The sequence below is a fragment of the Lysinibacillus sp. ACHW1.5 genome, assembly GCF_022014815.1.
In the GTDB taxonomy this organism is placed as follows: Bacteria; Bacillota; Bacilli; order Bacillales_A; family Planococcaceae; genus Lysinibacillus; species Lysinibacillus capsici.
In genome coordinates, this window is sequence record NZ_CP091777.1 from 1,267,762 (window position 1) to 1,498,447 (window position 230,686).

Annotated in this window: 234 protein-coding genes, 1 pseudogene and 3 riboswitches (3 of these 238 only partly in view); of the genes and pseudogenes, 161 read left to right on the forward strand and 74 right to left on the reverse strand. The window is 37.7% G+C overall.

Annotation, left to right across the window (positions count from 1 at the left end; translation table 11 throughout):
• Together glnA and L6W14_RS05940 are read left to right on the forward strand one after the other, a co-directional pair.
• Positions 1–1,141 carry the 3' portion of a type I glutamate--ammonia ligase gene (gene glnA / locus L6W14_RS05935; protein WP_237899834.1) on the forward strand. It extends 194 nt beyond the left edge of the window, so the window shows 1,141 of its 1,335 coding nt (coding positions 195–1,335); the start codon falls outside the window, past its left edge; it ends in the stop codon at positions 1,139–1,141.
• Between the two features lie 85 nt (positions 1,142–1,226).
• Positions 1,227–1,421, forward strand: coding sequence for a hypothetical protein (locus tag L6W14_RS05940; protein ID WP_048391275.1), 195 nt, complete (start codon positions 1,227–1,229; stop codon positions 1,419–1,421).
• Between the two features lie 34 nt (positions 1,422–1,455).
• Here the strand turns inward: L6W14_RS05940 and L6W14_RS05945 are convergent, their stop codons facing one another.
• The gene (locus L6W14_RS05945) at positions 1,456–1,839 is read right to left on the reverse strand and encodes an NUDIX hydrolase (protein ID WP_131519543.1); all 384 of its coding nucleotides are present in this window, start codon (positions 1,837–1,839) and stop codon (positions 1,456–1,458) included.
• 257 nt (positions 1,840–2,096) lie between these two features.
• Between L6W14_RS05945 and L6W14_RS05950 the strand changes: the two genes are divergently transcribed.
• Together L6W14_RS05950 and L6W14_RS05955 are read left to right on the forward strand one after the other, a co-directional pair.
• Positions 2,097–2,960, forward strand: coding sequence for an AraC family transcriptional regulator (locus tag L6W14_RS05950; protein ID WP_237899836.1), 864 nt, complete (start codon positions 2,097–2,099; stop codon positions 2,958–2,960).
• A gap of 168 nt (positions 2,961–3,128) precedes the next feature.
• Positions 3,129–3,632, forward strand: a complete 504-nt coding sequence (locus L6W14_RS05955) for a pyridoxamine 5'-phosphate oxidase family protein (RefSeq protein ID WP_227744821.1) — start codon at positions 3,129–3,131, stop codon at positions 3,630–3,632.
• A gap of 50 nt (positions 3,633–3,682) precedes the next feature.
• Here L6W14_RS05955 and L6W14_RS05960 read toward each other — a convergent pair whose 3' ends face one another.
• Positions 3,683–4,189: a GNAT family N-acetyltransferase gene (locus L6W14_RS05960; protein WP_131519545.1), complete on the reverse strand. Its 507-nt coding sequence runs from the start codon at positions 4,187–4,189 to the stop codon at positions 3,683–3,685.
• 133 nt (positions 4,190–4,322) lie between these two features.
• Here L6W14_RS05960 and L6W14_RS05965 point away from each other — a divergent pair, with 133 nt between their 5' ends.
• On the forward strand, positions 4,323–5,093 hold the full coding sequence (locus L6W14_RS05965) for a GNAT family N-acetyltransferase (RefSeq protein ID WP_237899838.1): 771 nt from the start codon (positions 4,323–4,325) through the stop codon (positions 5,091–5,093).
• A gap of 40 nt (positions 5,094–5,133) precedes the next feature.
• On the opposite strand, the gene L6W14_RS05970 is transcribed toward L6W14_RS05965, so the two are convergent.
• A complete protein-coding gene (locus L6W14_RS05970) occupies positions 5,134–5,397 on the reverse strand; it encodes a Parvovirus coat protein VP1-like protein (RefSeq protein ID WP_081011051.1) in 264 nt (87 codons plus the stop codon).
• 183 nt (positions 5,398–5,580) lie between these two features.
• On the opposite strand from L6W14_RS05970, the gene L6W14_RS05975 reads away from it, so the two are divergent.
• The 3 genes from L6W14_RS05975 to L6W14_RS05985 all read left to right on the forward strand — a co-directional run bounded on the left by L6W14_RS05975 (position 5,581) and on the right by L6W14_RS05985 (position 8,701).
• Complete coding sequence (locus tag L6W14_RS05975; protein WP_237899840.1) at positions 5,581–6,630, forward strand: DUF418 domain-containing protein; 1,050 nt, start codon at positions 5,581–5,583, stop codon at positions 6,628–6,630.
• Between the two features lie 137 nt (positions 6,631–6,767).
• Positions 6,768–7,424 carry a hypothetical protein gene (locus L6W14_RS05980; RefSeq protein WP_131519548.1) on the forward strand — a complete coding sequence of 219 codons (657 nt, stop codon included), beginning with the start codon at positions 6,768–6,770 and terminating at the stop codon, positions 7,422–7,424.
• Positions 7,425–7,447: 23 nt separating this feature from the next.
• Positions 7,448–8,701, forward strand: coding sequence for a glutathionylspermidine synthase family protein (locus tag L6W14_RS05985; RefSeq protein ID WP_237899842.1), 1,254 nt, complete (start codon positions 7,448–7,450; stop codon positions 8,699–8,701).
• Between the two features lie 524 nt (positions 8,702–9,225).
• On the opposite strand, the gene L6W14_RS05990 is transcribed toward L6W14_RS05985, so the two are convergent.
• On the reverse strand, positions 9,226–9,699 hold the full coding sequence (locus L6W14_RS05990; RefSeq protein ID WP_131519560.1) for a YbaK/EbsC family protein: 474 nt from the start codon (positions 9,697–9,699) through the stop codon (positions 9,226–9,228).
• A 204-nt stretch (positions 9,700–9,903) separates the two neighbouring features.
• On the opposite strand from L6W14_RS05990, the gene L6W14_RS05995 reads away from it, so the two are divergent.
• The 3 genes from L6W14_RS05995 to L6W14_RS06005 all read left to right on the forward strand — a co-directional run bounded on the left by L6W14_RS05995 (position 9,904) and on the right by L6W14_RS06005 (position 11,955).
• A complete protein-coding gene (locus L6W14_RS05995; RefSeq protein ID WP_237899850.1) occupies positions 9,904–11,046 on the forward strand; it encodes a PstS family phosphate ABC transporter substrate-binding protein in 1,143 nt (380 codons plus the stop codon).
• A gap of 30 nt (positions 11,047–11,076) precedes the next feature.
• Positions 11,077–11,173, forward strand: a riboswitch (guanidine-I (ykkC/yxkD leader).
• A gap of 126 nt (positions 11,174–11,299) precedes the next feature.
• Entirely contained in the window at positions 11,300–11,641 is a 342-nt protein-coding gene (locus L6W14_RS06000; RefSeq protein WP_131519562.1) for a DMT family transporter, read from the forward strand.
• Positions 11,641–11,955, forward strand: coding sequence for a DMT family transporter (locus L6W14_RS06005; RefSeq protein WP_131519563.1), 315 nt, complete (start codon positions 11,641–11,643; stop codon positions 11,953–11,955). Before L6W14_RS06000 ends, L6W14_RS06005 begins: the two co-directional genes overlap by 1 nt.
• Positions 11,956–11,997: 42 nt before the next feature.
• Here the strand turns inward: L6W14_RS06005 and L6W14_RS06010 are convergent, their stop codons facing one another.
• The 4 genes from L6W14_RS06010 to L6W14_RS06025 form a co-directional block, all read right to left on the reverse strand.
• Positions 11,998–12,882, reverse strand: a complete 885-nt coding sequence (locus L6W14_RS06010; protein ID WP_131519564.1) for a glycine betaine ABC transporter substrate-binding protein — start codon at positions 12,880–12,882, stop codon at positions 11,998–12,000.
• Positions 12,883–12,961: 79 nt separating this feature from the next.
• A complete protein-coding gene (locus tag L6W14_RS06015; protein WP_016991840.1) occupies positions 12,962–13,816 on the reverse strand; it encodes an ABC transporter permease in 855 nt (284 codons plus the stop codon).
• On the reverse strand, positions 13,809–15,008 hold the full coding sequence (locus L6W14_RS06020; protein WP_004232299.1) for a quaternary amine ABC transporter ATP-binding protein: 1,200 nt from the start codon (positions 15,006–15,008) through the stop codon (positions 13,809–13,811). Before L6W14_RS06020 ends, L6W14_RS06015 begins: the two co-directional genes overlap by 8 nt.
• A gap of 158 nt (positions 15,009–15,166) precedes the next feature.
• Positions 15,167–15,802: a GntR family transcriptional regulator gene (locus tag L6W14_RS06025; protein WP_131519565.1), complete on the reverse strand. Its 636-nt coding sequence runs from the start codon at positions 15,800–15,802 to the stop codon at positions 15,167–15,169.
• Between the two features lie 269 nt (positions 15,803–16,071).
• Between L6W14_RS06025 and L6W14_RS06030 the strand changes: the two genes are divergently transcribed.
• The 4 genes from L6W14_RS06030 to L6W14_RS06045 are packed head-to-tail and all read left to right on the forward strand — an operon-like array spanning position 16,072 to position 19,593.
• The gene (locus tag L6W14_RS06030) at positions 16,072–16,803 is read left to right on the forward strand and encodes a GTP cyclohydrolase II (protein ID WP_237899853.1); all 732 of its coding nucleotides are present in this window, start codon (positions 16,072–16,074) and stop codon (positions 16,801–16,803) included.
• A 15-nt stretch (positions 16,804–16,818) separates the two neighbouring features.
• The gene (gene ribD, locus L6W14_RS06035; RefSeq protein ID WP_131519567.1) at positions 16,819–17,931 is read left to right on the forward strand and encodes a bifunctional diaminohydroxyphosphoribosylaminopyrimidine deaminase/5-amino-6-(5-phosphoribosylamino)uracil reductase RibD; all 1,113 of its coding nucleotides are present in this window, start codon (positions 16,819–16,821) and stop codon (positions 17,929–17,931) included.
• The gene (locus L6W14_RS06040) at positions 17,928–19,013 is read left to right on the forward strand and encodes an FAD-dependent monooxygenase (protein WP_237899862.1); all 1,086 of its coding nucleotides are present in this window, start codon (positions 17,928–17,930) and stop codon (positions 19,011–19,013) included. The genes ribD and L6W14_RS06040 overlap by 4 nt, the downstream gene beginning before the upstream one ends.
• 16 nt (positions 19,014–19,029) lie before the next feature.
• A complete protein-coding gene (locus tag L6W14_RS06045) occupies positions 19,030–19,593 on the forward strand; it encodes a 5' nucleotidase, NT5C type (protein ID WP_131519569.1) in 564 nt (187 codons plus the stop codon).
• 43 nt (positions 19,594–19,636) lie between these two features.
• Here the strand turns inward: L6W14_RS06045 and solA are convergent, their stop codons facing one another.
• The 4 genes from solA to L6W14_RS06065 all read right to left on the reverse strand — a co-directional run bounded on the left by solA (position 19,637) and on the right by L6W14_RS06065 (position 24,733).
• A complete protein-coding gene (solA, locus tag L6W14_RS06050) occupies positions 19,637–20,752 on the reverse strand; it encodes an N-methyl-L-tryptophan oxidase (protein WP_131519570.1) in 1,116 nt (371 codons plus the stop codon).
• Positions 20,753–20,879: 127 nt separating this feature from the next.
• Positions 20,880–22,229, reverse strand: coding sequence for a uracil-xanthine permease family protein (locus L6W14_RS06055; protein ID WP_131519571.1), 1,350 nt, complete (start codon positions 22,227–22,229; stop codon positions 20,880–20,882).
• 51 nt (positions 22,230–22,280) lie between these two features.
• The gene (guaD, locus tag L6W14_RS06060) at positions 22,281–23,648 is read right to left on the reverse strand and encodes a guanine deaminase (protein WP_131519572.1); all 1,368 of its coding nucleotides are present in this window, start codon (positions 23,646–23,648) and stop codon (positions 22,281–22,283) included.
• Positions 23,649–23,842: 194 nt separating this feature from the next.
• Complete coding sequence (locus L6W14_RS06065) at positions 23,843–24,733, reverse strand: LysR family transcriptional regulator (RefSeq protein ID WP_131519573.1); 891 nt, start codon at positions 24,731–24,733, stop codon at positions 23,843–23,845.
• Between the two features lie 117 nt (positions 24,734–24,850).
• On the opposite strand from L6W14_RS06065, the gene L6W14_RS06070 reads away from it, so the two are divergent.
• From L6W14_RS06070 to L6W14_RS06080, 3 genes are all read left to right on the forward strand, one after another.
• Positions 24,851–26,035 carry a YbfB/YjiJ family MFS transporter gene (locus tag L6W14_RS06070; protein WP_048391235.1) on the forward strand — a complete coding sequence of 395 codons (1,185 nt, stop codon included), beginning with the start codon at positions 24,851–24,853 and terminating at the stop codon, positions 26,033–26,035.
• A gap of 184 nt (positions 26,036–26,219) precedes the next feature.
• Positions 26,220–26,960: a class I SAM-dependent methyltransferase gene (locus L6W14_RS06075; protein WP_237899864.1), complete on the forward strand. Its 741-nt coding sequence runs from the start codon at positions 26,220–26,222 to the stop codon at positions 26,958–26,960.
• A 13-nt stretch (positions 26,961–26,973) separates the two neighbouring features.
• Entirely contained in the window at positions 26,974–27,489 is a 516-nt protein-coding gene (locus L6W14_RS06080) for a DUF6886 family protein (protein ID WP_066036626.1), read from the forward strand.
• Between the two features lie 48 nt (positions 27,490–27,537).
• Here L6W14_RS06080 and L6W14_RS06085 read toward each other — a convergent pair whose 3' ends face one another.
• Both L6W14_RS06085 and L6W14_RS06090 read right to left on the reverse strand, forming a co-directional pair.
• On the reverse strand, positions 27,538–28,023 hold the full coding sequence (locus tag L6W14_RS06085) for an NUDIX hydrolase (RefSeq protein WP_237899866.1): 486 nt from the start codon (positions 28,021–28,023) through the stop codon (positions 27,538–27,540).
• Between the two features lie 19 nt (positions 28,024–28,042).
• Positions 28,043–28,588, reverse strand: coding sequence for a GrpB family protein (locus L6W14_RS06090; protein ID WP_237899875.1), 546 nt, complete (start codon positions 28,586–28,588; stop codon positions 28,043–28,045).
• Positions 28,589–28,672: 84 nt separating this feature from the next.
• Here L6W14_RS06090 and L6W14_RS06095 point away from each other — a divergent pair, with 84 nt between their 5' ends.
• On the forward strand, positions 28,673–29,122 hold the full coding sequence (locus L6W14_RS06095) for a 2-thiouracil desulfurase family protein (protein WP_066036629.1): 450 nt from the start codon (positions 28,673–28,675) through the stop codon (positions 29,120–29,122).
• Positions 29,123–29,161: 39 nt separating this feature from the next.
• Here the strand turns inward: L6W14_RS06095 and L6W14_RS06100 are convergent, their stop codons facing one another.
• Entirely contained in the window at positions 29,162–31,546 is a 2,385-nt protein-coding gene (locus L6W14_RS06100; RefSeq protein ID WP_237899877.1) for an ABC transporter permease, read from the reverse strand.
• Between the two features lie 3 nt (positions 31,547–31,549).
• On the reverse strand, positions 31,550–32,308 hold the full coding sequence (locus L6W14_RS06105; protein ID WP_131519578.1) for an ABC transporter ATP-binding protein: 759 nt from the start codon (positions 32,306–32,308) through the stop codon (positions 31,550–31,552).
• Between the two features lie 159 nt (positions 32,309–32,467).
• On the opposite strand from L6W14_RS06105, the gene L6W14_RS06110 reads away from it, so the two are divergent.
• Positions 32,468–33,226 (forward strand): DUF4184 family protein, encoded by a 759-nt coding sequence (locus tag L6W14_RS06110; RefSeq protein WP_237899879.1) that lies wholly within the window; start codon positions 32,468–32,470, stop codon positions 33,224–33,226.
• Positions 33,227–33,239: 13 nt separating this feature from the next.
• Here the strand turns inward: L6W14_RS06110 and L6W14_RS06115 are convergent, their stop codons facing one another.
• From L6W14_RS06115 to L6W14_RS06140, 6 genes are all read right to left on the reverse strand, one after another.
• On the reverse strand, positions 33,240–34,682 hold the full coding sequence (locus L6W14_RS06115) for a sensor histidine kinase (protein WP_237899881.1): 1,443 nt from the start codon (positions 34,680–34,682) through the stop codon (positions 33,240–33,242).
• Positions 34,683–34,691: 9 nt separating this feature from the next.
• On the reverse strand, positions 34,692–35,411 hold the full coding sequence (locus L6W14_RS06120; protein ID WP_115673491.1) for a response regulator transcription factor: 720 nt from the start codon (positions 35,409–35,411) through the stop codon (positions 34,692–34,694).
• A 32-nt stretch (positions 35,412–35,443) separates the two neighbouring features.
• Positions 35,444–36,142, reverse strand: coding sequence for an ABC transporter permease (locus tag L6W14_RS06125; RefSeq protein ID WP_112117598.1), 699 nt, complete (start codon positions 36,140–36,142; stop codon positions 35,444–35,446).
• Positions 36,143–36,160: 18 nt separating this feature from the next.
• Positions 36,161–37,033 carry an ABC transporter ATP-binding protein gene (locus L6W14_RS06130; protein WP_237899883.1) on the reverse strand — a complete coding sequence of 291 codons (873 nt, stop codon included), beginning with the start codon at positions 37,031–37,033 and terminating at the stop codon, positions 36,161–36,163.
• Positions 37,034–37,192: 159 nt separating this feature from the next.
• Positions 37,193–38,209 carry an ABC transporter permease gene (locus L6W14_RS06135; protein ID WP_237899885.1) on the reverse strand — a complete coding sequence of 339 codons (1,017 nt, stop codon included), beginning with the start codon at positions 38,207–38,209 and terminating at the stop codon, positions 37,193–37,195.
• Positions 38,206–38,934, reverse strand: coding sequence for an ABC transporter ATP-binding protein (locus L6W14_RS06140; RefSeq protein WP_131519583.1), 729 nt, complete (start codon positions 38,932–38,934; stop codon positions 38,206–38,208). Before L6W14_RS06140 ends, L6W14_RS06135 begins: the two co-directional genes overlap by 4 nt.
• 116 nt (positions 38,935–39,050) lie before the next feature.
• Between L6W14_RS06140 and L6W14_RS06145 the strand changes: the two genes are divergently transcribed.
• Entirely contained in the window at positions 39,051–39,647 is a 597-nt protein-coding gene (locus tag L6W14_RS06145) for a TetR/AcrR family transcriptional regulator (protein ID WP_237899887.1), read from the forward strand.
• A gap of 39 nt (positions 39,648–39,686) precedes the next feature.
• Here the strand turns inward: L6W14_RS06145 and L6W14_RS06150 are convergent, their stop codons facing one another.
• The 4 genes from L6W14_RS06150 to L6W14_RS06165 form a co-directional block, all read right to left on the reverse strand.
• Positions 39,687–40,484: an ABC transporter permease subunit gene (locus tag L6W14_RS06150; protein ID WP_175400711.1), complete on the reverse strand. Its 798-nt coding sequence runs from the start codon at positions 40,482–40,484 to the stop codon at positions 39,687–39,689.
• A gap of 2 nt (positions 40,485–40,486) precedes the next feature.
• A complete protein-coding gene (locus L6W14_RS06155) occupies positions 40,487–41,368 on the reverse strand; it encodes an ABC transporter ATP-binding protein (RefSeq protein WP_237900932.1) in 882 nt (293 codons plus the stop codon).
• Positions 41,369–41,389: 21 nt separating this feature from the next.
• Positions 41,390–42,025: a TetR/AcrR family transcriptional regulator gene (locus L6W14_RS06160; RefSeq protein ID WP_237899889.1), complete on the reverse strand. Its 636-nt coding sequence runs from the start codon at positions 42,023–42,025 to the stop codon at positions 41,390–41,392.
• Between the two features lie 137 nt (positions 42,026–42,162).
• Positions 42,163–43,062 carry a hypothetical protein gene (locus tag L6W14_RS06165; RefSeq protein ID WP_131519588.1) on the reverse strand — a complete coding sequence of 300 codons (900 nt, stop codon included), beginning with the start codon at positions 43,060–43,062 and terminating at the stop codon, positions 42,163–42,165.
• 428 nt (positions 43,063–43,490) lie between these two features.
• Here L6W14_RS06165 and L6W14_RS06170 point away from each other — a divergent pair, with 428 nt between their 5' ends.
• The 5 genes from L6W14_RS06170 (at position 43,491) to L6W14_RS06190 (ending at position 47,573) form a co-directional block, all read left to right on the forward strand.
• Positions 43,491–43,712: a hypothetical protein gene (locus tag L6W14_RS06170; RefSeq protein WP_237899891.1), complete on the forward strand. Its 222-nt coding sequence runs from the start codon at positions 43,491–43,493 to the stop codon at positions 43,710–43,712.
• A gap of 451 nt (positions 43,713–44,163) precedes the next feature.
• Positions 44,164–44,736: a class I SAM-dependent methyltransferase gene (locus L6W14_RS06175; protein ID WP_131519589.1), complete on the forward strand. Its 573-nt coding sequence runs from the start codon at positions 44,164–44,166 to the stop codon at positions 44,734–44,736.
• Entirely contained in the window at positions 44,736–45,323 is a 588-nt protein-coding gene (locus L6W14_RS06180) for a DedA family protein (protein ID WP_237899893.1), read from the forward strand. Before L6W14_RS06175 ends, L6W14_RS06180 begins: the two co-directional genes overlap by 1 nt.
• A gap of 53 nt (positions 45,324–45,376) precedes the next feature.
• Positions 45,377–46,078: a response regulator transcription factor gene (locus L6W14_RS06185; RefSeq protein ID WP_131519591.1), complete on the forward strand. Its 702-nt coding sequence runs from the start codon at positions 45,377–45,379 to the stop codon at positions 46,076–46,078.
• Entirely contained in the window at positions 46,062–47,573 is a 1,512-nt protein-coding gene (locus L6W14_RS06190; RefSeq protein ID WP_281115312.1) for a sensor histidine kinase, read from the forward strand. Before L6W14_RS06185 ends, L6W14_RS06190 begins: the two co-directional genes overlap by 17 nt.
• A gap of 4 nt (positions 47,574–47,577) precedes the next feature.
• Here the strand turns inward: L6W14_RS06190 and L6W14_RS06195 are convergent, their stop codons facing one another.
• Positions 47,578–47,883 (reverse strand): hypothetical protein, encoded by a 306-nt coding sequence (locus L6W14_RS06195; protein ID WP_131519593.1) that lies wholly within the window; start codon positions 47,881–47,883, stop codon positions 47,578–47,580.
• Between the two features lie 278 nt (positions 47,884–48,161).
• Here L6W14_RS06195 and L6W14_RS06200 point away from each other — a divergent pair, with 278 nt between their 5' ends.
• On the forward strand, positions 48,162–49,763 hold the full coding sequence (locus tag L6W14_RS06200; RefSeq protein WP_193767297.1) for a Na/Pi cotransporter family protein: 1,602 nt from the start codon (positions 48,162–48,164) through the stop codon (positions 49,761–49,763).
• An 85-nt stretch (positions 49,764–49,848) separates the two neighbouring features.
• Here the strand turns inward: L6W14_RS06200 and L6W14_RS06205 are convergent, their stop codons facing one another.
• Positions 49,849–50,727, reverse strand: a complete 879-nt coding sequence (locus tag L6W14_RS06205; protein ID WP_237899895.1) for a LysR family transcriptional regulator — start codon at positions 50,725–50,727, stop codon at positions 49,849–49,851.
• Between the two features lie 100 nt (positions 50,728–50,827).
• Here L6W14_RS06205 and L6W14_RS06210 point away from each other — a divergent pair, with 100 nt between their 5' ends.
• Positions 50,828–51,994 carry a YbfB/YjiJ family MFS transporter gene (locus L6W14_RS06210; RefSeq protein WP_131519596.1) on the forward strand — a complete coding sequence of 389 codons (1,167 nt, stop codon included), beginning with the start codon at positions 50,828–50,830 and terminating at the stop codon, positions 51,992–51,994.
• Positions 51,995–52,034: 40 nt separating this feature from the next.
• Here L6W14_RS06210 and L6W14_RS06215 read toward each other — a convergent pair whose 3' ends face one another.
• Positions 52,035–52,895 carry a YitT family protein gene (locus L6W14_RS06215; RefSeq protein WP_004232402.1) on the reverse strand — a complete coding sequence of 287 codons (861 nt, stop codon included), beginning with the start codon at positions 52,893–52,895 and terminating at the stop codon, positions 52,035–52,037.
• 32 nt (positions 52,896–52,927) lie between these two features.
• Positions 52,928–53,467 (reverse strand): transcriptional regulator, encoded by a 540-nt coding sequence (locus tag L6W14_RS06220; protein WP_048391183.1) that lies wholly within the window; start codon positions 53,465–53,467, stop codon positions 52,928–52,930.
• A gap of 184 nt (positions 53,468–53,651) precedes the next feature.
• Here L6W14_RS06220 and L6W14_RS06225 point away from each other — a divergent pair, with 184 nt between their 5' ends.
• The 4 genes from L6W14_RS06225 to L6W14_RS06240 are packed head-to-tail and all read left to right on the forward strand — an operon-like array spanning position 53,652 to position 55,994.
• The gene (locus L6W14_RS06225; protein ID WP_131519597.1) at positions 53,652–53,903 is read left to right on the forward strand and encodes a PLD nuclease N-terminal domain-containing protein; all 252 of its coding nucleotides are present in this window, start codon (positions 53,652–53,654) and stop codon (positions 53,901–53,903) included.
• On the forward strand, positions 53,887–54,789 hold the full coding sequence (locus L6W14_RS06230; protein WP_131519598.1) for an ABC transporter ATP-binding protein: 903 nt from the start codon (positions 53,887–53,889) through the stop codon (positions 54,787–54,789). The genes L6W14_RS06225 and L6W14_RS06230 overlap by 17 nt, the downstream gene beginning before the upstream one ends.
• A 6-nt stretch (positions 54,790–54,795) precedes the next feature.
• Positions 54,796–55,575 carry an ABC transporter permease gene (locus tag L6W14_RS06235; RefSeq protein ID WP_131519599.1) on the forward strand — a complete coding sequence of 260 codons (780 nt, stop codon included), beginning with the start codon at positions 54,796–54,798 and terminating at the stop codon, positions 55,573–55,575.
• 20 nt (positions 55,576–55,595) lie between these two features.
• Complete coding sequence (locus L6W14_RS06240) at positions 55,596–55,994, forward strand: GntR family transcriptional regulator (RefSeq protein WP_103117679.1); 399 nt, start codon at positions 55,596–55,598, stop codon at positions 55,992–55,994.
• A 35-nt stretch (positions 55,995–56,029) separates the two neighbouring features.
• Here L6W14_RS06240 and L6W14_RS06245 read toward each other — a convergent pair whose 3' ends face one another.
• Positions 56,030–57,427, reverse strand: a complete 1,398-nt coding sequence (locus L6W14_RS06245; protein WP_237899897.1) for a hypothetical protein — start codon at positions 57,425–57,427, stop codon at positions 56,030–56,032.
• Positions 57,428–57,697: 270 nt separating this feature from the next.
• On the opposite strand from L6W14_RS06245, the gene L6W14_RS06250 reads away from it, so the two are divergent.
• The 4 genes from L6W14_RS06250 (at position 57,698) to L6W14_RS06265 (ending at position 61,739) form a co-directional block, all read left to right on the forward strand.
• Positions 57,698–58,303: a TetR/AcrR family transcriptional regulator gene (locus L6W14_RS06250; RefSeq protein WP_237899900.1), complete on the forward strand. Its 606-nt coding sequence runs from the start codon at positions 57,698–57,700 to the stop codon at positions 58,301–58,303.
• Positions 58,304–58,394: 91 nt separating this feature from the next.
• Entirely contained in the window at positions 58,395–59,372 is a 978-nt protein-coding gene (locus L6W14_RS06255) for a serine hydrolase domain-containing protein (RefSeq protein ID WP_131519603.1), read from the forward strand.
• Positions 59,373–60,031: 659 nt separating this feature from the next.
• Positions 60,032–60,670, forward strand: coding sequence for a GntR family transcriptional regulator (locus L6W14_RS06260; RefSeq protein WP_048391171.1), 639 nt, complete (start codon positions 60,032–60,034; stop codon positions 60,668–60,670).
• Between the two features lie 19 nt (positions 60,671–60,689).
• Positions 60,690–61,739 (forward strand): 2,3-butanediol dehydrogenase, encoded by a 1,050-nt coding sequence (locus L6W14_RS06265; RefSeq protein ID WP_131519604.1) that lies wholly within the window; start codon positions 60,690–60,692, stop codon positions 61,737–61,739.
• A 119-nt stretch (positions 61,740–61,858) separates the two neighbouring features.
• Here L6W14_RS06265 and yiaA read toward each other — a convergent pair whose 3' ends face one another.
• Together yiaA and L6W14_RS06275 are read right to left on the reverse strand one after the other, a co-directional pair.
• A complete protein-coding gene (gene yiaA, locus L6W14_RS06270; protein WP_237899902.1) occupies positions 61,859–62,329 on the reverse strand; it encodes an inner membrane protein YiaA in 471 nt (156 codons plus the stop codon).
• Positions 62,330–62,760: 431 nt separating this feature from the next.
• Positions 62,761–64,179 (reverse strand): aminotransferase-like domain-containing protein, encoded by a 1,419-nt coding sequence (locus L6W14_RS06275; protein ID WP_237899904.1) that lies wholly within the window; start codon positions 64,177–64,179, stop codon positions 62,761–62,763.
• A gap of 113 nt (positions 64,180–64,292) precedes the next feature.
• Between L6W14_RS06275 and L6W14_RS06280 the strand changes: the two genes are divergently transcribed.
• The 5 genes from L6W14_RS06280 (at position 64,293) to L6W14_RS06300 (ending at position 68,853) form a co-directional block, all read left to right on the forward strand.
• Positions 64,293–65,216, forward strand: coding sequence for a DMT family transporter (locus L6W14_RS06280; RefSeq protein ID WP_237899906.1), 924 nt, complete (start codon positions 64,293–64,295; stop codon positions 65,214–65,216).
• Between the two features lie 29 nt (positions 65,217–65,245).
• On the forward strand, positions 65,246–65,899 hold the full coding sequence (locus L6W14_RS06285; RefSeq protein ID WP_131520013.1) for an MBL fold metallo-hydrolase: 654 nt from the start codon (positions 65,246–65,248) through the stop codon (positions 65,897–65,899).
• A 223-nt stretch (positions 65,900–66,122) separates the two neighbouring features.
• A complete protein-coding gene (locus L6W14_RS06290; protein WP_131519608.1) occupies positions 66,123–66,332 on the forward strand; it encodes a hypothetical protein in 210 nt (69 codons plus the stop codon).
• 383 nt (positions 66,333–66,715) lie between these two features.
• Positions 66,716–67,648, forward strand: a complete 933-nt coding sequence (locus L6W14_RS06295; protein ID WP_131519609.1) for an EamA family transporter — start codon at positions 66,716–66,718, stop codon at positions 67,646–67,648.
• Between the two features lie 200 nt (positions 67,649–67,848).
• The gene (locus L6W14_RS06300) at positions 67,849–68,853 is read left to right on the forward strand and encodes an alpha/beta fold hydrolase (RefSeq protein ID WP_237899908.1); all 1,005 of its coding nucleotides are present in this window, start codon (positions 67,849–67,851) and stop codon (positions 68,851–68,853) included.
• A gap of 190 nt (positions 68,854–69,043) precedes the next feature.
• On the opposite strand, the gene L6W14_RS06305 is transcribed toward L6W14_RS06300, so the two are convergent.
• Positions 69,044–69,664, reverse strand: coding sequence for a flavin reductase family protein (locus L6W14_RS06305; RefSeq protein WP_131519611.1), 621 nt, complete (start codon positions 69,662–69,664; stop codon positions 69,044–69,046).
• A gap of 105 nt (positions 69,665–69,769) precedes the next feature.
• On the opposite strand from L6W14_RS06305, the gene L6W14_RS06310 reads away from it, so the two are divergent.
• From L6W14_RS06310 to L6W14_RS06330, 5 genes are all read left to right on the forward strand, one after another.
• Positions 69,770–70,000 carry an opine metallophore biosynthesis dehydrogenase gene (locus L6W14_RS06310; RefSeq protein WP_131520014.1) on the forward strand — a complete coding sequence of 77 codons (231 nt, stop codon included), beginning with the start codon at positions 69,770–69,772 and terminating at the stop codon, positions 69,998–70,000.
• Between the two features lie 270 nt (positions 70,001–70,270).
• Complete coding sequence (locus L6W14_RS06315) at positions 70,271–71,098, forward strand: helix-turn-helix transcriptional regulator (RefSeq protein ID WP_131519612.1); 828 nt, start codon at positions 70,271–70,273, stop codon at positions 71,096–71,098.
• An 82-nt stretch (positions 71,099–71,180) separates the two neighbouring features.
• Complete coding sequence (locus L6W14_RS06320; RefSeq protein WP_237899916.1) at positions 71,181–72,167, forward strand: ABC transporter substrate-binding protein; 987 nt, start codon at positions 71,181–71,183, stop codon at positions 72,165–72,167.
• A 41-nt stretch (positions 72,168–72,208) separates the two neighbouring features.
• Complete coding sequence (locus L6W14_RS06325) at positions 72,209–72,547, forward strand: cupin domain-containing protein (RefSeq protein ID WP_131519614.1); 339 nt, start codon at positions 72,209–72,211, stop codon at positions 72,545–72,547.
• A 629-nt stretch (positions 72,548–73,176) separates the two neighbouring features.
• On the forward strand, positions 73,177–75,648 hold the full coding sequence (locus L6W14_RS06330) for an S-layer homology domain-containing protein (protein WP_131519615.1): 2,472 nt from the start codon (positions 73,177–73,179) through the stop codon (positions 75,646–75,648).
• A gap of 747 nt (positions 75,649–76,395) precedes the next feature.
• On the opposite strand, the gene L6W14_RS06335 is transcribed toward L6W14_RS06330, so the two are convergent.
• A complete protein-coding gene (locus L6W14_RS06335) occupies positions 76,396–77,523 on the reverse strand; it encodes an acyltransferase (protein WP_237899918.1) in 1,128 nt (375 codons plus the stop codon).
• A 287-nt stretch (positions 77,524–77,810) separates the two neighbouring features.
• Complete coding sequence (locus L6W14_RS06340) at positions 77,811–78,803, reverse strand: NADPH:quinone oxidoreductase family protein (RefSeq protein ID WP_131519617.1); 993 nt, start codon at positions 78,801–78,803, stop codon at positions 77,811–77,813.
• 126 nt (positions 78,804–78,929) lie between these two features.
• Between L6W14_RS06340 and L6W14_RS06345 the strand changes: the two genes are divergently transcribed.
• The 10 genes from L6W14_RS06345 to L6W14_RS06390 all read left to right on the forward strand — a co-directional run bounded on the left by L6W14_RS06345 (position 78,930) and on the right by L6W14_RS06390 (position 89,310).
• The gene (locus L6W14_RS06345; RefSeq protein WP_131519618.1) at positions 78,930–79,517 is read left to right on the forward strand and encodes a TetR/AcrR family transcriptional regulator; all 588 of its coding nucleotides are present in this window, start codon (positions 78,930–78,932) and stop codon (positions 79,515–79,517) included.
• Between the two features lie 376 nt (positions 79,518–79,893).
• The gene (rocF, locus tag L6W14_RS06350; protein ID WP_237899926.1) at positions 79,894–80,799 is read left to right on the forward strand and encodes an arginase; all 906 of its coding nucleotides are present in this window, start codon (positions 79,894–79,896) and stop codon (positions 80,797–80,799) included.
• Between the two features lie 268 nt (positions 80,800–81,067).
• Positions 81,068–82,495, forward strand: a complete 1,428-nt coding sequence (locus L6W14_RS06355; RefSeq protein ID WP_131519620.1) for an amino acid permease — start codon at positions 81,068–81,070, stop codon at positions 82,493–82,495.
• Positions 82,496–82,698: 203 nt separating this feature from the next.
• Entirely contained in the window at positions 82,699–83,499 is an 801-nt protein-coding gene (locus tag L6W14_RS06360) for a DUF817 domain-containing protein (protein ID WP_054550667.1), read from the forward strand.
• Between the two features lie 159 nt (positions 83,500–83,658).
• Positions 83,659–84,246: a pyridoxamine 5'-phosphate oxidase family protein gene (locus L6W14_RS06365; RefSeq protein ID WP_237899928.1), complete on the forward strand. Its 588-nt coding sequence runs from the start codon at positions 83,659–83,661 to the stop codon at positions 84,244–84,246.
• A 220-nt stretch (positions 84,247–84,466) separates the two neighbouring features.
• On the forward strand, positions 84,467–85,159 hold the full coding sequence (gene vanR / locus L6W14_RS06370) for a VanR-ABDEGLN family response regulator transcription factor (protein WP_237900936.1): 693 nt from the start codon (positions 84,467–84,469) through the stop codon (positions 85,157–85,159).
• Positions 85,095–86,276 carry a sensor histidine kinase gene (locus tag L6W14_RS06375; RefSeq protein WP_237899930.1) on the forward strand — a complete coding sequence of 394 codons (1,182 nt, stop codon included), beginning with the start codon at positions 85,095–85,097 and terminating at the stop codon, positions 86,274–86,276. Before vanR ends, L6W14_RS06375 begins: the two co-directional genes overlap by 65 nt.
• Positions 86,277–86,364: 88 nt before the next feature.
• Positions 86,365–87,282 carry a D-alanyl-D-alanine carboxypeptidase family protein gene (locus tag L6W14_RS06380; RefSeq protein WP_131519623.1) on the forward strand — a complete coding sequence of 306 codons (918 nt, stop codon included), beginning with the start codon at positions 86,365–86,367 and terminating at the stop codon, positions 87,280–87,282.
• Between the two features lie 220 nt (positions 87,283–87,502).
• Positions 87,503–87,898 carry a VOC family protein gene (locus tag L6W14_RS06385; protein WP_048389675.1) on the forward strand — a complete coding sequence of 132 codons (396 nt, stop codon included), beginning with the start codon at positions 87,503–87,505 and terminating at the stop codon, positions 87,896–87,898.
• Between the two features lie 281 nt (positions 87,899–88,179).
• A complete protein-coding gene (locus L6W14_RS06390) occupies positions 88,180–89,310 on the forward strand; it encodes a CamS family sex pheromone protein (protein ID WP_131519625.1) in 1,131 nt (376 codons plus the stop codon).
• Positions 89,311–89,341: 31 nt separating this feature from the next.
• Here the strand turns inward: L6W14_RS06390 and L6W14_RS06395 are convergent, their stop codons facing one another.
• Positions 89,342–89,812, reverse strand: coding sequence for a hypothetical protein (locus L6W14_RS06395; RefSeq protein ID WP_131519626.1), 471 nt, complete (start codon positions 89,810–89,812; stop codon positions 89,342–89,344).
• 219 nt (positions 89,813–90,031) lie between these two features.
• On the opposite strand from L6W14_RS06395, the gene L6W14_RS06400 reads away from it, so the two are divergent.
• Positions 90,032–91,294 (forward strand): NtaA/DmoA family FMN-dependent monooxygenase, encoded by a 1,263-nt coding sequence (locus tag L6W14_RS06400; protein WP_237900937.1) that lies wholly within the window; start codon positions 90,032–90,034, stop codon positions 91,292–91,294.
• A 34-nt stretch (positions 91,295–91,328) separates the two neighbouring features.
• On the opposite strand, the gene L6W14_RS06405 is transcribed toward L6W14_RS06400, so the two are convergent.
• The 3 genes from L6W14_RS06405 to L6W14_RS06415 all read right to left on the reverse strand — a co-directional run bounded on the left by L6W14_RS06405 (position 91,329) and on the right by L6W14_RS06415 (position 94,581).
• A complete protein-coding gene (locus tag L6W14_RS06405) occupies positions 91,329–92,255 on the reverse strand; it encodes a TIGR03943 family putative permease subunit (RefSeq protein ID WP_237899932.1) in 927 nt (308 codons plus the stop codon).
• 11 nt (positions 92,256–92,266) lie between these two features.
• On the reverse strand, positions 92,267–93,265 hold the full coding sequence (locus L6W14_RS06410; protein ID WP_237899934.1) for a permease: 999 nt from the start codon (positions 93,263–93,265) through the stop codon (positions 92,267–92,269).
• A gap of 134 nt (positions 93,266–93,399) precedes the next feature.
• Complete coding sequence (locus L6W14_RS06415) at positions 93,400–94,581, reverse strand: AraC family transcriptional regulator (protein WP_048389681.1); 1,182 nt, start codon at positions 94,579–94,581, stop codon at positions 93,400–93,402.
• 164 nt (positions 94,582–94,745) lie between these two features.
• On the opposite strand from L6W14_RS06415, the gene L6W14_RS06420 reads away from it, so the two are divergent.
• A complete protein-coding gene (locus tag L6W14_RS06420) occupies positions 94,746–95,504 on the forward strand; it encodes an SDR family NAD(P)-dependent oxidoreductase (RefSeq protein ID WP_103117696.1) in 759 nt (252 codons plus the stop codon).
• Between the two features lie 597 nt (positions 95,505–96,101).
• On the opposite strand, the gene L6W14_RS06425 is transcribed toward L6W14_RS06420, so the two are convergent.
• The 6 genes from L6W14_RS06425 to L6W14_RS06450 all read right to left on the reverse strand — a co-directional run bounded on the left by L6W14_RS06425 (position 96,102) and on the right by L6W14_RS06450 (position 101,991).
• Positions 96,102–97,763, reverse strand: coding sequence for a methyl-accepting chemotaxis protein (locus L6W14_RS06425; RefSeq protein ID WP_237899943.1), 1,662 nt, complete (start codon positions 97,761–97,763; stop codon positions 96,102–96,104).
• Positions 97,760–98,746 (reverse strand): BMP family lipoprotein, encoded by a 987-nt coding sequence (locus L6W14_RS06430; protein ID WP_131519631.1) that lies wholly within the window; start codon positions 98,744–98,746, stop codon positions 97,760–97,762. Before L6W14_RS06430 ends, L6W14_RS06425 begins: the two co-directional genes overlap by 4 nt.
• A gap of 251 nt (positions 98,747–98,997) precedes the next feature.
• Positions 98,998–100,266, reverse strand: a complete 1,269-nt coding sequence (locus tag L6W14_RS06435) for a PTS ascorbate transporter subunit IIC (protein WP_066037585.1) — start codon at positions 100,264–100,266, stop codon at positions 98,998–99,000.
• A gap of 33 nt (positions 100,267–100,299) precedes the next feature.
• Positions 100,300–100,563, reverse strand: coding sequence for a PTS sugar transporter subunit IIB (locus L6W14_RS06440; RefSeq protein WP_004232490.1), 264 nt, complete (start codon positions 100,561–100,563; stop codon positions 100,300–100,302).
• Positions 100,560–101,018: a PTS sugar transporter subunit IIA gene (locus L6W14_RS06445; protein ID WP_131519632.1), complete on the reverse strand. Its 459-nt coding sequence runs from the start codon at positions 101,016–101,018 to the stop codon at positions 100,560–100,562. Before L6W14_RS06445 ends, L6W14_RS06440 begins: the two co-directional genes overlap by 4 nt.
• A gap of 61 nt (positions 101,019–101,079) precedes the next feature.
• Positions 101,080–101,991 (reverse strand): LysR family transcriptional regulator, encoded by a 912-nt coding sequence (locus tag L6W14_RS06450; protein WP_131519633.1) that lies wholly within the window; start codon positions 101,989–101,991, stop codon positions 101,080–101,082.
• A 138-nt stretch (positions 101,992–102,129) separates the two neighbouring features.
• On the opposite strand from L6W14_RS06450, the gene L6W14_RS06455 reads away from it, so the two are divergent.
• The 8 genes from L6W14_RS06455 to L6W14_RS06490 all read left to right on the forward strand — a co-directional run bounded on the left by L6W14_RS06455 (position 102,130) and on the right by L6W14_RS06490 (position 110,522).
• A complete protein-coding gene (locus L6W14_RS06455) occupies positions 102,130–103,095 on the forward strand; it encodes an ABC transporter ATP-binding protein (RefSeq protein ID WP_131519634.1) in 966 nt (321 codons plus the stop codon).
• The gene (locus tag L6W14_RS06460; RefSeq protein WP_237899945.1) at positions 103,092–104,117 is read left to right on the forward strand and encodes an ABC transporter substrate-binding protein; all 1,026 of its coding nucleotides are present in this window, start codon (positions 103,092–103,094) and stop codon (positions 104,115–104,117) included. Before L6W14_RS06455 ends, L6W14_RS06460 begins: the two co-directional genes overlap by 4 nt.
• Positions 104,118–104,174: 57 nt before the next feature.
• A complete protein-coding gene (locus L6W14_RS06465; RefSeq protein WP_237899946.1) occupies positions 104,175–105,836 on the forward strand; it encodes an ABC transporter permease in 1,662 nt (553 codons plus the stop codon).
• The gene (locus L6W14_RS06470) at positions 105,829–106,899 is read left to right on the forward strand and encodes an MBL fold metallo-hydrolase (RefSeq protein WP_131519637.1); all 1,071 of its coding nucleotides are present in this window, start codon (positions 105,829–105,831) and stop codon (positions 106,897–106,899) included. Before L6W14_RS06465 ends, L6W14_RS06470 begins: the two co-directional genes overlap by 8 nt.
• Positions 106,892–107,698 carry a hypothetical protein gene (locus tag L6W14_RS06475; protein ID WP_131519638.1) on the forward strand — a complete coding sequence of 269 codons (807 nt, stop codon included), beginning with the start codon at positions 106,892–106,894 and terminating at the stop codon, positions 107,696–107,698. The genes L6W14_RS06470 and L6W14_RS06475 overlap by 8 nt, the downstream gene beginning before the upstream one ends.
• Positions 107,699–107,855: 157 nt before the next feature.
• A complete protein-coding gene (locus L6W14_RS06480; RefSeq protein ID WP_305036168.1) occupies positions 107,856–109,154 on the forward strand; it encodes a M48 family metallopeptidase in 1,299 nt (432 codons plus the stop codon).
• 87 nt (positions 109,155–109,241) lie between these two features.
• Positions 109,242–110,060 carry a YitT family protein gene (locus L6W14_RS06485; protein ID WP_004232517.1) on the forward strand — a complete coding sequence of 273 codons (819 nt, stop codon included), beginning with the start codon at positions 109,242–109,244 and terminating at the stop codon, positions 110,058–110,060.
• Positions 110,061–110,141: 81 nt separating this feature from the next.
• Positions 110,142–110,522: an MmcQ/YjbR family DNA-binding protein gene (locus L6W14_RS06490; protein WP_237899948.1), complete on the forward strand. Its 381-nt coding sequence runs from the start codon at positions 110,142–110,144 to the stop codon at positions 110,520–110,522.
• Between the two features lie 39 nt (positions 110,523–110,561).
• On the opposite strand, the gene L6W14_RS06495 is transcribed toward L6W14_RS06490, so the two are convergent.
• From L6W14_RS06495 to L6W14_RS06520, 6 genes are all read right to left on the reverse strand, one after another.
• Complete coding sequence (locus L6W14_RS06495) at positions 110,562–110,903, reverse strand: GIY-YIG nuclease family protein (RefSeq protein WP_131519641.1); 342 nt, start codon at positions 110,901–110,903, stop codon at positions 110,562–110,564.
• Positions 110,904–110,921: 18 nt separating this feature from the next.
• Positions 110,922–111,677 (reverse strand): DUF2087 domain-containing protein, encoded by a 756-nt coding sequence (locus L6W14_RS06500; protein WP_131519642.1) that lies wholly within the window; start codon positions 111,675–111,677, stop codon positions 110,922–110,924.
• A 135-nt stretch (positions 111,678–111,812) separates the two neighbouring features.
• Positions 111,813–112,688, reverse strand: a complete 876-nt coding sequence (locus L6W14_RS06505; protein WP_131519643.1) for an ABC transporter permease — start codon at positions 112,686–112,688, stop codon at positions 111,813–111,815.
• Positions 112,688–113,608 carry an ABC transporter ATP-binding protein gene (locus L6W14_RS06510; RefSeq protein ID WP_131519644.1) on the reverse strand — a complete coding sequence of 307 codons (921 nt, stop codon included), beginning with the start codon at positions 113,606–113,608 and terminating at the stop codon, positions 112,688–112,690. Before L6W14_RS06510 ends, L6W14_RS06505 begins: the two co-directional genes overlap by 1 nt.
• Before the next feature lie 6 nt (positions 113,609–113,614).
• Positions 113,615–114,016: a DUF3021 domain-containing protein gene (locus tag L6W14_RS06515; RefSeq protein WP_131519645.1), complete on the reverse strand. Its 402-nt coding sequence runs from the start codon at positions 114,014–114,016 to the stop codon at positions 113,615–113,617.
• A gap of 1 nt (position 114,017) precedes the next feature.
• Positions 114,018–114,467 (reverse strand): LytTR family DNA-binding domain-containing protein, encoded by a 450-nt coding sequence (locus L6W14_RS06520; RefSeq protein WP_131519646.1) that lies wholly within the window; start codon positions 114,465–114,467, stop codon positions 114,018–114,020.
• A 205-nt stretch (positions 114,468–114,672) separates the two neighbouring features.
• On the opposite strand from L6W14_RS06520, the gene L6W14_RS06525 reads away from it, so the two are divergent.
• From L6W14_RS06525 to L6W14_RS06545, 5 genes are all read left to right on the forward strand, one after another.
• Positions 114,673–115,701 (forward strand): AbrB family transcriptional regulator, encoded by a 1,029-nt coding sequence (locus L6W14_RS06525; RefSeq protein WP_131519647.1) that lies wholly within the window; start codon positions 114,673–114,675, stop codon positions 115,699–115,701.
• Between the two features lie 155 nt (positions 115,702–115,856).
• The gene (locus L6W14_RS06530; protein WP_004232534.1) at positions 115,857–115,997 is read left to right on the forward strand and encodes an RAxF-45 family protein; all 141 of its coding nucleotides are present in this window, start codon (positions 115,857–115,859) and stop codon (positions 115,995–115,997) included.
• Positions 115,998–116,101: 104 nt separating this feature from the next.
• On the forward strand, positions 116,102–117,901 hold the full coding sequence (gene abc-f / locus L6W14_RS06535) for a ribosomal protection-like ABC-F family protein (protein ID WP_237899951.1): 1,800 nt from the start codon (positions 116,102–116,104) through the stop codon (positions 117,899–117,901).
• A complete protein-coding gene (locus L6W14_RS06540; protein ID WP_237899953.1) occupies positions 117,894–118,685 on the forward strand; it encodes a GNAT family N-acetyltransferase in 792 nt (263 codons plus the stop codon). The genes abc-f and L6W14_RS06540 overlap by 8 nt, the downstream gene beginning before the upstream one ends.
• A 571-nt stretch (positions 118,686–119,256) precedes the next feature.
• The gene (locus L6W14_RS06545) at positions 119,257–119,991 is read left to right on the forward strand and encodes a hypothetical protein (protein WP_131519650.1); all 735 of its coding nucleotides are present in this window, start codon (positions 119,257–119,259) and stop codon (positions 119,989–119,991) included.
• A gap of 126 nt (positions 119,992–120,117) precedes the next feature.
• Here L6W14_RS06545 and L6W14_RS06550 read toward each other — a convergent pair whose 3' ends face one another.
• Positions 120,118–120,495 (reverse strand): hypothetical protein, encoded by a 378-nt coding sequence (locus L6W14_RS06550; protein WP_131519651.1) that lies wholly within the window; start codon positions 120,493–120,495, stop codon positions 120,118–120,120.
• A gap of 154 nt (positions 120,496–120,649) precedes the next feature.
• Between L6W14_RS06550 and L6W14_RS06555 the strand changes: the two genes are divergently transcribed.
• Together L6W14_RS06555 and L6W14_RS06560 are read left to right on the forward strand one after the other, a co-directional pair.
• Entirely contained in the window at positions 120,650–121,180 is a 531-nt protein-coding gene (locus L6W14_RS06555) for an NfeD family membrane protein (protein WP_004232545.1), read from the forward strand.
• A 15-nt stretch (positions 121,181–121,195) separates the two neighbouring features.
• Positions 121,196–122,758, forward strand: coding sequence for a flotillin lipid rafts scaffold protein FloT (locus L6W14_RS06560; protein ID WP_237899955.1), 1,563 nt, complete (start codon positions 121,196–121,198; stop codon positions 122,756–122,758).
• 42 nt (positions 122,759–122,800) lie between these two features.
• On the opposite strand, the gene L6W14_RS06565 is transcribed toward L6W14_RS06560, so the two are convergent.
• Both L6W14_RS06565 and L6W14_RS06570 read right to left on the reverse strand, forming a co-directional pair.
• On the reverse strand, positions 122,801–123,340 hold the full coding sequence (locus tag L6W14_RS06565) for a GNAT family N-acetyltransferase (protein ID WP_237899957.1): 540 nt from the start codon (positions 123,338–123,340) through the stop codon (positions 122,801–122,803).
• A 17-nt stretch (positions 123,341–123,357) separates the two neighbouring features.
• Complete coding sequence (locus tag L6W14_RS06570) at positions 123,358–124,182, reverse strand: methyl-accepting chemotaxis protein (protein WP_237899964.1); 825 nt, start codon at positions 124,180–124,182, stop codon at positions 123,358–123,360.
• Positions 124,183–124,471: 289 nt separating this feature from the next.
• Between L6W14_RS06570 and L6W14_RS06575 the strand changes: the two genes are divergently transcribed.
• The gene (locus tag L6W14_RS06575; RefSeq protein WP_237899966.1) at positions 124,472–125,671 is read left to right on the forward strand and encodes an MFS transporter; all 1,200 of its coding nucleotides are present in this window, start codon (positions 124,472–124,474) and stop codon (positions 125,669–125,671) included.
• Between the two features lie 14 nt (positions 125,672–125,685).
• On the forward strand, positions 125,686–126,414 hold the full coding sequence (locus L6W14_RS06580) for a sulfite exporter TauE/SafE family protein (RefSeq protein WP_237899968.1): 729 nt from the start codon (positions 125,686–125,688) through the stop codon (positions 126,412–126,414).
• Positions 126,415–126,466: 52 nt separating this feature from the next.
• On the opposite strand, the gene L6W14_RS06585 is transcribed toward L6W14_RS06580, so the two are convergent.
• The 3 genes from L6W14_RS06585 to L6W14_RS06595 all read right to left on the reverse strand — a co-directional run bounded on the left by L6W14_RS06585 (position 126,467) and on the right by L6W14_RS06595 (position 128,392).
• Positions 126,467–127,249, reverse strand: a complete 783-nt coding sequence (locus L6W14_RS06585) for an enoyl-ACP reductase FabI (RefSeq protein WP_004232559.1) — start codon at positions 127,247–127,249, stop codon at positions 126,467–126,469.
• Positions 127,250–127,412: 163 nt separating this feature from the next.
• Positions 127,413–128,006, reverse strand: coding sequence for a hypothetical protein (locus tag L6W14_RS06590; protein ID WP_237899970.1), 594 nt, complete (start codon positions 128,004–128,006; stop codon positions 127,413–127,415).
• A gap of 137 nt (positions 128,007–128,143) precedes the next feature.
• Positions 128,144–128,392: a ferredoxin gene (locus L6W14_RS06595; protein ID WP_004232564.1), complete on the reverse strand. Its 249-nt coding sequence runs from the start codon at positions 128,390–128,392 to the stop codon at positions 128,144–128,146.
• A 106-nt stretch (positions 128,393–128,498) separates the two neighbouring features.
• Between L6W14_RS06595 and L6W14_RS06600 the strand changes: the two genes are divergently transcribed.
• The 7 genes from L6W14_RS06600 to L6W14_RS06630 all read left to right on the forward strand — a co-directional run bounded on the left by L6W14_RS06600 (position 128,499) and on the right by L6W14_RS06630 (position 135,969).
• Positions 128,499–129,530, forward strand: coding sequence for a YpbB family protein (locus L6W14_RS06600; RefSeq protein WP_237899978.1), 1,032 nt, complete (start codon positions 128,499–128,501; stop codon positions 129,528–129,530).
• Positions 129,531–130,973, forward strand: a complete 1,443-nt coding sequence (locus L6W14_RS06605) for a RecQ family ATP-dependent DNA helicase (protein ID WP_237899980.1) — start codon at positions 129,531–129,533, stop codon at positions 130,971–130,973.
• A gap of 86 nt (positions 130,974–131,059) precedes the next feature.
• Positions 131,060–131,797: a LysM peptidoglycan-binding domain-containing protein gene (locus L6W14_RS06610; protein ID WP_237899987.1), complete on the forward strand. Its 738-nt coding sequence runs from the start codon at positions 131,060–131,062 to the stop codon at positions 131,795–131,797.
• A 144-nt stretch (positions 131,798–131,941) separates the two neighbouring features.
• On the forward strand, positions 131,942–132,700 hold the full coding sequence (locus L6W14_RS06615) for a metallophosphoesterase (RefSeq protein WP_237899995.1): 759 nt from the start codon (positions 131,942–131,944) through the stop codon (positions 132,698–132,700).
• Positions 132,701–132,813: 113 nt separating this feature from the next.
• Positions 132,814–133,779, forward strand: coding sequence for a YpdA family putative bacillithiol disulfide reductase (locus L6W14_RS06620; protein WP_237900008.1), 966 nt, complete (start codon positions 132,814–132,816; stop codon positions 133,777–133,779).
• 58 nt (positions 133,780–133,837) lie between these two features.
• Positions 133,838–134,398 carry a glycerol-3-phosphate acyltransferase gene (locus L6W14_RS06625; protein ID WP_237900010.1) on the forward strand — a complete coding sequence of 187 codons (561 nt, stop codon included), beginning with the start codon at positions 133,838–133,840 and terminating at the stop codon, positions 134,396–134,398.
• A gap of 5 nt (positions 134,399–134,403) precedes the next feature.
• Positions 134,404–135,969: an aminotransferase class V-fold PLP-dependent enzyme gene (locus L6W14_RS06630; RefSeq protein ID WP_237900012.1), complete on the forward strand. Its 1,566-nt coding sequence runs from the start codon at positions 134,404–134,406 to the stop codon at positions 135,967–135,969.
• On the opposite strand, the gene L6W14_RS06635 is transcribed toward L6W14_RS06630, so the two are convergent.
• Positions 135,949–136,917, reverse strand: a complete 969-nt coding sequence (locus L6W14_RS06635) for an asparaginase (RefSeq protein ID WP_237900014.1) — start codon at positions 136,915–136,917, stop codon at positions 135,949–135,951. The genes L6W14_RS06630 and L6W14_RS06635 overlap by 21 nt on opposite strands.
• Positions 136,918–137,000: 83 nt before the next feature.
• Between L6W14_RS06635 and prsW the strand changes: the two genes are divergently transcribed.
• From prsW to L6W14_RS06825, 38 genes are all read left to right on the forward strand, one after another.
• Positions 137,001–137,675: a glutamic-type intramembrane protease PrsW gene (prsW, locus tag L6W14_RS06640; RefSeq protein WP_004232588.1), complete on the forward strand. Its 675-nt coding sequence runs from the start codon at positions 137,001–137,003 to the stop codon at positions 137,673–137,675.
• 98 nt (positions 137,676–137,773) lie between these two features.
• Positions 137,774–138,589: a spore cortex-lytic enzyme gene (gene sleB, locus L6W14_RS06645; protein ID WP_237900027.1), complete on the forward strand. Its 816-nt coding sequence runs from the start codon at positions 137,774–137,776 to the stop codon at positions 138,587–138,589.
• 15 nt (positions 138,590–138,604) lie between these two features.
• Positions 138,605–139,888 (forward strand): PepSY1/2 domain-containing protein, encoded by a 1,284-nt coding sequence (locus L6W14_RS06650; protein WP_048389800.1) that lies wholly within the window; start codon positions 138,605–138,607, stop codon positions 139,886–139,888.
• Positions 139,889–140,002: 114 nt separating this feature from the next.
• Positions 140,003–140,662: a flagellar brake protein gene (locus tag L6W14_RS06655; protein ID WP_237900035.1), complete on the forward strand. Its 660-nt coding sequence runs from the start codon at positions 140,003–140,005 to the stop codon at positions 140,660–140,662.
• A gap of 94 nt (positions 140,663–140,756) precedes the next feature.
• The gene (gene cmk, locus L6W14_RS06660) at positions 140,757–141,431 is read left to right on the forward strand and encodes a (d)CMP kinase (RefSeq protein ID WP_237900045.1); all 675 of its coding nucleotides are present in this window, start codon (positions 140,757–140,759) and stop codon (positions 141,429–141,431) included.
• Between the two features lie 102 nt (positions 141,432–141,533).
• Positions 141,534–142,670, forward strand: a complete 1,137-nt coding sequence (rpsA, locus tag L6W14_RS06665) for a 30S ribosomal protein S1 (protein WP_237900047.1) — start codon at positions 141,534–141,536, stop codon at positions 142,668–142,670.
• Positions 142,671–142,964: 294 nt separating this feature from the next.
• Positions 142,965–143,186 carry a hypothetical protein gene (locus L6W14_RS06670; RefSeq protein WP_237900049.1) on the forward strand — a complete coding sequence of 74 codons (222 nt, stop codon included), beginning with the start codon at positions 142,965–142,967 and terminating at the stop codon, positions 143,184–143,186.
• A 205-nt stretch (positions 143,187–143,391) separates the two neighbouring features.
• Positions 143,392–144,702 carry a ribosome biogenesis GTPase Der gene (gene der / locus L6W14_RS06675; RefSeq protein WP_004232601.1) on the forward strand — a complete coding sequence of 437 codons (1,311 nt, stop codon included), beginning with the start codon at positions 143,392–143,394 and terminating at the stop codon, positions 144,700–144,702.
• A gap of 109 nt (positions 144,703–144,811) precedes the next feature.
• Positions 144,812–145,828, forward strand: coding sequence for an NAD(P)H-dependent glycerol-3-phosphate dehydrogenase (locus L6W14_RS06680; protein WP_237900051.1), 1,017 nt, complete (start codon positions 144,812–144,814; stop codon positions 145,826–145,828).
• Positions 145,829–146,051: 223 nt separating this feature from the next.
• Complete coding sequence (locus L6W14_RS06685) at positions 146,052–146,264, forward strand: DUF2768 domain-containing protein (RefSeq protein WP_004232605.1); 213 nt, start codon at positions 146,052–146,054, stop codon at positions 146,262–146,264.
• 22 nt (positions 146,265–146,286) lie between these two features.
• Positions 146,287–147,069 carry a hypothetical protein gene (locus L6W14_RS06690; protein WP_237900053.1) on the forward strand — a complete coding sequence of 261 codons (783 nt, stop codon included), beginning with the start codon at positions 146,287–146,289 and terminating at the stop codon, positions 147,067–147,069.
• Between the two features lie 92 nt (positions 147,070–147,161).
• Positions 147,162–148,640 carry a stage IV sporulation protein A gene (gene spoIVA / locus L6W14_RS06695; RefSeq protein WP_016993351.1) on the forward strand — a complete coding sequence of 493 codons (1,479 nt, stop codon included), beginning with the start codon at positions 147,162–147,164 and terminating at the stop codon, positions 148,638–148,640.
• A gap of 198 nt (positions 148,641–148,838) precedes the next feature.
• Positions 148,839–149,111, forward strand: a complete 273-nt coding sequence (locus tag L6W14_RS06700) for an HU family DNA-binding protein (RefSeq protein WP_004232618.1) — start codon at positions 148,839–148,841, stop codon at positions 149,109–149,111.
• A 219-nt stretch (positions 149,112–149,330) separates the two neighbouring features.
• A complete protein-coding gene (gene folE / locus L6W14_RS06705; RefSeq protein WP_009370809.1) occupies positions 149,331–149,900 on the forward strand; it encodes a GTP cyclohydrolase I FolE in 570 nt (189 codons plus the stop codon).
• Between the two features lie 62 nt (positions 149,901–149,962).
• Complete coding sequence (mtrB, locus tag L6W14_RS06710; RefSeq protein WP_004232621.1) at positions 149,963–150,181, forward strand: trp RNA-binding attenuation protein MtrB; 219 nt, start codon at positions 149,963–149,965, stop codon at positions 150,179–150,181.
• Between the two features lie 256 nt (positions 150,182–150,437).
• Positions 150,438–151,205: a heptaprenyl diphosphate synthase component 1 gene (locus L6W14_RS06715; protein WP_131519659.1), complete on the forward strand. Its 768-nt coding sequence runs from the start codon at positions 150,438–150,440 to the stop codon at positions 151,203–151,205.
• A gap of 15 nt (positions 151,206–151,220) precedes the next feature.
• Positions 151,221–151,925: a demethylmenaquinone methyltransferase gene (locus tag L6W14_RS06720; protein ID WP_004232623.1), complete on the forward strand. Its 705-nt coding sequence runs from the start codon at positions 151,221–151,223 to the stop codon at positions 151,923–151,925.
• A 19-nt stretch (positions 151,926–151,944) separates the two neighbouring features.
• Positions 151,945–152,919, forward strand: coding sequence for a heptaprenyl diphosphate synthase component II (gene hepT / locus L6W14_RS06725; protein WP_054550708.1), 975 nt, complete (start codon positions 151,945–151,947; stop codon positions 152,917–152,919).
• 86 nt (positions 152,920–153,005) lie between these two features.
• Positions 153,006–153,422, forward strand: a complete 417-nt coding sequence (gene ndk, locus L6W14_RS06730) for a nucleoside-diphosphate kinase (RefSeq protein ID WP_131519660.1) — start codon at positions 153,006–153,008, stop codon at positions 153,420–153,422.
• Between the two features lie 228 nt (positions 153,423–153,650).
• The gene (locus L6W14_RS06735; RefSeq protein WP_131519661.1) at positions 153,651–154,799 is read left to right on the forward strand and encodes a thiolase family protein; all 1,149 of its coding nucleotides are present in this window, start codon (positions 153,651–153,653) and stop codon (positions 154,797–154,799) included.
• 15 nt (positions 154,800–154,814) lie between these two features.
• Complete coding sequence (locus tag L6W14_RS06740; protein ID WP_237900055.1) at positions 154,815–155,582, forward strand: 3-hydroxyacyl-CoA dehydrogenase; 768 nt, start codon at positions 154,815–154,817, stop codon at positions 155,580–155,582.
• A gap of 70 nt (positions 155,583–155,652) precedes the next feature.
• The gene (locus L6W14_RS06745; RefSeq protein ID WP_237900057.1) at positions 155,653–157,278 is read left to right on the forward strand and encodes a long-chain fatty acid--CoA ligase; all 1,626 of its coding nucleotides are present in this window, start codon (positions 155,653–155,655) and stop codon (positions 157,276–157,278) included.
• 125 nt (positions 157,279–157,403) lie between these two features.
• Entirely contained in the window at positions 157,404–157,634 is a 231-nt protein-coding gene (locus L6W14_RS06750) for a hypothetical protein (RefSeq protein WP_131519664.1), read from the forward strand.
• 84 nt (positions 157,635–157,718) lie between these two features.
• Positions 157,719–158,492 (forward strand): CheR family methyltransferase, encoded by a 774-nt coding sequence (locus L6W14_RS06755; protein WP_131519665.1) that lies wholly within the window; start codon positions 157,719–157,721, stop codon positions 158,490–158,492.
• A gap of 281 nt (positions 158,493–158,773) precedes the next feature.
• Positions 158,774–159,955, forward strand: a complete 1,182-nt coding sequence (aroC, locus tag L6W14_RS06760; RefSeq protein ID WP_131519666.1) for a chorismate synthase — start codon at positions 158,774–158,776, stop codon at positions 159,953–159,955.
• A 3-nt stretch (positions 159,956–159,958) separates the two neighbouring features.
• Entirely contained in the window at positions 159,959–161,050 is a 1,092-nt protein-coding gene (gene aroB / locus L6W14_RS06765) for a 3-dehydroquinate synthase (protein ID WP_016994409.1), read from the forward strand.
• Positions 161,047–161,415 (forward strand): chorismate mutase, encoded by a 369-nt coding sequence (gene aroH, locus L6W14_RS06770; protein WP_004232646.1) that lies wholly within the window; start codon positions 161,047–161,049, stop codon positions 161,413–161,415. The genes aroB and aroH overlap by 4 nt, the downstream gene beginning before the upstream one ends.
• 18 nt (positions 161,416–161,433) lie before the next feature.
• The gene (gene hisC / locus L6W14_RS06775; RefSeq protein ID WP_131519668.1) at positions 161,434–162,534 is read left to right on the forward strand and encodes a histidinol-phosphate transaminase; all 1,101 of its coding nucleotides are present in this window, start codon (positions 161,434–161,436) and stop codon (positions 162,532–162,534) included.
• Positions 162,531–163,628: a prephenate dehydrogenase gene (locus L6W14_RS06780; protein ID WP_131519669.1), complete on the forward strand. Its 1,098-nt coding sequence runs from the start codon at positions 162,531–162,533 to the stop codon at positions 163,626–163,628. The genes hisC and L6W14_RS06780 overlap by 4 nt, the downstream gene beginning before the upstream one ends.
• A 59-nt stretch (positions 163,629–163,687) precedes the next feature.
• Positions 163,688–164,974 (forward strand): 3-phosphoshikimate 1-carboxyvinyltransferase, encoded by a 1,287-nt coding sequence (aroA, locus tag L6W14_RS06785; RefSeq protein WP_131519670.1) that lies wholly within the window; start codon positions 163,688–163,690, stop codon positions 164,972–164,974.
• A gap of 95 nt (positions 164,975–165,069) precedes the next feature.
• Complete coding sequence (locus L6W14_RS06790; protein WP_004232654.1) at positions 165,070–166,338, forward strand: tetratricopeptide repeat protein; 1,269 nt, start codon at positions 165,070–165,072, stop codon at positions 166,336–166,338.
• A gap of 14 nt (positions 166,339–166,352) precedes the next feature.
• Entirely contained in the window at positions 166,353–166,910 is a 558-nt protein-coding gene (locus tag L6W14_RS06795) for a ReoY family proteolytic degradation factor (RefSeq protein ID WP_048389838.1), read from the forward strand.
• A gap of 141 nt (positions 166,911–167,051) precedes the next feature.
• A complete protein-coding gene (locus tag L6W14_RS06800) occupies positions 167,052–167,501 on the forward strand; it encodes a DUF2487 family protein (RefSeq protein ID WP_048389840.1) in 450 nt (149 codons plus the stop codon).
• 154 nt (positions 167,502–167,655) lie between these two features.
• The gene (locus L6W14_RS06805; RefSeq protein WP_004232660.1) at positions 167,656–168,162 is read left to right on the forward strand and encodes a QcrA and Rieske domain-containing protein; all 507 of its coding nucleotides are present in this window, start codon (positions 167,656–167,658) and stop codon (positions 168,160–168,162) included.
• Between the two features lie 19 nt (positions 168,163–168,181).
• Positions 168,182–168,856, forward strand: coding sequence for a menaquinol-cytochrome c reductase cytochrome b subunit (gene qcrB / locus L6W14_RS06810; protein ID WP_004232663.1), 675 nt, complete (start codon positions 168,182–168,184; stop codon positions 168,854–168,856).
• A gap of 41 nt (positions 168,857–168,897) precedes the next feature.
• Positions 168,898–169,665, forward strand: a complete 768-nt coding sequence (locus tag L6W14_RS06815; RefSeq protein ID WP_004232669.1) for a menaquinol-cytochrome c reductase cytochrome b/c subunit — start codon at positions 168,898–168,900, stop codon at positions 169,663–169,665.
• A gap of 263 nt (positions 169,666–169,928) precedes the next feature.
• Complete coding sequence (locus L6W14_RS06820; RefSeq protein WP_237900059.1) at positions 169,929–170,525, forward strand: lipoprotein heptaprenylglyceryl N-acetyltransferase LhaT; 597 nt, start codon at positions 169,929–169,931, stop codon at positions 170,523–170,525.
• 60 nt (positions 170,526–170,585) lie between these two features.
• A complete protein-coding gene (locus tag L6W14_RS06825) occupies positions 170,586–171,260 on the forward strand; it encodes a zinc metallopeptidase (RefSeq protein ID WP_036077718.1) in 675 nt (224 codons plus the stop codon).
• A gap of 56 nt (positions 171,261–171,316) precedes the next feature.
• Here the strand turns inward: L6W14_RS06825 and L6W14_RS06830 are convergent, their stop codons facing one another.
• Complete coding sequence (locus tag L6W14_RS06830) at positions 171,317–172,186, reverse strand: YitT family protein (RefSeq protein WP_131519673.1); 870 nt, start codon at positions 172,184–172,186, stop codon at positions 171,317–171,319.
• Between the two features lie 115 nt (positions 172,187–172,301).
• Here L6W14_RS06830 and L6W14_RS06835 point away from each other — a divergent pair, with 115 nt between their 5' ends.
• The 6 genes from L6W14_RS06835 (at position 172,302) to L6W14_RS06860 (ending at position 177,335) form a co-directional block, all read left to right on the forward strand.
• A complete protein-coding gene (locus L6W14_RS06835; protein WP_054550714.1) occupies positions 172,302–172,637 on the forward strand; it encodes a nucleotide pyrophosphohydrolase in 336 nt (111 codons plus the stop codon).
• Complete coding sequence (dapB, locus tag L6W14_RS06840; RefSeq protein ID WP_131519674.1) at positions 172,637–173,434, forward strand: 4-hydroxy-tetrahydrodipicolinate reductase; 798 nt, start codon at positions 172,637–172,639, stop codon at positions 173,432–173,434. Before L6W14_RS06835 ends, dapB begins: the two co-directional genes overlap by 1 nt.
• 19 nt (positions 173,435–173,453) lie before the next feature.
• Complete coding sequence (mgsA, locus tag L6W14_RS06845; RefSeq protein ID WP_131519675.1) at positions 173,454–173,858, forward strand: methylglyoxal synthase; 405 nt, start codon at positions 173,454–173,456, stop codon at positions 173,856–173,858.
• 33 nt (positions 173,859–173,891) lie between these two features.
• On the forward strand, positions 173,892–175,037 hold the full coding sequence (gene bshA / locus L6W14_RS06850) for an N-acetyl-alpha-D-glucosaminyl L-malate synthase BshA (protein ID WP_004232695.1): 1,146 nt from the start codon (positions 173,892–173,894) through the stop codon (positions 175,035–175,037).
• Positions 175,024–176,196: a CCA tRNA nucleotidyltransferase gene (locus L6W14_RS06855; RefSeq protein WP_237900061.1), complete on the forward strand. Its 1,173-nt coding sequence runs from the start codon at positions 175,024–175,026 to the stop codon at positions 176,194–176,196. Before bshA ends, L6W14_RS06855 begins: the two co-directional genes overlap by 14 nt.
• 155 nt (positions 176,197–176,351) lie before the next feature.
• Positions 176,352–177,335: a biotin--[acetyl-CoA-carboxylase] ligase gene (locus tag L6W14_RS06860; protein ID WP_131519677.1), complete on the forward strand. Its 984-nt coding sequence runs from the start codon at positions 176,352–176,354 to the stop codon at positions 177,333–177,335.
• A 607-nt stretch (positions 177,336–177,942) separates the two neighbouring features.
• Here L6W14_RS06860 and L6W14_RS06865 read toward each other — a convergent pair.
• From L6W14_RS06865 to L6W14_RS06875, 3 genes are read right to left on the reverse strand one after another with little or no spacing between them, the layout of a single operon-like run.
• Entirely contained in the window at positions 177,943–178,779 is an 837-nt protein-coding gene (locus tag L6W14_RS06865) for a DUF4097 family beta strand repeat-containing protein (RefSeq protein ID WP_131519678.1), read from the reverse strand.
• Positions 178,780–179,385, reverse strand: coding sequence for a DUF1700 domain-containing protein (locus L6W14_RS06870; protein ID WP_131519679.1), 606 nt, complete (start codon positions 179,383–179,385; stop codon positions 178,780–178,782).
• Complete coding sequence (locus L6W14_RS06875) at positions 179,378–179,698, reverse strand: PadR family transcriptional regulator (RefSeq protein ID WP_131519680.1); 321 nt, start codon at positions 179,696–179,698, stop codon at positions 179,378–179,380. Before L6W14_RS06875 ends, L6W14_RS06870 begins: the two co-directional genes overlap by 8 nt.
• A 427-nt stretch (positions 179,699–180,125) precedes the next feature.
• Between L6W14_RS06875 and panB the strand changes: the two genes are divergently transcribed.
• The 10 genes from panB to L6W14_RS06925 all read left to right on the forward strand — a co-directional run bounded on the left by panB (position 180,126) and on the right by L6W14_RS06925 (position 191,470).
• Positions 180,126–180,962 carry a 3-methyl-2-oxobutanoate hydroxymethyltransferase gene (gene panB / locus L6W14_RS06880; RefSeq protein ID WP_131519681.1) on the forward strand — a complete coding sequence of 279 codons (837 nt, stop codon included), beginning with the start codon at positions 180,126–180,128 and terminating at the stop codon, positions 180,960–180,962.
• A complete protein-coding gene (gene panC, locus L6W14_RS06885; RefSeq protein ID WP_054550960.1) occupies positions 180,962–181,816 on the forward strand; it encodes a pantoate--beta-alanine ligase in 855 nt (284 codons plus the stop codon). The genes panB and panC overlap by 1 nt, the downstream gene beginning before the upstream one ends.
• Before the next feature lies 1 nt (position 181,817).
• Positions 181,818–182,201: an aspartate 1-decarboxylase gene (gene panD, locus L6W14_RS06890; RefSeq protein WP_009370842.1), complete on the forward strand. Its 384-nt coding sequence runs from the start codon at positions 181,818–181,820 to the stop codon at positions 182,199–182,201.
• A 228-nt stretch (positions 182,202–182,429) separates the two neighbouring features.
• The gene (locus tag L6W14_RS06895; protein ID WP_237900069.1) at positions 182,430–184,562 is read left to right on the forward strand and encodes a 5'-nucleotidase C-terminal domain-containing protein; all 2,133 of its coding nucleotides are present in this window, start codon (positions 182,430–182,432) and stop codon (positions 184,560–184,562) included.
• Between the two features lie 178 nt (positions 184,563–184,740).
• On the forward strand, positions 184,741–187,512 hold the full coding sequence (gene dinG, locus L6W14_RS06900; protein WP_237900070.1) for an ATP-dependent DNA helicase DinG: 2,772 nt from the start codon (positions 184,741–184,743) through the stop codon (positions 187,510–187,512).
• Positions 187,513–188,212: 700 nt separating this feature from the next.
• The gene (locus tag L6W14_RS06905) at positions 188,213–188,980 is read left to right on the forward strand and encodes an isocitrate lyase/PEP mutase family protein (RefSeq protein WP_237900073.1); all 768 of its coding nucleotides are present in this window, start codon (positions 188,213–188,215) and stop codon (positions 188,978–188,980) included.
• A 25-nt stretch (positions 188,981–189,005) separates the two neighbouring features.
• Positions 189,006–189,587 (forward strand): bifunctional transcriptional activator/DNA repair enzyme AdaA, encoded by a 582-nt coding sequence (locus tag L6W14_RS06910; RefSeq protein ID WP_237900081.1) that lies wholly within the window; start codon positions 189,006–189,008, stop codon positions 189,585–189,587.
• On the forward strand, positions 189,584–190,498 hold the full coding sequence (locus L6W14_RS06915) for a DNA-3-methyladenine glycosylase family protein (RefSeq protein ID WP_237900083.1): 915 nt from the start codon (positions 189,584–189,586) through the stop codon (positions 190,496–190,498). Before L6W14_RS06910 ends, L6W14_RS06915 begins: the two co-directional genes overlap by 4 nt.
• The gene (locus L6W14_RS06920; RefSeq protein ID WP_131519687.1) at positions 190,485–190,970 is read left to right on the forward strand and encodes a methylated-DNA--[protein]-cysteine S-methyltransferase; all 486 of its coding nucleotides are present in this window, start codon (positions 190,485–190,487) and stop codon (positions 190,968–190,970) included. The genes L6W14_RS06915 and L6W14_RS06920 overlap by 14 nt, the downstream gene beginning before the upstream one ends.
• 182 nt (positions 190,971–191,152) lie before the next feature.
• A complete protein-coding gene (locus L6W14_RS06925; protein ID WP_048389879.1) occupies positions 191,153–191,470 on the forward strand; it encodes a DUF378 domain-containing protein in 318 nt (105 codons plus the stop codon).
• A 92-nt stretch (positions 191,471–191,562) separates the two neighbouring features.
• Here L6W14_RS06925 and L6W14_RS06930 read toward each other — a convergent pair whose 3' ends face one another.
• From L6W14_RS06930 to L6W14_RS06940, 3 genes are all read right to left on the reverse strand, one after another.
• Positions 191,563–193,083, reverse strand: a complete 1,521-nt coding sequence (locus L6W14_RS06930; protein ID WP_237900085.1) for a CoA-acylating methylmalonate-semialdehyde dehydrogenase — start codon at positions 193,081–193,083, stop codon at positions 191,563–191,565.
• A gap of 13 nt (positions 193,084–193,096) precedes the next feature.
• On the reverse strand, positions 193,097–194,458 hold the full coding sequence (locus tag L6W14_RS06935; protein WP_048389882.1) for an aspartate aminotransferase family protein: 1,362 nt from the start codon (positions 194,456–194,458) through the stop codon (positions 193,097–193,099).
• Between the two features lie 172 nt (positions 194,459–194,630).
• Positions 194,631–195,800: a PucR family transcriptional regulator gene (locus tag L6W14_RS06940; protein WP_237900087.1), complete on the reverse strand. Its 1,170-nt coding sequence runs from the start codon at positions 195,798–195,800 to the stop codon at positions 194,631–194,633.
• A gap of 140 nt (positions 195,801–195,940) precedes the next feature.
• Between L6W14_RS06940 and L6W14_RS06945 the strand changes: the two genes are divergently transcribed.
• The 10 genes from L6W14_RS06945 (at position 195,941) to L6W14_RS06990 (ending at position 208,848) form a co-directional block, all read left to right on the forward strand.
• Positions 195,941–197,185, forward strand: a complete 1,245-nt coding sequence (locus L6W14_RS06945) for a Zn-dependent hydrolase (protein WP_131519690.1) — start codon at positions 195,941–195,943, stop codon at positions 197,183–197,185.
• 44 nt (positions 197,186–197,229) lie between these two features.
• Complete coding sequence (hydA, locus tag L6W14_RS06950; protein WP_131519691.1) at positions 197,230–198,633, forward strand: dihydropyrimidinase; 1,404 nt, start codon at positions 197,230–197,232, stop codon at positions 198,631–198,633.
• A gap of 98 nt (positions 198,634–198,731) precedes the next feature.
• Entirely contained in the window at positions 198,732–200,099 is a 1,368-nt protein-coding gene (locus L6W14_RS06955) for an NAD(P)-dependent oxidoreductase (RefSeq protein WP_131519692.1), read from the forward strand.
• Positions 200,100–200,292: 193 nt separating this feature from the next.
• Positions 200,293–201,555, forward strand: a complete 1,263-nt coding sequence (preA, locus tag L6W14_RS06960; protein WP_048389894.1) for an NAD-dependent dihydropyrimidine dehydrogenase subunit PreA — start codon at positions 200,293–200,295, stop codon at positions 201,553–201,555.
• 124 nt (positions 201,556–201,679) lie between these two features.
• On the forward strand, positions 201,680–203,194 hold the full coding sequence (locus tag L6W14_RS06965) for an NCS1 family transporter (RefSeq protein WP_237900089.1): 1,515 nt from the start codon (positions 201,680–201,682) through the stop codon (positions 203,192–203,194).
• 45 nt (positions 203,195–203,239) lie between these two features.
• Complete coding sequence (locus L6W14_RS06970; protein ID WP_004232753.1) at positions 203,240–203,449, forward strand: hypothetical protein; 210 nt, start codon at positions 203,240–203,242, stop codon at positions 203,447–203,449.
• A 257-nt stretch (positions 203,450–203,706) separates the two neighbouring features.
• Positions 203,707–205,080, forward strand: coding sequence for an amino acid permease (locus L6W14_RS06975; protein ID WP_131519695.1), 1,374 nt, complete (start codon positions 203,707–203,709; stop codon positions 205,078–205,080).
• Positions 205,081–205,233: 153 nt separating this feature from the next.
• Positions 205,234–206,628: a spore germination protein gene (locus L6W14_RS06980; RefSeq protein WP_053075663.1), complete on the forward strand. Its 1,395-nt coding sequence runs from the start codon at positions 205,234–205,236 to the stop codon at positions 206,626–206,628.
• Between the two features lie 28 nt (positions 206,629–206,656).
• The gene (locus L6W14_RS06985) at positions 206,657–207,739 is read left to right on the forward strand and encodes a GerAB/ArcD/ProY family transporter (protein WP_131519696.1); all 1,083 of its coding nucleotides are present in this window, start codon (positions 206,657–206,659) and stop codon (positions 207,737–207,739) included.
• Positions 207,736–208,848 carry a Ger(x)C family spore germination protein gene (locus L6W14_RS06990; protein ID WP_237900091.1) on the forward strand — a complete coding sequence of 371 codons (1,113 nt, stop codon included), beginning with the start codon at positions 207,736–207,738 and terminating at the stop codon, positions 208,846–208,848. Before L6W14_RS06985 ends, L6W14_RS06990 begins: the two co-directional genes overlap by 4 nt.
• Positions 208,849–208,884: 36 nt before the next feature.
• On the opposite strand, the gene pgeF is transcribed toward L6W14_RS06990, so the two are convergent.
• Positions 208,885–209,649, reverse strand: coding sequence for a peptidoglycan editing factor PgeF (pgeF, locus tag L6W14_RS06995; protein WP_237900104.1), 765 nt, complete (start codon positions 209,647–209,649; stop codon positions 208,885–208,887).
• Positions 209,650–209,807: 158 nt separating this feature from the next.
• Between pgeF and L6W14_RS07000 the strand changes: the two genes are divergently transcribed.
• The 4 genes from L6W14_RS07000 (at position 209,808) to L6W14_RS07015 (ending at position 213,481) form a co-directional block, all read left to right on the forward strand.
• Entirely contained in the window at positions 209,808–210,437 is a 630-nt protein-coding gene (locus L6W14_RS07000) for a transmembrane-type terpene cyclase (protein ID WP_131519699.1), read from the forward strand.
• Positions 210,438–210,668: 231 nt separating this feature from the next.
• Positions 210,669–211,277: a CAP domain-containing protein gene (locus L6W14_RS07005; protein WP_054550735.1), complete on the forward strand. Its 609-nt coding sequence runs from the start codon at positions 210,669–210,671 to the stop codon at positions 211,275–211,277.
• A gap of 301 nt (positions 211,278–211,578) precedes the next feature.
• Positions 211,579–212,559: a VanW family protein gene (locus tag L6W14_RS07010; RefSeq protein WP_131519700.1), complete on the forward strand. Its 981-nt coding sequence runs from the start codon at positions 211,579–211,581 to the stop codon at positions 212,557–212,559.
• 97 nt (positions 212,560–212,656) lie between these two features.
• Positions 212,657–213,481, forward strand: a complete 825-nt coding sequence (locus L6W14_RS07015; protein ID WP_131519701.1) for a methyl-accepting chemotaxis protein — start codon at positions 212,657–212,659, stop codon at positions 213,479–213,481.
• A gap of 46 nt (positions 213,482–213,527) precedes the next feature.
• On the opposite strand, the gene L6W14_RS07020 is transcribed toward L6W14_RS07015, so the two are convergent.
• From L6W14_RS07020 to L6W14_RS07030, 3 genes are all read right to left on the reverse strand, one after another.
• Complete coding sequence (locus L6W14_RS07020) at positions 213,528–214,145, reverse strand: HAD-IA family hydrolase (RefSeq protein ID WP_237900106.1); 618 nt, start codon at positions 214,143–214,145, stop codon at positions 213,528–213,530.
• 241 nt (positions 214,146–214,386) lie between these two features.
• Positions 214,387–215,163 carry a YibE/F family protein gene (locus L6W14_RS07025; protein ID WP_237900108.1) on the reverse strand — a complete coding sequence of 259 codons (777 nt, stop codon included), beginning with the start codon at positions 215,161–215,163 and terminating at the stop codon, positions 214,387–214,389.
• A complete protein-coding gene (locus tag L6W14_RS07030; protein ID WP_237900110.1) occupies positions 215,160–216,284 on the reverse strand; it encodes a YibE/F family protein in 1,125 nt (374 codons plus the stop codon). Before L6W14_RS07030 ends, L6W14_RS07025 begins: the two co-directional genes overlap by 4 nt.
• A 221-nt stretch (positions 216,285–216,505) precedes the next feature.
• Positions 216,506–216,631: riboswitch (FMN riboswitch) on the forward strand.
• Between the two features lie 115 nt (positions 216,632–216,746).
• A riboswitch (FMN riboswitch) is annotated at positions 216,747–216,872 on the forward strand.
• Positions 216,873–217,071: 199 nt separating this feature from the next.
• Here L6W14_RS07030 and ribE (L6W14_RS07035) point away from each other — a divergent pair.
• From ribE (L6W14_RS07035) to L6W14_RS07065, 7 genes and pseudogenes are all read left to right on the forward strand, one after another.
• Entirely contained in the window at positions 217,072–217,710 is a 639-nt protein-coding gene (ribE, locus tag L6W14_RS07035; RefSeq protein WP_237900112.1) for a riboflavin synthase, read from the forward strand.
• A gap of 24 nt (positions 217,711–217,734) precedes the next feature.
• Positions 217,735–218,352: pseudogene (gene ribB / locus L6W14_RS07040) on the forward strand (3,4-dihydroxy-2-butanone-4-phosphate synthase); the annotation flags it as partial.
• A gap of 27 nt (positions 218,353–218,379) precedes the next feature.
• Positions 218,380–218,862 (forward strand): 6,7-dimethyl-8-ribityllumazine synthase, encoded by a 483-nt coding sequence (gene ribE / locus L6W14_RS07045; protein ID WP_131519707.1) that lies wholly within the window; start codon positions 218,380–218,382, stop codon positions 218,860–218,862.
• Between the two features lie 119 nt (positions 218,863–218,981).
• Complete coding sequence (locus tag L6W14_RS07050) at positions 218,982–220,439, forward strand: spore germination protein (RefSeq protein WP_237900115.1); 1,458 nt, start codon at positions 218,982–218,984, stop codon at positions 220,437–220,439.
• A 321-nt stretch (positions 220,440–220,760) separates the two neighbouring features.
• Positions 220,761–222,068 (forward strand): ATP-binding protein, encoded by a 1,308-nt coding sequence (locus L6W14_RS07055; RefSeq protein ID WP_103117740.1) that lies wholly within the window; start codon positions 220,761–220,763, stop codon positions 222,066–222,068.
• A 98-nt stretch (positions 222,069–222,166) separates the two neighbouring features.
• Positions 222,167–222,715 carry a histidine phosphatase family protein gene (locus tag L6W14_RS07060; RefSeq protein ID WP_237900123.1) on the forward strand — a complete coding sequence of 183 codons (549 nt, stop codon included), beginning with the start codon at positions 222,167–222,169 and terminating at the stop codon, positions 222,713–222,715.
• A gap of 13 nt (positions 222,716–222,728) precedes the next feature.
• Positions 222,729–223,574 (forward strand): GNAT family N-acetyltransferase, encoded by an 846-nt coding sequence (locus L6W14_RS07065; protein WP_237900135.1) that lies wholly within the window; start codon positions 222,729–222,731, stop codon positions 223,572–223,574.
• Positions 223,575–223,704: 130 nt separating this feature from the next.
• Here the strand turns inward: L6W14_RS07065 and L6W14_RS07070 are convergent, their stop codons facing one another.
• Both L6W14_RS07070 and L6W14_RS07075 read right to left on the reverse strand, forming a co-directional pair.
• Complete coding sequence (locus L6W14_RS07070) at positions 223,705–225,048, reverse strand: TldD/PmbA family protein (RefSeq protein WP_237900137.1); 1,344 nt, start codon at positions 225,046–225,048, stop codon at positions 223,705–223,707.
• A gap of 3 nt (positions 225,049–225,051) precedes the next feature.
• The gene (locus tag L6W14_RS07075; RefSeq protein WP_237900139.1) at positions 225,052–226,440 is read right to left on the reverse strand and encodes a TldD/PmbA family protein; all 1,389 of its coding nucleotides are present in this window, start codon (positions 226,438–226,440) and stop codon (positions 225,052–225,054) included.
• A 178-nt stretch (positions 226,441–226,618) separates the two neighbouring features.
• On the opposite strand from L6W14_RS07075, the gene L6W14_RS07080 reads away from it, so the two are divergent.
• Both L6W14_RS07080 and splB read left to right on the forward strand, forming a co-directional pair.
• Positions 226,619–226,843 (forward strand): transcriptional regulator SplA domain-containing protein, encoded by a 225-nt coding sequence (locus L6W14_RS07080; protein ID WP_004232790.1) that lies wholly within the window; start codon positions 226,619–226,621, stop codon positions 226,841–226,843.
• Positions 226,844–226,855: 12 nt separating this feature from the next.
• Positions 226,856–227,884: a spore photoproduct lyase gene (splB, locus tag L6W14_RS07085; RefSeq protein WP_237900141.1), complete on the forward strand. Its 1,029-nt coding sequence runs from the start codon at positions 226,856–226,858 to the stop codon at positions 227,882–227,884.
• A 281-nt stretch (positions 227,885–228,165) separates the two neighbouring features.
• Here splB and L6W14_RS23175 read toward each other — a convergent pair whose 3' ends face one another.
• Entirely contained in the window at positions 228,166–228,357 is a 192-nt protein-coding gene (locus L6W14_RS23175; RefSeq protein ID WP_371824162.1) for an NUDIX domain-containing protein, read from the reverse strand.
• Between the two features lie 115 nt (positions 228,358–228,472).
• On the opposite strand from L6W14_RS23175, the gene L6W14_RS07095 reads away from it, so the two are divergent.
• Both L6W14_RS07095 and L6W14_RS07100 read left to right on the forward strand, forming a co-directional pair.
• On the forward strand, positions 228,473–229,408 hold the full coding sequence (locus L6W14_RS07095; protein ID WP_131519714.1) for an arginine deiminase family protein: 936 nt from the start codon (positions 228,473–228,475) through the stop codon (positions 229,406–229,408).
• A gap of 17 nt (positions 229,409–229,425) precedes the next feature.
• Positions 229,426–230,686, forward strand: the 5' portion of a protein-coding gene (locus L6W14_RS07100) for an amino acid permease (RefSeq protein WP_131519715.1). It continues 53 nt past the right edge of the window; 1,261 of the gene's 1,314 nt are visible here — the first part of the coding sequence; it begins with the start codon at positions 229,426–229,428; its stop codon lies beyond the right edge, outside the window.
• A protein-coding gene (locus L6W14_RS07105; protein WP_131519716.1) for a YqcI/YcgG family protein crosses the window boundary here: on the reverse strand, position 230,686 shows a 1-nt sliver of it. The gene runs 806 nt beyond the window's last position; only 1 of the gene's 807 nt is visible here; its start codon lies off the right edge, out of view — the gene reads right to left on this strand; only part of the stop codon is in view: it crosses the right edge, with 1 base visible at position 230,686. The genes L6W14_RS07100 and L6W14_RS07105 overlap by 54 nt on opposite strands.

The window sequence follows — 230,686 nt, forward strand, 5'->3', positions numbered from 1 at the left end:
ATCAGATATGTATTTAAAGCCTGATATCAATACCTTCGTGATTTTTCCTTGGACTGCTGAAAAGGGGAAAGTAGCTCGCTTTATATGTGATATTGCAAGACCAGATGGTACACCGTTTGAAGGAGATCCACGCGCCAATTTAAAGCGCGTATTGAAGGAAATGGAGGAGCTGGGCTTTACGTCGTTTAATTTAGGGCCAGAGCCTGAATTTTTCCTATTCAAGTTGGATGAAAAGGGGCATCCGACACTGGAATTAAATGATAGTGGAGGCTATTTTGATTTAGCGCCAACTGATTTGGGAGAGAACTGTCGTCGTGATATTGTTTTAGAGCTAGAGGGAATGGGCTTTGAAATTGAAGCATCTCATCATGAAGTAGCACCAGGCCAGCATGAAATCGACTTTAAGTATGCGAGTGCTATTGAGGCATGTGACAATATCCAAACATTTAAACTGGTGGTAAAAACCATTGCTGCACAGCATGGTCTCCACGCAACATTTATGCCAAAGCCACTATTTGGGGTCAATGGCTCAGGAATGCATTTTAATCTCTCCTTATTTGAAGGTGACAAAAATGCCTTCTATGATGAACATGCAGACTTGCAATTAAGCGCAACCGCACGTAGCTTTATGGCAGGAATTATGAAGCATGTGCATGGCTTTACGGCTATCACGAATCCACTTGTCAATTCCTATAAACGATTAGTACCTGGCTATGAAGCCCCTTGCTATGTAGCATGGTCTGCTCAAAACCGTTCACCATTAATTCGCATTCCAGCAGCACGTGGGCTATCTACACGAATTGAATTGCGCTCAGTTGATCCAGCAGCAAACCCTTATTTAGCAATGGCTGTAATTCTAGCATCAGGGCTGGATGGCATACGAAAAGATTTAACACCACCAGCCGCGGTAGACCGTAATATTTATAAAATGACAGCAGCAGATCGGGAGTTGAACGGGATTGATAGTTTACCATCCTCATTAGAATTTGCGCTGATTGAATTAGAGATGGATGCCATTGTTCGTGATGCATTGGGAGACCATATTTATGATAAATTTACAGCTGCCAAAGAAATTGAATGGAATAAATATCGCACACGTGTCCATAACTGGGAGCGTGAGGAATATTTAACGATGTACTAAAGGTGTTGGGGCTTTTTTAGCTCCAACTTTTTTGTGTGACATGAACTTCTTTTTGCTCTATCATAAGATTAAAGGAGTGTGGACAATGACACAGATAACTCAAGTTGTGACAATTCAAAACAATGATATTGTGCAATTTGAACTTGATATTAACCGTGCTTTAGTAGATTTAAAAGGCTTTTTCATACTTGATATCAAATACAATACGCTCTTTATTGGAGAGCAGACGGTCATCCATTCTGCTTTAATTATTTATCAGCAAAACAATTACACTATTTAACAAGAGGGGTCATGTCGATGAGACGTGACTTTTTTTATTTAAATAACGATAAGAGAAATACCCGATCTTCTGGAAATGTTAGGGGTAAAAGTGCTACTTCCTCTTTAGATTTCCATGCTATGTCATATATTAATTCATCGGGATCATGTATCATCATTTGTCCACCTGTTAAGATGGTTTGAAAATAGCGAACTTCCACTACTTCATTGTACTTATAATAAATTTCCTTAATAATATCTACTGTATAGCCTGTTTCTTCATAAACTTCTCGTATACAGCAAGTCTTAAAATCTTCCGTGGCCTCTTTTCCACCTGATGGCACAGTCCAAGTTTTCTCTTCATCAACAGTTCCTTGTAAAACCATTAATAACTGATTACTTTCATTCAAACAAATAGCAGCAGCACCTAACCATTTCATCGCAAAGTCCCCCTATATCTTCTCTTATACCGTTTTACCATTTAATAGAAACTCTTGTAAATATTTTTTAGAAATATTTTGGATGTTTTTTGATTTCTACTACAATGGAATTTTAGGGAAAAATAGTGAGTGGGATAAGAAATTAAAAGTGGAGAGCTAGTCAAAAAATGCTTTCCATTTAACCTGTCCGAAGTTAGCATAAAAAGACAGGTTATGCAGCAATATCTATTTTAAGATGGAATCAAGGAGTGAGAGCAATGAGTTGGATTGAGTCGATACAAAAGGCCATTAATTATATGGAAGAACATTTATTAGAGGATATTACGATTGAACAGATTGCACAGGAGGTTAATTCATCTGTCTTTCATTTTCAGCGAACCTTTGCCATTTTGACAGATATGTCTATTGCAGATTATCTACGGCGAAGAAGATTAACGTTAGCTGCACAAGAATTGCTGGGTACTGAACAAAAAATAATCGATCTCGCCTACAAATACGGCTATGAAACTCCTGAAGCCTTTACTAAAGCGTTTCGAAAACAGCACCATGTAACGCCTAGTGAAGCAAGAAAGAAGCAAGGACCATTACAATCATATAATCGCCTGGTCATACAGGTAAGCTTGAAGGGAGCAGAACCAATGAAATATAAAATTATTGAAAAAGACAAGTTTCAAATTGTGGGTGTAAAAAGAACATACAACTGTCAAAATGGAGAGAATACTACGGAAATACCTCTATTTTGGCAAGAGGTAAACCAAAGTGGCTTTGATCACCAGCTATACCAATTAAATAATGGCACTGTCAATGGTGTATTAGGTGTTTGTGTACCTAATACTGAACAGGGACAAAAGGGCTTCATTGATTATTGGATTGCTACTGATCATGTAGGAGAGGTAGGAGAAGATCTCTTAACAATGGAAGTACCTGCATCCAAATGGGTTGTCTTTGAAGTACATGGACCTATGCCTGATGCAATGCAAAATACGTGGAAACAAATTTATTCAGAGTGGTTCCCATCCAACCCATATGAACCAGCAGGAACAGCGGAATTGGAGGTTTATCCTGAAGAGGATGCTTATCGCCCTGATTCGTATTCAGAAATTTGGATTCCAATTAAATAACAAGAAAGCCGAGGATGCTATACTAGTGCATCCTTGGCTTTTATTATTCTACTGAAAAAATTTACCCTTTTTTTAATTTTGTTAAAGATGTAAAATATATATATGTTTGGAATAAACGGTTTAACGACGTTTATTAATCGTTACATAATTTCATGAGGGGGTTAAGAAATGATGAGAGGTACGATTCAAAACAAACGTGTGGAAATTTCACAAGAGGACGCACAGCAATACTTAAAGTTGGGAAAAGTTGCGCATGTTGCAACAGTTGATGAGGAAGGTTTTCCTTATGTTATTCCGTTTGTCTATGTATATGAAGGGGAGGACAAACTATACTTGCATATTGGTAATCTTCGAGAAAGTCACTTTTGGTCAAATATCAAACATAATCCTAAAATTTGTATAGAAGTTTGCGATATGGGTGATTTACATCCAGGCAAAAAATACGCGTGTCAATCCGCACTAGTTTATCAAAGTGTTGTTTTGTTTGGACATATCGCAAGAATTGAAGAGGAAACGAAAAAAGAGTGGTTCTTTGATGCGTTACTGGAGAAGTATGGCAATCCCGAATGGACATTTGAAAGAGAAGGCTATCCAATTATGCCCAAAATTGAACTATTTGAAGTAAAAATAGAAAAGCTGACAGGGAAAATTAATCACGGCATGTATCACTAATTAAAAAGGCTAAGTATTGGTTGAATTCTGCCATGCTTAGCCTTTTCTCATTAAGATTTTGTTAAAGTGTAAAGTTGTAGAGTATCTTCAGTATTATGCTTCTCTTGGTAAATGAAGTTCAATTTTTTTAAAACCTTGATTGAATTGATATTGGCAGCGTCAACTTCTGCCACAATTGTTTCCATTTGTAAGTGCTTAAAGGCATAATCAATTAAAGCAGTTATAGCTTCTGTTGCATAGCCTTTTCCCCAATATTCCTTGCTCAAATCATAGCCAATCTCGGTTAGAGCATTGTCATAATCAATCTTATTAAAGCCACATGAGCCAATGATATGTTTGGATGCCTTTTCAAAAATAGAGAAGCGGATTGCCTTATGTTGCTTAGTTAATTGTTCTAGAAGTTCAATCATTTCCAAGGCCTGCTCTTCTTGTGTAAACTGGGTAATATTCATATACTTGGTTACATCAGGATCAGACCAAATAGCTAATAAACTTTTAGCATCAGCTTTCCTCATTTTTCGTAACCGTAATCTTTCCGTGTCGATATGGTCAATCAATACTTTTACCTCCAAAATTATAATGATGTTGGATGAAAAATATTGCTATCTGCGCATAAGTCAGTCCCTTCATATGGATTTAAGTTTATTATAATAGAAATGATATATACTGCAAAATACTGGAGGAAATAGCATGATAAAAGTCTCGGAAGAGCAATATCCTATCATTAAACAATTTATTTCAAGAGCCCCGACATTTGTTTATAGTATACTAGATCGAATGATAGAAGGAGCTGTCTATTCCGATACAGTTGCTTTTCGAACATTATTATTCCACACGAAATCAGGGATATACTATGTATATGGCGATGAAAGTAAGACTTCGATTGATCATCAGCTAGCCTATTGTTTGCAACAGGCTGTAGAACAACAGAAACGGTTTACCTTATTTTCTTATTCAGAACAGTGGAATACTAAAATCGAACAATTGTTAAATAAACAGCTGAGAAAGCTAGAACGCTATACATTTACATTTGATGAAAATATTTATAATCATCGAGAGAAGCGTGGGGAAGGTGACTACGAAGTCAGATCTATTACTGAACCCCTGATTAAAAATTCACTGGAATTTGATCAGACATATTATGAGGAATATTGGGATTCTATCTCTAATTATCTCAAGAATGGTTTTGGCTTTTGTTTCGTACACAAAGAACAAATCATTAGTGAAGCCGTCTCTATTTTTAAATCAAATGAGTATGCAGAAATTGATATTATGACAGATTCAAATTTCAGAGGACAAGGATTAGCAAGTAGCATTGCTGAAACATTTATAGATCATTGTCTTGTCAACCAGCTAAAGCCTTGTTGGGATTGTGATATTTCGAATACAGGATCCATTCACCTAGGCACAAAGCTTGGTTTTACGACACCACAAAAATATGCTATCTATACAAAAAGCTAGCCCACGTGGTTATTAAAAACATCGTGAGCTTTATCTGCTTTTAAAAGAAACGATTGCGTAACTCAAAAACTCGATAGAACAGTCTAGCGTCTCTAGCCATTTTATTTGGTGCATTCATATGGGGGCGGAGGCATTGTTGAAACAATTCATCACAGTATTTTGTGCTACCGTGGCGTTCATAGCATTCATCATGCAGTTTACAGCAAGCATCCACTGCATTTGTAGGTGTACCTGGTCCTGAGCAGCCGGGACCACAGTATCGGTAGCCAGGATAACAAAAACCGAGCTTGCGATTTCTATTCATCTCCTAAACCTCTCTTTTCGATGTTTTTACTATAAAATATGTAATATTTCATCGTAGAAGAGGATAAAAAACTATAAGACTATTCTTTTTGATTTGTAAGGTTCCTGTAAGCTTAAAAATAATTAGTTGTAAGGATAGGGAGTTATGCTAGCTATAGCATAAAAGATAAGGAGCTTTTTCAACATGAATCCATCCGTTACACAAAAAGAACGAATCATTTCCTTAGATATTATACGGGGATTAGCATTATTTGGTATTTTATTTATTAATGTAGGTGCTTATCAGCTCATAATAGAAGGTGCACCAATGCCTGATATGAGTGGAATGAATGGGGTTATTGATTCACTTATTAATATTTTTATAGAAAAGAAATTTTTCTCTATCTTTTCATTCCTATTTGGAGTTGGCTTTTATATTTTTGCTACACGTGCAGAAGCGCGGGGGGATAGACCGAGAATGCGCTTTGCAAGACGCTTATTTGCTTTATTGGTTATAGGTATTATTCATATTTTTATATTTTGGGGCTCTATCCTAGCCATTTACGCAGTGATTGGTTTTTTATTGCTACCATTTTACTCTGCAAAGGTTTCAACGATTTCTAAATGGTTGTTTACGATTATCGCACTGCATATTCTGGCACTATTAGGACAAATGTATATGCCGTCTAATGCGCTTTCGTCAGCTATATTTGGCTTTTTAGGCAATGATGCCGTAGCCATCTTTATTATGTTTTTAAGTGGATTTTTAGTAGCAAAAGCTGATTGGATTGGGCATATTGGAGCGCATAGTCAAAAAATAAAACGGTTGCTTTATAGTACTTTCCCATTCTTTATTGGATTCTCATTATGGATTTGGTTTGGCTCACAAGCAGATGACCAACAGCTTCAATCTATCATTGGCTTAGGGGTTGTTCCCACAACCTATTTTTACCTAAGTTGTTTGTTTATTCTATTAGAACATAAAACAATAGCGAAGCTACTTCAGCCAATTGGACGTGTTGGGCAAATGGCCTTTACAAATTATTTGGCGCAAAGCTTTATTGGAACAGCCATCATTTCATTAATGGGGCTAGAAGTAGTTTCACCATCAGATATTGTAGTGATAGCGAGTATTACGTTTATCATTCAAATAATTTTTAGTGTGATTTGGTTTAAGTTCTTTACAATAGGACCATTTGAAAAATTATGGCGATATATGACTTATGGAAAAAAAGTCGTGCCCAAACAATCATAAAACACTGTAAATCCCAAACAATCCTGCTGTTTGGGATTTTTTTCTGCTAAAATAAATTGTATGTTTTTGTAAAAAATGAAACCTATAATGGTAGATATTCGTAAACTAGGTACTAGAAATAAAGGAGCGTTTATAATATGGCAAAGCAAATAAAAAAATATATGGCTGTGACAACGGCATCTTTGATGGCTGTGCAGCTTGCAGCATGTGGAAATAGTGAAAATCAAACAGCAGAAGAATACCCTTTAACTACTTCTAATCAGGTAACGGAAGATCAAAATCAAGCAATTGCAAGTGATGAAATACAAAGTGTTTACAATAGTGAAATGGCTGATGCCTGTGATGAATGGCAAGAAGGTGATGATGGTTCCTTTGAATGTATCGATGAAAATTCACCTTACTATGCACAGCATTTCTTTAATGGTTTGATGTATGCAACGGCTGGAGCCATGATAGGAAGTGCGATATACAAAAGTCGCAATTTAAAAAATGGTACAGATCGAGATGAGCCAAGCAATGGTGGCGGTTCAGCAGTGCCACGATCGTCATCAAGCGCTAAGGATGAAAGTAAACCAACAAATGGCATCACAAACAGTACGCAAAATAAGGCTAGTTCAACTTCAGGTAGCTCAACTTCAAGTGGATCAAATTCTTATTCAAGTGGACAAGGCTCCTATTCGACGGATAGTTCATCTAAGAGTTCCAATTCCTACTCCAATAGCTCTTCCTCAAGCACAGGAAAATCGGGCTTTGGTTCTGGTGGGGCATCTCGTGGCGGCTCGTCCTCCTCGTAAGGTTTGGATAGGGAGTGAAGAACATGATGAATCACACACAGCAACGACAAGCATTTTACTCAAAATTCCCTGACTTCTTTCCTGACTTTGAGGATTTAGAGTATGCATTATATGATGTTTTAGAATTATCAAAGCAACAAATTGATCAACTTCATTATGCAACACAGATACTTTGGCGGATCTTTTTAAAAGTTGGGAAACAATTTAAACATTTATCGGTCGATCAGCTCTTAGCCTTAGGTATTCGACCGGAAATGATCCCATATATTCAGTTAGACTATTTACAGCAGCAATCAATTCTGGCACGATTTGACTTTATTTGTACAGAGGAGGGCTACATTAAATGTTTAGAGTTAAATGGAGAAACCCCTTTTCTTGTACAAGAAACCTTCAAGATGAATGAAGCACTATGTCAGCATTTTGGCTTTAAAAATCCCAATGATGTAACAGCCTTACAAAAAGCATTGTCGGGCGCTCTTTTTGATGCCATTCAATATTTACATCATGTCAAAAAGCCAAAGATTGTCATCACAGGAAAAACAGCAAAAGAGGACTACGAAGAGTATTGCCATGTACAGTTTATCAAGTCCTGTATTCCTTTTACCATTGAGTATGTACCTATTCAAGAACTTATCATCTTTTCTAAGGACACGTCTGAGGTAGCACAAGGTCTATATACACCTACAATGGAGAAAATTGATATTTTATTTAGACCTGCACATCCTGTAGAGTTTTTAATAGATGATGTGGCAGCAGATGGTGATCGCATTGGCTTGCATCTTTTAGAGCTTGTCAAAAAACGAAAGCTAGCAATTATTAATCCACCTGCTGCCTATGTATTACAATCGAAAATCTTATTATGGTTAATATGGGAGCGGAGAAATGATCCATTGCTCTTTACTTCCGAGGAACGAGCAGCTATTTTGCAATATATGCTTCCTACATACCTTACAGCAGAACCATTTATTCGAGATGATGTACCCTATGTCAAGAAGCCTGTTTATTCTCGTGAGGGAAATACAGTAGAAATTTATGCAGGAAGTGGGCGGAGAGTAAATGCTTCCACATCCAAACACTATGATGATAATTTGTTTATTTACCAACAGTATGTGGAGATGCCTAGCAGAACAGTGCAGTTAAAAGAAGGATATCACGCTAAGAAGTGGCTAATTGGCTCATTTGTTGCTGATAATTGTGCATGTGGTTTAAGCTGTCGGGTAGGCAATCAAATTACAGAATGGGATTCACATTGGTTAGCCGTTGGTTACAAGGAATAGCAAATCTATAGTGCTGAAAAACAAAACCACCCACAAAATTTTTTTAGAAGGTGAAAATGGATTGCCGTTGCAGGCTACTTGCTTTCCTGTGGGCGAGCGCCGAACCGCTTCCTTCGCTCCGCTCCGTGCAGGGTTTCGCCTGACTCGCTATCCCACGGGAGTCAATTAGCCTTCCACTCCAACCTACAAAAGTGTTATCTTTTTAGCAAAGGTTTTCAAATAAAGTGAAGGTGTTCACTTCTTGTCACTCATCACTTCTCCACATTGAAAATAAGAGCTTATCCCCTCTATGAATACAGATAATGGGCGATTTTATTACTATGCTACTATTAAAAAAGTAAAGACACTTTGCAGAATGGTTGATTGGAGAGGAGCGGCTCATTGGACGCCCCCTGGAAAGGACGCTGGCGGAACGGAAATCAACCCTTACCTTGCCAAAAGGTATTATTCCTCCTAGCGATATTATCTTTTTTCAACAACATGAATTGGCGAGACTTTTAAAAGTCTCGCCAATCGTTTGGTCCTTATTCATTCCAGCCTTTACAGACATCAATCCATTCTTTATAGGGAGCATATGTTTCAAGTTCTGAAATGGTTACCTCAATGGCTGAATTACTACTACCGCACGCTGGAAATACTGTAGTAAAACGTTTTAAAGATTCATCTAAATAAATGGCTACGCCCTCGTTCACACCAAAAGGACATACACCCCCGACATCATGGCCGATCATCGTCTCCACATCATCTTTGGATAACATCTTTGCCTTCGTACCAAATACGGCTTTATATTTTGCATTATCGATTTTTGCATCACCAGCAGCCACAATTAAGATCGCTCCATCATTTATAAGAAAAGATAAAGATTTTGCTATGCGCTCTGGCTCACAGCCAAGCGCCTGTGCTGCTAATTCAACTGTTGCGGAGCTTTCTTCTAATTCTTGTATTTTGTGTTCTACGTGCCATTGTGCTAAATGGCGACGTACTTTTTCAATTGCCATATGTACATCCTCCTACTTGTATTTTGAGATTTTCGTAAAGATTCCTTTTCTATAGTTGATATACCACCTTCATACAAAAAGCATTCATTAAAATCAAGACAAAATTAATTTTACCATAATTTTCAGAATATATAGTTGTGAATGCTTTAACTTTCGGGTACCATTGGTGTAAGGAGTGTAAAATTACACTAGGGAGGTCTTTGTATGCTTAAGTTTATACAAATAGTATCGATACTAATTGGTTTGTCCGTTGTGACATTAATGGTTGCATTCATTATCACATTAAGTGGTGGGCTGCATTTAATTAATTTGGTCTTTACTATACCCGTTTGTTTATTTATCTGGATTGTTTGTAGCATGTTTAAATGGACCAACACAAAAAAACGAAGGGGCTTGCTATTTGGTGTCATGGGAATCGCCCTGTTGATTGCAGCCATTAAACCGATTCAACATTATTATAAAATGAGTATTCCCACTGTTGATGCGGAAATTGATGTAACAGTCTATCAGCCATTTGTCCCTGGCAATGAAGTAGTGAAAAATAAAGCTTCCTTACAATTGACAGAGTCATTACCACGGTTAGATGGAGCAACAGCCATGTACCCTTTATATGCGGCTTTTGTGGAGGCTACGTATCCCAAAGGGGAATATCCTCCATATAATAGTAGAGTTCAAGTAAGCCGTACACCAGAGGCCTATCAAAATTTAATAGCTGGAGATGTTGATTTAATTTTTGTGGCAGCCCCGTCCACCTCACAAGAATGGCAGGCAGAAAAGGAAGGACTTACATTTGATATGACGCCAATTGGTCGAGAGGCATTTGTCTTTTTTGTGCACCGTAAAAATAAAATCGATAATTTAACACTTGAGCAGGTCAAAAAAATATATGCTGGAGAAATAACTAATTGGCGTGAAGTGGGTGGGGAGGATGAGGCCATTCGTGCTTTTCAACGCCCAGCAGATAGTGGAAGCCAAACGACACTAGAAAAGCTGATGGGCAATACGCCAATCATGGAGGCACCCACTGAAGATGTTGCATCAGGGATGGGCGGAATCATTCGGGAAGTGTCGCAATATCGAAATTATAAAAATGCCTTGGGCTTTACGTTTAGATATTATTCTACAGAGATGGTTGGTAACAAAAAGATCAAATTACTATCCATTGACGGAGTAGCACCAACAAAAGAGAATATTCAAAATGGTACATATCCTTTAGTGTCTGAATTTTATGCCATCACAGCAGGAACGGAAAATCAAAATGTACAGAAACTGATTGATTGGATACTTTCTGAGGAAGGGCAGGCAATGGTAGAAAAGGTCGGCTACGTACCAGTGGAAAATCATTGAATAGTTTGCTATACTAAGAGTAATAATCGAATAAAAGTTTTCTAGGGTTCCGTAGCGCTTGCTAGTCTGGTCCGAGAGAAAACCACAAATTGATTTTGTGACACGGAAGGATAAAAGCCTGGGAGATACTGTTTAAAGACAGTTTCTTCAGGCTTTTTTTGTTTGGCTAAAATCGAGTCATTTGGCGAATGCTGAAAAAGTAGTTGGATCATCCAATTAGTCGGCCGTGTCTTATAAAATGGAGGGATTTATGATGAATAAACAATGGATCAGCGTCATTATAGCGGCTTGCTTTGAAGTTGGCTGGGTCATTGGGTTAAAGCATGCAACAAGTGTACTGGAATGGATTGGTACAGCAATTGCCATTTTTATTAGTTTTTATTTGCTCATTAAAGCAGGTGAGCATCTACCAGTTGGGACCGTCTATGCAATCTTTGTCGGATTAGGGACAGCTGGTACTGTATGTGCGGATAGCTTGCTATTTGGAGAGCCGTGGAAATTAGCAAAAATCGTATGTATTGTTGTGTTACTTGCAGGAGTTGTAGGCTTAAAGCTTGTAACGGGAGAGCCTAAGGAACAAGAGGTGAGTGAATAATGGCATGGATGGCATTAGTTGTTGCAGGGTTATGTGAGATGATGGGTGTATATATGATTAGTAAATATAATAAGGCGAAGAGTATGAAAAATTTAGGACTGTTGATTGGTGCATTCACCTTAAGTTTTGCAGGCCTTGCCTATGCGATGGAAACATTACCGATGGGTACTGCCTATGCGATCTGGACAGGGATTGGTGCAGCTGGGGGAGCACTGCTAGGTATGCTGTTTTTTAATGAATCTAAGGACTGGCGACGCATTGTTTGTATTGTCCTTGTATTAGGAGCAGCAATCATGTTGAAATTGCTATCATAATTAAACAGGCACTCCTCTTATGCAGGAGTGCCTGTTTTTATATTATTTTTTTACGTCTTTTGTCCATTCAGCCACTTTATCTGGATTAGCATCAACCCATTCTTTCGCAGCGTCTTTTGGATCTTTACCATCCATTACTTCTAACATAACACTTTCTAAATCTTCTGCTGTCCAGTGGAAGTTATCGAGTACTGAATATACATCTGGTAAATCTTCTTTTAAGCCTTTACGTACGAATGTATTAATCGTTTCTTCTCCACCATATACACCCTTTGGATCTTCTAAGTATTTAAGATCATATTTCGCAAATTTCCAGTGTGGTGACCAGCCTGTGACAATAATCTCTTCCTTATCTTTCAGTGCTTTTGATAATGCAGTTGTCATCGCACCAGAAGAAGAAGTAATAAAGTTCCAATCTGCTAAATTATCATATTCTTCTAATGCTTTTTCTGTAGCAGCAGTAATGCCCGCACCTGGCTCAATACCAGTGATTGTATGATCTGCTTCATTAGATAAATCTTCAATAGAATTGACATCCATATAGCTTGGTACAACTAAACCGATTTTTGCACCAGCAAGGTTTTCACCTAGCTCATCTAAATCAGCTTTATATTTTTCATATTGTGATGCATGTGTATGTGGTAGCCAAGCAGCAACCATTCCATCAGCCTCTCCTTTCGAGACAGCCTCCCACATGATCGCATTATCCAAAGGAGTTAATGTTACATCATAACCTAATTCTTCGAGTACCTGCCCAACAACATTTGTTGAGGCAATTTCTGTATCCCACTCAACATAGGCTAGGTTTACCTCCTTAGAATCACTGTTTTTTCCAGAACTTGAGCCAGAGTCGCCTCCACTACATGCAGCAAGCATGAAGCCTAGACCTAGAGCCATTCCTAACTTTGATAGTGTTTTCAGTTTCATCGAATCTCCCTTTCTCTTCATCATTTTGTATCAAACTGCCGACATCCATCGGAGGATGGTAGCTAGAAAGATGATATTTTTATAATGCTTTCTTTTTATTAAAGCTTTGTGTTAAACGGTCAATAATAATCGCGAAAATAACTAAACCTAAACCTGCAACGAAGCCATTCCCAACTTGGGTACGTTGTAGAGCTGTTAATACTTCACGTCCTAGACCAGGAGCCCCGATCATAGAGGCAATAACTACCATAGAAAGTGACAGCATAACGGTTTGGTTAATCCCTGCCATAATGGTTGATTTAGCAAGGGGAATTTCTACTTTAAATAATTTTTGGCTAGCTGTACTACCATAGGAGTCTGCAGCTTCCACTAATTCTTTTGGTACTTGACGAATACCGAGGTTTGTCATACGTACAGTTGGGGGTAAAGCAAAGATAACGGATGCAAAGACACCAGGTACAATACCAATGCCAAAAAAGGCAACAGCTGGAATTAAATAGACAAAGCCAGGCATTGTTTGCATGAAATCTAGTATTGGTTTAATAATGTTTTCAGCTACAGTTGATTTTGACATTAAGATACCTAGTGGAATACCGATGATGATGGATATAATACTGGAAAAGATCACAAGCGTGGTTGTTTCCATAAGATGAGTCCATAATCCTTGGTTATAAATAAACAACAAGCCGATTAATGAGAATGCAGCAAGCCCTAACTTTTTGCCTGAAACGAAGAAGGCAAATATCACGACAAGAAGTATAAGAATAATGGCTGGGATACTAATTAATAAATCAGTGACCTGATTCATGAGTAGTTTTCCGAATTGCTGAATAGAGTTAAAGAACGCTGAAAAATTACTCGTCAACCAGTCCATAGCTGATTCTACCCACGGAGCTAGTGGTAATGTTGGAATATTATCTAAAAAGTTATTCATGTGCTTCGGCCTCCTCATCGCTAGTTGACAGTGCTTGGATGACAACGCCCCTAATTAGTACACCAAGCAAGCGACCATCTTTCACAACGGCAATAGGAGTAGGAGAATTATAAATCATCCCTAAAATATCCTGTAGTAGCATATCTGGTGGAACTGTTAACACTTCCGATTGCACAATAGAATGGACAGTTTGCTCTTGCTTCTTCGCTGCAGCCAGTGCATCGTCTGCAGTGATATAGCCTTTTAAATGTCTATTTTTATCAACAGCCATTAATAAACTAACAGCCTCTTGACGCATACGCTTTAATGCCACTTTAGGGCCATCTAGGTCTGTATTGACATAAACTGGACGTACCATGACATTTTCAGCTGTCAATACTTTAGAACGATCCACATCTTCCACGAATGTCTTGACATAATCATTTGCTGGGTTGGTTAATATTTCTTCTCCCGTACCAATTTGAATGATAGAGCCATCCTTCATAATGGCAATGCGATCTCCAATGCGTAATGCTTCATTTAAATCATGTGTGATAAATAAAATTGTTTTTTTCAATGTTTGTTGTAGATCGAGTAGCTCATCTTGCATTTCCTTGCGAATCAATGGATCAAGTGCTGAAAATGCTTCATCCATTAGTAATATTTCAGGATCATTAGCAAGGGCTCGTGCTAAACCAACACGCTGCTGCATACCACCTGATAACTGATTTGGATACTGGTCTTTATAAGCGAGTAATCCGGCATTTTCTAAAGCCTGTTCAGCTTTCGCTTGCCGTTCTTCTTTTGAAATACCTCGAATTTCAAGGCCATATTCGGTATTTTGAAGTAATGTACGATGGGGGAATAAACCGAAGTTTTGGAAAACCATGCTCATTTTGTTTCTTCGTACAGACCGTAGACTTTCTTTTCCCATAGTAGAAATATTTTCTCCATCGATATATATATTTCCGCTCGTTGGTTCAATTAGGCGGTTTAAAAGCCGTATAAGCGTGGATTTGCCACTTCCTGACAATCCCATAATAACGAAGATTTCTCCTTCGTTGACAGTAAAGCTTGCATCGTATACACCAACAGTTGCACCTGTTTCTTTTAAGATATCAGTCTTACTTTTTTGTTGCTTGACGAGTTCTAGTGCTTGGGGAATATGTTTGCCAAACACTTTTGATACGTGTTCTATTTTAATTTTTTCCATAGAAGCACTCCTTTCGTAGATTATTACTATGTGAGGATAATGATACCCAAAAATAAACAAGTAACAACCTTACTGTAACAAAGGGTTGTTACTTTTGTCAAATCGACAAATAAGAAAAAACCCGTTTAAACGCTGTTATATCAGCGCTTAAACGGATTTTAATTTGGGTATAAAAAGCTTTGAACTCTAGCGAAACTTTCATCATTTCCAACAAAATAAATTATGTCCCCTTCTTCAAATGAGACATAAGGACCAGGGGATAATAATAATTCATTGCCACGTCGAATACCAACGATGGTACTAGAAGTATTTTGCCAAAAATTTAAAGCTTGTACAGTTTGATGGATGCATGGACTCTCAGCTGTCATTTCTAATTGATAGGGAATGAACGGATTGACTGATCGGTAATGCTCTGTGCGGCTAATTAGTTGCTTTGCCTTGTCTTGTAAATTAATCAATTCATGATGTTGCTTTTGAATACTTGTCAAAAGCTCATTTTGTATTTCATGAATCGATTGTACATCATGAAACTGTCTGACGAATTGAGCCGCTTTTTCATACGATTTTATAATTACGCCGCTACCTTTTGAAGCTTCAACAATTTCTAAGTCTTGCAAAACGGCAATTGCTCTTCTTGCAGTCTCAGCAGAAACATTATATTGACTGGCAAGAGAGGATCTTGCATATATTTTATCGCCAATGCTGTATTTTCTTTCAACAATCTTGGAGGCGAGATCAATGGCTATTTGTTGATATTTTGGTTGCTTTAGTTGAACATTTTTTTCTAAGTTCATGTTAAACTTCCTTTCGTCATTACAGTACCACAGCTTATTATAGACTAGCCTGCACAGAAAAAATAGCATCTCCATAAGCTAGTAGTATATGATGAAAAAGTAATAATAAAATTATCATCTCTAATAATTATAATGAAAGAGTAATAGCTGTCGATTGACACTTTTTAGTTATTATTATAAACTAAGTTACGTTATGTAAGTAATGTGAAAATACAAGTGTTCAGTTGGTGAATTTAGCCAACTATTTCTATAGAAGGTTGGAGATTAATATGACAATTACAACTAAAGTGATGGACTTAGTAAAAGATAAAATGACATTAATAAAGCATACAAATACAGAGAATATTTGCCTAGTTGGACCAGTGAAATTACCTGTAAAACAAGGCGATTTTTCTGCAACTTTTCAGTGGTATAACTGGCTTAAAATTGATGCGAATTTAACTAAAGAAGAAATCATTGATGGATTAGCCGTTGCTAATTTAGCATTTTTACAACAATCCTCTGTGCTTGTATATGGTGATTTTACCCATTCAGAAGAGGCTTTAATCCGAATGCATAGTATTTGTCACACAGGCGACATATTTGGCAGCCAGCGTTGTGATTGTGGCTACCAGTTGCACGAGTCTATGAAAATGATTGTTGAGCATGGTTGTGGTGCTATATTTTATTTAGCTGATCATGAAGGTCGTGGAATTGGACTATTCTCTAAATCTCTTGCTTATTTATTGCAAGAGGAAGGGCTCGATACAGTTGAAGCAAACCATGCACTTGGCTTCCCAGATGATACACGATCTTATGACGAAGCACTTTCGGTATTAGCGACACTGCGTACCAAACCTGTAACACTCATTACAAATAATCCGAAGAAATTGGCTGCATTACAGGCTCGTGGCATGGCTGCGGAAGGGCATGTTCCTTTATGGGGCGGTTTGACAGAGACGAATCGTTTTTATTTAGAAACGAAAGTTGAAAAATCTGGACATATACGTGAAAAGCAATAGGTGGAGGTTGCGATGATGATGAATATAGATGAAAAGTATATGCAACTGGCTTTGGATTTAGCAGCTAGTGCTAAAGGAAATACGAACCCTAATCCACTTGTTGGGGCTGTAATCGTGAAGAACGGTGTGATTGTAGGCACAGGTTTACACAGAAAAGCAGGGGAACCACATGCTGAAGTGCATGCTTTTCGAATGGCTGGAGAGCATGCACTGGGTGCTACGTTATATGTAACGTTAGAGCCTTGTTCACATTACGGTAAGACACCTCCTTGTGCCAATTTAGTGAAGGAATCTGGTGTCAGTCGAGTGGTAGTTGCTATGCAGGATCCAAATCCAGCTGTAGCAGGTCGTGGCATCCAATTGCTACAAGATGCAGGAATAGTGGTGGAAGTAGGGGTTTTAGAGCAACAAGCGCGCCGTTTAAATGAGCGTTTTATTCATAATATGCTTACGCACCGTCCTTTTGTTATTTCAAAATTTGCTATGACTTTAGATGGGAAAATTGCTACGCATACAGGACATTCAAAATGGGTAACTGGAGAGGTTGCCCGTGAGGATGTTCACAATATTCGTCATGAAGTAGATGGAATTCTAGTTGGTGTGGGCACAGTCATTGCTGATAATCCTTCTTTAACAACAAGACTTAAGGAAGGATATGGAAAAAATCCGACACGTATTATTATGGATAGTTCTCTACGTACACCTGACAATGCGAATGTCTTGAATACAGAGGATGCACCAACGATTCTTGTTTGTAGTGACGACGTAAGCCAAGAAAAGATTCATTTATTTACAGAAAAAGGTGTTACAGTTTTACCGGTACAAAAAAATGAATATGGATTACAGATTGATGAAATGCTTGAAAAGCTTTATATACATGGCATAACAGATATTTTGCTAGAAGGTGGAAGTAAAATGAATGCTTCCTTTTTACAGCAAGGTGCAATCGATAAATATGTAGTATATATAGCGCCTAAAGTTTTGGGTGGAAATCTATCGTTAACGCCGTTTGCTGGCTATAATCCCTCTCTCATGCATGAGGCATGGAATGTTGAGTTTGCTTCATTTGATAAAATAGGCGAGGATTTGCGTATTATTGCTTATCCAAAGCAGGGTGAAGCAAAATGAACTATCAAGCAGATGTCTGTATAGTAGGGGCAGGGCCTGCTGGTGCATTATTATCCTACCTACTTGCTAAAAATGGGCTGTCAGTGATTTTATTAGAGCAAAATGTAGCGCTTGGTCAGGCATTTCGTGGCGAGCATTTAAATGAGGAAGGGGAGGCTGTTTTAAAAAGCCACCATCTTTTCGAAGCAGTTGAGGCACTCGGTATATTACGAATGGAGAAGCTTGAGTATTATGCTGGTGGCAGAGCATTTAAAACAATTCTTCCAGATGAAGCCGTAGGACATTTAGGCATTCATGTACCACAGGCAAATTTATTAAAAGGAATTTTACAAAAAGCACAGCTGTTTCCTAACTTTACATGTCTGCTACATACAAAGGTTACAAAGCTGATTGCGGATGCTACTGGTCATTATAGGGGCGTTATGGCGATAAAAAACGGAGACTCTATAAAAATCGATAGTCAGTTAATTATCGGTGCGGATGGTCGTTATTCTACGATTCGTAAGCAAGCACATATAGATGTTCAGAAACAGAAGCATGGCTTTGATTTACTGTGGGCTAAAATTCCTGCACCAGCAGATTGGGAACCATCTATAAAAATGGCACTCATCGATAATAAGCAGCTGTCATTGTTTACACAAGTTGGTGGTTATCTTCAAATAGGCTGGAATATTGAGCAAGGTAGTTTCCATCAGCTTCGAAAACTAGCATTTACACCCTTTATCCAGCAGCTTGTGGAGGCATTTCCAGCATTAACGAAGACAGTGCAGGCACAGATAACTTCCTGGCAGGATTTTGTTTTGCTTGATGTCTTTAGTAGCCATTGTAATAGTTGGGGGACAAAGGGCCTTGTCTTACTAGGAGACGCCGTTCACACAATGACACCAACAGGCGCGTTTGGGCTGAATAGTACACTAAAAGATGCAGATTGTCTTGCATCATTGCTAAAAAAAGACACATTAGCACAATTTAACGTACAATATTTTCAACAAATGCGTGAGCAAGCCATTGAGGAAGTATTAGCAAAACAAATTGAAAAAGAGCAGACATTTGCTTCTAACTTTATAAATAAGGCTTCGTGAAAGGACGAACAACTAGATGAAGTTTGGCTTTGATATAGATGACACATTAATTGATTTACGAGCACATGCCTTTTCACTTTATAATAAAAAGCTTGGCAAAAAGGTTTCCTTTGAAACCTTTCAAGCAATACAACGAGTAGAAATTCATGAACCATTTGGATTAACAAACGAGGAAGGTTCTGCCATGTGGAATAGCGTATTGGAAGAGATCTATTTTACGGATTGTCCATCTTTTGATGGTGCTTTAAAAGCCCTCCAAGCTTTAGCAGAGCAGGGACATGACATTTACTATATCACATCTCGTCCAAAACAATATTGTGGGCAAACAAAAGCTTGGATGGAAGCACAGGGCTTTCCAATAACAGACAGTCATTTTTTTTGTGGCATGCAAGATGCAGAAAAAGTAGCCATTATAAAAGAGCTGGCTTTAGATATTTATGTAGATGATAAACCAGCAGTACTTGAGACACTTCATGATGTGACAACTAAGGTAATCTTAAAGAATCAATCTTATAATCAGCATGTAAATCTTCCACGTTTATATGATTGGCAAGAGTTTCAAACGATGTTATCAAAATAAAGGATTGGTGCAACGACTAACCGTTGTACCAATCCTTTTTTTGCTAAAATCGACTAAGTTGAAAGGTAGATAAATCTTGTTTACTTTTGCCTTCTACAATTAAATCTGCAAGAGCTTCCCCAACGGCACTACTAAATTTAAAGCCATGACCAGAAAAACCTGCAGCAATCACAATATTCTGATGTTCAGGTAAAAAGTCGATAATGAAATCTTCATCTGGTGTCATCGAATACTTACATGTTTTTCCATATTTAAGCGTTCCATGCTGAGGCATAAACTGATCAATAAAGTTTTGTAAGTCAACAGCATCAGATGCATCAAACGGACGTAGAGGATCGTTTGGATTAACCACATCACCACCATCGTGTCGTCCAAGCTTTAACCCCGCTCCATTAATACTTGGAAAACCGTAGTAGGTTGAATCGGCAAATTCAAAGCAGTAGGCTGGGAAAACTTCATCACGATACAGCTGCTCATCTGCCTCAAACCATGCAAAGGTTTTCCGCGTTGGTGTGACGGGTATGCTCACGTCTACTGTTTGTAGTAACTCTGTTGCCCATGCACCCGCCGTTACTATTAATTGCTTTGCTTTATAGCTATTATGTATTGTTTGTACCTGTACAATATCACCAGCTTGGATAGCCAATACTTTTTCATTGGCTCGGAGGCTTGCCCCTGCCTCTAAGGCTAATTTTTTATAGGCTTGGATACATGCTTCAACACGAAGGACACCAGCTGTAGGTTCAAAGCAAGCAACTAAATTATTTGGCAAGTATAACCCTGGCCATTTGTTCATCGCTTCAGCAGGTGAATAGTGTTCAAGTGCTAAATTATAGAGCGCAGCACTAGCCTTCACATTTTGAATGAAGGCACATGTTGGCTCTCCAATATTAACTACACCAGTTTGTATAAATAAGCTTTCATTTGCTAAAGACTCTAGCTCTTGCCAAAGCTCGCCAGCTCTTTTTACAAAAGGTACATAGCTAGCTCCCTCACCATAAGCAAAGCGAATGATTCTTGTATCCCCATGATGACTACCTTCTTCATGTGGTGGCGTAAAGGCATCTAGCATAAGTACATTTTTTCCTTCCTTTGCTAAATAGTAACCAGCCGCCATCCCCATGGAGCCAGCACCAACTATTATGACATCATAGTCCATTCTAATCCCTACTTTTTTGCTCTAGTATAACAGATTTATAGGGAAGGAAACAGAAATTTTAGAAAATAAATAGACACAGCACCTACAATCCGAATGGACTAAAGATGCTGTGCGTTGTAGATAGCTACTATTTTGAGCGTGGTAAAATTTTATTAAGGACAATCGCTACGAGCGCAGCGGTTGCAATAGGCGAACCAAATAAATACTGCACGGTTGTAGGTAAGGAATACAGGAAATCGTCAGGCAATAATGTCAATGCTAACGTTAAAATAACAGGAATCGCGATGACATACATTTCCTTTTCGCCAATATGTTCATTTTTCATGACCTGTAAACCACTAATAGCTATTATGCCGCAGACGATCACAAATACACCACCAATAACAGCTGAAGGAATTGCTGAGATGAGTGCTGCTAGTTTACCAGAGAAGCCGAAGACGATAAACCAAATACCTGCTGCTATAAAGACACGACGGCTCGCAATCCCAGTGATAGAGATCACACCTGCATTAGTAGAATAACCAGTAACAGGAGTGGAGCCAAGTAAAGAAGCAATAAAGCAGCCAATTCCTTCACCAATCACACCACGGTTAATTTGTTTATTTGTTAAAGGTTGGTCGATGACATTGCTAATGGCAAACCATGTTCCTGTTGTTTCAGCCATTAAGACAATATATATAATGACCATGGTGATAATAGCAGAAAAATTAAAGCTAAAACTAAAATCTGCAAATGGAATTTGTGGCATGCTAAACCATTTAGCTTGCGATACAGGAGATAAATCTAAAACACCCATGATATTTGCTGCGATACTACCAGCAATTAAGGCGATGATGACAGAAGCAATTCGGAATAGACGTCCTTTTTGATGGAAGACTGTACCTAACATGACACAAATAATTAACACGAATGCTGAGATCAGGGCTAAATAAATGTTTTGATTTATGGATGCACCTGCTCCATTAAAAATATTATCACTTAAACCAACAGGCATTAAGGACAGTCCAACCACAAAGATAATCGTTCCACCAACAATTGGTGGAATAAATGTTTGGACAATTTTATTGAAGATACCTGTATAGCCTAAAATAATAACCAAAATGGCTCCAATTAAACTAGCACCTAGCACAGTACTCCAACCTAAATCTCCACTACCACTTGCTGCATAGATCCCAACAATGGCACCAAGTGGAACATAGGATGGACCTTGTGCCATCGGTAATTTCATACAAAAATGTGTTTGCACAATCGTCGCGACCCCAGCTGCAATAAAGGTTGATTGAATCAAGGCGCTTGCCTGACCAGTTTGTAGACCGATTAGCATGGCAATTAAAAAGGGCACCACATAAACATCCATAGCCATAACATGCTGTAAACCGAGTAGAGCAGACTGACCAAACGAAATTTTTTCATCTGGTAACACGGTTAATTGTGTTTGTTTTGTTTGATTAGTTAGTTTTCTATGTTGTGTTTCCACGAAGTTGTACACCTCAAAATAATAGATTTTTATTAGAGAATAAGAGAATGATTAGCCTCTCGTATGAACTTTATTTCCTTGCACCCATACCTCGCGGATATTTTCTGGGCGTACAAGATACATGATTTTTTGGAATATATCGTGTAAATCTTCATTTGGATCAAAAATCGGAAGCCTAGCAGTAGGAATTTTTGTATCGATAATTTGTACATCCCATGTATAGTTTTCCTGTAAACGGCCAATTGGAAGACTTAAGCTTTCTCCACCACTAGCTGTCGCAAGATAGAAGGCCTCATTTATTGTAATGCGTGAATTTGGGACACCACGTTTTTCGGCGGAAATGGTTGTATCTACACCATCCTCTAGCATTCTTGATGACATAACAGCTTGTCTTGCATTATCAAAAAGACTTGGAGAAAATCCGCCTGAAACATCTGAACCTAGTCCAATATCAACGCCCATTGCATGAAAGCGGGCGATTGGAATCACGCTGTTAGCAAAATAGGCATTAGAGATTGGACAATGGCCTATGGCAGTGCCAGTTTCAGCAAATAATCTGGCATCCTCATCGCTTAAGAAATTACAATGAGCCATGACAGATTTATCACCTAACAAACCAAAGTCATGTAAGGCGGCGGCATCATTTTTGTTGAATCGTTCTTTGACGTAGCTGTGCTCCCAGTCACTTTCACTACAGTGTGATTGAATATGTGTATCATATTTCGCAGCTAATTCACCCAAACCCTTTAAGGCACCGTCTGTACAGCTTGGAATAAAGCGGGGAGTGACAACAGGATAAACACCCTGTTTAGTCGTTTTGGCTAAATTTTTTACAGCTAAAATAAATTCCTCCGTATCCTCTAATGCGGTTTTTGTGTTTTCATCTCGATAAAAATCAGGATTCTGTTCAGGATCGTCCATGACTACTTTTCCGACTAATCCTCGCTGTCCCTTTTCAGCACAGATTTTCGCTAAAAGTACACTGGCCTCCTTATGAACCGTCGCAAAATATAATGTTGTAGTTGTACCATTGGCAAGTAGTGTGCTTACTAAATCCTCATAAACTTCTTGAGCAAATGCTAAATCGGAGAATTTTGATTCGATAGGGAAAGTATATGTGTTTAACCAATCGTAAAGAGGAATGTCTAAAGCTGTCCCAGATTGTGCCCATTGAGGTGCATGTACATGCAAATCGACAAATCCCGGTAGGAAATATTGCCCTTCAGCTAATACATGGAAGTTATTTTGATCTTGATATGTAATTAAGAGTTGTTGGTAATCAGCTTGTTCAGGAGCGACAGTTTTAACAATCATGCCGTCAGCATTAATGAAAAATAAATAATCTTTTAAAATGTGAACGTCAGTAGCAGATTTACTAGTAAAAGCTGTTCCTTTGAAAATATGCGTATATTCAGACATAAAAACCACCTTAATGTTCGTTTATTGATAATAACACGGATTATTATAGGCTATAAAAACTATTAAGTCTACAAAAAAACGAATATTAGTATGGTGACTAAAGAAACATATGCACCTTTTTAACTACATTTTTACAGCTTTGACAAGCGTTGATAGATAATAAAAGAAGGCACCTATTTGAGAGTGCCTTCTTTCTATATGATCGATTCATTGATGATGTGAAGAAAATTATTAAAGGATGTGGAGTGATGCAATTCATTTTTTCTTGTACAAAGGTAAATCGGTCGTTGAATATCAATGTCCTTAATAAAAACGCGGGCAACTTGCTGCTGTAGAATAAAGCTAGAAGCTGCTATGGATGGTGCTAGCATTGTACCAAAACCTGCCGCAATGGCATGTATGGATTCATTAATCCCGTCTAGTTGTAAACCTACTTTCGGTGGAGGAATTTTATGCACTTTACATAGGGCATTTAAGTATTCTTTTGTGGAACTACCATCCTCTCTTGTGACGAAGGGCTGCTGCATAAGTTCTGCAAGGGACACTGTTTGACCTGCCAGATGATGATTGTACGGCACAATAAACCAATAATCCAAATTCATTAGAAATTGATAATTAATATCAGCATGATGTCCATCTTCTTTGACGATAAAAGCTAAATCAGCTTTATAATGGAGTAAATCCTCAATCACTTGCTGGGAATTGGCGGTCTTTAAATGAATATGTGTTGCTGGATAAACTTGTTTAAATTGAGCTAACCATTTAGGTAGTAAAAAATGGGAGGGAACATGCGTGGAGGCAATTTGCAGTTCTTCATTGCCCGTATTTTTAAGCTGTTCAACTTTATTTTCAATATCAGATTCTAGATCAAATAAGCGCTGTGCCTGTTTGTATAAAAAAGTACCATTTTGTGTTAGCGAAATGCCCCTACCTTTGGCTTCTAGCAGTGTCAAGCCTAGTTCTTTCTCTAAATTTCGAATTTGAATGGTTACAGCAGGCTGACTAATCATAAGTGTCTGTGCCGCTTTGGAAACACTATTGAGTTCAGCCACCTTTGTAAATAAACGTAGAGCATGTAAATTCATGTCATTACACCTTTCATAAATTTTTTTTATGATTTTATATACATTATATATTAGATTTATTAATTTGCGCTCTGTATCCTTTTAATTACAATAGAATATATGAGAGGGGGGTTCATCATGAATCGACAACATGTAGGAATTGTCTTTGGAGGAATTTTGTTATTGGTTGTTGCAATGGGGATTAGTCGATTTGCCTTCACACCGATTCTACCCTTTATGCGTCATGATGTAGGATTTTCATTGGAAGTGGCTGGGTTTTTAGCTTCAAGCAATTATATTGGTTATTTCATTGGCGCATTATGGGCAGGGTTCATTTATCGACAACGTAAAAATGTTTTAATGGCAAGTGTTGTTACCAATGTCCTATCTGTTATATTAATGGGCTTAATAGAAGTGTATAGTGTCTGGCTAGTTCTGCGTTTAATTGCGGGCATTACAGGGGGCCTTATTTTTGTGTTAACATCGAGTATTATTATGGATTACTTGGCGAAGCATTCATTATCACGATGGTCTGGCTATGTATTTAGTGGAATAGGCTTAGGGATTGCTATTTCAGGTTTATGTGTACCTGCTATAGAAGCAAGATTTGCTTGGCAGGGTGCATGGTTAGGCTTAGGGATTTTATCAGCAATTTTTTTATTTATTACCTCTTATTTATGGAGAAGTTTAGTGGTGCAGGACAGCACAAAAGTTACGAAATCTCTTGATACAAAAATGACAAAGGGTTTTATGCCATGGTTGATTTTATCCTATGGCTTAGAGGGGTTAGGCTATATTATTACAGGTACTTTTTTAGTCGATATTATTCATAATATTCCTTCTCTTCAAGCTTACTCTTCCTATAGCTGGGTCATTGTGGGGCTAGCGGCTATCCCATCAGCTCCTGTTTGGACGGTCTTATTAGAGAAGTTTTCAGCTATAAAAATTTTGTTTGTGGCGTACATACTGCAAGTGGTTGGTATCCTGTTACCTGTTTTTGCACAAACGGTATGGAGCGTTTTACTAGCATCGTTTTTATTCGGTCTAACCTTTGTAGGTATTGTCACGCTAACTACTTCCTATGCACGACAGCTATTCCCGACAAAGAGCGGATTCGTTGTTTCTTTATTAACAACCTTTTATGCTTTTGGACAAATTATCGGACCGATTATCGCAGGAAAACTGGTTGAAGTTTATAGTAGCTATAAAGCAGCACTTATATTTGCTGGTGTCATAGTGTTTCTTGCATTGCTCGTTATGGTAATTGGTAGATGGCTAACTGTAAAAAAAGAAGCTGTTGCTGAACATACAATTTCTATATAACGCATAAAAGCCAGAAATCCTATTTGGATTTCTGGCTTTATCATTTACTTAAAGAAGCCGTGCCTCTATCTACATGATATTAAAAAATAAAATAAAAGTCTATATATTTTTTTCTTTATATGGAAAAATAGACAAGTGCACACAGGACGTAACGTTACGATTTTACTTTGAAATGGGGACTGAAATGAACACAGAACAAGCTATTCAACGCTGGAATCGATATGCGGAAAGGTATACAGCAAACTACGATGAGCAGGGGGATATTCATCGTGTCGTACTGTTAAATCCTTCTATCTTTTCTTTGCTAGGAGAGGTAGATGGAAAGCATCTATTAGATGCAGGATGTGGAGAAGGCTATTTAAGCAGATTACTGGTAAAGAAGGGTGCAAGAGTAACAGCCGTTGATTTTTCACAAAAAATGCTAGACATTGCTATGGAAAGAACACAACAGCAGGAAGCTATTCAATTTTTACACGGGAATTGTGAAAATTTATCCTTTTTAGCAGATGAACAATTTGATGGTATTGTTTCAAATATGGTTCTCCAAGATTTAGAGGATTATCAGGCTGCTCTATGTGAGATGTTTCGATTATTAAAACCTAATAGCACTTTTATTTTTTCGATTTTACACCCATGCTTTGTGACACCAAATAGTGGATGGATGAGACATGAGCAGCTAGATCAACAATACTGGAAAGTCCAACGTTATTTTTATGAAGGGGAGTATCACCAGCTAGATGCTGACCCACCGATAGTTCTATACCATCGAACATTAACAAGCTATGTGCAAGCAATTAGGCAAGCTGGATTTACGATTGATGCTATGGAAGAGCCCAAGCCATCACAAGACATGCTAAAGAAGTACCCTCAATTTGCGGAAGATTTGCATTGTGCAGATTTTATTGTTTTTAAATTAAAGAAATAAAGGAGAAGTACCGATGCGTTTATTTCATGTCAGTGAAGACCCTACTATTATGATTTTTCATCCTCGACTGCCTGAGCGACCAGATTTAGATGCCAAAAAAGGGCTAGTATGGGCAATCAACGAAAGATGCCTGCCAAACTATTTAACGCCAAGAGATTGTCCGCGTGTCTGCTTTCATGCAGGAGATCAAACAACAGAGCAGGACAGACAGCAATATCTACATCAAGCTTCACATGTAGTAGTCATAGAAAACAAGTGGTGGGAAGTATTGAAAACTACAAGTCTTTACCTATATGAGTTTGATAGTAATGGATTCACTTTACAGGATGATATTGCGGGCTATTATACGAGTGAATTAACACAAATGCCCATCCATGTCTCAGAGATCAATGATATAGCTAAAGCATTATTGGAGCGCAATGTTGAATTGCGAATCGTGGATAGCTTATGGGAAATACATGATGACATCCAAAATACAAGCTTAAATTGGTCAATATGCAGAATGCGCTTTGCACAACCAAGATTCTAAAAACAAGCCTCGTTATGCACCTATTGCATGGACGAGGCTTATTTATTATTAGACAGTCGATGTTTGTTCAATTGGTGCTGAAGAGATATTGATTAATTTCTTGTCTTGATATGTAAAAATATAATCATAGTTAGTTGTTTCATTGAGCATCTTAGGTAAATAATATTTTAAGTCCGCAATACCTACATTTTCAGGGTGTAAAATCCAAGTAAGCTCCTTCCAATCAAGAATGCCCTCAGCAACCTTTATCGGTGTTACATAGGGAAAAGATTCAGGTAGTTCCGCTATAAACGCATACATACAGCCATAGTTAACAACGCCATCTGTCCAGGTAATCTTACCCTTATAGGTAATATCCTCAACCGTAATGCCTGTTTCTTCTTTAATTTCTCGTAAGGCACCAGCTAATGGTGTTTCATCCTGTTCAATTTTGCCACCAACACCATTCCATGCGCCCATCCACTGAGGCTTATCTCTATTCAATAAAAGGATATAATCACCTTTCTTCAGAAAACAAATTGTAAATTCAGCCAAGTTTGTTCCTCCCTTTTCTTTAGTTATCTGAATTGGCAGGAGACCAGCCAGTCTGCTGACTCCAATGATTTGCTTGTTTTAAAATTTCCCATATGATCGATTCTTTAGATTTTGTATAAAGTTGACGATTATATTGGTATTTCTTAGCCAATTCATATTTTACCTGCTCATAGCGACGACAGTAATCTGGATGACGGCGCAAAAAATCTCGAAATAATAAGGCTAGCTGCTCTGCCCAACTACCAGCCTGTCGAACATGAATATGTACTCGTCTATCTCCAGGAGCCTCTCGAAAATAGCGTTTAGACTTGTCTGGATTTTCTGCTCGATAACTTAAACCTAGAGATTCTAATGGAGCTTTAAATGCTGCCAATGGTGTAAACGATGTGACGGATATTTGTATATCAATTACAGGCTTTGCTGCTAGCCCTGCTACAGCGGTTGAGCCAATATGATCAATTCTCAGCGCTCTATTTCCTAAGGCCTCCCGCAATTGACAGCCTATGCTATGAAATTCCTTAGCCCATTCATCTGTATAAGGTAAAATCAAAATAGGATCAGGCATTCTATCTCCTCCCTTGGTCTTCATAAAATTATTGTAGCATGCGTGTTATAGTGGAATAAAGATAGTAGAGGGAGTGAGAAAACGATGATTTTAATAAGTGCTTGCTTAGCAGGTTTAAATGTTCGTTATAATGGCACAAACAGTCTAGATGAAAAAATACAAAAGCTCGTGTTAGAAAATAAAGCTGTCACGGTTTGCCCAGAGCTGATGGGAGGCTTTTCAACGCCCCGCGAACCGGCTGAAATTGTAGGTGGCAATGGACAAGATGTACTTGATGGCAACGCAACAGTGGTTGAAAGTTCTGGACGAGATGTCACAGATTTATATCTGAAGGGAGCCTATGCAACCTTACAAAAAGCACTTGAGGTAGGGGCAACTCATGTCATTTTAAAGGAATATAGCCCATCCTGTGGCAGTGCAAAGATTTATAACGGTGCGTTTAATGGAACAAAATTAGCTGGCGAAGGAGTAACTACGGCATTGCTTCGAAGAAACAATATCGTCGTGCTATCTGAAGAGAATTTTTTTGAATGATTAAAGAGAGGCCCCTAAACTAGTAGGGGCCAAATTTATTTATTCAACAATTAATATGCGAGGCGACGTTTTAGCAATTATTTTGGTCGAAATCCAGCCGCCAAAAATGGCAGCTATTACACTTACAAAGCTTATACCGATACTTGTTGGCCAGTTTATAACAAGCGGTAGTTCGAGTAAGCCATAATCTAAAATAATTGACTGAAGTGCAAGAGGAATTAATTTTATCCCGATAAAGATTCCTGCTAATGCACCCATTATGGATAGAAGTAAAATACCGATTGTAATCGACCATCTAATATTTGTTGAGGTCATTCCAATTGATTTATAAATGCCATACGTGCTACTTTCTTTTCTAACATTAATTCGTGATACACTAAAAATAATGATGCAGGTTACGATGATAAATAAAATACCAACGATTGAAAGGGGAATGACTAAAACGGCCACGACTTCTTTAAAGACGGCATCTAATAATAGCTGTTGTGTGACAGCTGATACTGAACTTTTAAAGTGCGTATTTAAATCCTCAACGAATGGCGTAGCGACTGTTTCATCTAAAAGATTAATCATACTTACTTCTGAAGTAGTGTAGGTAGTATTATAAACTTTAATAACCTCTGCTGTAATCCTTGCTGAATTCGACATATTTGCTATCGATTGATAGATTCCGGTCACAATAAGAAAATGCGGTTTCCCCTCAAGATAAACTTCTACCATATCGCCTATATTTTTATTTAAAGCGCGAGCGACATTGAGTCCAATCGCGATTTCGTTCTTACTGATTGGATTACGGCCAGACATTGTCACATAGCCAGCGCCGTCAAAGCTACCCTCAATCACATTGACATTAATATTTAATGGGGGATGGCTGTCATTAGGAAGTATGCCTGTGAATTGATCAAGCCATGCATGATCTTTAACCCGTTCATCAGCCATTAAAAAATCTTCAAATTGTTGTTTTGTAAAGGTTTCTTTATTAGATACAGTTACGACTACATGTGAGGCATCATATCCCCATGAAGGAGATGTTTCTTTGATGGAAATAAAGCTATTTAATATGACTACACTAAAGACTAGTATGGCAGACGTAATGGAAGTAAGTGCAATAACAAGAATGGAACTTTTTATGTTTTTTGTGATACTTTTTAGACCAATTTGAAGTTGAATCGGTAGACTGCTTAATCGAAATAATCTATTCGAGCTGTTTCTGCGCCGATTCATTTTACTATTTGCACTTTCTGACATCCCATATTTGATGGCTTGAACAGGCTCTACATTTCGCGCCTTGTGTGAGTAGAAATAGGCAGTGAGTAGCACAATGCCAAATAAGATGAGAGCAATCACTATGTTAAGTAGAGTATCTTGATGTATGGTTAAATGATTTCCTGCCTTCATATAAGATAAGGAGCTTTCTATAATTATTCTGGAAAGGAATTTACTAATGATGATGCCAGGTATAATCGCGACAGCAGATAACAAGCCGAATTGTAATACGTAAGTGATACTTATCTCTCGAGAAGAAAGACCCAATGATTTGATAACGCCTATTGTTCTGTAATTCGTTAAAATGGCATCGGAAATGCTAAAACCAATAACAAACAAGGAAACCAAAAGCATAGCTATACCAAAGGCGATCATAATAAAGCCAATGATTTTATTAATGATCAAATAAAAAGAAGCTATTTCTTCATATTCCATTTTAGATTCAAGATAAGGTCCCTGCAGATACTTTTCAAAATCACCCCAATAATTGGTGTTTTGCTGATAGTCATTAAAGCGTAATGCCATCATGTACTGATCAGAACCTGTCATGGTTGCTAAATGCTGTTGATAATCAGTATTGTTCATCCAGATACGAGCATTTGTTGTAAAAGGGCCTCCGTATGGCATATCAACCACAATACCTGACACTGTTAAATTAAACGTGCTCTCACCTGTATGAAATTCAATTGCATCACCGAGCGAAATGGTAGCGCTTGATGCCAATGATGTGGGAATCCAAATGGTACCCTTAGGAGGAGAGAGTTGCTTTTCACCCTCAGAAAATAGTAATTGATCAATCATAAACGGTGTATTTGGCGTATTCATCATAAATAAATAGATATTGGATATTTCTTTCCCATTGAAGGTAAATCTAGATAAATTTCTATAGGGTATGAGACTAGAAGTAGTCACGCCTGGTTGCTCCTGCCACCATTCGTTTACAGCAATCGGGTTATGAATATTGTTACCCATTGTTAAAATTTGATGGGCACCATTTGAATCATGATGGGCTTTTTCAAAAATATTGTTTGTATTGGTCAGTATAGTGACAGAAGTCGCCAGTAAAAGTGTTGATAAAAAAATAAGGACAACCATCAGTCCATTTTGTATTTTCCGTTTTCTTATATAGGAAGAGCAAAGGGTTATAATCGCGTACATTTTTTACTCCTTCCCGGCAACATAAGAAAAGATAATGTGTTCCCGTTCTTGTATGCTGGTATGTTCATATTTTTCAAAGTTTAAGATCCCATCTATTTTTCCATCCTGAATGATGATTAGACGATTCGCACGACAAGCTGCCTTCATATCATGTGTAATCATGACAATGGATTGCCCATTTCTATTTAAATTCGTTAAGGTATCTAATACTGCTACACCTTGATCAAAATTTAAACTACCCGTAGGCTCATCTGCAAATAACACTTCAGGATTGTTGACCAACGCTCTAGCAATGGCAGCTCTTTGTTGCTGTCCACCTGATGTTTGAGAGGGTAATCGATTTCGTTGCTTTTCAAGTCCCATTAAACTTAGTAGTTGCTCCGCTTTTTGTATGACTTCCTTTTTATTTTTTTTCGCGATGTATCCAGGAAGAGCAATATTCTCTAGTAGCGTCATATCTGGAATGAGATTGCTACTTTGATAGATATAGCCAACCTTCTGTGAACGCAAAGTAGCTAACTTTCGTTCAGAAAAGGTATCAAGTTTTTCTCCTTGAAAATAAACTTCACCTGCTGTAAGGGCATCAAGCCCACTTAAAAGATAAAGAAGCGTTGATTTACCAGAACCAGAATTCCCCATAATAACGGTGAAATCCCCTTTATAAATGTCGACATTCATATTCTTAATAGCATGGAATTGTTCGCTGCCGGTTGCATAGGTTTTACATAAATTTTGGGCTCGAATCAGTATCTCTTTTTCCATGATAAGGCCTCCTTAACTCATTTTCTTTAGTGTAATATGTAATTATTAGTAAGTCCTTATGAAATTATTAATAAATTCTTACAGACAGAGTAACCTTTCTTAATAGTAAACGTTATAATATGCGATTTAATAGATGTAATAAATAAGGAGGTTTGAGATATGCCCTTAACATTTGCTCATCCAGCGGCAGTCTTACCTTTTTCTCGAAAAAGTAAATATATTCATTTTTCTGCATTAGTTTTAGGAAGTATGGCTCCAGATTTTGAATATTTTTTAAGAGGTCGGCCGATAGGGGAGATTGGTCATACCTTTGCAGGGTTCTTTTTATTCAATCTGCCACTCGTTCTTTTCATCTATTTGATTTATCAACGGTTTATCCAACAGCCAATCATGAGTCATTTACCAGAGTTTTTACAAGCTACAGAAAGCCATCAAATTGCAGGAAATAACATATGGAAAGTATTTGTTTTTGGCTACTCTGCATTGCTGGGCATGTTAACACATGTCATATGGGATTCATTTACACATCAAAATGGGCTTATGGTGACAAAACTTCGAGTTCTTACTCAAACATATACTTTCTTTGGCTATCAAATACCGATTTATAAATTTCTACAACACGGGAGTACCTTGTTTGGCATTGTGTTAATCTTTGGATATGTATATTACAGAGCAACTTTAAGCAAAGATAAAAAAATACCAGCTATATCGCCACGGAAAAAACTCATCTTTTGGAGTTTACTAGCTGTTTTAACGCTCGGATATGTATGTCTATGGCAGCTTATTAACGGCATTCCTTTAAGAAGTTATGGAATATGGGTTGTCCGTATTATCGATTCATTTTTTTGTAGTATACTTACCCTTTCTTTCTTTTTAGCATATAAGAAAAGAACGTTGAAAGAAAAAAAGACTTCCTAAAACGGGAGTCTTTTTACGAGATGGGGAGTATAAGTGTAAAGGTAGTGCCTTCATTAGGCTTACTATGAAATGAAATGGACCCATGGTGCGCTTCCATAATATGCTGACAAATGGATAGGCCAAGTCCTGCTCCTTCATTTTTAATGACTGATTCACTTCCAGGCTGCCGACCTCTAAAGTAACGTTCAAAAATGAAAGGCATATCTTCGGGAAGCATTCCATTACCAGTATCTATTACTTGGATATAGAGTGATTGATTTTCGATATAGGTAGTAATGGTGATGGTATCTTCATGAGAAGAATGCTTTAACGCATTGGTAATAAGGTTGGAGATCACCTGCTCTAGTCGATCAGCATCTACTAGAATAAGGACATTAGGAATACTAGTAGGTCTTATAAAATGAATATTTGTTGTTTGGACATAATATTGAATTGGTTTCAGAATGTTTGTAAGAACGTCTTGGCTATATTGTTCTTTTAAATGGATCGGGATATGACCAAGCTCCTTTAAGGTATGAATAAATAAATCATCAACTAGCCTCGACATCTTATCCGTATTAGACTGCATGATTTGAATATAGGCCATAAGCGAATCTTCATCTCGACAAATCCCCTCTGAAATAGCGTCTAAATATGCTTTGATTGTGGTTAAGGGAGTTCTCACTTCATGAGATATATTAGAAATGAGCTTCTTTTGAGTTTGCTTTTGTTCATTGTGCTGGATGGCTAACTGTTTAATCTCTAATCGCATTTGATCAAATACTGCATACAATTCACCAATCTCATCCATTTTCGAGTGGATGGTAATTTGTTCGTAATTTCCTTTTACAATTTCCTCTGTGTTGTCCTTTAGCTCATCTAAAGGCTTTAAAATATCTTTATGAACTTTCCTTACTATGAATAGGGCAAGGCAAATGATCAAAAGGCTCAAGAAGCCAATAAAGACGAATAAAAGAATCGAGTTGGAATTCGTCTGTTTTAAAGGAAAGAGAATGTCCTTGTTCAGGGAAAAAATAGCATTACCTATCTGTTCATTACTTTCTCCATTCATAATCGGAAAGGCTATATTAATCTTTCCAGGCTCTTGTTGTGAGGTAAATAAATCATAATGTATATCATGTTTAATATGAATAGTAGTTGAAACATCATTCTTAATTGAAGTGTAACTTACTGTTCCATCTAGTTGAACTACTGTAATATCAATATTCTTGTCATCACTCATTTGTTGTAGCGTGCTACGTACAGCTGAATTTAATGCGAAATTTGGAAAATGATCTTCTATGTACAATAATAATGGATTTACTGATAAACGAATTTGATTAATAACATATTTATCTTGTGATTCTTCTTGAGAAGTTTCTGCTGCAAAGTATAGTGAAAGGACAACGATAAACAATAGTACAACACAGATTAATAGGGCCCATAACCACTTATTCATCCAATTTTTTAGGTGCATTTGATTCTCCTATGAGTGATTGGGTGTACTGAATTTATAACCGACTCCCCAAACCGTTTGAAGATAAACAGGATGAGAAGGGCTGACTTCAATTTTTTCTCGAAGCCTTCTAATATAAACTGTAATTGTATTTTCATCTCCATAGGTCTCATAACCCCAAACGGCATCAAGTAACTGACCTTTAGAGAAAACTTGATTTCTATTTTTAGCTAGGAAAAATAGCAGTTCAAACTCTTTTGCTGACAGTGGTATTGGCTTGCTATCACGTAAAAAAATATATTCCTGTTTATTTATGACCATATTATCTATGTGAATGACATCTCCTCCCATATGCCGTCCATTATGCTGAAGCCATCTATCCTGTCTTCGTAAATGAGCGTTAATTCTTGCGACAAGTTCACTTAGAGAGAACGGTTTTGTCATATAATCATCTGCTCCAAAACCTAATCCCAGTACTTTATCTGTATCACTTCCTCGAGCACTTAAAATAAGAATGGCAACATTGCTGTTTTCACGGATTTTACGACATATTTCAATGCCATCACAATCGGGTAGAGAAAGATCAAGGATAATGAAATCAGGTTTAGATTCTTGCAAATAATGGATTGCTTCATGACCTGTTCGAACAATATGTGAATCGAACTGATTAACACTTAAGTAGTCCCTTATAATATTAGCTATATCATTTTCGTCTTCAACAATTAGTACTTTGATGTTCCCGTTGCTCATACATACTATCTCTCCTTAGTAAGATGTCTAAATCATTTTCTTCGGTTGACTAGGAAAAAAAACAAAACAATGATAAGGAATGCATAAATTATAATCCATGTGTATTGCCAATAAAAAACGTTGGGTATAACTTCAATTTGATCGCCCACACTCATCATTTCTAATGAAAAATGAAGAGGAGGAAGTAACCAAAGAAGTCCAGTTAGAATAGAATCTTTTAAAGTAGCGATCACGACAGAAATAATAAGGATGCCTATTACACCCCACCACGTATTTCGCCTATTTTTCACGAGTTCCCTAGTAAATAAAGCAGTGAGTGCAATGGCAAGTAACGATAAACTAAAATGAGACAAGAAACCTAGTAAAATATGTAATAGTTTGGGCTTCTCAAAAAATGCCTCTATTAGGATTGGATAGATGACAGAAACACAGCTTAGGCTAAAGGCAAGCAGCCCACAAATGATGAATATCCCTAAATTGTAGTCTATTGTTTTTCTCGTATGAAGGGTAGTAATCATTTTTTGTCCTTCATCTTCAGCATGAAATAATGTAACAGTAAACCAGCCCATTAAAAAAAAGAGCACAAGAGATGTAAATGAATAACTATCTAATATTGGGTTAGGGACAAAAGTATAATTAACGATAAGACATAGAATGAAGATTGTAAAAGGTGGAACGTAGTGATAGGTTCTTAAATAATTTATCAATTGATAACGTACTAAACTGCTCATCTTTTTCGATTCCTCCTTTCAAAAATGAGAAGAGAATTGTTCTTTTTTGTAGTGGACAGTCGCTAAATATTTAATTGAAGCATTGTGTTGTAATAATTTCAGTAAAATTTGATCTGAATCCTTTGCTGGAACAATCGTCACTATTTCATAATGTCCATTCACTAAAAGTTGTTTTTGTTGAATCTCCATAGAAGGTATGATTTCATCGAGTAATGACAGGCTAGCAATCTCAAAAATTAATCGATGTGTTGGATTACTATCGAATTCCTTTATCTGAATGATCGCATTCTCTTGAATAAGTAAAACGGAGTCTACAAGCTTTTCAAGTAATTTGGTTTCATGACAGGTTAAGAGGATAGTGAGACCTTTGCTTCTTACTTTAGCTAAGATTTGTTCGAAATCATTTTGTGCCTTGGCATCAAGTCCTGACAATGGTTCATCCATTATCAGTAGATCAGTTTCTTCTAGCATCGCCTGCATAATCATCACCTTTTGCTTCATCCCTTTAGAGAAATGGACAATCCTTGTATTTTTTTCCTCTTTTAGTTGAAACATCTCAAGTAATTCTTCTATCTTCTGCAAAAGCTGCTTTTTAGCCATACCTCGTATACAGCCCATGTGATAAAGATATTCTTGAGGTGTAAATAAAATATGAGAAGGAGTTATTTCTGGTACATAGCCAACTTTTAAAGACGTTTTATGCTTCACAATAGAACCACTGTCTGGTTTAATGAATGCTGCAATAATCTTGAGTAAGGTGCTTTTTCCAGAACCGTTTTTCCCCACTAGAGCAATGATTTGATTGGACGCAATTGAAAACGATACATTCTCTAAAATTGTTTTCCCATTGTATTGTTTACAGATGTTTTGTACTTCCAAAATAGTAGTCATCTTCACACACCTTTATTTTTGGATAATTCTTCTCCATAAAATAATTATAATGAAAATCGACCATTCACTTCAATTAAATTGGTTATATTTCCTGTTTTTAGTTATTTCAGTTACATAAAAAAGTTCTGCTTTTCAAATAGCAGAACTTTTAAGGATTGATTACAACGAACGATATTTTTTTAAACTGATCATATTTAATGTAATGAAAACAATGGTAAAACAAGTAAGAATGCTGAGATTCACTATAATATCAGAAAGTGAATAACCTTTATACATCACACCATTCAATGCGTCCGCAGCATAGTATAGAGGCATGATACGCCCAATGTTTTGAAGCCATTCCGCCATACTATCCAGCGGGAAAATACCCGAAAAGAACACTTGAGGAACAATAACAAGCGGAATAAATTGCATCATTTGAAATTCTGAAGCAGCAAAGCTAGATAGCAACGCACCTAAGGATAACGAGACAAGAGCAACCATCATATTGATGAGTAGGACAAGCCAGATGGAGCCTACATGGACAATATCGAGCACATAAATACCAAACAAGACGATAATAATTGTTTGCAGGAACGCAAATAAACCATAGCCAACCATATAGCCTGCTACAATTTCTGAACGTTTAATCGGTGTCGCTAGTAAACGCTCCAATGTGCCAGAAGTACGCTCCTTTAATAAGGCAATGCCCGTAATTAAAAAAACAAAGAAAAAAACAAAGAAGCCAATGAGCATAGGACTAAATATATCAAAAATAGCCGTATCCTGATCACCATAAACATAGTCCGTTTTCATACTGCCTATAGAGGCTTGTGTAGGCTGTAAGATTTGAGCAAGTTGCATCGTTAAAGCCTTTGCCAGAGAAGGATCATCATTTAATAAAGTTAACTTCCTAACATTTTGCTCTACTGCTAGCCAAGCATTATACTCTTTATCTTGTAGCTGTTTTTTTGAAAAATCATTGTCCACGATAATGGTAAAATCAGTCTCTTTTAATTTGTCGATCAATGGGGCGGGCGCATTAGAGACCACAAGTGTGACGGAAGCCTCTTCACTATTGAAAATAAAATACATTAAGGATAAGACAAGAAGTGGGGCTAAAAACAATAAAGCAAGAGTCCGTCTATCTCTTTTCATTTGTTGGATGATTCTTGTGATGATAGCACCTATTCTCATTGAACGTCACCTCCAGCTTTTACAAACACCTCATCAAAGTCTTTTGCTTGATAATGATCTTTTAACTCTTGTGGGGTACCCTGTGCAATAATATGTCCACTTCTCAGCATGGCCAATTGATCACATCTTTCCGCTTCATCCATCGCATGCGTCGTCACTAAAATGGTTTTTTGTTCTTGATCTTTTAAACGAATCAGTTCTTGCCAAATTTCCTTTTTTAAGACAGGATCTATCCCCACCGTTGGTTCATCCAAAATGAGTAGTTTAGGATTTTGAATAAGGGCAATAGCAAGAGATAATCGACGTTTCATTCCCCCCGAATAATTTTCTACTTTTAGTCGTAAGTCATCTGTTAAACGAACGAGGCTTGCCGCATAGGCTACTCTTTCTATTCGTTCCGCTTTAGATAGTGAATAAAGCTTTGCAAAAAAATGTAGATTTTCTTCTCCCGTTAAATCTGTATAAAGTGCATCTGATTGTGCCATATAGCCAATGTCATTTAATAATTGTTTATGAGGAACATTCAAATCTAATACTTGAATAGCACCACGATCAGGTTTCAGCATGCCCATAATCATTTTGATTAGTGTTGTTTTACCACAGCCTGACGGACCGAGTAAGCCCATTAACTGTCCCTTAGGAACATCCAAAGAAAGGGGGGCAATAACTTGCTTATGTTGAAATCGTTTTTCGAGAGACTTAATAGAGATTGCCTGGTTGCCCATATGGTCCTCACTCCTTCACTGAACACAATGTTGATTTGATAAAAATTTTACGGTAGCATGTGAGCAAATACAATCAACAGTTTGCCAGCAAGTGTTAAGTAAATGGAGGGAAATATGTGTCTGTACATGAAAAAATGAATTTTGAAACGAAGCAAGCCATTAAAAATGCTTTTATCCAACAAGTAGAGGAGGTAGGCTTTGAGCGTGTGACTGTAAAGAATTTAGCGTTTGTAGCTGAAATTAATCGTGGCACGTTTTACTTACATTATTCAGATAAATATGATGTGATGGAGGATTTGCAGCAAGAGCTATTAATGGAGTTAGAGCGCTATGTCAAACATGTTCAGCCGTTGGATGCTTTTCAAACCTTAAAAATGGGGCAACTCTATCAGCCATTTATCAAGGTGATAACATGTATAAAAGAGCATGCACCAGCTTTTCGTATGTTATTAGGAGAGCAGGGGAGCCCTAGCTTTACACAAAAGGTGAAAATGATCTTTGGGAGTCATATTTTGGACAGATTATCGCTTATACGCAAGGAAGCACAGGATCCAGAGTTTCAACAATACTTACAAGCCTTTATAGCATCTGCCATTTTAGGGGTCATTCAGGAGTGGTTGGACAAGGGGAACGAGAACTTAACGGTAGAAGAAATGGTCGCTCTACATTTTCGATTAATACGTTTTTTAGGAAATGTAGTAGGTACTATTTAATGAAAACCGCTACAGCACTGGATCTGTAGCGGCTAGAAATTAGAGATGTAAATCTCGTTTTACAAAAAAACGAATTGCTAGACTATAGCAAAGCAAGCCAATGAGGAAAAGTGTACCTAGCATCCACCAGCAAGAGCTATTTTGTTGGATTAATTGAACGGAATCGAACAATGAATAGATTGTAATGTATTGTAATTTGTCTAGTGAACCACCCATATTGCTTAGTGCCTCAATCAGATAAAAGGCAATGGGAATGCCAGCACTATAGGCATAGGATGTTCTTAAATCTTTCGTGCTGCAGGACATAAGAAAGCAAAACCCACTAATGGCAAAGTGTAATAAAAATAGCCCGAAATTTAACAGCAGTAGGGCCGTTATGTCCAGCTCATTAGGGAATAATATTTCTGCAAAGACAATCATGACCAATGTAGTAACAGCAAGGAGTGTAAAAAGACTGATGATCAAAAATAGTGCTTGTGTAAAGACAATTTTAAAACGTGTATTCGGTGTAGCGATTAAGTATGCCATCGAACCATTATCAATATAGCCCATGATGAGCTTATTGGCTAACATGATAGAAAATACCAAAGGAAGAATCATTAATAAAAATCCATATAAATAGGTGGAGAGAAATTCTATCAAGGTATCGCCAATGCTGGTCATACCAAAGGCTGCCATCATCTCAGGCATTGTTTCTGTTAATTTTTTTAGTGTATCCGTCATTTCTGGGTTATACATATAAATTACACTGACAATATATAGCATTAGTACACCGATAATTATGGTGAATAGTTTAAGAGAGGCAAATAACTCATGCTTGAATAAGGTAAAATTCATGATTAAGCACCTCCACTTTCGTAATAATGCATAAAAATATCTTCTAGTGACTGGGAAATAACGTCTAAGTCTATAATTTTATAGTTAGATAGCGTATGGAGAAATGCTTGAAGGTCTCCCATTATAGTAATCATAACTTTTGTAGAAGAGATACGTTCAAGTACATATTCCTCATCAAGGAAGCGAGTGAGCTCTTGCTCATCTTGAAACTCAAGCATGTATTTTTTAGATTTACGTTTCTTTAGATCTGTAATGGTTTCAGTCGCCACGATTTTACCTGCATTAATAATCGCTACACGATCACAAGTTTTCTCTACTTCTTCAATCATATGAGAGGACATGAAAATGGTCGTTCCTTTGTCCTTTTCAGCTAAAATGAATTCAATAAATTTTGTTTGCATGAGCGGGTCTAAACCACTAGTAGGTTCATCTAGAATGACAATTTCGGGATGATGCATGAAGGCACAAACTAAACCAACCTTCTGCTTCATACCTTTCGACATTTTTTTGATGAGCCCAGAAGCATCTAATTCAAAGAAATGCATTAATTCCTCGGCATGGGTGTAATCATTCATCCCTCTTAACTTAGCAATAAAGTGAATAAATTGCTTACCCGTCATTTTATCAATAAACGCAATTTCTCCAGGTAAATAGCCAACAACTTGTTGGATGGTTGCAGATGCCTCCCGACAATTTAAACCGTTAATGAAACAAGAGCCCTCAGTTGGCTGTAAAAAACCCATTAAATGGCGTATGGTTGTGGATTTTCCTGCCCCATTTGGTCCTAAAAAACCGAACACTTCACCCTTTGGAATTTGTAGATCAACATTTTGTATACTATAAAAATCGCCAAACTTTTTAGTTAAATGGTTTACTTCAATCATGGACACGTCACTCACCCCATTTTATTGATACAATAATGTTTTCAAAAATAGAAAATATTCACTAGCCTCTTCCATGCATTGCTCGATTAATTCATTAAAGAGCTCTTGATTATCTACATGCGCTTTTAATCTTTCCTCATAACGATGACTGATACCATCTGTTACCCATTGAATAGTATCAATTGCCTTTTTTATATCCAAATTTTCTCGGAATAAACTCGTATCAATTCCTTCGAATGCAGTTACATAAGCATTTTTTTGAAAAGCGGCATTGTAATGATTTAGTTCAACTCGTACCTCAGAGCTTGTTTCAGCATAGGCCTTTTTCAAAAAATCAAACAGCGCATGATATTGCTTCATGAGATCAATTTTAATTTTCATGATCTGTTCATAACGCTTAAAAATATCAGGCTCTGCTAAATCAATTTGGCGATTAAGTGCCTCGGAGAATTTAGTAGTTGTATAGTCATATAAGAAAAGATATAAATTTTTTTTACTACCAAAATAGTGATATAAAATGCCTTTTGAAATATTGGCATTGCTCACAATTTTGTTTGTTGAAGCGGTAGCATAGTTATTGAGCGAAAATTCCCTTAAGGCAGCATTAATAATTGCTTGGCGCTTTTCTTCGGTTAAATTCATAAAAGCTTGATACAATTTTTTACTCCTTTCCGTCATATTTTATGCCATTATATAGAAATTGACTACTGTGGTCAATGTGATTTGGGAAAATAAAAAAGAACATGATTGTGACCATTTCCAATAGTCTCACTCATGCTCTCCATGGCTTCAGTTTACTTATCATAATAATTGTTCAATGCAATTTCTAAACGTTCTTCTAAATGCTTTGAAATATAGCTTAGAACGAATTGCTCTTTGTCCATTTCAATTTGTGCGGACTTAAAAAATTTGGTGAAAAAACCGACTTTATGATTTTGGGAATATTGCTGTAATGCTTCTGTACGTAATGTAGAAACGATTTCATTTTCTATATGACGCTCTCTAATCTTTTGGACAATGTCCTTCACGCTATTTTCTTGCAGCTCGGTAATTTGATTTTGTAGATGCTCATTTTCCTGCTTTAGCTCCAACGTTTCTTTTTGAATTTCTTCCACTTGAAGGACAGAATCGGTCGAAAGACGTTGAATGTTTTTGTCAAGAAAGTCCTGATTAATGTTAACTTGTAACGTCCCTTGCTCTTCATTCGGCAAAATCTGAAAAAGACCTGTTTGAATCATTTGCTGTAGGACGTTTCCAAGCAAATCGATTTTATGTGATAAATCCTCAGAATCCATGGTCGTTGCGGTAATTTGGTGTTTCAGCAGTTGACCGTTATCATCAATACCTAGCAATAATTTAATCCCCCTCACACGATACTCATCCTTCAATAATAAAATCATGCGCAATCTCAATATAGCAGGTAGGTTTAAACGAATATTACTATTTGTATTGGGCGAAGCATTGTCAAAAATATACTGTTCAAACGGTTTTAAATAGTAGCGAAGCATGGCGTCTGTAATATCAAACCAGCCCGCGACTTCTGCAATTGTATAGTGTTTCGATTCATCGATCTCTGCTAAATACCCATCATTATAGAGGTTTTCCTCTAAAGGTGTATGTTGCAGTGCAACATACAATGGGTCATCTTGCACAATTTCAAGTACCATTTCTTTTGCATCATTTACTTTAAGCATCCTTACACACCCCACTTTATTTTTCCCATGACTAAATGTACTCTATATAGGTTTCTATTCGATTGGCAGCAATTGTATGCCTATTTTATGTAGGAAATAGTCATTAGAACGAAGTACCTTTTAATCTTTTATGAATCTTAAGGGAAATTGTACTGATGTTCAGAAGGAAGTTCATACAGAAGAATTACCGTTCTATACATTTTATTTTTTATAGATAAAAGATTATTTTTAGTGTAAAATTACAATTAAATAATCATATTATAATTTTTGAGGTGTAGCTGAAATGAAAAGATTTATTCAAAGTATGTTGTCACTATTTCCATTTCCGTTTTTATTTCATTTTTACGAGTATAATAGTCACCTCTCAAACCAAGAGGCTAGCTTCTTATTTCCGTTATTTCTTTTTTTTCATCATTGGAGTTGGCATAGTGTCTAGAAATGTTCATCTACCTTTGTTCATTGTCCTAAATTTTTTAATGACTGCTTTGTCTTTAATGTTAGGCCATTTTTTTATAGATGATGATGGAAGTTGGTTTAAGCCTTTTGGAAGAGACGGAGCCATTATCTTTGTTTCATTTTTTTATGTTTTAGGGCAATTAATTATAAGAGGGAGTATAAACGGAATCATGAGACATAGAGTAAAAGATTAACATTACAATAAGTTGTATAAGAAAGGACCATGCCTTTATAAGAAGAGAGGAAAATATGGCCATTACTATTGATACAGCTAAAAATGAAGATTATATTGCGATCAATCATCTTGGGGAAATGGTTACTTGAACGTGGTAAAGAATGGGGGGGCTACATCTATAGAATTAACTGTGTAAGTTCAATACCAATGAAATTGAATTTTACGAGCATTTAGGGATGAAGAGTGTAAACGGAAAAATGAAGATGAATATAGAAATCAAGCAATTAAGTCACTCATGAAATGAAAATGAGCGACTTTTTTTGTTTTCACCCTATAAAGATCGTGTTGATCTACTAACTAAATAATGTCAATTATTAAGAAAAAGTTAAGAATTCTCCTTGCAAATCTTTAAGAAAGTCTCTTTATAGTTAAAAACACCAATAAAGAAAGCAAAGCGAGGAGACAACTAAATGCAGCTTATTACCTTCCTTACTGAATTTATAAAGCATCCAAAAACAATAGGCGCCATATCACCTAGTTCTAAGAAATTAGCGCATAAAATGGTACAGCCTATTTGCTTTGAAACGGCTCAATGCATTATAGAGCTTGGTCCTGGGATGGGGGCCTTTACAAAGGAGCTTGTGAAAAGAAAAAAGTCAGCTACATTGCTTGTTCTCATTGAACATAATGCGATTTTTTGTGAGAAACTGCGTAGGCAATTTGCTCATGTAGCCAATGTTGTAGTGATCCATGGTTCAGCAGAAAATTTGAAGCAATATTTGACGGATTTGAATATCGAAAAAGTAGATTATGTTATTTCTGGACTGCCATTTACATCGTTAAAGGCGGAAGTATCGTGCTGTATTTTAAGAAATGTGAAGGATTGTTTGTACAATGGAAAATTCATTACCTTCCAATACTCACTTGTGAAAAAATCATTTTTTCAAACCTATTTTCAGGATATTTCACATGAGAAAGTATGGATTAATATGCCACCAGCCTATGTATTGAGCTGTAGGCTAGGAAATACGAGGGCCAGCTAATGGAGCTAAAGGATCTTTTATTATTTATTGAACAATATGGCTATTTTGCTTTGTTTTTTAGTTTATGGCTAGGGATCATAGGCATGCCGTTACCAGATGAAATGATTGTCATGAGTGGTGGTTTTCTATCGTCGCTAGGAAAATTGGACATATGGAAATCTTTCTTACTTACTTATTTAGGCGTTGTTTCAGGGCTTTCTCTAGGATTTATACTTGGAAAACTATTTGGTCATCGTGTACTTGATAAGCTTGTGAAAAAGAAAAGGGCAAAGTACTTATCCAAATCAAAAGAATTGTTAGATCAATATGGACACTTTGCATTAGTCCCGAGTTACTTTATTCCAATTGTTCGACATATCCTCCCTTACTTGGTGGGAATGAATAAGATGCCTTTTAAAACATATGCCTTATTTTCCTATACAACAGGTTTCGTTTGGACATTGATTTATTTTACACTAGGTTTATTATTCGGCAGTCAAATTGAATATATTTCTTTGATTGCTACGAAATATGGTATTTACTTTGGGTTATTCATCGTGATTGTTAGCTGTATTTATTATTTTTCTATACGGAAAATAAAAAAATAGCTAAAATGGAAGAACATTATGAATGATAAATATTTGATTAATGGTGGGATTCGATGAGTAATGAAACAATTTTAATTGTAGATGATGAAAAAGAGATAAGAAATCTGATAGGCATTTATTTGAAAAATGAGGGGTTTCATGTGTTAGAGGCATGTGATGGAGAAGAGGGCTTACAGTTAGTAAAAAAGCATAAAGTACATTTAATCGTACTGGATTTAATGATGCCTAAAGTAGATGGCATTAAAATGTGTATGAAGGTAAGAGAAATAGCAGAAATGCCTATTATTATGCTAACGGCCAAATCTCAAGATATGGATAAGATTGGTGGATTAACAATAGGTGCTGATGATTATGTGACTAAGCCCTTTAATCCGTTAGAGCTAATTGCCCGCATTAAATCACAGCTTCGTCGCTATCTGAAAATGAGTGGCATAAATAGCAGCAATAAAGAGGAGCTGGAAGTTGGGGATCTACGGATCAATACAGCGACACATGAAGTTTTTGTTAACAATGAAAGAGTAAAGCTGACACCTAGGGAGTTTGCTATTTTGGAATTGCTTGTTAGTAACCCTGGCATTGTCATGAGTGCAGAGCAAATCTATGAAAAAGTTTGGAAAGAGGAAGCATTTCAATCAGAAAATACTGTAATGGTACATATTCGAAAAATTAGAGAGCGAATTGAGGCAAATCCAAGGAATCCACAATATATTAAAACCGTATGGGGAGTAGGGTATAAAGTTGAAAAAGTTCTTTAGGCTTTTAAAGTTCCCAAGGTTTCTGAAATATATTGGTGCGAAAATAAAAATTAATATTCAACATAGCATTCGCATTCAACTATTTACAACGTTTTTATTATGTGCACTTGGCAGTTTTTTAGTGGCTCGTGCAGTAGTGCCATTTTTTGAGAATATCAATGAGACCGTGATTGTGGATTATAGTGGTAGTATGAAGATGATGTATTATCATGCACAGGATACAGCAGCATTGGCAACCCAAGAAAATAGTGTTGAAGCATTAAGAGAATTGATCAATCAAGAAAATGGAAAAATAGAAAATGAGGATAATGCATTAAAAATTGTCGTCACAGATGAAACAGGGAAGATCTTATATAAAACAAAGCAGGTAAAGGAGCAACAAATCGATTTGCATGAAGAAATAAGGCATGTCATGGACCTTACAATGAATCAACCTTTTGAAAATGCCCATCATGTGATCGAAACTTCTCGTAAGGAGTTTACTACATTAGTGCCACTAACTTTACAAGATAAAAATTATTATTTCTTTGTTAGTGGGCTTCCACAAGGAGAAGCCATCACCAGTACGAATGAAGGCCCCATACCTTTTTTCATTGGTGTTATGTTGTTTATCGTATCATTTTTCTCTATAACAAAACGCAAAATGGATCAAATTGAGGCATTAGCGGAGGGGGTTATGGAAATTGCAAAAGGAAATTTAGCCTTTCGTATTGAGAAAAAAGGCCAGGATGAAATTGCTTTACTAACGGATAATGTTAATCAAATGGCAGAAGAAATTATGACAAGTATCGAGATGGAGAGAAAAATTGAGCAACAGAAAAACGAGCTCATTACTAATGTTTCACATGACCTTAGAACACCTCTTACCTCAATTATGGGTTATTTACGTTTATTAAGAGAAGAGAAGTATGAGACGAAAAAGCAATATGACGAATATTTGAAAATAGCCTTTTCTAAATCCGAGCAATTAAAAAATTTAATAGACGATTTATTTGAATATACTAAGCTCACGAATGATAAAAATACTTTAATGCGACAACAAGTTTGTGTAAATGAGCTGCTCGAACAACTAATGGAGGAATTAGTGCCATTAGCGGAGGAGAAACAACGTATTTTTATAAAACATTTTCCAGAGAGACGTTTTTTTGCTGCGCTGGATTCGGAAAAGATTGTCCGAGTATTTGATAATCTACTCATCAATGCGATCAATTATAGTACAGCTGAAGGAAAAATTATGGTTTCCCTTGAAGGACAAGCAAATCATGTACGTATTTGTGTAGCGAATCAAAGTGATGCCTTTACATCGGTAGAGCTTGCTAGTTTATTTGAGAGATTTTATAAAAAAGATCAATCGAGAACAAATGTAACCGAGGGCTCAGGGCTTGGACTAGCGATTGCGAAAAGCATAGTGGAGCTTCACGGAGGAACGATTCACGCAAAATACAAAAACGAGACACTGTACTTTATTATCACATTGCCATTAACAGCTTCATAACAGACTACAATGGAAGAATAGTAATAGCATGTTGTGTTTGTTTATGTTGTGAAAGTATGTCTTGCAGGGTTACAAGGGTGGCTGTGTTTCTGATTAATAATTGGATTTCAGTATGCTTGTATTGTCGTTGAAAGTCCATAATATAATCTGCAATGATATGTAAATTATATTGATTTTTAATCTCTACCTCAACGAAAAATGGCAGTGTTAAATCTGGCAGCTTAATACTGCCACCACGTCGAATCCAAATTGCTTCCTGCACATAGTAGCGGATCGGTAATTGGCGGTTACTAGCGATAAAAATATCCATAGAAAACTCCCTTCAGTGTCTAAGTACAGCCTAATGGAAATGCATTCAGTCGTCAAAAGAAAACATGTGAAAATCTGATTGAAGATTTTTTCATGTTTTTTTGTTTGTTTTTTGTTGAATTTGATTTGAATATGTCCGTTTTTTGGACTAATTGTAAAGGGTGTGTAAACATTAATTTAATCCATTGTAAATGATATGTACAGCTAGCTTAAAACTATTAATAATAAAGTCTGACAACAAGGAAAGGGTTGAATGGATTGGCTATCAATGTACAGGAGATGATTTTCCAATTTCTTGGAGGGTTAGGCTTATTTCTTTTCGCTATTAAATTTATGGGAGATGGCTTGCAGAGGGCTGCAGGTGATCGACTAAGAGATATTTTAGATAAATTTACAACAAATCCATTGATGGGTGTACTAGTTGGTATTGTTGTTACAGTTCTCATACAATCAAGTTCAGGTACGACCGTTATAACTGTTGGACTAGTGAGCGCAGGACTTATGAAATTGCGTCAAGCAATAGGCGTTATTATGGGAGCTAATATTGGGACAACCATTACAGCATTTATTATAGGAATAGACGTGGGTGCTTATGCATATCCAATTATGGCAGTGGGCGCAATATGTTTATTTTTCTTTAAGAAAAGTTTCATTCAAAATATGGGGCAAGTATTATTTGGCTTTGCAGGTTTATTTATTGGTTTAGAGCTTATGAGTGGTGGAATGAAGCCGCTTAGAGATTGGCAACCATTTTTAGATTTGACTGTACAAATGTCTGATGTGCCGATCTTAGGCGTATTAGTAGGAACAATATTCACCCTGATTGTTCAATCTTCCTCAGCTACAGTAGGAATATTACAAGGGCTTTATGCTGAAGATTTAATAACTTTACACGGGGCATTACCTGTCTTGTTTGGAGATAATATTGGTACAACGATTACAGCAATTCTAGCCGCTTTAGGTGCTTCTATTGCAGCAAAACGAGCAGCTGCCACTCATTTGCTATTTAATGTAGTGGGTACAATTATCTTTATGCTCATATTGGGATTATTTACGAACTATGTGGAATGGATTGCAGGGGTGCTCAATTTAGAGCCGAAAATGCAAATAGCCTTTGCACATGGAACGTTTAATGTCATCAATACAATCATTCAGTTACCATTCATAGGTGTTTGGGCTTATGTCGTAACGAAACTAATTCCAGGCGAAGATTCAGTTATTGAATACAAACCAAAATTTTTGGATAAAAATTTGCTTATCAAATCACCATCAGTGGCATTAGGTCAAGCAAAAATGGAAGTAGTTCGCATGGGCGAGTATAGTATTCAAGGTCTAGAAGAAACGTTAACGATTTTGAAAACGGATGATGCTAAGTTAATCGGCAAGGTCGGCCAATTGGAAGAAGCCATTAATAATTTAGATCGCAAATCAACGGAATATTTAGTGGAGTTATCAAAACAATCTTTATCAACCCATGATTCCCAAGTGCACCATGCCTTATTTGAAAATATTCGTGATATCGAACGAATTGGTGATCATGTAGAAAATATAATTGAGCTTCTGCAATACAAGGATAGTAATCGCGTTCGTTTAAGTGAACAAGCGATGAAGGAATTAGAAGATATGTTTGTTTTTACATTAGATACTGTGAAAATGTCTATCGAATCCCTTGATAAGCGTGATCTTTCATTAGCACAGCAAGTGATAGAGAAAGAAAATGAAATTGATAATATGGAGAGACGTTTACGTAAATTGCATATTAAGCGATTAAATGAAGGAGTTTGCTCAGGTTCAGCAGGTATTGTATTTGCGGATATTGTGAGTAATTTAGAAAGAATCGGTGATCATGCTTCTAACATAGCGGAAACCGTTATTGCTTAATATAAAGCTGTTCAGTGGAGATAATCTACTGAACAGCTTTTTTATTAGGGGAAGGATAGAATTGTTAAAATGACGGATAGAACCCTCAAACTGTCGGATAGTCATAAGCTTCTATGGCTTCTAAAAAATAAGTTAGGATGGGGGATTGTACTTCGTCCTTACGATAAATAAACCATGTAGGAATATGTGCTTGCTTGTTCTTTATCTTGTGCAATGTTAATGCTTGTGTTGCCATATATTTTTCCGCAATGGCACGTGGTAGCAAGGTAATGCCTAACTCAGCAGCAACACAGCCAATAATACCGTCAAGCGTACCAAGCTCCATTCGATTTTGTGGTCGAATCCCTTCTTCATGTAACCAATGTTCTAAGATGGCTCGATAGGAACAGCCATGGCGGAATGTAATCACGGTGCTTCCCTCTAAATCTTTGAGATGCTTAATAGGTTTATGCTTGCTAGAAGTGAGAATAACAAGCTCTTCACAGACAAACTCTTTCATCATTATATTTTCTCTATAAATAGGTCCAGTAACAAATGCGCCATCAAGTTCATAGTTTTCAACCCGTTCAATATTGTGCTGAGAAGGGCTTGTTAATATGGTGATATCCACTTGTTCATATGCTTGATGAAATGTGCTTAACAAAGTTGGTAAATGTAAGGCTGCAGTTGTTTCCATTGAACCAATTCGTAAAACGCCTCGTTGTTCTTCTGTATCATGTATGATCTCAAAGGTTTTTTCATAGAGATGAAGCATTTTTAGGACTAACTCGTAGAATTGTTCTCCTTTTGGTGTTAGCCGTATTCCTCGATGTCCACGATAAAAAAAGGTTGTATCGTAGAGTGCCTCAAGACTTTGTATTTTCATAGAGATGTTGGATTGAGTGTAATTAAGTGCTGTGGCAGCTTTAGAAAAGCTACCTGTTTGGACGACTGTTCGAAAAATCGTTAAATCATTAATATTCATATGCCCTCCAGTTATCAATTTTATTGATACTTATTATAAAGAATTAGATCTATTTGTGATACCTAGATGTTCGATATAGTGAAATAGAAGGAGTGATGATATGCACAAGCAAACCGTACGCTATTTAATCGGGGGCATTTTTGCTTTAGTTATTGCTATGGGCATCGGACGTTTTTCGTATACGGTTATTTTACCTTATATGCAAGAAGCTTTTGAATTTAGCCGAGCGACAGCAGGTTACTTAGCAACGAGTAATTACTTGGGCTATTTGATTGGAGCCTGGGTGGCAGGCCGTTTACCAATAGGGAATAAACGTATTCTCTTTTTGCAAATTACCCTTGTTATCAGCATTTTAACAACAGCCTTCATGGGCTTTACAAGTGTAATCATCATTTGGTATTTATTACGATTTATATCGGGTGTTGTGAGTGCTTTTATTTTTGTTGTTATAACAAGCCTTATACTAGACCAGTTAGCCAGCAGTAGTCATATGCATCTATCGGGGCTGTTCTATAGTGGGGTAGGAATAGGGATTGCATTAAGTGCGGTAATTGTTTCACCAATCCAAGCTGTTTTCCATTGGAATGGAACTTGGATCGTATTAGCTTTATTTAGTATTGTATTGTTTGTCTTGATTGTACTATTCATTAAGCCTATTACACCAAGTAAACAACTAGTGGAAAGCCAGATAATTTCACAGAAAACGCCTCCTCAGTCTTGGATGAAATGGTTAATCATCGCTTATAGCTTAGAGGGGCTTGGCTATATTGTCACAGGCACATTTATTGTATCAATTGCACAGGAGTCGACAAGCTTTCATGGAGATGCAGCCTTTGTATGGTTTGTTGTGGGTGTTGCAGCAATTCCCTCATGTATCGTTTGGTCTAAGCTAGCACAGCGCTATGGCCATGTGAAAATTTTGCTCATCTCTATGCTACTGCAAGCGATAGGTATTGTTTTACCTGCGCTAGCTACAAATTCGATGACCCTTTATGCTAGTGCCTTCATTTTTGGGGCAACCTTTATGGGAATTACAACACTTTGTACAACATTAGCGAGGAAGCTTGCACCAATTAATAGTCATCAAATGATAGGGTATTTAACAGCTGGCTATGCGCTTGGACAAATGATTGGTCCATCCATTGCTGGAACACTTGCAAGTTACACAAATAGCTATCAGTATGCCTTAGTTGGGGCTTCCTTAGTAGTAATGCTGGGAGGATTATGTTTAATAGGTGGCGTAAAATATGAAGCGGCAACTAAATAAAAAAGTAAGTAAGGTATGATGCGCCTTACTTACTTTGAAATTAATGGATATCGCGTTTCTTAAAGTTACCACCACGAACTTCTGACACGTCAGAAATGACAACAAAAGCGCCTTCGTCGATGTCTTTAATAATCGAAACTAATTTATTTTCTTCCATACGGTTAATGACACAGTTTAAGATTTCTGTTGGTTCATTGGAGAAACCACCACGTCCATGTGTATAGGTAACACCACGTCCTAAGCGGGCTTGAATAGCGTCTCCAATCTCCTCGGATTTTCCACTAACCACACGAACTTCTTTTGATTTTTCTAAACCAACTTGGATTATATCGATAACATTTTTGGCAATATAGTAAGTTAACGCTGAGTAAAGAGCACTCTCTAAGCCAAAGATAAAGCTTGCCCCTATGAAAATAAAGGCATTGATAAATAATATAATATCGCCGACTGAAAATGGAATCTTACGTGACAATAGTACAGCTAAAACCTCTGAGCCATCTAAAGCGCCACCATTTCGTAGGACAATACCAATCCCCACACCAAGGAGCATACCACCAGATAAAACAATTAGGAGGGGATCATTTGGGCCTAAAATGGTTTTGACGTCATGTAAAAGCACTGTAGAAATCGATAAAGCTGCAATACCAGCACTACTCATTAAGGCAAAGGTTTTTCCAACTTGCTTGTAGCCGATATAAATGAACGGAATATTTAATACAAAGAGCAGTACGCCTAATGGGATACCGAAGAGGTGCGCACCCATAATACTAAGACCTGTTACACCGCCATCAATGACAGCATTCGGAATTAACACGGCCTCTAGTCCGTAAGCGGCTATAACTGCACCAATAATGATCATAATTAATTTTCGTATATTTTCTAGTGACTTTCCTTTTTTCATAAATCTTCTCCATTTCTCTACGTCAATAGTACCTAAGGTTTTGGAATAATATTTAAAGCAATTGTTTTAGTCTCCAAACCTTTATTTGAGTCGGTCATATTATAGTATTTAGTTAATAAATCGTTTAATTCATTTTCAAAGTTTTTGAATTGATCGTCTGTTAACGTTAAGTCGATTAAAGAAAAAGTTGCTAAATCTGTTGTGCTTTCTTTTTCATCAAGTGAATGCAAATAATTTTGATATTGAGATAGTAAAGCCAATTGATAGTAGGAAATATAATTTAATTTTTGCTTGGTTGTGAGTTGAGTCCAATCCTCCTTACTAAGTTTTGCTGCTCCTTCATTTAATGCATAAAACTTCTCTGTAACTGAACGAACTTTTCGCTCTTTCACAATTTTTATAATATTTTCATCGACTAAAATTTGGATATGACGATATAGAGTGGCTTGTGGTACATCTTTAATGACAGAAATCATCTCCAATGTGCTTAAACCCTCTTCTTTATTGTGCATCAGAGCTTGTAAAATTTTCATTCTCACAGGGTGCATTAATACCTCTGCTTTATTACGCATAAACCGATCCTCCTACCAGAAAATGAGATAGTATCAAGGGAAGCATTCAAATGTTATCAATTTGAGAACATTATCAAAAAATATATTATAGCGTTTTTTTAAACATGTACAGTAAAAAGGTAATGAAATTTTTTCATTCTTTTGTTATCATTATTGATAATGATAATGAAAGGGGTTATAAAAAATGAAATTACACTATGGTTTTGAAGACTTAAATCAAATTGATTGGGCAAGCATATTACCCATTCTTTTACCATTTGTACTCGTAGGTTTTTTACTTATCACTATTGCACTAATAGATTTATATAAACACAGAGCTAGTAGAGAAAACATACTAATGTGGGCCATTATTATTTTGTTCTTTAATACAATTGGTTCTGTTCTATACTTCGTGATGGGTAGAAAGGATGTCAATAAACGTGCGCTTAGAAATTAAAAATATTACGAAAAAATTTAAACAGAAAACGGCAGTAAGTAGTTTTTCAATGGTGATAGATTCGAATGAATGTGTAGGACTTATTGGACCAAATGGGGCAGGGAAATCCACATTAATTCAGATCATTGCTGATATTCTTTATGCAGATGAAGGGGACATTGTACTTGATGGGCAAAAAATTTCAAAGATGAAAAATCATATTGGTTATTTACCACAGTATCCTAATTTCTTCTCGTGGATGACAGCATCTGAAACTTTAGCCTTTATGGGGACACTTTCGGGTATTTCGAAAGATCAATTACAAAAAGATATCCCGATTCTTCTGGAAAAGGTGGGCTTAGGAAAAGAAGCACATGCTCATGTTGGAACATTTTCAGGAGGTATGAAACAGCGTCTTGGAATCGCACAAGCTTTATTACACAAGCCAGCTTTCATCATTATGGATGAACCAGTTTCAGCCTTAGATCCAATCGGTAGACGTGAAGTGCTGAATCTATTAAAAGACATAAAAAAAGAAACGACCATATTACTTTCTACACATATTTTAGGCGATGCGGAGGAAGTTTGTGAGCGCTTTGTGGTCATTAAAAATGGTTACAAAATAGAAGATGCAACAAAATTAGAGTTACTTAATCGCTATCAAGATTCAGCTATCTTTTTAGCGGTTCAAAAGAAAGATGTTAAGTGGCTAACAACGATTGAACATTTACCTTATGTAAAGAGAATCGAAAATTGTGGGGATGGTTTTAAAGTATATGTCAATCACTTGGAAGAGGACGCCCATCGATTGCTCAAGTACGGATTGGATTCAAATGTACTATTTACAAAGTTTGATCTTGGCCTTCAAGAAAGCTTAGAAGAAATATTTTTAGAATTGGTGGTGTAATTTGAAGTGAATACATTTATCGCACTAAGTAAAAAAGAAATGAATCAAATGACAAAGGAATATAAAGTCGTTTGGCTACCAATCGTCTATATCCTTCTAGGTTTAACTCAGCCGATTACGATGTATTTTTTGCCTGCTATTTTACAATCAATGGGTGGTATAGAAGGGATTATAATTGATCCAACAATGGCAAAGCCAGGGGGAGAAGAAGTGCTTGCTTCAACCCTTAATTCGCAATTTGACCAATTAGGTATAATCATCCTTGCTATTGCAACGATGGGTATAATTCAAGGAGAAAAAGCCAATGGAATGATGGCCTTCATTTTAACAAGGCCAGTATCAATCACATCCTACTTAAACAGTAAACTCCTTACGCATTATGCTTTAGCTGTCCTATGTATTACGCTTGGCTATGCAATGTCTCTTGGCTATACATCTTATTTATTTACCTCTGTACCGATAACACGCGCATTGATAGCTCTAGCATTTTATTGTATTTGGCTGTTGTTTGTCATTACATTTGTTGCCATGATGAGTACATTTTTTAATAGTACACCATTTATTGCGTTAATTAGTATTGGTGTCTTATTTATTTGTCGTTTTTGTGCTGGCTTACATCCATTCTTAGATGTCATAAATCCAGCTAGTAATAGTTTGTATGCTACAACGATAATAATGACAGGTGACATTGAAAAATGGTATAGCTTTAATATAATTGTCACACTGTTACTTGTACTATTCATGATGGCTATCATGCATCATTTTATTGCCAAAAAGAAATTTTAATATGGAGAAATCCTCGACAAATGAATGTAAAAGTAAATCGAAGAAGCAAAATTCCATATTATCAACAACTAACACAGCAGTTGCTTTTATCCATAGCGACTGGAAGCTTAAAAAAGGGGGACCATTTGCCTTCAATTCGCCAGCTAGCGGCACAAACAAACCTCAATCTGCATACAGTTCATAAAAGCTACAAAGAGCTTCAAAAAAAGGGGATCATCACCATTAAGCCTCAGTCTAGAGCATTTGTTATCGTAGATCCTAATAAAGCAACGACTATTTCATGTCACCAAATAGCTATGAAAGTGGAGCAATTATTGATAGAGGCTTATATTTTAGGCATGAAAAAATCTCAACTAAAAGAAATGTTTTATGACATTTTACAAAAGTATTATACGGAGAGTGAAAGAGATGGCTACTGATAACCTAGTGACCATCTCTTACTATTTTTATTAAATTAAATTAAAAACACAGCAACTATCGTTGTCACAATCAGTCCAATGACTACAGGAATTAAATTTCGTCTTGCCAGCTCAAATGGGCTGACATTACAAATAGCAGCTGCTGGGATTAATGCCCAAGGAATTAGTGTACCACCACCAACCCAAATCGCTGTGATTTGCCCTAAAGCTGTTAAAGTTGCAGTTCCTTCACCAATAGCATTACCGAACAAACTGCCAACAGAGCCAGCAAGAGAAATTCCTGAAAAGCCAGAACCATCTAATCCTGTAATAGCGCCAACAACTGCTAGCGTGACAACAGCAATTTCCTTTGTTAACGGAACTATTGCTGCAAGACCGACACCCAGATCATTGACAATCCCGTGTGAAGTAGCGGGGAGGTGATCTCCAAGAATTTGTGTAAAGCCAGCATCTCCAAGATAGAAGAAAGCAGCAATTGGAATTACGGGTCCGAAGACTTTAAAGCCGAATTGAAATCCTTGAATCAAATAACTTGTTGTCTTTTCTAACCCCGCTGATTTATGAGCAACCATACTAAGCAACAATAAAATAAAAACAGAGGTTCCACCGATTAAAGCCGTTGCATCGCCGCCCGTTAAATTGAATACCGACATAGCGATAACGTCTAAGATAAAGGCAATAGGAATAAGTACGGCGAAGAATCGTTTTTGCCCATTTGACAGTAAGTTTTCCGCAGTTTCTTGTTCACTATCCTCTTCCTCATGGTTGCCAGTATTTAAAAGTAGTGTTCCTCGTTTCATATCACGTCGTAAAAAAATATAAGCAACAATTGTCGTTACAACGCCCATGGTGATAACCAGTGGAATACTGGCTGAAACAACATCTCCAACAGGGATACCAGCAGCATCAGCCGTTAATTTTGGAGCCCCTTGAATGACAAAATCACTCGATAACGCAATACCATGCCCAAATAAGTTCATCGCCATGGCAACCCCCAGTGCTGGGAGGCCCGCCCGAATCGCAACAGGCAAGAGCACTGCTCCTAATAGCGCTACTGCAGGTGATGGCCAGAAAAACCAAGAAATAAACATCATTAAGAGTCCAATCGTCCAATAAGCGAGTGCGGGTGTTTTAATGATCTTTGTGAAAGGGGCTATCATAACCTCATTAATACCGGAAGACATCATGACCCGACTCATCGCCACGATAATCGAAATAATAAGAATCGTTGATAGCAGCTCAGTTATGGCATAAATAAAGCTGTTAAACACACCACTTATGGACGAGGTAAAATCACCAGTTGCAACAATCGCTAGCATAAAGATGCCTACTACACAAATGAGGGTGGTATCGCGACGTTTAACCATAAATCCGATGATGAGCACAATAAAAACCACATAAATCCAATGGAGAGCTGTGAATTCAATCCCCATACGTTTCCCCCTCAATATTCTGATTCTATAGAATATGAAGAGAAAAAAAGAAGGTGATGATTTTAAAAAATTTTAATCTAGGTGAAAAGCAGTCTGAATTATTGGTAATTTAAAAATTTTCTGAGTAGAACAACTAATCATGAAAGGAGAGGAATTAGAGTTAATGTACTAACTTTAAACGAGTAAAGGGAAAGCTATAATCAGTTCTATTGACTTTATAATCTCAACAATTTATTATATAGACCAGTCATTATAATTCTGGAGGGGAAAATGCCTAGAAATCAAGAAAGTAAAATGAAAATTTTATCGACCGCGTCAACACTGTTTCAAAAACAAGGGTACCATGCTACTGGATTAAATCAAATTATTAAAGAGTCGGGTTGTCCAAAAGGTTCGCTTTATTATTATTTTCCTGAAGGCAAGGAGCAATTAGCGACAGAGGCAATTAACAGAACAAAAGATTTTGCTGCTCAAGCGTTGAGAAATTTATTTTCACAGCAGGATGATGTAATAAAAGCTTTAGAGTGTTTTTTTGGTCAATGTTTAAGCTTTAATCCAAAAATTGCACATGATGGAATTCCACTAGCACTTATTTCTTTGGAAACTTGGCATATGAGTGAGCAACTTCGTTTAGCATGCAAGAATGCTTATGAAGAACTTATCATGATAGTAAGAGAAAAGTTTATCCAGTCAAATTGGCCCCCTGAGGAAGCTACAGAAATGGCGTATTTAGTCTTTAGCATGATAGAAGGTGGTAGTATTATCGTACTCACTTACAAATCAAATGAGTCACTTAAAAGAATCTGTAAAAGTATCATAGAATTAATAAAGTTAAAGCAAAAGGAAATTCGCACGAATCTTAGAAATGAGCTTTAATCTCTCGTAAAGTTCGAAAGGAGGAAGTAGGTAAATGCCATTGGATAACATTTCAAGTAACTTATAGTACAAAATAAGGAGTGCTTGAAATTTGCTAAAATCATATATTCATTCATTTTTAAACTCAAAAGACGAGGGATTTAGTGGAAATATCATAGTTGTTGAACAAGGAGAAACAATATATAAAGAATCATTTGGAAAAGCCAATTATGAATGGGATATACCAAATACTGCTATTACAAAGTTTCGTATTGGATCTGTAACTAAAATCTTTACTGCCATTGCAATTTTAATACTAGTTGAAGAGCAAAAGTTGCAGTTGCATAATACTGTAGATAATTTTATTCCTAATTTTCCAAAGGGTGACCAAATTATGATCGAACATTTATTAACTCATACATCTGGCATTGGTAATATTACTGAACAACCTGATTTTTTATTAAAATCTTATCAGTTACAATCACCAGATGATTTAATAAATTGGATTATTTCTTGTTCATTCAAATCTATACCAGGGAAAGAGTTTAATTATTCTAATTCAGGATACATTGTATTAGGTAAGATTATAGAAATGATAAGTGGTTTAAGGTATGAAGAATTCCTTAAACAAAAGATTTTTCAGCCTTTATCGATGTTAAACACTGGTCTTGATTATAACGTGGCTATTCAAAAGTATAAAGCAAGCGGTTATGAGTTAGAAAAAAATAATATTTATCATGCTAGTTTCATCAATATGTCTAACACCTATTCAGCTGGAGGGTTAGTTTCTACAGTAGAAGATTTACAATTACTTGATGATGCAATTAAAAATAATTGTTTATTATCGAAAACTATAACAACTCAGATGCTTTCACCAGGTCGTTTTGGCAACGGATATGGATGGAACATTACTAAGACAAAAAAGAATAATACGCTCATTTTTCATCATGGGGGGATTAATGGTTTTACTTCCTCCTATTTAAGATTGATAGAAAGTGACGCAACAATTATTGTTTTAAGTAATATATCAACATTGTTAACATCAACTGTTGCCAATGAAATTGTTAGTTATATAGAGAATAGAGGCTAGGGGCACAGACCCTTTTTCATTTAAAGCTATTAAACTAGTACATCATCATATGAGAAGAAACACAATAACTTCTTAGGAGCTATGCTAAGTCTTTTTGAAATAGTGTTAATGAAAGAAAAGTTATATATGTTCCTTTGGTTGCATTTCGGTATGCAAAGTGTTGGTAAGCCCATATGAATTGCAACAGATAAGCTTAGTGGCTCACAAAGCGCGACAGCCGTTAATGACCCAAAAACCTAGAAATATACATCATTAATAGACAAATCGCCCAAACTTTATGGTCTAATCAATACCCAGAACAATCGAATCAAATCACTATAAAATGAATGGCACACAAATTGTGAGACAATAACTAGCAATTTGTGTGCATTTTTTATGGGTTAGTATTGAGTAACTCATATCGCAAATTATCTCCATATACCAATCTGATCAACTTAACACCATCTTTTTTGCATTTATAAATTTTCTCTTAAAAGGTACTTGATATTATTTAGTTACCTACCCAAAACAAGATATTTGAAAGAAATGAGTTTATAGATTAAAATACTTTTATAGATTATCGATAATCTATAATCCATAATATATAACGCTTTTAGCTAATCACCCTATACACTGAACTATGTTAAAATAAAAGGATATAAATTTATTGGAGTGGTTTAATGGGGTTTGATGAAAATTCAATTTCAAAAAAAACAATTTCTGAGCAAATAGCTGAACGATTATTATTCCGCATATTTTCTGGTTACTATGAACAAGGTCAGCGCTTAATAGAGGCAGAAATTGCAAAGGAGTTACAAGTAAGTCATGCACCTGTCCGTGAGGCCCTTTATCTTTTACAAAAAGATGGGGTAGTTGAAAAAGTACAACATAAAGGTGTAAGAGTGAAGATTATAACGGATCAGGAATTAAAGGATTATTTGGAAGCGCTTTATCATCTATTGGATATTGCACTCACTAAGTGTGAATCTAAATGGACTGCCGATTTGCAAAATGAGCTATTATTTCGATTTGAAGCTATGAAACAAAGAAAGTCTGCTGAAAATATTTATGAATATGTTGTTTCGTTTGCCCACTTGTTACAATTGTTTTTTGATGTTACAGGAAATATTGCTATGCTACGATTCTTTAAAGAAACAATATTTGTTACAAATGTAGCTGCACAAACCAAATGGAAGATGAATCTAGTTGAATCCTATCATATGTCCATCAATACTTTTATCAAGTGTATAGAAGTGTCGGATTTTGATCATGCACGAGTAGCTATTAAGGATGTTATTTTATGGTACCAATTTAAATAATTTTATGGGGGTAACATAAATGAAAGCTGCAGTTTGGCATGGTGTGAAAGATATTAGAGTTGAAGAGGTTGAATTACGCGCTTTAAGAGAAGAAGAAGTGAAAGTAAAAGTAGCGTGGGCTGGTATTTGTGGAAGTGATTTGCATGAATACGAAGAAGGTCCGGTTTTCGTACCAGTTGATGAAAAAGCTGAATTAACAGGTGAAGTGGCCCCACTTACAATGGGACATGAATTTGCTGGTATCATCGAAGAAGTTGGCGCTAAGGTTACTGACTTTAAGGCTGGGGACCGAGTTGTCATCAATCCTACATTAACATATAGAAATAAACATGAAGAAGTCGATCGTTATGATGGATTTAACTTCATCGGTTTACATGGAAACGGTGGATTTGCAGAATATGTTAATGTCCCTGTAACGAATATACATCGTTTAGCAGATAACTTAACATTACAAGATGGTGCACTAGTAGAACCAATGGCTGTTGCTGTACAAGCTGTCAAAGATGCAGGGGTTACATTAGGTGATTCTGTTGCTGTATTTGGAGCTGGACCAATTGGATTATTAACAGTAATCGCTGCAAAAGCATCAGGTGCTAGTAAAGTTATCGTATTAGATTTATCCGATGATCGATTAGAAAAGGCAAAAGAATTAGGTGCAACCCATGCTATTAATTCAGGTAAAGAAAATCCTGTACAAGCAGTTCGTGCGATTGTTGCAGATGGGGTTGATGTATCCTTTGAGGTGGCAGGAGTTGCTCCTACCTTTAAACAAGCAATTGATGTAACAAAACCTCGTGGTAACATGATGATTGTGTCGATTTTTGCAAGACCAATCGAATGGAATCCAATGCAACTTACAAACACAGGTGTTAATGTATTATCATCCATTGTTTATACACCGTCAATTTTCCAAAGAACAATTGATGCAATGAGCGCTGGTCAACTAAATCCACAAGGAATCATCACAAGTCAAATTGAACTAGATGAGATTGTTGAAAAAGGATTCAAAACGTTAACAAATGACAAAACACAATCTAAAATTTTAGTCGAAATAAGCGGAGAAAAATAAAATTGAGAGGAGTATGGCTGATGACAGCCATGCTCTTTTTTTATAGTCTGGAGGCGTATGGAGCTTAAGAAAAAATGACAAAAGGAATCGAGAATGAACTTCTCGACTCTTTCAGTAACTTAATCTCTTTCCCTAGCTCTCTGTGTGTCTCTAATATTCTTTTGAACCGTGATGGATGCAAATAAACTTAGAACAAATGACATACCATAGAACCCTTTTTCGCTTAAAACAATACTTCCAGCATTATATAACCCAATGCCCATTAATGAAATAGATACAATAAGTGCAACCCAGCTAATACCATAATAAATACTAGTAACTGGTATTCCCTCTTCTTTATCTCTTACTGCTTTTTGTAAGGATATTGCTGAATAGAGTCCAAATATTAAAACAGCTAGGTAATATCCTTTTTCGTTTAGTTGCATCGTTGCATTAAACAAGCCTATAAAATATGCCGTAACACCTACTAACAATGCGCCCCAGGAAGCCCCCTTGAAAGCAGCAGTTGGTTCCCCCTCTTTTCTTTCTACTTTAACTTTCGGATCAGGCTGCTTTTCCTTATCTAATGAAGACTCATTTTGATTAGACAATATCTTTCTCCTCCTTCTATCACTGTATAAAAACATTCTATCATTCTACAGGGAGGTTATGAGAATAGAAATTTTTCTAAATCTCGCTCTTCAATAATAATTTGGCTGTTATTTTTACTGGAATATAGAGTTAATATGGCTTTCTTAAATCTGAAAGCACTCTTATCATTCCTTGGTCAAATTTTGTTCTACACCGAGAACAAATTTTTCCTGTGATTTGCTGCAATTCTTTTGAACAGATAAGAGCTAGGTGTATAACTTTTTTTCATATTATTCAAATAGACAGCTGAATATGTTAGGTGTATATGTCTGCCTGTTGTTGCTATGTCTACCGCTTATTACGATTCGTGCCACCGATGAAAAAATAATTGAAATGGTTGATAAAGCTGTGAATACCACCGTTTATAGATTTAATTAAATCGCTAGTCCGATCACTTAGAAAGCGATTGCGCCACTGTAACCAACTTTTTTACTCCTTCTCTTAGCTGTTTTTCGTTTGCATAGGAATAGCTTAAACGTATCCAGGAGGATTGTTGTTTTAATGGATCACAAACTTGACCTGGCACAAAGGAGATCGATTGTTCGATGCTTCTAGATAATAATAATTCAGTTGGAAGATCGTCTGGGAGCTGTACCCATAAATTGAGACCGCCTTTTGGACTGTTCCATCGCCAGCCTGTTACAGCTAGCTCTTCCTCCATAATTTCCTTTCGAATCTGTAGGGCAATCCGGATTTTCTCCAAATGTTGTTGCAATCTTAGTGAGGAGAAGTAATGGAGAAAAATTTTTTGATTGAGAAGTGGTGAGCCATTATCAGCTAGCGATTTTTCTGTTAATAGTGATTTCATTAATGATGATGGACAAATAACAGTTGCAATTCTCAAACCAGGAGAGATGTATTTGCAAAAGCTTCGGATATAAATGACTGTCCCAACACTATCAAATGTATAAATTGGAGGTGGTGGGGCTTGGTCAAAATAAATGTCGTGATAGGCATCGTCTTCTATTATTAGAAACCGATAGTGCTCAGCTAATTCCACTAATCTTTTGCGCTGCTCGACAGAAATCGTATAACCAGTTGGATTATGGAAGGTAGGGTTGAGATAAAAAAGGCGTGGCTTGTATTTTTTAATATAGTATTCGACCTGTTCTAAATCGTAGCCCTCAGGGTGGATATCCACCGTAACTATCTGTGCTCCTTGTGCTTTAAAAATATCAATTGCAGCACTATAGCTTGGACGTTCAAATAAAACGACGTCTCTTGGCTTAATAAAAGCTTGAGCAATTAAGTGAATGGCTTGCTGTGAGCCAGACGTTATTAACAGTTCATCTGCACTCAAATGTGTTTTATAGTGGTTGATAAAATATTGGGTCAGTGTCTCACGTAGCTCTAAATCACCCTGCACCGTTGAGTAGGTTGCCAGTACTTTCGGATATAGGTCAAACACTTCCTTCACGTAATTTGAAAAATAGTGATTAGGCAAAAGATTGGGATCAATCAATGCCTGAGAAAAATGATAGGAAACAGATGGCTGATGGATTTCTGATAAATGATTTTTTTTTACGTATGCTGAAACAATGGGATTGTCCTGATCTAAACATTCAATATATTTTGTTACAATTGATTGGACAAAATAGCCTGATTTATCTTTTACATAAACTTTGTCATGCTGTTTTAATAGTTGATAAGCTTTTAATACCGTTAGCCGATGGACATTCATTTCAGATGCTAATTGCCGGACGGAGGGAAGCTTTTCATGTTCTTTCCATTCTTTACGCTCTATTCGGTCCAGTACATCATCATAGACTTTCTTAAAAAGATAATCTTCATTTTGATTTACTTTGCCCACATCGATTCCTCCTATTCAAACCGATTGTACCACGAACCAAATTGATCTGTTCTATCCTTTTTAATCTGTTCTATCCTACTTCTTTTATGATAGAAAAAGAGGAGGAGTTTGATATGGTAATGATTAATTATTTCTTTATGTGTTTGATTTTTGGGACAACATTTTTAGCAATTAAAGTTGGTGTTGATGCAGGAGTTCCTCCGTTTTTATCAGCTGGTCTTCGTTTTTTCATTGCCGGTTTACTACTATTTAGTTTTATGGTTTGGCGCGAAAAAACGACAATCCGGTTATTATTTCGAAAAGAAATGTTTTTTACAGGAGTGGCCTTAACCTTTGGAACGTTTGCCACATTATATTGGGCAGAACAGTATGTGACATCTGGAATCGCAGCTGTCTTATCTGCTACAGGTCCAATGATGATTATTGTTATTCAGACATTTATAGTGAAGCAAAAAGGAGACCGAAAATCATTTATTGGTTGTGTTGTCGGAGTCATTGGTGTTACGTTCTTAATCTTACCTAGTTTTGCAATGGAGATTAGTCCCTTCTGGATGGTTGGTTGTTTCGCTATTATTTTAGGTGAAGTTTTCTATGCATCTGGAACAATTTATACGAAGCATGTCATCCAAAAATTTGGAACAACATCTCCAATTGCTTTAAATGCAGCACAAATGATGCATGGAGGTATTTTATTAATCATTTTGTCACTTTTTACTGAGAACATTCAGCTTCATTATCTTTTAAGTCCAGCTTCAATTGGTTCTCTTTTTTATTTAATTATTTTTGGTTCAATGATTGGTCACAGCATTTATTATTGGCTTGTGTCACGAACAAATCCTGTTTTTCCGTCCACATGGCTGTATATCTCACCAGTAATTGCCGTTATATTAGGTGTTACCTTCTATCATGAATATATTTCGTGGTTAACAGGAATAGGTACTCTGACGATTATTGTTGGAACGATTCTAGTCAATTTTGAAACATTGAGAGAGTTGCTTTGGCGGAAGAGGACTGTTCTTCAGGATATAAAAGAATAATAAAATCTAATCATAAAGGGGAAGAAATGATGAAAATTTCTAGGGGAGTAGAGATTCTGGAGCTTAAATTTAACGGAGCCTTCATTCATCCAACGCTTTTATGGGATCAGGAGATGGCTGTTTTAATTGATACTGGATGTTCAGGCCAAATGGGAGATTTACGTAAGGCAATGGAAGATGTAGGCGTGTCGTTCAACCAATTAAAAGTTGTGATTTTGACACATCAGGATATCGATCATATAGGCAGTCTTCCTGAAATATTGCAAAATTGCGGTAGTCATATAAAAATTTATGCGCACGAACTAGATAAGCCTTATATTCAGGGGGATTTACCGCTTTTGAAAGACGGGCACATAGAGAATCCACCCAAGGGGAAAGTGGATGAGACCTTGAAAGACGGTCAAGAACTACCATATTGTGGGGGAATACGAGTTATCCATACGCCAGGACATACGCCTGGCCATATTAGTTTATATTTGAAGCAAAGTAAAACGCTTGTTGCCGGCGATTCGATGTATAGTGTAAATGGTATATTGGGAGGGATTCATGTTCCAACCACTTTAGATATAGAGGTTGCTCAACAATCTTTAAAAAAATATGTAGACCTAGACATTGAATCGGTGATTTGTTATCACGGAGGATTATGCACGGTGGATATTAAAGAGCAGATACAAAAGCTTTGAATCTTAAAAATATTGATTAAAGATGAAGGTTCCTTAGAATTCCAAGTATTGGGAGGCAGCATGCAAGAGTATCACCACTAACACTAGTCAAAGGCTTGTCAAACATCTATTTTATTGTGAGCCAGGTCATGTTATAATGAGGCACTTAAGATACTTAAGCTCTTTTTATAACGGATGCCAAGAAAAGCCTCCGCGGAACGATTAAATATGGAGGTGTAAGGAAATGAATAAACGTTGGACGATTGGTGAAATTCAGAAATTTGTTGAGAACAATTCAGAAAGTAAGTTGCTAACGACTGAATACCATGGTTTTTCTCAAAAGCTACTATTTAAATGTGCATGTGGTACTAACTTTGAAAAAACATTTACGAAATTTAAAAATAAAAACCAACGAAAATGCGATATATGCCAACCGCCAAAAGAGTCACGTTAAACGTTTGCGGCCATTCTAATAATAGTAGTAAACAGTAAAAACATCTCACTTCTATGTTCTTTATAGAGGGGGATGTTTTTTTGATTGGATTATTACAGTATAAGATTTATGCTGAAGGAAATTGAGATAAAACATTCAATTTAACATTCTTTATTAATGAAATACAAAGATAAAAGCCAAACCCTTGAAACATGTGGGTTTTGGCTTTTTTATCATTTGTTAAAATTAGGTTTTCCTCTACGAGAGGATTCATTATTAACGAAAAAAAGATTGTAAAATAACAATCTGTGATATATATTGGAGATTATGATTTTTTTCGACATCTCAAAATCATAAACAAAATTTCATCAAGACAAGTTTTGAGAGGGAAGTGAATAATCAAGATGTATCTTTATCCCCTATTAGTAGTGATTGCAGCTAGTAGTTTTGGTATCGTTTCAACTATTATAAAACTGGCAATGCGTAGTGGCTTTTCTGTATCTGAGGCAGTTACAAGTCAGTTTTTTATCGGCTTTTGTATAGCAGTATGTATTTCCTTAGTTACAAATAGATCAAATTTTAGCTTTAAAGGCGTTAAAATCCTTCTGTTTGCAGGCATGTTAACAGGGTTAACAAATATTTTATATGGTCATTCTTTAAACTTTTTGCCTGCTTCCTTGGCAGTAGTATTACTGTTCCAATTTACATGGATTGGTATGCTGATTTCTTGTATCACAAAACGGCAATTTCCAAGTAGAATTGAATTCATCTCTTTAATTATATTAGTAGCTGGAACCATACCAGCTGCAGGCATAATTGATGTTGATTTGTCTCAAATACCTTTTCAAGGGTGGTTATGGGGTTTAGCAGCTGCTCTTTGTTACTCCTTATTTTTATATGTAAACGGAAAGACAACCGCAAGTATGACAACCTCTAATCGCTTAGTATTGGTTTCTTTCTTCGCTTTCATGACGACTGCGGCTTTTCAGTCTCCAGAAATTATTTGGAATGGCACTTTGTTTAACGAAGGACTGTGGATTTATGGTTTAGCATTGGGGTTATTTGGCATGATTATACCAGTTTTCTTATTCACAATTGCAGTGCCTAAAGTGGGATTAGGTATGTCATCCATATTGAGTGCTGTTGAATTGCCAATCGCGGTGATGGTATCAGTTATCCTCTTAAGCGAAACGGTTACAACTTTGCAAATAGCAGGTATTGTCATAATCGTTATCGGTATCAGTTTACCAACTTTGCTTGATAGAGATGGATTGTTAGGAAACGTTAAGACTAAATATAAAAAATCCGACAAAGTAGCAAAAGGATCTTCGATTTGAAGATCCTTTTTTTCATGTCAATTAAGCAATGTCATAGCAAAAGAATTATTGGGTCCTTTCTGTATTTATTTAATGACGTACTATTTTTTTGTTCATACGCTGTTCATATTGTTGTCATAGGCAGTACACCTTCATTGTATAAGCTAACCTTAGCAAGTAGCCGAGATAGATTGATAGGGTGAAGAGTATGAAAGGGAGGTGTGGCACGAGAAGAAAGGAAAATACAGTTATCGCTTGCTGTTCTATACCCTCGTGCCAATATAATGAAAAAAACGATAACCTTTATAAGTAAAATAGTAGTAGGTTTAATTATAGCCATATTACTTTTATTAGCGGTTGTTTTCCTTGTTCATATTGTTTGTAGCAAAATGGAGCAAGGAAAACTAGAAACTTATGGTCAGTCTGTCACCGTAGATGGGAAAAAAATGAATGTTCTTATCCAGGGAGAAGGAGAAGAAACTGTCGTACTCTTACCTGGTTATGGAACAGCAGCACCAGCACTTGATTTTCAACTACTAGTAGATGAACTATCTCCATTTTACAAGGTTGTAGTCATTGAGCCTTTTGGTTATGGATTAAGTGCTCTTACGGAAAAAGAAAGAAGCACTGAGAATATTGTTAGTGAAATCCATGAAGCATTACAGCGTCTTCAAATTGAGCGTTATATTCTAATGGGTCACTCCATTTCAGGCCTTTACGGATTGGATTATGTGAACAAATATCCAAACGAAGTAAGTGCATTTGTCGGGCTGGATAGTAGTGTTCCAACGATAAGTGAAAGAAAGATTGAATCTTCAGTAATAACTACTTTAAAACTACTAAAAAAATCAGGTTTAGCTAGATTGCAGGTGAAGCTTAGCGATGACCCATATGCTGAACTACCCTATGATGAGAAAACAAAAGAACAAATGAAAATTCTTAAGCACAAAAATATGTATAATCTCAGCCAGTTAAATGAAGCTGAAATGATGTATGCTAACTTTAAAGCGGCTGAAAGTTTAACATTTCCCAAAAATCTTCCAGTTATTTTCTTTATACAAGAGAAGCATCCAGTAACGGACAGATGGATACCAGAGCATAAAAAACAAATAGCTAATTCTGTCCATGGGAAAGTGATGACATTTGAAGGGGATCATTACTTATATCGTACAAAAGCAAAAGAAATCGTTGAAGACTTTAGAGAATTTATGAAAGAGATAAAGTGAATGTTCTAAGAAAGATTTTTCATTTCTAAATGGAAAAAAACAGATTTCATTATTGTATTGCTTAATAGTGAAGTATTTTGTGCATATGAGCAGCAAGCATATTATTATAGACCTAATTATTAACAAATAACCAGGCGCTCAAATGAGAACCTGGTCTTTTTTTGTGAACCATATGTTTTAATCCCAATGTTTAGATCTCAGAGCGGAAGTTATTTCCAAGGTTGCTACCCAAACCAAAATAATGACGAAAATTATAAATTAGTGGACTCCATTTATTTGGATCAATATGATTTTCGTCAATAATTATTTCTTCGTGGGCATGTACTTGTGTCGTTTGGGTCTCGACGATAGCAAAATTAGGAGAATAATCTGGAATGCGAATATGTTTTACCTTTGCTTCGATTTGAATAGGACACTCCATAATTCGAGTAGGAATAACCGTTGTGGACTCAATAGGTGTTAAGCAACTAAGATCATATTTCTCTTTTCTAAATGTAAAACCGATCTGTTTTTTAAAATCTGGAACTGGATTTTTTCCTGTGTAAGGAGCTAACTGTTCCACGTTTTCCCAGAGAGAAGGGTCTGGGATATTTATGACACATGCAGGATGATGTTCTAAGTTTTCAATTGCCTTTCCTCCAAGACCAATCCCTAAAATAATGCAGTCTCCTAATACCCAAGAAGAAGATAAAGGGCTAATATTTACTGTTCCATCCTCATTTAACGTACTTAGTAAAATTACAGGAAATCCATAATATAAAATTTTAGGATTTATTTTTTTTGTATTTGGCATTTGTTTTATTATTTTCATTTTTAGTTCCTCCCATAAATGTTTTCACTGTCAGACTCATTGTAAAATATAAACATTTCGACGTTCATCGAAGTGTTGATTACAAAATTGATACTTCAATCTATAATGTTGAGCAAAGGTATAGTTTCAAGTCTCCCTATTGCGAAAGTCCTGAAAGTAACCAGTCCGACGCTTGATCATTTTGTACAAACTTATGAAGAAAAATTGTTACAAGTAGTAGCTTTATCTGAGAATCAAAGGCTTTCAGAAGCCTTCCAAATAAAATCTTTCTCACAAGAAATAGAGATAATTTGCAAGAAATTGCTTTTAGGAAGAGGACAAAAGATAGAGAAATGAAATGAGTGAGGTTGATGGATCTTTGGGTATAAGAGGGAGGCTTCAACTTAATTGACAATGATAATCGTTATCGATAAGGTAGGGGTAGGCGAGAGCCGTCATCCCTACCTTTTTATATTTTTAGTAATGAATAAGATGAAAACTATAATTCAATCCAACTACCGAGGACTACACCTTGAAAAAGCAGTAACTTATTGTGGTACGTGCAGTTTGCTGTATGACAAATATTGGTTTTCCAAACGAATGATTATTGAAATGAGGTATATAAGTATGAAAATCGACGTAAATCAGCTTGCAGAGCATTTAGCAAACACTCCTTTCCAAGTAAAGGGAATCTATCGATATTCTAGAAATACAGGTGTACCTTCCGCTGATTATACAGATTCTTTTCCAGGATTTGTTTTTCCCCTTTCTGGAAAAATAGAATTTCAATTTAATGGCACCCCTTACATCTTTTCGCCAGGAAAAGTTGTACATGGGGGAGCGAAGATGAAATTAAATCAAAAAAATTTTGATGATGCAAATTGGGAATATATTCTGGTTTTGTACAGGATATGTACGGAGAATTTAGCAGAGACAAGCTTTTCACATCAGCATTTTGAATTACCGATAGGACAATCTCCTCGTCTAATCGAGTTAATTATGCGTCTATGGCATGTATATAATCAGCGTGGAGGTATATCAATGTTTCAGACAGAAATGCTATTTCGTGATGTACTGAATGAAGCATTATTATGTGTGGCTAATCGACAGAATAGCTGTGCGTCACACACTCTATTCGAACGAATAACTACTTATATTCATGAAAACTATCATCAAAGCCTTTCCATTACCTCTCTTGCCGAACAGTATAACGTTAATCGAAATCGATTATCTTATATATTTAGAAAGCATGCAGGGTTGGGTCCAGCAGAATATGTATTAAACTATCGTATAAACATGGCTCAAAAAATGCTATTTACAAGTGATGTGCCTGTACAACAAATTGCAGAAACGGTGGGAATTACTGACCCCTTTTATTTTAGTAGAGTATTCAAGAAGCAATATGGTATCTCTCCTACTGAATATCGAGATAAGTTCATCAATAATCCATGCTAAGTTCACCAAGCATCCATTCTCCGCCAAACATGACTTTACTATACTAAGTGTATATCAGAGATTTTATGTTGGAGGAATTTCAATGCAAAAGATTAATGGACTGCTATTTTTAATGCTACTACTAGCAGGTATATTGGGAGGTTGTCATAAATCGCCTGCTGAAAGTAAGGGGTTAACTACAGAAGACATATCTTCATCAGCAGCTAATGTAGAAGAAACTGCGTGGCCTAGAACAATTAAAGATGCCCTAGGTAAGGAATTTGTCATCGAGAAAGAACCAGAAAAAATTGTTTCATTATGGTATTTTTACCCTGAAATTTTAGTTGCATTAGGTGAGCCACCTACAGCTTCTACTGATAAAGAATATTTATCCACTTTGTCTTATTTAAACGGTAAGCTAGATTTAACAGAGGAATTAGGCGATAAATTGTCTCCTAGTATTGAAAAAACGCTATCGATTGGTCCTGATTATATTTTAGCAACAGAACATCATGAAAAATTGTATGAATCCCTAGAAAAAATCGCCCCAGTCATTACGTTGCAATCACAGGACATCTACGAAGACTGGCAATATGGACTTCGTACAGTAGCCGAGATTATCGGAAAAGACGATGAGGCGGAAAAAGTAATTGATAAAATGATGAAAGATATCTCAACAGGACGTGAAGCATTAAAGTCAATTCAAGGAGAGTCTGTAGCGCTTATTTTGTCTTGGGACGGAAAAACGTTTAATGTTCTTGGTGAAGATAACCCTGTTTATACACTTGCTTTCGATAAAGAAAAGGGTTTGGGTCTAACACCAGATCATACATTTAAGGGGAATAATAATCAATTCGCTGCATTTGAAGGCATCTCAACTATTCAAGCAGACCATATTTTCCTTATCGGTGATATTACAAAAAAGGAAGCACTAATGAGTGAGTTAAATCAAAGCAATGTCTGGAAGAATATGAATGCCGTAAAAAAAGGGAATATTCATCTAATGGATACTTCTGCTATTACTGGAGGTCCATTAGCTATCGAGTACGCTTTGCAAAATATAACAGAAGCCTTACAAAAGGACGAATAATAGGAAAAACCTTTTCCAAAAGTAAATAAGGAGAGATGAATATGCAAGATCAAGCTATCAATATAAATGAGAAATTAGCCGAATTAAAGGAGCTTTGGTCACCGAAAATTATTGGTGAAATACACGATTTTCAATTCAAAGTGGTGAAGATTGCTGGGGATTTTATATGGCATGAACATCAAGGGGCTGATAAGGTATTTATTGTGCTCGAAGGGGAGATGTTTATTGCTTTTCGGGATGGTCAGGTGAAAATATCCAAAGGTGAGATGTTTATTGTTCCTGGAGGAGCGGAACACATGCCCTTTGCTGAAAAGGAATGTCATATTATGCTTGTGGAGCCTAAAGTTGCAGTAATGGCAACTGATATAGAGCCTGAATAACCAATGGCGGAAGAGACTAGTATTTTGTTTTTCCAACCAATAAAACAAAGGAGATCGTTTTGGAGATGTAAACGATCTTCTTTTGCTGTTCCTAAACTGGGATCTGTGTTATGCATTAATATTTTCTTCTATGCTATTATTTAATCTAATTTCCTTTAAGATGTAGTTCGTCTATAAAATTAATTGCTTTATCAGAGTGCTAGATGAAACTTTATAGGAAAAAAATATTATTATATCAAAAAAACAACAGAAGAAGATTTGAATAAAAATGTTGTTGTTTGTAAAACGCATCCAAATGGGTAGTTTTGTCGCTCTTCGTACTATTATTTCCTTATTTTAGAATTTTTTTATGAAAAGATTCCCTATATAACCAATGCAGTATTAAAATTACCTTATTTTTAGCGTTTATTTATTGGTAATGAAGTTATATTATTGTCTTGTAAAGCAAATTACAGTTTGATTGGGATATTTAATCATGGAAAATTTAGAAGATTGCTTTACATATAATTGGTTGAATTATTATTTGTGGGAACGATTTATACATATTTTTATAATTTTATAATTAAATAGCGCGATAATATTGTTCTCACAGAATAATATAATTTATTAAAATTCTGGAGGAATATACTATGACAAAACAAAACAAAGGTCGTAAATTTTTCGCAACTACAGCTACAGCAGCGCTTGTAGCATCAGCAATCGTACCAGTAGCATCAGCTGCAGAATTTCAAGATGCAGCTAGCATTTCATCTTGGGCAAAAGAAGCTGTACAATTTTTAACTGATAAAGGCTACATCCAAGGCGATGAAAAAGGAAACTTCAATCCAGCTGGTACACTTACTCGTGCAGAAGCGGCTGAAATTTTATCAAAAGCATTAGATTTAAAAGCTACTGGCACTGAAGATTTTTCTGATGTTAGTGAAAATGATTGGTTCTATAATGCAGTACTTGCAACTTCACCAGAATTATTTGATGGTATGGGCAATGGTAAATTTGAGCCTAAAGCTCAATTAACAAGAGAACAAGCTGCTAAAGTTATCGTTCAAGGCTACCAATTAACAGGTAAAGCAGATCTTAGCCAATTTGCAGATGCTTCTAAAGCTTCTAAATGGGCTGTATCTTACTTAGAAACAGCTGTAGAAAATGGTGTAATCAATGGTAAAGGCTCATTATTAGCACCACAAGATAAAATTAGCCGCGAAGAATTCGCTACAATGGTAAAACGTACGATTGATGCAGTTCAAGAAGTAACACCAGCTGTAGAAGCTGTAAAAGGGCTTAATGCAAAAGAACTTGAAGTGAAATTTAACACAGCTGTTGATGCAAAAGATGCAGCAATCACAACAAAATATGCTGTTGAAGGTGTAGCAATCACGAACGCAGTAGTATCTGAAGACGGTATGACAGTTACGTTAACAACTGACAAAGAAGTAAAATTAACAAATGGTAAAGTAACTGTAAAACCAATTAAAACAAAAGCGGATGCTAAAGTTCTAACTGAAGAGTTCAACAAATTAATCACATTTGCAGATACGACTCCTGTAAGCGTTAATTCTGTAGAAGCTAAAGGTACTACAGCTGTTATCACTTTCGACGAGCCTGTACAAAGTGAAGGAACAATCAGCTTAAATGGTACAGAACTATCAAAAGATCGCTATACTTTATCTGGTAAGAAATTAACAATTACTGGATTAACAGCAGAACAATCTTACAAAGTAGACATTGTTGGTGCAACTGACTTCGCTAATAATATCGCAAATCCTATCGCAGTTAACTTCACAGTTTTGAAAGCAGACGTTGATAATTCAAAACCAACTGTTTCTACAGCAGTGAATGGTACAGAAATTACGTTTGATTTCTCTGAAGAATTAATGAAACAAAATCTTAATGCAGATGCAGAAACTAAAGAATATGCAAAAGTAACAGTAGGATCAACTGTATTCTATTTAACTGATGCTGATATTAAAGATACAGAGGATAAAACTGTATTCACGATTGATGCTAAATCTGCTTTGGGTACAGCTACATTCATTAATACAAACATTAAAGTAGAAGGACAAAAAGATTTAGCTGGTAATGCAGGTGATGCATTTGAGTTCAATGCTATTCTTTCAAAAGATTTAACACCTGCTACACTTGTTTCTACTGCTACTAAAATGTTAGTAGCTGATGATGTAAATGCTACTACAGATGTTGATGCATTATACCTTACTTTTAGTGAGCCAGTAAAAGTAGAAGGGAAATTAACTGTTAAAACACAAAATGGTATTGCTTACACTACTGGAAAAGAAACAGCAGTAAAAGCAGATGCTGGTTTCGATGTAGATGGTAACGGTAAAATCGAGGGTGCAGAGAAAAACACTGTAAAAGTTGACATTGATCTAGATAGCAATTCAACATATACTTTCGAGTTATCTGCTAAAGCAGTAACAGATTTAGCTGGCAATGTAACTGCTGATACTGTTACTTTCAATGTAACAACAGGCGTATTTGAAGCTACACCTGAAACACCAACAGATTCATTAGTATTCGGAGCTACTCCAGTTGTTGTAATTGACAATAACGTATTTACAGTTGAGTATGCTAAAGATGTGACAGCAACAGCAACAAATGCTGCTAACTACACACTTGGAGGAAAAGAACTTCCTGCAGGTACACAACTTCAGTTTGTAGATGGTACGAAGAAAGTAAGATTCACTTTACCAGAAGGTTCTATCACAGCTAATGGTAATTATGTACTTGAAGCTAGCAATGTAGTAGATACAAAAGGTAACACGCTTAAAGGTGGAAAAGTGACAGCTCAAGTAGCACTTAAAGAAAATATTGTTCCTGTTGCTACTAAAGTAACTGCAGTAGATAGCAAAACATTTACAGTAGATTTCTCTGAAAATATTGCTGATCAAGCTGCTCCAACAGGTGTTACTGTTAAAATTGCAGGATCAACTGTAGAACTTGCTTCTATTACAGTAGCTGGTGGTAAACTTACTGCGACAACTAAAGCTGACTATGCATTAACAGACAGCATTGTAGTTGAATTCAAATCAACAAACCTAGTTGATGCTAATAACAACAAAGTAAAAGACGGTTCTATTGCAAAATAATTAAAATCGTTCATTGAGCCCTGTGGAGATTTCCGCAGGGCTTTTTTAGTGTTTAAATAAGATCATGCTAATAGGAGAGAAAGACCTTTAGGCAAGGCGAGAGGTTGATTTCCGTTCCGCCAGCGTCCTTTCCAGGGGGCGTCCGATGAGCCGCTGTGTTCGCTCTAGGGTCTCCTCTGAGACGCTAAATCCCCTAGGAGTGACGCTGGCTCCACTCCAATCAACCATTCTGCAAAAGTGTTTTTTCCTTATTTTTCATACTAGCAGAGCGATCAAAATAGCCCATGATTTGCATGATTAGAAAAAGGATAGGTTTTTATTTTCAATGTAGAGAAGTGATGCGTGATAACCCCTCTTCATAAAACCTTCACTTTATTTGAAAACCTTTGCTAATAAGGTAACACTTTTGTGGGGGAGGGGAGGGCTACTTGACTCCCGTGGGATAGCAAGACAGGAAAACGCTAAACGGAGTGGTAGCGGAGGAAGCAATTCGGCGCTCGCCCACAGGAAAGTAAGTAGCCTGCAACGGAAATTCATTTTCACTTTTTATTGATTGCTTTTTTAACACTATGAAACCCCTTGGTAGATTTCCACAGGGTCTTTTTAATTTGTTTCTTCTTATTTAATAATGCACCACAGAAGAAACATTAGTATTTCAGTAACGGTAAGCACAAAATAACAGGTTCTCAACTAAATATACACCAGTTGACGGAAACAAATCGACGACTGGCTGTGCATATTGAACGGCTATTTGTAAGGGAATTTGCTCGGGATAGGTCCAAAGGCAATCCAATGATATTTAAAGAATCTGCCCATCAATAGCACGACCATCCATGTGACGAATAGAGCAAAGGTAAAGCCACCAATGCTCCATAGGTGATAGATTATACTATTACCACCAGTACTTAATTGTCTATAAAGGAAAAGGAAAAATGGATGCAATAGATAGACGCCAAATGATACTGTTCCTAGATTGATTAAGCCATTTACAAAAGCATGGTTCCATTTATCATAGATCCAGAAAGAAAGCTGTAATAAGACAATACAGGCTGTTAAAGATTGTAGCTGAAAAACTAGCTCAAATATTGTGCTGTTCACTATATAGGTTTGTGATGTATAAACAAAGTAATATAAATAAACATTATATATAGTAGAAATTAGCCATATACACCACACAAAAAGTATCTTGATAGGAAAATTTTCTTTTTTTAGTTGTAGCCATCCTTTGTATTTTTCAAAATAAATTCCTAAAAATGCCCCTGCTAAGAAATAAAAGAGATAGGAAAAAGCGATACTCCCTCTATAGGGATACTGCCATAACTCAGCGTTTAATAAAATAAAGACCCATTGAAGAACGAACCCAATCCAAATTAAATAAGGAGATAGTGCTGGTTTTTTCTTTAAAATATATAGGAATAATGGGAACATAAGATAGAATTGAACAATAATAAAAATATAGTATAGATGCGTATACGCTTTGCCTAATAAAAGTTTTTCTAGAAATTCGATACTAAATAGAGAACGCCATGTGTCTACCAAATCATGTGTCACATAAAATTGCATCGCTGCATAATAAAAAATAGAAAAAAAGAGATAAGGAATGAGTATTTGGGTCACTCTTTTTTTATAAAAATGAATGATAAGCTCCTTTGTTAAATCCTTTTGTATATAATTGTAAAATAATACAAAGCCACTTAAAAAAATAAAAGCAGGGACAGCGAATTTAGGGGAGATATTGAAAAATACATAAAATGGATATAATTTTGAGTCACTAGATAAAGCCGTTACAGGTGTACTAGTAGAATGAATAAGAAGAACAGCTAGAATGGCTAAAGCCCGTGTAATAGCTAATTCATTAATATGTGCTCGCTTCATACGATCATCTCCAAAGTATTAATTATAGTATTGAATTCCCAGAATACTGCCTACATACTCTATTGGTATGCTTGTTAGTACAAATTTAGACAAGCTTTGTTGCCTAAATTTGTCTAAAGGAAACAAGTGGGTTGTTCATGAGCTACTATAAAGCGCTTATATGTCAGGGAGATGTCAACAATAAAAAAGCTACCACGCTCGCTTTGCGTAGTAGCTGTATGTTGTTATTTGCCAACTAGAATTATTTTCTGGGAAATAGAATAAAGAAGGAAGCTTAATTAAACTCCTTATAATGCAACAAGGATTCTACCTCTTGCTTGACCCTTCAGTAAAATAGGTAAAACATCAGGAAGTTGTTGTAGTGTTACCTCTTGCTGAATAAAATCATTAAGGTTTGCTGGTTTGAAATCAGTCGCTAGTCGATGCCAAATGTTCAATCGAATGTCCATTGGGCAATAAACAGAATCAACTCCAAGTAAACTCACGCCTCTTAAAATGAAGGGAAATACACTTGTAGGAAGCTGTGTACCTGCCGTTAAACCACTACATGCAACAGCCCCACCATATTGAATTTGGCTTAATAATGAGGCAAGTGTCTCTCCACCAACAGAATCAACAGCACCAGCCCATTTTTGTTTGCCTAATGCTTTAATTTTTCCATCATAAACCTCTTCACGATTTACTATTGTAGTAGCCCCGAGTGATTGTAAATATTCATGTTCAGATTCTTTTCCTGTGCTCGCTTCAACTTGATAACCCAGTGTTGAAAGAATAGATACGGCAAAGCTACCTACACCTCCTGTAGCCCCTGTCACAAGAATTTTCCCCTTTTCAGGATGAATACCATTTTCCTCTAACTTTTGAACAGATAATGCAGCTGTAAATCCTGCAGTACCAATTACCATAGCCTCTTTGAGGGAAAGCCCTTTTGGAAGCGGTACAATCCATTGTGCTGGGATGCGGGCATATTCACTAAAGCCACCAAAATGGGAAACACCTATTTCATAGCTAGTCGCAATGACCTCGTCACCAATTTTAAAGCGAGAATCCTCAGAAGAAACAACAGTCCCCGCTAAATCAATGCCAGGAACAAAAGGATAAGACGTAACGATTTTACCATCAGGAATAGAGGCAAGACTATCTTTATAATTAATACCTGAATAACTAACTTTAATTAATACCTCACCCTTTGGTAGATCTTCTAAAGTTAACGTGTTCACTTTCACTGTAAATGCATCATCTTTATTGACTACTAACGCACTAAAATTTTCTGCCGTCATCGTAAACGTCCCCCTACAATTTTATTCCATTAAACAGTATCAAAATTATTCTGACCGGTCAATATAAAATTGGATTGTTGCTACTCTTCATGTATAATAACTTCTATCAAGTCATCGGAGGCTCCTATGAAAAAGAAAGAGGAAGAACGTAAAAAACAGATTATGAAAGCAGCCTTTAACGCTGTTTCACAATTAGGTTATGATAAGGTTACACTACAAGACATAGCCAATCATGCCAGTGTCTCAAAAGGGGTAGTTCACTACTACTTTACAAGCAAACAAAACATTTTATTAGAATTACTTGAATCCACTACGAACAAAATCTACAGCTATGAAATACAAGAAATAGGCAAGCATCAAACAGCTATTGACAAGCTTCATGCCTACTTAAATGCTGTATTTGTATCGCCTATAGAAAATAAAAAATTTTACAGGGTTTATTTAGATTTTTTAGCTCAGGCAAATAGCAATGAAGAGTACAAAAGAATTAACTTAAAATTTTATGAGAATTGCTGGGGAATTGGGCAAGAAATTATTGAATTAGGAAAAAGAGAAGGTGTCTTTAGTTCAGACATTGATTCCTTAACCTATGCAAAAATGATGCGGGCAATGATTGATGGTTCATTAATTCAGTGGTTAACCTGCGATTTAGAAGAACAACATAAATTTTATAAAGAAACCTGTTTGACTAGTATTGTGCGATTATTAAAATAGGTATTTGAAAAGCCTTATTTACTATTGTAGTAAGGCTTTTTTTTGCCGTTAAAAAGAAGAATAATTGAATGATTTTGGAAAATATTTATTAACATATTGCATTTATAGATAAAATTACCGTCAAAATTTTCGGAAAAAACTATAAAAAAAGAACAGTTTTAATATTTTGTTTAGTAATTTTTTACAAAAATACGCACTTAAAAGGGAAAAAATGTTTTGTTATGCAGTGAAATAGCGTTTATGCATTCGTTTATACAAGAAAAAATCTATGTTTTTAATAATTTAAACTGTATAAAAATTTAAAATAATGTCGAGTTGAGTCAATGTTGCAATTTCTTTATACTGTGAAAGTAATTATTGGAGAGGAGAAAACATCATGAATAAAGAAGTGACAATTATTGGGGTGCCCATGGATTTAGGTCAAACAAGAAGAGGCGTAGACATGGGACCAAGTGCTATCAGATATGCAGGGGTAACAGAACGACTTGAGAGCCTTGGTTATTCGATTTACGACGAAGGGGATTTAACTATTGACTTCGTACACGAAGATAAAGACGCAGAAGGAAAGACAAACTTAAAAAATTTAAAAACTGTCACAGAAAGTAACGAGAAGCTAGGCCAAAAAGTAGACCATGAAATTTCTTTAAACCGTTTTCCTTTAGTATTAGGTGGAGACCATAGTATTGCTATTGGAACATTAGCAGGAGTTTCCAAGCATTATGAGAAACTAGGTGTCATTTGGTATGATGCCCATGGCGATTTAAATACTGGTGAAACATCTCCTTCAGGAAATATCCATGGCATGTCTTTAGCTGTAAGCTTGGGCCTTGGACATCCAGCACTTACAAATATCGGAGGCTATGCGCCAAAGGTAAAGCCTGAAAACGTTGTTATCATTGGTGCGCGTGATTTAGATCCAGGAGAAAAAAAGCTTATTAAGGAAATTGGTATGAAGGTATACACGATGCATGAAATTGATCGTTTAGGAATGACGAAAGTAATGTCAGAAACGATTGACTATTTAAAGGAGCGCACAGACGGTGTTCACCTATCATTAGATTTAGATGGACTTGATCCAAATGATGCACCAGGTGTAGGCACGCCAGTAGCAGGTGGTATTAGCTATCGTGAAAGTCATTTAGCTATGGAAATGCTGTCAGAAGCAAATATTATTACTTCAGCAGAATTTGTTGAGACAAACCCTGTATTAGATCAATACAATAAAACGGCTATTGCTGCGGTAGCTTTAATCAGCTCACTATTTGGCGATACATTACTTTAAGCCATGAATAGAAGTCATTTTGTATCCCAGAAGGAAGAACTTTTCTTAAAAAATTAGGTCGCGACAACCAACTATAAGAAAGTAGCTCTCCCTATAGTAAGTTTACAATACAATTTAGCTATTCAATAGCCTTTATTTTGTCAGAAAATTGACAGTTCATAAAATATATAAAACAGTTTATCTATTAACATTCAAATTTTAGATTGTTATCTGTTTTGTACGAAAAAAAGAAAGTGCTTACACAGATAATGAATGTAAGGAGTTTTTTATGGCAGCAGAACAATATGAATTAAAAAGAAGTATGAAAGCAAGACACTTATTTATGATTTCACTTGGTGGATGTATTGGAACTGGTTTCTTTCTTGGATCAGGCTACACGATTAACCAAGCTGGGCCAACTGGTGCCATCCTAGCTTACTTAGTAGGCGGAGCAGTTATGTATTTAACAATGCTATGTTTGGGTGAATTGTCTGTTGCTATGCCGGTATCAGGTTCATTCCAAACGTACACAACGAAATTTATCGGTCCTGCTACTGGTTTTGCCGTTGGATGGCTATACTGGCTAGGTTGGGCAGTAACTGTTGCTCTTGAGTTTTTAGGGGCTGGACAACTAATGCAAAGATGGTTTCCTGATTCACCAGTATGGATGTGGTGCCTAATATTTGCAGCATTACTCTTTGTATTGAATGGTTTATCAGCAAAAGCATTTGGTGAAGCAGAATTTGTCTTCTCCAGCATTAAGATATTGGCAATTATTATGTTCCTTGCGGTTGGTGGAGCAGCTATGTTTGGGCTAATCGATATGAAAGATGGAACAAACGCCCCATTCCTTACTCATTTTTATGAGGGTGGATTGTTTCCTAATGGTGTAACAGCACTGCTTATTACAATGATTACCGTGAATTTTTCATTCCAGGGTACAGAATTGATTGGTATTGCTGCTGGGGAGAGTGAAAATCCTGAAAAGACTATACCTAAATCTATTAAGCAAACTGTTTGGCGTACGCTGTTCTTCTTTGTGTTATCCGTATTTGTACTTGCAGCAATGATACCAATGGATAAAGCAGGGGTGGTGGAAAGTCCATTTGTAGTCGTATTAGATAGCATAGGTATTCCATATGCAGCAGATATTATGAATTTTGTTATCCTAACAGCCTTATTATCTGTCGCAAACTCGGGTCTTTATGCTGCAACACGTATGCTGTTTTCACTATCTGTCGAAAAGATGGCAAGTCCCCTTTTAGGGAAAGTTAATAAAAGAGGTATCCCAATGAATGCATTACTAATCACACTCGCTGTAGCAGGTCTGTCTTTACTGTCAAGTGTATTTGCTGCTAATACAGTCTTTGTGTGGTTATTATCTCTAGCAGGCTTAGGTGCACAAATTGGTTGGATTGCGATTACAGCATCTCAAATTGCATTTAGACGCTCCTATATACGCCAAGGAGGAAAAGTAGAGGATTTAAAATTCAAAGCGCCGCTGTATCCAGTGATCCCTATTTTAGGTTTATTAGCGAACTGTATTGTTATGGCAAGCTTGGCTTTTGATCCAGCTCAACGTTTAGCACTCTACTGTGGTGGAGCATTCTTCATTGGTTGTTATATCGTTTATTATTTAAAAGTGAAAAAAGTGACGAATTTAGAAATAAACCAACAAGAAGTCCAATTAAAATTAAATCAAAAAATATATCTTTAATATCAAAGAGTAGCTACTTACATGGCTACTCTTTTCTTCATAGAGAAGCAACAACAAAGACGTATTTAACAAAGAATAGTTCCAATAATAAGAGAAGAAATTTATTGTTTTTCGATAAATAAATATTGAAATAAGATAATTTATCATTTATTCTTCATACAAGAAGCAATTTAATTATGAACAAGTTCATTTGAGGTGGATTCATGTTGAAGAATTTTATTAAAGACTTAGGAGTCTTTACGTATCATCAATCATTATCTTGTATTTTTCCCGTTGTGATATTTGCTACACTTGCACTCTCTAAAGCCATTCAAATACCTGGGGTAGGAAGATATGACTTTATTCTGGCAATCTGTCTATTGACTCAGTACTTGATGTATAAATTTGGTTTAGAAACAAAGGATGAAATAAAAGTCATTTGCTTGTTTCATATTATTGGGCTCGTGCTCGAACTATATAAAGTGAATTTCAATTCATGGTCATATCCTGAAGAGGCGTGGACAAAAATAGGGGGTGTGCCTTTATATAGCGGATTTATGTATGCGAGTGTAGCAAGTTATATTTGCCAAGCCTGGCGTAGGTTTGATTTAAAAATTGTAAGCTGGCCAAAAAGTTATGTAGCTATTCCACTTGGAGCCATTATCTACTTGAATTTTTTCACACACCATTTTATTTATGATTTTAGATGGCTGTTAATGGCACTACTATTTATTGTGTTTTATCGTACTGTTGTAAAATTTACAGTACGGAACAAAGTCTTTAAAATGCCCATCGTTGTATCGTTCTTTTTGATTGGCTTTTTCATTTGGATTGCTGAAAATATTGCAACGTTCTTTGGAGCATGGTCCTATCCAAATCAAGAGGTGTCTTGGTCGATTGTTCATTTTGGTAAAATCAGTTCATGGTTTTTACTTGTAGTCATTAGCATTATGATTGTTGCGCAACTTAAACTATTCTATCGTAATGTAGGTGAAAATTTGGAGAAGAAATCATTCAATATATGACATTCATTTGTAGAACTAGAGAACTTCTAAGAAAATAGTATGGGCTTTTGATAAACTAGTATTTTTACCTTGTACCCATGCCCTTTCATCAAACTGTCCCTTTTTTAACGTGCAATACTGCTGTAGACTCCTTTTTAGAAGAGGATAGGGGGAATGATAATGGTAACAGATATTCGGATGATAAATAGAGCTTGTACAGATGAAAAACAAATTAAACAATTATTAGAAGGCGCACAAACTGCATTTCTTGGTTTGGTAGATCAACATATGCCATATGTTATTCCGCTAAATTATGTTTACAAAGACGGAAGTTTTTATTTTCATGGTGCCAACGAAGGAAGAAAAATAGATATTCTAACAAATAATCGGAATGCATGTATCACAATAAGTGAAAATTATGGAACAATGGTAGACCCTATTCCTGCTAAGACTGATACGGCTTATATAAGTGTAGTAGCAAATGGTTTGGTGGAATTTGTTACTGATTTAAATGAAGCTACTGCTGCTATGCAGGCAATGCTTGATAAATATGTACCAGATTATTACCAAGCACCTTTATCAAAAAAGCATATCGAAAAATATCAGTCATCTTTAGGGAGCAAAACGCTTGTTCTCAAAGTGAAACCGACCAGTATAACTGTAAAAGAGAATAAATTAAATAAACAAATGCTATATTACGCAGGTAGAGTGGTAACACAGGATATGAGTCGAAAATCTACTGCTACAGCTATCAATCCAACAAATTAATTACCAGAAAATGCGAGGCTTGGGATATAACCTAAGCCTATTTTTGATGTAGTAATAGTTCATTATGAAGCTATCTATGATTTTGTTAATATAAACCTATTAAAAGTAGAGCTGGAAAGATGTTTTCATCTAACTACCCTAATAATAGATATAGTCATGCTTAAGTGCTATAATGCCTGTGAAAAATCATTGGAAAACAAGCGGGGAGAAGGAGAGGGCAATACAGTTGAATATATTAGTTGTTGACGATGAAAAGGAAATTGCAGATTTAATAGAACTTTACTTAAAAAATGAAAACTATCATGTATTTAAGTTTTATACGGCTCAAGAGGCTTTGACATGTATTGAGCATGAGAAAGTAGATTTAGCTGTTTTGGATATTATGATGCCTGATATAGATGGGTTTACTATTTTACGAAAAATCCGAGAAACATTGAATTTTCCAGTGATAATGCTTACGGCAAAGGAAGAAGAAATCGATAAAATAAATGGATTTTCTCTGGGAGCAGATGATTATATAACAAAGCCATTTCGTCCATTAGAGTTGGTTGCTCGTGTAAAGGCGCAAATACGAAGGTTTACTTTGTACAACCAAGGTTCAAAGCAACAGGAAGATATCATTGATTTTGCTGGCTTGGTGATTAATAAAAACACACGACAAGTCTTTTTAAATGAAAGGCCCATATCCCTTACACCTACGGAGTTCGCTATTCTTTGGTATTTATGTGCAAATCGAGGGACAGTTATTAGCTCAGAGCAATTATTCCAAGAAATTTGGGGGGAAAAGTACTTTAGCAGCAATAACACGGTAATGGTTCACATTCGACATTTACGGGAAAAAATGAAGGATGCTGCGGAGAACCCAAAGTATATTAAAACGGTTTGGGGAGTGGGGTATACCATTGAAAAATGAGTTTGGCAAACTGAAAAGGAAAATGGTTCTACAAATTATTTCGATACTTGTCATCGCTAGCATCATAGGCTTTTTTATTAATTTTGCATTTATTGATGGGGTCTTACAAGCTCCCTTTGCAGATGCTTTTATTGCTTTTTGTGAAAATGTCTTGCAGCTTGATTATTATGCTGCAAGCAATGCCTATCATGTGTTATTTCGACAAAATAAATCGCTTTGGCTTGCGATAGGATTTATTTTATTATTATTGATTATTTTCTATATCGCCTTGTCTCGATTTACCCGATATTTTCATCAAATTAGTTCAAGTATTACCATGCTTGCTGATGAGTCAGGGAAGGAAATTGAGCTCCCAGCTGAACTCGATTTTTTGGAGAAAAAATTAAATAACGTGAAATATAAATTAGAAAAGCGTGCAAGGGATGCACAAGAAGCTGAGCAACGAAAGAATGATTTAGTTGTCTATTTAGCGCATGATATTAAAACACCTTTAACATCCATTATTGGCTATTTAAGTCTTTTAGATGAAGCGAGGGATATGCCGGTAGAGCAGAAAGAAAAATACGTGACGATTACATTAGATAAATCTTATAGACTGGAACAACTAATCAATGAATTTTTTGAAATAACCAGGTTTAATTTACAATCCATCATTTTAGAGAAAGATTCTATTCCTTTACAACATATGTTAATGCAAGTGGCCGACGAGTTTTATCCATTACTGGCACCAAAGGGTCAAAAAGCCATCGTCAAATTAGATGAAGATATTACTATCTATGCAGACGGTAAAAAGATAGCAAGGGTATTTAATAATATTTTAAAAAATGCAATTGCCTACAGTGATCCAAATAGTACAATTGAAATTAGTGTGCAATGCGAAAATAATCAGACATTTATTTCGTTTACGAATACAGGGAAGACGATCCCTCCTGAAAAATTAAAAATGATATTTGAAAAGTTTTACCGCTTAGATAGTGCAAGGTCTACCCAAACAGGAGGTGCTGGGCTTGGTTTAGCCATTTCTAATGAAATTGTACAGGCCCATGGCGGAACCATTACCGCAACTTCTAGTAATGATACAACCGTATTCACGGTGATGATTCCAACCAATTCTTAAGAAACCTTAAGAATTCACTAATAGTAAATTAAAAATAAGCTCCTTTTTTTATGGTTGAATAAAAGCATAAAGAGAAGGAGTTGTTTTTATGTTCAAGAGAAAAGGTATATTGAGTTTATTGTTCTTATCCATACTGATTTTCGTTTATTTACTATTGAAAGAATCGCCAATGACTTTACGTCAGGAAATAGATCATGCACCAAAAGTAGTACAAACAGCCAGTCAGCATATGCTCGATCTTGATATGTACAGTTCGAATGCAATTTTAGTGAATTTGGATGAAAATCAAATTGTTTTAGATAAAAAAAGTGAGGAAAAGATTTATCCTGCTTCTTTGACAAAAATGATGACGGTTTTAGTCGCGATTGAGCAGATTTCCAATTTACAAGAAGAAATCATTTTACCTAAACATATCTTTCGGGATTTATTAGAGGAAAATGCGTCAGTGGCGGGCTTTCTCCCAAATGAAAAGCTGACAGTAGAAGATTTGTTGTATGGCTCTATGTTACCATCAGGTGCAGAGGCATCACTAGGTTTAGCTGAATATGTTGCGGGGTCAGAACGTGGATTCGTGAAACTGATGAACGAAAAGGCGCAGCAGCTAGGCATGAAAAATACGCACTTTGTGAATACAACTGGACTCCACCATTCAGATCATTATACAACTGTAAAGGATATGTCTTTACTTTTACAATACGCCTTAACAAACGATGATTTTCGAAATGTTTATACAGCAGAAAGATATTCTATAAAATCAACAAACCTTCATCCGGAAGGCATTACTTTTACCAGTCGAATGTTTCAGCATATGACGTCAAGTGCATTGCCAGGAGGGGAAATTTTAGGTGGAAAAACTGGCTATACAGAAGATGCAGGCTTATGTTTAGCAAGCTTAGCTCTTATAAATGGACAAGAATATGTGCTAGTGACAGTAGGAGCGGACGGCAGCCCTAGAACGGAGCAATATAATATTACCGATGCCATTTCGGTATATAGTCAATTATAACTAGCCCTAATAGTGTGTGATTAGAGAATAATTCATTTTCTAGTCACACTTTTTTGTAGTTGTAAAAATAATAGAATTGAATAATAGATGGGAGATTCCATATAAGTCTCTATAAACCAACGTGTTGTTGGTATGGCAGAAATAATTTATTAATTTTAATTTTCAGAAAAATGATATATAGTAAATATGATCAAATACATTCATCTTTAAGGAGGTTACTATGGGGAGATTAGTTCATTTTGAAATTCATGTAAGTGATATGGATCGGGCTAAAGATTTTTATGGGGAAGTTTTTGGATGGTCATTTCAGGACTGGAGTGAATATGCAGGCATGCCTTACTTCGGTGCCGTGACAGGTGAAGATGGTGAACTTGGCATTAACGGTGCTTTAATGCAACGCCAAGGGCCTCCACCAGAAACAAACCAAGCGTTGAATGGCTTTGCTTGTACAATGGGTGTTGAAAGTTATGATGTAACGGAAGCAAAAATTCTTGAAAACGGGGGCAAAGTAGCCATGCCAAAGTACGCATTACCAGGAATGGCATGGCAAGGCTATTATATTGATACGGAAGGCAATGTATTTGGTATTCACCAGCCCGATAAAAATGCCAAATAGTATTGAGGATAAATCGCTCTAAGAAGGAGGAAACCCGCTCCTAAAGAAGCGAAAACCCGCTCTTAAAAGTGTGAGAGCCGCTCCAATGTAGTGAAAAACCCACTCATTAGCAGTTGAAAGCAGTAAGACCTATGTTCGAGAAAACGAGCATAGGTCTTTTTTGATTATCTAATAGGTAAATGGGGAGATTTGTAAATATATAATGTTTTATTTTGGTAAATTTGGTATCGTTGAATGAGGTAATTTATCAAATGATACATAGTATGCAAGGAGAAATAGCAATGAAAAAAAGAAGCTTTATGTTATTTTTATTCGCACCAATATTGATTTTAGCATCTTGTAGTAGTGAGGACGAAAGTGTTACTGCTAATGAGAAAAAGTATATTTCATCGATACAGAAAAAGGAGGTCTATGAGATTCAACAGCCTGCAAAAGTAAATATTGCTAGAGGTTCAATCATCAATAATATGAATAATGCTTTAAATATTAATGAAATTGAAAGAGGACTCATGAATTTATCGGTGAATCATTTCTCAACTGACAAGTTTTATATGCAGGAAGGTCAATATCTTGAAGAGAAAATGATCAGCCAATGGTTAAGTAGAAAAACAGATGAAGGTATTGGGTTAAATCCAGCCATTGAAACTAGAAGTGACAATGTGCTAGAGGATGAAAAAAAGTATCCTTTGATTCTCTCACATGTGTTAGAACAAAATTTTATTAATAAAGAAAATAACAAAGTAGAGGGACTATCGATCGCGATCTCGTTAAATGAATTTTATGATATACGAGTTTCCGATGCCAATGGTTTAATTTACACAGGCCAAGTGAAAGTAGACCAAAATGATGATGATATCAACGATGTTAAAAATTATGGGAAGGAAGTAGCTAAAAGGATTCTTGAGGATATTAGAAAAAATGAAAAATATCCCAGAGTCCCTATTTATTTAACTTTATATCAAGAATCTAATATCAACGATATTATTCCAGGCATATTTTTAGCTGAAACTTTTATTCCTAAAGATGCAGATACCATAACAAAATGGTTTGATATAGATAAAAAGCATTATATATTCCCATCAGATGCTTTATATAGTTTGGACCAAAATATGTATAATAAATTATTAATTTTTAAAGAGGATATTCAAGGTGGATTTAAACATTTAAATCCTAAAATCATGGGAAAACTTCGTTATGAAGATGGCAAATTAACAGATATTAATCTAGAAATACATGTACCACTGGTTAATGATATTGAATTAATTGGCTTGTTACAGCTCACTAGTACAAAAATAAATACAATTTTATTTGACTATATCCCCATCACCATTCGGGTAATCGATCAGAAGCAGGATGTTGGAATTGTTCTCTGGGACCCAACGGAAAAACAAATTTTTGCATCACCTATTTGAATAGAAAAAAGCTAAAGGGTGAAGCTCCATATTAAATTTCGTAACTTGTATTTATATCTACTGTAATTGAAGAACCATCATTATTATCAAATTTCATGAACCATTGACCAGCTTGGCTTGCATCCAACTCGTAAGTTGAAGTAAATGATTGTCCAGATTTAATGATTTCTCCGTCTATCCAAAGCGTTCCATTAGGTGCAGTTAATATAAATCTAATAGATTGTGAGCTGTTATTTTTCACATAAATTTGAATTGTATCAGTGCCATTACTAGGTGCTTTAAAATTAAAGCTCATCGAACCCTGACCAGTTGGAAAGGTAGAAGACGTTGTAAGAAGGGAATCATCACTTTTTTCAGCTGTGGGGGTAGAATAAGATTCCTCACCAGAAGCACCTAGGTTCGGCGGAATAGATGGTTGGAGTATAGGATCTTCTATAAAAGATGCTCCACCAATTGGAAATATAAAAAGAGTAACTATAAATAAAGAGGGAAATTTTCTCATGATTCCTCCGCTTAAATATATTTGAATTATCTCAATGATACCTTTATTTAACTTTATAGTAAATATTAGTTTGGTTGCTTATTTTTCATTTGTAGAGGACCTTCAAAAACTTAATAGTATTTCATTGCAATCTCTGCCATGAATGATTATTATGAAAATGATAATCGTTATCAATTAAAAAGAAGGAGAGTAGCCATGAAAAGACACCTTATTATTGGAATGCATTTAGCTGTTTACGGTAATCATGGCAAACAGGGTGCCTTGATAGAAGAACATATTGCATTTGCGCAGCGTGCTGAAGCAGCGAAATTAGATTTTGTATTTAAGGCGGATTATTTAACAGCTCATCCAGAATTAATAGCTAAAATGAAAGGAACAGTTGGCTTAGACCCTAACTTTTTAATGGCGATGGTGGCAAGAGAAACGAAACAGATTGGCTTAGTAACAACGATTTCCACATCCTTTACGCCACCTTATCTGATTGCGCGTCAATTGCAGTCCTTAAATTGGATTAGCGAAGGACGAGTTGGATGGAATATCGTAACCTCTATAGATGGCGGTCATAATTTCAGCAATGAGCCCATGCCTTCTTCCGAGGAGCGTTATGCTAAAGCTGCAGAATGTACAGCGGTGGTTAAGCAGCTATGGCATAGTTATCCCTATGAAACATTAGAAATGGATGGGAATTTAGAGAAAATAAAAGAGCTTGTTAAGCCAATTGAGCATAAAGGCGAATTTTTCCATATAAAAGGTCCCTTAAATCTCCCAATGCATCCAGCAGGAGAGATTCCACTCTTCCAAGCAGGAGCGTCGGATGTTGGGCGGCAATTTGCGGCTACTGTTTCCAATGCGATTTTTGCGGCTACACCAGCCAGGGAGGTGGGTATTGAGATGCGTAATGATTTGCGTCAGCAGGCTATAGAAGTAGGTCGTTCAGCCGACGATATTCGCTTATTACCTGGACTCTATTTCTTTATAGGGGATACATATGAAGAAGCACTCGAAATGCACCGACAAGCACATGCACATTTAACACTTGAGCGGCGCTACAGTGCTTTAGAATCTGTGATTGGCATGGATGTTCGTCATTTGGCACTTGAAGATCAGGTGACGGTTGATATGCTGCCATCAAAAGATCAACAAGTACGTAGTAAAACACATGCAGATTTGGTACGTCGTTATATTGTAAACAATGAACCAACTGTAGCAGTATTGTTAGCACGTCCAGAGGTAATTGGCTCAGCTCACCTTGTAGCAATCGGTACACCACAGGATATTGTCGATCAAATCGTTACTTTTTATGAAGAGGGTGCATTGGATGGCTTTATTGCCATACCAGGCGGACCTGCGAAATCTTTGGATTTGTTCTTTAGCGACGTTATTCCCATGTTAGTAGAGCGGGGTTTATTCAGAGCTGAATATGAAGGCAGCACATTACGTTCCCATTTAGGCTTAGATGTGCGATCCCCCATTAATAGCTGAAAAAGGGCAAGCCATAAGCTTTGCCCTTTTATTGCTAGAAGCTCATTCGAATATTAATAGGATAAAGATAAGGTGATTCAGGTTGTTCGATTGTTACCCAATCATCAATATGGATAACAGGTAAGCTTGTACCCTCATATGTTGTTTGACTAATTGTACCGACCACTTCAATCCATGTATCTTCTGTGAGTGTAGGGACCTCAGGAAACTCTGTCAGAAAGCCGACGATACTGGCATCGGCGACGCAATGCGTAATAAGAAATCTTGAAATCACTAGTTGCTTTTCTGTAAAACTTTCTTCTTTTAAAACAAAGCCCTTCAACTGTATTTTCTTCCCCAAATAGTTAGCCAAATTTTGATTAATTTCTTCATAATAAATCGTGTAGTCCTCATCGGTCATTTTTAGCATGGATTGTTGGGATAGCTGTTGCTTTAATTGCTCATATTGTTTTTTTGTCATTTCCTGTTTTTCCTCCGTCAGTCGGGGATCAGCTTCATGTTCATCATAGATGTTTTCATCAATCGTTTCATTTGAAGTGAGGTAATCCTCTATTTTAGATGATTGATTTTGCTGGGTGAGAATAAATGCACCACCTTTTTTATCAGCGATGGATGCATCTAAAATTTTTGCTGGCACGAAGAAGCCTGTCATTATTGGTGTCATGATAATGAGGTAGGCTATCATTTTTTTTCGGGTAAAGGCTGTGTGACCATGGTCGTGATGGGAGCAGCATGCTTGTCCCGTTTGATCACATGAATGGGGAACCTTTGAAAAAGGTATAATTCTTGTCACTTGAACAAGAAATAGTATAAAAAATAAAATGGCGGCTGTTTTACTCAGCCCTTCATATTTAGGGTTGATAAATTTTGTTAGTTCTCCGGTCCAATGCAGGTTGGCAATCATAGCCGAAAAGGCGAGTAACATGAAGGCTCTTAGCGCTTGTTGAACGTGAAATTTCATGGTTTTCCCCCTTAGAGATACGCTGAAAGAATCCATATACTAATGTAGACAACTGTAGCCACTAAGGCGATTAACCAAAAAACAAATTTTAAACGAAATACGCTCATCAACATAATGGTATTTTTCAAATCGATCATAGGGCCAAAAATAAGAAAGGCCAGAATGGATGGAGTGGAGAAAATAGCACTAAAGGATGCGCCAATAAAGGCATCTGCCTCAGAGCAAAGTGACAGAATGAAGGCTAAGCCCATCATAACTAGAATGGAGGAGGGTTCACCTTCTCCAATGGCTACGAGTGTTTTGGTAGATATATAGGTTTGTACAAAGGCAGCTAAAAATGCTCCGATAATTAAGTATTTACCCATATCAAAAAATTCATCGATGGCATGTTTGACCATATTTAATAATTTGGTGAAGAAGGATGTTTGTTGACTAGGGATTGTTAATGAGTAGGGCTGTAAAGAGCTCTTAAATTGGGAGCCTTTAAAAAATAAGCTGATAAGTAATGCTACTCCAATAGCGATGACAAAGCCAACAAGCATTCGAAGGCTCGCTATTCTTAAATCATTTCCAAATGCCATATAAGTAGAAAGAATAACAACGGGATTAATAAGTGGACCAGTTAACATAAAGCCTATAGCTGCATGTATAGGTACGCCTTTGACAATCAATCTTCTAACAATCGGAACAATCCCACATTCACAGGCTGGAAATAATGCACCTACAAGACAACTCATGATAACTGCCATCACAGGGTTTCGAGGAATCCACCTTTGGATATGTTCCTCTGTTATAAAAATCTGAATAAAGCCAGCAATCAGTATTCCAATTAAGACAAATGGTAATGCTTCAATTAAAATACTTAAAAATATCGTATTTAAATTGAGTAGAGAGGAACTAAGGTCGTTTAGAGCTGAGACGTTGAATAACAGTAGTGGTAGCATGCCTAGGAATAAAATGAAGAGCAACCAAAAATTCAATACATATTTAGAAAAATGGAGACGTTCCACATAGACCTCCCTAAAGTGTAATGGTTACGTTTTAATTCAAGATATGACATAGATGATATTGTTAGTACTTCAAAAAAGGAAAGAGAAAGTAAAAATTGATTTCTACCATCCTTTTACTTTCCCTCTATATCGAATTATTTATGAGAATACTTAGTTCTATATTGTTTAGGGGTAATCCCTGTAAATTTTTTGAAAACTTTAATGAAATAGCTTTGATCTGTGAAATTAAGTAATGAACCGATGTCTAGGATTGGATAGTTGGTAAATGTTAAGAGTTTTTTCGCCTCATCAATCCTTTGCTGCTGAATATATTCACTAAAGGAAGTACCTACTTCCTTTTTAAATAAGGAGGAAAGATAATTGGGGCTTAGGTGGCAAATTGCTGAAAGTTGGTCGAGTGTTAGATCCCCATACAACTCATTTTCAATAAAATGGATACAGGTAGTAATGGGTCCAGAATACTTCCTTGTATTTGCCTGTGATACACGGCTTGTATAGTCGTAAATAGCTTCCTCCATTAACGAAAGAATTTCGATTAAACTGTTTTGATCCTCTAGCTTTTGAATGTAAAAATCATTTAATGTAAAGGCTGTTTCTTCATTTAAACCACCCTCAATTGCTGCACGGCAAATAAGTGCAATTCCTGTAATCATCAAATATTGAACACTTCTTAAATTATTGCGTTTTGATAGTATTCCAAGTTCTGCTTGCTCAACAATGGAATAATTCAAAACTTCATTTAGTTTCTCTATACGCCCATTTTTCACATTGTCTAACAATATTTTTTCATAGTAAAGATTTGTATGAACAATATCATTTCTTCTTGCATAGGAGAGTTCAAGCGTAGTATTTTCCTCATGACGAATGAGAGGTCTTAATGCTTGGTTGTGATAAATGACAGCAGATTTATTTAATGTCTTTTGATAGATGGCGTAATACACAAATAAACTAATGGCTAAACTTTGTTGATAATGAAGAATAGGAATCAGCTCTTGATTAACACTTGTCTTTATGTCTTCCACTTCTGGCGAAAGGGAAGGGCCAACTACAATTGCACCTAAATATTGATCCTCTTGCTGCACATTAATATAGAAAAAATTAAACTCAGCATAAGAGAAAAAAATTGGATAGGCATTAGAATCTTTATGGTAAGGATGTGTTTTCAACTGTTCCTTTAAAGAAATGTAAGATGGATTATTTGTTGATGAATAGTCAAAGATTATTTTTCCTAATGAATTAATATAAGTGACTGGAAGATGATGTGTTTCATAGATTAATTGGCTGATGTATTGAAGATCAATAGTGTTAATTTTCAAGTTCCTACACTCCAGTTCGTAATAATTCTATTAAAATGAAAGCATTTACATTTTTATTGGATAGACATTGAGAAAGTACTATTTTGTGTAGAATAATACAATAAATAAAGGAGAAGTAGCAATAAAATAGACAGTGACTTTAAAATGTTAGGGAGGAATAGAAGATGGATCTTTTGAATAAAATTGCAGTTGTAACAGGCGCAGGAAGCGGAATTGGAAGAGCTAGCAGCTTGAAACTTGCTAGCAATGGTGCAAAAGTGGTAGTAGTGGATTTCAACAAAGAAACAGGGGAAGAAACAGTAAGCTTGATTAGAGAACAAGGCGGGGAAGGTATTTTCGTTCAGGCAGACGTTTCAAAAAGTGAAGACGTTCAGAAATATGTCAATACTGCTGTTGATACGTACGGACGTATTGATGTATTTTTCAATAATGCTGGGGTTATTCAGAAAATTTCTCCACTAACAGAGATTGAAGATGCAGAATATGACCGTATTATGTCGATCAATGTGAAGGGTGTATTCCTTGGCTTAAAATATGTTTTAAAAGTAATGGAGGGACAAGGAAGCGGTTCAATTATAAATACAGCTTCTACAGCAGGAGTTCGCAGTGAGCACAGTATGGCTGTCTATTCTGCAAGTAAGCATGCAGTAGTGGGTTTAACAAAATCAGCTTCTTTGGAGTATGTAAAAAAAGGTATTCGGATCAATGGTATCTGTCCAGGGGGAGTAGAAACGGCATTAACAAACAGTGTAACTGCGATGTTTGAAACAGGTGGCTATGTGCCAGAGGAGATTCCAAATATGAGAATGGGACGCTATGCAAAACCAGAGGAATTAGCAGAAATGGTTGTGTTCCTAGCATCGGACAAAGCAAGCTATATGACAGGCTCTATTGTGTTAGTAGATGGCGGTTTAACTTTATAATAAAAGAAGAAATCCAGTGAATCATTTCACTGGATTTCTTCTTGTTGTTGAAAAAGATGATGTCAAAGGTAGAAAAAGGAACTTTGCAAGGTGAGAGGTTGATTTCCGTTCCGCCAGCGTCCTTTCCAGGGGGCGTCTGATGAGCCGCTTCACTCACTTGCGTTCGCTCCAGGGTCTCACCTGTGACGCTAAATCCCCTAGGCGTGACGCTGGCTCCAATCCAATCAACTAGTAGCATAGCGATCAAATAGCCTATTATCTGTATTCTTAGAGGGGATAAGCTCATATTTTCAATTCAACGTGGAGAAGCGATGAGTGACAACACCTCTTCATAAAGAGTAGAGAACCTTCGCGAAAAAGGTAACACTTTTGGAGGTTCAAATGGAAGGCTACTTGACTCCCTTGTGATAGCGAAACAGGGGAGCCACTAATCGGAGCGGTAGCGGAGAAAAACGGCTTGGCGCTCGCCCAAAAGAAAGCAAGTAGCCTGCAACGGAAAACCATTTCTACCTTTAAATTGACTGTTTTGTTTTTCAACCCTAAGAAAAAATCCAGTAAATCATTTCACTGGATTTTTTGCGGTAATGAATCGAATCACTATAGGGTGAATTTTTTGAGCTCATTCATCAACGTATTAGTCATAGCTTCAAGATCGTCTATCTTAGCACTAATTTTTTGGAAGGAAAGTAGCTGTTCTTGCGTTGATGCCGATATTTCTTCTGTGCCAGCAGCCGTTTCTTCTGTAATAGCAGAAATATTTTCAATGGTACTATTTACTTGCTGGCTCATTTCATTCGTTTGTGCCATTTCTCTTGTGAGGTTTTGTAAATCGCGATGGATATTTGTTATATGCATGGTAATAACAGAGAATGATTGTTCTGTCTCTACCATGGATTGAGATTGCTCATTTGACAGCAGATAACCTCGTTCAGCCGTAGTAAGGATGTGCGTAATGCCATCTTGAATATGCGAGACCATTGAAGTGATTAAATTCGTAGCATTCTCCGTTTCAGAAGAGAGCTTTTTAACCTCCTCGGCAACAATGGCAAACCCTTTGCCTGCTTCTCCAGCTCTTGCAGCCTCGATAGCAGCATTTAGGGCTAATAAATTTGTTTGGCTAGCAATCGTATGGACAGCATTGGCTGCGCCTTCAATTTCCGAAGTGAATTGAGAAAATTGAGCTACAGCTTCCTTAATATCAAGTGATGTGGTTGATATATCCTTTGCAATGGAAGATTGTTTTTCTAATGAATATTGACCATTTTGAACAGCCTCCAGAGCTTGTTTACCAGTGTCAGCCGATTGCTCACTTGTACGCATTACATCCCTAAATTGATCTGCCATATTATTCATTTGGAGTGCCACTGATTGAATGTCTTCTGACATCGTATAGCTGCCTTTTGCTAATTCGTCGGTTGAGGTAGCGACTTGATTACTACTTTCATGAATATTGTTCATATGGCTCGTCACTTCTTGTGTAAACAAATTAACATCCTTTCCAATAGTATCAATGGATTGTACAGTGCTTTTTAAATTATTCATCATGTCTGCAAAGCTTTTTGTTAATTGATCAATCTCATATCGACTGTTTGCTTGATAGGAAAGGGTAGAAGTATCCATTGTTAAGTTTCCTGTTGCTGCAGCCTGTGCGCAATCTACAATCTGATTAATGGGTTTGGTAATTCTTTTCGCAGCTACATAGGAATAAAGTATCGTAGCAATAATTAATAGCACACTACCTATGATGGTAGAGGTTGTAATGAAACCTATTTTTTGCTTCGTTACTTGGATCATTTCTTGATACCATTCGTTCGTTTCTTTTTTGAGCAAATACATATCGTTTAAAATTCCTTTAATTCTGATGGACTGCTTTTTAATTTCAGAGCGATTGTTTTCTTGAAACCCGCTTTCAGTCGCCTTTTCTAGATTTTCAAATTTACTAGCTATTTTTTCGACGATTGTCTGATGTTCAGGTATTCTCGTTAGAGAGGCTAATGCCTCTAAATTACCTTTTGTTTCTTGTAAAATAGCGAGCGCTTCGTTTTTATTGGCTTCACTATCCAGGTAGGTAAAATTATTTAAAGATTGGCTGGCAACAACTAAACTTTGCTCTAGTTCTTTCACTGTAAGTAAAAGTTTCGTATCATCCTGTGCTGTTGTTTGGATCGTGAATGTTTGTAGGATAATAAAGCCAATCATAGCCATAGCCAATACGATTGGAATCAATGTGTTCATAAATAATTTCTTACGTAGTGTCACTGGTCATTCCTCTTTTCCGCAGTAACTTTTATCGTACCGGAAATAATGGCTTCTTTGGCTTTTTCGATAGCAGTCTGTTGCTCAGCTGTCAGTTGAATTACACGAATATCTGCTAGTCCCACACCCTGATCCGCTAAACCTAATGCAAAGGATTTTTCGGAAATTTTTCCATTTTCTACTAATGTCTTAGCGAGTTGATAGACGGCTAGATCAACATTTTTAAGCATGGATGTGACAACTGTTTTTTCGGCAACAAAAAACTGATCGATATCAACACCTGCTGCATAGATCCCCATTTCCTCTGCCTTTTTTATCGCCCCAAAGCCAGTAAAGCCTGCTGCATGGTAAATAAAATCAACGTTATTTTTGATATACCTTTCTGCTATTGCTGCACCAGCCTGGGTATCGTCAAAGGTACCAGCATAGTCACTCATAATTTCAATCGATGGCTGTACATAACGTGCCCCTTCGATAAAACCATTTTCAAAGTGATGGATAACAGGAGCATCTGCTCCACCAATAAAGCCAACTTTTCCTGTTTTACTTGTCATAGCGGCAATCATGCCAACTAAAAAGCTACCTTCTTGTTCTTTAAAGGTAATCGAAATGATGTTGTTAATATCAGATTGCCCGTCAATCAGTATAAATTGCTGAGAGGGATTTTGTTTTGCAGTCTTTTCTAGTGCTTCTTGTACAGAGAACCCGAGACCAATGATGATATCATATTTTTCTGCTACAAGTTCATTCAGCTTTTCCTCGTATTTACCATCAGGAGCCTCTTTGTAATCAAACAAAATGCCTAGCTCATCGCGTGCTTTTTCTAAGCCTTTAAAAGCGGAATCATTAAATGATTCATCGCCTAGTCCTGCATCTGATAGTAAAATTCCTATCTTATATCCTTCAGTTGATGTTTCTGTCGGTGCTGAGGAACAGCCTGCTATCAACAGAGTGATCAAAAGAAAACTAGTGAATAATTTCTTCAAATTTTGTGTACCTCCTGTTGTGTATAAAATATATATCGGCAAAAACTTAATATTTTTAGTCTGATGTCAGACATCCTTGCAAAAAAATTTTAGGATGTCTAAGAATAATGAATCATTTCTATATACATAATAAGTTAATAATATAAAGCTAGATTACTAATAAAGTAATTGATTTATAAAAGTTTTCGTAGCACTTCTTGTATGTACAGCACTATAAAGCCTAACGCAAATAGCGTCAGGCTTTATATGTTCTAAACAGCGCCGAATAATTTTAATAAATTAATAATAATAATGCCGATTACCCCAAAGTCTGAATCACCGAAGGTTGTGCCCTCATAGCCAATGTCTCCCATAAAGATAAGGAGTATGGCTGGAATAAAGCTAATTAATAAACCATTGGCAAAGGCTCCGGACATCGCACCAATTCTACCGCCAGTAGCATTTCCAAAGACACCCGCCGCAGCACCTGTGAAGAAATGTGGAACAAGACCTGGCACGATGACTTTTAGTCCGATGAAGGGGAGTATAAACATGGAAACCAGCCCTGCTATAAAACTAAAAATGAAACCAATAATAACGGCATTTGGTGCAAAAGGAAAGATGGTTGGGCAATCAAGTGCTGGTTTTGTATTTGGTACAAGCTTATCTGCAATGCCTTTGAAGGCTGGAATAATTTCAGCAATTAACATCCGTACACCTGCTAAAATAATATAAACACCCGCTGCGAATGTAATCGCTTGCATAATAGCGAAAATAATAAAATTTGAGCCAGCTGATAATTGTGACTCAATATAGGAAGGGCCAGCAAAAAGGGCAACAATTACAAAGAACACACTCATTGTTAAAGAAATAGCAACTGAGGTATCTCGTAAAAAGCCTAATGCTTTCGGAACCTGTATATCTTCTGTGGATTTCATTTTATTACCGAAGAGCTTACCAATCTTTGCAGAAACATAATAGCCAACACTGCCAAAGTGACCAACAGCAAAGTCATCACTCCCTGTTATTTGTCGAACTGTCGGCTGTAAAATGGCAGGGAACACGACCATACAAAGTCCAAGAATGATAGACCCAACAAGAATAAGAGGTGTACCACTCATCCCTCCAACTGATAATGAAGCGGCGATTAAACAAGCCATAAATAATGTATGATGTCCAGTTAAAAAGATATATTTTAATGGCGTAAATCGCGCAAATAGTAGATTCATAATCATACCAAATACCATGATTAGTGCAGTAGCTGTACCAAAATTAGTCTGAGCAGCTGCCACGATGGCCTCATTGTTGGGAATGACTCCCTGTACTTGAAAGGCATGATCGAACATTTTACTAAAATGATCTAAAGAGCCAATTAAGACAGTGGCACCAGCTCCGAGGATGACAAAGCCCATTATCGTTTTTAAAGTACCTGACAGAACAGTGGAACTTGATTTTTTTTGAATAAGTAAACCAATAAAAGCGAATAGGCCGACTAATATAGCTGGTGTTCCTAAAATGTCATGCATGATAACATCTAACATACCAACACCTCATCCTATCCAAATTTTTAATGCTTAAAGCAACGGTTCAAGCTTTTCTTTTATTTCTGAAATACTCATCATATTTACGATGCTCACAATGATTCCTTTGTCTTTCGCTAATTCATTCACGATATCTGCTGCCCCTAAATAAATATCTGCTTTCTCCGCCTTGGCAGACGCTAAATCTGTATGCGTTACCTCTGCATCTTTCCCCAATACTTCTAATGCTTTTTTAACATTCAATTCTAAAATAAAGCTACTTCCTAAACCGCTTCCACACACGACTAAAATTTTCATTCTGTTGACTCCTTTGTCGTATATTGTTTGATTTTCTCCCATATCATGTCCGCATGTTGACAGGCGATTAGGTCATCAATCTGATCGGGTTCTTGTAAGACTAATGCCAAATCAGCCAACACCTGTAGATGTGAAGCATTGTCAATGGCAGCTAGCACAATCAGTAGGTAGACAGGCTGATTAGGGCTAAAAAAAACAGGCTTTTGTAATCGTAGCAAGCTTATGGCTAGTTCAAGAACCCCATCAGATGGCCGTGCATGAGGTATGGCTACTTTAGGTGTGATGACAACATAAGGACCATAGTGTTCAATCGATCGAATCATGGCTTCGACATAGTGCTGTTCAATTTTGTGTTGTTGTACTAATGGGCTAGCCGCTAAATGAATTGCTTCTTGCCATGATCGGACAAAGTTTGCAAGCTGTATACAATCTTTTGTCAACAGCTTGGTTAGCAAGGACAACCCTCCTTTCATAAAAATATCTTCCCATTCCATGTTATTACGACTGTATGTGGAATTATGTCATCGTAGAAGACATTTTTAATTGCTTTGCTATTTCATAAACCGACATTTTGACAAATTCATCCATTTTATGATCTAAGCGCGTTTTCGGATAAATCAATTGAATTTTTCTATTTAGTGTTACATCATGTAGATCTTTCTTCAGCAGTACACCTGATTTTAATTCTTCTTCTATTAAGGAAACAGATAGAAACGCCAAGTTTTTGCCAAAGGTCAGCATCTTTTTAATCGTGCTCACAGAATCCAGCTCAATTGTGTAAATAGAAGGCTGAAATGGGTCCATCCACTTTTCAATGAAGTGATTCGTGGAGCTAGAGGATGTATGCAACAATAGCTTGTATTTAAGAATATCTTCTTTGGTGATGTCTTTTTGTGCTGCTAGCTCGTGAGATGGGCTGAATGCCAATACAAGTGCATCTTCACCGATTGTTTCGTAATGAAGTAAAGGATTTTCCTGCTTAGTCTCCATGATGAGCCCAAAATCTAATTCTTGTAGTGCTACCTTTTTTTCAATTTCAGGTGCTGTTTTTACTTCTAATGAAATGCGAATCTCAGGATAGGTCGTTGAAACTTGATGAATTAAATCTGCCATAAAAATATGGGCAGGTAAGCCACTCGCCCCTAGTCGTAATGAACCGATATGGCCTGCTAAAAGATTTTCAATAAAACGATCCATATCCTTTTGAAGTTGAACCATTTGACGAGCGTAATGATACACACCTTCGCCCGCTTCTGTTAAACGGTATCCTCCAGCATTTGTTCGAAATAAATGAATACCGTATTCCTCCTCTATAGAGCGAATATGAAAGGATACGGTGGGGGCTGTAATGCCAAGTGCTTTGGCGACAGGGGCTAATTTTTTTAATTCTACAAGTAAGCAAAATGCCTGTAATTTACTATTGTTCATTTTATCCTCCTAAAGGAAATTAGAAAAAATCTTGTATTTGCTTTAGTTTATTAGATTTTTTTTAACGTGTTATTAATAGTAGATTAATATTTTCTAAATATCTGGAATTTATAGTTGTAAGTAACGAGGAGGATACTTATGAAAATCTCATTAAAAAATATCGAGAAAAAATATGGGCAGTCTCAAGCATTGTGGCCGATTGATGTGGAGTTAGATCAGCAATTTATTACGATTCTCGGACAATCAGGCTGTGGCAAAACAACCTTATTAAAGTTGATAGCTGGCCTTGAACAGCCATCAAAAGGAGAAATACGATTTGATGACACCCTCATTTATTCTTCGGTGTCTCGTAAAAATGTCAAACCAAATAAGCGTAATATTGCCATGGTTTTTCAAGATTTTGCTCTATGGCCACATATGACCATCTTCCAAAATATTGCCTTTGGCTTAAAGGGCATTATTCCTAAATCAGCTATTCCTGAACGAGTCGAGCATGTGATGCGATTGGTAAAAATGCAAGGCTATGAGAAACGAAAGCCAGGTGAATTATCGGGTGGACAACAGCAGCGAGTGGCATTAGCTAGAGCTTTAGCGACCAAACCGCAATTAATTTTATTTGATGAACCTTTATCCGCTCTCGATGCTGTTTTAAGAGAGCAAATGCAAGATGAAATCATGCACCTCATTCATGAGCTTAATTGCCAAGCCATTTTCGTAACACATGATCAAACAGAGGCCATGACAATGTCTGATCAAATTATCGTTATGGAGGCAGGGAGGATTGCTCAAATTGGCTCGCCTGAGGAAATTTATCGTGCACCAGCAACGCCCTATGTGGCAGATTTTATTGGCAAAGTGAATTGGCTTCACAATCGACAATCAATTGTGCGACCTGAGGGTGTTTCGAGAATATCGCGTCCTGGTACGATTGCCAAACAAGCGCAGATTGTGAAAAGTACATTTGTTGGCGATCGTTATCTCGTACAAGCACAGGTAGAAGGACAGTATTGGAGCTTTTATGAAAAGCAGCCATTAGAGCATGGAGAAAGATTGCAAGTTTTTATTGATGAAAAACAAATCTATCAATTGGAGGGTTTACATTGAAGAAACGACATTTTAAATTATGGGCAACTGCTGGCATTTTATTGGCCTTAGCATTAGCTGGCTGTGGTAATAAAGAGGCAAAAGAGACGAATGAAGCAAGTGCAAAGTCACAGGAGGAGAAAGTTCTGACAGTGTATTCTGCTGGGCCAGATGGTTTAGCTGCAAATATTCAGCAAGCATTTGAAGAAAAAACAGGGATTAAAGTGGAAATGTTTCAAGGAACTACGGGTAAAATTCTCTCTCGTTTAGAAGCGGAAAAAAATAATCCTGTAGCTGACATTGTTGTACTTGCCTCTGTTGCCTCAATGGATGGGTTAAAAGCAACAGATCAATTGCAAAGCTACGAAGCGGCTAAAAACAAGGACAAAATCAATAGGGATTGGTCGGATCAAGATGGATATTTTTATGGCTACAGTGCCTCTGCTTTAGGTATTGCCTATAATACGAAAAATACGACACAGGCCCCTACGGATTGGTCTGATTTAGCAAAAGCTGATTGGCAAAATAAAATTAATATACCAGATCCAAGTCTGTCAGGCTCTGCTGTTGATTTCTTATTTGGCTACACAGCAGCAGAAAAAACAGCTTGGAGTACGATTGATAGTTGGAAGAAAAATGGCTTACAAGTCAATGGTGCGAATAAAGAAGCCTTGGATGCGGTTATTACAGGCGAGAAAAATGCCACGATTGCAGGTGTAGATTATATGGCTTATAAAGCAAAAGCAGACGGTGAGCCAGTGGAAATTATCTATCCGACGAGTGGGACAGTAGTTAGTCCAAGAGCAGTAGGTATTTTAAAGGATGCACAACATGTAGAATCTGCACAAGCCTATGTTGATTTTTTATTGTCAGATGAAGGGCAAAAGCTAGTAGCAGATGCTTACTTATTACCAGGGAATAAAGATATTGCTGTGAAAAATCGTGCAGCATTAGATGACATTCCACAGTTAACAGTTGATTGGATGGGTGCGGAAGCGAAACAGCTGGAAGTACTAACAAAGTTTACGGATTTAATTCGCTAAATAAAGGGAGGTTGATATACCTCCTTCTAGTTTTCATAGAGAAGGGTTGACATCGTCATGATAATGGAAGGAAGACGAGCTTTTGGATTTTTACTGACAATTGTCATCATATTTGCTATCGCACCGTTGATGGCCATTTTATTTTATACCTTTATAAAAGAGGGACATGTTGATATATCACAGTTTAGTCGAATGTTTGCACACGATAGAATATGGAAAACACTTGGAAATTCGATGGTTTTAGGAGTTTTCGTGATTATTGGGACAACAATTATCGCATTACCTATGGCTCTCATTCGCACGAAAACAAGTTTATATCAATATGAATGGCTCGATATAGTGTTAACGATTCCATTTATGACACCTCCCTATATTGGTTCAATGGGCTGGATTTTGTTTATGCAGCACAATGGTTTTTTACAGCAGCTTATTCCAAGTGCTGCTTGGATGACAGATTCCTTCTTTTCCTTATTTGGCATGGTAGTGATCATGAGCCTACACCTGTTTCCATTTTTGTATTTAATGCTGAAAAATACATTGCTTCGCATAAATGGCTCATTTTTAGATGCAGCGCTGATTTTTGGGCGAAGTTCTTCGCAAAATTGGCTAAAGGTTGTGTTACCTCTTTTGCTTTCGAGCTATGTTTTGGGAAGTCTCCTTATTTTTATTAAGACGCTTGCTGAATTTGGAACGCCAGCTACATTCGGCAGTCGGATTGGGTTTCAAGTGTTTACAACCGAAATTCATTCCTATTTATCAAGATGGCCAGTTGATATTCGCATGGCAACCTCGCTATCCTTATTCTTATTGTCAGTTTGCTTAGTCATTTGGTATTTCCAAAATCTCATTGGACGCAAATATACATATGGTGTGCTATCAGGAAAAACATCTGCTAGACGTGAGATCAAGGACAAGTGGTATATAAGAACAGCTTCGTGGACTTTTGTAGGGCTTGTTTTATTGCTATCTATCGGCATTCCTTATTTCTCTATTATCGTGACCTCTTTGCAAAAGGTACGGGGAGATGGTTTACAGGCAGGGAATTTCAGTTTGGCTTCTTATCAAGAGGTCTTCACTAGTGGAAGTGCAGGATTGACAGCATTTTTAAATAGCATTGTTTTTTCTATCATGACGGCCTTGATAACCGCCATAATAGGTTTATTCATCGCTCTTTATATTAAAAAAGGAGAAACCAGAAAGCAGCAAATATTAGACTTCTTTAGTTTAATGCCTAATATTATTCCGGGGATTGTCTTTGTTGTAGGTTTAATTATGTTTTGGAATGCTCCCTGGCTTCCTGCAACAATTTATAACACAAAGGCAATGGTAGTAGTCACATACTGTGTACTGTTTTTACCTTATTCGGTGCAGTATATAAAGTCTTCGTTTTCACAATTAGATGCCTCTATTTTTCAATCAGCTGCTATTTTTGGACGTAGTAACATTGCGGTTTATCGTCGCATCATCCTACCACTTTTGATGCAGGGTATTTTAACAGGAATGATGATGACTTTTATTATTTCAATGCGAGAGCTTGTAGCTGGCCTTTTAATTTTGCCACCATCCGTAGAGACAGGGGCAACCTTTATCTATAGCCAATTTGAGCAAGGCAATGTAGGGGTTGGAATGGCAGTAGCTGTTATAACCGTCCTTATAACTGTTATTTTTATGTTCCTATTGGGTTGGCTACAAAAACGAGGAGGGCAGGCCAATGCTTAGTGTTGAAATTTTAGGTGGTGTAGGCGAATATGGGCGCAATTGTTTTTATATTGAAAATCAGACGCAGGCCATTTTATTGGATTGTGGCATTATGAAAAATACACAAAAAACGCCACCAAATATGACATCTAATCATATTGAAAAGCTAGCTGCTGTCTTTATTTCTCATTCGCATATTGATCATGTAGGGGCATTGCCATTACTACAGAACATGGGCTATACGGGACCGATACTAATGAGTCATACAACTGCTCAGCAGCTTCCACTGCCTATTCCACAAATCCGAACTTTCTATCCAGATACGATTGGAAAATGGATAGAGGTCAATGAATATCTTGCCTTTCAATGGGGATATAGTGGGCATTTAATTGGAAGCGTGTGGTACAAAATTCGTTTCTTTGATGAAATGATTTTTTTCTCTGGTGATTATGTAGTCGATTCGTATTTATTAAAGGCGACCTTACCAGAGGAGGATGGAACGGTTTATGATGTAGCGTTTATTGATAGTGGACATGCGGAAAAATGTATTCGAAACCTTGAGGTGTTACAGCAAATGGCTATGTATGTAAAGGCACATCCCAATCATTCATTTATATTCCCCTCCTCTTTTTCGGGCAAAACAGTCGATATTATGACGTATCTTTCAGAACATACAACTCGAGCGATTAGGATAGATGCCAAGCTACAACCTTTATTGGCGCATTATGATAAAGAACATGAAAATATTTGGCCAAATAAAGTGATGCTTTTAGAACGACTCAAGCAAAAACAGGACAGTGACCATGTACTGTATTTTGTCTCAGAGCAGGATGAGGCTCAAGTGGAGGAGCTTGCAAAGAATTATCCGACGGCAATTTTTGTTCATACAGGCTATTCTCGTCATGCTTACAATCCAGCTGGTTTAAAGCATTTCTCTGAGGAGTTCTTCTATAAAACACATCCAGACTATTGGGATTTAGTGGCACTGTCGCAGAGACTTCGTGCACGACAAACGATCTATTTTCACAGTACACATACAAATTTAACCACAACATTTCTGAAGGAGGAATTAAAGCGTGACTAAACTAAAAAAATGGGCATTTTATCTGTGTGTCGTGGGCTTGATAGTGATTAGTATGATTAGTGTGAATACAACACAAGCGAAAGCAGCCATTGAGCCAGGCCATGAAATTAAATTCAATATTAAACCTGAGATTTTTAATGAATCAATTATTCTCCAGGCTTTTCAAGCAACTAAAAAGAATGACGTAAAAGTTTATTTTTATGATACGCTTGACCAATCGTTTCTACGTGATGACTATATACACCGCTTACGTGTATATAAGGGTAGTAATAAAATGGATGTAACCTACAAAAAGCGTTTTTTAAACACACCTTTAAGTGAAGCAATGGCAGAAACAATGAATCATGGTTTTACTGGTTCTGAGTCAAATTATAAGTTTGAGCTAGATATTAAGGGAGATCATCGTACATTTACGATAAGCCGAAAGGAATCCTTGAAGACTTCTGCTGAGATCTCTTATGATTCAGTTGCTACAAATGTTGCGAAAAAACTCATTCTTGAAAATGCGCCAAAGAAAATTGTCAATTGGAATTCCGAAGCATGGTATAAAAATACGTTGTCTCAAGTTGTGGTATATGGGCCTGCTAATGCTACGACCTTTAAAGGAAGCTTTTTAGGACATGAAGCGGATATAGAGGTATGGCAGTACAAAGGAGACATTATGGTTGAACTTTCTACGAAGGTAGATGATGCGGCTCAAGCAGCTACTATAGAAAGGCAATGGTATGAGCAGCTATTATCCACTGGCTATCTAAGCGGGGATCAACGTGGTAAAACGGCATTTGTTATGGATAAATGAATAGGACGATAATGATTTCGCCTCATATAGAAATGAGGCGAAATTTTTCTTTGGCAACAGAGAGATTAAAAAAGTAGGTCCATGTTTGTTCTAACTTTGATAATTTCGCTTACACTTACTATAGGACGAACTTTGGGTGATATGAGGGGGAAATAACATAGCAAAAAAAATGGGCATTGTTACACTGCTACTTTTCGGTGTTTATGTGCTTTGTATGTACTGGTATATATTCCACAGCGGTGGTGGTAAAATACCAAGTGCCTTACAAGGAACGGCGGCAGATCCAGTGATGTTTATGTCTGGCAAGGAGCTTTTTTTAAGTGGTGAATATTCAAAAATAAGGAACTTTGTATTCTTTGTAGCCACACCTTTAGAATGGCTTATTTACTTCTTGATTTTACTATTGGGCGTATCTCGTTATTTTGAAAAAGTGACGACCTCCCAAACGAAGTGGAAGCTATTGCAAAATGCGGGTTACTTATTCCTATTATCTTTATTGCTCTATATTGTGCTATTCCCACTTGATTATTATCGCTATCATCTAAGCAAAAGCTATGGCATTAGTACACAAGCATTTGCATCTTGGATGAAGGATGGTGTCATTGATTTTTGGGTGAATTTTGGCACTAGCTTGATTATTGTTACGGTGATTTATTGGCTCATTAAAAAGAGCGAAAAAAGATGGTGGCTCTATGCTTGGCTTTTAACCATCCCTTTTACAATCTTTGTGATGTTCATTCAGCCTGTTGTCATTGATCCTTTATACAATGATTTTTATCCACTAAAAAATAAAGAGCTGGAAACAAAGATACTTACACTTGCTACACAGGCGAATATTCCTGCAGAGCATGTTTATGAGGTCAACATGGCAGAAAAGACTAATGCCTTAAACGCTTATGTGACAGGGATTGGGAGTAATTCGAGAATTGTGCTATGGGATACTACATTAAATAGACTAACAGACAATGAAATTTTGTTTATCATGGCACATGAAATGGGACATTATGTAGAAAAGCATATTTATTTTGGCATTGCAGGCTATTTATTCTTAATGTTAATAGGGCTATGGCTAACAGCGAAAATTATGCGTCGCCTGATTTCACGATATGGACAGGTTTTAAAAATTAATAAAATCAGTAGCATTCGTTCCTATCCATTATTTTTACTCATTACTTCTATTTTACTATTTGCTTCCAATCCAGTATCCAATTTTATATCGAGATATCAAGAAACGAGAGCCGATCAATATGCGATTAGCCTTATGAATGATCGAGAAGCGGCTGTAACAGCATTTCAAAAGCTAACGATTTCAGGCTTAAGTGAAGTGAACCCGCCACTCTTAGTGAAGTGGTTCCGTTATACACATCCACCGATGCTTGAGCGAATCTATAAAGTTGCGGATACAGGGGAACATAAACAAAATATGCCTTTAAAGGAAGAACAGAAGAAAAAGTAAGAGGATAGGTTTTTCAGGAGCGTAAATTGGGTAGTCTATGACAAAGATGTATCAAAAATTGGTCGTTGATTGATAGGGGATAGTATTATGCGAAATGTGATTATAATTACACTTTCTTCCATTTTAGTGGCCTTTGCCTATAATTATTTATTGATTCCCCATGAAATCTTGAGTGGTGGGTTGAGTGGTATTGCCATCATGCTTGGGATTATTACCCCTTTAAATACAGGCGTGTTAAATTTACTGCTTAACCTGCCTTTACTGATTTTAGGTGTGATGAAGCTCGGCAAGCGATTTATTAGCTACACCATTCTTTCGGTGGCTGTGTTGTCAGTGAGTTTATATATTATTCCAATACACAAAGCGACACAAGAGCCAATCCTCGCGTCCTTATTTGGTGGTGTTATTGTAGGGTTTGCAATGGGCATGATTTTTCGAGCAGCTGGCTCCTCAGGGGGCTTTGATATAATTGCTATGCTACTTAGTCGGAAACGTGATTTTCCGCTCGGTACGTTAATTGCCGCTATGAATGGAATCGTAGTGGCTGCTTCTGGCTTTGTCTTTAGCTGGGATGCGGCGTTGTTAACCCTTGTGTCCATTTATGCAACTGGAAAAGTAGTGGATACAATTCATACGAGCCATATTAAATTAACGCTGATGATTATTACGAGTAAAGGGGACGAGGTCAAACAGCAACTATTAGAAAAGCTACATCGTGGGGTAACGATTATCGATGCAAAGGGAGCATATTCAGGCGAGGGTCGGAAAGTATTAATTACTGTTATTACGCGTTACCAACTAGCTGATGTGAAAAGCACGATTAAGGAGACTGATCCAAAGTCGTTTGTGAATATTTTACAGACGACGGAAGTAATTGGGATGTTTGATCGTGGTACAACTAAATAATGCTATTCTCTACACACGTTTTAGGTGATACTTACCATAATCGAACGTGTGTTTTTATTTGAGGGGACGGGGATTGTAAAGATGGAAAAAGAAATAATTCATGCTTACTGTATACAGCTTCATGGAACAACGTATGACTATCAAGAGGAGTGGCAAGCAGATCGCTATCATATCGGTGGAAAAATGTATGCCATGCTTGGGGGAAATAGAACAGGTAAGCCTGTTCTTACATTGAAATGTGAGCCTGCTCGAGCGGAGGAATTACGAGAAGCCTATGCAAGCATTATACCTGGTTACTATATGAATAAAACCCATTGGAATTCCATTTATATGGGTGCTGAGGATGTCCCAAGGGATTTGGTAGAGAATCTTATCCAACATTCCTATGAGCTTGTTTTCAATAAACTAACGAAGAAAGCACAGCAGGAAATTCAATTAATTGGCAACTCATCAAACAAGTAATGAATAGCGCATTTACCTTTTTGGCAAATGCGCGAATGACTAATTATAACCACGCTCACCATAAGGCTTTAGTGTGTCAAGCCATTTTTGCTCCAGCTTTTCGAGCTCTTTTTTTTCATCGAAATAGCCTTCTTCTTTTTTCTTTAAATATTCAACGATTTCTACGTCAAAAGCTTCTTGACCATATAAATTGTAATCTGCCTGAAGCTTCTTGTTCGTATGTGTATTGGTTTTTAGCATAAATTGAAAGCCATTTAAACGCTTTAAATTATTAAAGCTCCCCACAAATACTTTGCCTGTTTGTGTATTGGTCATTGTAAAAACACCAGCTTCAATTTTCATCTCTTTATACATTTCTTTTAACTCTTTTTTATGATCCATTTTTATTAACCTACTTTCTTATTTTTTTACCCAATAGGCACTGCCATCTGCTTTGCGGTCAAGAAAACCGTATTCAATTAAGTAACGACGAATATGAACATAGTCCTCATATATCGGTTTAATCACTTCATTTAATTCTTTTTCAGTATAATGCTTTTCCTCGTCAAAAAGATTTGCTATTGCACGCAGCACTACAATTTTCTGTTTTTCCCGCTTTGGAAAGCGTATCAGTTCCTTGCCAACACCGTTTGGAAATAGCTTCTCTAATAATTGCTGTTCTTCTGTGAGGGTTACGTTATAGCGATCGTCAACCATAGTAGCTGTTTTATGAATAGGCACAAATGGTTCCTCCTTCTGATCTTGTTCTTTTAGTAACTCCATCATCACCATCAATGTTTTGGCTTGGCGTTCCTTTTCTTTCAAAGCAAAACGGTGATGGCGAATCGTTGTGGCACTGCCAATCTCTAATTCTTCTTTTATCTCCTGATCTGATTTTCCCTCATAAAATAAGCGTAAAATATGACTTTGATGTTCTGTTAAGCCTGTCATTTTTTTATTGAGACCGTTTAAATAATGAAAAACAGAATGGTGAGCCGATGTAATATGATGTTGCATCATTTTCTCTGCTTCATATAATAAGCCCTCTTGAGGATAAATAATGCCTTTTTCTACTTTTTCACCGCATAGTAGGCAGGTGAAGTGTGCCGCTTGATCGATATATCCCTTTTTTAGATCATCGATAGGAGCTTGCCAAAATAATTCATTTACATCCATTGCAACCCCTCCTTGATAAAACAAACGAATTTATGATTTGTTTGCTATTTAATATTTAAAATAACAAAATGTTTGTTTTAATGCAATAAAAAACACATCGTATTCTAAACGATGTGTAATATTGCTGGCTCATATTTAGTTATACTTTCTCTTAAATAAGATCATAGATGCTAGAGAAAGAACTACAATTGTACAGACAATCACAATTAGACTTGTTGTGGAGCTAAGTATATGTCCATTTAGTTCATAAACAATGCCATAATTCATTTTATAATCTTCCACATAAGAAGCGGGCACACCATCAAAGACATTTGCAATAGAGCTCTCCATAAATGCATTGCGTAATAATAGTGTTGTATGGCTAATTGGAAAGTACATGATTATATGTTGTGCAAAGCTTGGTAGAGCTCCAAGAGGTACATAAACACCACATAAAAATCCAAGTAATGTACCAACAATTGTGCCGAGTGTTGAGAAAGCATTTTGGGTCGACACAAATAACGAAAGAAATAAATTAAAAACACTCGCAAGCAAGACAGATAAAAACAGTATGCTCAATACCTGAATAAAATCCCCAAAACTTAGAAGCTTACCTCCCGTTGTGACAATAAAGATTTCACAGCCAAGGAGCGCAATAAAGGAAAAAATACAGCCGATAATAAATGCATTGAGCACATAGCTCAACTGAATAGTTGCACGAGAAAGGGGAGCTGTTAAAAAGTCGGCTTGTACTTTGGATTCTTGGTCTTTAACAGCGATACCATAGGCACCAAGTGTTGTCGAAACAGCAATCATGGATAGTAAACCTGCTACTAGCCACTCATTGACCATGGTGATCAATTCAGGTGTAGCTTCTGTTAGTTGTTCAATGGCATCTACCTGCATTTTTTGGAGAAAGACAGCGTACAACACAATGACAATAATGACTGACAGCAGGGAGAAGAACACCTGTGTTTTATCCCGTCTAAATATTTTATTATTACGCAGAACTAAGCTAATTAATGCTTCCACTACGCAACCTCCTCCTCTGCGATAATATGAAGAAAGACATCATCCATTGATCCTTTAATGACTTCGAAGGAGGCGATAAGTGGCTCAGCTTTTTTTAAAAGGGGAAGTGCTTGTAAGGTAGACGTTAAACGGATGGTGTATATCCCTTGATTCTCCGTGTAGGAGATCGCATTTTCCTCAAGAAACTTTACACCCTCCTGTGCATTTTGAAAAACGAGAGCCATTGAATCATAGGCATATTTTGTTTTTAGTGCATCGGGTGTTCCCTGTGCGACAATTTTACCTTGCTTTAAGACAGTGACTTGGTGAGCGACTGCCGCTTCCTCCATATAATGGGTCGTTAAAAAAACTGTCATATTGGTTTCCAGTTGAAGTTGCTTAATCGCCTGCCAAACAAATTGACGTGTTTGTGGATCTAAACCCGTTGTAGGCTCATCCAAAAATAAAATACTTGGACGATGAATGAGTGCACGAGCAATATCTGCTCGCCTTTTTTGTCCCCCTGATAATGTGCCATATTTTTTCTTTTCAATATCCTCTAGATGCAAATAGGTGGAAACAAATTGATAGTTATCGGTAAGCTGTGCTTTCGATAAACCATATGTTTTCCCTCGATGTAGGATATTTTCACGTACAGTTAAGCGCTCATCTAATAGACTTTGCTGGAAAACGACACCAATAGATTTACGGATATCCGCGTTATCATTGCTTGCGTCGAGTGTGAAACCATTAATAGTTACTTGACCACTCGATTTTTTTAGTAAAGTACAAAGTATTTCAATCGTTGTAGATTTACCTGCACCGTTTTCACCTAAAAAAGCGAATAGGGTGCCTTGTTCGACTGTAAAAGAAATGCCTTTGACAGCTTGCTGTTTTCCATATTGTTTACATAAATTTTCAACTTTTATCGCAAAAGTCATAGGTGGTTAATCCCTTCTCTTTTGAATTTCTTTATTGATTTTTTCAATATCATTTAATTGAAAAACATATAGAATACACCAAACAATCAAGTAAATAATGGCTTCCGCAATAAGTACGTACCATATACCTGAATCAAACCAATTACCAAAATAGCCTGCGGTTAGCACACATGCTGTCACCGCTACTAAGTGTAGAAGAAGCTGAACTGTAAAAGGCAATTGCTCCAAATCAAAAATGACGGATAGCAAACCAATGGCAATACCAAGAATGCTCGCGATCACAATTTGCTCCAATAATTCTGTTCCTGACGCCACCGCATTATTTGATAGGACGCTAAGTGTCACTAAGACATAAGAGGAGCTAAGGGAAATGAGTAGACCGATAATCATCATGCGTACATACTTCATGCTATGAATCCCTCCCAATACCTAGGTGTCTCTTTAATTCTTTTAAATATTTTCGGCTGACATGAATGGCTACGTCATTTTCAAGTAATAGCTGTGTAGTGCCGATTTTGCCCATTTGAATAGAGGATATTTTATGGATATTGACGAGTGTAGACTTACTTACGCGCACAAAATCTTTGGCTAGCTGAGCCTCAAGCTCATATAATTTTCGCTTGGACTCAAACTCTTGCTCATCTGTCTGTAAAAAAACCTTGGCATCCTCTGCGTAAATGGAATAAATATCCGAAATTTTTAAGAGATGAATTTCTTGTTGGTCATACCCATCTAGCATCGTAGTTTGCGATGCTTGAAGCTGTCTCATCAATCTTTCAATTTGCTCATTATAGTCCTTGGCATGAATATGAACCTCAGTTTCCTCAAGCTCATGATTGATGGTTAAATGAATTTTCATAGGAGGCCTCCTTTAAAAACGCTGAATCAGGTATTACTAATGTAGCATAGAAAATTTTCACAGGGATAAATTGTTCGATAAGAGGTTTTATTTGCTGGATAACAGGTTCTTTTTCAGCGATAGCAAACAGCTCAAAAGTCGGTCCAGTAGAAAAAGCGGTTTATAAAGGTCATAATAGGCTTATCGAGTTGAAGGGGTTGCTACCATGTTTATTTTTGATAAGCATATGTTCATCACATTATGCATTGGTTTAATAGGTGCTGTAGTTTTTCAATTTTTCCATATACCGATGCCTTGGCTGTTAGGAGCGATTACAGCGGTGCTCATCGTGCAGCTATCCACCAATGTCCAATTAAAATGGCATCATGCTTTCCGCAATTTTGGTTTAGTCGTAGCAGGTTATTCTATCGGCTATGCCTTTACACCAGAAGCTGTACAGGACATCAAGCTTTTTTTAGGAAGCATGGTCGTGTTAAATATCATATTTATTTTGTTGTTTTTTGCGGTAAGTTTCCTTGTTGCCAAGCGTACAGATTTAGATTTTGCGACTGCCTTAACGTGCTGTGTTCCTGGGGGCATGTCGCAGGTTGTGGCATTTGCGGAAGAGCAACAAGAGATGGATATGGTGGTCATCACATTCTTTCAAATCCTTCGCGTTCTTTTAATCGTTGGCTTTGTTCCTTTAATGGTGGCAGGGGCAGGTGGCAATAGTTCTATGATTGATGGAACATACACATGGAACCTTGTTAGCATACTTGTGGTATGTGGTGGCGCAGGGTGGCTAGCACAAAAGCTAAAAATTCCAACAGGCTATATGCTAGGCCCAGTGTTTTTACTAATGGGCGTTAATATGGCAGGGATAGATGTACCAAAATTACCATTATCACTTCTGCATATTGCCCAACTCATGCTAGGAATTTATATCGGATTATTATTGAAAAAAGAGGATTTACATTTATCGAAGAAGCATATCTTTTATGCGTTTGTTTCAGCGGGCATTTTTATTGGGGCAGCCTATGGTTTAACATTTGTGATGGCAGCGTTGTACAGCCTTGATTTTAGGACGAGCTTTTTAAGTATTGTTCCTGGTGGTCTTGATCAAATGGGGATTATTGCCGCTTCGGTCCATGCAAATGTCACGATTGTCACGGCCTTTCAGCTTTTTCGTGTACTAGTTGTCTCGATTTTTCTTGTGCCTGTGGTAAAAATATTTGTGAAAAAAGTGAAAACATGAGGGGGCTATGAATCAACCTCTCATGTTTTTCTTTGTGCAAATTTCCATTAAATAGAACTTTTGAATAATGATAAATGAACGTTAAATTTTCCCTTTCCAAATAATCCGAAAAATGTTATGATAGCCATAACTACTATGAACGGAGGTGAGAAGGAATGAATAAAAACGCTACGAAAACATGTGTAAAAGTGGATACGGCTATGTATTTTGCACGTGTAATTACTTTCGATTTTGCGAACAACGGGATAGGTCTGTCCATTTTTAAGCAAAATCAAATAACAAACGTAGCGAATTAACCATTCTTTTTCACACATTTAATTGAGAAGAGGACTGCTTGTTAATGAGCAGTCTTTTTTGTGTTCAAAAGATGTTTTCGCACGTTTCATTGGAGGAAAAAACGATGCAAATGAAAGCTGAACAAATCCAAAAAATTATGGGTGGCAATATATTATTCGAGAACTTACAGCTAGAGGTAAATAGTGGTGAACATGTGGCGATTGTTGGTGTAAATGGCAGTGGAAAAACGACTTTATTACAACTGCTTGCAGGGGTAGAGATACCTGACAAGGGACGAATAATTAAAAGTAAAGAAGCAACGATTGGCTATTTACATCAGATTCCACATTATCCACTCCATGCCGTAAAAGAAGTGCTAGAGGAAGCATTTGCGGATATTTATGCAATAAAGGCAAAAATGACAGCACTTGAGCAAGAGATGCAGTCGACGGTCACGGATAAAATATTACTGCAATATGGGCAATTGCAGGAGCAATTTATGCTAATAGGGGGCTATGAAGTAGATGCACAGCTAGCAATGATTGCAAATGGACTGGGTATTTCAGATATGCTAGAGCAGCCATTTAGTAGTTTAAGTGGTGGTGAAAAAACAAAGGTTATGCTTGGACAAATTTTATTGAAAAAGCCCTCTATTTTGTTATTGGATGAACCAACGAACCATCTGGATATGCAAGCTATTGAGTGGCTTGAACATTATGTGCGAAACTTTGAGGGGATTGTCATTGTCGTATCTCATGATCGTCAATTCATGAATCAAGTAGCCCAAAAGATTATTGAAATTGAGGATGGGGAGGCTTTTACGTATAACGGCCATTATGATGCTTTTATAGCACAAAAAGAAGCAAAAATTGAGCAACAGTTTGCAAATTATGAAGAGCAGCAAAAGAAAATTAAAAAGATGCAAGAAACAATTAAACGATTAAAGCAGTGGGCAAATGAGGCGAATCCACCAAACGCATCGATGCATCGACGTGCTAAGAGTATGGAAAAAGCATTAGCACGTATCGAGCGAGTAAAGAAGCCCCTTACTAAAAAGAAAATGAATTTAGCGTTAACGATGGCTGAACGCAGTGGTAAAGAGGTCGTGCTATTGCAAGCCATTGATCATAGCTTTGATAAGCCTTTATTGAAGGACAGCAATCTAGCTATTTATTTTGGCGAAAGATTAGCGATTGTTGGGAGCAATGGTAGTGGAAAATCAACATTATTAAAAATGATATTAGGGGAAATCATTCCTAATCAGGGAGTGTGTCAAATTGGAAGCAATGTAAAATTTGGCTACCTTTCCCAACAATTTGAACATCCAAATCCTGCTATACGATTAATTGATGCCTTTCGTGAAAGTGTCGCCGTGTCAGAGGCGGAAGCTCGCCATATACTCGCACGATTTTTGTTCTATGGCTATGATGTCTTTAAAAAAGTGAAGGACCTAAGTGGTGGAGAAAAAATGCGTCTTCGTTTAGCACAATTAATGCATGAGGATATCAATGTTTTAATCTTAGATGAGCCAACAAACCATTTAGATATTGAAGCAAGAGAAGTATTGGAAGAGACACTAGAATCCTTTGAAGGTACGATTATTGGGGTGTCACATGACCGTTATTTCTTACAGAAAATTTTTACGAAAACGGCGTGGATTGAAAACCAGGCTATTCAGGTTTTTGAGGGAGATTATGAGTGGGCTAGAGGAAAACGACAGGAACTTGCAATGAAAACGATTGATAAACAACCAGTAAATAAAACGCAGTCACCTAAAAAGGAATTACCGATTGAACAACAAATTGAAAAATTAGAGACAAAACTACAACAACCATCGCTTGCTAAAGAACAACGGCAGAAGCTTGAACTTCAATTAGAAAATTTATATGAAAGATGGTTAGAAGGGGGCACAGAGCATGTTTAATTTAGAACGCATTATGCAGCTTGATATAGAGTATGTGAAGAGTTTCAGTGAAGTGGAGGTTTGCAAGGAGGGGGTCCTATTTTACAATCAGGCTATCCCAACCTATTATGATGCAAATCATGCACAGATTTGGCGAAAGATTGAACAACCTGATTTATTTTTACAAGACATCAAAGACTTCTACCAATCAAAGTCTCTGATCCCGCGGATTTATTTATATAATCTAGAAGAAAATCAGCTATGTATAGAGGCATTAGAGACGCACGGCTTTCAATATGAGCATTTTGTTAATGAAATTCAGTACTGGGACGGTGAATATGCAATACTTCCACCTAATCCTGCCATTCAAATTGAGCGTGTAACGGATGCAAATAAGGAGGAAGCATTAGCAGTAGAAATGAGCATTTCTGCATTTGGGGAGCCTTCATTAATAAAAAAGGCATTTGAGGAAACCTACCATTCTTCACATTTTACGTATTATCTACTAAGACTAGATGGGGTGGCGTGCTGCTCAGCAACTATTTTTGTGTCAGAAAATCAAGGTAGGATTGAAAGTGTTGCAACAACTGAAAGCTATCGTGGTCGAGGTTTAATCGGCTATATGCTGCAGCATATCCAACAGCAATCAGTCAAGCTGGGATTGAACGATCTTTGGATATTACCAATTAGTGAACAGGTTGCCAAAGTCTATGAGAAGGCAAATTTTAAATCGGTGGGCTCCATTGCATCGATTCATGCGTTTACTGAAGGGAAGAGCATTCAAGACATCCGCCAGCAGGCTTAAATAGCTACTCATAAAGATTGCCAAATTCCTGTAGTGCTTACAAGGAATTTGGCAATTTTTTAGAACTGTACTTGGCAATTTTGATTACAAGTGCTTTGATGAAGGGATGCTTTAAAATATAATCAGCAAAAATTATTTCCTGCCCCTGTAGCAAGATAGCTGCTCATTACGACATCAAATTCCTCAGGCCTCAGTTAACAGTATCCATTGTCAGCTATCGCTTTGATATGAATTTGCGAGATGGAACTATACCTGCTTAGCAGGAGCTGGTGGACCATTCATTTTTGCGATGAATGCCTATAAATGGAGGTGGGAGCTGTTTTATTGGAGCTTCTGTTACTTATTTTAATCGTGTAGTATATGTCTAATTGTTTGCGAATGAAACTTGTTAAAGGATAAGTAGGAATGAATGAAAACTAGTAAAATCCTGAATAGTATCGACTATTCGGGATTTTTGTTTTATTGTTAAAAAGAAGGATTTTCAATTATTAAAAGTTTTTTACTTGAAAAAATGTCGTATTCGATTTATTGTCTTTAGAGATACTTGTTTAATGGACTTGGAGGATATGAAATGCACGGAATTTATATACGCTATAATGTCTCAGATGAAACCCAAGCAGCACAATGGCCCAAAAAAATGGATGCATTTGCGTATGTTCAACGAGAAAAACCACAACAAGACAATGATAACTTGCTGTCAAAAGAAGAGCTAAAAAACCATGCCATTCGCTATATTAAAAGCTTGAAAGACAATGCAAGTGTCCATTTAGTAGAGCAGCGCAACGGTGAAATTGAACATTTTGATCGACGCTACATGGAGTCATTAAAGTTAAAGGAAAGCATCGATTCCCAACTTATTAATCTAGAAGAAATACGCTTATTATTGCAATTAATGAATGTCTTGAATTTATCCCATGCTTTTGGAGAAAATGCTGGCAAACTACTTCGTCAAATAACGCCATATGCCAAAGAGGTAGAGCATCCAACATTCCAAACAACACGCGTTGAGCGCCATTTTTATTCGGAGCTAATTGAACAAATAGAAATGGTTTATGCACGAATTATGCGTCAGCACAACCCATCGACAACGGAAATGCAGCAATCAGAAAAGCTCTGGACAACAGTCTGTGAGCAAGCGATAGAAAAAGCAGAAGCACGAATCGAACGTCTATCTTCTATCAAGTTAAAGCATGAGAAAAATTTACTAGAGTTTGGTCACTTAAAACAGCAAAATATCGAAGCAAAGGAACGCTTAGATCTAGCTGTCCATGAACTGGACGCCATTTTAAATGTATTAGAATCATAAGAAAAGCATGTCTCCGTCAAAATCGGAGACATGCTTTTGTTGTTGTCGTCGGATAGAAGGACAAAAGTGACGGTTAGCAGTGCGAAAGTGGTAGATAGCTTCGTAAGATTGACAGATAGCTGTGCTTTACTTCGCTTTCTCCTCTGTTTGATCCCGCTTAGTTTGGCGTGAAAGGCGCAGTAAATCCAATCCAAGCAGCACAACAATAATATAGAATAGAGGACTTGTGAACGATAGGCCAATTTGTGACTGACCGCCAAGCAATGTTAAAACAATCCATAATCCAACTGTATACAAAGTTAATCCGATATAAGCCTTTTTTGATAATCTTTTATATCTACCCTTGTCGAAGGCTAGCTGAATGATGACAAGCCCAACTAATATAAGCAATATTATTTTTTTAGTCAGCATCGCAGCAATAGCTGTATCAGGGAAGAAATCATTAACGAATAATAACGTGAAAAATATTAAAATAACAAAATTTAAGATTGTCGAAAGCTTCATGCCATTTCTCCTTAGTTGTCAGAATACTTTTCTATTGTAACATGGTTCTAATGAAAGCAAAAAATAATACTTTAAAGAAGAGTTTGAAAAATTTTGAAACTTTTCCTGAGGTACATCCGTATAGTAGGTAATATGATGAAAAGGGGTGAGCAACTTGACGCTATTTGGCTATTCACTCGAGCAGATCTTTTTGGTGGTTTTGATTTTCGCTGGCCTTGCCACAGTATTGGTTATGTTTTTTGGTGATGCAGTCGAAGGTATTGGGGAAGGACTGCCCATTTTTAATCCGAGTGTCATTCTATCTTTCATTACGTTGATGTCAGCAGCAGGTTTTATTTTAGAAAAACTAGCCTGGTTCTCTAGCGTTTGGAACATCATTGCTGCATGTATCATCGGTGCTATTTTAAGTTCCATCTTTTATTTATTTGTTCTCGTTCCGCTACGTTCCGCTGATGTTTCTTTAGCTTACACAGAGGAATCGCTAGGCGGGCAATTAGGAAGAGTTATTGTGCCAATTCCAGTAGATGGTTTTGGCGAGGTTGTTATCGAAACGACAAGTGGCATGATTTCAAAACGGGCAACGGGCTATGATAATGAAGCCATTGACTATGATGAAACCGTACTTGTTGTGGATGTGAAGGACGGAACACTTTTTGTTAGAACGTACGAGAAAAAATTTGTTTAAAGGAGAGATATGTCTATGTCAACCGATATCTTAATTGTTTTAGGAATTGTAGCATTTGTATTAATTGCCCTAGTCGGCTTATATGTGACAAAGTATCGTACGGCGGGTCCTGATGAAGCACTGATTGTGACAGGTAGCTATCTCGGCTCCAAAAATGTACATAAGGATGAGTCGGGGAATCGCATTAAAATCATTCGTGGGGGCGGTACATTTGTATTCCCTATTTTCCAGCAAGCACAGCCGTTAAGCTTACTTTCTAGTAAACTAGAAGTGACAACGCCTGAGGTGTATACAGAGCAAGGTGTTCCTGTTATGGCAGATGGTACGGCTATTATTAAAATTGGTGGCTCCATTTCAGAAATTGCGACAGCAGCAGAGCAGTTTTTAGGCAAGCAAAAAGCAGAGCGCGAAGGGGAAGCACGTGAAGTATTAGAAGGTCATTTACGTTCCATTTTAGGGTCTATGACGGTTGAAGAAATCTACAAAAACCGCGATAAATTCTCACAGGAAGTTCAACGTGTTGCTTCACAAGATTTAGCAAAGATGGGTCTTGTCATTGTATCCTTCACGATCAAGGATGTACGAGATAAAAATGGCTATTTAGACTCACTAGGGAAACCGAGAATCGCACAGGTAAAACGAGATGCTGATATTGCGACAGCAGATGCAGAAAAAGAAACACGTATTAAACGTGCAGAAGCGTCTAAGGAAGCACAAAAGGCAGAACTAGAGCGTGCGACGGAAATTGCAGAAGCAGAAAAAGAAAATCAATTAAAAGTAGCTGAGTTCCGACGTGAGCAGGATATTGCCAAAGCGCGTGCTGACCAAGCGTATGAGCTTGAAACGGCTCGTGCTAAGCAGGAAGTAACGGAGCAAGAAATGCAAATTCGCATTATCGAGCGTCAAAAGCAAATTGAATTAGAAGAAAAAGAGATTTTACGTAGAGAAAAGCAATATGACTCTGAGGTTAAAAAGAAAGCAGATGCAGATCGCTATGCAGTGGAGCAAAATGCCGCAGCCGAAAAAATGCGTGAGCTTGCACAGGCTGATGCGGAAAAATATCGTATTGAATCATTAGCAAAAGCAGAGGCAGAGAAAATTCGTTTGGATGGTCTTGCCAAAGCTGATGCAGAGCGAGCACAAGGGGAGACGGAGGCTGATATCATTCGTCTACGTGGTCTGGCTGAAGCTGAAGCTAAACGTAAGATTGCCGAAGCCTTTGAATACTATGGTCAAGCAGCTGTACTGGATATGGTTGTACGCATGATGCCAGAGTATGCAAAAGAGCTTGCAAGTCCACTTGGCAATATCGATAAGATTACAGTAGTCGATACTGGTGGTGGAGAGGGAAGTGGTGCGAATAAGGTGACATCTTACGCAACCAATTTAATGTCTACACTTCAAGAAACATTAAAAGAAACTTCTGGTCTCGATGTAAAAGAGCTGATCGAGAGCTATGCTGGGAAGCACACATTGCGTCCAGAATTAGAGCAGATTGCTTTAGGGCTTGAAAAAAAGCAAGCTCCTGAAGAAAAGCAAGCTCCTGAAGAAACAAAAGAAGCGGTAGAACAATCCTAACAAAAAACGACCTGATGATCTCATCAGGTCGTTTTTTTATGGTTATTGCTGCCACTCACTTACAAGCATGCCATAAATAACATGATTTACATAATGATCGTAGAGCCATTCTGCAGCTCGAATGGTTCCTTCTTGCATAAAACCAAGACGTTCTGGGATTGCGCGACTTTTGTGATTCGCTTCAGCAACACGAATTTCAACTTTATGAAGCTTCAATATTTCAAAGGCATATTGCAATAAAGCTTTTACTGTTTTCGTCATGATGCCATGCCCTTGTGCTCCTTCGCTCAACCAATAACCAATAGTGCCGATTTTATTGCTCGGGTTAATCGCGTTAAAGCCTGCAATGCCAACAATCTCATTTTTAAAGAGAATGACTAGGGAGAGGCTACTGTTCGCTTCATGTCCCTTAATACAGCTCTCAATATAGACTTTTGTATCCGCCAGTTCTTTTGTAAAATCTAGCCATGGTAGCCATTCTTTCAGATATTCCCTCGAGGCATCCGTTAATGCAAAAACCTTCTCTGCATCCTCAGGTGTAATCATCCGTAGAACTAAATCATGGTTAATGGTAATTTGCATTATTGTTCACCTCATGATTATTTTAATGCATTGTGCATAAAGTCTTTCATTTCTCGGCTAAGTAAAGTTAATTCTTCTATAATTTCGCTGAAATCCTGTACGAGCTGTGCTTGCTCATTTGTTGCATCATTGATTTGTCCCATATTTTGCTTTAAATTATCTAGATTTCTATTGATATTTCGTAATGACGATTCTATATTTTCAGTAGCACTAGATGTCTCAAAGGACAGTTTTCGAACTTCCTGTGCCACAATATTAAAGCCAGCGCCGTGCTGTCCAGCACGTGCAGCCTCGATGGATGCATTTAAACCTAATAAATTCGTTTGGCGAGATATACTTTTAATTAAATCTGTCACGGCATTTGTTTTTTCAGAGTCCTCTAGGGCATGCTGTGCCTGCTTATTAATTTCCTCACTAGTGGCCGCTAATTCCTCAGAATGGGAAGCGATTGTATGTACTTTATCCTGTAGACTGTTGACGATCTTATCCATCGTAGCCATATAATCTTCAAGTTTGAGCTCATTATCTATTGGTAAGCCAAAAGCTAATGCACCTACTACTTGACCATTTTCACGAATGGGGAATGAAAAAGCATTGATTGCTACACCATAAACATCCTCTGGTATCACCACATCTGCATTTTGTCCATTAAAGGCGATGAAAACATTTTGGTCATTGGCGTTAACTTTTTGTCCATCATGGTAGCCAGAATCCACACGTTTACCTGCTAAATATTTAACGACTGTTTCACTTTCCTTTTCAACAACAGCTACAATGGCTTCTTGCTTTAATGCTAAATGAATATAAGGTGTTGCAAGGGTTAAAGCTTCAATAATTTTCATAAAAATTCCTCCAAGTCTCGTCAATGAAAATGGTTGTATCATCTGTCTGCATTGTGACAATGGTTCTAGATGATTACTTTTACTGTAGCACAATATTTGCCAAGTCAAAATAGCTATTTATTTTTTATGAAAAGAAAATCATCCAAATCTGAAAGGCTTTTTATTTGTCAATTATTATTTTTTTTTACCTGTGAAAGCGAAGGTCTTTATGTCTATTTTTTGACAAAGGGACGTGTGTTTTGCGAAATATTGTATTAGAATAATAGTAGCATGTGAAGGAGAGAGTTTCATGGACTATATACAAAAGGGTACGAGGGCGTTTCATAAAGCGAATTGGGCGTTATTTTTAGCAGGCTTTATTACGTTTGCTAACCTTTATGTAACGCAGCCATTACTACCAACATTTTCAGAAGCATTTCACGTCTCACCAGCTGTAGCAAGTTTATCTCTTTCAGTAACCACCTTTGCATTAGCGGTGAGTTTAATAATTGTCAGTTCGTTATCAGAAGCATGGGGAAGAAAATCATTGATGACGATTTCTATTTTTGCAGCTTCTGTCCTGACCCTAGCTCTTGCATTTTCACCTAACTTTGAAACAATTTTAGTGTTGCGTGTTGTACAAGGCATCGTTTTTGCGGGTTTACCTGCCATCGCTATGGCTTATTTGGGAGAAGAAATGGAACCAGCAAGCTTAGGGGTTGCCATGGGCTTATATATTAGCGGTAATTCAGTAGGGGGACTTAGTGGACGAGTTATTATTGGCACCTTAACGGACCATTATAACTGGCATACAGGCATGATGGTGCTAGGAGGAATCAGCCTGCTAGTTAGTTTAGTGTTTGTCTGGATGTTACCAAGCTCCAAACATTTCAGCGCGCGACCTTTACAATTAAAAGCATTGACCAAAACCCTACTGCAACATTTAAGAGATCCTTCTATGCTGTGTCTTTATGGGATGGGGTTTCTTTTAATGGGAAGCTTTGTCACCCTTTATAATTATATTGGCTTTAAACTAATGGCTCCTCCCTATAATTTAAGTGCTACAATTGTAGGTTGGATATTTGTCATTTATTTAGTTGGAACATTTAGCTCGGCATGGTTTGGCAGTTTAGCTGATCGTTATGGTCGCCAACGAATGCTCTTACTGGCTATTGCCATTATGTTAGCTGGAGCTATAGTAACGCTTAACGGGCTCCTTACCTTAAAGATTATAGGAATAACAGTTTTTACCTTTGGCTTTTTTGCAGCTCATTCAATCGCAAGTGGTTGGGTGAGCAAACGAGCATCCCACAATAAAGCACAAGCATCTTCTCTCTATTTATTTTTCTATTATTTTGGTTCAAGTGTTGGAGGAACAGTAGGAGGCGTTTTTTGGATGAAATATGGGTGGATGGGTGTTATCGTGATGATCGCTCTGTTTTTATTCATTGCTTGTGTCCTATCATTTTTGTTAAAAAGATTCATTGTTAGACAACGTATCACAACATGATGTGAGGTGTCATTTTGCAGGAATTACTTTTCTATTTTTTCATTATCCTAGCAGCTTCTATTTTACAAACCAGTACAGGATTTGGTTTTTCCGTTATGGCTACGCCTTTTTTACTGTTGCTTTTCACACCACAAGAGGCGATGCAAATAAATATAATACTGTCCCTTGTTATTTCGTTTTCTCTCATATGGAAGGTGAGACATGATATTGATGTAGCGTTGCTTAAAAAGGTGATGATCGGTAGTGTTGTGGGTGCTCCTTTTGGTAGTATACTCTTTGCCTTAGTCGATGTGACGACATTTAAGCTGCTCATCGCCATCCTGCTTATAGGGCTTACGATTCTGTTGATTAAAAATATCTCTATTCAACAAACAAGGAGTAGAGATTATGGCGTTGGCTTTATATCAGGTATGTTTACAACGAGTATTGGGATGGCTGGACCACCACTGTTACTCTATTTTGCAAGCACACATAGAAATAAAGAAACCATTAGAGCTGTTTCACTAGCCTACTATATATTTATCTATCTTATTAGCTTACTTTCTCAAGTCATTTTTGAGGGTACAAGTAAAATGGTTTGGGTATATAGTATATATGCCTTGCCAATTGTTTTCTTAGGACTTATTTTTGGACAAATGCTATTTACTCGATTAAATCAAAAATTGTTTAAAATCTTAATTTATTTTCTATTAGTAGCAGCAGGCTTAATTTTGTTAATCCAAAGTTTATGGACAATGCTATAAACAACAAAAAGAAGTATGGAAGGATAATACATCCTCCCATACTTCTTTATTGTTAACCCATAATATTGTAGCCAGCGTCGATGTAGATCGTCTCACCAGTCACACCCCGTGATAGGTGAGATAGCATAACAATCGTCATATCTGCTACTTCGTCTTGTTGAACATTACGTTTTAAAGGAGCTGTTTCTTCAATCTTGTGTAAAATTGTGTTAAAGGAAGGGACACCTTTTGCAGCAAGTGTGCGAATAGCACCAGCTGAGATAGCATTGACGCGAATATTATCTTGGCCAATATCAGCAGCAAGATAGCGCATAGAAGCCTCTAATGCAGCTTTTGCTACGCCCATCACATTGTAGCCATCAAGTACTCGTTCTGCACCTAAGTAACTCATCGTAACGATAGAGCCGCCCTCTGTCATGTACGGATGAGCTGCTTTTGCTGTGGAAATAAGTGAATAGGCACTTGTATCTTGTGCGAATGCATAGCCTTCTCGAGTTGTTTCAAGGAAGCGGTTGTGTAAATCTTCTGCATGCGCAAAAGCCACTGAATGTACAATCCCATGAATAACGCCAACTTTTGAGCCGATTTCTTCAAAAGCTGCTTTTGTGCTGTCATCACTATTCACATCACATTGAACGACAAGAGAATCGGATTGTCCGATATTTTCTAATTGTTTTTGTAATTTTTTTAATGAACGTTCTTGACGATACGTGAAGATAACATTTGCACCAACATCAAATAAACGTTTTGCAATGCCCCAAGCAATACTGCGATCATTCGCTACGCCCATGACAACAATGTTCTTATCTTTTAATTGTAATAAATTATCCATCATTATGAAGAACTCCTTTGTGAGATAATATCTGTTATTAGTACCAACTACTAAAATCTTATCATACATAAAATATCGTTGCAATAACAAGATGAAAAGAGAAGTAGTTGAGAGAGCAAAAAAATTCATCTCTTTACAGTAGAGACGAATTGAAAAGTGTGCTATTTTATTTTGTTACATAATGATCATACATATCTACTGCTCGATTAACAGCACTACTGATAGTGATTCTAAAGCAATTTTGTGACCGAATGACCTGTGCCAATATTTTGATTGCTCTTGTTTGATTTTTATGGAATAAAGCATTGTCTGTTTGAAAATCATCGTCTAAAAAGGCAAGATAATAAGGTATACGATTTTGTGGTTGTAACAAATCAGATTCTGCACTTTTTTCAAGTGTATTGTACACCCATAAATCGATGGCATTTCCTAAGTGGAAGGCCGCAAAATACTGAAAATCATCATTCTCACACTCTTTTATTTTTTGAATTATCTGAATTTTTTGGAGCTCATCTAATAAAAATGTATTGATGGAATAATAGATCGCTTTAGAAGGATTGAGAATGAGCTCATCGGTCTGCTGCGATTTTAAGAAAACCCAGTTATTTAACACGTTTGCCCATGCGTCCACAGTATTCAAACATTTCGCACAAACATCTGGAAATATTGATTGCCACTTTGCAGCAAGGTTTTTAAAACTATTCATATGGTCTTGATCAATATAAAATAAACTATGCTCAACTTGTAACTGCTCAAACATTCACATTCCTCCAATAGATTGGTATGTATAGCAATGGACCATATGCCTATTATCTTGATGCAAAAGATAGCCAATATTTTAATCAATAAGAAGGCATCCCCTGAAGGATGCCTTTTAAGATATACATCAACGGAAGCCTATTCAAATTTTAATGAGTCACCATCGAATGTTTCATCTGCTACTTTGATAGAGTCTGTTGGACAACCTTCAAAAGCGTCTTGCATATCTTCCAATAGATCCTCTGGAACTTCAGCAGTTCCCATGTTATCATCTAAAATAACGAAGGCAATGCCTTCATCATCATAATCATAAATGTCTGGCGCTGCGGCTCCACATGCGCCACAAGCGATGCATGTATCTTTATCAACTATTGTGTATTTAGCCATTTTATTCTCTCCTTTAACGATGTTCCTACAAAGCTTCATACTCATTTTAAAGATGTTTATCTTACATTTCAACTTAAATACTATTAAATTGGAGGAATTTGCGTCAATGTTTCATCAAATTTTATTGCAAATCTTTCAAAAACTCAATAAAGAGCGGACGATTTCGGCTGCCTATCATGTCCTAAGAGGGAAGCGTTCAGGCCAGACGATTCAAGATATTGGTCTTTTTCAACTACATCAATATTTTGGCCTCTTGCCAAAATTATCTCGTACTACATTTGATGAGGCTGTAAACTTATTTGTGCAGAATAGTTGGTTAAATGTGCAGGAATCTGGTCATTTTTACATGGAAACGCTAGGATTACAACGCGCACAACAAACGCCAACCTTTTTCTTTGATGGTTGGCACTATCGGGGAAATGAGCATGTGTTTTTTGCGAGGCTTTCTCTCATTGTACAAAGTTTGTCACATCAAGCCGCAGCCGTTCGTACCTTTTCACCGATTAGTAGAGATACAATGATTCAAGCGTGGGTGCGAACTTTTTTACAGGCACGTCATTATAAGGAAGGTCATTTACAGCAGCAATTATTGACAGAATGTAATCATGTGCTAACTATTCTCCCTGTGTCAGATGCAAGCAAACAGCTTGTTCTGTATCGTTTAAGTGGTTATCAATTACCAGGATGGACGTGGCAACAGCTTGCAGATGAACGGAAGGAAACTGTACTGGATAGTCAATTAGCTTTTATTGAAACCCTACATATATTATTAAATGAAGTGCATCAAAAAATAGATGATTACCCATTACTAGGGCATGTGGCAGAAGGATTAAAAGTTAAAATATTGCTAACAGATTCTGCACAACAAACCGCACAATTATATGAACAAGGTTATTCGATGGAGCAAATTGTTCAAATGAGAAAACTAAAACAAAGTACAATTGAGGATCATTTTGTGGAATTAGCTATGTATGAACCGAACTTTTCTATTGGCCCATTCGTCTCCTATGATGAAGCTCAAAAAGTGTGGCAGGCATCGAAGCAGTATCAAACAAAAAAATTGAAAATATTACATGAAGCTTTAAACGATATGAGTTATTTTCAATTAAGGCTTGTCCTTGCGAAAGGAGAAGTATAAATGGAACTTGAACAATTATTGCATAAGCATTTTGGTTATTCATCATTTCGACCAGGACAGAAAGAAGTCATTGAGGCATTACTACAAGAACAAGATGTGATTGCCTTATTGCCAACAGGAATGGGAAAATCACTCTGCTACCAGCTACCAGCCTATACATTAGAGAAACCTGTACTAATTGTTTCACCATTACTCTCATTAATGCAGGATCAAGTAGAAGAGCTGAAGCGTTTTGGGGAAAAGAGGGTGGTAGCTTTAAATTCCTTTTTATCACTAACAGAGAAACGTTATGTATTACATTATTTAGAGCAATATCGTTTTATTTTTACTTCCCCAGAGATGCTGCTCCAGCAACAGGTACAAGAGAAACTGGCGCAGATGAAGCTAGGTTTAATCGTAGTAGATGAAGCGCATTGTATCTCACAATGGGGCTTTGATTTTCGACCAGATTATTTACGAATAGGTGACTGGCTATCGAGGGAAAATCGTCCGCCCATTTTGGCATTATCTGCTACGGCAACAAAGAAGGTTGTACGAGATATACAGGAAACTTTATCTCTCAAAGCGCCATTCGAGTTTATGTATAATGTTGACCGCTCGAATATTCATTTAGGTCGTGTAGTAGTGGAGGATAAGGCTGATAAAGCTAGATGGCTCATGCATCACGTTACGCAAACGGCAGGACCTGGTATTTTGTATGTTTCCTCACGTAAACGTGCGCAACAATATAGCGAAGCCTTATTACAAGAGGGCGTTCGTGTTGCTGCCTATCATGCTGGCTATGGGGTAGAGGACCGTCAATTTATTCAACAGCAATTTATAGCTGGTGAACTTGATTGGATTGTAGCAACAAACGCTTTTGGTATGGGCATTAATAAGCTTGATATACGGCAGGTCATTCATGAATCAATGCCTGCCAATATAGCGAATTATATGCAGGAGATTGGACGTGCAGGGCGGGATGGACACTCTGCACTTGCTATATTACTGTATGCTGAAGGTGATGAGGAGCTGGCTAAATTTGTTGTGACAGGCGATTTACCAACTTTACATCATGTTGACCGCTACCAGGAGCTGCTATCTCAGCAAATACAGCCCATCCAAATGCTGAAAAATGGGGAGTTAAGTGAGACAGCCTTCCGTGTGTTAGACTATTGGCTGCAACGAGAGTCTTCGGAACAAGTGAAGGTCCGATTAAATCATTTAGCACTAGAGAAATACAATGCAGTGAATGAAATGCTTCAAATCATACAGACAAAAGACTGTATTCGTGAACATTTAGTCGGGTATTTTGGGCAAAAATTGCAGAAAAAGCCGGAAAACTGTTGTGAAAATTGTGGAATCCATTATGATGTAATCAAGAAAGTACGCTTAAAAGAGAAAAAGAAAGTAGAAATGGCAACGTGGGAAAGTCGATTGCAACAACTATTAATGGGTAATTAGACTAAAACTGACGGTCATTTACTTTTTTCGTAATATTCGTCATAATAGAGATGATAGAAAGCGTAGTAAGGTTGGGGGAAAGGCGAATGAATAAAGAAGATTATCGCGATAAAATAGAAGAGCATCGTCAATCATTTGAAGATGAGCAAAAAGAACAGCAAGCCTTATCAAGAGTTTCCAGAATGAATAAAAACGGTAATAAAAACAAAAAGCCAAAAAATTCGAAACGTAAGACACCGTTAATGACGATTCTGTTTGTTATTTTTATTTTGATACCATTAACAATTCTTATTTATTTTTGGAAATTTTATGAACCAGGAAAAACGATTGAACAAGCCGAAAAGGATACAGCTGAACAGGTTGTCGAATTAGATCCTTCAGAAGCATCTGCGTCAGATAAAGATAAGGAAAAAGATGATAAGGGTCAAGACGCTCAGGGAGATAAGAAGGCTCAAGAGCAATCTCAAAAAGATGCTGATAAATTAGCAGCGGAGCAAAAAGCTGCTGAAGAAGCGAAAAAGGCTCAAGAGGCGAAAAAGGCAGAGGAAGCAAAAAAAGCCGAAGAAGCTCGAAAAGCTGAAGAAGCAAGAATAGCTCAACAACAAGCAGAGGCAGCAAGAAAAGCAGAAGAGGCTAGAAAAGCGGAAGAAGCAAAACAAAATGCTAAAGCAACGACACATACTGTAAAAGCAAATGAGAACTTATACCGAATTGCATTAAATCACTATGGCGATGGCAGTGAAGCGACTTTAGCTAAAATTCGTGCTGCTAATGGGATGTCCTCTAATACTGTAATGGTTGGGCAAGTCATTAAGTTACCTTAATAGAATTTTTTTATCGTTATATAGTTTTTCTAGTATAAAATTACAGACAAACGTTCACACCAAAACGTACGTCTGATTTAGCAAAAAGGCGATTCGTTTTTTAAGAAGAATCGCCTTTTTGCTGTCGTAAGGAGAAGTGAGAAAATGCTATATTTAGGGCTATGTCTTCTGGTAGTCATCGCCCCTCTACTTTATATGTGGAAGGTGGCACATGAAAATAATGTATTGTCTCACCAGCTTTCATTACAGGGTGAACAGGAGAAGGTACGATTATTTTTTATTTCAGATGTTCATTTACGTAAAATAAGTAAGAAAATGATTGCACAGTTACAGGGACATCATTTTGATGCAGTAATTATTGGCGGTGATTTTGCGGATAGCCGTACACCAATTGATCGTATTCATGAAAATTTATCATTATTAACGTCCCTTGGACCAACCTATTTTATTTGGGGCAATAATGACAGAGAAATTGGGGAAGAAAGACTGAAGGACATTTTACAGGCATACCATGTTCAAATTATTGTCAATGATGCCGTACAGCTTCCGCTTAAAAATAGCTTTTGGTTAAGTGCTATTGAGGATACAACCGTTAAAGAATATAGTTTTGAAAAAGCTTTTGCAAAGATAGGAGAGCAGGATTTAGTTGTTTTCATCGCCCATAATCCAGAGGTTTTTGCGAAAGTTCGGGCTAAGTTCCGTGCGGATTTAATGATGGGGGGACATTTACATGGAGGGCAAATTCGATTCGGCCCATATGGTGTCCATCCAAATGGTTCCTATCGTCGGCGTGATGGTGTCATGACTTTAGTAAGCAATGGCTATGGGACGACATTAGTACCTTTTCGATTTGGTGCAAAGCCCCAATGTCATATAATTGACATTGATATTTCGAGTAAATAAACAACCAAAACGTGTGAGAAGGCGTATAATAAAAAAGTATCGTCTATTCTATGATAATGTGAAAGCATGGAGCAGCAATTTTTGCTGTTCAAATTCGATTGGAGTGTCAAGAAATGCAGCAAGCAGATGCAATTATTGTTGGAGGAGGCCCATGCGGCTTAGCAGCAGCAATAGCTTTGCAAAATATTGGTTTACAACCTATTGTGATTGAAAAAGGAAATATCGTCAATGCCATCTATCATTACCCTACACATCAAACATTTTTTAGTACGAGTGAACGGTTAGCCATTGGTGATATACCATTTATCATTGAAGGACGTAAGCCGAAACGCAATCAAGCCCTTGTCTATTATCGAGAGGTCGTCCGTTTAAAAAATATACAAGTTAATCGCTTCGAAAAAGTACAAAGTGTTGTAAAAAATAATGATTTGTTCACGGTTACCTCCGATAAGGAAATATATGAAACGCCCTATGTTGTCATTGCAACAGGTTATTATGATCATCCGAATTATTTAAATATCCATGGTGAGCAGTTACCTAAAGTTTTCCATTACTTTAAAGAGGGCCATGAATTTTTTGATACGGATGTTCTAGTTATAGGCGGCAAAAATTCAGCGATAGATGCCGCGTTAGAATTAAATAAAGCCGGTGCTCGTGTAACCGTAGCCTATCGTGGCAGCGAATACTCTCCAAGCATCAAGCCATGGGTATTGCCCGAATTTGAAGGGGTAGTCAAAACTGGAGAAGTTGACATGCTTTTTAATACCAATGTATTGGAAATACGAGAGCACGAAGTTGTTTTAGAAGTAGAGGGTCAAGAGAAAATAGTAAAAAATGATTTCGTTTTTGCTATGACTGGCTATCATCCTGATCACTCCTTTATTAAAGCGATGGGAGTGGACATAGAGGAAGAAACGGGTCGTCCTTATGTTACGCCTGAAACGATGGAAACCAATGTTGAAGGACTATTCATTGCAGGTGTTATTGCAGCAGGAAATAATGCCAATGAAATTTTTATTGAAAATGGTCGTTTCCATGGCGAATGTATCGCTCGAACTATTGAGCAGAGAAAAAAATAACGATCGAGGCTGTATAGGCATGTAGCTTATACAGCCTTTTTAGCAAGGAGGCAACTCAATGATTGGCTTGTATTGGCTCTTGAGTTATTTAATAGGAAACATCTTGACGGCTTATTTCGTTGGTAAGATATACGGTGTCAATTTGCAGGAAGAGCGTAGTAAAAATTTAGGCGCGCGTAATGCGGGAAGTGTGATTGGGAAAACAGCGTTTATTTTGACTCTTCTTGGCGATTCATTAAAAGGTGTACTTGTTGTCGGATTAGGACGCATGTGGCAATTGGATGAATGGGTCGTTATTGGCGGAGCTGCATGGGTGATAATAGGCCATCTATTTCCGATTTGGCTGAAATGGAATGGAGGGAAAGGTGTGGCTACTTTTATTGGTGTGGGTCTCGCCTTATCGCCAAGTCTTTTTTTATGGATGATTATTGGTACAGCACTTATATGTGCATTTACTAGAAGTCTGACACTTGGCATGGTTGGGGGCTTTGTTTTTTATATAGCCGCAATTATACAAGCAGGGAAATTAGAGCCATATGGACTTTTAATCATGGCAATCGTGTGTATGCTTATTAAGCATATGTCTAATATTCAGGAATCATTGAAAAGAGGGAAGTGAAGGAAATGTATTGGTGTAAAATTGCCAAGACAAATGAAGAATTTGAGGCGATTGCTCGATTGAATTATGAAACATTTGTAGAAGAAATTCCTCAGCATGAGGTGAATGCATCGCGAAAAAAAGTAGACCGATTTCATCAGGAGAATACCTATGTTGTTGTTTATAAGCAAACAGAATTAATTGGCATGGTGGCGTTTAGAGATCAACGACCATTTTCTATTGATGAAAAGATTGGTAAGGTCGAGCAGTATTTATCGAAGGAAAATTGTGAGAAGCTTTGTGAAATTCGTTTGCTTTCCGTGAAGAAAGGTTATCGAACGGGTCGAGTTCTATTGAAGCTTACTCAGGCCTTAACTACATTTGCCTACGAAAAAGGCTATACTGCGGCAGTGATTTCAGGTACAACGAGAGAGGAAAAACTATATAAGCAGATGGGTTTTAAGCAGTTTGCACCAGCTGTCGGGGAAGAGGGTGCGATGTTTTTACCGATGGTGCTCACTAGACATGAATTTGAACAATCATTACAACATAGACTAACGACGGAACCCTCTACATTTTATCCTGGGCCGGTGAAGCAATTAGAGACAATTGCTCATTCAGATTTATCACATCGTTCATTACCTTTTTATGCGCTTTATGAACGAGTGCAGAAGAAGTTGCTGCATTTATCGAAGTCCAATCATGTTGGTGTAATCGTAGGGACGGGAACGCTAGCAAATGAAGTAATGCTTGCACAACTAAAGGCACAGCAATTAGGAAAAGGGCTTATTCTCACAAATGGAGAATTCGGTGAGCGTTTACAGAAGCAAGCCGCTCGTTGGTCATTACATTATGATGTGGTAGAAAAAGAATGGGGAACGGTATTTGATGACAAAGAACTGGCTTCACAGCTTGAGACGGGATCTTATCAGTGGATGTTGGCAGTACATGGTGAGACTTCCACGGGAACTTGTAATAACTTAGATATTCTTAAAAAGCTTGCTAAACAATACAATGTAAAGTTATGTATAGATTGTATTAGTTCGTTCGGTGCCATGCCGTTTTCTTTACAGGACTGCTATTTAGCTACGGCTGTGAGTGGTAAGGCTATTGGTGCGTTAAGTGGGCTAGCATTTGTATTTTCGCAATCACTTGCACCCTCATCTGCCGATCTACCCGCTTATCTTGATTTAGCAAATTATCAGCAAGGTGCCATACCATTTACATTACCTGCTGTATTACTGAGCAATGTGGAGATGGCATTGCAAGCTTATCCAGCACGTTATGAGCAGCTACAGCAACGCTTTCAATCACTGCTGCAGCTACCAATCATGCAATTTCAATATCCAACAATTCAATATCCGATGCTGATAACGGTTCAATTGCCTAATAATTATGCCAACCTACCTATTGATTTAGCATTAAACGGGCTATTTGTTCATGGTGAAAGCCAGTATTTACGCCAAAAGAATTTCATTCAATTTTCTGTGATACAACCAGATTTTGATGAAGCTTTGGCTCGACTTAGCGAGATACTGGGCTATTATGAACAGGTGATCGAGACTTTAACGTTACAGGAAAAAGTCCTTTAAATTTAAAGGCGAGCCAGTTGTGTTAAGGCCTATTAATAATTTTAAGCGTGCCTTTTGACCATTAATACCTGTGGCGAATATGGCCCCTAAGTCTTCTAGCATTTTACCGCCGCCCATATAGCCATAAACACCTTCTGCAATTCCATTAAAGCAGCGGGAAACAAGTACAACTGGGATGTCTCGCTGTATAAGGCTTTCAATTCCTTTTACAACAGATGGTGGGACATTCCCTTGACCTAGTCCTTCTAGGACAACACCATCATATTTACATGCAAGCACGACATCCAATAAATCTTCTTCCATTCCAGCGTACACTTTTAGCATTGCGACACGCTTAGGTAAATTGTTAACATCTACATATTGTCGACGAATTGGTGCGTGATGGAATAAGATTCTGGATTTTGTAATAAGGCCAATCGGTCCATATTGCGGAGATTGGAAAGTATTTACAGAACTTGTGCTTGTTTTTGTTGTATTTACAGCAAGATGAACCTCATCATTCATCACAACAAGCACACCTTTATCACGTGCTTCTTCATCAACAGCAACTCGGACTGCCTCTACTAAATTATAAATCCCATCTGCGCCAAGTTCGTTAGATGAACGCATTGCTCCTGTTAGCACGATCGGAATGGCTAAGTTCATTGTTAGCTCTAAGAAATACGCGGTTTCTTCCAATGTATCGGTACCGTGTGTGATGACCACGCCGTCAATTGGCTGTGCGTCAATTTGTTCCAAAATCAAGTTACGCAATAAAAGCATCTCTTTCGGTGTAATATGTGGAGAAGGAAGGTTAAAAGCCTCTATTTCGATAATGCTTGCTAGTGATGCCAGTTTATTACTTTCCTTCATTAGAGGATTTTCCTTATTTGGCATGACCGCTCCTTCAGCACTCATTGCCATGGAGATTGTGCCGCCAGTATGAATTAATAAAATTGTTTTTTTCATAAAAAATAAATCTCCTTTTAAAAAGTTTTTTTGTCATTACATGGTATAATAATAGCAGTCTATTGTTGAAAGGAGCCGGCATCATGATCATTTTATTATCTGCTGCCATTGCTCCCGGTCTAGCGCTTTTTAGTTATTTCTATTTGCGCAATCAGATGGCTACGGAGCCAAGAAGAACTTTACTACAAACGTTTTTATACGGCGCATTTTTAACGTTCCCAATCATGTTTTTACAGTATGTATTAACAGAAGAAGGGGTTTTTCGATATCTTTATCTTCAAGACGTACTATTTTCAAGTGTCATTGAAGAATTTTTTAAATGGTTTGTACTATTAATTGCCATCTATAATCATATAGAATTTGATGACCCTTACGATGGTATATTGTATGGGGCAAGCATTTCACTTGGCTTTGCTACGATTGAAAATGTTCTTTATTTACTTTCATTTGGCTTAGACACGGCATTTATGCGAGCCTTATTACCAGTATCGAGTCATGCTTTGTTCGGTGTCGTAATGGGCTATTATTATGGACGGGCTAAGTTTTCGAAACTTGTTAAGACAAAAGAGATGATTGCTATGGCACTTTGTGCACCAGTCGTACTTCACATTCTATACAATACAATATTATCATTCAAAGGTCACTGGGTTTATTTAATGATTCCTTTTATGTTGTTTTTATGGTGGTTTGGCTTGCGCAAAGTGAAGCTTGCACATTATCATCTGGTGCAGCATCTTCACATGCAAAAGAAAATATAAAGCGTAGAAATCGTCAAAGATTTCTACGCTTTATTTCATTTTTATCATGTATAAATTACTCCTTTTGTTTCAAGCTATAAAAAAAAGGAGTGATAAAAGTGCGTTTAGTAAGCATACTTTTTGCTTTGATATTAGGAATTAGTATAATTGCGATTCCTCAAAATGATGCGAATGCATTTAGCGATCAGCAAATTACTCGGGGTGCCTATGGAGATGATGTCGTTGAATTGCAAGCGAGGCTACAATACTTAGGTTTTTATAAGAGTAAAATTGATGGCAAATTTGGCTATAACACATACTGGGCTTTACGTAATTTCCAAGAAAATTATGGGTTACCAGTAGACGGGATTGCAGGCGCTAAGACAAAGAAAGCATTAGCAGGCAATTCAGATTATGATGAAAAATGGGTGAAAGCTCAATTAAATGCGGGAAATCAATTTACTTATTATGGTGGCAAGCCACTTGATCAGCAAGTGAAAAAGAATACTAGTGGTGGCAGTAGCAATAGTAGTGGAAGTAGTAATAATAATGGAACACAGACACAAGTTCCTCCCAAATATACAGAGCGTGATTTACAGCTAATGGCGAATGCGGTATATGGAGAGGCAAGAGGAGAACCATATGAAGGACAAGTAGCAGTTGCTGCAGTTATTTTAAATCGTTTGGAAAGCCCAGATTTCCCGAATACTATTTCAGGTATCATTTTCCAACCGTTAGCATTTACAGCTGTTGCAGATGGGCAAATTTGGCTTGAGCCAAATGAGCGAGCGAAAGAAGCGGTTATTGATGCCATGAACGGCTGGGACCCTTCTGAAAATGCATTGTATTATTTCAATCCAAAAACTGCAACGAGCAAATGGATTTGGTCACGTCCACAAATTAAACAAATTGGAGAGCATATTTTCTGTTCATAGAAAGGAGGAACCTAGATGAAAACTTGGCTCGTGGTCTTAACGATTGCCGTTATTGGGTTAGGGGCATACAGCATTGATTTACATGGAGATAAAGAAGATTTACAACGTACCGTGCTAGCACAATATACAGATAAGTTAACGGATGCATCTGAAAAACTTTCCCATCTTCAACGCTCAGTATCACAATCCCTGTTGTTTCAAGATGAGCAGGCGATTCACAATGAACTAGATTCGGTTTGGCGTTTAAGCTCAGAAGTTCGTTCTTCAATTGCGAATATTCCAATAGGACAAGAACTATCAAGTGAATGGATGAACTATCTAGGGCGACTTGGCGATGAAGCAAAAAGGACAGCGAAAACAGGGGATTATGAAGCTTGGCGTGAAAAAATGCCCCAGGTTTCAACGAATTTACAATCTCTTTCCGATGAATGGACAGCAGCAACCGTCGATTTCTATAAGCATGATGGGAAAATGGATGTTTGGCTACAGCAAGTAGATAATAAAAATCCAAATAGCCAATTTGATACTGTAAAAGATACATTAAAAGGCTACGGCGAAAAGGATTTCCCGTTAACTTTATCTGAATCTGATTGGCAGAAAAAAATTGAGTTAAAGGCATTACAGGATGCCGTTATTACCGAAAAAGAAGCACTAGAAAAAGTGAAATACTTATTCCCTGTCATTAAAGATGCCACATTTACAGTTACAAAAAGTAGTGATACAGCACCATATCCTTTTTATCATATCCAATTCCACCAAGGGATTCGATTAGGCTATGTTGATTTAACAGAAAAGGGTGGACATTTATTATCCTATTTAGTAGAACGTCCTGTGGATGAAGCCAAGTTATCACAAGAGGAAATCATGAAAAAAGCGCAGGAATATGTGAAGAAATTAGGCATGAAAGATGTAGCCTATGTGGAATCACGCGAAAATCATCAAGCTTGGCATGTGACATTTGCTCGTGTCCATCCTGGAGATAATGCGTTAATCTACGCTGATGGTGTTCAATTGAAAGTGGCGAAAGATACAGGTGAGCTGTTAGGTGCAAATGCAATGGAATATATTCAAGAAGAAAATATTAAAAAGCAAACAGCTAAGCCGATTGATTGGAAAACGTTCTTCCAAGACGATATTCAAGTCCAAGAGGTAAAAAATATCTACACAGATAATGGACAATTTGAGCAACGTCTTTGCTATGAGGTCATTGCATTGCGTGATGGTAATACGCAGGAAACATTTAGAATTGTTATTGATGCGGAAAACCATAATGTATTAAAAGTGGAATATCTAACTTAATCAATGATGCTTCCGCTCTGTATCAACTTGACATGAAAATACTACCAATTTTTATAGCCAAAATAAGCTTCTCATGAGATAATTAAACTATATTTTTCGCACGGGGAGATGCTCATGGAAATAAAAATTGGTACACAATTACAACTTGAACCAACTTATACAGAGCGTTTGGAGAAATTCCGCTGTAAAGTTGTAGAGCAAAAAGATAATATTCTATATATTGATTATCCAGTTAATATGGCAACAAAGAAAACGGCATTTTTAATAGATGGCTCAGAATTTAGAGCAACTTTTCGTACTGAGGATAAGCAATCCTTTGCCTTTAATACAGAGGTAGTTGGCCGTAAAGCAGGTAATATACCAATGATTATGTTGCATTGTCCAACACCAGAGGAGTTTATAAAAATTCAGCGACGAGAATACGTTCGTGTGGAGACACAAGTAGACGTTGCTATTCAGTTGAAGGATTATAAATATCAGCTTGTGACTGTGGATATTAGTGCAGGAGGCCTAGCAGTCATGTTGAAAGGTCAAGTAGCTTTCACTGAGGGTGATGAAGTAAAACTAACCATTGTATTGCCATTTGCCAATGGAGATGTCAAGTATGTCGTTACAGAAGCGCTGATCGTACGTATTTTCGAAAAAGAGGATAAACGCATTGCAACAATCCAACTAACAGATACAGATGATGTCGATCAACAGCATATTGTCCGTTTTTGCTTTGAACGTCAATTAGTCAATCGTCGTAAAGAAATGAACCCTTTTCATGTTTAATTTCTTAATGAATATTTTAATGAAGCCCTCTCCTAGGAGAGGGCTTTTTTGAGGTTATATGATACAATAAGAGGTGCAGAAAGTAGGGAAGAATATGAAGAAAAACATTCAAATTGCGATAGACGGGCCTGCTGGTGCTGGCAAAAGCACAATCGCGAAAATTGTTGCTGAGGCACTTGGCTTTACTTACATTGACACAGGCGCAATGTATCGAGCAGTTACGTATAAAGCGTTGCAACAAAACATACATTTAGATGATGAAGCAAAATTAGCAGAGATGCTTGACGTAAGCACAATTGAATTAAAACCATCACCTCAGGGACAGCTTGTTTTTTTAGATGGTCACAATGTGTCTGCGGAAATACGCTCTAATGAGGTCACTTCATCAGTCTCACAAGTAGCTGCCCATGCGAAGGTTCGTGAGCTATTAGTTGCCCAACAGCAAAAACTTGCAGCTAATGGCGGTGTTGTCATGGATGGCCGCGATATTGCTACACATGTCTTAAAGGATGCAGAACTAAAGATTTTCATGTCTGCAACAGTAGAGGAGCGTGCTAGACGACGCTTGATTGATAATCAAAAAAGAGGCATTGACTCATCTCTTGAAAAACTTCAGGAAGAAATTGCACTACGTGATAAAAAGGATAGTGAGCGTGAAGCATCGCCACTGATTCAAGCTGAAGATGCGATCTTTTTAGATACAACAGCATTGTCTATTGATGATGCAGCACAAGCTATTTTAAAATTAGCAGAAGAAAAAATGCTATAAATCCTAAAATTTCAGACATTTTTTGAATTTAAAGGATTTATTTTTGTCTTTGTCTTCAATATCGAATAAAATAGTAAGGGAAGATGCGAAGGAGGGTTACATATGTCTGAAGAAATGAACTATGCAGAACAAACGTTTAACGAGGGTGATATCGTCAAAGGCATTGCCGCGCAAGTTGATGAAAAGGCAGTATCTGTATCAATTCCAGGTGCACCGTTTGATGGTATTGTACCGATTAGTGAATTATCAAGCTTACACATTGAGAAAGCGTCTGATGTCATCTCAGTTGGAGATGAATTAGAATTGATGATTACAAAGGTTGAAGAAGAAAACTTTGTCCTATCAAAACGTAAAGTGGATGCTCTAAAAGCATGGGATACACTAGAGCAACAATTTGCCGCTGAGGAAATTTTTGAAGCGGAAGTAAAGGATATTGTTAAAGGTGGTCTTGTCGTAGATTTAGGTGTACGTGGCTTTGTACCAGCATCGCTTGTAGAGGACTATTTTGTTGATGATTTTGAAGGCTATAAAGGGCAAACATTAAGCTTTAAAATTGTTGAGCTTGATAAGGATAAGAATCGCCTTATTTTATCTCACCGAGCAGTGGTTGAAGCAGAGAAAGCTTCACAAAAGAAAAATGTGATTAATCAAATAAAAGCTGGCGATGTATTGGATGGTAAAGTACAGCGTCTCGCGGCATTTGGTGCATTTATCGACCTAGGTGGTATTGATGGTCTTGTACACATCTCGCAAGTATCACATGAGCATGTGAGTGATGTGAGTGAAGTTTTAGCTGAAGGACAAGATGTAAAAGTAAAAGTTCTATCAGTGGACCCAGAAAATGAACGTATTTCTTTATCTATTAAGGAAACTATTCCTGGACCATGGTCTAATATAGAAGAACGTGCCGCGAAAGGCACTATTTTAGACGGTAGAGTGAAGCGACTTACTTCATTCGGTGCATTTGTGGAAGTATTCCCAGGCGTTGAAGGTTTAGTGCATATATCGCAAATTGCGCATAAGCACATTAACACGCCTCATGAAGCATTAAAAGAGGGACAAGAAGTACAGGTGAAGGTCCTTGATGTCAATGCTGACGAAGGTCGTCTAGCCCTTAGTATTAAAGAATTACTAGAAAATCCTGAAGCAGAAGAAGTAATCGACTATGAATTACCTGAAGAGAATACAGGCTTCTCATTTGGTGATGTGATTGGCGATAAACTAAAAAACTTTAAATAATGTATAAAGCGAGGATGCATAATTGTATCCTCGCTATTTTTATGGTTGAAATGGTGGATAGAAGGTTTGAAGGGGAGAGAACTTCAAAAGTGAGGGTGTAGTAATTAAGAAGCGGATAAAAACTTAGAATCGAAGGATACAACTCTAAAAGTAGCGGATAGAACCTTTAAAGTGTTGGATAGGATTCTAAAAGTGAAGGATAGCAGATAAGAAGCGGATAAAAACTTAGAATCGAAGGATACAACTCTAAAAGTAGCGGATAAAACCTTTAAAGTGGCGGATAGGATTCTAAAAGTGAAGGATAGCAATAAAGAAGCGGATAAAAACTTAGAATCGAAGGATACAACTCTAAAAGTAGCGGATAAAACTTTTAAAGTGGCGGATAGGATTCTAAAAGTGAAGGATAACAATAAAGAAGTGGATAAAAACTTTGAATTGAAGGATACAACTCTAAAAGTAGAGGATAGAACCTTTAAAGTAGCGGATAGAATTCTAAAAGTGAAGGATACAAATTAAAGTAAAAGATAGAACACTTAAATTGAAGGATAGTACCTCTAAAAGTAGCGGATAAAACCTTCAAAACACCTAATAGAACTCTCAAAAAAAGGGGTAACACCTTTAATAGCCATACATAGCGTTCTACATTATGGATATGATATGATATAATGGCATTTTTCGTGTATAATAGCGAAAGACAAGAAGTTGGAAGGATGAAGTACAGATGACGAAACCAGTAGTAGCCATCGTAGGTCGTCCGAACGTAGGTAAGTCGACGATTTTTAATCGTATCGTTGGAGAACGCGTTTCGATTGTGGAGGATATCCCAGGCGTAACACGTGACCGTATTTATAGTTCGGCAGAGTGGTTAACACACGATTTTAATATTATTGATACAGGTGGCATTGAAATTGGAGACGAGCCGTTTTTAGAACAAATTCGTCAACAAGCTGAAATTGCCATTGATGAAGCGGACGTAATTATTTTCATGACAAATGGTCGTGAAGGAGTAACGGCAGCAGATGAGCAAGTTGCTAAAATTCTATACAAAACAAAAAAACCAGTTGTATTAGCGGTCAATAAAATTGATAATCCTGATATGCGTGAAATGATTTATGATTTTTATGCACTTGGCTTCGGTGAACCTTGGCCTATTTCAGGTTCCCACGGTTTAGGTTTAGGGGATTTATTGGACGAATGTGCGAAACATTTCCCGAAAGAAGATGAAGAACAATACGGTGATGATGTCATTAAATTCTCTTTAATTGGTCGACCGAATGTTGGAAAATCCTCTTTAGTGAATGCTTTCCTAGGGCAGGAACGTGTTATTGTTAGTAATATTGCAGGGACAACACGTGATGCGATTGATACGCCTTATGCATATGATGGACAGGAATATGTCATTATTGATACGGCGGGTATGCGTAAAAAAGGAAAGATCTATGAAACAACCGAGAAATATTCTGTGCTACGTGCGCTACGTGCTATTGAACGCTCAGACGTTGTTTTAGTAGTGCTGAATGCAGAAGAGGGTATTCAGGAGCAAGATAAAAAAATCGCTGGCTATGCACATGAGGCTGGAAAAGCTGTGATCATTGTTGTGAATAAATGGGATGCCATTGAAAAAGATGAAAAAACAATGAATGTCTTTACACAGCAAATTCGAGAGCATTTCCTATTTTTGGATTATGCCCCAATTATTTTTGTGTCAGCGAATACAAAACAGCGTGTGCATCAAATTTTACCGATTATCCAACGTGTCAGCGAGAATCATGCGATGCGTATTCAGTCCTCTATTTTAAATGAAGTGATTGAGGACTCAGTGGCTCGTAATCCTGCACCGACAGATAAAGGTCGTCGTTTACGTATTTACTATGCTACTCAGGTAGCAATTAAGCCACCAACATTCGTTATTTTTGTGAATGAACCTGAGCTTATGCATTTCTCATACGAACGCTTCTTAGAAAATCGCATTCGCGAAACATTTGACTTTGAAGGGACGCCAATTCGTTTAATTACACGTGCGCGTGCTTAAGGCAATAGCTATAGACATACAATACGCCAACCCGACATTATTGTAGGGTGGCGTCTTTTTACAAGAAAGAACTTATTTATAGACAACCCAACAAAGGGAGGATTTTGTTATGGAAAAAGTTTGTGTGTTAGGGGCAGGCTCATGGGGTACTGCACTGGCAATGGTACTAGCGGAAAATGGACATGATACGCTTGTATGGACACATAGAGCTGAGCAGGCAGAAGAAATCAATCAACTGCATACGAATAAAAAATATTTACCAGAAACCATTCTACCTGTAAATTTACATGCGACGAGTGATATGGCGAAGGTAGCTACTCATGCAGAAACCATTGTTGTGGCTGTTCCAACAAAAGCGATTCGTGAAGTATGCGAGAAACTAACGGCTGAATTAACCAAAAAAGTGTTGTTTGTCCATGTTTCAAAAGGAATTGAGCCTGACTCATTAAAACGAATATCTGAAATTTTAGCAGAGAGCTTACCAGCTATGTATGTGGAAGAAATTGTTGTTCTTTCTGGGCCAAGTCATGCAGAAGAAGTGGTGCTGCATCATCCTACAACGGTTACTGCAGCTTGTGCCAACATTGATGCTGCTGAAAAGGTACAGGATTTATTTATGAATCAGTTCTTCCGCGTCTATACAAATGAGGATATCATTGGTGTGGAAATAGGAGGAGCGTTGAAAAACGTTATCGCTTTAGCGGCAGGTATTACTGATGGCTTAAATTATGGAGACAATGCGAAAGCGGCACTTATTACGCGAGGTCTTGCAGAAATTTCACGGTTAGGTGTAAAAATGGGTGGTAATCCATTTACGTTCTCAGGACTTACAGGTATGGGGGACTTAATTGTAACCTGTACAAGTGTCCACTCGCGAAACTGGCGTGCAGGTAATATGTTAGGGCAAGGTATGAAGCTACAAGAAGTGCTGGATCAAATGGGCATGGTCGTAGAAGGTGTCCGTACCACGAAGGCAGCCTATCAATTAGCAGAGAAATATGATGTCGCCATGCCGATTTCCACAGAGCTCTATAGTGTGCTATTTAATGATGTTGAACCGAAAGTGGCAGTAGATGCCTTAATGATGCGTATGAAAAAACGAGAAATAGACGATATGAAGCATTAATATTAATTTTTTGATTAGACTTGTCATTAAATGGACATAAATAAGGTGTCTCAACCAATCTGTTGAGACGCCTTATTGTGTGCCACTAGTTGAATAGAAATACAAGCTTAAAGAGTTGTCCATTTCTTGATAGTTATGGGACAACTATTTCTTTTTAGCAAAAGCACATAGTATAATATACTTTGATTGTGTCTTGACATTCAAAGAAAGGTGGTTTTTTGAAATGGGCCCGTTAGCTCATATGCCTGCGCTTGATGTAATGTGGGTGTCGTTTTATTGCATCGCATTTATGATTATATCAGTCGGCTTAATTTATTTAGCGCGAAATAAGATTTCAAATGTATTTTTACGAACAGTCGTAAATTTATGTGCATACATACTGTTTGGACTTGGCACATTTTTAATGGTACTTGTAGTTGCCACTTGGCCAGCATAAATAATAATGAGGTGTCAGTAACATGAAAAAACTAAGTGCTTTGCTGTTGGTATTTGCAACCGCCATACTGTTAGTAGGATGTGCGTACCCAGAAGAAGAAAAAAGGGCTAAGGTCACGCCTGATGTCGATCAACTAGCGGCAGTTCAACGTGCTGTGGATGAATACCGTGAAGCAACAGGTGGACTAGTACCAATTAAAAATAGCGAGTTAGATACGGATATCTATATCAAATATTTAATCGATTTTGAAAAACTTATGCCGAAGTATTTGACGACAATTCCTGGAAATGCCTATGAAAAAGGTGGTATATATCAATATATCATTTGGGACCCTGAAAATGAGGCATCGGTCAAATTAGTAGATTTAAACGCGGCAGAGCGTATACGTGAAATAGGTATTCGTAAACTATCTACACAGTATTTACCAATAAAAGGGTCAATTTCAGATAATGTTTATCAGATCAACTATAAAGATTTGGGGTATAAAACAGAGGTAACTGTAAAAAGTCCCTATTCTGGCGTCGAGTTACCGCTTTTCATGACTGGTGATGGTGAATTACATGTAGACTATGCTGTGGATTTAGGCCAGCTTTTAAAAGAGGATAAGCCGAATGTAAAGCCAGGTGATGATATTCGCCAACTGCTTGTCGACAAATTTCCAGTTGTGCCTGCCTATTCTATTCCCTATACAGTGGACGAGAATGGAGAGCCTGTCTATGATATGAAAACGTATAATGCGGATGTCAAAAAAGCGAAAGAATTACAAAAACAAGAGGCAGAAGCCGCCGAGAAAAAAGAGAAATAGCAAACAAGCTCCTTACATTTGTGAGGGGCTTTTTCATATTTGTCTACAGGCTCGCATATAGTGAAAAAGCGTAGATAAAGGAGGCAGAAACCTTGAGTGAAGCAGTATTTAGAGAAATTGCAGAGCGCACAAATGGCGATGTTTATATTGGTGTTGTCGGTCCAGTACGTGTAGGTAAATCAACATTTGTAAAAAAGGTAATGGAATCAGTCGTGTTACCAAACATTGTGGATGAAACGGAAAGAATGCGAGCACAAGATGAGTTGCCACAAAGTTCTCCGGGGCCAGTCATTATGACTGCTGAGCCGAAGTTTGTGCCTGCCCAAGCAACCCGTATTGTGGTCGGTGAAGATGAAATGCCATTCCAAATTCGATTAGCAGATTGTGTTGGTTATATTATCGATGGGACAAAAGGCTATGAGGATGAAAATGGACCAAAATTTGTTCATACGCCTTGGCATACGGAGCCAATTCCATTTCAGGAAGCCGCTAAAATTGGCACAGATAAGGTGATTCGCGATCATGCGAATATTGGTATTGTCGTAACGACTGATGGTACAGTGAACGGAATCAGTCGACGAGCAGCAGAGAAGGCAGAAGAGGAAATTGTAGAGCAATTAAAAGACATCGGCAAACCATTTGTCATCTTACTCAATTGCCAAATGCCTGCGAGAGAAGAAACGGTTCAGCTTCGCAATGAATTGTTTGAACGTTACAATGTCCCTGTTATTGCGATGTCCATTGATCAAATGAGAGAAACGGATATTCAATATATTTTACAAGAGGCGTTATTTGAATTCCCAATTCGTACCATTGAGGTAGAAAAACCAGACTGGCTGGATGTATTAGATGCTACACATCCATTAAATGTTGCATTGATTGATTCGATGGAGGAAGTCCTTTCTTCTGTGATGAAAATTCGAGATGTGCAACAGGCGTCAGATGCCTTTAAAGCCATTGACTTTATTGACCAAAGTGAAGTTGTTCATGTAGATGCAGGTGTAGGAACAGCTGTAATTCGGGTATCCCTACAGGGTGAATTGTATAAATCAGTTTGTAATGAATGGCTAGAAGAACCAATTGAAACGAAAAAAGATTGGTTACTCTTTATCAAAGAGGCGGCAGAGGCAAAAGAGGCCCAAAAGCGATTTAAAAGTGCTATTCACGATGCTGATACGACAGGCTATGGCGTGACATTGCCAATGATGCAGGAATTTGAGCCAACAGCCCCAGAGCTCATTAAACAGAATAATTTCTTCGGCGTACGAATGAAGGCAAAAGCGCCATCCTATCATATTATCCGAGTGGATATGGAGTCAGAATTTGCACCGTTAATTGGCTCAGAGTTCCATAGTCAGCAACTTCTAAAAGATTTAAATCATGCTTATTTACATGATCGTGATGCCTTATGGAATACACAATTATTTGGTACACCATTGCATGAAGTATTAAAAGAGGGTATTCGCTATAAAATGGATGCAGTTCCACCTACTGCCAAAAAACGTATGCGTCAGACGATTGAACGTATGGTTAACGAAGGAGATCGTGGTTTAGTAACATTTATTTTATAGTGATAAAATTCAGAAAAAATGCAAAAAATATACGCAGGGCTTTTCGTTTTTATGCGAAAAGTCCTTTTATTTTTGTTTTTTGGGTGAAAAACTGATTTTTTGGTTATAATCATGTATGAATACAGTTGCGTAGCGGTTTTCTATGTGTTACTCTTTTTACAGAATTGGTTCATGACCCTTTGAGAGGAGGTGAATGGTGTGAATAAAACAGAATTAGTAAACTCTGTTGCTGAAGCTGCAGGTCTTTCTAAAAAAGACGCTTCTAAAGCAGTTGAAGCTGTATTTGATACAATTCAAGATGCTCTTGCAAAGGGTGACAAAGTACAATTAATTGGTTTTGGTAACTTTGAAGTACGTGAACGTGCGGCTCGTAAAGGTCGTAACCCACAAACTGGTAAAGAAATCGAAATCGCTGCTAGCAAGGTGCCTGCTTTCAAACCAGGTAAAGCGCTTAAAGACGCGGTAAAATAATACACGTCTAGTAGTTACATAGAGCAGTCTTCATGTTAACGAACATGAAGGCTGCTCTTTTTAACTTCAAATTTGAATTTTACATAATAATATACAGTGATTTGCTTATCTAGAAGCGAATTTCTGATGAATCAGGTAAGTCATTTTGCGCTTACCTTTTGGATGTGCTACGATGCATAGGGAAATGTGTAATGTTTTGATATGCAGGAGGGTTTTTTGATGTCGAATATTGATTTATTAAAAATAGAAGAAGCGGTAAAAATGATTTTAGAAGCAGTAGGTGAAGATGTAAATCGTGAAGGTTTATTGGATACGCCGAAGCGTGTAGCAAAAATGTATGCCGAAATGTTCAGCGGCTTGCATGAGGATGCTAAAGATTATTTTAAAACGGTATTTCATGAGGATCATGAGGAACTAGTGCTTGTCAAAGATATACCTTTTTATTCGATGTGTGAGCATCATCTAGTACCTTTCTATGGCAAAGCACATGTTGCATACATACCAAATGACGGCGTTGTTGCTGGACTGAGTAAGTTAGGCCGTGCAGTGGAGACGATTGCCCGCAGACCACAACTACAAGAGCGTATTACCTCTTCAGTAGCAGACACAATTATGGAGATGCTTTCGCCAAAAGGTGTCTATGTTGTGATCGAGGCTGAGCATATGTGTATGACAATGCGTGGATTAAAAAAACCTGGTTCTAAAACGGTGACATCTGTTGCACGCGGTATTTATGAGGAAGATGAAGTGAAACGTAGAGAAGTACTATCATTTATTCAAATGTCTTAAATTGCGTGTCTAATTATGTTATGATGAACTAAGAATTTGTCGGATTTAAGGAGTGTACAAAGATGTCACAAGATTATATTGTTATTCAAGCAGAAGAAGATGGTGTACATGTCATTGGATTAACACGTGGAACTGATACGAAATTCCATCATTCAGAGAAATTAGATGCCGGCGAAGTAATGATTGCTCAATTTACAGAACACACATCTGCCATGAAAATACGCGGTAAAGCGCAAATTCATACAGCACATGGCGTGATCAATAGCGAAGCGAAAAAATAAGAAATTTTGTTTCTAGGTTTTAATGCTGTTTAGCGTTCAACAGCACATATAAAAACACTAGATGTGAAAAACTTAGTATAAGGTCTATGGGCAGTTAGCATTCCAACATTCAATTATGGGAGAGCTTTACTGCCTGTGCTATGAAGAAAGCAAATTTTTTTTATTCCGCATCGTTGCGTATGCTATAATGACTCAGTAAGCAAGCGTTTGGCCTTGTAAAGGCTGACGTATCTGAAAGTGAAATGGAGTAAGGTCTATGAATGCAACATACATTCAAAATTCAATTGCACAGTTAAAAACAGAGATTTTCATGGATGTTCGTCATAGAACTTTGCAAAAATACACAGGTGTACCTGTGCTAGATGAAAATCAACTGTTTTATTTGTTAATCCCGTTTTTGAATGGTGAAGAATGGCAACAAGAGCAACAAGAGGCTGCAATTACTGTTGGCATAGTATACGCAGCATTAGCGGCTCACGATCATATAAAAGAATTAGACGCAACATCAAAAGAACAGCAGCTTACCGTTTTAGCTGGGGATTTTTATAGTGGTCGTTATTATGAAATATTAGCAATGTCAGGAAATGTTGCATTGATTCGAAATTTGTCACAAGGTATTGTGGCACGATGTGAAAACCAAATTAAGGTTTATGAAAATAAACAACGAACAATGGAACAGTGGTATACGTCGATGAGTACGATAGAATCCGGGTTAATTGCTCAATTTTTTGATCTTTATTCTTTCGGTGAATATATACCACTTATAGAAAAAAGCTTATTAATCTTACGTTTAGAAAAAGAATGGACAGCTTATCAACGTGGGCAAATGTCTTTAATGGGTAAGGCACTAGAAGAAAGTGTCAGACGTAATGGCGCAACCTTTAATAGCGTCATCCAAGGGAAAATTGTGCATTTAAAAACAGAGCTATCACAGCTCATTAATCAGGCATCCTTTTTACAAAGTGATATCAAACAAGCTTTACATGCACATGTAGAGGCATCCATTGCTTCTACTAACGGATAAGAGAGGTTTTTCAAAATGGCTAAAACGAAAGAAGAGCACGTTCACGAAGTATTTGAAAGTATTTCGGAAAACTACGATAAAATGAATGGTGTAATTAGTTTCCAGATGCATGTTGGCTGGCGTAACGATACGATGAAGCACATGGCTGTAAAACCTGGATCAAAAGCACTTGATGTATGCTGCGGCACTGCAGACTGGACAATTGCATTGGCAGAGGCTGTTGGTGAAAGTGGAGAAGTAAAAGGGCTAGACTTTAGTCAAAACATGCTGAAAGTTGGCGAAAAAAAGGTAGAGCCATACCCACAAATTGAACTAGTTCATGGAAATGCGATGGAGTTGCCTTTTCCAGATGATACGTTTGATTATGTGACAATCGGCTTTGGTCTTCGCAATGTACCTGATTATTTACAAGTTTTGAAGGAAATGCATCGTGTTGTTAAACCAGGTGGAATGGTGGTTTGTTTAGAAACATCTCAATCTGAAATTCCTGGTTATCGTCAGCTGTTCCGTTTTTATTTTAAATATATAATGCCGATATTTGGTAAAATATTTGCGAAAAGCTATAAGGAGTATTCTTGGCTTCAGGAATCTGCGAATGATTTCCCAGGTATGAAAAGGTTAGCGGCATTGTTTGAGCAGGCAGGATTAGAAAAAGTAACGTACAAAGCATACAGTGGCGGGGCTGCGGCAATGCATATGGGCTTTAAAAAGATACGTTAATGGGGGAAGGTTTTCACGCGTGGAAAAGATGAAGTTAAAACTACTCTATTCCGATTTGAAATCAGATATCGAAATCATTGAACAAGAGTTAGAAAAAGCGGTGGACTCGTCTTCATATTTGATCAACGATGCTTCTCTCCATTTATTACAAGCTGGTGGCAAACGGATAAGACCAATTTTTGTGTTACTAGGCGCAAAATTTGGTGATTATGACATTGAGAAGATGAAGGATGTAGCAGTACCTTTAGAACTCATTCATATGGCATCGCTTGTACATGATGATGTCATTGACGACTCCAATATGCGAAGAGGGCGCCCGACTGTCAAATCACAGTGGAATAACAGGGTAGCAATGTACACAGGCGATTTTATTTTCGCACGTGCGCTGGAATATATAACAAAGTTAGAAGACCCACTTGTTCATCAAATTTTAGCCCGTACGATGGTGGAGATTTGTAACGGTGAAGTCATTCAAATTGAAGATAAATTTAGATTAGATCAAGGTTTAAAAGATTATTTTAGAAGAATCAAACGCAAAACAGCATTACTTATTTCCTCAAGCTGTGAGCTAGGAGCTGTGGCAGCGGGGGTTGATGCTAAAACAGTTCGGCATTTAAAGCGCTTCGGCTACTTTGTAGGCATGAGCTTCCAAATTATCGATGATGTTTTAGATATTATGGCAACCGATAAAGAACTAGGGAAGCCAGCAGGTAGTGACTTACTACAGGGCAATATTACTTTACCGATTTTATTATTGAAAGATGACCCGGAGATGCAACCATACTTAGTTAAAGTGTTTGCAGGCACATTAACAGAATCGGAACGTCAAAATATGTTGCAATATGTGCGTAAATCTCATGCAATTGAGCAAGCTAATCGTATGAGTGATAAATATTTGAAAAAAGCCTTACAGGAAATTGATGCTTTACCAAAACATCCCGTTAAGAAAAAATTACGTGATGTAGCATTGTTCATGGGTAAGCGCAAATTCTAGCTTTTTGTTGTACAAAAGCTCATTTTTTGTTAATATTTATCGGTAGGTGTAAAACCTGTTAGACGAATTTAAGGAGTGTTTTAAACATGGCAATTGAACAAACTTTTTTAATGGTTAAGCCTGACGGCGTTGAACGTCAAGTAATTGGAGATATCGTTGATCGTTTCGAACGTCGCGGTTTTGTAATGAAAGGTGCTAAATTAATGGTAATTCCTAAAGAATTAGCAGAAAAGCACTATGCTGAGCATGCTGAGCGTCCATTCTTTGGTGAATTAGTTGATTTCATCACTTCTGGTCCTGTATTCGCTATGGTATGGGAAGGCGAGAACGTAATCAAGCTTGCACGTACAATGATGGGTGCAACGAAACCTGAAGAATCTAACCCAGGTACAATCCGTGGTGACTACGCTACAACAGTATCTCACAACATCATCCACGGTTCTGACTCTCTTGCTTCTGCAGAGCGCGAAATCGGCTTATTCTTCGGTGAAGAGTTAGTTTAATTTCGAATAGATCAAGCAATCTCAATTTTTTGAGATTGCTTTTTTATTGCGCAAAAAAAAGGGGAGGGATCATTCCGACGAATAATCTCTTACTAGAAACATATAGAATTGTTAAAAACTTCTTAGTCATGTACAATAAATAATGTAATATTCTGATAATTAAGTGAGGAATAGTTGAGTAGACTCGTCAATAGACTAAGAGGATGACGAGGAAAAGGGGTTATGGACATGAGAGAAGTGGTGATTGTAGCAGCTGTGAGAACTGCTATAGGAAGAAGTAAGGGCGCATTAAGTCAAGTTCGAGCAGATGAGTTAGCAGCTGATATATTACAGGAGGTTGTAAAGCGTGCAGGCATTGGTAAGGAACAAGTAGACGATGTCATTTTGGGGTGTGTGACGCAAACAGCTGAACAAGGGGCAAATATTGCGAGGACCTCTTTATTAATGGCTGGTTTCCCAGAGAGTGTGCCAGGAGTAACCATTGATCGTCAGTGTGGTTCAAGCCAACAAGCCGTGCACTTCGCAGCACAGGCAATTTTAGCGGGGGATATGGACATTGTCATTGCTGGTGGGGTAGAAAGTATGTCAAGAGTACCAATGGGCTCAAACATGCAACATGCCCATGCTAGTAACCGCTTACAGGAAAGATATGATATTATCCATCAAGGATTATCAGCAGAGAAAATCGCTTCCCAATGGTCTTTATCGAAAGAACAGCTAAATAGCTATGCTTATCAAAGCCATCAACGGGCGATTTCCGCCATTAGAGCGGGTCATTTCCAAGCTGAAATACTACCCATTCAAGTTCCACAAGAGGATGGCTCAGTGACAACATTTGCGGTAGATGAGGGTCCTCGTGCAGAAACTACCGTTGACATTTTAAATGGATTAAAAACTGTCTTTCAAGAGAATGGCGCGATTACTGCGGGCAATGCGAGCCAAATGAGTGATGGGGCCTCAGCTGTAGTCGTAATGGCATTGGATAAAGCGAGAGAACTAGGCATTCAACCACTCGCTAAAATTGTGACAAGAGTGGTCGTGGGCTCTGATCCGACATTAATGCTGACAGGGCCAATAGAAGCTACTAGAAAAGCATTAGAACGGTCAGGCCTCAACATTGAGGATATCGACACATATGAGGTAAATGAAGCCTTTGCACCTGTGCCGCTCGTATGGCTGCATGAAATAGGAGGAGACCCACAGAAGCTCAATCCTGATGGTGGAGCCATTGCACTGGGACATCCATTAGGGGCAACAGGTACAAAATTGTTAACGACTATGCTTTATCGAATGGAGCGAGAGAATTATCGTTACGGCTTGTTGGCGATTTGTGAGGGAATGGGAATGGCCAATGCCACGATTATTGAAAAAATGTAAAAGGGGATATGTCTGATGAAGGAACATGAAGTGGTGGCAGTCGTAACAGGGGGTGCCTCTGGTTTAGGAGAGGCAACCGTTCGGAAATTAATAGGACAGGGTGGCAAAGCAATTATTTTTGATGTCAATGATGAGCGTGGACAAGCTCTAGTGGAAGAATTAGGTCAAAATGTCCTTTATGCACGAGTAGACGTCACAAAGGAAGAGGAGGTGGCGACTGGCCTTGAGCAGGCTATTGCAGCTTTTGGCAAGATCAATGTTGCAGTGAACTGTGCTGGCATTGCAGATGCGAGTAAAGTTATTTCGAAGCGTGGTATACACGCCCTTGCGTTATTTGAAAAAGTGATTGCTGTTAATTTAGTTGGCACGTTTAATATCATCCGTCTGGTGGCAGAAAAAATGCAACATAATGAGCCAAATGAGGATGGACAGCGTGGCGTCATTATTAATACCGCGTCTGTGGCTGCATTTGATGGGCAAATCGGACAAGCTGCTTATAGCGCGTCAAAAGGTGGCGTAGCAGCCATGACGTTGCCAATTGCAAGAGAGCTTGCGGAAATCGGTGTCCGAGTGATGACCATAGCGCCAGGATTAATTGAAACACCAATGTTTGCTTCGTTACCTGAGCCTGCACGAACAGCTCTTGCTCAAATGACACCATTCCCTAAACGACTTGGTAAACCTTCGGAATATGCTCTTTTGGTTGAAAGTATTATCCACAATGGCTTGTTAAATGGAGAGGTCATTCGACTAGATGGTGCCATTCGCATGCAACCGAGGTAACGGCAAAATCTAGTTCAAATAGTTTTTGTTTTGATTGTTTCTAAAATCGTAGATGAAGGGAAGCGGTATCATGCATATGATGGATACACCTTTATTATTAACAAGTTTTTTGAATCGTGCAGAACGATTTTTTCATTCAAAGAAAATCTATTCTCGAACAAGTGCCACTACTATTCACGAATTTACGTATAAAGAATATGTCAAACGGACTCGCCGATTAGCCGATGCTTTGACGAAACTAGGGATGGATCGAGGAATGAAGGTGGGCACATTTGCTTGGAATCACCATCGCCATTTGGAAGCCTATTTTGCTGTACCATGTGCAGGAGCAGTATTGCATATGATTAATATTCGATTATCCCCTGAGCATATTGCCTATGTCATCAATCATGCCGAGGATGAAATATTATTAATAGATGATAATCTGGTGCCACTAATTGCACCTATCGTCTCTCAGCTGAAAACGGTAAAGCATTATATCATTATGGGTGATGCTGTTGCAGTAGAAACTTTACCGATTCCAAATGCTCTTTCCTATGAATCGCTACTTGCGGAGGCAGATGAACATTTCACATTCCCAGAAGATTTAGATGAAAATACACCTGCAGGCATGTGCTATACAAGTGCAACGACGGGCATGCCAAAGGGAGTAGTCTATACACATCGCAGTATTGTACTTCATAGTTTAACAGCTGGTCTCGCTGACAGTATTGCAATTTGTGAGTCGGATGTGGTGTTACCTGTTGTCCCAATGTTCCATGCGAATGCATGGGGATTACCATTTGCCAGTGTAGCATTTGGTTCTACACAGGTCTTACCGGGACCTATGTTTACACCACAGCTATTGCTAGAATTATTTGATGTATATAAAGTTACATTGACAGCAGGTGTACCGACTATATGGCTGGGCGTTCTACAGGAGCAGCGTCAAAATCCTCGTGACCTATCGTCTATACGATTAATTGTTTGTGGAGGTTCTGCTTCACCAATTGGTCTTGTCCGAGGCTTTGAGCAAGAACTTAATATCCCGTACATGACAGGTTACGGTATGACGGAAACCTCACCTCTTGTAAGCCTATCCACGTATTTAACACATATGCAGGACTACACGGCTGATGAAAAAATGAATGTTCGGATTACACAAGGTATGACGATGCCACTTATTGATACAAGGATTGTCAATGAAAATGGTGAAGTGCCTTGGGATGGCAAAACGATGGGAGAGCTTACGATTAGAGGACCTTGGATTGCTAATGAGTATTATCAGGATGAACGAACGGAAGAGGCCTTTAAAGACGGCTGGCTCTATACAGGCGATATTGCTGTGATGACAACAGATGGCTATATTAAAATTACCGACCGTACAAAGGATTTAATTAAGAGTGGTGGCGAATGGATTTCTTCAGTAGAGCTTGAAAATGCATTAATGTCCCATCCAAAGGTCTTTGAGGCGGCTGTTATTGCCATTCCACATGAAAAGTGGTTGGAGCGACCATTAGCTTGTGTCGTAGCAAAGCCAGAGTTTAAGGGTACGATTACAAAAGAAGAGTTACTAGAGAGTCTACAGCACCAATTCCATAAATCATGGGTTCCTGATGATATTGTCTTCATTGACGAGGTACCAAAAACGTCTGTAGGTAAATTCTTGAAGGCTAAATTACGAGAAGATTTAAAAGAGTATCGCATACAAGTCTAACGATAATGGATAGAATGAGGGTGGTGAAAAACTACCTTCATTTTTTATTGGAATAAATTCCTGAAAAATGAAACTATTTTTTCCATTTTGCCGTATAATCAAAATAACGAAAGGAAGTGAACGGATTGTCAATTGCCATTGTAGCGATAATTGGGGGCGTCATTATTTCTCTAGCTGGAATTTTTACAGACGCTCGTACTAGACAACAAAAAATAAAACTGAAGGCTGTTGAAAAAGAAGTAGAATTAGAAAAGCTTAGGTTAGAAACTTATACGATTGAAACAGAAAAAATGAGACTTGAATTAGAACAGTCGAAAATATTACTTTTAGAGGAAAAACAAAACGTAAGAAAGTAGATTTGCATACATGAGAAAGACTATTTCAGGATTGGGACTTTTCCGCTATAATGGTAATACGACGCTAGAGGGGAAGATGACCATATGTCTGATTATGAACAGTTTATAGAAGGTATTAAGCGCAAAACAGGAATAGATTTAGCGTTATATAAAGAAGCGCAAATGAAAAGACGATTAACCTCTCTTTATGAGAAAAAGGGCTATCGTAATTTTGTAGACTTTCTAAAGGCACTCGAACAAGATCGTGATTTAATGAATGAATTCTTAGATCGTATGACGATCAATGTTTCTGAGTTTTATCGCAATGGAAAGCGCTGGGAAGTATTACAAAAGAAAATATTTCCGAAACTTTTACAAACTAATAAGCGTTTAAAAATTTGGAGTGCGGCTTGTTCGACAGGAGAAGAACCATATTCTTTAGTAATGGTATTATCTCAATTGGTGCCTTTATCTCAAATTCAAATTATTGCTACTGATTTAGATGAGAATGTGATACAAAAGGCGAAGTTAGGTGTCTACCCTGAACGCTCTTTAGCCGAGGTCCCAAGTGATATTAAAGCAAAGTATTTTGAACAAGAAGGCTCCTTCTATCGCGTGAAGGATGAGATTAAGCGTTGTGTAACCTTTAAGAAACATAATTTATTGAATGATGCTTATGACAGCAATTATGATTTAATTGTTTGCCGCAATGTCATGATTTATTTTACAGAGGAAGCGAAAGATCAAATTTATACTAATTTTAGTAAAGCATTGCGCAAGGATGGCGTTTTATTTGTTGGATCGACAGAGCAAATTTTTAATCCAGCACGTTATGAATTTGATGTAGAAGACACGTTCTTCTATCGCAAAAATAATTAATAATATGGATGAAAAGCTTTGTACAAATAACACAATTGTACATAAAGTTGACCAAGCATTAAACATAGATAATTCATACGCTTTTCGCTTATCATAAGCAAAGGCGTATTTTTTATAAAATTTAGCTAGGTGTTTTTTATAACTTTCATTCAGAATATTCACATTTAGATCTATGAAAATGGTAACTACTTAAAAGACATTCGTAAAAGGACTGTTTTTTTAAAGAATATATGTTATAGTGAAAAATACATACTTTAGCGAGTTGAAGGGAGAAAGTGTTTATGCGTTACTTAACAGCAGGTGAGTCTCACGGACCTCAATTAACGACAATTATTGAGGGTTTACCGTCACTCTTACCCATTACAGCAGAAAAAATTAATCACGATTTAAAACGTCGCCAAGGAGGTCATGGACGTGGGCGTCGCATGCAAATCGAAACAGATACAGTGGAGATTGTAGCTGGTGTTCGTCATGGTCAGACACTTGGATCTCCTGTTGCACTCGTTGTCACAAATGATGACTGGAAGCACTGGACTAAAATTATGGGAGCAGAGCCATTAGCTGATGATATCAATCCTGAAGATATCAAGCGTCAAATCTCACGTCCACGACCAGGTCATGCAGATTTAGTTGGAGGCATGAAATATGGTCACCGTGATTTAAGGAATGTATTAGAGCGCTCCTCTGCGCGTGAAACAACTGTACGAGTAGCAGTTGGGTCTGTGGCAAAGGCGTTACTTAATGAACTAGGCATTTCCATTGTTGCGCATGTTACAGAGATAGTGGGAATTAAAGCCGATACTTCTTTAATAGAAGGAAAAACAACAGAAGAAATTCGTGCAATTGTCGAAGCGGATGCTTGCTACTGTGTAGATCCAATCGCCTCTGCGAAAATGGTTGAGGCAATTGATGAAGCGAAAAAGGCCGGCGATTCGATCGGTGGTGTTGTAGAAGTCATTGTAGAAGGCATGCCAGCAGGTGTAGGTTCTTATGTACATTATGATCGTAAGCTGGATGCAAAGCTTGCTGCTGCTATGCTATCTATTAATGCATTTAAAGGAGTAGAGTTTGGACTTGGCTTTGAAATGGCACGTCGAAAAGGTTCTGAAGTACACGATGAAATCATCTGGTCTGAAGAAGAAGGTTATACTCGTGCAACCAATCGACTTGGTGGTTTAGAAGGCGGTATGTCAACAGGTATGCCAATTGTTGTACGTGGTGTGATGAAGCCAATTCCTACTTTATATAAACCATTACAAAGTGTAGATATTGAAACAAAAGAGCCGTTTAAAGCGAGTGTTGAGCGCTCTGATAGCTGTGCAGTACCAGCAGCGTCTGTAGTTGCAGAACATGTTATTGCCTGGGAAATAGCGAATGCAATTTTAGAGCAATTCCATAGTGATCAACTACCACAATTACAAGCTCAAATTGACGAGCATCGTCAATATACAAAGGGGTTCTAAGTTATGCGTGTACCAGTAGCAACAAAATCGCATCAATATGAAGTTGTTCTTGGGCATCAATTTCTAACTGAAGCTGTGGAGGCATTTGCTGATAAACTTCAAAAAGCGGATAAGCTCTTTGTGTTTACAGATGTCAATGTTTGGGCAGCACAGGGAGAGTACTTCAAAGCAAATTTCCCGTACCACTTTGAGGTCTTTATTTTGCCAGGTGGAGAAGCGTGCAAAACCTTTGATCAATACAACGCTGCTCAAACATTTCTATTAGAGCAAAAATGCTCCCGAAAATCCTTCATTTTTGCTTTTGGAGGAGGAGCAGTTGGTGATTTAACAGGTTTTGTTGCGGCAACCTATATGCGTGGGATTCCGTTTATTCAAATTCCAACAACTATTCTAGCGCATGATTCGGCAGTCGGTGGAAAAACGGCCATTAATCATCCACTAGGAAAAAATATGATTGGTGCATTTTATCAGCCAGAGGGTGTGATATATGATACAGCTCTTTTAGAAAGTTTATCAGAGCGTGAGGTACGTTCAGGAACAGCAGAGTTAATTAAGCATGCCATGATTTCTGACCCGAACTGGCTGGAGGAATTAATGACAGGAGATTCGGTGATCCATTTTAATCAAAATGAACTAGCAAAGCAACTAAAAAAAGGAATTGAAGTGAAAGCACAAATTGTTGCTGAGGATGAAACAGAGCAATCCGTTCGAAAGTTTTTAAACCTAGGCCATACATATGGACATGCCATTGAGGCAGCTGCGGGTTATGGCAAAGTGGCTCATGGTGAGGCGGTTATGATTGGACTCGTCTATTGTCTTCTATTGAGTGAACGATATGGAGAAATTGATCGAACGTTCACCCAATCCTTTTTACAGTTTGCGATAAAAAACGGCTATCCTTTTAAGGCTGTGAGTGATTATTCATTTGAACAATTATCTAGCTACCTAATGAAAGATAAAAAAGCGGAATATGGCATTTTGCAATTTGTTCTTTTAGAAAAAATAGGAAAACCTTTTGTCAAAGCTATTGATTTAGAAGAATGTCAAGAAATAGATGCTGAATATAGACAGTTATTAGCGGAGGTGCTTGTATGATTCGTGGACTTAGAGGAGCAATAACAATTGAATCTGACAAGCCAGAGCTTGTATGGGATGAGACAGCAAGATTAGTGCGTGAGGTTGTGGCAGCAAATAATGTGGACATTGATGATATCGCATCGATCCTCATTTCAACAACGCCAGATATTACCTCAGCATTTCCTGCTCGTGCAGTACGCTTGATGGATGGCTGGCAGTATGTCCCTGTTATGTGTACACATGAAATGGATGTGCCAGAAGCATTACCATTATGTATTCGTGTATTAATACATGCAAACGTAGAGGTAGCCCAAAAAGATGTAAAGCACTTGTATCTCAATGATGCAGTGAAATTAAGACCAGATTTGGCTCAGGCTAAATAAGTAGAGGAGATGTTTTAGATGAAGTGGAAACAACAATTGGACGGTATGCAAGCATATAAGCCAGGTAAACCAATTGAAGAAGTGCAACGTGAATATGGCTTAAAGGAAGTTATTAAATTGGCATCGAATGAAAATCCATTCGGGTGCTCACCTAAGGTAACAGCTTATTTACAAAATAATGCAGTGAATCATGCACTTTATCCAGATGGCTATGCACAAAACCTACGTACTGCTGTGGCAAATCATCTAGGTGTGAAAGAGACACAGCTTCTTTTTGGTAACGGCTCTGATGACATCATTGCTATTATTACTCGTGCTCTGTTGTATCCAGGGGTAAACACGGTTATGGCCGACCCTTCCTTCTCTCAATACTGGCACAATGCTGAAATTGAAGGTGCTGAAGTACGTAAAGTGCCTTGTCAAGATGGAGCACATGATCTAGAGGCAATGTTGGCTGCAATTGATGACCAAACTTCTATTGTTTGGGTATGTAGTCCCAATAATCCTACAGGAGTTGTCATTCCTGATGCTGCATTGCGTGCCTTTCTTGCAAAGGTTCCAAGCGATGTCCTTGTCGTGCTTGATGAGGCATACATTGAATATGTTACACATCCAGACCACAAGGATACGTTACCAATCATTGATGAATATGCGAATGTTCTTTTATTGCGTACATTCTCTAAAGCATATGGCTTAGCTTCGTTCCGCGTTGGCTATGCTATTGGTCAACCTGATGTTATTGCTAAGCTTGATCCTGTGCGTGCACCATTCAATAATACAATCTTAAGTCAAGCTGTTGCTGCCATTGCGCTTAGTGACCAAGATTATATTGAAGCCTGCCGTGAAGCCAATGAAAAAGGCAAAAAACAATATGTAGAATTTTGTGACAAGCATAATTTAAAATACTTCCCATCTGATACAAACTTTATTTTCTTTGATACCCATGCTGATAGTGATGTTGTTTTCCAAGAGCTGATGAAAAGAGGCTTTATCGTGCGCAGTGGTAATGCATTAGGCTTACCAGGATTTATCCGTGTGACAATTGGAACAGAGGCTCAAAATGCAGCATTGCTTAGCCAACTTGATGAAGTGTTAAAACAACAAGGGGTATTTGCATGACACGCAAAGTACTCGTGATAGGGCTAGGATTGATCGGAGGTTCTATTGCCCTTGCTTTGCAAAAAGCACCGGAAACAAAAATTATTGGCTATGACATGGACGCTCAAACACGCGAGCATGCGAAAACATTAAATATTGTGCATGAGATTGTCGCAGATCCACTGGCTGTTGCGGCTGATGTTGATGTTATTATCTTCGGGACGCCCGTTAATGCAACATTGGATTGGATGGAGCAATTAAAATCATGGCCATTGAAAAATAAAGTCATTGTAACAGATACAGGGAGTACAAAAAAATTAATTATGCAAAAAGCCAGCGAATTACGAGAACTTGGCATAACGTTTATTGGTGGACATCCAATGGCGGGGTCTCATAAAAGTGGTGTGCTGGCTGCAAAGGCGCATCTTTTTGAAAATGCATATTACATGCTTACACCGCTTGCTGGAGAAGAAATTATTCATATGGCACAGCTTGAAAGTTTGCTAAAATTTACACATGCAAAAGTAGTCAGTGTATCTGCCAGTGAACATGATCACATGACTGCTGTGGTGAGTCATTTCCCACATGTTATTGCTGCCTCACTTGTCCATCAATTAGGTGGAGAGAATGGCGAGTACCCAATGACACGTTCTCTTGCAGCAGGAGGTTTCCGTGATGTGACACGAATCGCCTCTTCGAATCCCATTTTATGGCGAGATATTACGCTGCAAAATCGCGAGGAGCTACTCACGCAATTAGATGGCTGGGAAAAAGAAATGACACGCATTAAGGAACTGCTGACAGATGGTTCCTCACAGGATATTGAAAACTATTTTGCTGTTGCCAAAGAACTGAGAGATGAATTACCGATTAGTGCAGGGGCTATGTATACACCCTTCGACTTATATGTTGATGTTCCTGACTATCCAGGTGTTATTTCAGAAGTGACAGGCTTTTTAGCAGATGAAGCAATTAGTATTACGAATCTACGCATCGTCGAATCACGAGAAGATGTTTTCGGTATTCTAGTCATTAGCTTCCAAAGTGAAAATGATCGCGAACGTGCTGCAGCATGTATTCAAAAACGAGCAAATTTCGAAACGTATATTTCTTAGCATAAGAAAGCGTCGGTATTTCGGCGCTTTCTATCTTCATATTGGAGGGAATAAAGTTCATGAGTGAAAAAGTATTGCAATACAACAAACCTTCTTTACAGGGCGCTTTAACCATTCCAGGCGATAAATCTGTATCTCATCGCTCCGTGATGTTTGGGGCCATTGCTAGTGGGACAACGACAGTAGAGGGCTTTTTATTAGGTGAAGATTGTTTAAGCACAATCGATTGCTTCCAGAAACTTGGCGTTCAAATTGAGGTGGAAGGAACAAATGTAACCATTCATAGTCCAGGAATCAATGGTTGGCTGGAGCCGACAGAAGTGTTGTATACGGGTAACTCTGGTACTACAACACGCTTAATGCTAGGCATTTTAGCTGGTTCTAATGTTCATTCAGTCATGACTGGTGATGCATCCATCGGAAAGCGACCAATGCGACGTGTTATAGATCCACTGCGTCAGATGGGTGCACAAATTACAGGGCGTGCAGACGGGCAATATACACCGCTAGCCATTCAAGGTACAAAATTACAAGCCATTGATTACAAGATGCCTGTAGCAAGTGCACAGGTGAAATCTGCTATTTTACTAGCGGGCTTGCGTGCTGAAGGAACAACTATTGTTAGAGAAATGGATGTTTCGAGAGATCATACAGAGCGAATGCTGCGTCAATTTGGTGCACATGTAGAAGTAGATAATGGCGTAGTATCGATAGAAGGAGGACAAGCTCTCAATGGGACGCATGTTTCTGTGCCAGGAGATATATCATCGGCTGCCTTTTTCTTAGTGGCAGGAGCCATTTGCAAAAATAGTCAGCTAACACTAAATAATGTGGGTATTAATCCAACACGTGATGGCATTATTGAGGTGCTGCAAAAAATGGGTGCCACGATGACACTAACACCAAATGATGATAATCAAGCTGAACCAACAGCAACAATCCAAATCGCCACATCTTCTTTAACTGGTACAATAATTGAAGGAGATATTATTCCTCGTTTAATTGACGAAATTCCAATTCTTGCATTACTCGCTACGCAAGCACATGGTCAAACGATCATTAAAGATGCCGAGGAGCTAAAGGTGAAGGAGACTGACCGTATCACGGCTGTTGTGACTGAATTGAAGAAACTTGGTGCCCAGATTGAAGCAACAGAAGATGGTATGATTATTGAGGGACCAACGCCTTTAAAAGGAGCAAACCTTCAAACCTATGGCGATCATCGTATCGGCATGATGGGAGCTGTTGCAGCTTTACTAACAGACGGAGCTGTTACACTAGATGATGCACAATGCATTGCTGTATCCTACCCATCGTTCTTTGAGCATATTGAGGCAGTGAAGTAACAATTAAAGGAGGCTCTCCAAGCTTTTGGGGAGTTTTTTCTTGTTTCAGAGGTAAATGTTTTGTAGCATAAAGGTATCAACGAAAGAATAGGTGAATGACTGTGAACAATGCGATGACTGAAATGATGCAAGCACTTGAACAAGGGGATTTAGCATTAATAGATCAGCTACTAGAATCATTTTTAATGAAGGAGCTACCCGAGGAGATCTATGCACTTGCTGAGATTTTTATGCAGTATGGGTACATGAAGGAAGCTGACCGTGTGCTGGAGCATTTACAATTTTTATTCCCAGAAGAAGCACAGTTAAAAATAGATCGTGCCAATGTCCTAATGGAGCTTGGTAATGAAGATGAAGCATTAGATTTATTATTAGAAATTGAAGAAACCTCACCAGAATATCCACAGGCATTATTGGTATTAGCTGATTATTATCAAATGCAAGGGTTATTTGAGGTTGCAGAAAAGCGTATAAATGAAGCATTAGCGATTTTACCAGACGAGCCATTATTACATTTTGCGAAAGCAGAACTTTTATTTGAAACAGGTCGTTTTTTAGAGGCAGCAAGACTGTATGAGGACTTATATGAGCAGCAAAATGAATTTGCTGGTATTCAACTTGTTGAACGACTAGCGGAGGTTTATCGTGCAGGTGCAGCCTATGAGACGGCATTCGATTATTATGTCAAAGCCCTTGAAGATGAAGTAAAGCCCGATATTTTATTTGGAGCTGCTTATTCAGCCTTCCAGTCACAAAAATACGAGATGGCTATTAAACAACTAGAGGAATTGAAAGAATTAGATCCTGATTACTTCTCAGCCTATTTATTGCTTGCGGAAAGCTATGCAATGACAGAGGATAATCAAAAAGCCTATGCTGCCATTCAAGAGGGGTTAAAGCGTGATGAATATGATAAATCGCTTTATTTATTCGCTGGTAAAATGGCATTGAAAAATGGTTTGCCAGAAGAAGCTGAGCAACATCTGAGAGAAGCTATAGCGCTCGATCCTGAATATATGGAAGCGGTACTAGCACTTATTTCAGTGTTTGGACAACAGGAGCGCCATGAGGATGTAATCGAGTTATTTGAGACATTACAGCAAAATGATTTTGAATGGAGCACTTTATATCCTTTTGCGGCAGAGGCATATGAAAATTTAGAATTGTACGACCGTGCATACGAATTTTACCGTTTGGCATATAATGATTTTAAGGAAGACGCAACATTTTTAGAAAAATATGTTTACTTCTTATTAGAAGAAGGAAAGCGTTCAGAGGCAAAAGAGGTTCTTGGACAATTAATCAACATTCAACCGGGTGAACCAGAGTGGCAGGAGAAGTTAGAAACCTTAGAATTTGAGTAAAGGAGGGAGTGGGTATGACTGCTTCTGTATCAGTTGTTGATAAAAAAGCATTTGTTCGATGGTTTTTAAAAAATTATCAATTGAAACGTCGTGAGTGTGTATGGATTTTAAATTACCTATTAAGTAATGATGACTTGTTAAAAAGAATCCGTTTTGTGGAAGAAGCTCACTATTGTCCTAGGGCAATGGTGATGTCAACAGTAGACTCAACAGGTGTGCCTTTTCGTTTCTATAAAGGCAATGTGATGACGGCAGATGCTGAGAAGTCTTTCCATGATTTACGCTTACATGAACAAGAAGATATGTATATACAATTGAATTTTCCTAATATACCACCAAGTGCACAATACTTAGCAGTTCTTGAAGAAAACCCTTATATGCCAGAAACACTGCTCGTCAGTGAAAAAGATCGTGTACTGGCAGAAGAGCTGCTTTCCAATAGCTTACTCGTATTCCAAGAAGAGAAATTACTTGCACAAATTGATGAAGCCCTCGACCAGGGAGATGAAGTGCGATTTTATGAATTGTCTAATTTGTTACAAGCATTGAAGGAAACGGCTAATTTACGTTAATTATAGGTAAAAATTGAATGTCCTTTATCCATTTCAATATGGTAACATTACTAGTGAATGATTGTTTTCACTTTTAATTGGGTATCCTATTGAAGAGTGGAAAAGGACATTTTTATTTTGCGATAAAAGGAGGTTTGTTGAATGTATTTTAATGCAAACGATGTAACATCGTTTATGGCACAAAAAGATTTTATTGATACCGCGGTTGTTCCACTTGTATCCATTGATCTCTCTTCTGAAAAAATGAAACAAAGTGGTGCCGAGGTAGATTTTGTCATGTCTTTAACTTCTTTTATAGAGCAGCAGTTTAAAGGTCGACTACTAGTCATGCCACCATTTTCTTATATGACAACTTTAAAAAACGATGATTTACCACAGCAATTAGAAGCACAATTACATAATGCTGGATTTAAGCATGTGTTCTTCATTACTTGTGACCATTATTGGACAAAGAGTGGAGAGATAGTCAATATGATTTGGTTACCAGCGATTCCTTTAGAAAGTATGGATGCCAGTGTGAAAAAATCCATTCTAGAAGATCAATTGCGACAAGTGATTCCAATGCTTTCGACTAAATGGGCACAGATTTAACAATTAGTTTCAATAAATGTTCACATTCTCCAGCTTTCCACAGAATGCTATATTGACCAAGCTATGGACTTGATATATCATATATATGTCCTAGTATTACTATTTGTAAAAGTATGTCCGTTGGACTGACCTTTAAGTTAGAGGGGGGAAAATAATGAGTAATAATCGAGTTTCACGTCGTCAATTTCTAAGTTATACTCTTACTGGTGTAGGTGGATTTATGGCGGCAGGTATGCTAATGCCAATGCTTCGCTTTGCAATTGATCCTGTGCTACAAAAGCATGAGGGTGGGGATTTTGTAAAAACAGAGCATAAAATCGCTGACTTGACTGAAGAGCCTGTAAAAGTGGACTTTTCATATGAACAAGTGGATGCATGGTATAAATCACAGGTTACAGATGTAGCTTGGGTTTATAAAAGTGGCGATCAAATCATTGCCCTTTCACCTGTTTGTAAGCATTTAGGATGTATGGTTGACTGGAATGGAGATTCTGCACACCCAGGTCAATTCTTCTGTCCATGCCACGCAGGACGTTATGAGAAAAACGGGAAAAACATTGCAGGTACACCGCCTCTAGGTCCGTTGGATGAATTTGAAGTACAAGAACAAGATGGCTATTTAATGATTGGTCCAGCTAAAGCAAATTCTCTAGTTAAATAAGTAAGGGGGTACGACAACAGTGCTAAATAAAATTTATGATTGGGTCGATGAACGCCTAGATATTACACCGATTTGGCGTGATATTGCCGACCACGAAGTGCCAGAGCACGTTAACCCTGCACATCATTTTTCAGCATTCGTTTACTGCTTTGGTGGATTAACATTCTTCATCACAGTAATTCAAATTCTATCTGGTATGTTCTTAACAATGTACTATGTACCAGACGTTGTGAATGCCTGGAAATCAGTTTATTATTTACAAAACGAAGTAGCATTTGGTGAAATCGTACGCGGTATGCACCACTGGGGAGCTTCATTAGTTATCGTAATGATGTTCTTACATACACTTCGTGTATTCTTCACAGGTTCTTATAAAAAACCTCGTGAGTTAAACTGGATGGTTGGTGTAGGTATTTTTGGTGTAATGATGGGTCTTGGATTTACAGGATACTTATTACCATGGGATATGAAAGCATTATTCGCTACTAAAGTAGGTATCGAAATTGCAGCATCTGTACCGTTTATCGGTGGGATGATTAAAGTATTATTAGCGGGTGACACAACGATTCTTGGTGCTCAAACGTTAACTCGATTCTTTGCGATTCATGTATTCTTCTTACCTGCAGTATTGTTTGGGTTACTTGCAGCGCACTTTATCATGATTCGTCGTCAAGGAATTTCAGGACCGTTGTAATTGTCTTGACGGTTCGATGATCTTTAAAAGGAGGGGACACTATGCATCGCGGAAAAGGAATGAAATTTGTCGGCGATTCTCGTATTAAAGCGAATCACAGAATGCCGAATGTTCCAAAGGATTATTCCGAATATCCAGGTAAGACGGAAGCTTTCTGGCCGAACTTCTTACTGAAGGAATGGATGGTAGGTGCTGTATTTTTAATTGGATACTTATTATTAACTGTCGCTCACCCGTCACCACTTGAAGGGCCGGCAGATCCAACTAGAGCATATACACCACTACCGGACTGGTACTTCTTATTTATGTATCAACTTTTAAAATACTCATTTGCTTCTGGTCCATACAATGTAATCGGAGCTATTGTAATTCCAGGTCTTGCATTTGGAGCGCTATTATTAATGCCATTTTTAGACAAGGGTCCAGAACGTCGTCCATCTAAACGTCCATTGCCAACAGCGTTTATGTTATTAACTTTAGCTGCTATGTTCTACCTAACTTGGGAGTCAGTTGTTAACCATGACTGGGAAGCTCAAAAAGCTATGGGTGCAATCGTAGAAACAGTTGAATTCGATAAAGAATCGGAAGGTTATAAACTATACGCTGGTTCTGCATGTATTACATGTCACGGTGAAGGCTTAGAAGGTGGAGCAGGTGCGCCGTCTCTAATGAACACAGGTTTAACAGCTGATGAGATTAAGGACATTGCTCATAATGGTCGCGGTAACATGCCACCAGGATTATGGACAGGTTCAGATGAAGATCTTCAAAAACTTGCTGAATTCATCGAAAGCTTAAAAGCAGAGTAGTAGTAAAAGAGTCAGGAAACTGGCTCTTTTTTTTCTACCTTGTTATACTATTGGGACTGGAAGCCATACAAAAAGGTTCCCTTGTATAAAGGATTTTTAGCGAAAGATGTCGAAAAAACATGTATTCCTGAAACAAGTAAGCGAATTAAAACAATAAAATAACACATATTGATGGTGAGATACAATTGAAAGGTAGAGTAAAACTCTAGAATTTCAGACCATACATAAATAATGGATTGTTTTTATCGGAAGGAGTTAACATCATGCAACTAACAAGAGCAAATATTTGGTACCTTCTGACCCATAAATCATTCTTGATTGCGCTACTAATTGTTAATCTACTAGGTACAATTTATGGCTTTTATTGGTATGGGTGGCAGCTTGCTATCACAGAGCCTATTTTTTATATTTTTGTTCCAGATAGCCCGACAGCCAGTTTATTCTTTTGTTTTGTGTTAATAGCTTGGATTATGGGGAAAAGCTGGCCACTGATGGAAGTACTTGCCCTTGTTACGTTGGTGAAATATGGCTTATGGGCAGATGTGATGAATATTTGGACATTAATTGAAACAGGTTCTATTGGCTGGCAGGGGTGGATGTTAGTTGGTTCACATTTTGCCATGGCCGTACAAGCTGTACTATATATGAAGAAATATGTCTTCACTTATTGGCATGTTGTAATAGCTGCTGTTTGGACATTGCATAATGATGTCATTGACTATGTATTTGGGCAAATGCCTATGTATCGAGATTTAGCCAATTACACAAACTATATTGGTTACTTTACATTCTGGTTATCAATTGCATGTATTTTACTTGCCATTTTCTCAATTAGGTGGCGCAAATATTTGCCGAATTAGGGTATAAATTATAGAATTATAGTATCGAGGTAGAAAGGGGTTAGAAAATTGTCAACGAGCATGTATATTGTTTATTTTGTGATTATTATGCTGCTTCCACTTTATGCTCAAATGAAGGTAAAGGGTACGTATAATAAATTTGCAAAGCAACGTACAATGAAGGGGCAAACTGGTGCAGAGGTAGCGCGTGCGATTTTAGATGCAAACGGCTTATATGATGTACGAGTTGTGCCAACACAAGGTGTGTTGTCTGATCATTATAATCCGGCAACCAAAACTGTGGCTTTATCAGAAAGTAACTTTTATGAAGCAAGTGTTGCAGGTGCTGCGGTTGCTGCCCATGAGGTAGGTCACGCCATCCAACATAAAGAAGCTTATTCCATGCTTACATTACGTAGTAAGCTAGTCCCAGTGGCAAATATTTCTTCAAATGCGTCTTGGATTTTTGTCATGATTGGTATTTTTGCGAGTAGTACGAATTTCTTGCTATTAGGTATCATATTATTAGCAGCAGGTGTTGTTTTCCAATTAGTGACACTTCCGGTGGAGTTTGATGCCTCAAAGCGAGCATTAGTTCAAATGAATTCACTTGGCATTATTACAAATGAAGAAGAACGCCCAGCACGAAAAGTATTAAGTGCTGCAGCATTAACATATGTAGCAGCGGCAGCGGTAGCTGTACTAGAGTTATTGCGTTTAATTTTAATTTTTACCAATATGCGTAGCGACGACTAAGAAAAAAACTTGTTATAGTGGTACACCACTATAGCAAGTTTTTTATCTTCGTATGCTTAATGAAGGGGCTGCTTTTGATCGTCTAGTGTGAAGCCTTCTCCTGCCACATCTCGTACTTCAATGATGGAAACAAATGCGTGCGGATCAACTTCATGCACAATAGATTTTAACCGTACAACTTCATTGCGGCCAATTACACAATAAATCACCTCTTTAGGTTGTTTCGTAAAATGACCATGTCCTTCTAAAATGGTGATACCACGCTCCATTCGAAGAGCGATTGTTTCAGCAATGTCTCCAGACTTTTCTGATATGATAAGCGCACCACGAGCCGCATAAGCACCTTCTTGTACAAAGTCAATGACACGGGCTCCAACAAATACGGCTACTAATGTATACATCATGGAACGAGCATCCAAGAACGTCAGCCAAGAAAGAATGATGACGATGGCATCGAAGACAAACATGGTTTTCCCCATACTCCAGCCAAAATATTTATGCCCTAGTCGTGCCAAAATATCGACACCACCTGTAGTGCCACCGAAACGAAAGACAATCCCAAGTCCCAATCCAACAAAGACACCAGCAAAAAGTGCTACAAGTAACATGTCATCCTCTAAATGGATGGTAAATTGATATTTTTGGAAAATCTTTAGAAAAAGAGATACGGATAAAGTGCCGACAAGCGTATAGACAAATGATTTTTTTCCAAGTAATCGATAACCTATGATAAACATGGGAATATTTAATAACAGGTTCATTAAGGCGGGGTCCCATCCTAATGTAAAATATAGTATGAGTGTAATCCCACTTAGTCCACCTTCACCCAGTTGATTTTGGATGTTGAAGTGAACAAAGCCGAAGCTGAAAACTGCTGCTCCGAGCATAATCGCGATAATATTACGTATTTTAATCTGTTTTAGCATTTGACCTCCTGTAGTTCCAAACAAATGAAGTAGTGTTATCTATTATCTGACATTTTATTGGTTTTGACAACAATGGTGTAAATTTTATACGATGGTAAATAGGAGTGTGATTTTTATGGCAGATCAACTAACAATGCAAGCTTTACAACAGCGTGTCGATGACTATATAGGACAATTTAAAGAAGGCTATTTTCCACCATTTGAATTACTTGCACGTCTAACAGAAGAATTAGGCGAACTTTCACGCGAAGTTCAGGATGTCTATGGACAGAAAAAGAAAAAGAGTACAGAGGATATAAACAGTATTGAAGAGGAATTAGGAGACTTTTTCTTTGTACTAGTCTGTTTTGCAAATGCCCAAGGTATTAAACTAGATGAAGCACTTTTACGCGTCATACATAAATTTGAAACTAGAGATAAGGATCGCTGGACTAGAAAGGATGAAGAATGATGTCGATTCGTGTAGCAATTGCGGGAGCAAGAGGAAAAATGGGAGCTGAGGCTGTACATACGGTCATGAAACATGACAAAATGGAATTAGTAGCTGTACTAGATTATAAGGAAGTAGGAAAAACTTTAGCTGATTTAGATATGTTTCCAGCAAGCTATACAGTGCCTATATTTACAGAAATGCATGATCTTGTAGAAGCAACTGCACCAGATGTATTAGTGGATTTAACTAATCCACATGCAGTCTACAAACATACAAAGGAAGCACTGAATTTAAATGTACGACCTGTAATTGGTACAACAGGATTTACAGATGCACAACTAGAGGAATTATCAGCCATGGCCAAAGAAAAAGAGTTAGGTTGCATTATTGCACCAAACTTTGCGATTGGTGCTATCCTAATGATGAAGTTTGCAAAAGAAGCAGCCAAATACTTACCAGATGTAGAGATTATAGAAATGCACCATGATCAGAAGCTTGATGCACCATCTGGGACAGCGGTGAAAACGGCACAGTTAATACAAGAGGTCCGTACGCCAAAGGCACAAGGACATCTAGAAGAGCAAGAAACCATTAAAGGTGCAAGAGGTGGAGATTTTGACGGTATGCGCATTCACTCCGTACGTTTACCTGGTTTAGTGGCACACCAGCAAGTATTATTTGGAGGGGATGGGCAGCTACTAACGATTCGCCATGATTCATTAAACCGTAATTCTTTTATGTCGGGTGTTGCATTTTGCATAGAAGAGGTTATGAAAATGGATCAGCTTGTTTATGGTTTAGAAAACATCATCTAAAGATTGGGATGGAAGCTATATGAAAATCGCATTGATTGCACATGATCGTAAAAAAGATAATTTAGTACAGTTTGCTATTGCTTACCAAAATATTTTAAAAGAACACACACTATATGCTACAGGCACAACAGGACAACGTGTCATCGAAGCTACTGGTTTGGAAGTTACACGTTTTCGTTCAGGGCCACTTGGTGGCGATCAACAAATTGGCGCAATGATTGCCAATAATGATATGGACATGGTGATATTTTTCCGTGATCCTTTAACAGCACAACCACATGAGCCAGATGTTTCTGCACTAATCCGTCTTTGTGATGTTTACCAAGTGCCACTGGCAACAAATATGGGAACAGCAGAAATATTACTAAAAGGCCTACAGGAAGGCTTTGTGGATTGGAGACTGATACAAGAAAGACGCAATTAACAAAAGACGTGATTCAGAAAGGATGATCATCGAATGAAAAAGCTAAAAATAGGCATTACCTGTTATCCTACAGTTGGTGGCTCTGGTGTCATTGCAACAGAATTAGGCAAAATGCTTGCAGAAAGAGGACATGAAATTCATTTCATCACCTCAAGCGTACCATTTCGATTGAATAAAATTTATCCAACCGTCTTTTTCCATGAAGTCGAAGTTAATAATTATTCAGTATTTCAATATTCTCCATACGATATTGCATTAGCGAGTAAAATGGCAGACGTCATCAAGGATGAAGAGTTGGATGTGCTACATGTGCATTATGCCATCCCACATGCAGTATGTGCGGTGCTAGCACGTGAAATGAGCGGCCGAGATATTGGCATCGTTACAACCCTTCATGGCACAGATATATCGGTGCTTGGGCAAGATTCCACGCTCTCACAGGCCATTAAGTATGGGATTGATAAATCTGACATTGTGACAACCGTGTCACAGGCATTAAAAGAACAAACCTATGAACTGATTGATACAGTAAAACCAATTGAAACAATTTATAACTTTGTGGACGAACGCGAATACTTCCCACGAAATTCAGGAAACTTAAAAGAGCAATTTGGTATTCAAGAAGATGAAAAAGTCCTCATTCATGTATCAAACTTCCGTAAAATAAAGAACCTTCCACACATTGTAGACGCCTTTATGAAAATCCGTGCCAACATGAAAGCAAAGCTCTTATTAGTAGGTGATGGCCCAGAAAAGCATCGTGTCATGGACCAAGTAAAAGGAAGTCCGTATATGAAGGATGTTTTATTTTTAGGGAAACAAGAAAACTTAGCTGAACTGTATGCGATTAGTGACCTTAAGCTATTATTATCACAGCAAGAATCGTTTGGACTGGTGTTATTAGAGGCAATGGCTTGTGGTGTACCTTGTATTGGAACAAATGTAGGTGGTATTCCAGAAGTCATTGAGCATGGTGTAGACGGCTATATCGTGGAATTAGGGGATACAGAGGCAGTTGCGGCGTATGCAACCCATTTACTGCAAGATGAAGAACAATTACTGCGCTTCCGAGAAGCGGCCATCCGTGCAGTAAGTGAAAAATTCCACTCATCCAAAATTGTGGAACAATATGAAAATCTGTACGAGAAGGTTGCGGAAAGAAATCATGCAAAACAATAAAGAATGGCAAGCAGCCTATTCAGTCATTGAACAATTAGAACAGGCAGGATTTGAAGCAGTTATTGTTGGTGGAGCTGTAAGAGATGCTTTACTCGATCGTCCTGCCCATGATGTAGATGTGGCTACAAATGCCTTGCCTGAAGAAGTAAAAACTGTGTTTCAGAAGACTGTAGATATTGGGATTCAGCATGGGACGGTACTTGTTATCGTACCCGCTGGACCTGTGGAAGTGACCACTTATCGGACAGATGGGGAATATACAGATCATCGAAGACCACAAAATGTCCATTTCGTTCGATCTCTAAAAGAGGATTTACAACGCCGAGATTTTACAATGAACGCCATTGCCATGCGTCGTGATGGCTCTTTTGTAGATTATTATGGTGGACAACAAGATATTGAAAAGCGCGTTATACGAGCGGTAGGAGAGGCAGAAAAACGGTTTGCAGAAGATGCTTTAAGGATGCTGCGAGCGATTCGCTTCTCTGCACAGCTTGATTTTACGATCGAGGCGAATACATTCGCAGCCATCCAGCAAAGGGCTGCTGATTTGGGCTTTATTGCAAAAGAACGCATTAAAGCAGAGCTTGATAAGCTTTGGGTAGGACAAACAGTTTTTGGGGGTATACAAAAACTAGAGGACAGTGGATTAACGGCCTATTTAACAGGTGATTTTCAAACTGCTCAATGGCATAATTTCCAAACAAAAGATGCCCTTCTTGGCTGGGCATACTTTGCCTTACTACAAGGAGCAGCATGGCGTGAGGTAGTGCGCGATTATCGATTATCGAATAAGGAAATGGCGTTTATTAATTCCGTTTTAACCGCTTATGACGCTTTAAAAGATGGTTGGACAAATCGCCATTATTTTTACTACACAGAGCAAGAACTAGAGGCTGCACAATATTTTGCCCAACTTCGCCAATTAGACGCTTCGATACCTCAACAATCTATCCGAGAATTACAGGCAAAGCTACCGATTCAACATAAGCAAGAATTAGTGGTGAATGGGGCTGATTTACTGAAATGGTCTGGCAAAAAGGGTGGACCGTGGGTAAAAGCCGCATTGGAGGATCTGCTGACAGCCATTCTTCATCATGAACTTCAAAATGATCGACAACAGATTAAAAGCTGGCTGGAGCAACAGGATCTTACTTAAAGCCGAATACATGATAGGTGAAAGCCGTCTCCCGAAAAGGGAGACGGCTTCATTAAATTCCTATCGTTGGTGGTCATTTACGTTAATTTACAGTATGATTAAGACAAAATAAGTTACATAACAAGAGTACAGTTAACTAAAGGATTGATGTGAAGATGACAATTTCCATGAAGGACGAAATTTTAAAAAGAATATTGGCTGCTGATGGAGAAGCGGTTTCAGGTCAGGAATTAGCAGATTCTCTTGGTGTCTCAAGAACCGCTGTTTGGAAGCATATGCAAACATTACAAGAGGAAGGGTATACATTTGATACAATTAAGAAAAAGGGGTATGTATTGACAGGTGTACCAAATAGCTTGAGCCCCACACAGATTAAGCTTTTTTTAAAGACAGAGCATTTTGGACGTGAGATCCATTATTACGATGTAGTTGATTCAACACAAACAATTGCGCATAAGCTTGCACAGGAAGGAGCTCCACACGGTACAATTATTATTGGTGAGGAGCAAACAGCGGGGCGTGGTCGTATGGCTCGTCCTTGGGAGTCTGCACATGGGACAGGTATTTGGATGACCGTTATCGTTCGGCCAGATGTTACGCCCCAACAGGCCTCATCCTATACACTTGTGGTGGCAGTAGCTGTCACAATGGCCATTAAAACCTTATATAAAGATGTAGAGCCAGCGATTAAATGGCCCAATGATTTATTGATTAATGGCAAAAAATGTACGGGGATTTTAACCGAGATGCAAGCAGAGGCGGATCTTGTGCAAGCTTTACTTGTTGGAATTGGCATAAATGCGAACCAAGCAGCAGCTGACTTTTCACCTGATATTGCGGATATTGCCACTTCATTACGATTAGAAGCTGGGGAAGAAATCAATCGTGCAGCACTTGTGGCCTCTATCTTACACTATTTAGAACAATTTACAGAACTATACGTTAAAGAAGGTTTTGCGAGTCTAAAGACACTATGGCAGCAAATGTCTTGTACAATTGGTCAACGTATAGAGGTAACGACGATACGCGAACGTTTTGAAGGGGTTGCCAGTGGCATTACAGACGATGGTGTTCTGCAACTGACACAGGACGATGGAACGGTTCGAACGATCTATGCGGGAGATATCAAAATATTATAAAAAAGAAGCTGCAAGTAATGTCCTGTACTTGCAGCTTCTCATGTTGTTGCAAAAAGATGATGTCAACGGTAGAAAAAGCAACTTTGCAAGGTGAGGGGTTGATTTCCGTTCCGCCAGCATCCTTTCCAGGGGGCGTCCGATGAGCCGCTTCACTCACTTACGTTCGCTCCAGGGTCTCATCTGTGACGCTAAATTCCCTAGGAGTGACGCTGGCTCCACTCCAATCAACCAATCTGCAAAAGTGTCTTTGCTTTATCTTTCATACTGGCCGTAGCGAACAAAATAATCCATTATTTGTATTATTAGAGAATCGATAGACTCTTATTTTCAATGTGGGGAAGTCATGCGTAACAGCACCTCTTCATAAAGAGTCGTGAACACCTTCACTTTATTTGAAAACCTTTGCTAAAAGGTAACACTTTTGTAGGTTGAAGTGGAAGGCTACTTGACTCCCGTGGGATCGGCGCTCGCCCACAGGAAAGCAAGTAGCCTGCAACGGAAACCATTTTCACCTTTCACAAAAATTCTATTAATGGTTTTGTTTTTCAACAATATGAGAAGCTGCAAGTAATGTCCTATACTTGCAGCTTCTTTTACTGTCTATTCTTTATTTTAGTGACACATCTATATCACCATGTGATAAGGAAACATTCAGTTGGTGCTCATCCTTCGTTACCTGAGTCACGGTGCCACTTTGTTCTTCATCATTAATGGTCACATCACCGAAGTCTGTTTTGAGAGCATAGCCTACATCACTTTGTTTGTTTTGTAAGTGAAGCGTTGTATCGCCAAAACTAGAGGTAATGGTTGTTTGCCCATTTAATGTGCCATCTATATCGATATCTCCATGCTCGCTCTCAATAGTGAAGCCGTTACTAGTAAGTTGCTGAAGCGTCAAATCACCAAAGGACTGCCTAATCTCTGTTTTGTCACCCGTCGTGCTGTTGAAAGTAATATCCCCATAATCCTGGATGAGATTAAGCTGCTGATACTGGAGCCCATGAATGGCTGTATCGCCAAACTTACTTTCTATCACAATCGCCTCTATTTTTGTATCTTTTGGGACATAGAGTTTGATTGAAGGGGAAGAGAGGTTACCGAAGCCAAATTGAAAACCATCCTTTTTCTTTGCCATTGTTTCAATGGTTAAAGTTCCGTTATCAATATGATATGTTACATCTTCTTGCTCAAGGACCATTGTGTCTAATTTATAGTCACTATCACTTGCAACAATCTCCACATCTCCATAATCATTTACGATATTAATACTTGTGAATGCATCTAAAGCATAAGACTGACTTACTAATTTAGTATTACTTGGGACATAGAGACCCTCTGAATCTTTTAGAATCAGCCAGCGCCCCCCTGAAAAATAGCCAATCAATGCGAGTAGAATGCCTAATGCAATCATTGTCATGGCAATAAGGGTATTTTTTGACGTCATTTAGAAGTCCCCCTTTTTACGTTTCTTTGTCATTTTGTGAAATAGTCGGCCGAGTGTTTCAACAGAGACAACAACGGTTTTCTTGATAACACGAGCAACAACTGGGAACAGTAGGACTCCCAAACCCGTGACGATTAACCCGACACCCATAAAGAGCAGTGCGGTCGGCCAATGCTCTGTTAAAATTAAGAAACCTGAAATGATCGCCACAACGCCACCAGCAAATATACTAATAACAGTTGCGACAATAGCAAAGATTAAGCTGATAATGACTGCGCCAAATGAAAAAATGAGTGCAATGGCTGTTGCAAGTAATGGCAATGAAAGGGGCGCAGATAGTATAGCTAGAATAATGAGCCAAATGGCAGACATATTCTTTTTTGTTGATTTTGCCGAGGAGGTTTCTAAATCCTTTAATGCGAAATCAGCTAATATTTGTGAAGCGACATGTGAAGGAGAGCCAAGTTGTGAAATGACCTGATGCTCATTTTCCTCTCCAGCTTCCTCAAAGTATTCTTCATAATAGGCAAGCGCAGCGTCTAACTCATGCGCAGGAAGCCGACGTAATTTTCCTCGTAGCTGTTTCAAATAGCTTGCTCTATCCATCTAAATTCCCTCCTAAAAGTACACAATCAACCTTTTCCTTATACATTTTCCATTCTTTTAATAGCTCTAATAATCGTATACGTCCTTGCTCTGTAATTTGATAATAGCGTCTATTTCTACCTTGATAAGGCTGATCGTACGTTGTTAAGTAATGCGCTTTTTGTAAGCGGCGTAATACAGGATACAGTGTAGACTCTGAAATCTCCATGACTGATTGTACCTGCTGTGTTAAAGAATAACCGTAGGCGTCCTCTTTCTCAACAATAGCCAGTACACAAGCATCAAGTAAAGCTGAACCAAGCTGAAATGTCATCTTTTCACCTCACATGTAATACCTATACTTCATTTTATATTATATGGCATATAGTATGTGGATAGTATATGACGTATAACATTGATTGTCAATTCTAAAAGAAAATTTTTTCCAATGTTGTTAGACGAAGATATTGTAAGAAAATAATATTTGAAGATTAATAGGAAAATCTGTTATAGTATGTGCGAAGGGCAGTATCCATTGTGAACGGCACCTTCAAAAACGCAATAGACTATACTATCAAATATCTGCCTTGATCTTTTAGACAGGGACGGAAGAAAACGATACGTTCAAATATAGCTTTCATTTTGTAAGCTATTGCCTCTTTCAGGGGTCTTTTTATCATTGAACGACACACTACCCTTCTGTCTGTTTTCGGCCAGAAGGGTTTTTCTGTTTTCTTCCTTTAAAAAAGGAGGACTACAAAATGAAAACGACAACAGATTTTTTAAAGATGAAAGCAGCAGGCGAGAAAATCGTGATGGTGACGGCCTATGATTATCCAGCTGCTAAATTCGCGGAAGAAGCTGGCGTTGAGATGATACTAGTCGGGGATTCACTTGGAATGGTCGTGCTTGGCTATGATTCTACAATGCCTGTAACTGTAGCGGATATGGTTCATCATGCAAAAGCAGTAAGACGAGGGGCAAAGGATACGTTTATAGTCGTTGATATGCCCTTTGGTTCTTATCATGGCGATGTCAATGAGACACTCAAAACAGCCATTGGGATGATGCAACAAACAGGAGCAGATGCTGTAAAGGTTGAGGGGGCAGGTGAAGTTATACCTGTCATTCGTAAATTAACGTCAGCTGGTATTCCAGTAGTAGCTCACTTAGGGTTGTTGCCTCAATCAGCGGGAGTGCTTGGTGGTTATAAGGTACAAGGAAAAACAGCTGAACAGGCTGCTACACTGCTTGAAGAAGCAAAACAATGCGAAGCGGCTGGAGCATGTGCAGTCGTGTTGGAATGTATCCCTCATCAGCTGACAGAAATTGTTTCAGCTAGTCTTGTTATTCCAACCATTGGCATAGGCGCTGGTATTGAGGCTGATGGACAAGTGCTGGTGTATCATGACATGCTAAGCTACGGTTCGCACCATGTACCGAAATTTGTTCAACAATTTGCTGATATGGGCAAAGAAGCAAGCGCGGGGATGATGGGTTACGTAGAAGCAGTGAAAGCGGGTACTTTCCCAGCTCCAAAGCATTTCTTCACAATGAAAGAGGAAGCATTAGATCAGCTATATGGAGGCGTTAAATGATGAAAGTCATCACGACCATACAGGCATTAGCCACAGAAATTCAAGCAGCTAAGCATGCTCAAAAAACGATTGGACTTGTTCCGACAATGGGCTATTTACATGAAGGTCATTTAACATTAGCACAAACAGCTCGTGTAGAAAATGATGTCGTTGTGATGAGTATATTTGTCAACCCAACACAATTTGGGCCAAATGAGGATTTTGAAAGTTATCCTCGTGATTTGCCTAGAGATACTGCATTAGCTGAATCTGTGGGCGTTGATATTGTGTTCGCACCAAGTGTGGAAGAAATGTATCCTCAAGATGGAGGGATTCGTCTACATGCAGGTGAGCAGGCTACCATTCTTTGTGGTGCAAGTCGTCCTGGTCATTTTGATGGTGTTTTACAGGTTGTCTCTAAATTATTTCATTTAACACTGCCAACAAGAGCTTATTTCGGTCAAAAAGATGCACAGCAGGTTGCGATTATTGCGACAATGGTACGTGATTTTAATTTCCCTTTAGAAATGCGTGTTGTCCCAATTGTACGCGAGGAGGACGGTTTAGCGAAATCTTCTCGTAATGTCTATTTAAGTGAGTCAGAGCGACAAGAGGCTCCGGCGATCAATGAAGCATTACAGTTGGCTCGCGATAGCTTTTTGGCGAATGGTGATGCTGATAAAGCACTTGCAAAAGCAAAAGCTCATATTCATGCAAGAACACATGGCCGCATTGATTATATTGAATTATTAACATATCCAGATTTAACACCAGTGACAACTGCAACTCAGCAAGTTCTGTTGGCAGCAGCTGTTTATATAGGTAAAACACGTTTAATCGATAATTGTATTTTTACTGTGAAAGAGGGACTATAGTATGTTACGTATGATGATGAATAGTAAAATCCACCGTGCAACAGTGACACAGGCAGATTTAAACTATGTAGGCTCCATAACAATAGATGAAGATATTTTAGATGCAGTAGGTATGCTGGCAAACGAAAAAGTACATGTTGTTAATAACAATAATGGCGCTCGTTTTGAAACATATATTATAGCTGGTGAACGAGGATCAGGTGTCATTTGTGTTAATGGCGCAGCAGCAAGACTTGTGCAGCGTGGTGATATTGTCATTATTATTTCCTATGTGTATGTGGATAATCATGAGGCAAAAGATCATCAACCAACTGTAGCCATCATGGGAGAGGGCAATACAATTAAGGAAATGATCGCACACGAGCCAGAAGCAACTGTGATGTGAATTCAGTAATAGTATCAATTAATACTAGAGAGGAGGATGGCAAAGTATAGCCTATCCTCCTTTTTTGCGATTACGTTTATACCAAAAGTTACTGGCAAAAATTTGCTTTTATTACTATTAAACTAGTTAACATAATTATAATTTTACAAATGTTCTAGTATTTTGCGTCATATTTATGTAGAATTTAGTTGTTAGTACATCATTTTACTAGTGGAGGTATCATTTGTCATGGAAAATAAACGTAACAAATTTTTAACAGTAACTGCAGCAGCATTGGCTGTAACAGCGGTAGCGGTAGTACCAGCATCAGCAGCAAGTCCTTTTTCGGATGTAAAGGAAAGTCATGCAGATTTTGAAGGCATTTCTACACTTTATGCAGCAGGGATTATTAGTGGTTACCCAGATGGTACATTCAAACCAGATACAAATGTCACACGTGGACAAGCGGCAAAAATGATTGCAGGCGCATTAAAATTGGATACAAAAGAAGTAGAGGATCCAAAATTTACGGATATTAGTGCATCAAATCCTTATTATGGCTCAATTGCAGCCCTTGTAGGATTAAATGTCATTACAGGCTATGGAGATAATACTTTCCGTCCAAACCAAACAATTACTCATGGTGATTTAGCAAAAATTTTAGCATCTATTCCAACATTACCAGAGCTAGAAAGTGCAAAAAATCATGAGGCTAGTGAAAAAGTTACACGTGGACAACTGGCAACATTCATTGCAGAGGCTCTAACAAAATCAAACCCAGAAACTCCAGAGACTCCTGAAACACCAGAAGATGCATTCTCATTATCGATTTTACATGTGAATGATACACATGCTCGTGCAAATGAATTACCTAAATTGGCGACAGCTGTAAAAGAACAAAGGGAAGCAAAGAAAAATGTTTTAACATTACATGCTGGCGATGCATTCAATGGTACATTATATTTCAATGAATTCCATGGACAAGCAGATCTAGCGCTATTAAATGAAATTGGCTTTGATGCAATGGTATTTGGTAACCATGAATTTGATTTAGGTGCCTCTCCTGAAGGTCATCAAGCATTAGCGGATTTTGTTAAAGGGGCTAAATTCCCATTTGTAGATGCTAATACTGATTTCTCAGCAGATGCTAAATTCACAGGCTTATTTACTGATTTAATTTCAAGTGAACCTGAGAATGGTAAAATTTATTCTGGTATTGTAAAAGAAATTGATGGAGAAAAAGTAGGTATTTTCGGCTTAACGACTGAGGAAACGGCTGATATTGCTTCTCCTGATAAAGTAACATTTACAAATTATATAGAGGAAGCGAAAAAAGCAGTGGCAGCCTTTGAAGGAATGGGTGTCAACAAAATTATCGCTTTAACACATATTGGCTACAATGATAATCCGAATGTTGATAATGATATTTTACTTGCTAAAAATGTACCAGGCATTGATGTCATTGTTGGCGCACATGATCATACAAAATTAGACGAACCATTCGTTGTTGATACAAATACAGTAGGTGAAGCAAAGGATGCTACATTAATTGTACAGGCCAATGAGTATGTAAAATACTTAGGTACGCTTGATGTAACATTTGATGGAGATGGTGTAGTTACTGAATATGGTGGCGAATTAATCGACCTTGGTAAGGTAGCTGAAGACGAAACATTAGTGAAATTACTAGCACCTTATAAAGCAAAAGTAGATGAAGTGAACAACAAAGAAATTGGTGTAACATTAAAAGAAGCTTTAGCTAACCCACGTGCAAGTGAAACAAGTCTTGAAAGTGTGCGTAGTAATGAAACAGCCCTAGGTAATATCATTACAGACGGTATGCTAGCAAAGGCACAAAAATATACTGATAAAACGGTTGTAATGGCATTACAAAATGGCGGTGGTATTCGAGAAGCAATTCCAGCTGGGAATATTACAGTTGGTCAAGTAATTACAGTATTACCATTCGGTAATACATTAGCATTAATGGATACAACAGGTGCTGAGCTAAAAGCAGCATTTGAAGTGTCCTTGAAAAATGCACCTAAAGAAAATGGTGGCTTCTTACACATTGCTGGAGCGAAATTACAATATGATTCGTCAAAAGAAGTAGGCTCACGTGTTGTATCTATCGAATATTTAGATAAAGCAACAGGTAAATATGTTGCTATTGAAGATGGTAAAACTTACACAGTAGCTACAAATGCCTATACTGCTAAAGGTGGAGATGGCCTAGATATGTTTGCTAAAGCATATGAAGAAGGTCGTGTTACAGATTTAGGCTTATCTGATTGGGAAAACCTTCAAGAGCAATTACTATCACTTAAAGAAGTGAAAACAACAACAGAGGGTCGTATTGTTGATGTAGCAAAAAAACAATAAGCTTAACGTTGTTTGAGTAAGCACTCCATAATGATTCCACAACGCAACCTTAGGGGATTTCTCCAAGGTTGCGTTTTTTGTATGGATGCGGTGATTCAACAAAGAGGAGAAAGGATGCCGCAGAGCCAATAATATGATAAAATTCAACTTATCTAATGTGAACTGTGAGTTGAGATGTATGATGGAAAGTCAAAAATATGCAATTGTAGATTTGGAGACAACTGGTCATTCACCAGCCAATGGGGACCGAATGATTCAAATTGCCATTGTTATTATGAAGGATTGGGAAATTGAGCATACCTATACGAAGTTCATAAATCCGGGGAAAGCTATTCCAACTTTCATTCAAGATTTAACGCATATAACGAATGAGGATGTAAAGGATGCCTTCCCATTTGAAGCGCATGCGGATTACATATATGAGCTACTTGCTGACTGTGTATTTGTTGCACATAATGCAGATTTTGACTTATCCTTTTTACAAGCAGAGTTTAAACGTGCTGGACTACCGAAATGGCAAGGTAAAAAAATGGATACGGTGGAGCTAGCTAAAATTTTGTTCCCTATGTCCCTTGGTTTTAAGCTAGGGGATTTAGCGGCCGATTTAAATATTGAGTTAGCAAATGCACATCGAGCGGATGACGATGCTCGCGCGACAGCAGAGCTATTCAAGCATTGCTGGAAGGAGCTACTAAGTTTACCACAGCTTACACTTGAACAGATGCATAAGCGTTCCTTTCGCTTAAAATCAAATATTTCTCAGCTTTTTTTTGAGGCGTTGCAAATTAAGCGCCAGCATACGACGGGCCGCGAAAAAGTACACTATTACCGTAATTTTGCGATTGGCAATGGCCGAAATAAGCATGAGCATGTGACAGAAACCATTGCCTACCCTCAATCAGTAGATGAGAAAATAACTTTAATGTCAAAGGCACTGCCAAATTTTGAGGAACGTCCTGCACAATTTGACATGATGGACACGATTTGGCGGACATTACATGAACAACAGGAGTGCGTGATTGAAGCTTCTACAGGTATTGGTAAAACTGCTGGCTATTTACTTCCAGCCATCTTATTTGCCCGTGCTGTTAATAAAAAGATTGCCATCAGTACGTATACTTCCTATTTACAAGAACAGCTTGTAGAAGAAGAGCTACCAAAGATCGAAAAAATCCTTGGGACAAAGGTGAATTTGTGTGTGCTGAAGGGAATGCAGCATTATATTGATCTCGATCGCTTTGAGCAATGTATGGCATATGCTGATGAATCCTATGATGATACATTTACTATCTTACAAATACTTGTGTGGTTGACCAAAACAGAGACTGGTGTGTTGAGCGAGCTCAATGTTTCTGGTGGCGGACAACTGTTTTTAGAGAAAATCCGAAAAATACCGAATGACAAGCCTTCAAAGGGCTTTGATTTCTATGAGCAAGCTTTAAAGAACAGTGCAGTTGCTGACTGTATTGTAACGAATCACGCCATGGTTTTAAGTGATTTAGTGCGTCAAACACCACTCTTTACAGAAATAGATGGCTGGATTATTGACGAGGCGCATCAATTTATTCAGGCTGCAATGCAGCAGGATGAAGTAGTCTTCTCCTATACACAATGGAAGTATATTTTTGGACAAATTGGTACGATGGAAGACACGGCTTTATTTCAACAGTTTTGCCAGGCAGCGAAGAAAAAACAGCGAGTAGCCATGCAAAATTTACAGCATCTTGATGCACAATTTATTCGTTTGCAACGGACATTTGATGAAACAATTCAGAGAACTATTCAAAAATTGCAACAGCAAACGAAAGGGAAACAAGCAGGTAGTAAATGCACCTTGTTTTTAGAGGATGTTTCATTTGCGAAAGAAACGTTTGCACAAGTAAGCAAACTAACCCAGCAATGGCTGGATCTCGCTACTAGCATTACGCAGTCCTTCGAAAATGCGATTGAGCAGCTAGATAAAAACGATCAATATGTATTATCTGAATGGCAATATTGGATTCGAGAAGTGAAGATAAAAATAGCTGAATGGGACGATATTTTTCTGTCACCACAGGAAGGCAATTCGGTTTGGTTAGAATTTGATGTACGAAGTGTCCCTGGCAGTCTCCATGTCTTTAAGAAGCCTGTCAATGTAACGCCGATAATTGAACAAGTATTAGCACCATTACGTCAGCAAGCAAGTATTGTTTGGACATCTGGCACATTAACGGTACCAGGCAATGAGCGCTTTGTTACACGCCAGCTAGGCATTTCTGATAATGTTGAAGTCTTGAAACTACAAGCTCCGCCAGCCTATTATGCTGGGGCTAAGGCATTTATCGTCACTGATATGCCAGATATTCAGCATGTCAGCCAAGAAGAATACATTGAGGCTGTTGCCCATGCAATTACGCGGACTGTTCGAATGACAGAAGGGCGTTGCTTTGTACTCTTTACAGCACAGGATATGCTACGAAAAACAGTCGAGCTTATCCAAGATAGTGAACTATTAGATGATTACATGCTATTTGCACAAGGTGTTACAGGTGGTAGCCGTATGCGCATTCTAAAATCCTTCCAAAAATTTAGTCATGCCGTACTATTTGGTACAAACAGTTTTTGGGAGGGGGTAGATGTTCCAGGAGATGCACTTGCCTCTGTTATTGTCGTACGATTACCATTTTCTTCACCAGAAGAGCCTGTTTTTAAGGCGAGGGCAAAGCATCTAACTACTCAAGGCCGCAATTCCTTTACGGAGCTTTCCTTACCAGAAGCGATCATGAGGTTTAAGCAAGGCTTTGGTCGATTAATACGTTCTTCGCAGGATAAAGGAGCTTTTATTGTCCTAGACCGACGAATTACTAGTAAGTCATATGGGAAAGAGTTTATTAAGGCATTACCACCTATCGATGTAAAGAAATTGCAGCTACCCGAATTGTTAAAGGAACTAAATCATTGGCAAAAATAGCAGAAACCCCTTTTAGCATTGCTAGAAGGGGTTTTTACGTATTGTTGAAGCCATTAAAGAATAGCAATGTTATCTTACTAGTATGATTCTCGTTGCTTGTTTTTAGTTTGCTCATCAAAAAGATTAGCATTACGAACGATTTCTGTAATATAGTTCATAGTGATTGCCGTTGCTTGTTTGGCATCATAACTTTTGCGATTATTCAATAGGTTTGTAAACATACCTTGGCATTAATTAAATGTATATATTTACCTTATTGTAGCTAATTTAAACTTATTATAGCATAACAATTTTAATTATCTTCTTTCATTATAATACGATTGATTACTAGCGACAAAAGAATGTTCATGGACATCACTCAATATATCTTCGATGGAGACCATTTTGGAATTAAATGCTGTCCTAACACAAGAGGATCTAGCAGCTTATCTGTTGGGCTATTGCGCTAACAGGGGGGATGAGAGCGAACATAACTAGGATAATAAGTGTGAATAAATTTATTCTTCTGACTATTGTATTTTCCATGTAAGGGTCATAGCTCCTATTCTATAGTTACTAGATTATATGTAAACAATTGAACAGCCTATTATAAGCTATTTGCTAAAACATTATTATAGACCATAACAGCAAGATTGAGGACGCAATAAAAGGATAGTTCCTGATAATATAAGGTCTAACAAACCGTATGGAGGCTTATATTATGTCAAAAATTCAGCAATTCTATGATTTACATTTTTCACAAGAGCTATTATTTATTGGGAATACTTGGGATGTTATATCAGCATTAACATTAGAAAAGGCAGGCTTTCAAGCAATCGGTACAACAAGCTGGGGAATCGCGAACTCACTTGGCTATACGGACGGTGAACAAATCGATTTTCAACGACATCTAACAATTATTCAATCCATTACAGAGCAAGTCAAGATACCCGTATCAGCAGATATAGAAGCGGGGTATGGTCATGATGAACAAAGTATTATCGACAATGTTTTGAGAACGGCAGATGTGGGAGTAGCAGGGATTAACATTGAAGATTCCCTTAAACATCAAACAGGCTTAAGGAGCATAATTGAACACTGTTATTTATTAACAAACATGAGGAAAGAATTAGATAATCATGGCTATAAAGATTTCTTTATTAATGCTCGAACAGATACGTATTTTCAATTAGAGCAACCATTTGAAGAAACAATAACAAGAGCAAAAGCTTATATTGAGAGCGGAGCAAGTGGTATATTTATCCCAGGCTTAACAGATGCCAATGAAATCAGCGCGATGACTCGTAATATAAATGCGCCCATTAATCTTCTTTCTTTACCTAATTTAACGAATGTCAAGCTACTAAAAGAATTAGGGGTGAAACGCTTTAGCTTTGGAAATGCACTTTCAGATAAAATAATTGCGCATTTAACACAGTATGCTACACAATTATTAAAAGACCAAGATTCTTCTGCGTTATATATATAGTCGATGGGAATGAGGTGAGATAATCGTGGACAATGCAATCAATATCAATTTATCTTTTGAGGAAAAGTGGGAAAAGATTATAACATGTGATAAAACCTATGATGGGCTTTTTTATACAGCGGTTAAAACTACTAAGATTTATTGCCGTCCTTCCTGTAAATCCAGAAAGCCGAAAAAGATGAATGTTGAATTTTATGAAGATATCCAAAAGGTAGAGGCGGCTGGCTATCGGGCATGTAAACGATGTCAGCCTGAAATCGAACATTCCCCACACACGCAATTGATAAAAAATGTCACGACTTTTATTATGAAGGAATATAAACAAAAAGTGACTTTACAGGATATGGCGGAGCATGTTGGCCTCAGTCCCTTTCACCTTGAACGACTATTTAAACAAGAGACTGCTGAGACGCCTCGAACGTATTTAGAGAAAATCAGAATTGATAAGGCTGCCCATCTATTAAAACATACCGACTTTACAAATTTAGAAATATGTTATGAAGCTGGCTTTCAAAGCCCATCTAATTTTTATAAAGTTTTTCGACGGCTGAAAAATTGTTCGCCTACAGAATACCGTAACCTATCGTTGCAGGGGGACATGATATGAAATGGACAAACGATGTTGGCTATTTAGTTATCGAGTTACCACAAGCATTTAATTATAGAGAGTGTTTGCAGTTCTTAAAGCGCTCACATCACGAAATACTTCACCATATAAAGGATGATGTGCTCTACAAATTATTGAAGATTGATGAACAATTTATTTTATGTGAAATAACTGAACAAGCACATAAAATAATAGTAATATTTCCAATGAAACAGCCAGCTAGCCATGAACAGGCGATCATCGCACAATATATCGCAGAGTGGTTTGATTTAACAAAGGATTTGCAGGGGTATTACCAGATGGCTGAAAACGATCAAATCCTAAAGCCACTTGTGAAGAAATATAACGGATTACGGTTAATCGGGATTCCTGATTTATTTGAAGCATTAGTTTGGGCAATTATTGGTCAACAAATAAATTTAACTTTTGCCTATATGTTAAAAAAGAGATTTGTCGAGCATTTTGGAGAATATGTTTACTTTGAGGGGCAAAGCTACTGGCTGTTTCCAACGCCAGAGAGAATAGCCGTTATTGAGGTAGATGATTTGATCCACCTCCAATTTACACGGAGGAAATCAGAATACATTATTGATATTGCCAAAATTATCGTAAGCGGACAATTGACAAAAAATTTGCTGTGGCAACAAGAGGACTACGAAGCCATGAAAAAACGATTAATGGACATTCGAGGAATTGGTGCATGGACAGCAGATTATGTGCTTATGAAATGTCTGCAACAACCGACAGCATTTCCTATAGCAGATGTAGGTCTACATAATGCTTTAAAAATACAACTAGCATTAGAACGAAAACCAACAATTGAAGAATTAAAGAACTATGCGGAACATTGGCAAGGCTGGCAAGCTTATGCCACCTTTTATTTATGGAGGTCACTGTATGAAACGGTATAAATTAGATTATTCATCACCAATTGGGATTATAGAAGTTGAGGGAAGTGATACAGCAATTGATGCCATTAACTTTGCAGAGCGAGAGCAGATCGTCAATGCTCCTCAGCAAGACACACCTGAAGTTTTACTGGAATGTGTTAAGCAATTGCATGAGTATTTTCTAGGTGATCGTCAGGAGTTTTCATTTCCTTATGTTTTTCGAGGTACAGATTTTCAACAAGCTGTTTGGCATGTTTTACCGAGTGTAGGATTTGGTGAAACGGCTTCATACAAGGATATCGCCATTGCTATTAACAATGAAAAAGCTGTAAGGGCTGTTGGTAGTGCGAATGGTAAAAATAATATCAGCATTGTTGTGCCATGTCATCGAATTATCGGCTCCAATGGAACGCTGACAGGTTATGGAGGCGGGATGTGGCGCAAAGAATGGCTGCTTCAGCATGAGCAGACACATAAAAATTTATCCAAGTAACCCCATTCATCAGAGTACGTCATTTCGCCATTTGTACACAGTATAAAAAAGAGGTTATTGCAAAAAATAAGACCGTCAAAATGGCGGTTGTAATGACTAGTCTTTGTCATTTTATCGCTTCTTATGACACCTCCCTGCTAAGAAATATAGCTTGGAGTATTGAAAATAAAGGAGGTGTACACATGAGCGTGCTTTATAGAATCGCCTTAGTACTAGTTATTATAGGTGCAATCAACTGGGGACTCATTGGATTCTTTAGATTTGATTTAGTGGCTTATTTATTTGGTGGACAAACGGCGGTCTTATCTCGTTGGGTTTATGCACTCGTTGGTCTTGCTGGGCTAATTTCGATTCCAATTCTTGTAAAGCGATTTGAAGACGAGGATGATGTAGATACATTTACTCGTATGGATAGAAATCCTAGCTATGGCATGGAGGCTGGAGAAGAAACAGATTTCTCAGAAGTAAGAAAAACGGAAGAGAAAAAAGAGAACAAATAGTTAAACTGTAAAAACTAGTGACCATGTTGTCGCGTCAGTTTTTCAAAATATTCGCGTAGCTATTGACTACGCGAATATTTATTTTTTTAGGATTAGTCCTGATTACTTGGAAATGCAAAGGAAGAGGTAATGTCATTTCCTTGTTCTATCCATTTTTCTGAAATGGTTTTCGCTTTTGTGAAGAAACGAACTTGGTCAGGTCCAAACATATGCCCCTCACCAAATCTTGATTGTTTCCAGCCACCAAAGTTATGATAGCCTACTGGAATAGGAATGGGTACATTGACACCTACCATACCTACTTCAATTTCAGTGGTAAACTTTCGAGCTGCTGCACCATTGTTCGTAAAGATGGTTACACCATTTCCTAATTCATGGGCATTAATAAGGGCTATAGCTTCCTCTAATGATGCCACGCGGACGACATTACGTGCAGGTCCAAAAACCTCTTGTTCATAAATTTCCATTCCAGGCTTTACATGATCGAGTAATGTAGGTCCAAGATAGAAACCATTCGATTGTTTGGAAATTTCCGGATTTCGCCCATCGCAGACCAATGTTGCGCCTTCTTCTAGGCTACGATCGATATAGCCAATGACGGCATCCTTTGATTGCTGAGTAATGACTGGTCCAAAATCAACTTCGGCATCTGTATAGGGACCCACTTTTAATTTGGCAATTTTATCGGCAAGAATACCCACTAATTTATTGGCTGTATCCTCCCCAACAGGAATAATGGTTGACAGTGCCATACAACGCTGGGAGGCAGCTCCATAGGCAGCCCCTAAAAAGGCATTTGCTACATGCTCTAAGTCAGCATCTGGCATAACCACCATATTATTTTTACCTCCCCCAAGTGCTGTGACACGCTTCCCATGTTTAGAGGCTGTAGCATAAATGGCTTCTGCAACTGGCGTAGAGCCTACAAAGGAAATCGCTTCAATGGCTGGATGGCATAACAGCTCATTAACAGCATCTTTGTCTCCATTAATAACAGTCCAAACCCCATCTGGTAAGCCTGCCTCTTTCCACAGCTCTGATAAAAATAATGCTGAGCAAGGAACCCGCTCTGACGGCTTCAGAATCACACAGTTTCCTACAGCCACCGCCATGCTTGTAATTGCGAGCGGTACCATGACAGGGAAATTAAATGGGGAAATAGCCGCTACTATGCCTAATGGTTCTTTCAGAGAATAGGCATTGATATGACCACCAACATTCACTGAATACTCTCCTTTAAGTAAATGGGGGGCATTGATAGCTAAATCAACAGATTCTAAACCGCGAGTAATTTCGCCCTTGGCATCCTCAATCGTTTTGCCACTCTCTGTACAAATCATATCAATTAGTTCATCGATATTTTCTGTTATGAGTTGGCGGAATCTAAGGATAATTTCAGCTCGTTTACCAACTGATAAGCCACGCCAAGCAGGAAAAGCCGCTTGGGCAGCAGCAATCGCTTCCTGTACCTCTTGTTTTGTTGCCAAAGGTACACGAGCAATGACAGTACCTGTGCTTGGATTGTAAACATCTGAAAACTGACCGCTTTTCCCTAGAACTGTTTGTCCATTGATAAAATGACCTAAATCCTGTATGTCTGTATTTGTTACCATCTAGCTATTCCTCCTACAGTTTAATAGAATGTAAGGCTTGTACAAATTTTTCAACAATGAAATTCGTCTCGTCTGAGGAAATAATCAGAGGAGGAGATAAGGTTAACACATTATTGAAACCTGCCACGGTTACCCCATTTTTCCCAATGAGTAACCCTTGTTCCTTACATTGTGTGATCACTTTGTTCACAAGTGTCATGTCGAGCGGTGTTTTGCTATCTTTATCTTGTACTAGCTCTACGCCAATTAATAAGCCTTTCCCACGAATATCCCCAACATTCGGGTGCTCCTTTAATTGCTCCTGTAATGTAGTGAGTAATGTAGCACCTAGTGCAGCCGAGTGGGCAAATAAATTTTCCTTTTCCATTATTTCAATATTTTTTAATGCGACGGCACATGCTGCTGGTGATCCACCGAATGTGTTGACATGACGGAAAAAGTCATATTCCTCAGTTCCAGCAAACGCCTCATAAATTTCACGACGAACAGCTGTAGCAGACAGTGGCATATAAGCGCTTGTTAAGCCTTTTGCCATAGTCACAATATCAGGCTGGATGCCGTAGTTTTGGAATCCAAAAGCTTTGCCTGTACGACCAAAACCACAAATGACTTCATCGACAATGAGTAGTGCGCCATGCTTCTCACAAACAGCTTTAACTCCCTGTAAGTAGCTGTCGTGGGGCATAATTACACCACCGCCAGTAATAATAGGCTCCATAATGACTGCTGCTATGGAATCTGACATTTCCCAAGTCATGACATGATCGATTGCTTGGACGGATGGTAATGCACAAGGGTCCTTACTTTGAATATGGTCTTCATTGGCACGATAAGCGTCAGGTGGAGTGACATGTATAAAACCTGGTGCCAGTGGCTCATATTTATACTTTCGTTGAGCTTGTCCAGTAGCTGCAAGAGCACCCATCGAGCTACCATGATAGGCCCGGTAACGAGAAATAATTTTCGTTCGATTGACGTGACCTTTTTGTTGATGATATTGTCTAGCTATTTTGAAGGCTGCCTCATTTGCCTCTGAGCCACTATTGGAGAAGAAGACGACATAATCATCCCCTAAAAGCTCATTAATTTTTTCACTTAATTGAATAGCAGGGATATGCCCAACAGATAATGGGGTATACGTATTTTCTAGCAATTGCTCATAGGCAGCTTTGGCAATCTCCTCACGTCCATAGCCAACGTTCACACACCATAAACCTGCCATTGCATCTAAATAGCGCTTGCCTTCAATGTCAGTAATCCATGCTCCTTTAGAGGATTGGACGATCATTGTTGCATTTGGATTGTAGGGCTTCATAGAATGCCATACGAATTGTTCATCTTTTACTTGCCAATTGGGACTTGTTACATTTGTCACGAAGCTTCACTCCTTCTAAACAGGTAGTTGATTAGCATGCATATGTTTTCCTCAGATGTGGACAACAAAAATGCGCAGTCGCCCCCATTTGTACTTTATATGTATGCTTCAAGAATTTTAGAAGGAGTATTTAATGAGAAAGATAATTCAGTTAATTTAATGTTGTGACAGGCTATTGATGCATCAAGACATCCTCAATTAAAAAGGCAATATACAAATTAGTCTTCGTAAAGGGATTGCTTAAGTCCATATCTAATAGCATTTCAATTTTCTTAATTTTATAGAGGACGGTGTTTCGATGTATAAATTGACGTTCACTAATCCTGCTTGTACTGCCATTTTCCTCAACAAAAATACGTAAAAAAGGTACATAGTCTGTCCCATGTAGTTCATCATAGTGATAAAGCTGTCCTAAAATATCCTGACTAAACGATTTCATTAGGGGCTGATTTTTCACAGCCATCAATATTTTATAGGCACCGATTTCTTTGTATTTATACAAATAACGATTGTTATGAAGCTGTGCTAAATGGATGACGGTTAAGGACTCATCATAGCTTTGGCGAACATTTTCTAGCTCTTTATGAAAGTTACCTTTGCCGATAATAATATCCAAGTAACCATTTTTTAGCGTGATTTTTTCATAGATTTCTTCTACAACTTTTGAGAAGGGTATATTAGGTGTATTGATTTGTGCTTTATCAATTAAAAAGATGAGGTGATTTTTATGCTTTAATTTTAAGAAGCGTTGATAGCGATTTTGAAAAGCGAATTGGATCATGACCTCATAACGGTCAATAGCTGCTTTGGAGCCAATGGTTGTACAAGTTATGATCGCTAATTCTCTTCCTTGAGGAAATCCTAGCTGTGCTAGTTGATCTTTCATTGTGTTAGTGTTTTGTTTGTAATGAAATAGTAGATTGAAAAGAACCTTTTCTTCGATAGAAAGCTCTTGATGGTGATTGGCAATAAATTGAAAGGTAGTTTTTAATAGATCAGCAATGCGATAATTCCATGGCATTTGAAAAATTGGGAAATCATGTTGATTGGCAAAAGAGATGACGGCTTCTGGAATGCTAGGAATGAATGGTCCTGTATTAATGATAAAGCCAGCTACTTTTTTCGTGTATGCCTGTTTGACAAGATGTTCCAAGGAGTCTTGCTGCGCATCTAAATTAATACCTGTTGTGACGACTAATTCATTGGGTCTACAAAACATGATTAAATGACTGCTTTCCACAACATTAATACCAGTAACTCTGCGATACGTACCACTATGTCCAGCGACTAATGTGAGCATTGGGAAATGAACTCCCTCTACAATTTTACGAATCGTCCCCATACGTTCCCCCCTTAATTATGAACATAACTTACCATATATGATGTGCAGTTGCACATATTTTTTTAGTTTACTATCCATATCTCACAAATTTTATCTATTTTAGAATGTTTATTAACTACTGTGAAAGAGAGGACTTGCATATGTATAAATGTAATAGTAGACGATTGCAAGAGTTAATTGAACAATTTAGTCAATTTGGGGCCACCGAAAATGGTGGCGTCACACGTTTGTCTCTTTCGAATGAGGATGTATTAGCAAGAAACTATTTTTGTGAGTGTTGCAAAACGTTAGGAATGGATATTCAGGTGGACGATATGGGCAACATTTACGCCACTCTTCCTGGTAAAAAGAATGTGCCACCCATTGTCATGGGTTCCCATCTAGATTCAGTAGAAAAAGGTGGAAAATTTGATGGTGTGTTAGGTGTACTAACAGCGATCGAGGCCATTCGAACAATAAAGGAAAATGATATCGAAGTGGACATTCCTCTTACGATTGTCAATTTCACGAATGAAGAAGGGGCACGTTTTGATCCAGCCATGATGAGTTCAGGCGTCATTACCTCAAAATTTGACAAAGAAAAAATGCTACAATCTACAGATAAAAACGGCATTCGTTTTCAACAAGCTTTACAAGCAAGTGGCTATGAGGGAGAGCAAGCCAATCGTCTGAAGGAGGCACTTGCTTATATCGAATTGCATATTGAACAAGGGCCAGTATTAGAAGCAAAACAGCAGGAAATTGGTGTTGTTGAAGGTGTGCTAGGCATGGTCTGCTATGAAATTACAATTAGTGGGCAATCAAACCATGCAGGTACAACCCCAATGCCAATGCGTAAAGACCCAATGATTGTGGCATCAACTATCATTAAAGAGCTATATGAACAATTAGGAAAAATTGACGAACAACTTGTTTTTACTTTTGGTCGTATGAATGTTTCCCCGAATATTCATACCGTTATCCCAAATAAGGTGACATTTACAATTGATTCACGTCATCAAAAGCCAGAGGTCATGCAACAGGTTGAGGATATTCTCAACGCGCTTCCTGAGACAGCGGGCGGATGCCATATTCAGCCTGTCAAGTTATGGGGCAGAGATACCGTGTATTTTGATAGTGCGATTTGCAATGAAGTAGAAAGAGCTTGTCAAAGCTTTGGCTATTCATCTCATCGTATGTTTAGTGGCGCTGGACATGATGCACAGTATATGGCAAGTATGGTTCCTTCCGCGATGATTTTTGTTCCAAGTATTGAAGGGAAGAGTCATTGTGAAGAAGAGGAAACAGCCTTTGAAGATTGTGCAAAGGGCGCAGATATTTTATTGGAAACGGTGTTAACGCTACAAACGAAGTTTAGTATGGGCGAAACATATACACTGCATTAACTATCAAGCATTCTCTAATTTTGTGATGAAGGGTGAGAGGCATAGTGAAAAAAATCATTAAAGGTGGACGAGTAGCAACTGCTGCTGATGTATTTGAGGCAGATATTTTAATTGAGAACGGGAAAATTGTTCAAATTGGACAAAATTTAACGGATGCTGGCGCCGAAATTATTGATGCTACAGGCAAGTACGTATTGCCTGGAGGCATTGATCCCCATACGCATTTAGACATGCCATTCAATAACACGGTGACGGATGATGATTGGAAATCAGGCACCATTGCAGCGGCTTTTGGTGGGACAACTACTATTTTAGATTTCTGTTTAACAGCAGGAGAAGAAAAATTAGCAACAGCCGTAGAGAAATGGCATGACAAGGCAAAAGGAAAATCTGCTATTGACTATGGCTTCCACTTGATGATTGGTGATCTAACACCTGAAACCGAAGCTGAATTACCACAATTGTTGGAGCAAGAGGGCATTACTTCTGTTAAGGTCTTCATGGCTTATGCAAAAGAATTCCAAGCGACAGATCGTACATTATTTAAAGCCTTTAAAATCGCTAAGGATCTTGGTGCGATAGTGATGGTCCATTGTGAAAATGGCTCTGTTATAGATGAGCTAGTAGAGGAGGCAAGACGTGCTGGACATAAGGAACCGATCTATCATGCACTAACTCGTCCAGCGGAATTGGAAGGAGAGGCAACAAAGCGTGCTATCGAATTAGCGCATATAGCTGGTGCGAAGCTCTATGTGGTGCATGTGACTTGTAAAGAAGCGGTAGATGAAATTATTGCCGCTCGTGAAAAGGGCTATGATGTTTATGGTGAAACTTGTCCACCGTATTTAACGCTCGATCAATCCGCATTAGCGCAACCAGGCTTTGAAGGAGCCAAATATGTTTGGTCACCGCCACTTCGTCCTAAATATCATCAAGAACATTTATGGAATGCCTTAAAGGCAAAACAGCTACAGACGATTGGCTCAGATCAATGCTCCTTTAGCTTTAAAGGTAAAAAGCAATTAGGCTTAAATGATTTCTCGAAAATTCCAAATGGCGGACCATTCATTGAAGACCGCTTCAGTATTTTATACTCTGAGGGCGTGGCAAAAGGCAGAATTTCCATCCATGAATTTGTTGATATGATCTCTACTAGTGCCGCAAAAATATTTGGCTTATTCCCGCAAAAAGGAACGATTGCAATTGGTTCAGATGCGGATATCGTCATTTTTGACCCAGAGGCACAGCGTCAAATTTCAGCTAAAACACATCATATGAATGTGGACTATAACCCATATGAAGGCTGGGAGGTAACAGGTGAGCCTGTTAGTGTACTCGTACGTGGGGAATATGTCATTAAAAATAAAGAATTTGTAGGTGTACTTGGCAGTGGACGATACATTAAACGTCCATTAAAAACAGTAACTGCGGAAGCTCTAAACATTTAGCTTCCTACAGGATAGACCGATTGTTTTGACTGGAGAGCAAAACAATCGGTTTCGTAATTAGGGTACGGAAAAAATGAACACATGAGGGGGATGTGGAAATGGTTCCGATTCAAGAAAATGCAATGACCGTGCAGCTTAGACGTAATTTTGTGGAATTAAAAGGTAAGATGACAAAGAATGAGGCTATTGAGGAAGCCAATCGTTGTTTGTATTGCTATGACGCACCATGTATTAAAGCATGTCCAACAAGTATTCAAATACCAAATTTCATAAAAAAAATTGCATCTGGTAATATGAAGGGTTCTGCTACGACTATATTAGAAGCAAACCCAATTGGTGCAAGCTGTGCAAGAGTTTGTCCAACGGAAGAACTGTGTGAAGGGGCGTGTGTCTTAAATTCTTCAACAAAGCCAATTAAAATTGGTGAGTTACAACGTTATGCAACGGATTGGGCAATGGAAACCAATGCTCAGCTATTTAAGGCAGGTCCACATAATGGACAGAAAATAGCCATTGTAGGGGCAGGTCCTGCTGGTTTGTCGGCAGCTCGTGAGCTCAGTCGTTTAGGCTATCAAGTAACTATTTATGAGGCTGAAGCGAAGGCAGGGGGCTTAGGAAGCTATGGGATTGTAGCATTCCGATTACCAAATGATGTCGTAGATTGGGAAGTAGAGCAGATTGAACAGCTCGGTGTGGACATTCAAACGAATACAGCTGTAGGTGTGGATATTTCTGCTGATGAAATTTTGGCTCAGTATGACAGTGTGATTTTAGCTGTCGGTATGGGTGCTGTCCCAAATTTGGGCATTGATGGGGAAGAATTAGAAGGGGTACATGATGCCATTGAGTTTATTCGAAAAACAAAAATGGGACCGCTTACAAATGATATTGTAGGGAAACGAGTAGCCGTAATCGGTGCTGGAAACACGGCGATAGACGGTGCTACAAGTGCGGTGCGTTTAGGCGCAGATAATGTACAAATTCTCTATCGTAGAACAGAAAAAGAAATGACAGCATACAAATTTGAATATGAATTTGCCAAGCAGGATGGTGTGGCATTTAAATGGCTAACTGCACCTAAAAAAATTATTGGCAATGAAGCAGGAAAGGTGACAGGCATTGAATGTGTGAAAATGAAGCTTGGTGAGGCAGGTCCTGATGGTCGACAACGCCCTGAAGAAGTAAAGGGCTCCAATTTTATCATTGAAGTGGATGCTGTTATTAAAGCCATCGGGCAAACTCGTTTTGTATCGTTAATTGAAGCCTTTGGTTTAGCTCATACAAATGGTGTCGTAGACATTGATGAGACAACAATGCAAACGTCCAATGACAAAGTATTTGCATGTGGAGATGTTGTCTTTGGTAATGGCCAGGGTGAAGCGATGGTAGTGACCGCTGTACAGCAAGGAAAAGATGCAGCATATAAGATTCATGAACGTTTAAGAAAACCAAGTGAGATTGCATAAAGTGAACCTTCAATCAGTGAGGCTCTTTCTCCACTGATTGTTAGATTCACCAATCGGGTTTATACAGGCTGTTAATCCCCCATCTGAATGATTACATTAGCCTATGTTTTGAAATGGTGGTCATACAGCCTGTATCTGGCACTATGCTTTCAGTTGACAAAAGATTGTTAGTACGGATAGAGGGGGAACTTATATGGCAGACTTACGCATTAATTTAGCGGGCATCAAATCGCCGAATCCATTTTGGCTAGCATCTGCTCCACCAACGAATTCAGGCTATCAAGTCCAACGTGCATTTGAAGCGGGCTGGGGTGGCGCAGTTTGGAAAACGTTAGGAGAACCGATTTTAAATGTGTCTTCCCGTTTTGCAGCAGTTAGCTATAATGGCCAACGTGTGGCAGGCTTTAACAATATTGAATTAATTACGGATCGACCATTAGAAGTGAATTTACAAGAAATTTATGAGACGAAAAAGAAATTTCCTAATCACGCAATTATTGCCTCGTTAATGGTGGAACCAAAGCAAGAAAAATGGCATGAAATTGTCAAACGAGTAGAAGATGTGGGGGTTGATGGTCTTGAGCTTAACTTTGGTTGTCCACATGGGATGGCAGAACGAGGCATGGGTTCTGCCTCTGGTCAAGTCCCTGAATTGGTGGAAAAACAAACGTACTGGGTAAAGGAAGCGGCGCGTACACCTGTTATTGTTAAACTAACGCCCAACATTACGGATATTACCGTGACGGCGGAAGCGGCAACACGAGGTGGAGCAGATGCTGTGAGTATGATTAATACGATTAACAGTTTAGCTGGTGTTGATTTAGATTCTTGGAATACAGTACCACATGTGGCTGGAAAAGGAGCTCATGGGGGCTATTGTGGTCCAGCAGTTAAACCAATTGCACTGAACATGGTTGCAGAATGTGCTCGTAATCCATTAGTCAATGTACCGATTTCGGGCATTGGGGGGATCTCCAATTGGCAGGATGCAGCGGAATTTATTTTAATGGGTGCGACAGGCGTACAGGTATGTACAGCAGCAATGCATCATGGCTTTAGTATTGTGGAGGATATGATTGATGGGCTGAATAACTACTTAGATGATAAAGGTCTAGCTTCCGTCATGGATTTAGTTGGTCGCTCTGTACAAAGGTATTCAAACTGGGGTGATTTAGATTTAAATTATAAAATTGTCGCAGAAATTAATAATGATGTTTGTATTAATTGCAATAAGTGTCATATTGCTTGCGAGGATACATCCCATCAATGTATTGACCTTTATACGGAGGATGGTCGCCCAATGCTAAAGGTTCGTGAGGAAGACTGCGTAGGCTGTAATTTATGCTCAATTGTTTGTCCTGTCGATGGAGCCATTTCAATGGTTGAACGCCCATCTACAATTCCGCCAATGACATGGAATGAACGCCAATCACTTCTTAGCAGTCTATCAAAATAAAGGACCGTTGTTCATTTTTGAATAAAGATTAAAATCGAAATTCCACCTTCCTTCAGCATTTTGGGTGAAGGAAGGCACTTCAAGTAGGTTGTCACGGAAATTAGAAAAAAAGGAGAGAAACATTATGGAACGTGAAGGGAATTATTTAAAATCCCCAGATTTACTTCCAGTGACACATCAACAAAGAAATATTGGAACATTTGGTTTTGCGGTGATTTGGATAGGAATGGCAATTGTATTAGCGGCTTTTGCCATTGGTGGTTCGGCTATTATGAATTTATCCTTACCAATGGTGATTGTGGCAACATTGGTAGGTTCTTGTTTAATTGGCGTCTTTATGACGTTAATTGGTGACATCGGAATAGAGCATGGATTATCTTTCCCTGTTTATATGCGTGCACCATTTGGCACATTCGGTACTCATATACCTTCTCTTGTACGTGGTGTTACAGCTGCCTGTTGGTTTGGTTTGAATACGTATTTTGGTGCATTAGCGATAAACGGAATTTTAAATTTATTGTTTGGCTTTGATAATTGGTTTATCTGCTTCCTTGTGTTTGCAGCGCTTCAACTCTTTAATACATCTCTTGGTATTAAATCCATTGAGCGTTTTGCTGATTTAGCAGCCCCTGTCATTATTTTAATTTCTTGTTGGATGTATTACACATTGGCAGATAGTGCAACATCTCAGGGAAAAAATATTTGGACGTGGGTGGAAACCCCAACAACAGGCTTCGCTGCTTTTACCGCCTTCATGGTAGTGGTGATGGCAAATATGGGCTTTTGGGCAACCTTAGCAGCAGATATGCCATCCTTGTCCCGCTTCTTTAAAGCACCCAAAAATGAGCGTAATTGGTTCAAGCGTAATAAAACACAGCTTGTAGGCTCTTTAATTGTCATGCCCATTACAAACACATTCATTGTTACGATTGGTGCAGTTTGCTATATGGCAGTTGCCTCGGCAGACCCAATAAATGCCTTACAGCAAAGTGCAAGCGGCTTTATTCTTGGAATTCTATTGCTGATGATTGTATTAGCACAATGGTCGACAAATACCTCTGCCAACGTTGTACCAGCAGCTACTATTTTCTCTAATATCGGTGGACCGAAAGTGCCATTCTGGGTAGGGGTAGTTATTGCAGGGATTATTGGTATTCTTGCACAGCCCTGGAGTCTATTTGATGTCATGGTCAATGTCCTATTAATCATTGGCGGTATTTTAACAGCAATTGTAGGTATTTTATTTGCTGATTACTACCTGATTCGTAAACGGCGCGTACATGTCAAAGAGCTTTATGAATTAGATGGGCAATTTAAATATTATAAGGGCTTTAATATGGCTGGATTAATCGCTTGGGTAATCGGTGGTGCAGTTGCCAATATATTTTCAACTTACTCTTCTTTAGTAGGGTTCGCTGTAGGCGCGATTGTATATTATGTATTAGCGAAGTATTGGTGGTTTAAAAAGTATCCACAAGCTGAGCTAGATGATCCAAGTGATGCCAAATATTTAGGTATTACTGTCGGACATAATTTAGATGAAATATTTGGCCAACCAACAGCTCCAACGACGACTCCGGATGAAGATGAACTGATGGAGCAACCAGATCCTCTGTTAGAGATGAAGGGTGCCGAGTAAGTGAGACAACATCAAGACATTTTCAAAAGAAGGTGAGGTGATGGCATGTCTGAATTCCAACAAAGCACAGAGGAAATTCAAAAAGTAGATCATTATTTAGATAGTGGCTTTAAAATCAAATATGTCTACGAAAATTTAAGTGGGATGTTTGTAGAATTTGCACGTCAAGAAGAAGTGACTTTGCTACAAATTCTAACAGCAGATGCACGTAAATACTTCTCTGCTAAATTACACGAACAAACTTTATTACAATAACGAAGCAAACTCTATTCCTTTCGACTTGAATGGAATAGAGTTTTTTTGAATTTTCTGATTTAAATTATGTTGAAGTAACACCATATTTCGTACAAACATCAATTAAATCGTCGTTATTACCTATTTTTTGTTATTCTATTAAAATAGCAATATTTTTTGTTTTTCCTAAAAATACATTTGTCTTTTTTAGAAAAATTGATTATTATTTTAAAGTAAAAACATCGTAGAAAGAACAACAGGAAAAGAGGCGTTATGGAGTGGCCAATAAGGAATTGAAAAGAGGATTAGAAGCACGTCATATTCAAATGATTGCACTTGGCGGTACGATTGGTGTTGGGCTATTTATGGGCTCAGCAAGTGCTATTCAATGGACAGGACCTTCTGTACTCCTTGCCTATGGTATTGCAGGTATTTTTATTTTTTTCATTATGAGGGCAATGGGTGAGATGCTTTATATGGAGCCAAGTACAGGCTCTTTTGCCACATTTGGCTATAAATATATTCATCCTTTAGCAGGGTATTTAACAGCGTGGAGTAACTGGTTCCAATGGGTTATTGTTGGGATGTCTGAAATTATAGCAGTAGGAACGTATATGCAATATTGGTATCCAGAATTACCAGCTTGGATACCTGGTCTAATTGCAATGGTGATTTTGGGTGTGGCAAACTTCATTTCTGTCAAATCGTTTGGAGAATTTGAATTCTGGTTTGCGATGATTAAAATTGTTACGATTATTTTAATGATTATTGCAGGGGTCGGACTCATCTTCTTTGGCTTTGGCAATGATGGAATAGCAATTGGCTTATCCAATCTTTGGAGTCACGGTGGCTTCTTTACAGGTGGCTGGACAGGATTTTTCTTTGCCTTATCTTTAGTCGTTGCTGCCTATCAAGGGGTGGAGCTCATTGGGATTACAGCAGGAGAAGCAAAAAATCCTCAACAAACGATTACGAATGCCATCCAAAGCATTATTTGGCGTATTTTAATTTTCTATATCGGTGCAATCTTTGTCATTGTTACAGTGTATCCTTGGGATGAGCTTGGCACAATTGGTAGTCCTTTCGTTGCGACATTTGCTAAGGTAGGTATCACAGCTGCTGCAGGTATTATTAATTTCGTCGTCATCACAGCTGCAATGTCAGGGTGTAACAGTGGAATCTATAGTGCTGGACGTATGTTATATACACTTGCTATGAATGGACAAGCACCAAAATTTTTCGCTAAGCTTTCTAGTAATGGCGTGCCTTTATTTGGAACAGCGGGCGTATTAGTTGGCTTAGTCGTTGGGGTTATTTTAAGTTATATTGCCCCTGAAAACTTATTTGTTTATGTGTATAGTGCAAGTGTTTTACCAGGGATGATTCCATGGTTTATCATTTTAATCAGTCAAATTCGTTTTAGAAAAGCAAAGGGAGCGCAGCTAGCAAAGCATCCTTTTAAAATGCCGTTCGCACCGATTACAAACTATGTAACAATCATCTTTTTAATCATGGTACTAGTCGGCATGTGGTTCAATGATGATACACGCGTGTCATTAATAGTGGGCATTATTTTCTTGATTCTCGTAACCATTAGCTACTACGTATTTGGTATTGGTAAAAACCGATACAGCAAAGATTCTATAGAATAACCTTTAAGGATGTATCTCTAATTGGGATGCATCCTTTTTGTATGGCTATTTTTGCTAGCACAATTTTTACATAATTAAATGAAAAAAAGACAAACTACTAAAAACTGAGTGATATGGACTGGTATTTATCGGAACAAAAGGGGTGGAGCGAAAATGAACGAGATACCCGAGCAGATTGTCGCTAAATTAAAGCAAGAGATTAACGAAGTCGATGACGTAAAACTGAAAATGATCGCTACAGAAGAAGGGGATGTGACGGTCATTTATTTCTCCTCACTCATCGAAAAAATGACTTTACAAACCATGGTGACGATTCCACTAGCTAATAATTTGAAACAAATTCATCAAATGGCTCAATATGTGGACCCGAAGGATGTGAAGGGTGTCGTTAAAAAATTGAATGCTGGGCAAACCCTTCTTTTTTTTCACGAAACCAACGCCCTATTAAGCGTCGACACGTATAGCGCGCCTACAAGAGCCATTACGGATACGGAAACAGAGTCGACTGTAATTGGTCCACAGGATGCATTTACAGAATCACTGGAAACGAATATATCGTTAGTGAGAAGACGGATTCAAAGCTCCATGCTAAAAAATGAAAACCGAATTGTTGGGTCAGAAGCCAATATTAAAATATCGATTATGTATATGGATAATATCGTGAGCCATGAAAATTTAGATGATTTAAGAAACCGTATTGACCAGGTAGATTATCCGTTATTTACGGATATATCCGTGTTGAAGCAATTAATTGAGGATAATCCATTATCGCCCTTTCCTCAATATTACATGACAGTCCGTCCAGATAGTATTTGCCGTTATCTGCTGGATGGTAGAATCGTCGTTTTTATGGATAATAGTCAACTAGCTATTGTCTGTCCCACATCTTTTTTTGAAATGTTCGTGTCAATTGAGGATTACTACAACCGTTGGACAACAGCATCTTTATTAAGGATGCTGCGCTTTTTTGGTTTTTTCTTAACGATCATGATTACACCAATGTATATATCAGCCTTAACCTTCCACCCAGAAATTTTGCCATATGAATTATTACTAAATCTTCAAGAATCAAGAAGTAAGGTACCTTTTCCACCACTGATTGAGGTATTATTTATCGAGCTTATTATTGAAGTGTTGCGAGAAGCAGGTTCCCGAATGCCTGCCAAAGTCGGACAAACCATTGGTATCGTAGGAGGTATTGTAATTGGTACAGCTGCCGTAGAAGCTGGATTACTCAGTAATATACTCATTGTATTAGTTGCTACCTCAGCACTACTTTCCTTCTTACCGCCCATTTTCTTAATGAGTAATACTAGCCGATTTATCCGTTATATTTTTATCTTATCAGCAGGTTTATTTGGCTTGTTTGGACAGATGCTCGCCTTTGCGTGGTTAATCCACCATCTATTAAGTCTCAAATCCTTAGGGACGCATTATATGACACCTGCCATTCCAAGAAAGCCAAGCGATTTATTGGATAGTGTCATCCGATTTCCAACTAAATATATAAGAAGTAAGACTGGTATTTCAAAAGTACAGAAAAAATAGTGTCAGAATGAGAATGAGGTGGTTAACTTTGAATACAACAAAAGGAAAGGTCTTAAATCGTTATCATGTCATCTTCTTAGCGCAAAGTATTATGATTGGTACCGGTATCCTTTCGCTCCCTCAGAAAATAAGTCCTATGGGCTACACACAATCATTTATGCCTCTTCTCTTTGGTGTGATTGCTAGCCTGACACTATTTGCGATGGTATGGCTTTGTTCGAAGTTTCCCAATGATGATTTATTTCGAATGAATGAAATATTATTGGGAAAATGGCTCGGAAAATTTATAAATCTACTCGTCATTATTCAATTTATTGTTTTTAGTGCAGGGATTATTAGTAATTATATGCACTTAATTCAAAGTACAGCATTGCAGGAACAAACCATCACCTTGCCTGTACTTTGCTTTTTACTGCTACTTATTTATATTGTAAGTGGGGGTATTAAATCTATTGCACGATTTTGTATAATGACATTTTTTATTACCATTGGATTATTCTATTTTACGCGCTGGGCCATTGAAAAAGGTGATCCAAGTCATTTTTTGCCTCTCTTTAATTTTACGCCTCAGGAATTTTATGAAGCGTTAAAGCAAGGATATTTTTCTATCCTTGGTTACGAATTAATTCTATTTTATTTTCCATATATCATCGATCAAAAAAAGGCATTTCGTCATTCCTTAATCGGTATTTGGATTAGTATATTTTTATGCTTTATCACAACAGCTATTAGCGTCATGTATTATTCAGAGTGGCAGTTAAAAAATGTAGAGTTTTCAGTATTAAACCTATTTAAGGCAGGAGAATTTACCTTTATTGAGCGAATCGATATCATTGGCATTACGCTTTGGGTTTTTCTAATCTTATCCTCGATTACAGCCTATGTATGGTGTGCAAAAAGGGGGATGGATACCTTCCTTAAAAAGAAAAAGCAAAGTTATCAGTTGTATATCATCGCCTTGATCATTTTCTTTATTGTAAAAATGCCCTTTTCGCGTGAATTCCAAGAAAAATTATTTATGGCAAGTAACTATGTAGGCTATGTGCTTGTAAGCTGGCCAGTGTTTTTAATCCTGATATATGTTATTCGAAAAAAGCAGGTGCAGGTATGAAAAATAAACATCTATGCATCATTTCTTTTTTGATTTTCGTTTTACTTACAGGCTGTTCTAAAAAAGAATTAAAAGTTCCTCTAGAAGATGTTGGGATGGTAGACTCGATGGCTTTTGACTATATCGATGAGAACCAGATGAGACTCACAGTAGCGATCCCCCAATATTCTCCAGACGCAGAAAAAGACACACAAACTTTTTCTATCACAACAGATTTAGTATCAAGCGGCATCGTGGAAATAGAAAAGCAATCCGATAAAAAAATAGTCTTCAATCAATTGCGAGTTGTCTTAGTAAACGAAGATTTTGCGCGGAAAGGGAATGTTCGAAAAATTGTTCAGCACTTATATCGCAATGCGGAAGTAGGTAATAAAGTATTGATAGCTGTTGTGAAGGATAATGCGGAAGCGATTTTAAAAGGGGATTACCCTGATAAGCCAAGTATTAATTTTTATTTGAACAATCTATTAGAGCCGAGTATCAATACTGCTTTTAATCCCAATACAAATATTCATGATTTTATGTATTCGATTACCAATCCAGTAGTTGATGTAGTATTACCCTATGTTGAAAAACGAGGGGAGAAATTAGAGATTAAAGGCGTTGCCATATTTAAAGGGAATCAGATGCATGAATTAATTAAACCTGAGGAAGCACTAGTTATTCAAGCTTTAAGTGGACAGAAAAATCTTGCTCCATTGCATCTTGATTTAAATGCAGGACATGGAGAAGAAAAGGTAATGATTGATTTAATCGAGAGCAGTGTGAAAAAAGAGAGTAATAAAAATATGGAATCACCCAAATTAACGATTTTCTTAAAAATAAAGGGTACTTTAAGCGAATATAAGGGAGAAAGAGAATCACATTTATTTACAGTTGAAAGCATTAGTGATCTGGAAAAAGATGTGAATAAACAGTTGGAACAGGATATTAGTGAATTTTTAGCACGATTAAATAAAACAGAGGTAGATCCAGCTGGCTTAAGTGAAGAATTTAGAATGTATCATCATGGAAAATGGACATCGAAAAAAACAAGAGAGCTTATTAGAAAATTAGACGTGAAGGTCCATGTAGAAACGTCCATTATTAGTACAGGTACTTTAAAATAACAGCAAAGACCCATTCGATAAGAAGGGTCTTTGCTGTTAGTGTGTTTTTCGCATAATAAAGCTTAAATGTCTTCCAGCTTGTTTATCTTGACGATAAGAAAAGCCATCGGGACTAAGGAATGTACAGGTTTCATCAATTTGTATTTGATTCACTGGAATACCCGCAAGCTCACATTGCTTTTTGACTGTCTGCTGATTATCAATGTGGTATTTTTTCGTTTCTGCATTGTAATACATAAATTCTTCGGCATAACCAAGACTGTGAAATTTTTCATATACATCTGCGTCTACCTCAAATTTCTGCTGACTCAGTGCCATACCGATTTGAACATGAAAGTCCTCAGGTCGACACTGTTCTTCATTCATAAGATGCTGAAACAGTTTGGGTGTTATTTCTTTGACTGTTCCTTGCCATCCCGAATGAATCACACCGACAAGTCCATTCACAGCATTATAAAAAATAACGGGCACGCAATCTGCCGTAAAACTACATAATAGTAAGTTAGGCTCAACTGTATAAAGCGCGTCTGTATTCTTCACCGCTGTATCCATTTGTGCAGCTCCTCGTCCTTGATCAGCTAATGTGACTTTATGAAAGTTCGCACTATGCGTTTGCTCTGTACAAATAAAATTTTGTAAATCACAGTTCAATGTCGCAGCTAAATGCTGACGATTGTTAATGATAGCTTGAACATCATGGCAACTATGCAAAGCCATATTATTGTGTTCTACTTCCATCTCATCTTTTAAGGTTGTTCCTGCGATAAATTGCTCATTCTCTAAATACATTTTTATTTTCATTTAATCACCTCGTTTTACTATATAGGATCGCTTGTGGAATGTATAGGTTGCCGTTTTTTACTATTTAGCTACTCCTTTACCCGTCTATCAAACTTTTAGACATAAAGAATCGATTTCCTCATATAGTAGAAGGAATGCTAGAGAGGGGGAGAGCGTGAATGTTGAGTGAACAAGACATATTATTCATTTGCCAAGTAGGAATGGGTCTTTTTTGGATTTTTACATATATACTTGTTATTTACAAAGGATGGCAAGATAAAACCTATGGCATGCCTATGGTCGCTATTTGTGCCAATATTTCATGGGAATTTATCTTTGCCTTTTTCTACCCACAAAATGACCTGCAACGCTATATTACGCTGATTTGGTTTGTATTGGATGTCTTTATTTTGATGCAATTTTTACGTTATGCGCCAAATGAATATCGAAAGATGCTATCAAAAAAGCTATTGTATTTCTCCTTTTTGATCACGTTAATCTTTAGCATGCTGATCATTTTAGGTATAGTCTATGAATTTCAAGATTTTGAAGGAAAGTACGTAGCATTCTTTCAAAATCTTATGATGTCAGGTCTATTTATTGCTTTACTCTTGCAAAGAGGGAATTTAGCTGGTCAATCCATGGGGATAGCAGTTTGTAAGATGGTGGGTACATTATTTGCAGCGGTAGGCTTTTATCTATACTTCCGCACACCTTTAATTACCGTTATTTCTGTAGCAACGCTCTTTTATGATTGGCTCTATATTCTCTTAATTTATCGATTACAGCGTAAGCAATTAGCAAAATAGGATATTTTGTGCAGCAATTGATCACTAAATCTATTAGTAATGTATGCCAATTACAAACATATTGCAACTTGATGACAATTCCAATGGGAAAGAATAGCGAGAGAAAGGGCTTTAACTAAACATATGGCGAGCTTGTCATACAATTGTAAAAATCCTTCCAAATATTTTGTGATGATTATGGCTCAAAAACTATTTACGATAATGGTAGAGCAATTAGGAAGGGTGATTAACATGTTTAAAAAAATAAAAAAAGCAGCACTAGCTTCAGTAGTAGCAACTTCATTATTAGTGCCAGTTGCGGCAATGGCCGCCGAATCCTATACAGTGACATCTGGTGATACGCTATGGAAAATAGCATTAAAAACAGAAACGGGTGTACAGGAATTAATTGATGCCAACCCACAACTCGCTAACCCAAATCAAATTTCTCCAGGTCAAAAAATTAACGTCCCTGTAAAAGAACAGGCAACAGTTGAACAAGAGGTTGTGAAACTTGTCAATGCAGAACGGGCAAAAGCAGGTCTTCCAGCATTGCAAGAAGATTGGGAGCTATCAAGGGTTGCTAAATATAAGTCGCAAGATATGCAGGATAAAAATTACTTTGACCACACAAGTCCAACGTATGGTACACCTTTTACCATGATGAAAAACTTCGGTATTACGTATAAATCTGCTGGTGAAAATATCGCGAAGGGCCAACGCTCCGCACAGGAAGTTGTAACGGCCTGGATGAACAGTGAAGGACACCGTGCCAATATCCTTAATAAAAGCTACACACATATTGGTGTAGGCTATGTACAGGAAGGTAATTACTGGACACAAATGTTTATTCAAAAATAAAAAAAGAAAGAGTATCTATTGGCTTTTGTGATAGCTAGTAGATGCTCTTTTTCGCGTTAAATTCTAAAGTATACCGTATTGGAAGCGTATATTACTTCTTCTAGAATTAATCCCCCTAAATCATTAAAAGGTTAATTAACTACAAGAATACACATCAAACTATCTTTAGATATGTCAGGCTAAGGATAATGTAGCCTGTTTTTGCTATCTTGACAAATAAAAATAACCAAAAAACAACACACTATGAGCAATAGACGAATAAGATGTCTCTGTAGTATGAAGATAGAGGTGGTGTTTATGGTTGAAAAAGAAGTGGTTAGCTACATGTTGCGTTATCTGTATGACGGGTCTCGTAGGTTGTGAAAAAACAGCAGTCCCTGATAACAAGCTAGAACAAAAAATTCAACAACGTGAGGAAATACAGCAACCTGTTACATATGAACAAGAACAAATGATTGATCCTATTGTAGAGGTTGTTGATCCAACTACGAGTAAGGTACTTAAAACAATATCTCCAAAGGAATTTGGCTTCGATACGGACCCACAAGCCTATCAAAAGCATATCGAACAATTAGCAAGGGAATGGGCGAGAGGAACGGACACATCAAATGGCTATGATCAGCGTATGATGCTTGATCGATTGGATGAAAACGGGCAAGTGATCAAGGGGAAGCCGCAAATCATTTTAAAGGAAAGTGAGCTAGTGGAGCGTATTATCGAAGCTTCTGCGACTGGCGGTCAGGTAGAAATGCCGCTCTATATAACAGAAAGTGGCTATTATTTTGAGGATCTTCCTTTATTAGAGGAAGTGGTTGTTGCATCTTATACAACTTATTTCAATCGTGCTGATTTAGGAAGAAATAAAAATATTGAGCTCTCTGCTAGAGCCATTCATAATGTGATTGTAGGCAGTGGCGATTATTTTTCTTTTAATACAATTGTGGGTCCAAGAGATGAGGCAAATGGCTATCAACCCGCACCTGAAATTATTAATAAGAAGGTAGTCATGGGAATTGGTGGTGGAATCTGTCAAACTTCTTCAACCTTGTTTAATGCAGTAGACCAAATTCCCGTCAAATATGTTGAGCGCCATCATCATTCGTTAGATGTAGGATATGTCCCAAAAGGAAGAGATGCTACGGTTTCTTATGATACGTTAGATTTTAGGTTTCAAAACTCAAATGATGTACCATTTTTAATTAAGGCAAGCTATGGAGAGAATTCTCTAACAATTGAAATTCGAACGGCAGAAAAATATGTAGAATTATTGAAAAAACCATAATGTTGTAAGGAGACACCACTGGACGTTGGTGTCTTTTTTCGGATCGCATGATATAGTTAAATTGATACAATTCAGAAAATTTTAGGGGGAAAAGACAATGCATCCTAAACTACAAGCAACGATTGATTCGATTGATTTATACCAAGCAACTTACCCAGAGGATGCTTGTGTCATCGTGGCAGATACGGAAAAAGTGCTTGCCTACAAACCAGGAAAAAAGGTTGACTTAAAAGTTGGGGTTGGTGACCCAGTACATAAATATCGAGGTACAGCAACAGAAATAGCGTTAAGTTCAGGAAAATTTGTGAAAGAGGAGCGTAGCGCAGAAGGTTTTGGTATGGCCTATATCGCCTCTGCCCAGCCTATTTTTGAAGGAGGACGTATTATTGGCGTAGTAAGTGCCATTATTTCGAACGAAAAAATGGATAGTATGCGTCTATTGGCAACTGAGCTTTCGAGTGCCGTAGAAGAAATGACAGCTACAAATGATGGATTAGCCACTGCCAGTAAGGATGTATCCAATCGTTTGGAAGAGCTATCTAATTTCGCGGAATCGATGACAGGCGATATTGAACAAATTAATGTGATTGTCCATTTAGTAAAAGATTTAGCTATGAAATCGAGAATTCTTGGTCTAAACGCATCGATAGAAGCAGCACGTTCAGGTGAGCATGGGCGTGGCTTTGCGGTGGTCGCTTCTGAAATACAAAAAATGTCCCAGAGTAGCACAGAAAGTGCTGATAGCATAACTGTGCAACTAGAAAATATTAAACAATCCATCGATCAGGTCAATGCATCAACAAATCAAATTGCTGCGTTTACACAGCAGTTTGCTGCGAGTATGCATGAATTAACAGATGCCTACAAAGGGGTTAATAGTACAGCAGAAAAGCTAATGCAAATTAGTGACATCAAAGGATAGGCATATAAAAAGGATAATAGACAAGTGCTATTATCCTTTTTCATGATTAAATGATCTCTAAAATTTCCTGCGGTGTTGAGACACTGTATTCAGGTTCGTCATTTTGCACGACTTCTTTGGCATCATAGCCCCATTCCACCCAAATAATTGGTATACCGGCTTTCTTACAAGCAACAATATCCCTTTGCTCGTCTCCAATGTATACGACGTCAGACGAGTCGACATTCGCTTCCTTTAAAAACTTTTTCATTACTTTGTCCTTACCAAAAATGCGGTTGGAGCAAAGTACATCTGCTACACAATGAATACCGTTCATTTTAAGAAATTCTAAAATATTCTCTTTAGAGTTTGAGGAAATAATCATGATTTTATAGCCTCTTTTATCAATCTCTATTAATAGTTCCTTCATTCCATCGAAAAGATGCACATCATTTAATGATTGACGATACAATTTATAAAATTGCGGTAAAATCATAGGTAACTTATACATTGGGAAGTCGAATAATTTACTGCGTTCTGAAATTGATAATTTTTTTAATGTATCAATTTCCTTCAATTCAATGCCTTTAAATTTATATTTTTGGGCTAAAGTATTCCATGCTGATGCAAACACAGCAGTAGAATCTGCAAGCGTCCCATCAAAATCAAAGATAATATGCTTCATTGCAAACTTTCTCCTTTTTCATCTCGTTGTATTGACGTTCTATGCTAAAAAATGTTACATGGAATGGGCAATCTAGTATTCTTGAAATAACAACCATTTTGAGCGTACGTAAACATCTTATGGTAAATATTATCAGAAAATACGGCGATTGCAATGAAAATGGTACAACAAAAGGAGGTGTCTTAAAAGTCCATTGAGACACCTCGGCTTTATTGTGTTTTATGATAGGTACTGGTAATTATTATAAAAGTTTTTCTGTTTTTTCGCGTGTTCGAATTAAATAAAAGGCATTGATGCAGGCGGCAATCGGAATAATCAATGCAATGCCGATTCCTGCACAAAAAATGGTTGTCATTTCGGCACTAAAAACCTTGGAGTTAACAATTTCCCCAATCGAATAGGAGAGGTCCTTGAACCAGATTAATAAGCTTAAATAGCCACCAAAGAAAGCAAAAAATAACGTATTAGTATCGGTTCCTAATATATCTCTTCCTATACTTAAGCCAGCTGCAAATAGTTTTTTTCTACTCATCGAAGGATTGCGATAAAAAATCTCATGCATAGAGGTAGCGATGGAAATGGCTACATCCATAATGGCACCTATCGTACTCATAATGATGACTGATGCACCTATCTGCACAAAATTAACACCGACGTAGAGAGAAAAGATGCTGATTTCTTCAGTTGATTCTTCGCCAAACCCTTGGATCATCGACTTTTCCGTTACAAAGGTAATAAAGAGTAGTAACACAACTATCGTTATCATCGTCGAGATAAAGGCTGTAATGGTTTTACTGTTTGTTTTATTGATATAGAAAAGACTAATACAGCTAATGACCGTACAGGCAATAAACGTCAAGATGATAGGGCTATTTTTAGGGTTTGTCATTAAAAAAATGGTGACAAAGAGCACACCAAAGTTTAGGAATAAAGAAAGAAATGAGCGTATCCCCTGTCTACCGCCGACAAGTACCATTAACACGCATAATATAACTGCTAATAAGACGACAACATTCATCCTCGAACCCTCTTTCGATTAATAAAAAATATAGCGGTATACTGACTGATAGGAATCGTAAGGACAACACCAATACCCCCTGCTAAGGCACGGGCTAATTCTAAAGAAAGATTTAAGGACAATGTAAGCCCTAATGTGGAAGAATTTTTTAAATAGAGAATAATCATAGGTATGGAGCCGCAAAGGTAGGCAAAGAATAAGATACTTGTAATGGTACCCATAATATCTTTACCGATTTCATGTCCCGAAGATTTCAGAGCCTTGACAGAGATTGTAGGATCTTGCTCGTACAAAGTAAAAATTGAGGAAGCCATTGTAATAGAAACATCCATTACTGCCCCGAGTGAGCCAATAAATAAACCTGCCATAAAGACGGTACGATAGGGACGTGTTAAAAATTGCATTTCTTCATAACGAAGACCATTTTCACCTGTCAACCACATTACAATAGAGCTTATGATAAGCGCTATAACAGTGCCTAAAAGTGTGGACACGATGGCTACATATGTTTTTGTATGCAATCCACTAATAAGTAGTAGCGAAATAATCGTAAATAGCAGGGCGCAAATGCCGCTGACTAATAACAGGCTTACGCCCCCATGCTTCACATAAAGATCTAATGCGAATGATAGAATCACAGCATTGACACTCAAACTAATGATAGAAAATAAGGCTTGTCTTTTACCTACAATAAGTAGGGCAAAAATAAAAATCCATGCAATCATTACCATGGTTTGATCTCGTTTTAAATCGAGAATGGTTCCTGTTAAAACTGATTGTGTTGTGCGATCATCTACCGTGACAAAGATTTCATTGCCTACATGATATTCTTGATCAAAAGCACCAGACGAAGAATAGTCATTCGTCAAATGAATGGATTGCCCCTTATGCTGACCATTTTTGATAATGGCCATCATCTCCTGTGTAAACAAAAAATCCTCATTTTCATACATATCTGTCATCGGTTCGGATTCTATTACATCCACTTGCGTTATTTTTGCTATCGGTCGATCATAAAATTGTTCGTTATGACTTACGAAAACAATCGAAACCCCACAACAGAGTGCTAATAGGGCATAGAAAACAGCTTGTTTAAAAGGTATATTTTTTAAAAATGTCAAATTAATGACCTCCAAACGGCCTAGACTGAATAGTCACTTGTAAAGGAACGTTTTGTTGATTAAGAAGTTCCATAAACAGGTTAAATGACATCATTTTATTAACATCTTTTACATTTTTCAAGTCTCGTCAGAGCTGTTTAAAATTTATGCTTCGAAAAAAATTTAAAAAGAAGGATGGATAATATAATAAAATAGTGTTATCGTAAGACTAGCTAAATAAAAATATTCTTCGGGGTAGGGTGAAATTCCCGATCGGCGGTGATGAAGCAATTCAAAGTCCGTGAGCGCAAGCTGATTTGGTGCAAATCCAAAACCGACAGTTACAGTCTGGATGGGAGAAGGGTAAAAATGCGAACTTTTTAAATTGATTCTAATTTAGAAGGTTTATTTGACTATGCATTTACTACAAATCTTCCCAATCATCTTGTGGGAAGTTTTTTTATTTAGCACAATTGAATAGAAGATGTTCTTCGGGGTAGGGTGAAATTCCCAATCGGCGGTGATGAAGCAATTCAAAGTCCGTGAGCGCAAGCTGATTTGGTGCAAATCCAAAACCGACAGTGATAGTCTGGATGGGAGAAGAACGAATGAGATGACAGTCTATGAAAAAATTGTTTTCAAATAGGCTTATTTGTTGATGTCTTATACTCCCAAAACCCCTTTGATGTAAAGGGGTTTTTATTTTTTATTGCTAACGAGAGAAGGGAGAAGGATAAGGCACAAAAACAGATGGATAAACTGTAAAAGTAAAGGATAGAAGTGCTAATAAAGTAGAGTAGGTGATGGAATGTTTACAGGACTTGTAGAGGATATTGGTATCATAAAAGCCGTGCAAAGCGATCGGGACAGTATGAAAATTACGGTGCAATCAGCCAAGATAACAGAGGATGTCAAGCTTGGTGACAGTATAGCGGTCAATGGAGTTTGTTTAACGGTGACAAATTTCACACAACAGCAGCTTACGATGGATGTTATGCCTGAAACAGTCAAAGCAACAAATCTACAGCAGCTGGCAATAGGTGATTCTGTTAATTTGGAGCGTGCCATGCCTGCTAATGGGCGATTTGGTGGCCATTTTGTTGCTGGTCATGTTGATGGAGTCGGCAAAATTTTGCGAAAACGTCCAGTAGCAAACGCCGTTTATATTGATATCGAAATATCAGAGGAACTAACCAACTTCTGTATTCCAAAGGGTTCCATAACAATTGATGGCACAAGCTTAACCCTTTTTCATGTTGAAGCCAAGAGTGTCACAATTTCACTTATTCCTCATACTTACAAAGAAACCGTTTTAGGTATGAAGAGGGTTGGAGCAATCGTTAATATCGAAACCGATTTAGTTGGAAAATACATTATAGGGCAATTAAAAAAGGGGCAAATAACGCCAGCTATTACAAGAGATTATTTAGCACAACATGGTTTTTAAATCACAGAATAGGAGTTGATGATCGTGCTACATTCAATTGAAGAAGCCATAGAGGATTTAAGGCAGGGCAATATGATTGTGGTGGTTGATGATGAGGATCGAGAAAATGAAGGAGATCTTCTGGCACTCGCTGAATTCATCACACCAGCAACAATCAACTTTATGGCAACCAATGGTAGAGGTTTAATTTGTACGCCGATTTCACAGCAGCTTGCACAAAAGCTAGATTTATATCCAATGGTTCAGCACAATACAGATAACCATCAAACCGCATTTACGGTAAGTATCGATCATGTAGAAACAACGACAGGGATTAGCGCCTTTGAGCGTGCGCTAACGATACAAAGGATGGTAGAAAAGCAAGCTAAGCCGACTGATTTTCGTCGACCAGGCCATATTTTTCCGTTGATTGCGAAAGAGCAAGGCGTGCTGGAACGGAGAGGACACACGGAGGCCACTATTGATCTAGCGAAGCTTTGTCATAGCGTACCTGCAGGTGTTATTTGCGAAATTATGGGTGATGATGGGCACATGCTTCGGTTTGAAGAACTAACAAATTACGCTGCACAACATGGCTTAAAAATGATCTCGATAGAAGCATTGGTTGCTTATCGTCAACAATTATCCACTAATAAAACTAAAATTTCTATGTAAAAAGGAGAAGGAACAATGGGTCAAACATTTGAAGCACAATTAATTGGAACGGATTTGAAAATTGCAGTAGTAGTGGGTCGTTTTAATGAGTTTATTACTAGCAAATTATTGGATGGGGCAATGGATGGTTTAACTCGTCATGGGGTTAATTCTGCATCTATTGATGTTGCATGGGTGCCAGGAGCTTTTGAAGTTCCTTTTATAGCGAAACAACTGGCAGAAACCAAGAAATATGATGCTATTATTGGTTTAGGTACTGTTATTCGTGGCTCTACAACACACTATGACTATGTTTGTAATGAATCGGCAAAAGGCATTGCCAATGTGTCATTGTCAACGAATGTACCTGTTATTTTTGGAATTGTTACTACCGAAAATATTGAACAGGCAATTGAACGTGCAGGAACGAAATCTGGTAATAAAGGCTATGATGCTGCAATGTCTGCAATTGAGATGGCAAATCTAAAGAAAATGATTGGATCAGGACAATTTGAATAGTCGTCACAACATTTGTTTCTTTGAATATTTTGAACAACCATGGGAAAAATATGCTTAAGTGTATTTATTGAAGGTGATTGTTTCATAAATGTACTAATCTTGAGCTGGCTCAGTAGGAGATGAGAAGTATTTCATCAATTGAACAAATTAATTTGAAAATGTTGAAATCACTATTTCAACGCTCTGCTGATGTGATTTTCCAACAATATAATTTTCAGCAATATACAGTACATTTGATAACTTGTGATGCAATGGTCAATGAGCAAATACTTCAAACTGTGGTTGTTCAACGTGTTCAATCTTTGTTAAGCAATGTCACTGAGGACATGCTAGAAGAAGAAATTGAACAGCATTTACACATTCCCTATTTACAAAAGATTTTATCGAAAGAGGATGCGGTAACTAGGGTCTATAAAGGCCATGTTTTACTGTATTTTGAAGAAAATCAATTACTTTATTCTAGTGATATTTCAAAAAGACCCAATCGAGAGCCTGGGGAAACAACATTAGAACTAGTAGTAAAGGGACCTAGAGATGACTTTATTGAAGATGTTTTTATTAATATTGCTTTATTAAGAAAGCGATTACCGACTAATTCTTTTAGTATAGAGACATTAGAAATTGGTAAGCGTTCTAAAACAACCGTAGCCATACTATATATGGAAGACATTGTGAATTTAAATATGCTGGAACAAATTCGACTTCAATTACAAAAAATTGATACGGATATTGTTATCAATGGCGACTTATTAATGGAAAAAATTGAAAAGACAGCGACAATTCTTCCAAGACATGATTATACAGGAAGACCTGATTTTGCTATGCAGGCCTTAATTAGAGGAAGAATACTCTTAATGATTGATGGTGTGTCCTATGCCATAATTACACCTGCGAATATTATGTTGCTCTTTAAATCAGCAGAGGATAATGAGTACCCACTCATTGTTAGCTCGATGGAACGATTACTCAGAATTGTCGGGATATTAATAAGTATGCTACTGCCAGGTTTTTGGCTTGCATTGACGACATATCATCAAGAACAGCTTCCATTTTTACTACTGGCAACGGTTGTCGAATCGAGAACGGGATTGCCTTTCCCAACCATTCTAGAAATTTTAATGATGCTATTTATGTTTGAATTGTTTCGTGAAGCCAACTTACGTCTTCCGAGTGCCGTCAGTGGCTCCGTTAGTGTGGTAGGAGGACTAATTATTGGGGATGCAGCGATTAAAGCAGGTGTTACAAGCCCCTCAATGATTGTTGTGATTGCCATTTCTAGTATCGCTGCATTTACATTGGTCAATCAATCCTTTGTGACGGCTATGAGTATTTTTCGATTAATCATTATTATGGCTTCGGCATTTTTTGGTTTATTTGGTTTTTTTATATCCGTGTTTTTCATCCTTTTATACACTGCGAATATGAGAGTCTTGGGAGTGCCGTACGTAAACTTTAGTGCCGATTTTGAAAAGGGCAATATACGTAAGTCCCTATTGCGACTATCTCCAAAGGGCTATAGTAAACGACCTACCTTTCTAAAGCCGCAAGATCAAACACGGACTTCAAGTAAAAAATAAGCATATTGTGATGAGATCAGGTATTGTTGATACCTGATCTTTTTTTGATACCTTTGCTTTAGTGGTTTTTTTAATTTTCCATTTAAATAGGAAATGAGACATAAAAAGTTATTACTTATCTTTTTAGTTTACTTTCTTGTCAAGGATTATTAAACTATTTGTTACAGTGTGTAATTTTGGGTATGAATAAAATAAAAATTGATTTTGTGTTTTAATTTATGTAGGATATACAAGCAATGTTTGCTTTACAAACAAAAAATAGAGTTAATTATAATATAATAATATTCTAGAATATTTATAGATGAGGAAGTACCGTTTTTTATGAAAAATAGAAAAATAAAACTAATATTAATTCTATCAACGATTTTATTATGTTTGTTTACAAGTTTAAACATCTTTACATCCTATGTAAAAATAAAAAAGACCGTTGAAGAGTCGATTGCCAATCAAAGCTTAGAGGCAGCCCATTCTATTGCTGCATCCATAGATACGGATGCCTATCAGCAATTTTTAAATAATCCACAGGAAAATGATTATTATTGGAAAGTAAGAAATTATTTAAACGATGCAAGGATAAAATTAGGTGCACTATTTGTTTACACCTTAAAGGTGGACAATCCTGAAGTATCTATAGCCATGATTACAGGAATGCCAAAAGAAATGAAAGAGGGCTTCGGTATTGGCGTGGTTTGTACTGTTCCTGCAAAGCATGTTGAAAAGGCCTATAATGGTGAAACCTATGTTACAGAGGTAATTCATGATTCTGAACATGGGTCTTATTTATCTGTTGGTGCACCCATCAAAGATGATAATGGAACAATTATCGGGTATTTAGGCATTGACATTAGTGCAGATACGCTAAATGGTATTAAGGGTAAAGTCATTGAAGACAACCTATTTAATTTTATTTTTAATGGTGTACTTATTTTAATTGTCATCGGTTCTTTTTTATTTTTACAAAGATGGTATCAAAAAGAGGTAGCGAAGGAAGTTGGCGCTACAGAGGACACATATCTAGCAGAAATCAAAACATTGATTACTTCGGTGTCGTCCCTACGTCATGATTTTACGAACCATATCCAAGTGTTACATGGTTTATTACAATTAGAAAAAACAGATCAGGCGAGACAATATTTATCCTCACTATCAAAAGAAGTTCAGGCGATCAAGTCATTAAAATTAAATATTGATCATCCAGGTTTGTCCATCTTATTGCAAACGAAGAAATTAACGGCTCAAAATCATCATATTGATATGGATTTTACGCTTTCTCAAAATGACTTTAATAAGATTAAAACGACAGATTTAATCAAGATTCTATCCAATTTAATTGATAATGCGATTGACGCTGCTGTTGAATTACCTGAGGAACAACGTAAGATTAAGATTTGCTGTACAGCAGATGAATCTCAGTATGAATTTAAAATTACCAATACTGGGCCAAATATTGCGAATCCCGATCACATATTCAAACAAGGATTTTCAACGAAAAAACATGAGAATGGTAGACTAAGAGGGCAAGGCTTATTTATTGTCAAAGAAATTGTCACTAAATATAATGGTCATATTTCAATTGACTCATCAAAACATTTAGAAACGACTGCTATTGTCAGAATTCCAATAAAATAACAAAAAAAGCTTCCTACAAAAAGTTGTGGGGAGCTTTTTTCTATGTACAGCACATACATTACAAAGTAGAAAGTGATATGATGAAGGAGATGAAGAAAATGGAAAAGGGTCTCCTAGCGTTATTGAGAAAAGGTGGGCTAACTTTATATGCAAGACACGGAACAGCAACTATTGGTGTAGATCAAGCATATGGTACATTTCAAAGTTGTCAAAATCAACGGAATTTATCCGATCAAGGTCGTAGGGAGGCAATTTATTATGGTCAAATGCTACGCTATTGGCAAATTCCCATCCTTTCCACCATCACTACCAGTCCTTTTTGTCGGACCATTGAAACAGCACGTTTGGCATTTCCAAACAGCAATCTCCAAATTGACCCCTTCTTGTTTGAAATCTTTATGTTAGGTGGCAATCTTCCTACAGTAGTGCAAAGCAGTATAGTAACAATTTCTACATCGATGCTGGAAATCATCCCACCCGAGGGCATAAACAACATAATCATTGGGCATAGCTTTCCAAGAAATGTGGGGCTGGGCATCATTTCGAATATGGGGACGGTTGTCATAAAACCTAAAGGTCAAGGACATGGTTATGAGATTGTGAGAAAACTAACCTTAGAAAATCTAGCAGCATTAGATTCCATTTGAAAAGAGGGATTGTATGAAGATTAAAACAGTTGCACAATGTACATTAGATGAAGTATTGAAAGCATGGAACAAAGGCTTTGAAGGTTATTTTATTGAAATTAATATGACAGCAGAAATGTTTTTACAGCGACTAGTGGGGGAGGGGTTATCTCCTGAGCATTCTATTGTCGTTTTTGATCAAGAGGAACCGATTGCCATTGTGATGAATGGCTTTCGTACCATCGATGGCCAAAAAACAGCTTGGAATGGTGGGACTGGTATTTCTCCAGCATATCGTGGTAAGGGTGTCTCGCGCCTATTAATGGAGGAAACCCTAGCTATCTATAAGCGAGAAAATGTAGAATTGGGTACGTTAGAAGCCATTAAGGAAAATCAGGTAGCCGTTGCCTTATATGAAAAATATGGCTATGTGGTTGCCAATCAACTATTATTTTTAAGCGGCGAGTATGAAGCAAAGGTAACATCTACAGTAGCCCTTCATATTGCGACCATTCGCCCAGAGCAGCTAGCACATCTATCTTTCTATCGGGAAAATGTTCCTTGGCAGTGTAACTGGCAGAGCGTGAAGCATGGGGAAGCAAAGGTGTTTTATAATGATAACAATGAACCACTTGGCTATATGCTATACAAAACATTGTGGAATGAATATGGTGAGGTGGAGCGTATTCTACTTTATCAAATGGTAATACTAGAGGAAAGTAATGTAGAGTTAATAACACAGTTTTTAGCAAGTATTACAACACATAAAGTCCATTTGACGACAGTGAATTTCTTAGCGAGCAATCCAGCAACGAGCTATTTGTTAAAGCATGGATTAAAGGTGACAACAGAGCAGGTACAGATGACAAAGCAACTATAAGCCAGGCTTTTCATCTTATAATTATCCAGCGAAGCATAGTTATGTGAAGCTATTTGATCAAACCTAACATGATGAGGAATTTTTAATTAATGAGCGAGCCTCCATTTATTGGAGGCTCACTTTTCTATGATTATTCAACGGTTACAGCAAGTTCTTTCACAATGATTGATGGGGAACCATGACCACTTGGTAAAAAGTAAAGATCAGAGCTAATAGCTTCTATATTTTTAAGCAAACTAAAGAAATTACCCGCAATGGTCATTTGCCTCACGGGTGATGCAAGTTTGCCATCTTGAATATGAAACCCTTGTGCAGCAACAGAGAAGTCGCCTGAAATACTATTTGTACCAGAATGAAGTCCGGATAAATTGGTTACAAGTACTCCTTCTGATAAAGAGGAGATTAATGTGTCCTGTGTATCTTGGCCAGGTGCAATATATATGTTTTGAGGCGCAATGGACAAGGTATCTTTATAGGATTCTCTTTTTGCATGACCTGTTGTCTCACAGCCATCTTTAGCAGCTGTTTTCCGATTATGCAAAAGTGTTTGTAATGTCCCCTCAGTAATAATGGCCTGATGTTTTGTCGCAACCCCCTCACCATCAAAGTTCCCACCAGATAACGCATCGGGATGATAAGGAACATTGAGGAGTGTGACTCCTTTAGAAGCGACTTGCTGTCCCACTTTTCCTTTTAATAATGATTGATTTTTTTGTGCATTTTCAGCAGAAAAAATGGGCATAAAAGTATTAAGTAGTGAGGCTGCCGCATCATGACGAAGAAGGATTGGATATTTACTAGAAGGGATGGACTGTTCACCTAAGTTTGCAAGTGCCTCCTCAGCCACCCTCTTGGCAATAGTATCTACATCAAGTGCATGGAAATCCCTTGTTGTTTTTAAATAATCACCTGTTTTTAGCTCGTCGCCTTCTTTGACCACTGTCGAAAGGTAAAGGATTAAGCCATTTTCTTTATGAGATAAAGACAATTTTTTACTATTCGCTAATGTTCGTTCCGTCGAATAGTATTGTAGTATACAATAATCAAGTGTAACGATGCGAGGGTCGTAAGCTCGGATTTTCTGTTCGATAGCACGTAAGAACTCGATTTTTTCAGGAATACTAACTGCAGCTAGCTCTTCATTGTAAAAAGAGTGCTCAGCATATTCCAGGCTACCTTCAAAAATGGAAAGGTCTTCATACTCATCTAATACATCTGCATTGGCTTTTACATAGTCAATTAAAAAAGAAATGGAATCCTCATCTACTTTTTCCGTATAAGCATAGCCCATCTTACCATTGTAGACACCACGAAGGCTAAGTCCACCATCCTCTGATGTTTCATAGCTATCTAATTCACCCTCATACAGTGTGCATTGGAAAGAAGTTTTCTGTTCATAATAGACTTCTGCTTCCGTTAGCCCAGCCAGTGCGGCTTCTTGTAAAAGTTTATTTTGGAACTGTGTGATACTCATAGTCTATTCCCCCTTTGTTCCACCAACTGTTATTTCACTTACGCGAATCATCGGCTGTCCGACATTGACAGGAAGGCTACCACTAAGTGATCCACACATACCTGCTCCATGAGCGAGATTATTCCCAACTCGATCTACTAGTTGTAATGTCTTGGCACCATTACCAATGAGCGTGGCGCCTCGCACAGGACGGTCTATTTTACCATCTTTGACAATATAGGCTTCCATCACTGCAAAATTATAATCACCAGTTGCAGGGGAAACTTGTCCCCCACCCATATATTTTGCATAAATCCCATACTCAGTTGAGGCAATTATGTCTGCTGGGGTAGATGTGCCCGGTGCAATGTAAGTATTCGTCATACGAGAGGTTGGATTAAATCGATAAGATTGTCGACGTGAAGAGCCTGTTGGTTGCGCATTCATGCGTCGAGCATTAAATTTGTCAATTAGGTAACCCTTTAAAATGCCATTTTCAATTAAAACATTTCTTCTTGTTTGTTCTCCTTCATCGTCAATGTTGAGAGAACCCCATTCATTCGGAAGTGTGCCATCATCTATATAAGTAACAATTTCAGGAGCTACTCTTTCACCAATACGATTGGCAAAAACAGAATTGTTTTTGGCAACAGCCGTGGCCTCTAAACCATGACCACAAGCTTCGTGGAAAATAACACCACCAAATTCATTATCAATAATGACAGGGAATTTACCACTTGGACATTCATCTGCATGCAGCATCGTCACAGCAATACGTGCAGCTTCTCCTGCATAGTGGTTTAAATCTAGTTGCTCAATAAATTCAAAGCCTGCATGTGCACCAGGTCCATAAAAGCCTGTTTGGACTTCAGTGCCTTCTGTAGCTGTTGCTTGTATGCTGAGCCTACTGTGAACACGTGTATCCTCCACAAATTTGCCTTCTGAATTAGCTATTAAAACGTTTTGTTGTTCGTCTAAATAGCGAACTCTGGCTTGGTTAATCCGAGAATCGTAATTTCTTGCTATGGAATCTGCTTGACGCATAATAGCTATTTTACTTGTGTGCTCCACTGTATTAGGCATACGGAGGATTTGATGAATAGGTGTGATGATCTCTTTTTGGAGTGGATGAATAGTTCCTGTTGCTCCACCTTTAATCGCTATTGCTGCTCTTTTGGCCGCTGCTAGTAAACCTTCCTCTGAAAAGTCATTCGTATAGGTATATATACTTTGAAATCCTGAAAAAATTCGGATGCCAATACCGAAATCACGTCCAGCAATACTTTGTTCAATTTTCTCGCTCTGTAATAGGAATTCATTGGTGTACTTATCTTCAATGAAGATTTCAGAAAAATCACCGCCTGTTGCAAGAGCCGCTTCAAGTACATTTTCTATAATAGATTGTTTAAGCATGTATCTTCCTCCTTTTCTTGATTATACCAAATTATTAAAAAATTCTGTATTATGCTATTTTCCTAGATACCTGATGAAATAACCGCACGACTGTATGTATATTACCAACTAAATTTTTTATGACATATTTTTTGTACACTTTCACCAAACTAATGGAAAGGCAGAGGAAGGTGAAGAGATGCAACAACCATTTGATGTGGGTGATATTGTTTATATTTTTTACCGCAATCCACATATTCAAGATGTAACGAATATACAGGAAGCGGCAGTCGTTTATCATCCAGAAAAACCAGAGGAGCTAGCGCTATTTTTATTTGAAACCTATTATCCAATCACAAATGACATGGTGATTTTTGCAAGCGAGATGGCGGCTGAACAAGCCTATCACCAGTATTTTCATTAAGGGAGGATTCACATGATGAAGCCATTTACCCCTCAGCTTGTTTATTTTGAGCCAGATGCCCTCCAGTATCCATTAGGTCAGGAGCTAAAAGAGAAGTTTGAGCAGATGGGAATTGAAATTCGCTATACAACTTCCCATAATCAAGTGAGAAACCTTCCTGGAGACAATGATTTTCAAAAGTATCGGGTAGCAAAATCGACCTTAGTAGTGGGTATTCGAAAAACATTAAAGTTTGATACATCTAAGCCCTCAGCGGAATATGCCATCCCATTTGCGACTGGCTGTATGGGACATTGTCATTATTGCTATTTACAAACAACTATGGGCAGCAAACCTTATATTAGGACCTATGTCAATGTCGATGAAATCCTAGAACAGGCCGATCACTATATGGCTGAACGAGCACCTGACATCACTCGCTTTGAGGCATCCTGTACTTCTGATATTGTAGGAATTGATCATCTTACACATACCTTAAAGCGAGCCATTGAGCATTTTGGACAAAGTGAGCTAGGTCAGTTACGATTTGTAACGAAATTCCATCATGTGGATCATTTATTAGATGCCAAGCATAATGGTCGTACAAGGTTTCGTTTTAGTGTCAATGCTGATTATGTGATTAAGCACTTTGAGCCAGGTACATCACCATTGGAAAAGCGCATTGAGGCTGGGGGGAAAGTGGCAAGAGCTGGATACCCACTCGGATTTATTGTTGCGCCAATCTATCTTCATGATGGCTGGCAGGAGGGCTATTATCATATGTTTGAGCGATTGGACGCTGAATTGCCAAAGGATGTGCGCGATGACATCACCTTTGAATTTATTCAACATCGCTTTACAAAGCCTGCAAAGCGTGTGATTGAAAAAAATTATCCAATGACGAAGCTAGAGCTCGACGAGACGGTAAGACGATATAAATGGGGCAAATATGGCATTGGTAAATATATTTATCAAAAAGAGGAAGAAGAAGACATTAAGGAACATTTGTATGGCTATATGCAGAAGTTTTTCCCTCAAGCAAAATTAGAATATTTTACATGACAATAAGAGAGAAAACGGCATGTTTTCTCTCTAAATTAATTGTGCGATATATGGTTCAATAAATCGACGATCTTTTAAATTGTTTGGCAAATGGAAAAGGGAGAAATATTGCATAGTCTCTGATTCATTGTAATCAATCACTAAATTACCAAGCACATTTCTTGTAGAGAAGACTGCTGTAACGGCGTATAATTCGTCCCCATTCGAAACTTTAGGTAACAATCCGGGCCAGAAAAAACACCTAGTAACTGTAAATCTGTGATGGCTAGTCCTGTCTCTTCTTATACCTCTCTTTTGGCCGTATCCTCTAAGCTCTCGCCTAATTCCATTAATCCTTCAGGAAGCCCCCAACCGCCATCATCTCTTTTTTGTAGTAATATTTCGTTTTCAGTATTAAGAATGAGAACCACCGATCCAGGTAAAATAATAGGTTGGTGTCCTACATACTGTCTTAAAAATTTATAGTATTCCATAATGACACCCCTTTCTCTAAATGATTCTAATTGGTAAATTCTTCGGACCTTGTATAATCTGAAAGTCAATGGTAACGCTAACAGAGATTGTTGTGAAGAAGGAGAGAATACTTGAATGGATTCATTTCAACTAAATTGTTGGTCAGAATATGGCGAACTGAAAGTAGTGATGCTTTGTGCACCTTCACTCGTAGATGTAACGGATTTAACAATAGCAGAGCAGGTTGGTTGGAGTGATACGGTCAACCATCAGAAGGCTATGGATAATTTCATGGCATTAAAGACAACATTCGAAAACGCAGGGGTACATGTACTTGATTATGCAAGAGAACTAGCCCACGATCAGCAGCTATTAAGTGAGCAGCTCCTCAATCGTTATTTTGTGCGTGACCTAGCCTGTGTCATTGGGAATCGGCTTTTACTTGGAAATGCTGGAAGTTCACTTAGAAAACCAGAGTACCCTCTTGCACATTCACTATTAGAAAAATGGTTACCACAACAATGGAAAGCTAATTTGCAGCCGCTTCATTCCTTCGAATGTGGAGATTTGTTAATTTTAAATAAAGATGCTGTGCTTATTAATCTTGGAATGAGAACATCGATAGAAGCTATCGAAGGCTTAAAGGAAGGCATTTTTCAAGAGGGGTTTTCTGAAATTGCCATAATTGATTTACCGAAAAGCAATGATACGCTGCATTTAGATATGAATTGTAATGTTGTAAACGCAAATCTGGTTGTTGCTAAAAGCTTTGTACGCCATTTTCCTATTCAGGTGTTAACAGCTCAAAGCAGTCGTTTTGATATGCTAGAGTCATTTTTAAAGCGTCATGGTTTGGATGTTTACTGGCTGAACTCGTATAAGACCATTCCAGACATCAACTTTATTAACCTGAATCCTGAAACACTGTTGATAAGCAAGCAGGCAACACAACAACAATTATTGGCGCATCCACTGCTGAAGAATAAAAACTTGCTTGAAGTTGATGTCACTGAGCTTGAAAAAGGCGGTGGTGGCATTCGATGTATGACATTGCCATTGGTAAGAACGTAACGAAGGGTTGAGAACAAATGACTTCAAAATCAGCTAAAGGAAGTATGGCCTGGTGGCAGCTTTCGCTTCTTGGAATCGGTTGTACTTTGGGAACGGGCTTTTTTCTTGGGACAAGTATGGCCATTCATAAAAGTGGGCCTGCGGTATTGATTCCTTTTTTATTAGCGGCCATTTGTACGTATATCGTGTATGATGCACTTGTTAAAATGTCTGTGGAAAATCCAGATAAAGGCTCTTTTCGTACCTATGCCAAGCAAGCCTTTGGACGCTGGGCAGGATTTAGCAATGGCTGGGTGTACTTGATTTCTGAGCTATTAATCATGGGAAGCCAGCTGATGGCGCTCGGCATTTTTACGAAATTTTGGTTTCCGGTGCTGCCCCTGTGGATTGCTGCATCGATTTATGCTGCTATTGGTTTAGTCGTTATTCTCACAGGCATGAAGGGCTTTGAAAATTTCCAAAATATCTTCGGTGCCTTAAAGGCAGCTGCCATCATTATGTTCATTATTGTAGCAGTGGTCATCATCATGAGAGGTACACCATCTACTACAATGGCTTCTCTTCAGACTAATTATGAAGCATTTTTTTCACAAGGACTAAAAGGTATTTGGCTCGGATTACTTTATGCCTTTTATGCCTACGGAGGAATTGAAGTGATGGGTTTAATGGTCATCGATTTGAAAAATCCAAAAGAGGCGCAAAAAGCGGGGAGAATTATGCTGATCGTGATTACCGTTATTTTTATCATGGCCATCGCCCTTGCATTAGTACTCGTTTCGTGGAAAGACTTTTCGATTGATGAAAGTCCTTTTATTACAGCGCTTCAAGGACACCATATCCCTTTTGTGGCAGATATCTTTAATGGTGTGCTAATCATTGCTGGTTTTTCAACGATGGTGGCCTCGCTTTACGCGGTGATCACCATTCTCACTACACTTGCAGAGGATCATGATGCACCGGCAGTCCTTGCAAAGAAAGGAAAAATGAAAGTTCCTTTTCCAGCCTTTTTATTTTTAACGAGTGGGCTAGTAATGACGATTGTAATTGGTTTTTTGATGCCAGAAAAAATCTTTGAATATTTGATTACAGCGGCGGGTTTAATGTTGATCTATAATTGGCTTTTTATTTTAGTGACCTACTGGAAGCTCATGGAGTTAACTAAGTGGGGGCATGTAAAGAATGCTATGGGGATGTTGCTCATTGCTGTGACGGTATCTGGAACTTTAGGTGAAAAAACAAGCAGACTCGGTTTTTATGTGAGCCTGCTCTTTATAGCCT

Bases quoted from the DNA above. Each gene is read 5' to 3' on its own strand.
- L6W14_RS06875 (WP_131519680.1), bottom strand. From the start codon at position 179,698: ATGACATTTCAGCTTGGTTCAGCTTTACTTGATGCTTGTGTACTGGCT.
- aroB (WP_016994409.1), top strand. From the start codon at position 159,959: ATGCGTGTACCAGTAGCAACAAAATCGCATCAATATGAAGTTGTTCTT.
- L6W14_RS06375 (WP_237899930.1), top strand. From the start codon at position 85,095: ATGCTGCGGAGAACCCAAAGTATATTAAAACGGTTTGGGGAGTGGGGT.
- L6W14_RS06585 (WP_004232559.1), bottom strand. From the start codon at position 127,249: ATGATGGATAATTTATTACAATTAAAAGATAAGAACATTGTTGTCATG.
- pgeF (WP_237900104.1), bottom strand. From the start codon at position 209,649: ATGAAAATAAAAATGTATTTAGAGAATGAGCAATTTATCGCAGGAACA.
- L6W14_RS06295 (WP_131519609.1), top strand. From the start codon at position 66,716: ATGTATCTTTATCCCCTATTAGTAGTGATTGCAGCTAGTAGTTTTGGT.
- L6W14_RS06720 (WP_004232623.1), top strand. From the start codon at position 151,221: ATGGCTAAAACGAAAGAAGAGCACGTTCACGAAGTATTTGAAAGTATT.
- L6W14_RS05965 (WP_237899838.1), top strand. From the start codon at position 4,323: ATGATAAAAGTCTCGGAAGAGCAATATCCTATCATTAAACAATTTATT.
- L6W14_RS06030 (WP_237899853.1), top strand. From the start codon at position 16,072: ATGACAATTACAACTAAAGTGATGGACTTAGTAAAAGATAAAATGACA.
- L6W14_RS06925 (WP_048389879.1), top strand. From the start codon at position 191,153: ATGAGCGTGCTTTATAGAATCGCCTTAGTACTAGTTATTATAGGTGCA.
- L6W14_RS06600 (WP_237899978.1), top strand. From the start codon at position 128,499: ATGTTTCATCAAATTTTATTGCAAATCTTTCAAAAACTCAATAAAGAG.
- L6W14_RS06400 (WP_237900937.1), top strand. From the start codon at position 90,032: ATGCATTTAGCTGTTTACGGTAATCATGGCAAACAGGGTGCCTTGATA.
- ribE (WP_131519707.1), top strand. From the start codon at position 218,380: ATGGGTCAAACATTTGAAGCACAATTAATTGGAACGGATTTGAAAATT.
- L6W14_RS06220 (WP_048391183.1), bottom strand. From the start codon at position 53,467: ATGCGTAATAAAGCAGAGGTATTAATGCACCCTGTGAGAATGAAAATT.
- L6W14_RS06390 (WP_131519625.1), top strand. From the start codon at position 88,180: ATGAAAAAAAGAAGCTTTATGTTATTTTTATTCGCACCAATATTGATT.
- L6W14_RS06745 (WP_237900057.1), top strand. From the start codon at position 155,653: ATGCATATGATGGATACACCTTTATTATTAACAAGTTTTTTGAATCGT.
- L6W14_RS06530 (WP_004232534.1), top strand. From the start codon at position 115,857: ATGAATAAAAACGCTACGAAAACATGTGTAAAAGTGGATACGGCTATG.
- L6W14_RS06395 (WP_131519626.1), bottom strand. From the start codon at position 89,812: ATGAGAAAATTTCCCTCTTTATTTATAGTTACTCTTTTTATATTTCCA.
- L6W14_RS06595 (WP_004232564.1), bottom strand. From the start codon at position 128,392: ATGGCTAAATACACAATAGTTGATAAAGATACATGCATCGCTTGTGGC.
- L6W14_RS06590 (WP_237899970.1), bottom strand. From the start codon at position 128,006: ATGTTTGAGCAGTTACAAGTTGAGCATAGTTTATTTTATATTGATCAA.
- L6W14_RS06420 (WP_103117696.1), top strand. From the start codon at position 94,746: ATGGATCTTTTGAATAAAATTGCAGTTGTAACAGGCGCAGGAAGCGGA.
- L6W14_RS06250 (WP_237899900.1), top strand. From the start codon at position 57,698: ATGCCTAGAAATCAAGAAAGTAAAATGAAAATTTTATCGACCGCGTCA.
- L6W14_RS06465 (WP_237899946.1), top strand. From the start codon at position 104,175: ATGATAATGGAAGGAAGACGAGCTTTTGGATTTTTACTGACAATTGTC.
- L6W14_RS06305 (WP_131519611.1), bottom strand. From the start codon at position 69,664: ATGAAAATAATAAAACAAATGCCAAATACAAAAAAAATAAATCCTAAA.
- L6W14_RS05985 (WP_237899842.1), top strand. From the start codon at position 7,448: ATGATGAATCACACACAGCAACGACAAGCATTTTACTCAAAATTCCCT.
- L6W14_RS05970 (WP_081011051.1), bottom strand. From the start codon at position 5,397: ATGAATAGAAATCGCAAGCTCGGTTTTTGTTATCCTGGCTACCGATAC.
- L6W14_RS06680 (WP_237900051.1), top strand. From the start codon at position 144,812: ATGGAAAAAGTTTGTGTGTTAGGGGCAGGCTCATGGGGTACTGCACTG.
- L6W14_RS06095 (WP_066036629.1), top strand. From the start codon at position 28,673: ATGATTTTAATAAGTGCTTGCTTAGCAGGTTTAAATGTTCGTTATAAT.
- L6W14_RS06405 (WP_237899932.1), bottom strand. From the start codon at position 92,255: ATGAAATTTCACGTTCAACAAGCGCTAAGAGCCTTCATGTTACTCGCC.
- L6W14_RS06990 (WP_237900091.1), top strand. From the start codon at position 207,736: ATGAAAAATAAACATCTATGCATCATTTCTTTTTTGATTTTCGTTTTA.
- L6W14_RS06290 (WP_131519608.1), top strand. From the start codon at position 66,123: ATGAATAAACGTTGGACGATTGGTGAAATTCAGAAATTTGTTGAGAAC.
- L6W14_RS06820 (WP_237900059.1), top strand. From the start codon at position 169,929: ATGCAACTAACAAGAGCAAATATTTGGTACCTTCTGACCCATAAATCA.
- L6W14_RS06805 (WP_004232660.1), top strand. From the start codon at position 167,656: ATGAGTAATAATCGAGTTTCACGTCGTCAATTTCTAAGTTATACTCTT.
- preA (WP_048389894.1), top strand. From the start codon at position 200,293: ATGGCAGACTTACGCATTAATTTAGCGGGCATCAAATCGCCGAATCCA.
- L6W14_RS06125 (WP_112117598.1), bottom strand. From the start codon at position 36,142: ATGAGCAGTTTAGTACGTTATCAATTGATAAATTATTTAAGAACCTAT.
- L6W14_RS06435 (WP_066037585.1), bottom strand. From the start codon at position 100,266: ATGTTAGATGTTATCATGCATGACATTTTAGGAACACCAGCTATATTA.
- L6W14_RS06825 (WP_036077718.1), top strand. From the start codon at position 170,586: ATGTATATTGTTTATTTTGTGATTATTATGCTGCTTCCACTTTATGCT.
- L6W14_RS07005 (WP_054550735.1), top strand. From the start codon at position 210,669: ATGTTTAAAAAAATAAAAAAAGCAGCACTAGCTTCAGTAGTAGCAACT.
- folE (WP_009370809.1), top strand. From the start codon at position 149,331: ATGTCGAATATTGATTTATTAAAAATAGAAGAAGCGGTAAAAATGATT.
- L6W14_RS07020 (WP_237900106.1), bottom strand. From the start codon at position 214,145: ATGAAGCATATTATCTTTGATTTTGATGGGACGCTTGCAGATTCTACT.
- L6W14_RS06860 (WP_131519677.1), top strand. From the start codon at position 176,352: ATGACAATTTCCATGAAGGACGAAATTTTAAAAAGAATATTGGCTGCT.
- L6W14_RS06955 (WP_131519692.1), top strand. From the start codon at position 198,732: ATGGTTCCGATTCAAGAAAATGCAATGACCGTGCAGCTTAGACGTAAT.
- L6W14_RS06865 (WP_131519678.1), bottom strand. From the start codon at position 178,779: ATGACGTCAAAAAATACCCTTATTGCCATGACAATGATTGCATTAGGC.
- L6W14_RS06520 (WP_131519646.1), bottom strand. From the start codon at position 114,467: ATGAAAATTCATTTAACCATCAATCATGAGCTTGAGGAAACTGAGGTT.
- L6W14_RS05995 (WP_237899850.1), top strand. From the start codon at position 9,904: ATGCTTAAGTTTATACAAATAGTATCGATACTAATTGGTTTGTCCGTT.
- L6W14_RS06895 (WP_237900069.1), top strand. From the start codon at position 182,430: ATGGAAAATAAACGTAACAAATTTTTAACAGTAACTGCAGCAGCATTG.
- L6W14_RS06215 (WP_004232402.1), bottom strand. From the start codon at position 52,895: ATGAAAAAAGGAAAGTCACTAGAAAATATACGAAAATTAATTATGATC.
- L6W14_RS06575 (WP_237899966.1), top strand. From the start codon at position 124,472: ATGGACTATATACAAAAGGGTACGAGGGCGTTTCATAAAGCGAATTGG.
- L6W14_RS06380 (WP_131519623.1), top strand. From the start codon at position 86,365: ATGTTCAAGAGAAAAGGTATATTGAGTTTATTGTTCTTATCCATACTG.
- L6W14_RS06110 (WP_237899879.1), top strand. From the start codon at position 32,468: ATGCCCTTAACATTTGCTCATCCAGCGGCAGTCTTACCTTTTTCTCGA.
- L6W14_RS06105 (WP_131519578.1), bottom strand. From the start codon at position 32,308: ATGGAAAAAGAGATACTGATTCGAGCCCAAAATTTATGTAAAACCTAT.
- L6W14_RS07000 (WP_131519699.1), top strand. From the start codon at position 209,808: ATGTTGAGTGAACAAGACATATTATTCATTTGCCAAGTAGGAATGGGT.
- L6W14_RS06620 (WP_237900008.1), top strand. From the start codon at position 132,814: ATGCAGCAAGCAGATGCAATTATTGTTGGAGGAGGCCCATGCGGCTTA.
- L6W14_RS06740 (WP_237900055.1), top strand. From the start codon at position 154,815: ATGAAGGAACATGAAGTGGTGGCAGTCGTAACAGGGGGTGCCTCTGGT.
- L6W14_RS06075 (WP_237899864.1), top strand. From the start codon at position 26,220: ATGAACACAGAACAAGCTATTCAACGCTGGAATCGATATGCGGAAAGG.
- L6W14_RS06870 (WP_131519679.1), bottom strand. From the start codon at position 179,385: ATGGATAGAGCAAGCTATTTGAAACAGCTACGAGGAAAATTACGTCGG.
- cmk (WP_237900045.1), top strand. From the start codon at position 140,757: ATGAAGAAAAACATTCAAATTGCGATAGACGGGCCTGCTGGTGCTGGC.
- L6W14_RS05950 (WP_237899836.1), top strand. From the start codon at position 2,097: ATGAGTTGGATTGAGTCGATACAAAAGGCCATTAATTATATGGAAGAA.
- L6W14_RS06795 (WP_048389838.1), top strand. From the start codon at position 166,353: ATGACTGCTTCTGTATCAGTTGTTGATAAAAAAGCATTTGTTCGATGG.
- L6W14_RS06355 (WP_131519620.1), top strand. From the start codon at position 81,068: ATGGCAGCAGAACAATATGAATTAAAAAGAAGTATGAAAGCAAGACAC.
- L6W14_RS07095 (WP_131519714.1), top strand. From the start codon at position 228,473: ATGGATTCATTTCAACTAAATTGTTGGTCAGAATATGGCGAACTGAAA.
- L6W14_RS06650 (WP_048389800.1), top strand. From the start codon at position 138,605: ATGAAAACTTGGCTCGTGGTCTTAACGATTGCCGTTATTGGGTTAGGG.
- L6W14_RS06335 (WP_237899918.1), bottom strand. From the start codon at position 77,523: ATGAAGCGAGCACATATTAATGAATTAGCTATTACACGGGCTTTAGCC.
- L6W14_RS06690 (WP_237900053.1), top strand. From the start codon at position 146,287: ATGAAAAAACTAAGTGCTTTGCTGTTGGTATTTGCAACCGCCATACTG.
- L6W14_RS06315 (WP_131519612.1), top strand. From the start codon at position 70,271: ATGAAAATCGACGTAAATCAGCTTGCAGAGCATTTAGCAAACACTCCT.
- L6W14_RS06780 (WP_131519669.1), top strand. From the start codon at position 162,531: ATGACACGCAAAGTACTCGTGATAGGGCTAGGATTGATCGGAGGTTCT.
- L6W14_RS06310 (WP_131520014.1), top strand. From the start codon at position 69,770: ATGTTGAGCAAAGGTATAGTTTCAAGTCTCCCTATTGCGAAAGTCCTG.
- L6W14_RS06100 (WP_237899877.1), bottom strand. From the start codon at position 31,546: ATGTACGCGATTATAACCCTTTGCTCTTCCTATATAAGAAAACGGAAA.
- L6W14_RS06515 (WP_131519645.1), bottom strand. From the start codon at position 114,016: ATGAAGTATGTACGCATGATGATTATCGGTCTACTCATTTCCCTTAGC.
- L6W14_RS06360 (WP_054550667.1), top strand. From the start codon at position 82,699: ATGTTGAAGAATTTTATTAAAGACTTAGGAGTCTTTACGTATCATCAA.
- dinG (WP_237900070.1), top strand. From the start codon at position 184,741: ATGATGGAAAGTCAAAAATATGCAATTGTAGATTTGGAGACAACTGGT.
- L6W14_RS06450 (WP_131519633.1), bottom strand. From the start codon at position 101,991: ATGAACAATAGTAAATTACAGGCATTTTGCTTACTTGTAGAATTAAAA.
- L6W14_RS06065 (WP_131519573.1), bottom strand. From the start codon at position 24,733: ATGAATTTACATGCTCTACGTTTATTTACAAAGGTGGCTGAACTCAAT.
- L6W14_RS06540 (WP_237899953.1), top strand. From the start codon at position 117,894: ATGTTTAATTTAGAACGCATTATGCAGCTTGATATAGAGTATGTGAAG.
- L6W14_RS06490 (WP_237899948.1), top strand. From the start codon at position 110,142: ATGGAAAAAGAAATAATTCATGCTTACTGTATACAGCTTCATGGAACA.
- L6W14_RS06015 (WP_016991840.1), bottom strand. From the start codon at position 13,816: ATGAATAACTTTTTAGATAATATTCCAACATTACCACTAGCTCCGTGG.
- L6W14_RS06205 (WP_237899895.1), bottom strand. From the start codon at position 50,727: ATGAATATTAATGATTTAACGATTTTTCGAACAGTCGTCCAAACAGGT.
- L6W14_RS06965 (WP_237900089.1), top strand. From the start codon at position 201,680: ATGGAACGTGAAGGGAATTATTTAAAATCCCCAGATTTACTTCCAGTG.
- L6W14_RS06330 (WP_131519615.1), top strand. From the start codon at position 73,177: ATGACAAAACAAAACAAAGGTCGTAAATTTTTCGCAACTACAGCTACA.
- aroH (WP_004232646.1), top strand. From the start codon at position 161,047: ATGATTCGTGGACTTAGAGGAGCAATAACAATTGAATCTGACAAGCCA.
- L6W14_RS06120 (WP_115673491.1), bottom strand. From the start codon at position 35,411: ATGAGCAACGGGAACATCAAAGTACTAATTGTTGAAGACGAAAATGAT.
- L6W14_RS06195 (WP_131519593.1), bottom strand. From the start codon at position 47,883: ATGGATATTTTTATCGCTAGTAACCGCCAATTACCGATCCGCTACTAT.
- L6W14_RS23175 (WP_371824162.1), bottom strand. From the start codon at position 228,357: ATGGAATACTATAAATTTTTAAGACAGTATGTAGGACACCAACCTATT.
- L6W14_RS07075 (WP_237900139.1), bottom strand. From the start codon at position 226,440: ATGCTTAAACAATCTATTATAGAAAATGTACTTGAAGCGGCTCTTGCA.
- ndk (WP_131519660.1), top strand. From the start codon at position 153,006: ATGGCAATTGAACAAACTTTTTTAATGGTTAAGCCTGACGGCGTTGAA.
- dapB (WP_131519674.1), top strand. From the start codon at position 172,637: ATGTCGATTCGTGTAGCAATTGCGGGAGCAAGAGGAAAAATGGGAGCT.
- L6W14_RS06685 (WP_004232605.1), top strand. From the start codon at position 146,052: ATGGGCCCGTTAGCTCATATGCCTGCGCTTGATGTAATGTGGGTGTCG.
- aroA (WP_131519670.1), top strand. From the start codon at position 163,688: ATGAGTGAAAAAGTATTGCAATACAACAAACCTTCTTTACAGGGCGCT.
- L6W14_RS06610 (WP_237899987.1), top strand. From the start codon at position 131,060: ATGAATAAAGAAGATTATCGCGATAAAATAGAAGAGCATCGTCAATCA.
- L6W14_RS05975 (WP_237899840.1), top strand. From the start codon at position 5,581: ATGAATCCATCCGTTACACAAAAAGAACGAATCATTTCCTTAGATATT.
- L6W14_RS06655 (WP_237900035.1), top strand. From the start codon at position 140,003: ATGGAAATAAAAATTGGTACACAATTACAACTTGAACCAACTTATACA.
- L6W14_RS06155 (WP_237900932.1), bottom strand. From the start codon at position 41,368: ATGATTGAAGTAAACCATTTAACTAAAAAGTTTGGCGATTTTTATAGT.
- hisC (WP_131519668.1), top strand. From the start codon at position 161,434: ATGAAGTGGAAACAACAATTGGACGGTATGCAAGCATATAAGCCAGGT.
- solA (WP_131519570.1), bottom strand. From the start codon at position 20,752: ATGGACTATGATGTCATAATAGTTGGTGCTGGCTCCATGGGGATGGCG.
- L6W14_RS06080 (WP_066036626.1), top strand. From the start codon at position 26,974: ATGCGTTTATTTCATGTCAGTGAAGACCCTACTATTATGATTTTTCAT.
- L6W14_RS06245 (WP_237899897.1), bottom strand. From the start codon at position 57,427: ATGGGGATTGAATTCACAGCTCTCCATTGGATTTATGTGGTTTTTATT.
- L6W14_RS06185 (WP_131519591.1), top strand. From the start codon at position 45,377: ATGAGTAATGAAACAATTTTAATTGTAGATGATGAAAAAGAGATAAGA.
- L6W14_RS06915 (WP_237900083.1), top strand. From the start codon at position 189,584: ATGAAATGGACAAACGATGTTGGCTATTTAGTTATCGAGTTACCACAA.
- L6W14_RS06385 (WP_048389675.1), top strand. From the start codon at position 87,503: ATGGGGAGATTAGTTCATTTTGAAATTCATGTAAGTGATATGGATCGG.
- L6W14_RS06265 (WP_131519604.1), top strand. From the start codon at position 60,690: ATGAAAGCTGCAGTTTGGCATGGTGTGAAAGATATTAGAGTTGAAGAG.
- L6W14_RS06635 (WP_237900014.1), bottom strand. From the start codon at position 136,917: ATGAAAAAAACAATTTTATTAATTCATACTGGCGGCACAATCTCCATG.
- L6W14_RS07025 (WP_237900108.1), bottom strand. From the start codon at position 215,163: ATGAATGTTGTCGTCTTATTAGCAGTTATATTATGCGTGTTAATGGTA.
- L6W14_RS06815 (WP_004232669.1), top strand. From the start codon at position 168,898: ATGCATCGCGGAAAAGGAATGAAATTTGTCGGCGATTCTCGTATTAAA.
- L6W14_RS06180 (WP_237899893.1), top strand. From the start codon at position 44,736: ATGGAGCTAAAGGATCTTTTATTATTTATTGAACAATATGGCTATTTT.
- L6W14_RS07015 (WP_131519701.1), top strand. From the start codon at position 212,657: ATGCATCCTAAACTACAAGCAACGATTGATTCGATTGATTTATACCAA.
- L6W14_RS06280 (WP_237899906.1), top strand. From the start codon at position 64,293: ATGGTAATGATTAATTATTTCTTTATGTGTTTGATTTTTGGGACAACA.
- ribD (WP_131519567.1), top strand. From the start codon at position 16,819: ATGATGAATATAGATGAAAAGTATATGCAACTGGCTTTGGATTTAGCA.
- L6W14_RS06930 (WP_237900085.1), bottom strand. From the start codon at position 193,083: ATGGTAACAAATACAGACATACAGGATTTAGGTCATTTTATCAATGGA.
- abc-f (WP_237899951.1), top strand. From the start codon at position 116,102: ATGCAAATGAAAGCTGAACAAATCCAAAAAATTATGGGTGGCAATATA.
- L6W14_RS07080 (WP_004232790.1), top strand. From the start codon at position 226,619: ATGCAACAACCATTTGATGTGGGTGATATTGTTTATATTTTTTACCGC.
- L6W14_RS06570 (WP_237899964.1), bottom strand. From the start codon at position 124,182: ATGAAAATTATTGAAGCTTTAACCCTTGCAACACCTTATATTCATTTA.
- L6W14_RS06115 (WP_237899881.1), bottom strand. From the start codon at position 34,682: ATGCACCTAAAAAATTGGATGAATAAGTGGTTATGGGCCCTATTAATC.
- L6W14_RS06140 (WP_131519583.1), bottom strand. From the start codon at position 38,934: ATGGGCAACCAGGCAATCTCTATTAAGTCTCTCGAAAAACGATTTCAA.
- L6W14_RS06970 (WP_004232753.1), top strand. From the start codon at position 203,240: ATGTCTGAATTCCAACAAAGCACAGAGGAAATTCAAAAAGTAGATCAT.
- L6W14_RS06940 (WP_237900087.1), bottom strand. From the start codon at position 195,800: ATGGGGACGATTCGTAAAATTGTAGAGGGAGTTCATTTCCCAATGCTC.
- L6W14_RS06735 (WP_131519661.1), top strand. From the start codon at position 153,651: ATGAGAGAAGTGGTGATTGTAGCAGCTGTGAGAACTGCTATAGGAAGA.
- L6W14_RS06325 (WP_131519614.1), top strand. From the start codon at position 72,209: ATGCAAGATCAAGCTATCAATATAAATGAGAAATTAGCCGAATTAAAG.
- L6W14_RS05980 (WP_131519548.1), top strand. From the start codon at position 6,768: ATGGCAAAGCAAATAAAAAAATATATGGCTGTGACAACGGCATCTTTG.
- L6W14_RS06545 (WP_131519650.1), top strand. From the start codon at position 119,257: ATGCACGGAATTTATATACGCTATAATGTCTCAGATGAAACCCAAGCA.
- L6W14_RS07070 (WP_237900137.1), bottom strand. From the start codon at position 225,048: ATGAGTATCACACAGTTCCAAAATAAACTTTTACAAGAAGCCGCACTG.
- bshA (WP_004232695.1), top strand. From the start codon at position 173,892: ATGAAAAAGCTAAAAATAGGCATTACCTGTTATCCTACAGTTGGTGGC.
- der (WP_004232601.1), top strand. From the start codon at position 143,392: ATGACGAAACCAGTAGTAGCCATCGTAGGTCGTCCGAACGTAGGTAAG.
- L6W14_RS06800 (WP_048389840.1), top strand. From the start codon at position 167,052: ATGTATTTTAATGCAAACGATGTAACATCGTTTATGGCACAAAAAGAT.
- L6W14_RS06605 (WP_237899980.1), top strand. From the start codon at position 129,531: ATGGAACTTGAACAATTATTGCATAAGCATTTTGGTTATTCATCATTT.
- L6W14_RS07055 (WP_103117740.1), top strand. From the start codon at position 220,761: ATGAAAAATAGAAAAATAAAACTAATATTAATTCTATCAACGATTTTA.
- L6W14_RS06165 (WP_131519588.1), bottom strand. From the start codon at position 43,062: ATGCTTAAAGTAAATGATGCAAAAGAAATGGTACTTGAAATTGTGCAA.
- L6W14_RS05990 (WP_131519560.1), bottom strand. From the start codon at position 9,699: ATGGCAATTGAAAAAGTACGTCGCCATTTAGCACAATGGCACGTAGAA.
- L6W14_RS06945 (WP_131519690.1), top strand. From the start codon at position 195,941: ATGTATAAATGTAATAGTAGACGATTGCAAGAGTTAATTGAACAATTT.
- L6W14_RS06525 (WP_131519647.1), top strand. From the start codon at position 114,673: ATGTTTATTTTTGATAAGCATATGTTCATCACATTATGCATTGGTTTA.
- L6W14_RS06045 (WP_131519569.1), top strand. From the start codon at position 19,030: ATGAAGTTTGGCTTTGATATAGATGACACATTAATTGATTTACGAGCA.
- L6W14_RS05945 (WP_131519543.1), bottom strand. From the start codon at position 1,839: ATGAAATGGTTAGGTGCTGCTGCTATTTGTTTGAATGAAAGTAATCAG.
- L6W14_RS06615 (WP_237899995.1), top strand. From the start codon at position 131,942: ATGCTATATTTAGGGCTATGTCTTCTGGTAGTCATCGCCCCTCTACTT.
- L6W14_RS06240 (WP_103117679.1), top strand. From the start codon at position 55,596: ATGAATGTAAAAGTAAATCGAAGAAGCAAAATTCCATATTATCAACAA.
- L6W14_RS06715 (WP_131519659.1), top strand. From the start codon at position 150,438: ATGAATGCAACATACATTCAAAATTCAATTGCACAGTTAAAAACAGAG.
- L6W14_RS06560 (WP_237899955.1), top strand. From the start codon at position 121,196: ATGTCAACCGATATCTTAATTGTTTTAGGAATTGTAGCATTTGTATTA.
- panC (WP_054550960.1), top strand. From the start codon at position 180,962: ATGAAAGTCATCACGACCATACAGGCATTAGCCACAGAAATTCAAGCA.
- aroC (WP_131519666.1), top strand. From the start codon at position 158,774: ATGCGTTACTTAACAGCAGGTGAGTCTCACGGACCTCAATTAACGACA.
- mtrB (WP_004232621.1), top strand. From the start codon at position 149,963: ATGTCACAAGATTATATTGTTATTCAAGCAGAAGAAGATGGTGTACAT.
- L6W14_RS06130 (WP_237899883.1), bottom strand. From the start codon at position 37,033: ATGACTACTATTTTGGAAGTACAAAACATCTGTAAACAATACAATGGG.
- L6W14_RS06020 (WP_004232299.1), bottom strand. From the start codon at position 15,008: ATGGAAAAAATTAAAATAGAACACGTATCAAAAGTGTTTGGCAAACAT.
- L6W14_RS06150 (WP_175400711.1), bottom strand. From the start codon at position 40,484: ATGAATTTTACCTTATTCAAGCATGAGTTATTTGCCTCTCTTAAACTA.
- L6W14_RS06070 (WP_048391235.1), top strand. From the start codon at position 24,851: ATGAATCGACAACATGTAGGAATTGTCTTTGGAGGAATTTTGTTATTG.
- rocF (WP_237899926.1), top strand. From the start codon at position 79,894: ATGAATAAAGAAGTGACAATTATTGGGGTGCCCATGGATTTAGGTCAA.
- L6W14_RS06320 (WP_237899916.1), top strand. From the start codon at position 71,181: ATGCAAAAGATTAATGGACTGCTATTTTTAATGCTACTACTAGCAGGT.
- L6W14_RS06090 (WP_237899875.1), bottom strand. From the start codon at position 28,588: ATGCCTGATCCTATTTTGATTTTACCTTATACAGATGAATGGGCTAAG.
- splB (WP_237900141.1), top strand. From the start codon at position 226,856: ATGATGAAGCCATTTACCCCTCAGCTTGTTTATTTTGAGCCAGATGCC.
- L6W14_RS06550 (WP_131519651.1), bottom strand. From the start codon at position 120,495: ATGAAGCTTTCGACAATCTTAAATTTTGTTATTTTAATATTTTTCACG.
- L6W14_RS06135 (WP_237899885.1), bottom strand. From the start codon at position 38,209: ATGAGAATAGGTGCTATCATCACAAGAATCATCCAACAAATGAAAAGA.
- L6W14_RS06175 (WP_131519589.1), top strand. From the start codon at position 44,164: ATGCAGCTTATTACCTTCCTTACTGAATTTATAAAGCATCCAAAAACA.
- L6W14_RS05940 (WP_048391275.1), top strand. From the start codon at position 1,227: ATGACACAGATAACTCAAGTTGTGACAATTCAAAACAATGATATTGTG.
- L6W14_RS06500 (WP_131519642.1), bottom strand. From the start codon at position 111,677: ATGGATGTAAATGAATTATTTTGGCAAGCTCCTATCGATGATCTAAAA.
- L6W14_RS06210 (WP_131519596.1), top strand. From the start codon at position 50,828: ATGCACAAGCAAACCGTACGCTATTTAATCGGGGGCATTTTTGCTTTA.
- L6W14_RS06225 (WP_131519597.1), top strand. From the start codon at position 53,652: ATGAAATTACACTATGGTTTTGAAGACTTAAATCAAATTGATTGGGCA.
- L6W14_RS06455 (WP_131519634.1), top strand. From the start codon at position 102,130: ATGAAAATCTCATTAAAAAATATCGAGAAAAAATATGGGCAGTCTCAA.
- mgsA (WP_131519675.1), top strand. From the start codon at position 173,454: ATGAAAATCGCATTGATTGCACATGATCGTAAAAAAGATAATTTAGTA.
- L6W14_RS06285 (WP_131520013.1), top strand. From the start codon at position 65,246: ATGAAAATTTCTAGGGGAGTAGAGATTCTGGAGCTTAAATTTAACGGA.
- L6W14_RS06340 (WP_131519617.1), bottom strand. From the start codon at position 78,803: ATGACGGCAGAAAATTTTAGTGCGTTAGTAGTCAATAAAGATGATGCA.
- L6W14_RS06200 (WP_193767297.1), top strand. From the start codon at position 48,162: ATGATTTTCCAATTTCTTGGAGGGTTAGGCTTATTTCTTTTCGCTATT.
- L6W14_RS06485 (WP_004232517.1), top strand. From the start codon at position 109,242: ATGCGAAATGTGATTATAATTACACTTTCTTCCATTTTAGTGGCCTTT.
- L6W14_RS07060 (WP_237900123.1), top strand. From the start codon at position 222,167: ATGGAAAAGGGTCTCCTAGCGTTATTGAGAAAAGGTGGGCTAACTTTA.
- L6W14_RS06005 (WP_131519563.1), top strand. From the start codon at position 11,641: ATGGCATGGATGGCATTAGTTGTTGCAGGGTTATGTGAGATGATGGGT.
- L6W14_RS06980 (WP_053075663.1), top strand. From the start codon at position 205,234: ATGAACGAGATACCCGAGCAGATTGTCGCTAAATTAAAGCAAGAGATT.
- L6W14_RS06000 (WP_131519562.1), top strand. From the start codon at position 11,300: ATGAATAAACAATGGATCAGCGTCATTATAGCGGCTTGCTTTGAAGTT.
- L6W14_RS06025 (WP_131519565.1), bottom strand. From the start codon at position 15,802: ATGAACTTAGAAAAAAATGTTCAACTAAAGCAACCAAAATATCAACAA.
- rpsA (WP_237900047.1), top strand. From the start codon at position 141,534: ATGTCTGAAGAAATGAACTATGCAGAACAAACGTTTAACGAGGGTGAT.
- L6W14_RS06260 (WP_048391171.1), top strand. From the start codon at position 60,032: ATGGGGTTTGATGAAAATTCAATTTCAAAAAAAACAATTTCTGAGCAA.
- L6W14_RS06905 (WP_237900073.1), top strand. From the start codon at position 188,213: ATGTCAAAAATTCAGCAATTCTATGATTTACATTTTTCACAAGAGCTA.
- guaD (WP_131519572.1), bottom strand. From the start codon at position 23,648: ATGTCTGAATATACGCATATTTTCAAAGGAACAGCTTTTACTAGTAAA.
- L6W14_RS06345 (WP_131519618.1), top strand. From the start codon at position 78,930: ATGAAAAAGAAAGAGGAAGAACGTAAAAAACAGATTATGAAAGCAGCC.
- L6W14_RS06630 (WP_237900012.1), top strand. From the start codon at position 134,404: ATGTATTGGTGTAAAATTGCCAAGACAAATGAAGAATTTGAGGCGATT.
- panB (WP_131519681.1), top strand. From the start codon at position 180,126: ATGAAAACGACAACAGATTTTTTAAAGATGAAAGCAGCAGGCGAGAAA.
- L6W14_RS06565 (WP_237899957.1), bottom strand. From the start codon at position 123,340: ATGCAAATTACCATTAACCATGATTTAGTTCTACGGATGATTACACCT.
- L6W14_RS06040 (WP_237899862.1), top strand. From the start codon at position 17,928: ATGAACTATCAAGCAGATGTCTGTATAGTAGGGGCAGGGCCTGCTGGT.
- L6W14_RS06440 (WP_004232490.1), bottom strand. From the start codon at position 100,563: ATGAAAATTTTAGTCGTGTGTGGAAGCGGTTTAGGAAGTAGCTTTATT.
- L6W14_RS06830 (WP_131519673.1), bottom strand. From the start codon at position 172,186: ATGCTAAAACAGATTAAAATACGTAATATTATCGCGATTATGCTCGGA.
- ribE (WP_237900112.1), top strand. From the start codon at position 217,072: ATGTTTACAGGACTTGTAGAGGATATTGGTATCATAAAAGCCGTGCAA.
- L6W14_RS06625 (WP_237900010.1), top strand. From the start codon at position 133,838: ATGATTGGCTTGTATTGGCTCTTGAGTTATTTAATAGGAAACATCTTG.
- L6W14_RS06510 (WP_131519644.1), bottom strand. From the start codon at position 113,608: ATGACTTTTGCGATAAAAGTTGAAAATTTATGTAAACAATATGGAAAA.
- L6W14_RS06365 (WP_237899928.1), top strand. From the start codon at position 83,659: ATGGTAACAGATATTCGGATGATAAATAGAGCTTGTACAGATGAAAAA.
- L6W14_RS06835 (WP_054550714.1), top strand. From the start codon at position 172,302: ATGGCAGATCAACTAACAATGCAAGCTTTACAACAGCGTGTCGATGAC.
- L6W14_RS06755 (WP_131519665.1), top strand. From the start codon at position 157,719: ATGTCTGATTATGAACAGTTTATAGAAGGTATTAAGCGCAAAACAGGA.
- L6W14_RS06495 (WP_131519641.1), bottom strand. From the start codon at position 110,903: ATGGATCATAAAAAAGAGTTAAAAGAAATGTATAAAGAGATGAAAATT.
- L6W14_RS07050 (WP_237900115.1), top strand. From the start codon at position 218,982: ATGAGAAGTATTTCATCAATTGAACAAATTAATTTGAAAATGTTGAAA.
- prsW (WP_004232588.1), top strand. From the start codon at position 137,001: ATGATCATTTTATTATCTGCTGCCATTGCTCCCGGTCTAGCGCTTTTT.
- L6W14_RS06855 (WP_237900061.1), top strand. From the start codon at position 175,024: ATGCAAAACAATAAAGAATGGCAAGCAGCCTATTCAGTCATTGAACAA.
- L6W14_RS06470 (WP_131519637.1), top strand. From the start codon at position 105,829: ATGCTTAGTGTTGAAATTTTAGGTGGTGTAGGCGAATATGGGCGCAAT.
- L6W14_RS07065 (WP_237900135.1), top strand. From the start codon at position 222,729: ATGAAGATTAAAACAGTTGCACAATGTACATTAGATGAAGTATTGAAA.
- L6W14_RS05955 (WP_227744821.1), top strand. From the start codon at position 3,129: ATGATGAGAGGTACGATTCAAAACAAACGTGTGGAAATTTCACAAGAG.
- L6W14_RS06010 (WP_131519564.1), bottom strand. From the start codon at position 12,882: ATGAAACTGAAAACACTATCAAAGTTAGGAATGGCTCTAGGTCTAGGC.
- panD (WP_009370842.1), top strand. From the start codon at position 181,818: ATGTTACGTATGATGATGAATAGTAAAATCCACCGTGCAACAGTGACA.
- L6W14_RS06790 (WP_004232654.1), top strand. From the start codon at position 165,070: ATGACTGTGAACAATGCGATGACTGAAATGATGCAAGCACTTGAACAA.
- L6W14_RS06920 (WP_131519687.1), top strand. From the start codon at position 190,485: ATGAAACGGTATAAATTAGATTATTCATCACCAATTGGGATTATAGAA.